General features: G+C 71.5%; 209 protein-coding genes, 13 pseudogenes, 3 CRISPR repeat arrays and 3 riboswitches (1 of these 228 cut by a window edge). Of the genes and pseudogenes, 102 read left to right on the forward strand and 120 right to left on the reverse strand.

Annotation, left to right across the window (positions count from 1 at the left end; translation table 11 throughout):
• Nucleotides 1–587, reverse strand: a 587-nt coding sequence (locus tag ACZ6R9_RS18085) for an acyl-CoA dehydrogenase family protein (protein WP_380483141.1), incomplete at its 3' end; no start/stop codon positions are given.
• A gap of 99 nt (nucleotides 588–686) precedes the next feature.
• On the opposite strand from ACZ6R9_RS18085, the gene ACZ6R9_RS18090 reads away from it, so the two are divergent.
• The 5 genes from ACZ6R9_RS18090 to ACZ6R9_RS18110 all read left to right on the forward strand — a co-directional run bounded on the left by ACZ6R9_RS18090 (nucleotide 687) and on the right by ACZ6R9_RS18110 (nucleotide 4,745).
• The gene (locus ACZ6R9_RS18090) at nucleotides 687–1,403 is read left to right on the forward strand and encodes a TetR family transcriptional regulator (RefSeq protein WP_465538860.1); all 717 of its coding nucleotides are present in this window, start codon (nucleotides 687–689) and stop codon (nucleotides 1,401–1,403) included.
• Between the two features lie 197 nt (nucleotides 1,404–1,600).
• Complete coding sequence (locus ACZ6R9_RS18095; protein ID WP_380483137.1) at nucleotides 1,601–2,050, forward strand: Zn-ribbon domain-containing OB-fold protein; 450 nt, start codon at nucleotides 1,601–1,603, stop codon at nucleotides 2,048–2,050.
• A 202-nt stretch (nucleotides 2,051–2,252) separates the two neighbouring features.
• Nucleotides 2,253–3,680, forward strand: coding sequence for a hypothetical protein (locus ACZ6R9_RS18100; protein WP_465538861.1), 1,428 nt, complete (start codon nucleotides 2,253–2,255; stop codon nucleotides 3,678–3,680).
• Between the two features lie 104 nt (nucleotides 3,681–3,784).
• Nucleotides 3,785–4,171 (forward strand): tetratricopeptide repeat protein, encoded by a 387-nt coding sequence (locus tag ACZ6R9_RS18105; protein ID WP_380483133.1) that lies wholly within the window; start codon nucleotides 3,785–3,787, stop codon nucleotides 4,169–4,171.
• Between the two features lie 148 nt (nucleotides 4,172–4,319).
• Entirely contained in the window at nucleotides 4,320–4,745 is a 426-nt protein-coding gene (locus ACZ6R9_RS18110) for an SRPBCC family protein (RefSeq protein ID WP_380483131.1), read from the forward strand.
• Here ACZ6R9_RS18110 and ACZ6R9_RS18115 read toward each other — a convergent pair.
• The 3 genes from ACZ6R9_RS18115 to ACZ6R9_RS18125 form a co-directional block, all read right to left on the reverse strand.
• Entirely contained in the window at nucleotides 4,723–6,801 is a 2,079-nt protein-coding gene (locus ACZ6R9_RS18115) for a SpoIIE family protein phosphatase (RefSeq protein ID WP_465538862.1), read from the reverse strand. The two genes, ACZ6R9_RS18110 and ACZ6R9_RS18115, sit on opposite strands and share 23 nt — an antisense overlap.
• 243 nt (nucleotides 6,802–7,044) lie before the next feature.
• Nucleotides 7,045–7,437: a (2Fe-2S) ferredoxin domain-containing protein gene (locus ACZ6R9_RS18120; protein WP_465538863.1), complete on the reverse strand. Its 393-nt coding sequence runs from the start codon at nucleotides 7,435–7,437 to the stop codon at nucleotides 7,045–7,047.
• Nucleotides 7,434–9,398 (reverse strand): heavy metal translocating P-type ATPase, encoded by a 1,965-nt coding sequence (locus ACZ6R9_RS18125; RefSeq protein ID WP_465538864.1) that lies wholly within the window; start codon nucleotides 9,396–9,398, stop codon nucleotides 7,434–7,436. The genes ACZ6R9_RS18120 and ACZ6R9_RS18125 overlap by 4 nt, the downstream gene beginning before the upstream one ends.
• A gap of 94 nt (nucleotides 9,399–9,492) precedes the next feature.
• Here ACZ6R9_RS18125 and ACZ6R9_RS18130 point away from each other — a divergent pair, with 94 nt between their 5' ends.
• Both ACZ6R9_RS18130 and ACZ6R9_RS18135 read left to right on the forward strand, forming a co-directional pair.
• Entirely contained in the window at nucleotides 9,493–9,861 is a 369-nt protein-coding gene (locus ACZ6R9_RS18130; RefSeq protein WP_380483123.1) for an ArsR/SmtB family transcription factor, read from the forward strand.
• A 113-nt stretch (nucleotides 9,862–9,974) separates the two neighbouring features.
• Nucleotides 9,975–10,334 (forward strand): 5-carboxymethyl-2-hydroxymuconate Delta-isomerase, encoded by a 360-nt coding sequence (locus ACZ6R9_RS18135; RefSeq protein ID WP_380483121.1) that lies wholly within the window; start codon nucleotides 9,975–9,977, stop codon nucleotides 10,332–10,334.
• 9 nt (nucleotides 10,335–10,343) lie between these two features.
• On the opposite strand, the gene ACZ6R9_RS18140 is transcribed toward ACZ6R9_RS18135, so the two are convergent.
• The 3 genes from ACZ6R9_RS18140 to ACZ6R9_RS18150 form a co-directional block, all read right to left on the reverse strand.
• Nucleotides 10,344–11,192, reverse strand: coding sequence for an alpha/beta fold hydrolase (locus tag ACZ6R9_RS18140; protein ID WP_380483119.1), 849 nt, complete (start codon nucleotides 11,190–11,192; stop codon nucleotides 10,344–10,346).
• 210 nt (nucleotides 11,193–11,402) lie between these two features.
• Nucleotides 11,403–11,828, reverse strand: coding sequence for a hypothetical protein (locus ACZ6R9_RS18145; RefSeq protein WP_465538865.1), 426 nt, complete (start codon nucleotides 11,826–11,828; stop codon nucleotides 11,403–11,405).
• 82 nt (nucleotides 11,829–11,910) lie between these two features.
• Complete coding sequence (locus ACZ6R9_RS18150; protein ID WP_465538866.1) at nucleotides 11,911–13,197, reverse strand: metallophosphoesterase; 1,287 nt, start codon at nucleotides 13,195–13,197, stop codon at nucleotides 11,911–11,913.
• A 567-nt stretch (nucleotides 13,198–13,764) separates the two neighbouring features.
• On the opposite strand from ACZ6R9_RS18150, the gene ACZ6R9_RS18155 reads away from it, so the two are divergent.
• The 3 genes from ACZ6R9_RS18155 to ACZ6R9_RS18165 all read left to right on the forward strand — a co-directional run bounded on the left by ACZ6R9_RS18155 (nucleotide 13,765) and on the right by ACZ6R9_RS18165 (nucleotide 16,914).
• Nucleotides 13,765–14,541, forward strand: a complete 777-nt coding sequence (locus ACZ6R9_RS18155; RefSeq protein WP_465538867.1) for an aggregation-promoting factor C-terminal-like domain-containing protein — start codon at nucleotides 13,765–13,767, stop codon at nucleotides 14,539–14,541.
• Nucleotides 14,542–14,786: 245 nt separating this feature from the next.
• Complete coding sequence (locus ACZ6R9_RS18160; RefSeq protein WP_380483113.1) at nucleotides 14,787–15,785, forward strand: glycosyltransferase family 2 protein; 999 nt, start codon at nucleotides 14,787–14,789, stop codon at nucleotides 15,783–15,785.
• A 319-nt stretch (nucleotides 15,786–16,104) separates the two neighbouring features.
• Nucleotides 16,105–16,914: a hypothetical protein gene (locus ACZ6R9_RS18165; RefSeq protein WP_380483111.1), complete on the forward strand. Its 810-nt coding sequence runs from the start codon at nucleotides 16,105–16,107 to the stop codon at nucleotides 16,912–16,914.
• 289 nt (nucleotides 16,915–17,203) lie between these two features.
• Here the strand turns inward: ACZ6R9_RS18165 and arsB are convergent, their stop codons facing one another.
• Entirely contained in the window at nucleotides 17,204–18,292 is a 1,089-nt protein-coding gene (gene arsB, locus ACZ6R9_RS18170) for an ACR3 family arsenite efflux transporter (RefSeq protein WP_380483109.1), read from the reverse strand.
• Complete coding sequence (locus ACZ6R9_RS18175) at nucleotides 18,289–18,597, reverse strand: ArsR/SmtB family transcription factor (RefSeq protein WP_380483107.1); 309 nt, start codon at nucleotides 18,595–18,597, stop codon at nucleotides 18,289–18,291. The genes arsB and ACZ6R9_RS18175 overlap by 4 nt, the downstream gene beginning before the upstream one ends.
• A 58-nt stretch (nucleotides 18,598–18,655) precedes the next feature.
• Here ACZ6R9_RS18175 and ACZ6R9_RS18180 point away from each other — a divergent pair, with 58 nt between their 5' ends.
• Both ACZ6R9_RS18180 and ACZ6R9_RS18185 read left to right on the forward strand, forming a co-directional pair.
• Entirely contained in the window at nucleotides 18,656–19,060 is a 405-nt protein-coding gene (locus tag ACZ6R9_RS18180) for an arsenate reductase ArsC (RefSeq protein WP_380483105.1), read from the forward strand.
• 82 nt (nucleotides 19,061–19,142) lie between these two features.
• The gene (locus tag ACZ6R9_RS18185) at nucleotides 19,143–22,004 is read left to right on the forward strand and encodes an FAD-binding and (Fe-S)-binding domain-containing protein (RefSeq protein WP_465538868.1); all 2,862 of its coding nucleotides are present in this window, start codon (nucleotides 19,143–19,145) and stop codon (nucleotides 22,002–22,004) included.
• 9 nt (nucleotides 22,005–22,013) lie between these two features.
• Here ACZ6R9_RS18185 and ACZ6R9_RS18190 read toward each other — a convergent pair whose 3' ends face one another.
• On the reverse strand, nucleotides 22,014–23,108 hold the full coding sequence (locus tag ACZ6R9_RS18190; RefSeq protein ID WP_465538869.1) for a PP2C family protein-serine/threonine phosphatase: 1,095 nt from the start codon (nucleotides 23,106–23,108) through the stop codon (nucleotides 22,014–22,016).
• A gap of 115 nt (nucleotides 23,109–23,223) precedes the next feature.
• On the opposite strand from ACZ6R9_RS18190, the gene ACZ6R9_RS18195 reads away from it, so the two are divergent.
• Nucleotides 23,224–23,691, forward strand: a complete 468-nt coding sequence (locus tag ACZ6R9_RS18195; RefSeq protein WP_465538870.1) for a PaaI family thioesterase — start codon at nucleotides 23,224–23,226, stop codon at nucleotides 23,689–23,691.
• A gap of 199 nt (nucleotides 23,692–23,890) precedes the next feature.
• Nucleotides 23,891–24,784: an SGNH/GDSL hydrolase family protein gene (locus tag ACZ6R9_RS18200; protein WP_465538871.1), complete on the forward strand. Its 894-nt coding sequence runs from the start codon at nucleotides 23,891–23,893 to the stop codon at nucleotides 24,782–24,784.
• Between the two features lie 111 nt (nucleotides 24,785–24,895).
• Here the strand turns inward: ACZ6R9_RS18200 and ACZ6R9_RS18205 are convergent, their stop codons facing one another.
• Nucleotides 24,896–25,318 carry a CBS domain-containing protein gene (locus ACZ6R9_RS18205; protein ID WP_380483096.1) on the reverse strand — a complete coding sequence of 141 codons (423 nt, stop codon included), beginning with the start codon at nucleotides 25,316–25,318 and terminating at the stop codon, nucleotides 24,896–24,898.
• Between the two features lie 115 nt (nucleotides 25,319–25,433).
• Nucleotides 25,434–26,366, reverse strand: coding sequence for a slipin family protein (locus tag ACZ6R9_RS18210; RefSeq protein ID WP_380483149.1), 933 nt, complete (start codon nucleotides 26,364–26,366; stop codon nucleotides 25,434–25,436).
• 165 nt (nucleotides 26,367–26,531) lie between these two features.
• On the opposite strand from ACZ6R9_RS18210, the gene ACZ6R9_RS18215 reads away from it, so the two are divergent.
• A complete protein-coding gene (locus tag ACZ6R9_RS18215; RefSeq protein WP_465538872.1) occupies nucleotides 26,532–27,311 on the forward strand; it encodes a uracil-DNA glycosylase in 780 nt (259 codons plus the stop codon).
• A gap of 593 nt (nucleotides 27,312–27,904) precedes the next feature.
• Here ACZ6R9_RS18215 and ACZ6R9_RS18220 read toward each other — a convergent pair.
• The 3 genes from ACZ6R9_RS18220 to ACZ6R9_RS18230 form a co-directional block, all read right to left on the reverse strand.
• Nucleotides 27,905–28,843, reverse strand: coding sequence for a hypothetical protein (locus ACZ6R9_RS18220; RefSeq protein ID WP_465538873.1), 939 nt, complete (start codon nucleotides 28,841–28,843; stop codon nucleotides 27,905–27,907).
• Between the two features lie 180 nt (nucleotides 28,844–29,023).
• Complete coding sequence (locus ACZ6R9_RS18225) at nucleotides 29,024–29,878, reverse strand: CHAD domain-containing protein (RefSeq protein WP_465538874.1); 855 nt, start codon at nucleotides 29,876–29,878, stop codon at nucleotides 29,024–29,026.
• 141 nt (nucleotides 29,879–30,019) lie between these two features.
• Nucleotides 30,020–30,649 (reverse strand): TetR/AcrR family transcriptional regulator, encoded by a 630-nt coding sequence (locus ACZ6R9_RS18230; RefSeq protein ID WP_465538875.1) that lies wholly within the window; start codon nucleotides 30,647–30,649, stop codon nucleotides 30,020–30,022.
• Between the two features lie 76 nt (nucleotides 30,650–30,725).
• Between ACZ6R9_RS18230 and ACZ6R9_RS18235 the strand changes: the two genes are divergently transcribed.
• The 5 genes from ACZ6R9_RS18235 to ACZ6R9_RS18255 all read left to right on the forward strand — a co-directional run bounded on the left by ACZ6R9_RS18235 (nucleotide 30,726) and on the right by ACZ6R9_RS18255 (nucleotide 32,989).
• Nucleotides 30,726–31,073, forward strand: coding sequence for a hypothetical protein (locus tag ACZ6R9_RS18235; RefSeq protein ID WP_465538876.1), 348 nt, complete (start codon nucleotides 30,726–30,728; stop codon nucleotides 31,071–31,073).
• Nucleotides 31,073–31,402, forward strand: coding sequence for a hypothetical protein (locus ACZ6R9_RS18240; protein WP_465538877.1), 330 nt, complete (start codon nucleotides 31,073–31,075; stop codon nucleotides 31,400–31,402). Before ACZ6R9_RS18235 ends, ACZ6R9_RS18240 begins: the two co-directional genes overlap by 1 nt.
• A 443-nt stretch (nucleotides 31,403–31,845) precedes the next feature.
• Entirely contained in the window at nucleotides 31,846–32,004 is a 159-nt protein-coding gene (locus ACZ6R9_RS18245) for a hypothetical protein (RefSeq protein WP_465538878.1), read from the forward strand.
• Nucleotides 32,001–32,336, forward strand: a complete 336-nt coding sequence (locus ACZ6R9_RS18250; RefSeq protein WP_465539394.1) for a hypothetical protein — start codon at nucleotides 32,001–32,003, stop codon at nucleotides 32,334–32,336. The genes ACZ6R9_RS18245 and ACZ6R9_RS18250 overlap by 4 nt, the downstream gene beginning before the upstream one ends.
• A complete protein-coding gene (locus tag ACZ6R9_RS18255) occupies nucleotides 32,333–32,989 on the forward strand; it encodes a cytochrome P450 (RefSeq protein WP_465539371.1) in 657 nt (218 codons plus the stop codon). The genes ACZ6R9_RS18250 and ACZ6R9_RS18255 overlap by 4 nt, the downstream gene beginning before the upstream one ends.
• Before the next feature lie 43 nt (nucleotides 32,990–33,032).
• Here ACZ6R9_RS18255 and ACZ6R9_RS18260 read toward each other — a convergent pair whose 3' ends face one another.
• The 3 genes from ACZ6R9_RS18260 to ACZ6R9_RS18270 form a co-directional block, all read right to left on the reverse strand.
• On the reverse strand, nucleotides 33,033–33,356 hold the full coding sequence (locus ACZ6R9_RS18260; protein WP_465538879.1) for a DUF6191 domain-containing protein: 324 nt from the start codon (nucleotides 33,354–33,356) through the stop codon (nucleotides 33,033–33,035).
• A 103-nt stretch (nucleotides 33,357–33,459) separates the two neighbouring features.
• Nucleotides 33,460–34,578 carry an NHL repeat-containing protein gene (locus tag ACZ6R9_RS18265; protein WP_380483080.1) on the reverse strand — a complete coding sequence of 373 codons (1,119 nt, stop codon included), beginning with the start codon at nucleotides 34,576–34,578 and terminating at the stop codon, nucleotides 33,460–33,462.
• A gap of 154 nt (nucleotides 34,579–34,732) precedes the next feature.
• Complete coding sequence (locus ACZ6R9_RS18270) at nucleotides 34,733–36,214, reverse strand: helix-turn-helix domain-containing protein (RefSeq protein ID WP_465538880.1); 1,482 nt, start codon at nucleotides 36,212–36,214, stop codon at nucleotides 34,733–34,735.
• A 272-nt stretch (nucleotides 36,215–36,486) separates the two neighbouring features.
• On the opposite strand from ACZ6R9_RS18270, the gene ACZ6R9_RS18275 reads away from it, so the two are divergent.
• Nucleotides 36,487–37,011: an RICIN domain-containing protein gene (locus ACZ6R9_RS18275; RefSeq protein WP_380483076.1), complete on the forward strand. Its 525-nt coding sequence runs from the start codon at nucleotides 36,487–36,489 to the stop codon at nucleotides 37,009–37,011.
• Here the strand turns inward: ACZ6R9_RS18275 and ACZ6R9_RS18280 are convergent.
• Nucleotides 36,962–37,297, reverse strand: coding sequence for a hypothetical protein (locus ACZ6R9_RS18280; protein ID WP_380483075.1), 336 nt, complete (start codon nucleotides 37,295–37,297; stop codon nucleotides 36,962–36,964). The two genes, ACZ6R9_RS18275 and ACZ6R9_RS18280, sit on opposite strands and share 50 nt — an antisense overlap.
• Nucleotides 37,298–37,479: 182 nt before the next feature.
• On the opposite strand from ACZ6R9_RS18280, the gene ACZ6R9_RS18285 reads away from it, so the two are divergent.
• On the forward strand, nucleotides 37,480–39,006 hold the full coding sequence (locus ACZ6R9_RS18285) for an MFS transporter (RefSeq protein WP_380483073.1): 1,527 nt from the start codon (nucleotides 37,480–37,482) through the stop codon (nucleotides 39,004–39,006).
• A gap of 94 nt (nucleotides 39,007–39,100) precedes the next feature.
• Nucleotides 39,101–39,871 (forward strand): TetR/AcrR family transcriptional regulator, encoded by a 771-nt coding sequence (locus tag ACZ6R9_RS18290; protein ID WP_465538881.1) that lies wholly within the window; start codon nucleotides 39,101–39,103, stop codon nucleotides 39,869–39,871.
• On the opposite strand, the gene ACZ6R9_RS18295 is transcribed toward ACZ6R9_RS18290, so the two are convergent.
• Entirely contained in the window at nucleotides 39,864–40,367 is a 504-nt protein-coding gene (locus ACZ6R9_RS18295) for a helix-turn-helix transcriptional regulator (RefSeq protein ID WP_380483069.1), read from the reverse strand. The two genes, ACZ6R9_RS18290 and ACZ6R9_RS18295, sit on opposite strands and share 8 nt — an antisense overlap.
• Nucleotides 40,368–40,676: 309 nt before the next feature.
• Here ACZ6R9_RS18295 and ACZ6R9_RS18300 point away from each other — a divergent pair, with 309 nt between their 5' ends.
• Nucleotides 40,677–42,383 carry a glycoside hydrolase family 13 protein gene (locus tag ACZ6R9_RS18300; protein WP_465538882.1) on the forward strand — a complete coding sequence of 569 codons (1,707 nt, stop codon included), beginning with the start codon at nucleotides 40,677–40,679 and terminating at the stop codon, nucleotides 42,381–42,383.
• A 367-nt stretch (nucleotides 42,384–42,750) separates the two neighbouring features.
• Nucleotides 42,751–44,130, forward strand: coding sequence for an NADP-specific glutamate dehydrogenase (gene gdhA, locus ACZ6R9_RS18305; RefSeq protein ID WP_380483066.1), 1,380 nt, complete (start codon nucleotides 42,751–42,753; stop codon nucleotides 44,128–44,130).
• A 48-nt stretch (nucleotides 44,131–44,178) separates the two neighbouring features.
• Here gdhA and ACZ6R9_RS18310 read toward each other — a convergent pair whose 3' ends face one another.
• The 4 genes from ACZ6R9_RS18310 to ACZ6R9_RS18325 form a co-directional block, all read right to left on the reverse strand.
• Entirely contained in the window at nucleotides 44,179–44,595 is a 417-nt protein-coding gene (locus ACZ6R9_RS18310; protein ID WP_465538883.1) for an SRPBCC family protein, read from the reverse strand.
• A gap of 376 nt (nucleotides 44,596–44,971) precedes the next feature.
• Complete coding sequence (locus ACZ6R9_RS18315; protein WP_465538884.1) at nucleotides 44,972–45,841, reverse strand: MFS transporter; 870 nt, start codon at nucleotides 45,839–45,841, stop codon at nucleotides 44,972–44,974.
• Between the two features lie 162 nt (nucleotides 45,842–46,003).
• Nucleotides 46,004–46,540, reverse strand: a complete 537-nt coding sequence (locus ACZ6R9_RS18320) for a carboxymuconolactone decarboxylase family protein (protein ID WP_465538885.1) — start codon at nucleotides 46,538–46,540, stop codon at nucleotides 46,004–46,006.
• Between the two features lie 46 nt (nucleotides 46,541–46,586).
• Nucleotides 46,587–47,489 (reverse strand): hypothetical protein, encoded by a 903-nt coding sequence (locus tag ACZ6R9_RS18325; RefSeq protein WP_465538886.1) that lies wholly within the window; start codon nucleotides 47,487–47,489, stop codon nucleotides 46,587–46,589.
• Between the two features lie 161 nt (nucleotides 47,490–47,650).
• On the opposite strand from ACZ6R9_RS18325, the gene ACZ6R9_RS18330 reads away from it, so the two are divergent.
• From ACZ6R9_RS18330 to ACZ6R9_RS18340, 3 genes are all read left to right on the forward strand, one after another.
• The gene (locus tag ACZ6R9_RS18330; RefSeq protein ID WP_465538887.1) at nucleotides 47,651–48,205 is read left to right on the forward strand and encodes a hypothetical protein; all 555 of its coding nucleotides are present in this window, start codon (nucleotides 47,651–47,653) and stop codon (nucleotides 48,203–48,205) included.
• A gap of 48 nt (nucleotides 48,206–48,253) precedes the next feature.
• The gene (locus ACZ6R9_RS18335; protein WP_380483054.1) at nucleotides 48,254–49,222 is read left to right on the forward strand and encodes a hypothetical protein; all 969 of its coding nucleotides are present in this window, start codon (nucleotides 48,254–48,256) and stop codon (nucleotides 49,220–49,222) included.
• 457 nt (nucleotides 49,223–49,679) lie between these two features.
• A complete protein-coding gene (locus ACZ6R9_RS18340; RefSeq protein WP_465538888.1) occupies nucleotides 49,680–50,129 on the forward strand; it encodes a hypothetical protein in 450 nt (149 codons plus the stop codon).
• Nucleotides 50,130–50,343: 214 nt separating this feature from the next.
• Here ACZ6R9_RS18340 and ACZ6R9_RS18345 read toward each other — a convergent pair whose 3' ends face one another.
• The gene (locus tag ACZ6R9_RS18345) at nucleotides 50,344–51,774 is read right to left on the reverse strand and encodes a lamin tail domain-containing protein (RefSeq protein WP_465538889.1); all 1,431 of its coding nucleotides are present in this window, start codon (nucleotides 51,772–51,774) and stop codon (nucleotides 50,344–50,346) included.
• 186 nt (nucleotides 51,775–51,960) lie between these two features.
• Here ACZ6R9_RS18345 and ACZ6R9_RS18350 point away from each other — a divergent pair, with 186 nt between their 5' ends.
• The 3 genes from ACZ6R9_RS18350 to ACZ6R9_RS18360 all read left to right on the forward strand — a co-directional run bounded on the left by ACZ6R9_RS18350 (nucleotide 51,961) and on the right by ACZ6R9_RS18360 (nucleotide 55,029).
• Complete coding sequence (locus ACZ6R9_RS18350) at nucleotides 51,961–52,479, forward strand: protein-tyrosine phosphatase family protein (protein ID WP_465538890.1); 519 nt, start codon at nucleotides 51,961–51,963, stop codon at nucleotides 52,477–52,479.
• Nucleotides 52,480–53,022: 543 nt separating this feature from the next.
• Complete coding sequence (locus tag ACZ6R9_RS18355; RefSeq protein ID WP_380483046.1) at nucleotides 53,023–53,955, forward strand: lytic polysaccharide monooxygenase auxiliary activity family 9 protein; 933 nt, start codon at nucleotides 53,023–53,025, stop codon at nucleotides 53,953–53,955.
• 531 nt (nucleotides 53,956–54,486) lie between these two features.
• Nucleotides 54,487–55,029: a glycoside hydrolase family 18 protein gene (locus tag ACZ6R9_RS18360; protein ID WP_465538891.1), complete on the forward strand. Its 543-nt coding sequence runs from the start codon at nucleotides 54,487–54,489 to the stop codon at nucleotides 55,027–55,029.
• Nucleotides 55,030–55,180: 151 nt separating this feature from the next.
• Here ACZ6R9_RS18360 and ACZ6R9_RS18365 read toward each other — a convergent pair whose 3' ends face one another.
• A complete protein-coding gene (locus ACZ6R9_RS18365; RefSeq protein WP_465538892.1) occupies nucleotides 55,181–56,707 on the reverse strand; it encodes an MFS transporter in 1,527 nt (508 codons plus the stop codon).
• 361 nt (nucleotides 56,708–57,068) lie between these two features.
• Here ACZ6R9_RS18365 and ACZ6R9_RS18370 point away from each other — a divergent pair, with 361 nt between their 5' ends.
• Nucleotides 57,069–57,890, forward strand: coding sequence for a TetR/AcrR family transcriptional regulator C-terminal domain-containing protein (locus ACZ6R9_RS18370; protein WP_465538893.1), 822 nt, complete (start codon nucleotides 57,069–57,071; stop codon nucleotides 57,888–57,890).
• Between the two features lie 684 nt (nucleotides 57,891–58,574).
• On the opposite strand, the gene ACZ6R9_RS18375 is transcribed toward ACZ6R9_RS18370, so the two are convergent.
• The 5 genes from ACZ6R9_RS18375 to ACZ6R9_RS18395 form a co-directional block, all read right to left on the reverse strand.
• Nucleotides 58,575–59,618 carry an SGNH/GDSL hydrolase family protein gene (locus tag ACZ6R9_RS18375; protein WP_380483038.1) on the reverse strand — a complete coding sequence of 348 codons (1,044 nt, stop codon included), beginning with the start codon at nucleotides 59,616–59,618 and terminating at the stop codon, nucleotides 58,575–58,577.
• Nucleotides 59,619–59,772: 154 nt separating this feature from the next.
• Nucleotides 59,773–59,964, reverse strand: coding sequence for a hypothetical protein (locus ACZ6R9_RS18380; RefSeq protein ID WP_465538894.1), 192 nt, complete (start codon nucleotides 59,962–59,964; stop codon nucleotides 59,773–59,775).
• A 245-nt stretch (nucleotides 59,965–60,209) separates the two neighbouring features.
• Nucleotides 60,210–60,512: a hypothetical protein gene (locus tag ACZ6R9_RS18385; protein ID WP_465538895.1), complete on the reverse strand. Its 303-nt coding sequence runs from the start codon at nucleotides 60,510–60,512 to the stop codon at nucleotides 60,210–60,212.
• A gap of 473 nt (nucleotides 60,513–60,985) precedes the next feature.
• The gene (locus ACZ6R9_RS18390; protein WP_465538896.1) at nucleotides 60,986–61,171 is read right to left on the reverse strand and encodes a hypothetical protein; all 186 of its coding nucleotides are present in this window, start codon (nucleotides 61,169–61,171) and stop codon (nucleotides 60,986–60,988) included.
• Nucleotides 61,172–61,711: 540 nt separating this feature from the next.
• On the reverse strand, nucleotides 61,712–62,347 hold the full coding sequence (locus tag ACZ6R9_RS18395) for a peptidase inhibitor family I36 protein (RefSeq protein ID WP_465538897.1): 636 nt from the start codon (nucleotides 62,345–62,347) through the stop codon (nucleotides 61,712–61,714).
• A 1,621-nt stretch (nucleotides 62,348–63,968) separates the two neighbouring features.
• Between ACZ6R9_RS18395 and ACZ6R9_RS18400 the strand changes: the two genes are divergently transcribed.
• Both ACZ6R9_RS18400 and ACZ6R9_RS18405 read left to right on the forward strand, forming a co-directional pair.
• Nucleotides 63,969–64,226 (forward strand): transposase, encoded by a 258-nt coding sequence (locus tag ACZ6R9_RS18400; protein WP_465538898.1) that lies wholly within the window; start codon nucleotides 63,969–63,971, stop codon nucleotides 64,224–64,226.
• A 191-nt stretch (nucleotides 64,227–64,417) separates the two neighbouring features.
• Nucleotides 64,418–64,870, forward strand: a complete 453-nt coding sequence (locus ACZ6R9_RS18405) for a hypothetical protein (protein ID WP_465538899.1) — start codon at nucleotides 64,418–64,420, stop codon at nucleotides 64,868–64,870.
• Between the two features lie 162 nt (nucleotides 64,871–65,032).
• On the opposite strand, the gene ACZ6R9_RS18410 is transcribed toward ACZ6R9_RS18405, so the two are convergent.
• A complete protein-coding gene (locus tag ACZ6R9_RS18410) occupies nucleotides 65,033–65,509 on the reverse strand; it encodes a PKD domain-containing protein (protein ID WP_465538900.1) in 477 nt (158 codons plus the stop codon).
• Between ACZ6R9_RS18410 and ACZ6R9_RS18415 the strand changes: the two genes are divergently transcribed.
• Nucleotides 65,480–66,127 (forward strand): IS701 family transposase, encoded by a 648-nt coding sequence (locus ACZ6R9_RS18415; RefSeq protein ID WP_465539373.1) that lies wholly within the window; start codon nucleotides 65,480–65,482, stop codon nucleotides 66,125–66,127. The two genes, ACZ6R9_RS18410 and ACZ6R9_RS18415, sit on opposite strands and share 30 nt — an antisense overlap.
• Before the next feature lie 543 nt (nucleotides 66,128–66,670).
• Nucleotides 66,671–67,234 (forward strand): tetratricopeptide repeat protein, encoded by a 564-nt coding sequence (locus ACZ6R9_RS18420; protein ID WP_465538901.1) that lies wholly within the window; start codon nucleotides 66,671–66,673, stop codon nucleotides 67,232–67,234.
• A gap of 557 nt (nucleotides 67,235–67,791) precedes the next feature.
• On the opposite strand, the gene ACZ6R9_RS18425 is transcribed toward ACZ6R9_RS18420, so the two are convergent.
• Nucleotides 67,792–68,283, reverse strand: coding sequence for a F0F1 ATP synthase subunit B family protein (locus ACZ6R9_RS18425; RefSeq protein ID WP_380483025.1), 492 nt, complete (start codon nucleotides 68,281–68,283; stop codon nucleotides 67,792–67,794).
• A gap of 85 nt (nucleotides 68,284–68,368) precedes the next feature.
• Nucleotides 68,369–68,884, reverse strand: a complete 516-nt coding sequence (locus ACZ6R9_RS18430; protein WP_380483023.1) for a DinB family protein — start codon at nucleotides 68,882–68,884, stop codon at nucleotides 68,369–68,371.
• 101 nt (nucleotides 68,885–68,985) lie between these two features.
• Nucleotides 68,986–69,093, forward strand: a riboswitch (ZMP/ZTP riboswitch).
• A 30-nt stretch (nucleotides 69,094–69,123) separates the two neighbouring features.
• Here ACZ6R9_RS18430 and ACZ6R9_RS18435 point away from each other — a divergent pair.
• From ACZ6R9_RS18435 to ACZ6R9_RS18445, 3 genes are all read left to right on the forward strand, one after another.
• Nucleotides 69,124–70,572, forward strand: a complete 1,449-nt coding sequence (locus tag ACZ6R9_RS18435; RefSeq protein ID WP_465538902.1) for a glycine hydroxymethyltransferase — start codon at nucleotides 69,124–69,126, stop codon at nucleotides 70,570–70,572.
• A gap of 188 nt (nucleotides 70,573–70,760) precedes the next feature.
• Nucleotides 70,761–71,057, forward strand: coding sequence for a hypothetical protein (locus tag ACZ6R9_RS18440; protein ID WP_380483019.1), 297 nt, complete (start codon nucleotides 70,761–70,763; stop codon nucleotides 71,055–71,057).
• A 265-nt stretch (nucleotides 71,058–71,322) separates the two neighbouring features.
• Entirely contained in the window at nucleotides 71,323–72,006 is a 684-nt protein-coding gene (locus ACZ6R9_RS18445) for a tyrosine-protein phosphatase (RefSeq protein ID WP_465538903.1), read from the forward strand.
• A gap of 85 nt (nucleotides 72,007–72,091) precedes the next feature.
• Here the strand turns inward: ACZ6R9_RS18445 and ACZ6R9_RS18450 are convergent, their stop codons facing one another.
• Nucleotides 72,092–73,576 (reverse strand): MFS transporter, encoded by a 1,485-nt coding sequence (locus ACZ6R9_RS18450; RefSeq protein WP_465538904.1) that lies wholly within the window; start codon nucleotides 73,574–73,576, stop codon nucleotides 72,092–72,094.
• 118 nt (nucleotides 73,577–73,694) lie between these two features.
• On the reverse strand, nucleotides 73,695–74,948 hold the full coding sequence (locus tag ACZ6R9_RS18455; RefSeq protein WP_465538905.1) for an MFS transporter: 1,254 nt from the start codon (nucleotides 74,946–74,948) through the stop codon (nucleotides 73,695–73,697).
• A 455-nt stretch (nucleotides 74,949–75,403) separates the two neighbouring features.
• Nucleotides 75,404–75,573: riboswitch (cyclic di-AMP (ydaO/yuaA leader) on the forward strand.
• A gap of 3 nt (nucleotides 75,574–75,576) precedes the next feature.
• Here ACZ6R9_RS18455 and ACZ6R9_RS18460 point away from each other — a divergent pair.
• Entirely contained in the window at nucleotides 75,577–76,728 is a 1,152-nt protein-coding gene (locus tag ACZ6R9_RS18460) for a transglycosylase family protein (protein ID WP_465538906.1), read from the forward strand.
• Between the two features lie 22 nt (nucleotides 76,729–76,750).
• On the opposite strand, the gene ACZ6R9_RS18465 is transcribed toward ACZ6R9_RS18460, so the two are convergent.
• From ACZ6R9_RS18465 to ACZ6R9_RS18475, 3 genes are all read right to left on the reverse strand, one after another.
• A complete protein-coding gene (locus ACZ6R9_RS18465; RefSeq protein ID WP_465538907.1) occupies nucleotides 76,751–77,902 on the reverse strand; it encodes a CapA family protein in 1,152 nt (383 codons plus the stop codon).
• 116 nt (nucleotides 77,903–78,018) lie between these two features.
• Nucleotides 78,019–78,945: an AurF N-oxygenase family protein gene (locus ACZ6R9_RS18470; protein WP_465538908.1), complete on the reverse strand. Its 927-nt coding sequence runs from the start codon at nucleotides 78,943–78,945 to the stop codon at nucleotides 78,019–78,021.
• Between the two features lie 127 nt (nucleotides 78,946–79,072).
• A complete protein-coding gene (locus ACZ6R9_RS18475) occupies nucleotides 79,073–80,020 on the reverse strand; it encodes a pseudouridine synthase (protein ID WP_465538909.1) in 948 nt (315 codons plus the stop codon).
• 135 nt (nucleotides 80,021–80,155) lie between these two features.
• On the opposite strand from ACZ6R9_RS18475, the gene ACZ6R9_RS18480 reads away from it, so the two are divergent.
• Together ACZ6R9_RS18480 and ACZ6R9_RS18485 are read left to right on the forward strand one after the other, a co-directional pair.
• Nucleotides 80,156–83,257, forward strand: a complete 3,102-nt coding sequence (locus ACZ6R9_RS18480; protein WP_380483004.1) for a SpoIIE family protein phosphatase — start codon at nucleotides 80,156–80,158, stop codon at nucleotides 83,255–83,257.
• Nucleotides 83,258–83,477: 220 nt separating this feature from the next.
• Nucleotides 83,478–83,846, forward strand: a complete 369-nt coding sequence (locus ACZ6R9_RS18485) for a hypothetical protein (RefSeq protein ID WP_380483002.1) — start codon at nucleotides 83,478–83,480, stop codon at nucleotides 83,844–83,846.
• A gap of 113 nt (nucleotides 83,847–83,959) precedes the next feature.
• Here the strand turns inward: ACZ6R9_RS18485 and ACZ6R9_RS18490 are convergent, their stop codons facing one another.
• From ACZ6R9_RS18490 to ACZ6R9_RS18500, 3 genes are all read right to left on the reverse strand, one after another.
• Nucleotides 83,960–84,736, reverse strand: coding sequence for a 3-oxoacyl-ACP reductase (locus tag ACZ6R9_RS18490; RefSeq protein ID WP_465538910.1), 777 nt, complete (start codon nucleotides 84,734–84,736; stop codon nucleotides 83,960–83,962).
• The gene (locus ACZ6R9_RS18495) at nucleotides 84,733–86,151 is read right to left on the reverse strand and encodes an aldehyde dehydrogenase family protein (RefSeq protein WP_465538911.1); all 1,419 of its coding nucleotides are present in this window, start codon (nucleotides 86,149–86,151) and stop codon (nucleotides 84,733–84,735) included. Before ACZ6R9_RS18495 ends, ACZ6R9_RS18490 begins: the two co-directional genes overlap by 4 nt.
• Before the next feature lie 124 nt (nucleotides 86,152–86,275).
• Nucleotides 86,276–87,664: a glutamine synthetase family protein gene (locus ACZ6R9_RS18500; RefSeq protein WP_465538912.1), complete on the reverse strand. Its 1,389-nt coding sequence runs from the start codon at nucleotides 87,662–87,664 to the stop codon at nucleotides 86,276–86,278.
• Nucleotides 87,665–88,041: 377 nt separating this feature from the next.
• Between ACZ6R9_RS18500 and ACZ6R9_RS18505 the strand changes: the two genes are divergently transcribed.
• The 4 genes from ACZ6R9_RS18505 to ACZ6R9_RS18520 all read left to right on the forward strand — a co-directional run bounded on the left by ACZ6R9_RS18505 (nucleotide 88,042) and on the right by ACZ6R9_RS18520 (nucleotide 93,225).
• Nucleotides 88,042–88,926, forward strand: a complete 885-nt coding sequence (locus ACZ6R9_RS18505; RefSeq protein ID WP_465538913.1) for a GNAT family N-acetyltransferase — start codon at nucleotides 88,042–88,044, stop codon at nucleotides 88,924–88,926.
• Nucleotides 88,927–89,301: 375 nt separating this feature from the next.
• A riboswitch (M-box (ykoK) riboswitch) is annotated at nucleotides 89,302–89,474 on the forward strand.
• A 527-nt stretch (nucleotides 89,475–90,001) separates the two neighbouring features.
• A complete protein-coding gene (locus ACZ6R9_RS18510) occupies nucleotides 90,002–91,369 on the forward strand; it encodes a magnesium transporter MgtE N-terminal domain-containing protein (protein ID WP_465538914.1) in 1,368 nt (455 codons plus the stop codon).
• Nucleotides 91,366–92,745: an NRAMP family divalent metal transporter gene (locus ACZ6R9_RS18515; protein ID WP_465538915.1), complete on the forward strand. Its 1,380-nt coding sequence runs from the start codon at nucleotides 91,366–91,368 to the stop codon at nucleotides 92,743–92,745. The genes ACZ6R9_RS18510 and ACZ6R9_RS18515 overlap by 4 nt, the downstream gene beginning before the upstream one ends.
• A gap of 174 nt (nucleotides 92,746–92,919) precedes the next feature.
• Nucleotides 92,920–93,225, forward strand: a complete 306-nt coding sequence (locus ACZ6R9_RS18520; protein WP_380482988.1) for a DUF2087 domain-containing protein — start codon at nucleotides 92,920–92,922, stop codon at nucleotides 93,223–93,225.
• Here ACZ6R9_RS18520 and ACZ6R9_RS18525 read toward each other — a convergent pair.
• Entirely contained in the window at nucleotides 93,207–94,334 is a 1,128-nt protein-coding gene (locus ACZ6R9_RS18525) for a serine hydrolase domain-containing protein (protein WP_465538916.1), read from the reverse strand. The genes ACZ6R9_RS18520 and ACZ6R9_RS18525 overlap by 19 nt on opposite strands.
• A gap of 267 nt (nucleotides 94,335–94,601) precedes the next feature.
• Here ACZ6R9_RS18525 and ACZ6R9_RS18530 point away from each other — a divergent pair, with 267 nt between their 5' ends.
• Nucleotides 94,602–95,162 carry a dihydrofolate reductase family protein gene (locus ACZ6R9_RS18530; protein WP_380482984.1) on the forward strand — a complete coding sequence of 187 codons (561 nt, stop codon included), beginning with the start codon at nucleotides 94,602–94,604 and terminating at the stop codon, nucleotides 95,160–95,162.
• A 327-nt stretch (nucleotides 95,163–95,489) separates the two neighbouring features.
• Here the strand turns inward: ACZ6R9_RS18530 and ACZ6R9_RS18535 are convergent.
• A pseudogene (locus tag ACZ6R9_RS18535) lies at nucleotides 95,490–95,915 on the reverse strand (DUF6777 domain-containing protein); the annotation flags it as partial.
• Between the two features lie 1,329 nt (nucleotides 95,916–97,244).
• On the opposite strand from ACZ6R9_RS18535, the gene ACZ6R9_RS18540 reads away from it, so the two are divergent.
• A complete protein-coding gene (locus ACZ6R9_RS18540; protein ID WP_465538917.1) occupies nucleotides 97,245–98,564 on the forward strand; it encodes a streptophobe family protein in 1,320 nt (439 codons plus the stop codon).
• 119 nt (nucleotides 98,565–98,683) lie between these two features.
• Here the strand turns inward: ACZ6R9_RS18540 and ACZ6R9_RS18545 are convergent, their stop codons facing one another.
• The 3 genes and pseudogenes from ACZ6R9_RS18545 to ACZ6R9_RS18555 form a co-directional block, all read right to left on the reverse strand.
• Nucleotides 98,684–100,567, reverse strand: a complete 1,884-nt coding sequence (locus ACZ6R9_RS18545) for a M1 family metallopeptidase (protein WP_465538918.1) — start codon at nucleotides 100,565–100,567, stop codon at nucleotides 98,684–98,686.
• 135 nt (nucleotides 100,568–100,702) lie between these two features.
• Nucleotides 100,703–101,227 (reverse strand): annotated as a pseudogene (locus tag ACZ6R9_RS18550) (protein kinase domain-containing protein); the annotation flags it as partial.
• A pseudogene (locus tag ACZ6R9_RS18555) lies at nucleotides 101,199–102,121 on the reverse strand (ATP-binding cassette domain-containing protein); the annotation flags it as partial. The pseudogenes ACZ6R9_RS18555 and ACZ6R9_RS18550, both read right to left, overlap by 29 nt.
• A 213-nt stretch (nucleotides 102,122–102,334) precedes the next feature.
• Here ACZ6R9_RS18555 and ACZ6R9_RS18560 point away from each other — a divergent pair.
• A complete protein-coding gene (locus ACZ6R9_RS18560; protein WP_380482978.1) occupies nucleotides 102,335–102,613 on the forward strand; it encodes a hypothetical protein in 279 nt (92 codons plus the stop codon).
• 225 nt (nucleotides 102,614–102,838) lie between these two features.
• Here ACZ6R9_RS18560 and ACZ6R9_RS18565 read toward each other — a convergent pair whose 3' ends face one another.
• From ACZ6R9_RS18565 to ACZ6R9_RS18575, 3 genes are read right to left on the reverse strand one after another with little or no spacing between them, the layout of a single operon-like run.
• Nucleotides 102,839–103,129, reverse strand: coding sequence for a dsRBD fold-containing protein (locus ACZ6R9_RS18565; RefSeq protein ID WP_380482976.1), 291 nt, complete (start codon nucleotides 103,127–103,129; stop codon nucleotides 102,839–102,841).
• Nucleotides 103,126–103,299, reverse strand: coding sequence for a hypothetical protein (locus ACZ6R9_RS18570; RefSeq protein WP_380482974.1), 174 nt, complete (start codon nucleotides 103,297–103,299; stop codon nucleotides 103,126–103,128). Before ACZ6R9_RS18570 ends, ACZ6R9_RS18565 begins: the two co-directional genes overlap by 4 nt.
• A 59-nt stretch (nucleotides 103,300–103,358) precedes the next feature.
• Complete coding sequence (locus tag ACZ6R9_RS18575) at nucleotides 103,359–103,862, reverse strand: HD domain-containing protein (RefSeq protein ID WP_465538919.1); 504 nt, start codon at nucleotides 103,860–103,862, stop codon at nucleotides 103,359–103,361.
• A 78-nt stretch (nucleotides 103,863–103,940) separates the two neighbouring features.
• Here ACZ6R9_RS18575 and ACZ6R9_RS18580 point away from each other — a divergent pair, with 78 nt between their 5' ends.
• Nucleotides 103,941–104,576 (forward strand): nucleoside/nucleotide kinase family protein, encoded by a 636-nt coding sequence (locus tag ACZ6R9_RS18580; protein WP_380482970.1) that lies wholly within the window; start codon nucleotides 103,941–103,943, stop codon nucleotides 104,574–104,576.
• Between the two features lie 48 nt (nucleotides 104,577–104,624).
• Here the strand turns inward: ACZ6R9_RS18580 and ACZ6R9_RS18585 are convergent, their stop codons facing one another.
• Complete coding sequence (locus tag ACZ6R9_RS18585; protein WP_380482968.1) at nucleotides 104,625–105,416, reverse strand: DNA-formamidopyrimidine glycosylase family protein; 792 nt, start codon at nucleotides 105,414–105,416, stop codon at nucleotides 104,625–104,627.
• A 107-nt stretch (nucleotides 105,417–105,523) separates the two neighbouring features.
• Here ACZ6R9_RS18585 and ACZ6R9_RS18590 point away from each other — a divergent pair, with 107 nt between their 5' ends.
• Nucleotides 105,524–106,285 (forward strand): alpha/beta fold hydrolase, encoded by a 762-nt coding sequence (locus ACZ6R9_RS18590; protein ID WP_465538920.1) that lies wholly within the window; start codon nucleotides 105,524–105,526, stop codon nucleotides 106,283–106,285.
• 300 nt (nucleotides 106,286–106,585) lie between these two features.
• Nucleotides 106,586–107,488: a GNAT family N-acetyltransferase gene (locus tag ACZ6R9_RS18595; protein WP_380482964.1), complete on the forward strand. Its 903-nt coding sequence runs from the start codon at nucleotides 106,586–106,588 to the stop codon at nucleotides 107,486–107,488.
• 59 nt (nucleotides 107,489–107,547) lie between these two features.
• Here ACZ6R9_RS18595 and ligD read toward each other — a convergent pair whose 3' ends face one another.
• Nucleotides 107,548–108,447 carry a non-homologous end-joining DNA ligase gene (gene ligD / locus ACZ6R9_RS18600; RefSeq protein WP_465538921.1) on the reverse strand — a complete coding sequence of 300 codons (900 nt, stop codon included), beginning with the start codon at nucleotides 108,445–108,447 and terminating at the stop codon, nucleotides 107,548–107,550.
• Between the two features lie 32 nt (nucleotides 108,448–108,479).
• On the opposite strand from ligD, the gene ku reads away from it, so the two are divergent.
• Nucleotides 108,480–109,502: a non-homologous end joining protein Ku gene (gene ku / locus ACZ6R9_RS18605; protein WP_465538922.1), complete on the forward strand. Its 1,023-nt coding sequence runs from the start codon at nucleotides 108,480–108,482 to the stop codon at nucleotides 109,500–109,502.
• A 187-nt stretch (nucleotides 109,503–109,689) separates the two neighbouring features.
• Here the strand turns inward: ku and ACZ6R9_RS18610 are convergent, their stop codons facing one another.
• A complete protein-coding gene (locus ACZ6R9_RS18610) occupies nucleotides 109,690–110,034 on the reverse strand; it encodes a hypothetical protein (RefSeq protein ID WP_380482957.1) in 345 nt (114 codons plus the stop codon).
• A gap of 354 nt (nucleotides 110,035–110,388) precedes the next feature.
• Between ACZ6R9_RS18610 and ACZ6R9_RS18615 the strand changes: the two genes are divergently transcribed.
• Nucleotides 110,389–110,712, forward strand: a complete 324-nt coding sequence (locus ACZ6R9_RS18615) for a hypothetical protein (protein WP_380482955.1) — start codon at nucleotides 110,389–110,391, stop codon at nucleotides 110,710–110,712.
• A 141-nt stretch (nucleotides 110,713–110,853) separates the two neighbouring features.
• Here the strand turns inward: ACZ6R9_RS18615 and ACZ6R9_RS18620 are convergent, their stop codons facing one another.
• Nucleotides 110,854–111,714, reverse strand: coding sequence for an S-methyl-5'-thioadenosine phosphorylase (locus tag ACZ6R9_RS18620; RefSeq protein WP_465538923.1), 861 nt, complete (start codon nucleotides 111,712–111,714; stop codon nucleotides 110,854–110,856).
• Nucleotides 111,715–111,979: 265 nt separating this feature from the next.
• Here ACZ6R9_RS18620 and ACZ6R9_RS18625 point away from each other — a divergent pair, with 265 nt between their 5' ends.
• Nucleotides 111,980–112,768 (forward strand): alpha/beta fold hydrolase, encoded by a 789-nt coding sequence (locus ACZ6R9_RS18625; RefSeq protein ID WP_465538924.1) that lies wholly within the window; start codon nucleotides 111,980–111,982, stop codon nucleotides 112,766–112,768.
• Between the two features lie 368 nt (nucleotides 112,769–113,136).
• Complete coding sequence (locus ACZ6R9_RS18630) at nucleotides 113,137–113,667, forward strand: GNAT family N-acetyltransferase (protein WP_380482949.1); 531 nt, start codon at nucleotides 113,137–113,139, stop codon at nucleotides 113,665–113,667.
• 191 nt (nucleotides 113,668–113,858) lie between these two features.
• Here ACZ6R9_RS18630 and ACZ6R9_RS18635 read toward each other — a convergent pair whose 3' ends face one another.
• Together ACZ6R9_RS18635 and ACZ6R9_RS18640 are read right to left on the reverse strand one after the other, a co-directional pair.
• Nucleotides 113,859–114,422, reverse strand: a complete 564-nt coding sequence (locus ACZ6R9_RS18635) for a DUF4291 domain-containing protein (protein ID WP_465539375.1) — start codon at nucleotides 114,420–114,422, stop codon at nucleotides 113,859–113,861.
• Between the two features lie 289 nt (nucleotides 114,423–114,711).
• Complete coding sequence (locus ACZ6R9_RS18640; RefSeq protein ID WP_465538925.1) at nucleotides 114,712–115,248, reverse strand: carboxymuconolactone decarboxylase family protein; 537 nt, start codon at nucleotides 115,246–115,248, stop codon at nucleotides 114,712–114,714.
• Between the two features lie 130 nt (nucleotides 115,249–115,378).
• Here ACZ6R9_RS18640 and ACZ6R9_RS18645 point away from each other — a divergent pair, with 130 nt between their 5' ends.
• On the forward strand, nucleotides 115,379–116,314 hold the full coding sequence (locus tag ACZ6R9_RS18645) for a pirin family protein (RefSeq protein WP_465538926.1): 936 nt from the start codon (nucleotides 115,379–115,381) through the stop codon (nucleotides 116,312–116,314).
• Between the two features lie 16 nt (nucleotides 116,315–116,330).
• Here ACZ6R9_RS18645 and ACZ6R9_RS18650 read toward each other — a convergent pair whose 3' ends face one another.
• The 4 genes from ACZ6R9_RS18650 to ACZ6R9_RS18665 all read right to left on the reverse strand — a co-directional run bounded on the left by ACZ6R9_RS18650 (nucleotide 116,331) and on the right by ACZ6R9_RS18665 (nucleotide 118,719).
• Nucleotides 116,331–117,215, reverse strand: coding sequence for a CBS domain-containing protein (locus ACZ6R9_RS18650; protein ID WP_465538927.1), 885 nt, complete (start codon nucleotides 117,213–117,215; stop codon nucleotides 116,331–116,333).
• An 86-nt stretch (nucleotides 117,216–117,301) separates the two neighbouring features.
• Complete coding sequence (locus ACZ6R9_RS18655; protein ID WP_465538928.1) at nucleotides 117,302–117,748, reverse strand: universal stress protein; 447 nt, start codon at nucleotides 117,746–117,748, stop codon at nucleotides 117,302–117,304.
• A 220-nt stretch (nucleotides 117,749–117,968) separates the two neighbouring features.
• A complete protein-coding gene (locus tag ACZ6R9_RS18660; protein ID WP_465538929.1) occupies nucleotides 117,969–118,298 on the reverse strand; it encodes a universal stress protein in 330 nt (109 codons plus the stop codon).
• Nucleotides 118,213–118,719: a universal stress protein gene (locus ACZ6R9_RS18665; protein WP_465538930.1), complete on the reverse strand. Its 507-nt coding sequence runs from the start codon at nucleotides 118,717–118,719 to the stop codon at nucleotides 118,213–118,215. The genes ACZ6R9_RS18660 and ACZ6R9_RS18665 overlap by 86 nt, the downstream gene beginning before the upstream one ends.
• Nucleotides 118,720–119,254: 535 nt before the next feature.
• On the opposite strand from ACZ6R9_RS18665, the gene ACZ6R9_RS18670 reads away from it, so the two are divergent.
• Together ACZ6R9_RS18670 and ACZ6R9_RS18675 are read left to right on the forward strand one after the other, a co-directional pair.
• Entirely contained in the window at nucleotides 119,255–120,823 is a 1,569-nt protein-coding gene (locus ACZ6R9_RS18670) for an oleate hydratase (RefSeq protein WP_465538932.1), read from the forward strand.
• Nucleotides 120,824–120,975: 152 nt separating this feature from the next.
• On the forward strand, nucleotides 120,976–121,602 hold the full coding sequence (locus ACZ6R9_RS18675) for a hypothetical protein (protein WP_465538934.1): 627 nt from the start codon (nucleotides 120,976–120,978) through the stop codon (nucleotides 121,600–121,602).
• A 120-nt stretch (nucleotides 121,603–121,722) separates the two neighbouring features.
• Here the strand turns inward: ACZ6R9_RS18675 and ACZ6R9_RS18680 are convergent, their stop codons facing one another.
• From ACZ6R9_RS18680 to ACZ6R9_RS18745, 14 genes are all read right to left on the reverse strand, one after another.
• Entirely contained in the window at nucleotides 121,723–122,091 is a 369-nt protein-coding gene (locus tag ACZ6R9_RS18680) for a hypothetical protein (protein ID WP_465538936.1), read from the reverse strand.
• Nucleotides 122,092–122,112: 21 nt separating this feature from the next.
• The gene (locus ACZ6R9_RS18685; protein ID WP_465538938.1) at nucleotides 122,113–122,901 is read right to left on the reverse strand and encodes a universal stress protein; all 789 of its coding nucleotides are present in this window, start codon (nucleotides 122,899–122,901) and stop codon (nucleotides 122,113–122,115) included.
• A gap of 191 nt (nucleotides 122,902–123,092) precedes the next feature.
• Nucleotides 123,093–123,890 (reverse strand): universal stress protein, encoded by a 798-nt coding sequence (locus ACZ6R9_RS18690; protein ID WP_380482931.1) that lies wholly within the window; start codon nucleotides 123,888–123,890, stop codon nucleotides 123,093–123,095.
• 45 nt (nucleotides 123,891–123,935) lie between these two features.
• Nucleotides 123,936–126,314: a phosphoketolase family protein gene (locus tag ACZ6R9_RS18695; RefSeq protein ID WP_380482930.1), complete on the reverse strand. Its 2,379-nt coding sequence runs from the start codon at nucleotides 126,312–126,314 to the stop codon at nucleotides 123,936–123,938.
• A 461-nt stretch (nucleotides 126,315–126,775) separates the two neighbouring features.
• Nucleotides 126,776–127,948 carry a PAS domain-containing sensor histidine kinase gene (locus tag ACZ6R9_RS18700; protein WP_465538941.1) on the reverse strand — a complete coding sequence of 391 codons (1,173 nt, stop codon included), beginning with the start codon at nucleotides 127,946–127,948 and terminating at the stop codon, nucleotides 126,776–126,778.
• A 13-nt stretch (nucleotides 127,949–127,961) separates the two neighbouring features.
• Nucleotides 127,962–128,975, reverse strand: a complete 1,014-nt coding sequence (locus tag ACZ6R9_RS18705; protein ID WP_465538943.1) for a SpoIIE family protein phosphatase — start codon at nucleotides 128,973–128,975, stop codon at nucleotides 127,962–127,964.
• 13 nt (nucleotides 128,976–128,988) lie between these two features.
• Entirely contained in the window at nucleotides 128,989–129,417 is a 429-nt protein-coding gene (locus ACZ6R9_RS18710) for an anti-sigma regulatory factor (RefSeq protein WP_380482924.1), read from the reverse strand.
• The gene (locus tag ACZ6R9_RS18715) at nucleotides 129,414–129,776 is read right to left on the reverse strand and encodes an STAS domain-containing protein (RefSeq protein WP_465539377.1); all 363 of its coding nucleotides are present in this window, start codon (nucleotides 129,774–129,776) and stop codon (nucleotides 129,414–129,416) included. Before ACZ6R9_RS18715 ends, ACZ6R9_RS18710 begins: the two co-directional genes overlap by 4 nt.
• A 20-nt stretch (nucleotides 129,777–129,796) precedes the next feature.
• Nucleotides 129,797–130,975, reverse strand: coding sequence for a PAS domain S-box protein (locus ACZ6R9_RS18720; RefSeq protein ID WP_380482922.1), 1,179 nt, complete (start codon nucleotides 130,973–130,975; stop codon nucleotides 129,797–129,799).
• A gap of 520 nt (nucleotides 130,976–131,495) precedes the next feature.
• Nucleotides 131,496–132,050: a GH25 family lysozyme gene (locus tag ACZ6R9_RS18725; protein ID WP_465538946.1), complete on the reverse strand. Its 555-nt coding sequence runs from the start codon at nucleotides 132,048–132,050 to the stop codon at nucleotides 131,496–131,498.
• 321 nt (nucleotides 132,051–132,371) lie between these two features.
• On the reverse strand, nucleotides 132,372–132,953 hold the full coding sequence (locus tag ACZ6R9_RS18730) for a PASTA domain-containing protein (protein WP_465538948.1): 582 nt from the start codon (nucleotides 132,951–132,953) through the stop codon (nucleotides 132,372–132,374).
• 36 nt (nucleotides 132,954–132,989) lie between these two features.
• Nucleotides 132,990–134,021 (reverse strand): hypothetical protein, encoded by a 1,032-nt coding sequence (locus ACZ6R9_RS18735; RefSeq protein WP_380482917.1) that lies wholly within the window; start codon nucleotides 134,019–134,021, stop codon nucleotides 132,990–132,992.
• A 26-nt stretch (nucleotides 134,022–134,047) separates the two neighbouring features.
• The gene (locus ACZ6R9_RS18740) at nucleotides 134,048–135,370 is read right to left on the reverse strand and encodes a peptidoglycan-binding protein (RefSeq protein ID WP_465538950.1); all 1,323 of its coding nucleotides are present in this window, start codon (nucleotides 135,368–135,370) and stop codon (nucleotides 134,048–134,050) included.
• A gap of 7 nt (nucleotides 135,371–135,377) precedes the next feature.
• Nucleotides 135,378–137,186, reverse strand: coding sequence for a hypothetical protein (locus tag ACZ6R9_RS18745; protein ID WP_465538952.1), 1,809 nt, complete (start codon nucleotides 137,184–137,186; stop codon nucleotides 135,378–135,380).
• A gap of 582 nt (nucleotides 137,187–137,768) precedes the next feature.
• On the opposite strand from ACZ6R9_RS18745, the pseudogene ACZ6R9_RS18750 reads away from it, so the two are divergent.
• The 7 genes and pseudogenes from ACZ6R9_RS18750 to ACZ6R9_RS18780 all read left to right on the forward strand — a co-directional run.
• Nucleotides 137,769–137,933: pseudogene (locus tag ACZ6R9_RS18750) on the forward strand (pirin family protein); the annotation flags it as partial.
• A gap of 307 nt (nucleotides 137,934–138,240) precedes the next feature.
• A pseudogene (locus tag ACZ6R9_RS18755) lies at nucleotides 138,241–139,044 on the forward strand (IS5 family transposase).
• Between the two features lie 454 nt (nucleotides 139,045–139,498).
• Nucleotides 139,499–140,830, forward strand: coding sequence for an NADH-quinone oxidoreductase subunit D (locus tag ACZ6R9_RS18760; protein ID WP_465538954.1), 1,332 nt, complete (start codon nucleotides 139,499–139,501; stop codon nucleotides 140,828–140,830).
• Nucleotides 140,831–141,124: 294 nt separating this feature from the next.
• Nucleotides 141,125–141,409 carry a hypothetical protein gene (locus tag ACZ6R9_RS18765; protein ID WP_465538956.1) on the forward strand — a complete coding sequence of 95 codons (285 nt, stop codon included), beginning with the start codon at nucleotides 141,125–141,127 and terminating at the stop codon, nucleotides 141,407–141,409.
• Entirely contained in the window at nucleotides 141,406–142,428 is a 1,023-nt protein-coding gene (locus tag ACZ6R9_RS18770) for an iron-containing redox enzyme family protein (protein WP_380482905.1), read from the forward strand. Before ACZ6R9_RS18765 ends, ACZ6R9_RS18770 begins: the two co-directional genes overlap by 4 nt.
• 306 nt (nucleotides 142,429–142,734) lie before the next feature.
• Nucleotides 142,735–143,385 carry a HemK2/MTQ2 family protein methyltransferase gene (locus ACZ6R9_RS18775; protein ID WP_465538958.1) on the forward strand — a complete coding sequence of 217 codons (651 nt, stop codon included), beginning with the start codon at nucleotides 142,735–142,737 and terminating at the stop codon, nucleotides 143,383–143,385.
• Nucleotides 143,372–143,584, forward strand: coding sequence for a CDGSH iron-sulfur domain-containing protein (locus ACZ6R9_RS18780; protein WP_380482901.1), 213 nt, complete (start codon nucleotides 143,372–143,374; stop codon nucleotides 143,582–143,584). The genes ACZ6R9_RS18775 and ACZ6R9_RS18780 overlap by 14 nt, the downstream gene beginning before the upstream one ends.
• A 148-nt stretch (nucleotides 143,585–143,732) precedes the next feature.
• On the opposite strand, the gene ACZ6R9_RS18785 is transcribed toward ACZ6R9_RS18780, so the two are convergent.
• Nucleotides 143,733–145,199, reverse strand: coding sequence for an aminotransferase class I/II-fold pyridoxal phosphate-dependent enzyme (locus ACZ6R9_RS18785; protein ID WP_380482899.1), 1,467 nt, complete (start codon nucleotides 145,197–145,199; stop codon nucleotides 143,733–143,735).
• Between the two features lie 318 nt (nucleotides 145,200–145,517).
• Between ACZ6R9_RS18785 and ACZ6R9_RS18790 the strand changes: the two genes are divergently transcribed.
• Together ACZ6R9_RS18790 and ACZ6R9_RS18795 are read left to right on the forward strand one after the other, a co-directional pair.
• Nucleotides 145,518–146,408 (forward strand): transposase, encoded by an 891-nt coding sequence (locus ACZ6R9_RS18790; protein WP_465538961.1) that lies wholly within the window; start codon nucleotides 145,518–145,520, stop codon nucleotides 146,406–146,408.
• 33 nt (nucleotides 146,409–146,441) lie between these two features.
• A pseudogene (locus ACZ6R9_RS18795) lies at nucleotides 146,442–148,646 on the forward strand (molybdopterin oxidoreductase family protein); the annotation flags it as partial.
• Nucleotides 148,647–148,760: 114 nt separating this feature from the next.
• Here the strand turns inward: ACZ6R9_RS18795 and ACZ6R9_RS18800 are convergent.
• From ACZ6R9_RS18800 to dnaK, 3 genes are all read right to left on the reverse strand, one after another.
• The gene (locus tag ACZ6R9_RS18800) at nucleotides 148,761–149,036 is read right to left on the reverse strand and encodes an isoamylase early set domain-containing protein (RefSeq protein WP_380482895.1); all 276 of its coding nucleotides are present in this window, start codon (nucleotides 149,034–149,036) and stop codon (nucleotides 148,761–148,763) included.
• A 98-nt stretch (nucleotides 149,037–149,134) separates the two neighbouring features.
• Nucleotides 149,135–149,695 (reverse strand): hypothetical protein, encoded by a 561-nt coding sequence (locus ACZ6R9_RS18805; protein WP_465538963.1) that lies wholly within the window; start codon nucleotides 149,693–149,695, stop codon nucleotides 149,135–149,137.
• A gap of 46 nt (nucleotides 149,696–149,741) precedes the next feature.
• Nucleotides 149,742–151,595: a molecular chaperone DnaK gene (gene dnaK, locus ACZ6R9_RS18810; protein WP_465538965.1), complete on the reverse strand. Its 1,854-nt coding sequence runs from the start codon at nucleotides 151,593–151,595 to the stop codon at nucleotides 149,742–149,744.
• 51 nt (nucleotides 151,596–151,646) lie between these two features.
• Between dnaK and ACZ6R9_RS18815 the strand changes: the two genes are divergently transcribed.
• Nucleotides 151,647–151,907 (forward strand): MerR family transcriptional regulator, encoded by a 261-nt coding sequence (locus ACZ6R9_RS18815; RefSeq protein ID WP_465538967.1) that lies wholly within the window; start codon nucleotides 151,647–151,649, stop codon nucleotides 151,905–151,907.
• Between the two features lie 428 nt (nucleotides 151,908–152,335).
• On the opposite strand, the gene ACZ6R9_RS18820 is transcribed toward ACZ6R9_RS18815, so the two are convergent.
• The 7 genes from ACZ6R9_RS18820 to ACZ6R9_RS18850 all read right to left on the reverse strand — a co-directional run bounded on the left by ACZ6R9_RS18820 (nucleotide 152,336) and on the right by ACZ6R9_RS18850 (nucleotide 157,232).
• Nucleotides 152,336–153,430: a baeRF2 domain-containing protein gene (locus ACZ6R9_RS18820; RefSeq protein ID WP_465538968.1), complete on the reverse strand. Its 1,095-nt coding sequence runs from the start codon at nucleotides 153,428–153,430 to the stop codon at nucleotides 152,336–152,338.
• Nucleotides 153,431–153,810: 380 nt separating this feature from the next.
• A complete protein-coding gene (locus ACZ6R9_RS18825) occupies nucleotides 153,811–153,987 on the reverse strand; it encodes a CBS domain-containing protein (RefSeq protein ID WP_465538970.1) in 177 nt (58 codons plus the stop codon).
• A gap of 245 nt (nucleotides 153,988–154,232) precedes the next feature.
• A complete protein-coding gene (locus ACZ6R9_RS18830) occupies nucleotides 154,233–154,436 on the reverse strand; it encodes a helix-turn-helix domain-containing protein (RefSeq protein WP_465538972.1) in 204 nt (67 codons plus the stop codon).
• A 162-nt stretch (nucleotides 154,437–154,598) separates the two neighbouring features.
• Nucleotides 154,599–155,099, reverse strand: a complete 501-nt coding sequence (locus tag ACZ6R9_RS18835) for a hemerythrin domain-containing protein (RefSeq protein WP_380482885.1) — start codon at nucleotides 155,097–155,099, stop codon at nucleotides 154,599–154,601.
• Between the two features lie 130 nt (nucleotides 155,100–155,229).
• Nucleotides 155,230–155,403 (reverse strand): CsbD family protein, encoded by a 174-nt coding sequence (locus ACZ6R9_RS18840; protein ID WP_380482884.1) that lies wholly within the window; start codon nucleotides 155,401–155,403, stop codon nucleotides 155,230–155,232.
• 23 nt (nucleotides 155,404–155,426) lie between these two features.
• Nucleotides 155,427–156,464 (reverse strand): SRPBCC family protein, encoded by a 1,038-nt coding sequence (locus ACZ6R9_RS18845; RefSeq protein ID WP_380482882.1) that lies wholly within the window; start codon nucleotides 156,462–156,464, stop codon nucleotides 155,427–155,429.
• A gap of 3 nt (nucleotides 156,465–156,467) precedes the next feature.
• A complete protein-coding gene (locus ACZ6R9_RS18850) occupies nucleotides 156,468–157,232 on the reverse strand; it encodes a histone protein (protein WP_465538975.1) in 765 nt (254 codons plus the stop codon).
• A gap of 500 nt (nucleotides 157,233–157,732) precedes the next feature.
• Between ACZ6R9_RS18850 and ACZ6R9_RS18855 the strand changes: the two genes are divergently transcribed.
• From ACZ6R9_RS18855 to ACZ6R9_RS18890, 8 genes are all read left to right on the forward strand, one after another.
• Nucleotides 157,733–158,110, forward strand: coding sequence for a gas vesicle protein GvpO (locus ACZ6R9_RS18855; protein WP_465538977.1), 378 nt, complete (start codon nucleotides 157,733–157,735; stop codon nucleotides 158,108–158,110).
• Nucleotides 158,111–158,182: 72 nt separating this feature from the next.
• The gene (locus ACZ6R9_RS18860) at nucleotides 158,183–158,641 is read left to right on the forward strand and encodes a gas vesicle structural protein GvpA (protein ID WP_380482877.1); all 459 of its coding nucleotides are present in this window, start codon (nucleotides 158,183–158,185) and stop codon (nucleotides 158,639–158,641) included.
• A 1-nt stretch (nucleotide 158,642) separates the two neighbouring features.
• On the forward strand, nucleotides 158,643–159,356 hold the full coding sequence (locus ACZ6R9_RS18865; RefSeq protein WP_465538980.1) for a GvpL/GvpF family gas vesicle protein: 714 nt from the start codon (nucleotides 158,643–158,645) through the stop codon (nucleotides 159,354–159,356).
• 12 nt (nucleotides 159,357–159,368) lie between these two features.
• Nucleotides 159,369–159,620, forward strand: a complete 252-nt coding sequence (locus ACZ6R9_RS18870) for a gas vesicle protein GvpG (RefSeq protein WP_380482873.1) — start codon at nucleotides 159,369–159,371, stop codon at nucleotides 159,618–159,620.
• Between the two features lie 39 nt (nucleotides 159,621–159,659).
• Entirely contained in the window at nucleotides 159,660–160,091 is a 432-nt protein-coding gene (locus ACZ6R9_RS18875) for a gas vesicle protein (protein ID WP_380482871.1), read from the forward strand.
• Complete coding sequence (locus ACZ6R9_RS18880) at nucleotides 160,088–160,891, forward strand: GvpL/GvpF family gas vesicle protein (RefSeq protein ID WP_465538982.1); 804 nt, start codon at nucleotides 160,088–160,090, stop codon at nucleotides 160,889–160,891. Before ACZ6R9_RS18875 ends, ACZ6R9_RS18880 begins: the two co-directional genes overlap by 4 nt.
• The gene (locus ACZ6R9_RS18885) at nucleotides 160,888–161,130 is read left to right on the forward strand and encodes a gas vesicle protein (RefSeq protein ID WP_380482867.1); all 243 of its coding nucleotides are present in this window, start codon (nucleotides 160,888–160,890) and stop codon (nucleotides 161,128–161,130) included. The genes ACZ6R9_RS18880 and ACZ6R9_RS18885 overlap by 4 nt, the downstream gene beginning before the upstream one ends.
• Entirely contained in the window at nucleotides 161,127–161,534 is a 408-nt protein-coding gene (locus ACZ6R9_RS18890; RefSeq protein ID WP_465538985.1) for a gas vesicle protein K, read from the forward strand. Before ACZ6R9_RS18885 ends, ACZ6R9_RS18890 begins: the two co-directional genes overlap by 4 nt.
• A gap of 1,206 nt (nucleotides 161,535–162,740) precedes the next feature.
• Here ACZ6R9_RS18890 and ACZ6R9_RS18895 read toward each other — a convergent pair.
• Nucleotides 162,741–162,950: a hypothetical protein gene (locus ACZ6R9_RS18895; protein WP_380482861.1), complete on the reverse strand. Its 210-nt coding sequence runs from the start codon at nucleotides 162,948–162,950 to the stop codon at nucleotides 162,741–162,743.
• A gap of 543 nt (nucleotides 162,951–163,493) precedes the next feature.
• Here ACZ6R9_RS18895 and ACZ6R9_RS18900 point away from each other — a divergent pair.
• Nucleotides 163,494–164,222, forward strand: a complete 729-nt coding sequence (locus ACZ6R9_RS18900; RefSeq protein WP_465538987.1) for a hypothetical protein — start codon at nucleotides 163,494–163,496, stop codon at nucleotides 164,220–164,222.
• 20 nt (nucleotides 164,223–164,242) lie between these two features.
• Here the strand turns inward: ACZ6R9_RS18900 and ACZ6R9_RS18905 are convergent, their stop codons facing one another.
• Complete coding sequence (locus ACZ6R9_RS18905; RefSeq protein WP_465538989.1) at nucleotides 164,243–165,568, reverse strand: hypothetical protein; 1,326 nt, start codon at nucleotides 165,566–165,568, stop codon at nucleotides 164,243–164,245.
• 1,040 nt (nucleotides 165,569–166,608) lie between these two features.
• A pseudogene (locus tag ACZ6R9_RS18910) lies at nucleotides 166,609–166,899 on the reverse strand (YjbQ family protein); the annotation flags it as partial.
• A gap of 24 nt (nucleotides 166,900–166,923) precedes the next feature.
• A CRISPR array of direct repeats spans nucleotides 166,924–167,928; the repeat unit is 29 nt; unit sequence GGGACCATCCCCGCGCGGGCGGGGAGCAG.
• Nucleotides 167,929–168,135: 207 nt separating this feature from the next.
• Here ACZ6R9_RS18910 and ACZ6R9_RS18915 point away from each other — a divergent pair.
• The 6 genes and pseudogenes from ACZ6R9_RS18915 to ACZ6R9_RS18940 form a co-directional block, all read left to right on the forward strand.
• Nucleotides 168,136–168,397, forward strand: a pseudogene (locus tag ACZ6R9_RS18915) (site-specific integrase); the annotation flags it as partial.
• Between the two features lie 167 nt (nucleotides 168,398–168,564).
• Nucleotides 168,565–169,587: a hypothetical protein gene (locus tag ACZ6R9_RS18920; RefSeq protein WP_465538991.1), complete on the forward strand. Its 1,023-nt coding sequence runs from the start codon at nucleotides 168,565–168,567 to the stop codon at nucleotides 169,585–169,587.
• 835 nt (nucleotides 169,588–170,422) lie between these two features.
• On the forward strand, nucleotides 170,423–170,776 hold the full coding sequence (locus ACZ6R9_RS18925; protein ID WP_465538993.1) for a hypothetical protein: 354 nt from the start codon (nucleotides 170,423–170,425) through the stop codon (nucleotides 170,774–170,776).
• 67 nt (nucleotides 170,777–170,843) lie between these two features.
• Nucleotides 170,844–171,032, forward strand: coding sequence for a hypothetical protein (locus ACZ6R9_RS18930; protein WP_465538995.1), 189 nt, complete (start codon nucleotides 170,844–170,846; stop codon nucleotides 171,030–171,032).
• Nucleotides 171,033–171,182: 150 nt separating this feature from the next.
• Complete coding sequence (locus ACZ6R9_RS18935; RefSeq protein ID WP_465538997.1) at nucleotides 171,183–171,467, forward strand: hypothetical protein; 285 nt, start codon at nucleotides 171,183–171,185, stop codon at nucleotides 171,465–171,467.
• A 134-nt stretch (nucleotides 171,468–171,601) separates the two neighbouring features.
• Nucleotides 171,602–172,045, forward strand: coding sequence for a hypothetical protein (locus ACZ6R9_RS18940; RefSeq protein ID WP_465538999.1), 444 nt, complete (start codon nucleotides 171,602–171,604; stop codon nucleotides 172,043–172,045).
• A gap of 62 nt (nucleotides 172,046–172,107) precedes the next feature.
• Here the strand turns inward: ACZ6R9_RS18940 and istB are convergent.
• The 13 genes and pseudogenes from istB to ACZ6R9_RS19005 all read right to left on the reverse strand — a co-directional run bounded on the left by istB (nucleotide 172,108) and on the right by ACZ6R9_RS19005 (nucleotide 189,028).
• Nucleotides 172,108–172,880: pseudogene (gene istB, locus ACZ6R9_RS18945) on the reverse strand (IS21-like element helper ATPase IstB).
• Nucleotides 172,881–173,094: 214 nt separating this feature from the next.
• Nucleotides 173,095–174,078 (reverse strand): annotated as a pseudogene (locus ACZ6R9_RS18950) (IS481 family transposase); the annotation flags it as partial.
• Nucleotides 174,079–174,104: 26 nt separating this feature from the next.
• Nucleotides 174,105–174,470, reverse strand: a complete 366-nt coding sequence (locus ACZ6R9_RS18955; protein WP_465539001.1) for a Mu transposase domain-containing protein — start codon at nucleotides 174,468–174,470, stop codon at nucleotides 174,105–174,107.
• A 30-nt stretch (nucleotides 174,471–174,500) separates the two neighbouring features.
• Nucleotides 174,501–174,895: a CRISPR direct-repeat array (repeat unit 28 nt; unit sequence GGACCATCCCCGCGTGCACGGGGAGCAG).
• Between the two features lie 318 nt (nucleotides 174,896–175,213).
• Nucleotides 175,214–176,413, reverse strand: a complete 1,200-nt coding sequence (locus ACZ6R9_RS18960; protein WP_465539003.1) for a methyltransferase domain-containing protein — start codon at nucleotides 176,411–176,413, stop codon at nucleotides 175,214–175,216.
• A 675-nt stretch (nucleotides 176,414–177,088) separates the two neighbouring features.
• Entirely contained in the window at nucleotides 177,089–177,439 is a 351-nt protein-coding gene (cas2e, locus tag ACZ6R9_RS18965) for a type I-E CRISPR-associated endoribonuclease Cas2e (RefSeq protein WP_465539005.1), read from the reverse strand.
• Nucleotides 177,436–178,371: a type I-E CRISPR-associated endonuclease Cas1e gene (gene cas1e, locus ACZ6R9_RS18970; protein WP_465539007.1), complete on the reverse strand. Its 936-nt coding sequence runs from the start codon at nucleotides 178,369–178,371 to the stop codon at nucleotides 177,436–177,438. The genes cas2e and cas1e overlap by 4 nt, the downstream gene beginning before the upstream one ends.
• A 4-nt stretch (nucleotides 178,372–178,375) precedes the next feature.
• Nucleotides 178,376–179,080, reverse strand: a complete 705-nt coding sequence (gene cas6e / locus ACZ6R9_RS18975) for a type I-E CRISPR-associated protein Cas6/Cse3/CasE (RefSeq protein WP_465539009.1) — start codon at nucleotides 179,078–179,080, stop codon at nucleotides 178,376–178,378.
• A complete protein-coding gene (gene cas5e / locus ACZ6R9_RS18980) occupies nucleotides 179,080–179,829 on the reverse strand; it encodes a type I-E CRISPR-associated protein Cas5/CasD (RefSeq protein ID WP_380482834.1) in 750 nt (249 codons plus the stop codon). The genes cas6e and cas5e overlap by 1 nt, the downstream gene beginning before the upstream one ends.
• Entirely contained in the window at nucleotides 179,826–181,022 is a 1,197-nt protein-coding gene (gene cas7e, locus ACZ6R9_RS18985) for a type I-E CRISPR-associated protein Cas7/Cse4/CasC (RefSeq protein ID WP_465539011.1), read from the reverse strand. Before cas7e ends, cas5e begins: the two co-directional genes overlap by 4 nt.
• Nucleotides 181,019–181,678, reverse strand: a complete 660-nt coding sequence (casB, locus tag ACZ6R9_RS18990; RefSeq protein ID WP_465539013.1) for a type I-E CRISPR-associated protein Cse2/CasB — start codon at nucleotides 181,676–181,678, stop codon at nucleotides 181,019–181,021. The genes cas7e and casB overlap by 4 nt, the downstream gene beginning before the upstream one ends.
• Entirely contained in the window at nucleotides 181,675–183,423 is a 1,749-nt protein-coding gene (gene casA, locus ACZ6R9_RS18995) for a type I-E CRISPR-associated protein Cse1/CasA (protein ID WP_465539015.1), read from the reverse strand. Before casA ends, casB begins: the two co-directional genes overlap by 4 nt.
• The gene (gene cas3, locus ACZ6R9_RS19000) at nucleotides 183,416–186,178 is read right to left on the reverse strand and encodes a CRISPR-associated helicase Cas3' (protein ID WP_465539016.1); all 2,763 of its coding nucleotides are present in this window, start codon (nucleotides 186,176–186,178) and stop codon (nucleotides 183,416–183,418) included. The genes casA and cas3 overlap by 8 nt, the downstream gene beginning before the upstream one ends.
• Before the next feature lie 539 nt (nucleotides 186,179–186,717).
• Nucleotides 186,718–187,661: a CRISPR direct-repeat array (repeat unit 29 nt; unit sequence GGGACCATCCCCGCGCGGGCGGGGAGCAG).
• Between the two features lie 992 nt (nucleotides 187,662–188,653).
• The gene (locus tag ACZ6R9_RS19005) at nucleotides 188,654–189,028 is read right to left on the reverse strand and encodes a hypothetical protein (RefSeq protein WP_465539018.1); all 375 of its coding nucleotides are present in this window, start codon (nucleotides 189,026–189,028) and stop codon (nucleotides 188,654–188,656) included.
• Nucleotides 189,029–189,739: 711 nt separating this feature from the next.
• Between ACZ6R9_RS19005 and ACZ6R9_RS19010 the strand changes: the two are divergent.
• Nucleotides 189,740–189,976 (forward strand): annotated as a pseudogene (locus ACZ6R9_RS19010) (DUF4913 domain-containing protein); the annotation flags it as partial.
• Between the two features lie 270 nt (nucleotides 189,977–190,246).
• On the opposite strand, the gene ACZ6R9_RS19015 reads toward ACZ6R9_RS19010, so the two are convergent.
• Both ACZ6R9_RS19015 and ACZ6R9_RS19020 read right to left on the reverse strand, forming a co-directional pair.
• The gene (locus ACZ6R9_RS19015; protein WP_465539396.1) at nucleotides 190,247–190,513 is read right to left on the reverse strand and encodes a hypothetical protein; all 267 of its coding nucleotides are present in this window, start codon (nucleotides 190,511–190,513) and stop codon (nucleotides 190,247–190,249) included.
• A 199-nt stretch (nucleotides 190,514–190,712) separates the two neighbouring features.
• Nucleotides 190,713–190,982 carry a hypothetical protein gene (locus tag ACZ6R9_RS19020; RefSeq protein ID WP_465539398.1) on the reverse strand — a complete coding sequence of 90 codons (270 nt, stop codon included), beginning with the start codon at nucleotides 190,980–190,982 and terminating at the stop codon, nucleotides 190,713–190,715.
• 344 nt (nucleotides 190,983–191,326) lie between these two features.
• Between ACZ6R9_RS19020 and ACZ6R9_RS19025 the strand changes: the two genes are divergently transcribed.
• From ACZ6R9_RS19025 to ACZ6R9_RS19040, 4 genes are all read left to right on the forward strand, one after another.
• Nucleotides 191,327–191,782, forward strand: coding sequence for a hypothetical protein (locus ACZ6R9_RS19025; protein ID WP_465539400.1), 456 nt, complete (start codon nucleotides 191,327–191,329; stop codon nucleotides 191,780–191,782).
• A gap of 200 nt (nucleotides 191,783–191,982) precedes the next feature.
• Nucleotides 191,983–192,606 (forward strand): hypothetical protein, encoded by a 624-nt coding sequence (locus tag ACZ6R9_RS19030; protein ID WP_465539020.1) that lies wholly within the window; start codon nucleotides 191,983–191,985, stop codon nucleotides 192,604–192,606.
• 319 nt (nucleotides 192,607–192,925) lie between these two features.
• The gene (locus ACZ6R9_RS19035; protein WP_380482823.1) at nucleotides 192,926–193,063 is read left to right on the forward strand and encodes a hypothetical protein; all 138 of its coding nucleotides are present in this window, start codon (nucleotides 192,926–192,928) and stop codon (nucleotides 193,061–193,063) included.
• Nucleotides 193,064–193,121: 58 nt separating this feature from the next.
• Nucleotides 193,122–193,502, forward strand: a complete 381-nt coding sequence (locus ACZ6R9_RS19040) for a hypothetical protein (RefSeq protein WP_465539022.1) — start codon at nucleotides 193,122–193,124, stop codon at nucleotides 193,500–193,502.
• 89 nt (nucleotides 193,503–193,591) lie between these two features.
• On the opposite strand, the gene ACZ6R9_RS19045 is transcribed toward ACZ6R9_RS19040, so the two are convergent.
• Both ACZ6R9_RS19045 and ACZ6R9_RS19050 read right to left on the reverse strand, forming a co-directional pair.
• A complete protein-coding gene (locus ACZ6R9_RS19045; protein WP_465539024.1) occupies nucleotides 193,592–195,088 on the reverse strand; it encodes a glycosyltransferase in 1,497 nt (498 codons plus the stop codon).
• 155 nt (nucleotides 195,089–195,243) lie between these two features.
• Nucleotides 195,244–196,449: a cytochrome P450 family protein gene (locus tag ACZ6R9_RS19050; RefSeq protein WP_465539026.1), complete on the reverse strand. Its 1,206-nt coding sequence runs from the start codon at nucleotides 196,447–196,449 to the stop codon at nucleotides 195,244–195,246.
• Nucleotides 196,450–196,820: 371 nt separating this feature from the next.
• Between ACZ6R9_RS19050 and ACZ6R9_RS19055 the strand changes: the two genes are divergently transcribed.
• The 4 genes from ACZ6R9_RS19055 (at nucleotide 196,821) to ACZ6R9_RS19070 (ending at nucleotide 201,738) form a co-directional block, all read left to right on the forward strand.
• Nucleotides 196,821–198,416: a prenyltransferase/squalene oxidase repeat-containing protein gene (locus ACZ6R9_RS19055; RefSeq protein WP_465539028.1), complete on the forward strand. Its 1,596-nt coding sequence runs from the start codon at nucleotides 196,821–196,823 to the stop codon at nucleotides 198,414–198,416.
• A gap of 19 nt (nucleotides 198,417–198,435) precedes the next feature.
• Nucleotides 198,436–199,680 carry a cytochrome P450 gene (locus ACZ6R9_RS19060; protein WP_465539031.1) on the forward strand — a complete coding sequence of 415 codons (1,245 nt, stop codon included), beginning with the start codon at nucleotides 198,436–198,438 and terminating at the stop codon, nucleotides 199,678–199,680.
• Nucleotides 199,677–200,276 carry an HAD family hydrolase gene (locus ACZ6R9_RS19065; protein ID WP_465539032.1) on the forward strand — a complete coding sequence of 200 codons (600 nt, stop codon included), beginning with the start codon at nucleotides 199,677–199,679 and terminating at the stop codon, nucleotides 200,274–200,276. Before ACZ6R9_RS19060 ends, ACZ6R9_RS19065 begins: the two co-directional genes overlap by 4 nt.
• Nucleotides 200,277–200,676: 400 nt before the next feature.
• Nucleotides 200,677–201,738, forward strand: a complete 1,062-nt coding sequence (locus ACZ6R9_RS19070) for a sodium:calcium antiporter (protein ID WP_380482809.1) — start codon at nucleotides 200,677–200,679, stop codon at nucleotides 201,736–201,738.
• An 80-nt stretch (nucleotides 201,739–201,818) separates the two neighbouring features.
• Here ACZ6R9_RS19070 and ACZ6R9_RS19075 read toward each other — a convergent pair whose 3' ends face one another.
• Nucleotides 201,819–202,292, reverse strand: a complete 474-nt coding sequence (locus ACZ6R9_RS19075) for a GNAT family N-acetyltransferase (protein ID WP_465539379.1) — start codon at nucleotides 202,290–202,292, stop codon at nucleotides 201,819–201,821.
• A gap of 54 nt (nucleotides 202,293–202,346) precedes the next feature.
• A complete protein-coding gene (locus tag ACZ6R9_RS19080; RefSeq protein ID WP_380482807.1) occupies nucleotides 202,347–202,709 on the reverse strand; it encodes a metalloregulator ArsR/SmtB family transcription factor in 363 nt (120 codons plus the stop codon).
• 137 nt (nucleotides 202,710–202,846) lie between these two features.
• On the opposite strand from ACZ6R9_RS19080, the gene ACZ6R9_RS19085 reads away from it, so the two are divergent.
• Nucleotides 202,847–204,292 carry an NAD(P)-binding domain-containing protein gene (locus tag ACZ6R9_RS19085; protein ID WP_465539035.1) on the forward strand — a complete coding sequence of 482 codons (1,446 nt, stop codon included), beginning with the start codon at nucleotides 202,847–202,849 and terminating at the stop codon, nucleotides 204,290–204,292.
• A gap of 189 nt (nucleotides 204,293–204,481) precedes the next feature.
• Here ACZ6R9_RS19085 and ACZ6R9_RS19090 read toward each other — a convergent pair whose 3' ends face one another.
• The gene (locus tag ACZ6R9_RS19090) at nucleotides 204,482–204,652 is read right to left on the reverse strand and encodes a hypothetical protein (protein WP_465539037.1); all 171 of its coding nucleotides are present in this window, start codon (nucleotides 204,650–204,652) and stop codon (nucleotides 204,482–204,484) included.
• Nucleotides 204,653–205,165: 513 nt separating this feature from the next.
• On the opposite strand from ACZ6R9_RS19090, the gene ACZ6R9_RS19095 reads away from it, so the two are divergent.
• The 5 genes and pseudogenes from ACZ6R9_RS19095 to ACZ6R9_RS19115 all read left to right on the forward strand — a co-directional run bounded on the left by ACZ6R9_RS19095 (nucleotide 205,166) and on the right by ACZ6R9_RS19115 (nucleotide 209,407).
• The gene (locus ACZ6R9_RS19095) at nucleotides 205,166–205,396 is read left to right on the forward strand and encodes a hypothetical protein (RefSeq protein ID WP_380482801.1); all 231 of its coding nucleotides are present in this window, start codon (nucleotides 205,166–205,168) and stop codon (nucleotides 205,394–205,396) included.
• 82 nt (nucleotides 205,397–205,478) lie between these two features.
• Nucleotides 205,479–205,742, forward strand: a pseudogene (locus ACZ6R9_RS19100) (IS701 family transposase); the annotation flags it as partial.
• A 261-nt stretch (nucleotides 205,743–206,003) separates the two neighbouring features.
• Nucleotides 206,004–206,699 carry a response regulator transcription factor gene (locus tag ACZ6R9_RS19105; protein ID WP_380482799.1) on the forward strand — a complete coding sequence of 232 codons (696 nt, stop codon included), beginning with the start codon at nucleotides 206,004–206,006 and terminating at the stop codon, nucleotides 206,697–206,699.
• Nucleotides 206,692–207,798, forward strand: coding sequence for a sensor histidine kinase (locus ACZ6R9_RS19110; protein ID WP_465539039.1), 1,107 nt, complete (start codon nucleotides 206,692–206,694; stop codon nucleotides 207,796–207,798). Before ACZ6R9_RS19105 ends, ACZ6R9_RS19110 begins: the two co-directional genes overlap by 8 nt.
• Before the next feature lie 322 nt (nucleotides 207,799–208,120).
• The gene (locus tag ACZ6R9_RS19115) at nucleotides 208,121–209,407 is read left to right on the forward strand and encodes a serine hydrolase domain-containing protein (RefSeq protein WP_465539041.1); all 1,287 of its coding nucleotides are present in this window, start codon (nucleotides 208,121–208,123) and stop codon (nucleotides 209,405–209,407) included.
• A gap of 188 nt (nucleotides 209,408–209,595) precedes the next feature.
• On the opposite strand, the gene ACZ6R9_RS19120 is transcribed toward ACZ6R9_RS19115, so the two are convergent.
• Nucleotides 209,596–210,633: a LuxR C-terminal-related transcriptional regulator gene (locus ACZ6R9_RS19120; RefSeq protein ID WP_465539043.1), complete on the reverse strand. Its 1,038-nt coding sequence runs from the start codon at nucleotides 210,631–210,633 to the stop codon at nucleotides 209,596–209,598.
• On the opposite strand from ACZ6R9_RS19120, the gene ACZ6R9_RS19125 reads away from it, so the two are divergent.
• Nucleotides 210,607–210,873 carry a hypothetical protein gene (locus tag ACZ6R9_RS19125; protein ID WP_380482792.1) on the forward strand — a complete coding sequence of 89 codons (267 nt, stop codon included), beginning with the start codon at nucleotides 210,607–210,609 and terminating at the stop codon, nucleotides 210,871–210,873. The genes ACZ6R9_RS19120 and ACZ6R9_RS19125 overlap by 27 nt on opposite strands.
• A gap of 296 nt (nucleotides 210,874–211,169) precedes the next feature.
• Here ACZ6R9_RS19125 and ACZ6R9_RS19130 read toward each other — a convergent pair whose 3' ends face one another.
• Entirely contained in the window at nucleotides 211,170–211,886 is a 717-nt protein-coding gene (locus ACZ6R9_RS19130) for a carbon-nitrogen hydrolase family protein (protein WP_465539045.1), read from the reverse strand.
• A gap of 238 nt (nucleotides 211,887–212,124) precedes the next feature.
• Here ACZ6R9_RS19130 and ACZ6R9_RS19135 point away from each other — a divergent pair.
• Nucleotides 212,125–212,247, forward strand: a pseudogene (locus ACZ6R9_RS19135) (alcohol dehydrogenase); the annotation flags it as partial.
• Between the two features lie 62 nt (nucleotides 212,248–212,309).
• On the forward strand, nucleotides 212,310–212,546 hold the full coding sequence (locus ACZ6R9_RS19140; RefSeq protein ID WP_465539047.1) for a hypothetical protein: 237 nt from the start codon (nucleotides 212,310–212,312) through the stop codon (nucleotides 212,544–212,546).
• A gap of 13 nt (nucleotides 212,547–212,559) precedes the next feature.
• On the opposite strand, the gene ACZ6R9_RS19145 is transcribed toward ACZ6R9_RS19140, so the two are convergent.
• The 10 genes from ACZ6R9_RS19145 to ACZ6R9_RS19190 form a co-directional block, all read right to left on the reverse strand.
• Complete coding sequence (locus ACZ6R9_RS19145; RefSeq protein WP_465539049.1) at nucleotides 212,560–213,741, reverse strand: GyrI-like domain-containing protein; 1,182 nt, start codon at nucleotides 213,739–213,741, stop codon at nucleotides 212,560–212,562.
• Nucleotides 213,742–213,789: 48 nt separating this feature from the next.
• Nucleotides 213,790–214,821, reverse strand: a complete 1,032-nt coding sequence (locus ACZ6R9_RS19150) for an SDR family oxidoreductase (protein ID WP_465539050.1) — start codon at nucleotides 214,819–214,821, stop codon at nucleotides 213,790–213,792.
• Nucleotides 214,822–214,853: 32 nt separating this feature from the next.
• Nucleotides 214,854–216,101, reverse strand: a complete 1,248-nt coding sequence (locus ACZ6R9_RS19155; protein WP_465539052.1) for a beta-ketoacyl-[acyl-carrier-protein] synthase family protein — start codon at nucleotides 216,099–216,101, stop codon at nucleotides 214,854–214,856.
• Complete coding sequence (locus ACZ6R9_RS19160; RefSeq protein WP_380482366.1) at nucleotides 216,098–216,352, reverse strand: acyl carrier protein; 255 nt, start codon at nucleotides 216,350–216,352, stop codon at nucleotides 216,098–216,100. The genes ACZ6R9_RS19155 and ACZ6R9_RS19160 overlap by 4 nt, the downstream gene beginning before the upstream one ends.
• A 49-nt stretch (nucleotides 216,353–216,401) precedes the next feature.
• Nucleotides 216,402–217,661: an aspartate aminotransferase family protein gene (locus ACZ6R9_RS19165; RefSeq protein ID WP_465539054.1), complete on the reverse strand. Its 1,260-nt coding sequence runs from the start codon at nucleotides 217,659–217,661 to the stop codon at nucleotides 216,402–216,404.
• Nucleotides 217,658–218,110 carry a type II toxin-antitoxin system RatA family toxin gene (locus tag ACZ6R9_RS19170; protein ID WP_380482370.1) on the reverse strand — a complete coding sequence of 151 codons (453 nt, stop codon included), beginning with the start codon at nucleotides 218,108–218,110 and terminating at the stop codon, nucleotides 217,658–217,660. The genes ACZ6R9_RS19165 and ACZ6R9_RS19170 overlap by 4 nt, the downstream gene beginning before the upstream one ends.
• Nucleotides 218,097–219,284, reverse strand: a complete 1,188-nt coding sequence (locus tag ACZ6R9_RS19175) for a GNAT family N-acetyltransferase (RefSeq protein WP_465539056.1) — start codon at nucleotides 219,282–219,284, stop codon at nucleotides 218,097–218,099. Before ACZ6R9_RS19175 ends, ACZ6R9_RS19170 begins: the two co-directional genes overlap by 14 nt.
• Before the next feature lie 4 nt (nucleotides 219,285–219,288).
• On the reverse strand, nucleotides 219,289–220,419 hold the full coding sequence (locus tag ACZ6R9_RS19180) for an acyl-CoA dehydrogenase (RefSeq protein WP_380482373.1): 1,131 nt from the start codon (nucleotides 220,417–220,419) through the stop codon (nucleotides 219,289–219,291).
• Nucleotides 220,420–220,468: 49 nt separating this feature from the next.
• Nucleotides 220,469–221,731 carry a cytochrome P450 gene (locus ACZ6R9_RS19185; protein WP_465539059.1) on the reverse strand — a complete coding sequence of 421 codons (1,263 nt, stop codon included), beginning with the start codon at nucleotides 221,729–221,731 and terminating at the stop codon, nucleotides 220,469–220,471.
• Between the two features lie 247 nt (nucleotides 221,732–221,978).
• On the reverse strand, nucleotides 221,979–222,643 hold the 3' portion of the coding sequence (locus ACZ6R9_RS19190; RefSeq protein ID WP_380482377.1) for an MBL fold metallo-hydrolase RNA specificity domain-containing protein. The gene runs 751 nt beyond the window's last position; 665 of the gene's 1,416 nt are visible here — the last part of the coding sequence; the start codon falls outside the window, past its right edge; its stop codon occupies nucleotides 221,979–221,981.

Below are 222,643 nucleotides of genomic sequence, written 5' to 3' on the forward strand. Positions count from 1 at the left end.
CCCTCGTCGCCCTTCTCCACCACGAACGCCGAGATCCCCTTCGACCGCAGCGAAGGATCCGTCACCGCCATCACCGTGTAGAACTCCGACACACCCGCGTTGGTGATCCACCGCTTCACACCGTTGAGCACCCAGAAGTCCCCGTCCCGCACCGCCCGGGTCTTCATACCCGCCGCGTCCGAACCCGCCTCCGGCTCCGACAGGCAGTACGAGAACATGCCCTCACCCCGGGCCAGCGCACCCAGGTACTTCGCCTTCAGCTCCTCCGAACCCGACAACTGCACCGGCAGCGAACCCAGCTTGTTCACCGCCGGAATCAGCGAGGAGGACGCACACACCCGCGCCACCTCCTCGATCACGATCACCGTCGCCAGCGCGTCCGCCCCCGCACCGCCGTACTCCTCCGGCACGTGCACCGCGTGCAGATCGTTCGCCTGCAACGCCTCCAGCGCCTCCGAAGGGAACCGCCCCTCCTCGTCCACCGCCGCCGCGAACGGGGCGATCTTCGCCTCGGCCAGCGAACGCACCGACTCACGGAGCATCTCGTGCTCCTCGCTCAGCCGGTAGAGGTCGAAGTCCTTGGTCATGGCAGTCTCCTCGGTGATGGCACTCAGTACCCCCGATTATGCACACTGAGTATCGCCTCGCCCAGCCTTCCGGTCCGGGTCGGTGCTACCGTCCGGGGTATGAGCGAGGTGCATGAGCAGGGCGGAACCACGGCGACCCGGCCGACGATGCGGGACGCCCTGGTGGAGGCGGCGTTCGAGCTGTTCTCGGAGCGGGGCTTCGAGCAGACCACGGTCGACGACATCGTCTCGCTCGCGGGGGTCGGCCGGCGGTCGTTCTTCCGGTACTTCCCGTCGAAGGAGGCGGTGGTCTTCCCGGACCACGACGGCTGCCTGGCGGACATGACGGCGTTCCTGGAGCAGGCCGACCCCGCGGGCGACCCGGTGGGGCAGGTCTGCGACGCGGCCCGGCTGGTGCTGCGGATGTACGCGGGGAACCCGGCGTTCTCCGTGGGGCGCTATCAACTGACCAAGAAGGTACCGAACTTGCGCACCCACGAGCTCTCCGTGGTGTGGCGCTACGAGCGCACCCTGGCGGGCCATCTGCGCACCCGGTACGCGGCCCGGACGGACGGCGCGCTGCGCGCGGACGTGATCGCGGCGGCGGTGGTCGCGGCGCACAACTACGCGCTGCGGGCCTGGCTGCGCTCGGGCGGCGAGGGCGATGTGGGCGCGGCGGTGGACGAGGCGCTGCAGTTGGTGATCGACACCTGGGGCGACGGCGCGGCCGAGGGGCGGGCGGAGTCGCAGGACGAGGAGGTGGTCGTCATGGTGGCCCGCCGGGGTACCCCGATGTGGCGGGTGGTGCAGGGCGTCGAGGCGGCGCTGGAGCCGTGACCGGGCTCCCGGGGCGCTCCCCCGAGCGTCCTCGCAGGCCTCATTCGTCACGCCGATGATCCGATGACCCGACTGGCACTCGGTACCTTTACACGGGGCACTGAGTGCCATACCGTCCTTCTGGCAGACCGCCCCGACCGCACGCCCGCCCGGGCGGCGGTACGGCGGCGCACACCGGCTCAGCCAAGGAGACGGCCATGACCCTCACGCTCGCCCCGGCCGCACCGACGACGGCCCCGACCACCACCACCCCGACCGCCGACCCGCTCGGCCCGCACTTCGTCCCGTCCGGCTTCCGGCAGCAGCCCGAACGCCCGGACGCCGAGACCGAGTTGCACTACCGCCGCTGCCGCTGGTGCCACTCGGCCAGCGCGGTGACCTGCCTGCTGTGCCCGGTGTGCGGGTCGGCCGACCTGGAGCCGGCGGTGGCCTCCGGGCAGGGGACGGTGCAGCGCCTGCTGCGTCCGACCCGCCGGGGCCCGCACCTGGGGCGCCCGTATCTGATCGTGCTGGACGAGGGCTTCACCGTGCAGGCGTCGGTGCTCGGCGGGCTGCCGGGCGCGGTGCCGATCGGCGCCAGGGTGCAGCTGGTGACCAGCGAGGAGGGCGGCCGGGTGCTCACCTTCCGCCTGGTCCCCCGCACCTGACGAGCCGCCGCCTCCGCAACCTGGCACCGAGTGCCACCGACCCCCGCCGCACGGGGCCTTCCTCCGCCCCAACAGGCCGCAGGACGCACGCACTTCGCCCATCCTTCGATCCGGGGGTGCGGGCGTGGCCCGATCCCGTGCACGGAGCGCCACCACGCGGGTAGGGTCGGTGACGTTTGCCGTTCCGGGGGAGGTACTACACGTGCTCGATCTGAGCGCCCATCAGCCGGCCACCGTCTGGCGACCGTTGTCCGGCCCACCGCCAGGAAGGGAGTGGCGCGCCGGTCTGGCGGCCAACCCGGCGGCCCCGGCCGAGGTGCTGTGCCGGTTGCTGGACGGCATGGCCGAGGGCGACGGCCCGAGCTGGCCGGCGCAGCGGCCGGAGTTGCCGGGCCGCGTGGTGGAGGCGGCGCTGCGGCACCCGCACTGGCGGGTCCGGGCGGCGCTGGCGGAGCGTCCGGGGCTGTCGCCGGTGGTGCTGGGGGCGCTGGCCGCGGACCGCGAGCGCCGGGTGCGCCGGGCCGCGGCGTCGGCGGCGCACTCGGTGCCGCTGCCGGAGCGGACACTGGCGGCGCTGGCGGCCGACCGCGACCCGGACACCCGCCGCCGGGTGCCGGGGTGCGCGGGCCTGCCGGAGGAACTGCTGGTGCACCTCGCGCAGGACGATTCGCCGCTGGTGCGGGCCGCGGCGGTGGCGGCGGACAGCTGGGCCCGGTTGCCGGCCCGGGTGCGCACGGCGCTGCGCGCGGACCGCGATCCGGCGGTGCGGGCGGCGGTGCAGCGCGCGCTGCGGGTGGAGCGTCCGCTGCCGGTGACGCTGGCGGGGTACATCGCGGAGAGCGACCCGGTGCGCCGGGAGCGGACGGCGGCGGGGGCCGCCCTGGAGCGGGCGCTCGGCGAGTGGCTGGTGCTGGACGACGACCCGCGGATCCGCCGGGCGGCGGCGGGCAATCCCCGGTTGCCGACGGACCTGGCGCTGGCCCTGGCGGCCGACCCGGACGCGGCGGTGCGTCTCGCGGTGTCGCTGCGGCCGGATCTGACCGAGCGGCAGCGTTCCGCGGTCGTCTACCAGGTGCCGGACGCGGCGCCGCCCGAGCTGCCCTGGGTGGCCGAAAGGGCCGAGGATCCGGCGGAGTTGCTGCGCCTGGCCCGCTCGGGGCATCCGCTGGTGCGGCGCGCGGTGGCGGCGCTGGAGCGGCTGCCGGGCGAGGTGGTGGCGCTGCTGGCGCGGGACCCGGAGCTGACGGTGCGCCTGGCGCTGGCGGAGCACTGTACGGACGCGCCGGGCGAGTTGCTGCGATCGGTGTACGCGGAGCTGCTGGGCCCGTCCTCGCTGCCGGGCCTGGAACGGTTCGCCGCGCCGGGGCTGGCGCGGTGGGCGGAGCGGCCGGAGCCGGCGCTGCGGCTGGCGGCGCTGCGCGATCCGGAGCTGGCGCCGGAGGTGCTGGCGCGGCTGGCGGAGGATGCGGACGAGACGGTGGCGCGGGCGGCGGCGGGCGATCCGCGGTTGCCGCTGGACGTGCTGCTGGGGCTGCTGGAGCCGGGCGCGCAGCCGGTTGCGGCGGCGGCGAATCCGGCGCTGCCGGTGCCGTTCATGCTGCGGCTGCTGGAGCTGGCGGCGGAGGGCTGAGCCGAGCCGACACCCGTGGAATAGCGGCCGATGGGTGAACGTTCAACCACCTGTCGGGCCACGGAGGTCCGGCAGAGGAACCGGAGAACGGCAAGGAGCACGGCATGACCACCGACTTCCGCCAGCGGACCACCGGCCTGCCCACCGAGCAGGCGAGCCTCCACCAGGGGACGGTCGCCGAACGCTGGGCGCGCGCCCAGCTGTTCTTCGACTCCAAGGCGTACGCGGACGCCGCCCGGATCCTCGCCGAGCTGGTCGAGGAGGCCCCGGAGCAGGTCGGCCCGCGGCTGCTGCTGGCCCGGTCGTACTACCACTCCGCCCAGCTGCGCCGCGCCGAGGAGCAGCTGCGCGCGGTGATCGAGCGCGACCCGGTGGAGCACTACGCGCACCTCGTCCTCGGCCGCGTCCTGGAGCGCCAGGGCCGTCACGCCGAAGCGGTGCCGTACCTGCGCCTGGCCGCCGCGTTCGAGGGCACCTTCCCGCAGGACTGACGACGGACACCGCCCCCGACAGCACGCCGCCCCCGACGGGTTCCCGCCCGCCGGGGGCGGTGTGCTTCGGGGGGCGCCGTGCTGTCGGCGCTCGGCGGGCGTCCCTGTCAGGCTGGAGGGGGGCGTCGAGGATGCGGAGGTGCGCGCGATGCGGACGTTGGAGGAGCAGATCGAGGTGACCGCCCCGATGGGGACGGCGTGGTCGCAGTTGCACCGGGTGGCGGAGTATCCGCAGTTCGTCGGCGGGGTGGTGCACGCCACCGCGCGGGGGCGGCGGCACGCGGATCTGGACGTGGAGATCGCCGGTGAGCGGCACCGGGTGGACGCGGAGCTGACCGATCACGGCCGGGGCCGGGTGATGAGCTGGGAGACCGTGGACGGCCCGCCGCTGCGCGGCACTTTCGCGCTGCGCCCGCTGGACGCCGCGCACACCCAGGTGCAGGTGCGCCTGGAGTACGACCCGGACGAGCTGAAGGAGGCGGTCGGCGGTCCGCGCGGGTTCGCGCAGAGCAAGGCGGTGGAGGAGGCGGTGCGGACCGATCTGGAGCTGTTCAAGCAGCTGTGCGAGGAGTGATCGAGGGCTCGGCGCCACCGGCGGCGCCACCGGGGGGCGCGCCGATCGGCAGTTCGGCCCAGATGACCTTGCCGCTGGTGGGGTAGCGGGTGCCCCAGCGTTCGGCGAGCTGGGCGACCAGGAACAGGCCGCGCCCGCCTTCGTCGGTGTCGGTGGCATGCCGCAGGTGCGGGGAGGTCGCGGAGCCGTCCCAGACCTCGCAGATCAGCGCGCGGTCGCGCAGCAGCCGGACCCGGATCGGCCCGCTGGCGTGCCGGATCGCGTTGGTGATCAGTTCGCTGAGCACGAGTTCGGCGGCGAACGCCTGCTCGGTCAGGCCCCACTCGTCGAGCCGGCGGGTGACGGCGGCCCGTACCCGGGCGACGGCGGCCGGGTCGGCGGGGACGTCCCAGTCGGCGACGTGGTCGGCGGGCACTGCCCGGGTGCGGGCCACCAGCAGGGCGATGTCGTCGGCGGGGCTGGCGGGCAGCAGCGCGTCGAGCAGGTCGTCGCAGGTCTGACGGGGGCTGCGGCCGGGGTGGGCGAGTGCGGCGCGCAGCAGTTTCATGCCGTGGTCGAGGTCGTGGGCCCGGGATTCCACCAGTCCGTCGGTGTACAGCACCAGCCGGGTGCCCTCGGGGAGTTCCAACTCGGCGGTCTCGTACGGCAGTTGTCCGACGCCGAGGGGGAGGCCGCCGGGCAGGTCGGGGATCTCCACGTGGCCGTCGGGGTGCACGATGGCGGGCGGCAGGTGGCCGGCCCGGGCGAAGGTGCAGCGCCGGGTGACGGGGTCGTAGACGGCGTACAGGCAGGTCGCGCCGGTGATCGGGCGTTCGCCGCCGTCGGGGCGGGGGTTCTCCTGGTCGAGGCGGTTGACCAGGGCGTCGAGGTGGCCGAGCAGTTCCGCGGGGGCCAGGTCGAGCGAGGAGAAGGTGTGCACGGCGGTGCGCAGCCGTCCCATGGTGGCGGCGGCGTGCACGCCGTGGCCGACCACGTCGCCGACCACCAGGGCGACCCGGGCGCCGGAGAGCGGGATCACGTCGAACCAGTCGCCGCCGACGCCGGCCTGCGCGGGCAGGTAGCGGGAGGCGACTTCGAGGGCCTGTTGTTCGGGCAGGCCGGCGGGCAGCAGGCTGTGCTGGAGCGCGACGGCCATGGTGTGTTCGCGGGTGTAGCGGCGGGCGTTGTCGACCAGGACGGCGGCGCGGGCGGTGAGTTCCTCGGCAAGCGTGCCGTCCTCGTCGTCGAAGGCGGGCCGGGGCCGGGCGCGCCAGAAGGTGGCGACGCCGAGCAGGGTGTCGCCGACGCTGAGCGGCGCCGCGATCAGGGTGTGCACCTGTTCGTCGCGCATGGCGTCGACGGTGCCGGGGCGGACTTCGTCCCACACGTCGAGCGCCGCGGACAGGTCGGGTTCGACCACGGAGCGGGCGGTGGCGACGGCCCGGGCGCGCGGGGTGCCGGGGACGAGCGGCACGGCCGAGCCCGGAAGGAGCAGCGGGGGCCGGGCGGTGATGCCGGCGAGTGCGGCCCGGTGCAGCGCCCCGTGCCGGCCGGGGCGGGGTTCACCGCCGTCCAGGACGCCCTCGCAGAGGTCGACGCAGGCGAAGTCGGCGAAGGCGGGGACGAGTGCCGCGGCGAGTTCCTCGCAGGTGCGGGTGATGTCGAGGGTGGTGCCGATGGAGCCGCCGGCCCGGTAGAGCAGTTCGAGGCGGCGGCGGGCGGTGTCCGGGTTGGCGGGGGCGGCGGTGTCGCGCAGCGTGGCCAGCAGGCAGGGCGGGCCGCCGGCCCGGTCGGTGTGGCGCAGATCGAGGCCGAGGGTGCGGCCGTGCGCGGTGATGCGCGTGTCGGTGAGGTCCGCGCCGCCGTCCAGCAGGGTGAGCAGTTCGTCGGGGAGGCGGAGGGCGCGTACGGGGCGGCTCTCGCAGTCGGTGGGCAGTTCGAGCAGTCGGCGGGCCTCGTCGTTGGCGTACAGCAGGTGCCGGTCGGCGTCGATCAGCAGCAGGCCTTCGCGGACGACGGCCGGTTCGGGGTCCGCCCGGCGGGGCGCCCGGTGCGCTTCGGACGTGTCGTCGCTCATCCGTGCCGTCCGGTCTGCGCGGAGGTCACCGGGGCCGGCGGGCCGAAGCGGGGGCTCGTGGACGTCCGGCGCGGGGAGGTCCGGCCCGCCGCGCGCTGTCCGCCGGGTGCTGCCCGAAACCGGGTCATACGCCCATTCCTACACTCCCCGCTCCGACCGGGCCAACGGCGGCGCCCGGGTTTCGCCCGCCGATGTGCCGCCCTTAACGTGCCCTTACGCCTCTCGTCAGCGGCCGCGCGCGGCTCATTGGCGTTCCAGTTCGGCGCGGACCCGGCGGGAGGGCTGGAAGGCGTACAGGTCGAGCACGTCGGGTGGTTCGGCCAGGCCGGGGCCTCCGGCGGCGACCCAGGCGGTGATGTCGGCGGCGGCGGCGCGGTCGTTGACCTGGCCGAGCCAGACCGGGCGTCCGCCCGCCCGGCGGCCTTCGGCGGAGGGCTGGACGACGATGACGTTGGCCCGCTCGCAGGCGTCGAGGCAGTCGGTGCGCCGGATCGCGGCAATGCCGGCCAGTGCGGTGCGCAGGTCGACGAGCTGGGCCTCGTGGTCCAGGCGGGGGACTTTGGCGGCGGTGCCGCAGCAGCAGCCGCGGCAGACCGTGACGGTGCAGCGCGCTGTCTCCTGGCGGGGGTGGCTCATGCGGTGCTCCCCGCTCGCCGGGCCCGGGTCCAGGCGGATTCGCGCAGCAGGCGCAGGCCGTTGAGGCCGACCAGGACGGTGGAGCCCTCGTGGCCGAGCACGCCGAGCGGCAGCGGGAGGTCGGCGACCAGGTCCCACACCACCAGGACGGTGATGAACGTCGCGGCGATCGCCAGGTTCTGCACCACCAGCGCGCGGGCCCGGCGGGAGAGCGCGACCACGGCCGGGACGGTGGCGAGTTCGTCGCGGACGATGACGGCGTCGGCGGTCTCCAGGGCCAGGTCGGATCCGGCCCGGCCCATCGCGATGCCGGTGTGCGCGGCGGCCAGCGCGGGCGCGTCGTTCACGCCGTCGCCGATCACCAGTACCTTCCGCCCGGCGGTCTCCCACTCCTTGACGGCGGCGGCCTTGTCCTGCGGCAGCAGCCGGGCCCGGACCTCGCCGAGGCCGGCTTCCTCGGCCAACTGCCTTGCGGCGCGCGGGTTGTCGCCGGTGAGCAGCACGGGGGCGGCGCCGGTGAGTGCCGTCAGTGCGCGGACGGTGGCGGCGGCGTCGGGGCGCAGCCGGTCGGCGATGCCGAGGACGCCGACGGGGGTGCCGTCGATGGCGACCACGACGGCGGTGCGCCCGGCGTCCTCGAGTTCCGCGACGGCTGCGCCGGTGGCCGGGCAGTCGCGTTCGGGGGCGCGGACGGTGACGGTGTGTCCGCCGACGGTGGCGGTGACGCCGACACCGGGTGTGGAGCTGAAGTCCGCGGCGGTGGCGAGGGTGAGCCGGCGGCTGCGGGCGGCCTCGACGACGGCGCGGGCGAGGGGGTGTTCGCTGGGGTGCTCGGCGGCGGCGGCCGCCGCGAGGACGTGGTCCTCCGTCAGGCCGGAGTCGGCCTGTGGGCGGATGTCGGTGACGCGGGGGGTGCCCTCGGTGAGGGTGCCGGTCTTGTCGAGGGCGACGGCGTCGATCTGGCCGAGGCGTTCCATCACCACGGCGGATTTCACCAGGACGCCGTGCCGGCCGGCGTTGGCGATGGCGGACAGCAGCGGCGGCATGGTGGCGAGGACCACCGCGCAGGGCGAGGCGACGATCATGAAGGTCATCGCGCGCAGCAGTGACCCGGTGAAGGCCGCGCCGAGGGCGAGTGGGACCGCGAAGATCGCGAGGGTGGCGGCCACCATGCCGAGCGAGTACCGCTGTTCGACCTTTTCGATGAACAGCTGGGTGGGGGCCTTGGTCTCGGACGCCTCCTCGACCATGGCGACGATCCGGGCGATCACGGAGTCCGCGGCGTCCCGTTCGACCCGCACCCGCAGCGCGCCGGTGCCGTTCAGGGTGCCGGCGAACACCTCGTCGCCGGTGTGCTTGGCGACCGGCAGGGGCTCGCCGGTGATGGTGGCCTGGTCGACCTCGCTGGCGCCGTCCAGGACCCGGCCGTCCGCGCCGATCCGCTCGCCGGGCCGGACCAGCACCGTGTCGCCGACGGCCAGGTGCTCGACGGGGACGGTCTCCTCGCCCGCGTCGGTGAGCCGGGTGGCGGTGGCGGGGGCCAGGTCGAGCAGGCCGCGTACCGAGTCGGCGGTGCGGGCGGTGGCGATCGCCTCCAGTGCGCCGGAGGTGGCGAAGATGACGATCAGCAGGGCGCCGTCCAGCACCTGGCCGACGGCCGCCGCGCCCAGTGCCGCCACGATCATCAGCAGGTCGACGTCGAGGGTCTTCTCCTTCAGTGCCTGGAGTCCGGCCCAGCCGGGCTCCCAGCCGCCGGTGGCGTACGCGAGGGCGTACAGCGGGCCCCATGCCCAGGCGGGGGCGCCGGCCAGGTCCAGCGGGAGGGCGACCAGGAACAGCAGCAGCGCGGCCAGCGCCCACCGGGCCTCGGGCAGCGCCAGGACGCGGGTGCGCCGTTTCGGCGGGGCCGGGCGGGGCCCGGCGGTGGGCGGCGCGGGCCGCCGGTCCAGGACGGAAGACATGGGCGGGGCAACCCTTCGCGGGGCGGGACGACAACCCCTCCACCATACCGGAACATCTGAACAGGTCTTCATGTGTAACCGGTATGATGAGGCCATGGGCCACGGAATCGACACCGCCAGCAGCGCCACCACCCGCGAACGCCTGGACGCCGTCGGAACCGCCGATGTCGCGGCCACCCTCCAGGCCCTGGCCACCCCCTCCCGCCTGCACATCCTGGCCCGGCTCCAGGAGGGCCCCTGCTCGGTGGGCGACCTCGCCGAGGCCGTCGGCCTGGAGGCCTCCGCCTGCTCGCACCAACTGCGGCTGCTGCGCAACCTCGGCCTGGTCACCGGCGAGCGCCACGGCCGCTCGATCGTCTACGCGCTGTACGACAATCACGTCGCCGAGCTGCTCGACCAGGCGCTCTACCACGTGGAGCACCTGCGCCTGGGCATCCGCGACACACCTCCCGCCGCCGACTGACGCCTCCCCCGTGTCCAGCATGTGGGACCCCGGGCGCGGGGGCGGAGGCGGGCGGGGTTTAGATGGCGGATGTAGAAGCCAAGCATCAGCATCTGCGCGAAGAAGGTCCCGCCATGCCCCACATCACCGTCGACTACTCGCCACAGCTGGCCGACTCCTTCGACCGCCCCGGATTCGTCCGCGAGCTGCACCCGCTGGTCCGTGAGTGGGTGGCCTCCCGGGGCGTGTGCAAGACCTTCTTCCGCCAGGCCGCGGAGACCTGGGTGGGCGACGCGGACGGCCAGTTGACCGCCTTCGTGCACATCGCCATCGGCCTGCTGCCGGGTCGGCCGGAGGGGCTGAAGGCGCGCCTGTCCGAGGAGGTGCTGCGCCTGCTCGACAAGCACCTGCGGCCCGTCCTCGGCCGCGAAGTGGTCCGCTCGGCCGAGGTCCGCGACCTCAGCCCGTCCTACCGCCTGCGCACCGGCTGGTGACGGGCGCCCTCACCGCTTCAGGAACCGTGCCAGCTCCGCGTTCACCTGCTCCGCCCGGGTGTACGGCAGGGCGTGGTGGGAGACGCCGTCGAGGGTGCGAATCACGGCCTGCGGGAGCAGGCGTTCGGCCCGCGCGGTGAGGGTGCGCGGGTTGTGGGAGCGGCTGTTCGCGGCGGCCAGCAGCAGGCAGCGGGCGCGGAGGGTCGCGAGCGCCTCGGGGGTGGGGCGAGGACCGGTGACGGGGCGGGCGGCGGGGAAGGTCGCGGCCAGGCCGTGCAGGCGGGTCCAGTCCGGGTCGAGCGGGACGCCGCCGGTCTCCCAGGCGAGGAACGCCCGGGCGCGGGCCTCGCTCGGGCGGGCCAGCATGGGCGCCGCGTGCAGGAGGTAGCGGGGCGCGTAGCCGGTGAAGCAGCCGGTGGGGTCGAGCAGCGCGAGGCGCTCGATCCGGTCGGGGCGGCTCAGGGCGTGGTTCAGCGCGATCCAGCCGCCGTAGGAATGCCCGCACAGGTCGATGCGGTCCAGGCCGAGCCCGTCCAGGACGGCGTCCAGCCAGCCGTGCAGGTCCTCGACGCGGCGCACCGGCTGTCGCCCGCCGCGCGCGGAGCGGCCCGCCTCGCCGATCCGGTCCACCGCGAACACCCGCGCCTCGCGGGCGAGTTCACCGGCGTTGGCCCACCAGCTCGCCGCCGTGGCGCCGCCGCCGTGGAGCAGCACCAGCGGCGGGCCGCCGGCCGGTCCGGCGGCGTTGACCCGGGTGGTGCCGTACGGCGTCTCGACATCGATCGTCTCGACCGGGACGGGCCAGCGGCTCAGCAGGGTGTCGTACGCGGACAGGAAGGCGGAACGGTCGAACGCCATGACGCAGCCTCCACGGACAGGATTTCTCTCGCCGGGCGAGTGTCTCGCTCAGCGGGATACTATGCGGCCGCATCTCCGCAGTGCCTGGTCCCGGCCCCGGCGCACCTGCCCGCGACGTGTGGCGTCGGCCTGCGGTCGATGCGGCGCGCGGTGAGGTACTGGTGCGGGGGGAAGGGCGCGCGCATGCACCAATGACCCGGAAGAGCCGGGTCAGTCGGAGAGGCCGCGGTGGCGGGAGATCCCCGGGATCATGCCGACGGAGGACGCCAGGCTCTTCCCTTCCTCGCCGCTGAGCACCCGGTACGCGGTGTTGAAGGGGAAGGACGTCAGCCCGAGCACCCGGACGGCGTGGCCGGCCGAGTCACCGCCGGCGTCGGTCCACTCTCCGCCGTAGCAGCGGACCATCACCTCGCCGGTGTAGGCGCCGACCAGCGACCACCACATCGCCATCCGCGAGTCGCCCAGCGGCCCGTCGGCGTTCAACTCGGCGCAGACCGCGTCGAGTTCGGCCAGGCTGGCGACGGTCCAGTCCAGCTGTCGGCGGTGGTTGTCGGCGACCAGCGCCACGCACTGCTCGGCGGTGAACGCCAGTGCGGCGACGGGCACTTCCGCTGTCTGCTGCGGCTCTCGTTCCATGCCGGAGATCCTTCCGGGCCAACGACCGTTCGTGCCAACGGTTTTCGTCCGCACACTGGCCAACGCCCCGCCAGGAGGAGTCTCAAGCCTGGAGCGAGGCGAGCGTGACCACCGTGATGTCGGACGGCGCGCCGACGCGGACCGGTGGACCCCAGGCGCCGGCGCCGCGGGTGACGTAGAGCTGGGTGTCGCCGTAGCGCTCAAGGCCGGCGACGGTCGGGTTGGCCAGTTCGGCGAAGTAGTTGCCGGGCCAGAGCTGGCCGCCGTGGGTGTGGCCCGAGAGTTGGAGGTCCACCCCGTGGCGGACGCTGTCGTGGATGGTCACCGGCTGGTGGGCCATCAGGACGGCGGCCCGGTTGCGGTCGCGGTCGCCCAAGGCGCGTACATAGTCGGGGCCTTGGCCCTGCGAGGTGCCGGCGATGTCGTTGACTCCCGCGAGGTCGAACCAGGGCAGTTCGGCGCGGGCGTTCTCCAGCGGGTGGACGCCGAGCTCGCGGACGAAGTCGATCCACGGTGCGGCGCCCGAGAAGTACTCGTGGTTGCCGGTGACGAAGTACGCGCCGTCCTTGGCCCGCAGGTCTGCCAACGGGCGTGCGGCGGGGCCGAGTTCGGGGACGGTGCCGTCGACCAGGTCGCCCACGACGGCGATCAGGTCGGGCTGGGTGGCGTTGATGGTGTCGACGATCCGCCGGGTGTGCGCCCGGCCGAGTATCGGGCCGAGGTGGATGTCGCTGACCACGGCGATCCGGTAGCCGTGTGCGGGGCGCGGCAGTTTCGCCAGCGGCACCGTCACCTGCTTGACCTGCGGCCCGCGCAGCACCCCGTACGTGCCGTTGCCCACCACGCCGACGGCGACTCCGGCGGCCGCGCCGGCCACCACCCGGGACACGAACAGCCGCCGCGAGGGCTCCCCGGGCGTCCCAACCTGCCGAGGCGTCTCAGTCTCGGCGGGCGCCTCACCCTCGGCAGGCGCCTCACCCTCGGCGGGCGCCTCACCCTCGGCGGGCCCCACCTCGGCGGCAGCCTCCGCCTCCCGCACCGCGGTCGGCCGGCCCTCGCGGCGCGGGAGGCGGAGCAGCAGGGGGCGCAGCAGTTCGCCGGCCAGCAGGGCGAGCAGGAGGTAGAGGAGGACGGCCATCCAGAGGTAGCCGGGCCAGGCGAACCAGCGTTCCACGGCGAGCGGGAAGGCCCGGCCGCCGACCAGGGCCAGCAGGGACAGGACGGGCAGCAGGACGGCGAGCACGCTGCCTGCTCGCCGGTACCGGCTGCCGGGGCGGGAGACGTCGCGGACCAGTCGCCGCCACACGTACCAGTGCGCCACCCCGAGCAGGCCGAGCGCCGCCGCCACCCCCATCACCGCGATCACCATGCGGGCAAGTATCGGGGCTCCGTGATCGCGGGCTGTGACCGGGGTGCCGTTCTGTTCGACCGGGCGTGGTCGTCCGGGTGCGGGGCGTGCCGGTGCGGGTGCGGTTCCTGTGAGCCCTCCCACATCGCGGTGGGCTTCTACGATCCTCGATAGTCGGTGTGCGGACCGGTCCGCCGGGCTGCCGCCGGCGCTCCCCCGTCCGCTCGCCGGAGCCTACCGCGACTTCGCAGGTCAGAGGCCCCCGGTGGCCGCCGGCCGACGCTCGGTCCCGGCCCGGCCCGGAGCCGTCGCAGCCGGCGTGACCGTCCGTCCTCCGGCCCGCCCGCTACTACGGGGCGTAGTTTCCGGCCTCTTTGAGCCACTTTCCGCGATCTGCCAAGAATGTCCCCCGTCCGCCGGGCAGTCCGGTCGGCCTCCCCGGCCGCCGTCCGCTGCCACGTTCGTCCGATTGCCGCGCTGCACCGTGTTCCTGCGCCGTGCTCCAGGGTGCGGCGCCGGTGCCGTGCGTGCCGGTCGGCGGGCCGCCGTGTCCCACCGGCCGTCCGGCCCGTACAAGAAGAGATCGCCATGCCGTCGCATCGCCGCCGCCCGTCCAGCCTTTCGAAGGTGCTCGGTCTTTCGAAGACGCTCCGCCGCCACCGCCATGCCGTGGTGACGGGTGTGGCGACCGTCGCGGTCGCGGGTGCCACCGCGCTGGCCGTCGTGGTTCCGCAGCACTCGACCCCGGCGGGCGCCGCGGCCCGGCCGGCGAGCAGCATGCCGCTCGCGGCGGACGCTCTCCCCTCGCAGGACGCCGCGTCCGCGCAGGCCGCCGCCGAAGCGAGCGCCAGTGCCAGTGCCAGCGCGTCCGCCCGGGCCGAGGCGGAGGCGAAGGCCAAGGCGGACGCGGCGGCCAGTGCGAGCGCGAGCGCGAGCGCGAGTGCGAGCGCCGAGGCGAAGGCCAGGGCGGACGCCGAGGCGGCGTCCCGGTCGCAGCAGCGCCAGGCGCTGGCGAGCAGCAAGCCGTCCGCCGCCGCGTCCCCGTCCGTGTCCGCGTCGGCCGTCGCCAAGGCGCTCAGCGGGACGCCGCAGCAGATCGCGGCGCAGCTCGTTCCGGCCGGGCAGTTGCAGTGCTTCAACAACATCGTGGAGCGCGAGAGCGGCTGGAATGTGCACGCGACCAACCCGTCCTCGGGTGCGTACGGGCTGATGCAGGCGCTGCCGGGTTCGAAGATGGCCTCGGTGGGCGCGGACTGGCGGGACAACCCGGCGACCCAGATCAAGTGGGGCCTGCAGTACATGAACCAGACGTACGGCAGCCCGTGTGCGGCGTGGTCGTTCTGGCAGGCGCACAACTGGTACTGAGGGCTGTTGGTCCCGGCCTCCGGGGGACGTTCGGCACGGTGTGTGCGCAGCTCCACCACCATGCGTACATCTGACGATACGTCAGCAAGTCGCGGCGTTCCGCCCTCTATCCGGACATTTCATCGCACGACCGTGTTCATTTGGTGAAGATTCAGCGAACTTCCCATGTCCGCTGTCCGGAATAGCCGCTTTAGAGCGGCTTCCGACCTTTGCCTGAGGCTGTCCCCGCCCCTAGCCTCCCGCCCATGGCCCCACCACTGATCACCGTCGTGCTCCCCGCTTACGACGAGCAGGAACAACTGAAGGAGTGTCTCGACTCCCTGCTCGGACAGTCCTTCCGCGAGTTCGAGATCATCGTGGTCCGGACGCCCTCCCCGCACTGTCCGGAGGAGCGGCTGGTGGAGGCGTACGAGCTGCGCGACGCCCGGGTGCGGGTGCTGCGGCTGGACACGGAGACCGGCATCGGGCGGGTCCGGATGGCGGGCGCGGCGCACGCGCGTGGCGAGTACCTGCTGTTCCTGGACGCCGACCACCTGCTGCCGGCGGACGCGTTCGAGGCGATGGCCGCCCGGCTCGCCGAGACCGGCGAGGTCGATCTGCTGCTGTTCGGCCACAACCGCGAGTACCGGGGCAAGGTGTGGCCGGGCAACGCGGCCGAACTGCTGGACGCCGTCGGCCCGGAGGTGTTCACCCCGGGCGAGCACCCGGAACTGTTCGGCGCCCCGCCGCTGATCTGGGACCGGCTGGTGCGCAGCGGCACCGTTCCGACCTTCCCCGACGGGTTCTACGAGGAGGTCCCGGCAGTGCACCGCTCGCTGTTGGCCGCCTCCCGGATCGCGGTGCTCAACCGCGAGTGCGTCACCATCCGCCGCCGTCACACCCTGCACCCGGCGGGCAGCGAAGGCGCGACCCACTTCGACCTGTTCGACCGCTACGAGGGCACCTTCGAGCTGCTGGACACGCAGCCCGCCGAGGCCCCGCCGGTCAACCCCGAGGTGCGGACCCACCTCTTCACCCGGATGATCCGCCACTACCTGTTCGTCTTCGACCTGCCGGGGACCCTGACCCGCGCCGAGCGCCCGCAGTTCTTCCAACGTGCGGCCGAGCACTACAAGCGTTTCCTCCCGGACGGCTACCGGCGCCCGGACGGCCGCGAGGGCATCAAGTTCTCGCTGCTGGCGTCGAATTCGTACGCCACCTTCGAGGTCGCCAAGTTCTCCCGCCTGGCAGGCGTGCGCCGGTGACGGCGGCGGCGCACGGCGACCGTGCGGGCGCACCTCGGCCTGCGGCAGGGACTCGGAATTCTCCCGCCCCGGCCGAGTGCCTTGACGATCCCTCGGGCAAGCTCCTGACGAACCGTCAGGACGGGCGGGCCACCCGAACCGCCGGACGGACGACCTGAACCGCCGGACGGGCCACCTGAACCGCCGGTCGGTCGTCCCGCCGCTGCTGGGCCGGGCGTCCTGACGAACCGTCGGGCCCGGCCTGGCGGTAGAGTCCCTCCCCGCGCCAACCTCTGCCGCGCCACCTCCGTGCACCACCGGACCGGAAGGCGAACTCTCGATGACCTCCCCTGTCTCCCCGCCGGCCGATCCCGCCGCGGACGCGTTCTCGCCCGCCGACGGCGGCCCCACGCCGGGGCCGGTCGGCCAACTCCCGCCCCAGCAGCAGATGGCCGGCTGGGCGGTCCTGCTGCTCGGCGTGCTGCTGCTGGCCGAGGCGTTCGTCTGCGTGGCCGCGCTGCTCAGCGTCTGGACGCCGCTCACCACGCTGACCGCCGAACGCGCCCCGTCCGGCGCCCCCGCGACCTGGACGATGCTCGGCCTCGGCCCCTGGAACCTGACCTCCAACACCGCGATGCTGATCGCCGTCCTGGCCGCCAGCGGTCTCGGCAGCTTCGTGCACGCCGCGACGTCCTTCGCCACCTACGCGGGCAACCGCCAGCTGCTGCCGAGCTGGCTGCCCTGGTACCTGCTGCGCACGGCGATCGGCGGCGCGCTCGCGCTGCTGGTCTACTTCCTGCTGCGCGGCGGCCTGTTCGCCAACGGCACCGACGGCACCGCCACCAACCCGTACGGCTTCGCCGGGATCGCCGGCCTGTGCGGCCTGTTCTCCAAGCAGGCCACCGACAAGCTCCGCGAGATCTTCGACACCGTCCTCACCACCCGCGACGGGGCCGGCGACGACGAGCGCGACGACAAGATCCAGCCCACAGCCCCGACTTCGCCCACCGCGCCCGCGCCCGCGCCGGCCGCACCGACCTCCCCGGCCGCACCCGTCGCGTCCGAGCCGCAGCCCGCCGAACCGGTCGTGGCCAGCATCCCGAAGCAGGCGAACCCGGCCTCCGAATCCGCTCGGACCACCGGTAGTTGACGGCCCGCCGCCACCGGACGGCCGTCGCCACCGGCCCGCGCCGACGGCGGGAGCGCGCCCGCCCGGCCGGGGGCTACTTCTCGCGGGTGCGTGCGTCCCGCAGGGGTGGGTGGTCGATCAGTTCGACGTACGTGATCCGGTCGTCCACCACGTCCAGGACGACCATGCCTTCCGCGGCGGGCAGATCGAGGCAGCCAGGGGGTGTTCGGTTTCCATGCCCAGCACGGTAGCCACCGTCCGGCCGCCGCCCCCACCGCATTTCGGCAGGTGGCGGCGCCCGGCCGGGCTCTCAGCCGGACACGGCGCGGAACCGCTTGCGCCAGGCCAGCGAGACGTACACCAGGGCGACCAGCACCGGTACTTCGATGAGCGGGCCGACCACGCCGGACAGGGCCTGGCCGGAGGTGACGCCGAAGGTGCCGATGGCGACGGCGATGGCGAGTTCGAAGTTGTTGCCGGCGGCGGTGAACGCCAGCGTCGCGGTGCGGTCGTAGGCGAGGCCGAGCGCCTTGCCGAGGGCGAAGGTGCCGAACCACATGACGGCGAAGTAGGCGAGCAGCGGGAGGGCGATCCGGGCGACGTCGAGCGGCCGGGAGGTGATGGTCCTCCCCTGGAGCGCGAACAGGATCACGATGGTGAACAGCAGCCCGTACAGCGCCCAGGGGCCGATCCTCGGCAGCAGCTTCGCCTCGTAGCGGTCGCGGCCGAGCCGCCGCTCGCCGAGGCGGCGGGTGAGGAACCCGGCGACCAGCGGGATGCCGAGGAAGACGACGACGTTGAGGGCGATCTTCCCCATGGAGATGTCGAGGTGCTGGCCGTCGCCGAGGCCGAGCCAGCCCGGGAGCAGGTCGAGGTAGAACCAGCCGAGCACGCCGAACATCACCACCTGGAAGACGCTGTTCAACGCGACCAGCACGGCGGCGGCCTCCCGGTCGCCGCACGCGAGGTCGTTCCAGATGATCACCATGGCGATGCACCGGGCGAGTCCGACGATGATCAGACCGGTCCGGTACTCGGGCAGGTCCGGCAGGAAGATCCAGGCCAGGGCGAACATCACCGCCGGGCCGACCAGCCAGTTGATCACCAGGGAGGAGACCATCAGCCGTCGGTCGCCGGTGACGGCGTCCAGCCGGTCGTAGCGGACCTTGGCGAGCACGGGGTACATCATGACCAGCAGGCCCAGCGCGATCGGCAGCGAGATCCCGCCGAGTTCGACCTTCGCCAGCGCGTCGCCGAGCCCGGGGATCAGGCGGCCCAGGCCGAGGCCGACGGCCATCGCGGCCAGGATCCACACGGCGAGGTAGCGGTCGAGGGTGGAGAGCTTGGCGACCACCGACGGTTCGGACGGTCTCGGGGCGGGCGCGAGGGGGGCGGTCACCAGCAGGACCTCTTCGTGTCGGCGTTGGCGCGGGCGGTGGCGGCGAGGTCGGCGAACTGCCCGGAAAGCGCTTCCAGTACCTCCGGCCGCAGGCGGTAGTACGTGAAACGGCCGCACGGTTCGGTGTCCACCACGCCGGCCTCCCGCAGCACCCTGAGGTGGTTGGAGAGATTCGTCTGCCGGGCGCCGGTCTCCTCCACCAGGTGCGTGGTGCACAGGGTTTCGCGGGCCAGCAGGGTCACGATCCGCAGCCTGAGCGGGTCGGACAGCACCCGCAACAGTTCAGTGTCGACTGACATCACCATGCGCTGATACTTTCATACCGGCCAAGAGCCCCATCCCCCGCCCCGAAGGACCATCCCCATGACCGCCGCCTCCGTGCTCTTCGTCTGCGTCCACAACGCGGGCCGCTCCCAGATGGCCGCCGGGTTCCTCACCCACCTCGCCGGGGACCGCGTCGAGGTCCGCTCCGCGGGTTCCTCCCCCGGCGACCGGGTCAACCCGGCCGCCGTCGCCGCGATGGCCGAGATCGGCATCGACATCTCCGACCGGCAGCCGAGGATCCTCACCCCCGAGGCCGTCCAGTCCTCCGACTACGTCATCACCATGGGCTGCGGCGATGCCTGCCCGTACTTCCCCGGCAAGCACTACCGCGACTGGCCCCTCGACGACCCGGCCGGCCAGGGCATCGAAGCCGTCCGCCCGATCCGCGACGCGATCCGCACCCGCGTCGAAGCTCTGATCGCCGAGATCGACGCCACCGCCTGACCAGCCTCCGGCCGCACTCCCCGACCCGCCGTTCGTGGGTCTGCGCCGGGTGCCGGCCGCCCAGGGCTGGGATGATCGGCGGATGGCCTCCGATCTCGCCCGTGCTCTCGCCGCCGCCGTCCGTGGCGAGGTCCGCTTCGACACCGCGGAGCGGGCCGTGTACGGGCAGGACGCGTCCAACTACCGGCAGGTGCCGCGCGGGGTGGTGAAGCCCGCCGACACGGACGATGTGCGGGCCGCGCTCGCGGTGTGCCGGGAGTTCGGGGTGCCGGTGGTGGCGCGCGGGTCGGGGACGAGTATCGGTGGGCAGGCGATCGGGCCCGGCACGGTGGTGCTGGACTTTCGGCGGCATCTCGGCAAGGTACTGGCGGTCGATCCGGAGGCCCGCACCGCCCGGGTCGAACCGGGCACGGTCCTGGACGAACTCCAGCGCGCGGCCCGGCCGTTCGGGCTGCGGTTCGGGCCGGACCCGTCCACCCACAGCCGGTGCACGCTGGGCGGAATGATCGGCAACGACGCCTGCGGCTCGCACTCGCTCGCCTGGGGCCGCACCTCCGACAACCTGCACAGCCTCGATCTGCTGCTCGCCGACGGCACCGAGCTGACCGTCACCGGCCCGCTGCCACCGGCCGAACGGGCCGCGCTGGCCGCCGCTCCGGGCCGACTCGGCCGTCTGCACCGGGAGTTGCAGGCCCTGGCCGCCGACAACCTGGCGCTGCTGCGCCGCGCCATGCCGGTGCTGCCGCGCCGCGGTTCGGGCTATCCGCTGGACGCGCTGCTCCCGGAGCGCGGCCACGACCTGGTGCGGGCCGTCACCGGCACCGAGGGGACGTGCGCCCTGCTGCTCGGCGCCACCGTCCGGCTGGTGCCCGAACCGCCGTACCGCGCCCTGGTGGTGGCGGGTTACCCGGACGAGACGGCCGCCGCCGACGCGGTGCCCGCGCTGCTGCCGCTGGAGCCGTTGACCTGCGAGGGCATGGCCGCCGACCTGGTCGCCGCGCTGCTCGCGGCCGGGCCGCGCCCGCCCGTGCTGGACCGGCTGCCCGGTGGTGCGTGCTGGCTGTTCCTGGAGACCGGCGGCGCGACGGCCGCCGAGGCCACCGACCGAGCCCATCAACTCGCCGACGCCGTACGGCGGGAGCGCACCGCGACGGTCGCGCTGGTCACCGATCCGGCCGAGCAGCGTGCACTGTGGTCGATCCGGGAAGCCGGCGCGGGAATCGTCACCCGCCTGCCGCCGGGCCCGGACGGCCGGCCCGGTGGCGCGGCGTGGCCGGGCTGGGAGGATTCGGCCGTCCCGGTCGAGCAACTCGGCTCCTACCTGCGGCAGTTGCGGTCCCTGCTGAAGCGCCGCGGCCTGCGCGGGGTGCCGTACGGGCATTTCGGCGAGGGCTGCGTGCACCTGCGTCTGGACTTCCCGGTGCGGGAACGGCCGCAGGTGATGCGGGAGTTCCTCACCGAGGCGGCGGATCTGGTGGTGGCGCACGGCGGTTCGCTGTCCGGCGAGCACGGCGACGGGCAGGCCCGGGCCGAGCTGCTGCCCCGGATGTTCCCGCCGCAGGTGATCGACCTGTTCGCCCGGTTCAAGCAGATCTGGGACCCGGACGGCCTGCTCAACCCCGGCCTGCTGGTCGCCCCGCGCCCGCTGGACGCCGATCTGCGCTTCCCCGGACGGGAGTTGCCACTCACCCTGGCGTATCCGAGGGACGGCGGCAGCCTGCTGAACGCCGTCCACCGCTGCGTCGGTGTCGGCAAGTGCGTGGACACCAACAGCGGGGTGATGTGCCCGAGTTACATGGTGACGGAGGAGGAACGGCACTCCACCCGGGGCCGGGCCCGGCTGCTCGGCGAGATGCTGCGCGGCGAACTGGTCACCGACGGCTGGCGTTCGCCGGAGGTCCGGGAGGCGCTCGATCTCTGCCTGGGCTGCAAGGGCTGCGCGAGCGACTGCCCGGTGCAGGTGGACATGGCCACCTACCGGTCCGAATTCCTGCACCACCACTACCGGTTCAGGCCGCGCCCGGCCACCCACTACTCGCTCGGGCTGCTGCCGCTGTGGCTCCGCCTCGCCCACCTCGCGCCGCGCGCCGCGAACGCCGCGCTGCGCGGCCGGTTCAGCGGCGCCCTGCTCAAGCGCCTCGGCGGCATCGACTCCCGGCGCGCGCTCCCCGCCCTCCCGGAGCGCCGCTTCTCCGCCTGGTTCCGCACCTACCGCGCCGCCCACCCCGCCGACCCGGCCGCCCCGGCGGTGCTGCTGTGGCCCGACTCGATGTCCGAACTCCTGGACCCCGCACCGGCGGTGGCGGCCGTCCAGGTGCTGGAGCGGCTCGGCTTCCGGGTGCAGCTGCCGACCGGGCCGGTGTGCTGCGGGCTCACGCTGATCGCCAGCGGCCAACTCGGCGCAGCGCGCCGGGTGATCCGGCACACCGCGCGCCAACTGCCGCCCGGCCTGCCGGTGGTGGGCCTGGAGCCGTCCTGCACGGCCACCCTGCGCGGTGATTGGCCCAAACTTCTCGACGAACCCGAACTCCCGTCCCGGGTCCGCAGTTTGGCCGAGTTCCTGGACGAGCGCGAGGTCGCTCTGCCGCAGCTGACGGGGGCGGCGATGACCCAGGTGCACTGCCATCAGCACGCCGTCCTGGGCACTGCCGCCGATCAGCGCCTCACCGCCCGGCTCGGCCTGACGAACCGTCAACTCGACGCCGGTTGCTGCGGGTTGGCTGGCGCATTCGGTTTCGAGCGCGGCCACTACGAGGTGTCGGTGGCGGCCGCCGAACGCGCCCTGCTGCCCGCCGTCCGCGCCGCCGGGCCCGGCACGCTGCTGCTCGCGGACGGCCTCAGCTGCCGCACCCAGCTCACCCAACTGGAGCCCTCCGCCCGGCCGTTGCACCTCGCCCAAGTCCTGCTCCGCGCCCTCGAGCAGTCCGGCCGGTCCTCCGAGTAGCCTCCCTCCTCACCCCTCCCGTCCGACCGCGACGAGCGCCGCGTCGTCCAGCAGCCGCCCCCCGACGTAGGCCAGCAGGTCGCGGCGGAGGCGGTCGAGGAAGTCCGGGGGTGCGGTCGGGGCCGGGGCGAGGTGAGCGGCGCGGGCGGGCAGGGGGTAGAAGACGGACTCGCGGTCGCGGGCCTCGGTGACGCCGTCGGTGTAGAGCAGCAGGGTGCTGCCGGGCGGGAAGGCGAACTCCTCGGTGCGGCGGTCGGCGGGGGCCAGGTCGCCCATGCCGAGCGGCGGGCCGCTGCGGTGCAGGGGGAGCAGCTGGGCGTGGCCGGGGGTGAGCAGCAGGGGCGGCGGGTGCCCGCAGTCCGCGAGCCGGATCACGGGGCGGTCGTCGGGCAGGTCGAGCACGAGCGCGGTGGCGAAGTTCTCCCGGACGTCCTGGCCGGCGTCGGCGACTTCGGCGAGGTGGCGCTGGTAGGAGGTCTCCAGGGCGTCGGCCAGGCGGGCCGGGTCCTCGTGCCGGTGGGCGAGCTCGCGAAACGCGCCGAGCAGCGCGGCGGCGTCGCCGACGGCGTCGAGCCCTTTGCCGCGGACGTCGCCGATCAGCAGGCGGGTGGTGTGTGCGGTGCGGACGGCCGCGTACAGGTCGCCGCCGACGTTCGCTTCGTCGTCGGCGGCGAGGTACCGGGTGGCGATCCGCAGCGGGCCGGCCTGTTCGGGCAGCGGGCGCATCAGGACGCGTTGGACGGCGTCGGAGACGGTGCGGACCCGGGTGAGTTCGCGGCCGTGGCGTTCGCGGACCCGGCAGAATGCGACGACGGCGGCGGTGACCAGGGCGAGCGCGCCGATCTGGGCCTGGTGGTTGGCGGTGAACAGGCCGCCGTGCAGGACGGCGATGAGGGTCTGGGCGATCAGTGCGAGGACGCCGATCAGGGCGGTCAGGCGGGTACCGGCGAAGGAGGCGGTGATGGCGGGGGCGGCCACCAGCAGCGGGCCGAGGTGGATGTTCGGGGAGATCGAGATGTCGATGGCGGTGATCAGCACGATCAGGCTGAGCGGCAGCAGCACCAGCAGGTGTTCGGTACGCCACTCGCTCCGCAGTTCCGCCATGCTCCGCCGCACTCCCACCCCACCACCATGCCTCGCCCCGGGATTGCCCACGACCGGTGGACCCTCCGCGTCCGGGGTATGGCGCCGCGTCACCGGCGGCCCCTACGATCACGCCATGACGACCCCGCCGAAGGCTGCCGCACCGGCCGGCGCCGCGCCCGCGAAGAGCCCCCTGGAGCCCGCCGAGGGCGACCTGATCCTCGCCGAGCGTTTCGCGCCGTGGGTGCGGGCCCTGGGGCTCTCGGTGCTGGAGACCGGTGCGCGGCACGCGGTGCTGCGGCTGCCGTGGTCCGACCAGCTGGCCCGGGACGGCGGCGGGCTGTCGGGGCAGGCGATGATGGCGGCGGCCGACACGGCGACGGTCGTCGCGGTCTCCTCCGCGCTGGGCGGGTTCGCGCCAATGACCACCGTCCAGCAGTCGATCACCTTCCAGCGCGCGGCGCGCGACACCGATCTGCTGGTGACGGCGCGGCTGACCAAGCTGGGCCGCCGGATCGCGTTCGCCGAGATCACCCTCGCCACGCCGGAAGCCCCGGACGACCCGGTCGCGCACGCCACCACGGTCTACGCGTTCCCGGGCTGAGCCGTCGCGTTGCCGGGCTGAGCCGTCTCGTTCCTGGGCCGAGCCGTCTCGTTGCCGGGCTGAGCCCTCGCGTTCCCCTTGCGCCCGGGCGTTCCGCGAGTCGGTCGATCACGTACCTGCACACCCCTGTTCCCGAGGGTGTACCGAGCAGTAGCCTCCTCTGATCCGTCTGATCGCGATCATTCGCCCTGGAGGCTCCATGCGCCCAATCCCCCGCCGCCGCACGCTCGTTGCGGCCGCGCTCGCCGCTCTGACGCTCACCAGCGCGGCGGCCGTTCCCGCTTCGGCGGCGCCGGGCGGGCAGCACGCCAAGGCGTACTACCTGGCGATCGGCGACTCGCTGGCGGCCGGCTACCAGTCCACGCCGACCGGCGGCCACGTCGTGGGCCGCGGCTACGCCCAGGACCTGGCGCGGACGCTGGGCGAGCGGGCGGCGGACGACCGCCGCCCGTTCGAGTTCACCGACCTGGGCTGCCCGGGCGAGACCACCGGCACCATGGCGAACGGCGGCTGCCCGTACCCGCACTCCTTCGGCGGCTCCCAACTGGAGGCCGCGGTCGCCTACTTGAAGGCGCACTGGAAGGACGAGGTGCTGGTGACGATCGACATCGGCGCCAACGACGTGCAGCGCTGCGCGGCCGGCGGCTCGCTCGACCTGCCGTGCGCGATGAACGGCATCGAGCAGGTCCGCACCGGGCTGGACCGGATCCTCGGCGAGCTCCAGCAGGCGGCCGGCCCGCACACCCGGATCGTCGGCATGAACCTGTACGACCCGTTCCTGGCGGCCTGGATGACGGGCGACAAGGGCAAGCAGCTGGCCACCGCCTCGGTGCTGCTCGCGAACGCCCTCAACTCGGTGATCGAGACGGTGGACGAGCGCCACCGCGTCCCGACCGCCGACGTGGCGGGGGCGTTCTCCACCACCTCGTTCGCGCCGCTGGTGCCGCTGGGCGGCCAGCAGGTGCCGCTGAACGTGGCCCGGGTCATGCAGTGGACCAACATGGCGCGCGGCGACATTCACGCCAACGACGCGGGCTACCAGGTGATCGCGGACGCGTTCCTCGCCAAATTGCCCAAGCAGTACCTGCACTGACGCACCATCACCCCGTCGCGCGTGGCGCGGCGGGGTGGCTCCGCGGCGTTGAGGGCCTCAGCGGGCGCGCGGCCTCAGCGGGCGGTAGGGCCTCAGCGGGCGGTGGGGGCCTCAGCGGGCGGTGACGGCGGTCACGAACTCCGCCACGCGCTCCTGCGGCAGGTGCCGGGCGATATCGGCTTCGCTGATCATGCCGACGAGTTGGTGGTCGGGGTGGTTGATCACCGGCAGCCGGCGCACCCGGTGATCCTCCATCACCTCCAGCACCAGGTCCGCGTCCTCGTCCTCCTCGATCACCATCGGACGGCCGAGGGCGAGTTCGAGGCACTTCACGGTGCCGGGGTCGCGTCCGTCGGCGACGCACCTGAGCACGATGTCCCGGTCGGTGACGATGCCCAGCAGCTTCTTGTTCTCGTCGCAGATCGGCAGCGCGCCGACGCCGCGTTCGCGCATGATCCGGGCGGCGTCGCCGAGGGTCTGCTCGCCGGTGACGCACTCCGCTCCCGGGTGCATGATCTCTTTCGCGGTGGTCATGGCCGGACCTCCCGAGCTGGTTGTGTCCACTGGCCGTCTTCCATGCTGGCCCCGCCACCGGACCGCCCGCCACCGCTGGCCGTCCTGCCCGCACCCGTGCCGCCCGTCCGGCCGGTCACGCCGCGTGCCGCGGGGCGACGTCCAACGGGTGCTCCGGGAGCCCGACTTCGACGGCCGCCGCGACCTGCGGCAGCTCCAGCTGCTCGACGTCCGGCTCCGGCTCCGTCCCCTCGATCTCGTTCTCCGCGAGCTGCGCCGCGACCTCGGTGGCCTCGACGGCCTGTGCGGAGTTGCGTTCGGTGGCGCTCTCCAGGAAGCGCAGCAGCTCCACCGGGAACGGCAGCACGAGTGTGGAGTTCTTCTCCGCGGCGACCTCCACCACGGTCTGCAGCAGCCGCAGTTGCAGCGCGGCCGGGGTCGCGGCCATCACCTTCGCGGCCTCCGACAGACGCGCGGACGCCTGGTACTCGCCGTCGGCGGTGATGATCCGGGCCCGCCGCTCCCGGTCCGCCTCGGCCTGCCGGGCCATCGAGCGCTTCATCGACTCGGGCAGCGCCACGTCCTTGATCTCCACCCGGTCGATCTGGATGCCCCAGCCCAGCGCGGGGCTGTCCAGCATCAGCTCCAGGCCCTGATTGATCGGCTCGCGGTTGGCCAGCAGGTCGTCCAATTCGCTCTTGCCGATGATCGACCGCAGCGAGGTCTGCGCGACCTGCGACATCGCGAAGGAGTAGTCCTGCACGTTGACGATCGCCTTCACCGGATCGACCACCTTGAAGTACACCACCGCGTCCACCCGGACGGTCACGTTGTCCCGGGTGATGCCCTCCTGCGCGGGCACCGGCATGGTGATGATCTGCACGTTCACCCGGCGCAGCCGGTCGGCGATCGGCATGATCCGCACCAGCCCCGGGGGCCGCACCTCGTCCAGCACCCGCCCGAACCGGAACACCACCCCGAGCTGGTACTGCTGCACCATGCGCACGCTCAGCCCGGCCAACACGGCCAGCAGCACCAGCAGCGCAATCACCACGTCAACCGCGATCATCGCCGTCACCTCGACCCGTACGGCACGCACACTTGTACCTCCACGCTACTCCGGACCCGCCCCACGGGCCCGGCTGCTGGAGACCCGGCCGGAAAACGCTTTCCCGTTGGGTCTCCGTCCGGCCGTCCCACCGGCCGGCCGGTGCGCGGGCCTACGATCGGGGCCATGGAACCGCCCTCCGAACCGCCCTCCGAACTGCCCTCCGAACTGGTCGAACGTGTCCACGGGCTGGCCGAGATGGACGAGTTGGTGATCGGCTGCCGGGCCTGCCCGCGGCTGGTCGAGTGGCGGGAGGAGGCGGCCCGGGTGAAGCGCCGCGCGTTCCAGGACCAGGACTACTGGGCGCGGCCGATCCCGGGCTTCGGACCGACCGACGCCCGCCTGGTTCTGGTCGGACTCGCCCCCGCCGCGCACGGCGGGAACCGAACGGGCCGGATCTTCACCGGCGACCCGTCCGGCGACCTGCTGTACGCCTCCCTGCACCGGCTCGGCCTGGCCTCCCAGCCGCACTCCACCTGGCGCAACGACGGCCTCGAACTGTTCGGCGTCCGCATCACCGACCCGGTCCGCTGCGCCCCGCCGGAGAACAAGCCCACCAACGAGGAACGCGACACCTGCCGCCCCTGGATCGTCCGCGAGTTCCAGTACCTCCGCCCCACCGTCCGCGCCGTGGTCGCCCTCGGCGGCTTCGCCTGGCAGGCGGTCCTCCCCGCCCTCGCCGCCGCCGGCTGGCAAATCCCCCGCCCCCGCCCGGCCTTCACCCACGGCGCCCACGCCGTCCTCCCCGCCACCGACGGCGGCCCGCCCCTCAACCTCTACGGCTGCTTCCACGTCAGCCCCCGCAACACCTACACCGGCCGACTCACCCCCACCATGGTCGACGCCCTCCTCCACACCGCGGCCACCACCGCCGGCCTGAACCCGACTGCCCCGCCGCCTTCCTGACGACCGTCACCCGCCTGCCCGTTCGAAGGTCGCCCCGGGCGGGGCGATCCCGTGCAGTCCGGTCAGAGGTGCGGAATCCGGTCGGGGACGAGTCCGGCCTGGCGGAGCAGTCCGTAGAGGTCGGCCGCGCATCGACCGGGTGGGCGACGAAACCACCCGTACCCCGCCCAGGTCGGCCCCGACGCGAGCGGTTTGCGGCACTCCTCACGGTCGTCATCCCCTCACCGGGCAGGCCGAGTTGACCCCTGGGGAACTGCGCTTGCCCAACGCCTCCGTCCCGACTCACCGCCGCCCACCGGGCCGAGCCGCGCCGGGCTCCGTCCCCGCCGACAACCCACCGCACCTGACGGCCGATCAGCAGCCGGCAGCCTGCGCGCCACCCCGCTCGCCCGCCCGCTGCCCGCCGCCATCAGGTAGTCCACACCTCTCTGCCCTGGCGCTGCGTGACCTGGCCGATACGTCGCCGCGAGTGGCGGCTGATCACCAGCCGTCCGACCGCGCGACATCCCGCTCACCAACCCCGCCGGCCCACCCGGACCAAGCCACCCTCACCCTGCACAACCCGCCACCGGACACCACCACCCGGTCCCAACTCACCGCCCCTGACGGCTGATCAACGCTCGGCCGAGCCCGCGCGCCGTCCGGTCGATCGCCGCGCGCCCGGCGTCGGGCCGGGTCGCGAATGCCAGGCACAGCCAGGGCGTGGCAGCAGCGAGGACGGCCAGTGGCCAGCCCAGCCACGGTGACGGCAGGGCGAGCCCGACGTATCCGGCGGTGGCGGCGCCGAGCAACAGCAGTGCGAGGGCGGGCAGGTGGACGCCGGGGCGGTAGCGGCGCCAGGCGTGCACCCTTGCCCGCTGGGCGATCAGCACGATCGGGGCAACGACCAGCGCGACCGCCCCGAGCAGCAGGATCCAGATCAGCCCGAGCCCGTCCACCGCCACCTCACGTTCGGCACGGACGCCCAACTCCGGTGCAGTGGGCGCAAATTGGACGGCCACCTGCTCACCCGCGTACGGCGTGCCACGCGTCTCCACCTGGGTGGTGACGGTACGCGGGCCGGCCTCGTACGGCACTTCCAGATCGATGGTGGTGCGGAACACCTGGTGGCGGTTCACCCGCCCCAGCGCCTTCGGCTCGGAGCGCACCGCGACGATCGACACCTTCCGCTCCACCTCGCCCGCCTGCGCGATCCGCCGCAGCTGCCGCCCGTCGGCCCCGTCCGGCCCGTTGGCCTGGGCGAGCGCCGCGACGGAGGTGAGCACCATGCCGACACCGAGCAGTCCGGCCAGCAGCCAGGACGGGCGCCGCGACCCGGTCTCCTTGCGCGGTTCGGCCCGCCGCCGGTCGAGCACGGCGGCCACCAGCCAGGCGAGCGCACACAGCACCGCGACGAGGGTGGGCAGCACCCGCTCCGCCGTCCCGGCCCGCTGCCCGGACGGCAGCAGCGCCACTGCCGCCCCGTGCCCGGCCGCGAACACGCCGCTCAGCACCGCCGCCCACCCGGCCACCCGGGTCCCTCCGCGCGCCATCGTTCCTCCCCCGCCCACGTGTTGCTGCGCACTGAACCACGGCCGGACACCGTGATCAAGTTCCCGCGATCGCTCCCGCTTCACCGCTTGATCGGTGAGGGGCCAGCGCCCGGAAGGCGACGGACGGATCGCCGGAGGAAGCACGGTGCAGCTGCCATCCGCCCCGCCCGACACCCCCCGTCACCGAATCCGCTTCGGCCGACGCCCCGCCCTCTCCCACACCCCCGGCAACAACTCCCGCGCGAACACCGCCTCCCCCACCTGCCGACCGAACAACACCCCGTACCCGAAACCCCCGTCCGACAGCCCCCGCACCGCCGCGCGAGCGACGATCGCGTCCTGGTGGCGGCCCAGGACGTCCTGCAGCGCTTTCATCCGGCGGGTGAAGCTGCGGGCCGGGCGGCCGACGGTCTCACCGGCGTAGCGGGCGCGCTTCGCGGCCTTGCGTGCGTCGTGCAGGGCACGTTCGCGGGCCGGGCCCTCGGGGGTGTCTTCGGCGGTGGCGAGGCGTTCGGCGGTGCGGCGGTGTTCGCGGCGCAGGATGCGGGTGAGTTCCGGTCCGGCGGGCCGCGTCGCGCGGGCGTTGAGCGGGGGGTTGTCGGCGAGTTCGGTGAGGGCGGTGAGCAGGTCGCGGAAGCGTTGACTGTCGAGCGCGGCAAGGGTCGCGGCGCGGCCTTCGCGGGCCTCCCGGCTGCTCCAGGTGGTGAGTTCGGCGATGACGCGGTCGCGGTCGCCACCGTCGGGGAGTTCGCGGGCCTGGGCGAGGAGGCGCTCGCCGAGCACCTCGGCGTCGCGGGCCTGGCCGAGGTCGCGACCGAGTCGGCGCAGTTCGTTCTCCAGACCGGTGTGGTCGCCGGCCAGGTGGCGGCGGTGGGTGCGCAGGGCGCTGCGCAGGCGACGGGCGGCGACGCGCATCTGGTGGACGGCATCGGGCCGGTCGGCACGGACGTCGGGTTCCAGGGCGACGATTTTCGCGGTCTGTTCACGCAGGCGTGCGGTGAGAACGTCCCCCGCGCTGCCGTCGAGGTGTGCCACGTTCGCCACGTCCTTCCGTGCCTGCCAAGGGTAGGCCGGTGGTGGCGGGTTCGCGCGGGGCGCCGCGCCGCGCCGACGCGGCCACTCGGGGCGACGGCTCGGGGCGACGGACGTCAAGTCCCTTGCGGGCGGCCCACCGGCTCAGTCTTGAACGCCTCGGTGCCCGGCCAGTGAGTCGAGGTGGCTGCGCAGGACGGCGCAGAGTTCGTCCGGGCCGACCAGGAGGGGGTGTTGGACGGCCTGGAGGGTGAGGCCGTCGAGGAGGGCGGAGAGGCGGCGGGTTTCCACGCCGAGGTCGAGGCCGGGGGCGAGCGCGCCGGCGCGGCGGGTCTCGACCAGGACGCGGTGGATGAGTTCGTCCAGGCCCGCCTGCATCGTGGCGAGGCGGCCCCGGAGTTCGGGGCGGGTGCGGGCGGCGGTGACGAAGGACAGCCAGACGGCGGACTCGTTGCGACGTTCGGCGTCCAACGGGAGTGTCTCGGCGAGGAGTTGAAGGGTGAGTTCGCGCCGGTCGCCGGTCGCGGCAGGGTCGAGCAGGGCGGCCGCGCGGGTCCAGATCCGGGCTTCTATGCGGCGGGCCAGCTCCCCCATCGCGAAGATCATCAGCTCCGAGCTGCCGGCGAAGTAGTGCCGCACCGAGCCGATCGCCAGTCCGGCCTCGTCGGCGACGTTCCGCAGCGAGGCATGCTCAAGGCCTTCTCTGGCCGCGACGCGCAGTACGGCGTCTGCGACGGCCTGGCGACGCTCCTCGGGGTCCACGATCTTCGGCACGTTGCCGTTATAGCACGGGCGAGCTAAATTGCGTTTTGGCACAGTCGAGCTAAAAAGATTCCGGGGGAACAGAACGATGCACGGATGGCTGAGCGCCGCCCTGATCACGGCAGTGGTCGTCGTGGTGGTGGTCCGGCGACTGCGCGGCGAACCGCTCAACGCACGGGACCTGTTCGGACCGCCGGTGGTCCTCACGGCACTCGGCGCGTGGTCGCTCTGGCAGCGCCACGAACTGCACCACGGCCTGCACCACGGCCTGGGCCCCGCCGACTGGGCCTGGATCGCGGCGGGCATCGTGCTCGGTCTCGCGACGGGCGCGCTGCGCGGTGCGACCGTCCGGGTCGAAGCGCGCCAGGGCGTGCTCTGGCAGCGCTACACCGGCTGGACGTTACGTTCCTGGTCGCCGCCGGCTCGCTGGGGGTGATGGCCGCGTTCTCGCTCCTCGCCGAGCACGCCGGGCTGCCCGCCGACGCCCGCCCGGTCCAACTGTCCATCGGCGTCGGCTTCCTGGGCGAGGCCCTGGCCGTCGGCCTGCGCGGCCTCACCTCCGGCATCCCGTTCGCACCGGAACACCGCAGCCCGTCCGCACTCCTCGGCCTCGACCGCGCCGATCGCACCGACCGCCTCCACCGATCCGACCGCACCGACCGCGCCGACCACGCCGACCACCTCCACCGATCCGACCACGCAGACCGCGCAGACCGCGTCCACCGGCCCGACCGCGCCAACCACTCCCCCTGGGACCGGCGATGACAGCCATGACACCCCGCCAACTCGACGCACGGCCAACCACCCTGCGAGTCCACGTTCGCCCTCGCCTCGCCGCGCCCGCCGCCCGCCCGGCCCGCCGTGGCGGCGAGCCGCAGCTCACGGCCCGCCGTGGCGGCGAGCCGCAGCTCACGGCCCGCCACCCGCCTGGGCTGCCTACCGTGGAGAGATGCCGCAACCGTCGCAGCCCCCGACCTAATCCGCCGCCGTCGCGCCGGGCGCCCTGCCGCTGCTCGGGCACGGGCACCGGCTGCTGCGCGGGTCGGCGGGGTATCTGTCCTCGCTGCATCTGCACGGCGACCTGGTGGCGGTGCGGCTCGGCCCGATGACCGTTCAAGTCCCGTGTCATCCTGACCTGTTGAACCAGATGCTGGCCGACCACCGGCTGTTCGACAAAGGGCGGGGCGTTCTACGACCGGGCGCGGGACGTGGCGGGCAACGGCCTGGTCACCTACCCGTACCGCAACCACCCGCACCAGCGCCGGCTGGTCCAGTCCGCCTTCCGCCGCCCGCAGTTGGCCAGGTATGCGCGCGCCATGCAGGCCGAGATCGAGTTCGCCACGGCGGGCGGCAACCGGGCAAGGTGATCGACGCCTTCCCCACGTTCCACGGGATCGCGCTGCGCACCCTGGGCCGGACGCTCTGCGCGACGGCGATCGACGCGGAGCTGGCGCGCAGCGTGGAGCAGGCGTTCGACACCGTGCTGAACGGGGTGTTCCGGCAGATGTTCCTACCCACGCAGGTAGGCAAGCTGCCGCTGCCGGGCAACCTGCGTTACCGCTGGGCGCTGGCCCATCTGCACGACGCCACCCGGCAGTTGATCGCCACCTACCGCTCGCCCCTCCCCCAGCCCGACCCCACCGCGCCGCCCGACACCACCGCACCGCCCCACACCCTCGGCGAGAACCCGACCTGCTGACCGCACTTCTCGCCGCCCACGACGACGGGGCGCGGCTCACCGACACCGAGGTGCACGACCAGGTGATCACCCTGCTCGCGGCCGGCACCGAGACCGTCGCGGCCACCCTCACCTGGGCGTTGTGGCGGCTGTCCCAGCACCCGGCGGCGGCCGAGCAGGTACGGGCGGAACTGGCGGAGGTGCTGCCGGACCGCCGCGCCCCGGGGTGGGCGGACCTGCCGCACCTGGGCTCCGTGGACAGGGTGGTGTCGGAGACGCTGCGCCTGCACCCGCCAGGCTGGCTGTTCACCCGGGTGACCACCGCACCCACCGAACTGGCGGGCCGCACCCTCCCGGTGGGGACCACGCTGGTGTTCTCCCCGGCGGCGGTGTCCCGGCACCCGGCCGCGTACCTGGCACCGGCCCAGTTCGACCCCGACCGCTGGCGGCCCGAGCGGGTCACCCGGGCGGCCAGGCGGGCGTTCCTGCCGTTCGGGACGGGCGCCCGCAAGTGCGTGGGCGACCTGTTCGCCCGCACCGAGTGCGTCCTCGTCCTGGCCACCCTGCTCTCCCGTCGGCGCCTCGTCCCGGAGCCGGACGCCGACCTGCGGCCCGTCCCGCTGGCCACCGTGCTGCGCCCGCGCCGCCTGCACCTGCGGATCGCCGCGCACTGAGGGCCACCGGCACGACCGTCAACTCACCCCCGCACGACTCCCGTTACCGCCGAATCCGCACTGTCCCCACCGCCAAGTCGATCCCGGTGCGCGGCGGCGCGCCGTCGTGCTCGTCGTCGCGCAGTACCAGCTCGATCCGCCGCTGCTCCAGCTGCACCCGCTTCCCCACGTACAGCAGCGCGTGCAACTCCTCCCCCGCCTGTGCCCCGACCCCGCGCCCGGCCTCCGCCGGGCCGGTCCACCGCACCGCCGCGCGTCGCGCCGCCGAGGCCGCGAACCCCAGCAGTACCAGCGCCGCGGGGAACACCAGGCTGCCCATCACCGCCACCAATGCCACCATGCCGGGCTCAACGCCCCACCGCGCCACGGAAGTTCCTTCGGCGCGCGGCAACGGTGGAGACCGTCGCCGCGCGCCGGAGCGGGCGCCGGAGCGGGCGCCGAAGCTGGCGCCTGAGCGGGCGCCGGCGGCCTCAGTGCAGGAGCTCCAGTGTGTTGTCGGCGTCGTTGACGAAGTAGACGGCGTCGCAGTCGAGGTCCAGGGCGAGGCCGAAGAGCGCGCCCGCGCCGGGCGGGGTGCCCTCGTCGTTGATCTGCTTGGTCGCGACCTGCTCCCCGCCGGGGGTGGTCTCGACGATGTTGCCGTCCTGGCCGTTGACGGTCAGCAGGTCACCCTTGGGTGTGACGGCCATGCCCAGCGGGCCGTTGAGGTTCCCGCCGGAGCTGATGACCCGCCCGATGCCGGCGCTGTTGTCGCGGGTGAGCGCGCGCGGGATGGCGGTGATCCGGCTCAGCACCGTGTCGGCGACGTAGAGCGTGCCGTCGTGTCCGAGGCCGACGCCGGTCGGGCCGACCACCAGCGCGGCGGGGTCCGTCCGTTCGGGGAAGCCGGAGCCGATCACGGTGGTGTTCTCCCGCTGCGGCGGCTGGTCGCCGTTCATGCTCAGGGTGATCCGCAGCACGGTGCCCGCGTCGATCTCCGCGCCGCCCGCGGCGACGGTGCCGTTGAGCACGTTGGTGACGAACAGTTCGCTGTGCCGGCCGTGGCTGACGGCGGTCATGTCCCAGGGGCCGTTGATGCCGCCGCCGACGATCGTCTCGCGGACGGTGCCGTGCCGGTCGAGCACCAGCAGGCAGCCGGCCTGGGCGGTGTCGGCCGTGCCGTCGGCGGTGGGCAGGCTGCCGACCACGACCCAGCCGCCGGGCAGCACGGTGAGCGCGGTGGTGAGGCCGACGCCGCCGGGGCAGGGGCCGGGCAGATGGCTCGGGTCGATGGTGGCGAAGGTGGTGACGGCGCCGTTCGGAGCGACCTGCACCAGGGTGGTGCCGGTGCCCTGCAGGTTGGCCGAGTTGTTGAAGTTGCTGACCAGGACGCTGCCGCGGTGCAGGTCCCCGACGCTCTCCTTGATCGTGAACGTGCCGTACGGGTTCTGGTCGCCGTTCGCCGGCACGGTGGACGCGACGAGGGTGACGGTGTTCAGCCGGTCCAGGAACGGCCGCGGGCCGGTCCCGTGGGTCGAGGGCACAGCGGCGGTCAGGCCGACGGTCAGCGCGGCGGTCGCCAGCGCGCTCAAACATGCCCGAAGTCTCATGTACTGCCTCCTGAGGAGCGGGCCGGACCTGCGCAACCGGCGGTCCCGACCCGTGAACGTGCGATGAACTGCCCCCCGGCAGGCCACGCTAGGCACCCCGCTCGGCGCGCCGCTTGCCGGTTCCGCCAATTGACCCCGGGCCGACACGGGCCGCTCACGACGGGCGGTCGGCCAGTTCCAGGGCGCGGTGGGCGAGCCACAGGTCGTGGACGGCGCTCGGCGGGCGCAGCAGTGTGCAGTTGAGCAGGGTTTCGATCCGGCCGAGGCGTTTGCGGACGGCCGACGGTGAGAGGCCCGTCTCCTGTGCGGTGGGGCCGATCCGGGCGTCGTGCCGGAGCCAGCGTTTGAGGGTGTCCGCCAGCGCGGTCGGGGCGTCGGGGGCGTGCAGCGGGTGGAGTCTGCTCAGGGCCCATTCGATCACCTGGGGCCGGCCCAGGATCGCGTCAAGTCCGGTGCCGCCAAAGTCACTTGACTGGCCGTCAGTGCCTATCCGCAGGGCCAGGGCCAGGGTGGCCCGGTCGGCGAGGCGGTGCGGGTCGAGGCCGAGGCGGTGGTGGAGGTGGGCGAGGCGGGCGGCGAGGGTGTTGCGGTGGATGCCGAGGCGGGCGGCGGCGTCGGTGGGGTGGTGCAGCCAGGCGGCGGCGGTGGCGAGCAGGGCGGGGCCGTCGGGGTCCTGGGGGCGGGCGGGTCGGTGGGTGTGCAGGGGGGCGAGGGTGGCGGCGGCCCAGGCGGCGCCGTCCGGGCCGAGGACGGGTGCGAGGTCGCCGGGTCGGGCGTGGGCGGCGCGGCGTTCGGGGTGTCGGCGGGCGGCGGTGAGGGCCTGGCGGGCCTGGTGGTGGGCGAGGGCGGTGTCGCGCACCGGGACGGGGTCGCTGATGCCGACGTGGCAGGTGTCGGCGACGGCGGGGTGGTGCAGCCAGGCGGCGAGCGGGCGGGTGCCGGCGGCGGGTTCCAGGACGAGGGTGCGGTGGGCGCCTCCGGGTTCGCGGCCGACCCAGGCGGCGCCTTCGGCGGCCCAGTCGGCGGCGTCCCGGCGGGCGGCGGGTCCTTCGACGGCGTACATCCGTACGGTGTCGGGCAGTTCGCGGCGCAGGGTGCGGGCGAGCCGCCGGGCGACGGCGACCTGGCCGTCCATCAGCAGGTGCAGGACGGCTTCGCGGGTGCCGGTGGCGGCGAGTTGCGCCCGGTGGGCCTGTCGGCGGCCGCGTTCGGCGTCCCAGGTGAGGCTGAGGACGGTGGCGGCGTCGGCGAGCAGCACGGGCAGGTCGGGCGGGGCGGGTCGGGGTGCGACGGCGGCGAGGACGGGCGGCCGGGTGCCGGGCGGGCCGGGCAGGGTGACGACCAGGCAGGTCAGGGTGGCCTGTCCGAGGGCGGCGGAGCCGGTGCCGCGGGTGACGGCTTCGCGGACGGCGCTGCGGGCCAGGGCGCGTTCGGCGGTGCCGACGGGTGCGGGCGGCGGGCTGGCGTCGGTGCCGGTGGGGTGCAGCAGCAGGACGCCGACCCGGGCGCGGGCGGCGAGTCGGCGCAGGACGGCGGGGGTGCCGCCGCGGCGGCCGGCGGCCTGGAGGTCGAGGACGTCGTCGGCGCGGCGCAGGCGCTGGGCGGTCCGACTTCCCGGCGGGGGCGTCTCGCGCATGCCGCTTCCCCCGAGTGACATCCGAAGTCGATTCGCCCCCAGGCTATCCGCGCCCCGCGCGGAAGATCAACACGCTCGGTGTGCAGTTCGACACCGTCCGGCCGGGCTCGCTGGGCACCGTCACACCCGGCCGGCCGCGGCGTCGGCCTAGGTTGACGGGGCACCGCACCCGGGGCACGCACCGGGGCACCGCGCCCGGGGCACGCACCGGGGCGCCGCGCCCGGACGTCACACCCGGGGCACCGCACCAGCAGCACCGATCTGGAGGATCCATGACCCGCAGGACCGGCCTCGGCCGTCTGCTCACCGCCGCCGGCGCCGTCACCGCGCTGACCGTGACGCTCTCGCTGACCTCGGCGGGCTCCGCCTCGGCCGCCAGCGACTTCCAGGGGAACCTGAAGAGCAACGCCACCAACAAGTGCCTGGCGCTGGACGGCGGAGGCGACGGCAACGGCCTCCCGGCGTTCGAATGGGACTGCAACGGCAACAACGACCAGCAGTGGACGTTCGAGAACACGGGCGGCGGCGCCTGCGAGATCGTGAACCGCTGGGGCCTGTGCCTGGAGGCGCCGGGCTGGACCACCCAGCCGGGCGCGCAGCTCGGCCAGTGGGAGTGCCACGGCGGGGCGAACCAGACTTTCTACATCGACAACTACATGATCGACAGCTCGAACATGCGCTTCAAGAACAAGAACTCGGGCCTGTGCGTCAGTGTGCAGGGCGGCAACTCCGCGAACCGCACCCCGATCATTCAGTGGTACTGCAACGACGCGGCCGACCAGCGCTGGCACGTCTGACCGCGACGGCGGTGAGCCACCCGAGGGCGGCGGTGAAGATCCACGGCTGGTCCAGCGGCGAGAGGCTGTAGGCGACCAGCACGACGATCGGCGGCAGCGCGCGGCGGGTGGCACGGCGCACCAGTAGCGGGACGACGAGCAGCGCGGCGCCCGCCAGGCCCGTCCACCAGCCGTGCACCGCGGCCTCGAAGACCGCGAAGGCGGCCGAGCACAGCGCCAGGGCCGCCCACCCGAGCCGGCTCACCGGGCCGGGCCCGGCCTGCCGCCGGTCCGTCAACTCCCCCACGGCCACTGCTCCTTCCGCCGCTCCACCCATCCGAAGCTAAGGCTATTAGCGTTAGCCGTCAACCCTCCCGACCCCCCGTCACGCATAGTCGTTGTACACCGTAGAAGGATTCCTCTACGGTGTACAAGGAACGCCCGGCCACCACCGGGTGCCTTCGTCCGCGTCCGCTTGGGGGAGCCCTCTTGTCACAAACGTCCGTCCCTGCGACCACCCCGCACCCGCGCCGCTGGGTGATCCTGGCGGTGGTGTGTCTCGCCACCCTGGTGGTCCTGCTCGACAACACCGTGCTGAACGTCGCGATCCCGTCGCTGACCGAGGAGTTGGGCGCGGGCACGGCCGATATCCAGTGGATGATCAACGCCTACTCGCTGGTGCAGTCCGGCCTGCTGCTGACGGCCGGCAGCCTCGCCGACCGGTACGGGCGCAAGCGCGCCCTGCTGGCCGGGCTGGCGCTGTTCGGTCTCGGCTCCGCCACGGCCGCCTTCGCCCAGTCCACCGGCCAGCTGATCGCCGCCCGGGCCGGCATGGGCATCGGCGGCGCCCTGCTGATGACCACCACGCTCGCCGTGGTGATGCAGGTCTTCCAGGGCGAGGAGGTGCCCAAGGCGATCGGCGTCTGGGGCGCCGTCAGCTCGCTGGGCTTCGCGGGCGGCCCGCTGCTCGGCGGCGTGCTGCTGGCGCACTTCTGGTGGGGCTCGATCTTCCTGATCAACCTTCCGGTGGCGCTGATCGGCCTGTTCGCGGTGGCCCGCCTGCTGCCGGAGAGCCGCGACCCGGCCGGGCGCCGGCCCGACATTCCGGGCGCGGTGCTGTCCACCATCGGCATGGTCGGCGTGGTGTTCGCGATCATCTCCGGCCCGGTGGACGGCTGGGGCTCGGCCAAGGTGCTGCTGTCCGCGGCGGTCGGCGTGGCCGCCCTGTCCGGCTTCGTGGCCTGGGAGTTCCACACTCCGACGCCGATGCTGGACATGGGCTTCTTCCGCAACCGCCAGTTCAACGGCGCGGCCGCGGGCGGCGTGCTGGTCGCCTTCGGCATGGCGGGCTCGCTGTTCCTGCTCACCCAGTACCTGCAACTGGTGCTCGGCTACCGCCCGTTGGAGGCCGGCCTGCGGATGACCCCGCTGGCGCTGGTGATCGTGGTGCTCAACCTGACGGGTGTCGGCGCCCGGCTGCTGCCGAAGCTCGGCTTCGCGGGGGCGGTCGCCCTCGGCATGGCGCTGCTGTCCGGCGGCCTCGCGCTGATCGCCGTGACGGGCTCGGCGCACGGGTACACCGGCCTGCTCGCGGGCCTGCTGCTGATGGGCGCGGGCATCGCGGTCGCCAACCCGGCGATGGCCTCGGCCCTGATGGGCGCGATCCCGCCGGAGCGGGCGGGCGCGGGAGCGGGCGTCCAGGGCACCGCGACCGAGTTCGGCGGCGGCCTCGGCGTGGCCGTGCTGGGCGCGGTGCTCGGCTCGCGCTTCGCGGCGGGCCTGCCCGCCCAGGTGCCCGACTCGGCCGCGAAGTCGCTGCCGGACGCACTGGCCGCCGCGCCCGACGACGGCGTCCGCGCCGCGGTGCGGACGGCGTTCTCCGACGGACTGACCTCCAGCCAGCTGATCGGCGCGGCCGCGATCCTGCTCGGCGGCCTGATCTCGGCGGCGCTGCTGCGCCGCGCGCAGCTGTCGACCGCGCCCGCCCCGGCGCCGGAGCCCTCACCTGCGGCTTAGCAGCACCGAGCACCCGGGTCCGCGCACCGCGCGCGGGCCCGAACGCGTACGGTGGGGGCCGTCAAGCCCGGCCCCCCGAACGCGAAGGAGCAGCGTGGCCGTCAAGCGCGCCTCACAGGTCAAGAAGAGCGTCTGGCTCACCCCGCAGCCTGCCCGGGGCCGCCGGGGCACCCGCGCGGCGGGGGCGGCCGCGGGCGGCGCGGGCGGCCTGGACCGCGAGGTGATCGTGGCGGCGGCGGTGCGGCTGCTGGACGAGCAGGGCGAGGCGAAGTTCTCGATGCGCGCGCTGGCGGCCCGGCTCGACGTCACGCCGATGTCGCTGTACTGGTACGTCGCCGACAAGGACGACCTGCTGGAGCTGGCGCTGGACGTGGTGGCGGGCGAGATGGAGCTGCCCCGGCCCGGCGACGGGCTCGGCTGGCAGGACGGCCTGCGGGCGCTGGCGGCCACCTGGCGGGCGACGATGCTGGCGCACCCGTGGGCGGTGCGGATCTACAACGACTACCTGAACATCGGGCCGAACTCGGTCCGCTACTCCGCCTGCGCCGTGGAGGTGGCGCGAAACTCGCCGCTGCCGGAGTCCGACGCGGTGGCCGCCCTGTCGGCGATCTTCCAGTACACGTACGGCTTCACTGCCATCGAGGTCAACTGGCAGGAGAAGGCGGCCGCGGTCGGCACCACCACCGACGGGCTGATCGAGGAGATCACCGAGGCGGTGCGGGGGGTTCCGGAGATCGCCGAGTCGGGCGCGCTGCTGGAGCGGCCGGAGGAACCCGAAAAGCTGCTGCGCGAACGGGATTTCCACCGCGCCCTGGACTGGATGCTGGCCGGCATGGCGGCCGGGGCCGCGGGGCCCGCTACGTGAACTCCTGCTGGCAGCGCTCCAACCAGTCCAGCTCGGCCTTGAGTTGCAGCACCGCGCCCTCGATCAGCAGCCGGGAGGCGCCGTGTTCGCGGGACCGGTCGGCGCTGGCGTTCAGGCCGCGCAGGGTGGCCAGGCAGTGCGAGCGCTGAAGGTCGATCAGGGTGCGCCGGTCGGCGAGCCGGGTCTGCGGGGCGAGCACGAGTTTCAGGAAGAACTCCTCGCGGACCTTGGCGCCCTCGGACGGCCGGGCGAACCAGTCGGCGAGCTCGCGCCGCCCGGCCTCGGTCAGCGCGAAGACCCGCTTGGCGGGGCGGCCGTCCTGGGCGACGTCCTGCCCCTCGATCAGGCCGGACTTCTCCAGCCGGCCCAGGGTGATGTACACCTGCCCGTCATTGGTGCGCGGCCAGGCCGGGCCGAAGGTGTTCTCCAGGGCGCGGCGGAGCTGGTAGCCGTGCGCGGGGCCCATGGCGAGCAGTGCGAGCAGGGGTAGCCGCACGCGGATGCCTCCTTGAACTTCGGGGGGGGTGCGCCGGGCGGTCGTACCGTGTTCGGCCGCGCGCCGGGCGGCGCTCCTGGGCGTGCCCTACCCCCGAGCGCGCCCGGTTATTCGTCCGGAACCCGACCCGAAACCCGCCAAGTGGTGGCACCCTGTGGCGCAGGAAGTGACAGACGTCCCCCCAGTCTCCTGGACACACTCTTTGGCGTATACCTAACATGCAGGTATCCCCGAGGAACTGACGGCCTGTCAGCCGGTTCCCACGCCTGCCAGCGCGACCTCCCTCGCGCGCTCCCGTGAAGGTGACGCATGATCACGTCCGTCGTCCCCGGCGATCCGCCGCGCCCCGCCCAGGTCCCCGGCCCGTCCGCCGAAGCCCCCGCGGAACGCCGACTCCCGGCCGAACAGACGGCACCGGGCGCGCCCGACGCGCTGTGGTGGCGCGACGCGGTGATCTATCAGGTGTACGTGCGCAGCTTCCAGGACTCCAACGGCGACGGCCTCGGCGACCTGCCGGGCGTGCGGGCCCGCCTGCCGTACCTGAAGCGCCTGGGCGTGGACGGGGTCTGGCTGAACCCGTTCTACCCGTCGCCGCAGCACGACCACGGCTACGACGTGGCGGACTACAAGGGCGTCGACCCGATGTTCGGCACCCTGGAGGACTTCGACCTGCTGGTCGAGGACTGCCGCAAGCTCGGCCTGCGCCTGGTCCTGGACACGGTGCCCAACCACTGCTCCACCGAACACCCGTGGTTCCAGGACGCGTTGCTCGCCGCCCCCGACAGCCCCGAGCGGGCACGCTTCCACTTCGCGGACGGCCGCGGCACGGACGGCGAACTGCCGCCCAACAACTGGCGGGCGATGTTCGGCGGCCCCGCCTGGAGCCGGATCACCGAACCGGACGGCAGCGCCGGCCAGTGGTACCTGCACATGTTCACCCCCGAGCAGCCGGACCTGAACTGGCGCAACCCCGAGGTGCCCGCCGAGTTCGAGAAGGTCCTGCGCTTCTGGCTGGACCGCGGCGTGGACGGCTTCCGCATCGACGTCGCCGCCGGCCTCTTCAAGCACCCCGAACTGCCCGACTCCCCCGACCCGGAGGCCGACGAGCGCACCCGCGACTCGGTCAACCCGCTGGCCTGGAACCAGCCCGAGGTGCACGACATCTGGCGGGCCTGGCGGGCGATCTGCGAGGAGTACACGGCGCTCGACGGACGGCAGCGGCTGCTGGTCGGCGAGGCGTCCGTGCCGACACCCGCCGAACAGGCCAAGTACGTCCGGGCGGACGAACTCCACCAGGCGTTCTTCTTCCACCTCCTGCACGCGCCGTGGGACAGCGAGCACTTCCACCAGGTGATCGACGCGGCGGTGCGCGACATCACCGCCACCGGGTCCACCGTCACCTGGGTGCTCAACAACCACGACCAGGTCCGCACCACCACCCGCTTCGGCAGCCCCGAACGGGCCCGCGCCGCAGCCCTGTTGATGCTGGCGCTGCCCGGCGCGGCCTACCTGTACCAGGGCGAGGAACTCGGACTGCCGGAGGTGGACGACCTGCCGGACGACGTCATCACCGACCCGATCTTCTTCCGCACCGGCAGTCGCAAGGGCATCCGCGACGGCTGCCGCGTCCCGCTCCCCTGGTCCCACGCCGAGGCCCCGTTCGGCTTCAGCCCCGCCGACTCCGCCCCCACCTGGCTGCCGCAGCCCCCCTCCTTCGCCGCCCACACCGCGGAGCGCGCCCTCACCGACCACACCTCCCCCTACCACCTCTACCGCGAGGCCCTCCACCTGCGCCGCCTGCTCCCCCAACTCGGCGAGGGCACCCTCCGCTGGCTGGAAACCCCGCCCAACGTCCTCGCCTTCACCCGCGGCGACGGCATCGTGGTCGCCACCAACTTCGGCACCACCCCCGCCCCGGCGCCCGTCACCGGCACCCCCCTTCTCTCCTCCACCCCCTGCCCCCCTGACACCCTCCCCCCGGCCACCACCGCCTGGTGGCTCCAGCCCCGCATCTGACCCCCCGCCGGCCCGGCCCGCCCGGTACCCTCCCCGAACACACGCAGCGGGGAGGGAACTTGGCGGGTCACGGCATCGGCGGAGAACTGATCGGCGACGAGCACGACGACTCCCGGATCTTTGAGGTCGAGTGGATGTTCCCGCCGGGAGGCCGGAATCACCTGATCAGGTGTTCACATGCTGGACACGCTGTCGATGAATACAGGTCAGCACTGTGACAATGGTGTGGACCATAGGTCCCACCCCGTCGCACGGCGCGTGTCAGGCACGCCGGAGCGGCGATCCTCAACGGCGAGGAGGACCAAGGGCGCTCCCCGTCGCGGGGGCGTCCTCGTGCGCCATCCGATTCACGGAAGGTTGTGCCTTGATGCCGGCCACCCACAGCTCTGCCGCGTCCACCGACGCCGGCGCCCGCCTGATCGAGCCGCTGTACCAGGAAGTCCTGCGGCGCAACCAGGGCGAGAACGAGTTCCACCAGGCGGTCCGTGAGGTCCTCGAAACGCTCGGCCCGGTTCTGCTGCGGCGCCCCGAACTCGTGGACGCGCGGATCATCGAGCGGGTCTGCGAGCCCGAGCGGCAGCTGATCTTCCGCGTGCCGTGGTCCGACGACAAGGGTGACATCCACGTCAACCGGGGCTTCCGGGTGGAGTTCTCCAGCGCTCTTGGCCCGTACAAGGGCGGACTGCGCTTCCACCCCTCCGTCAACCTCGGAATCGTCAAGTTCCTCGGCTTCGAGCAGATCTTCAAGAACGCCCTGACCGGCATGCCGATCGGCGGCGGCAAGGGCGGCTCCGACTTCGACCCCAAAGGTCGCTCGGACGCCGAGATCATGCGGTTCTGCCAGTCGTTCATGACCGAACTGCACCGCCACCTCGGCGAGTACACCGACGTCCCGGCCGGTGACATCGGCGTCGGCGGCCGCGAGATCGGCTACCTGTTCGGCCAGTACAAGCGCATCACCAACCGCTACGAGTCGGGCGTCCTGACCGGAAAGGGCCTGGGCTGGGGCGGCGCGCAGGCGCGTACCGAGGCCACCGGCTACGGCTGTGTGATGTTCACCGAGGAGATGCTGCGGGTGCGCGGCGAGAGCCTGGCCGGGCAGCGCGTGGTGGTGTCCGGCTCCGGCAACGTGGCGATCTACGCGATCGAGAAGGCCCAGCAGCTGGGCGCGACCGTGGTCACCTGCTCCGACTCGACCGGCTACCTGGTGGACGAGAAGGGCATCGACCTGGCGCTGCTCAAGGAGGTCAAGGAGACCCGTCGCGGCCGGGTCTCCGACTACGCCGAGGCGCGCGGCCCGCACGTCAAGTACGTGCCGGGCACCGGCGTCTGGAACGTCCCGTGCGACGTGGCGCTGCCCTGCGCCACCCAGAACGAGCTGCACGAGACGGACGCGCTCGCGCTGGTCCGCGGCGGGGTGAAGGCCGTCGCCGAGGGCGCCAACATGCCCACCACCCCGGAGGCGGTACGGGTGTTCCAGGAGGCCGGCGTGGCCTTCGCGCCCGGCAAGGCCGCCAACGCGGGCGGTGTCGCCACCTCCGCGCTGGAGATGCAGCAGAACGCCTCCCGCGACTCGTGGACCTTCGAGCACACCGAGAACCGCCTCGGCGAGATCATGAAGCACATCCACGACTCCTGCTTCACCACGGCGGAGAAGTACGGCAGCCCCGGCAACTACGTGGTCGGCGCGAACATCGCCGGCTTCGAGCTGGTCGCCGACGCGATGCTCGCCCAGGGCCTGATCTGACGCCTGTCACCGAGCGGGCCCGGACCACGACGGCGGTCCGGGCCCTTCTCATCGGCGCAGCAGCGCGCGCAGCGCCCGCCGGAACACCACCCGGCCGCACCACGCCGTCGGCCGGTCGAACGCGCCGGGCAGCACGGCGATCCGCAGCTCCTCCCGCCACCGGACGGCGCTGCCGCCCCGGTAGGGCCGCACCTCGATCTCGGCCCACCCCGTCACCACCGGCCCCCGCTTGACCAGTCGGCACCGGCCGATCCCGTCACTGCCCCGTGGCGGCTCCCACCGCTCGACGTCCATCACGTCCACGAACCCGAACCGCCCGATCCCGGTGCGCGCCACCACCGTCCGGGCGTCGCCGGTGACGACGGTGCACGGCACCGCCTCGCCGTGCCGGGGCCAGTCGGTGACGCGCCGCCAGGTCTCCCCGGGCGACAGCCCCACTGCTTCCACGATGCGGAACTCGGTCATCCGGTGATCCTATCCACCACCTCGTCCCCGGGCGTAGGTTGTGGCCGCGCACCCGCACTTGGCGCAGCACGCTCGGGGGATGAGCAGCGAAGTAACCGGCGCGCGTTGGCAGTTGCGCTCGGCACCGGGGCGGTACCCGGCCGGCACGGTGGTGAAGGTCTGCTGCACCAGCGAGAGCGTGTGCGACGTCCTCACCGTGGGCCACCACGTCCTCGTCCTCACCCTCGGCGGCCTTCTGATGGCGGGCGCCGGCCTGACCGCCACCACCGTGCACGCCATCGACCGGTTCGCCCCGCACCGGGCCGCCCGCCATGGTGCGGGCCCGGACCGCGGCGGCGGTCCGGGCCCGATCTCCTCGGTGCGGGTGCGGCCGGCCTCACGCGGCCTTGACCAGGGTGGACGGGTCCTTGCCGGCGGCGAGCCCGGTGAGTGCCACCACGTCTGCCTGCCCGTCGCGGCGCGGCCACAGGACGAGCGCGCCGGTGGCTCCCGTCGCGGCGAGGGCCGCCAGGACGCTCCAGGTGAGCGAGAACCCGGCGATCGTGCCGAGCCGGCCCGCGATCGGGTAGGTGATCAGCCAGGCCAGGTGCGACAGGGAGAACTGGGCCGCGAACACCTCGGGGATCGCGCTGCGTTCGACCGAGGCGCGCAGGACCTTGCCGGTCGGGGTGATGATCAGCGCCATGCCGACCCCGGTCGCGGTCCAGATGACCGCCGTCCCGGCCCAGCTGGCGAGACCGGCCGCGATGACGCTCGCCGCGGCGGCCGTCGCGGCCACCAGGACGGCGGCGCCGGTGACCATCACGGTCCGGGCGGCGATCCGGTCGAGGACACGCGGGAGCAGGAGGGCGGCCAGCAGCGTTCCGGTGCCCGAGGCGGCGAGCATCCAGGCGACGTCCGACTGCGAGCCGCCGAGCCGGTCACGCACGTAGGTGACGGTGTTCACCACGACGATCGATCCGGCGGCGGCGACGGTCAGGTTCAACGCCATGATGCCGCGCAACCGGGGTGTGCTGAGGAAGGTCCGGATACCTGCCGCCGCCTTGTCCCAGGCCTTTGTGTGCGCACTCGGACGGACGTTCGGGACGCGGGTGGACAGAACGAGCAGAGCAGACAGCAGGAACCCGGCGGAGGTGCCGAGGAACAGCCGGTCGAAGCTCATGAACGTCAGGGTCGTCAGGGCGGTGCCGAGGACGGCGCCCGCGCGGGGGCCGGCGAGGTCGTAGGCGAGCAGGCCGAGGGCCACGGTGGTCAGCCCGGTGCCGAAGAGCGCGATGACCTGGGCGGCGAACAGATGGCGGTAGTCGGATGGCGAACAGTCGCATAACGGGTTCCTTCCGGGTTCATGCGGCCGGACACGGACCCGGGCGGCGGCCGTGCCCCGCGCATACAGGCAGGGGTGCCTTCGCTACGCACCGGTGTCACGCTCGCTTCCCGGCGTGAGGCCGGCGAGGAGGTTGAAGGCACCGGTGAGGACGTTCAGCGCGACGACGCCGACGACGTCGGCGATCGCGCGGTCGCTGTACCCGTGCGCGCGCAGCGCGGTGACCTGTTCGTCGGTGATCGACGCCGGCTCGCGGTGGACCTGGAGGGCGAGGGCGATGATCGCCGCGATCGCGGGATCGGCCGAGGTGCCCTTGCGGGCCCGCTCGATCTCCTCCTCGTCCACTCCCAGCGCGCGGGCGGCGCCGACATGGGCGTCGAGACAGCGGCCGCACCCTTGTTGCACCTGTACGGCGACGGAGATTCGTTCGCTGATCCTGCGGTCGAGTTTGGCGCGGCCCATGGCCCGGCTGAGCTGGAGATAACCGCCCAGCACGGCCGGCGAGTGGGCCATGGTGGAGACCATGTCGCCGACGCTGCCGCGCCGGGAGACCAGCTCGGCAAGGAGGTCGCGCGAGGCGCCGACCGCCGTGTCGGGCGTCAGGGCGGAGAGGCGGGGCATTCCGTTGCTCCTTCCTTGAGATCGTGCGGGTACGTACTCCGCACCATCAGTGGTGGCCGTGCTGACCTTCGTGACCCTCGTGGCCCTCGTGACCCTCGCGGCCGTGCTGTCCGTGCTGTCCGTGGTGCTCGTGCTCCGCCGCGGTGGCGGTCGCCCTCGCGGCCGTGCGCACCGTGAACTCGGCGGTCCGCACGGTGCCCGCGTGCTGGAAGTCCAGGAACAGGCGGTAGGTTCCGGCCGAGGGCGCGACGGCCATGAAGGAGATCTCCGGGCCGGGCGCAGTGGTGCCGTCGCCGGGGGCGCCCTCCGGGTGCACGTGGAGGTAGCCGAGGTCGCCGACCCGCAGCGCCACGAGGTGTCCGTAGGCGGCCAGGTAGGGCTCCAGGTCGGTGACGGGCTGTCCGTCGCGGCTGACGGTGAGGGTCAGTTCGCTCGCCTCGCCGGCCAGGAGTTCACCGTCGAGCGTGACCGCGTAGTCGCCGGTCCGGGCGACCCCGGTGGCCTCCGGCAACGGGCGCGGGTCGTAGGCGCCGGCCACCGCGACGTCGGCGCCCAGCGTCAGGGTTCCTGTGTGGGCGGCCGGGTGGATGTCGGTGAAGAGCTTCCAGTCGCCCGGGGTCAGGGTCAGTTCGGTGGTCCAGACGCCGTGGTCGTCCCGCACCGGGTGCACGTGCTGGAACCCGGTGGTGTCCCGCCGTACGGCGATGAAGTGCAGTTCCTTCTCGTGCTCGGGCACGAACTCGGTCACCGGCCGCCCGTCGGGGCCGGTCACCCGGAAGGTGATGGTCTGCGGACCGGCGCCGAGGATCGTCGCGTCGAGCTCCAGGGTGTACCCGCTCTCGGACACCGACAGGCCCCCGGCCTGGGCGCCGCCGTGGCTGTGGGCAGCGTGGTTGTGGGCAGCGTGGTCGTGCGTGGCGTGGTGGTCGTGTCCGGCGTGGCTGCTCATGACATCTCCTTGAGTGGTTACTGCGCTGCCGGGGGTTCCCGCCCTCGCAATGACTGAACCATATACCCCCTGGGGGTATCTCCAAAAGCCCTCGCAGCGCCCCTCGTTCGACGCGGTAGGTTGTGCCCGCGCAGCCGCAGAAAGGAAGGTGAGGGACCGTCATGTCCCAGGAACAGCACGCCGAAGCGCGCCGGCGCAGGTCGGTCCGGTCGAATGTGGTCGGCCTCCTGGCGACGCTGGTCCTGGCCGCCGTCGGCGCGGCCCTCCTGGTGACCGGCGCGTCCCTGTTCAAGGAGCTGTCGGACGCCCGCCGCCGGCCCGAGGTGACGATGACTGTCGCCTCCTGCGACACCGCCCGCGGCCTCCGCCTCGTCATCACCACCTGCCACGGCACCGTCGCCGCTTCCCCCGTGCAACTGTCCGACGCGCCCCGGAAGTTCGCCGCCGGCGCCGTGGTGAACGTCCGCTGCGCCGCCGACGGCACCTGCACCGCCGTTTCCTTCCGCAACTACGCGGGGCGCGCCGCGCTGATCGCTCTCGGCCTGCTGGGCCTCGGCGCCGGCCTCGGCGGTTCGCTGCGCCGAGGCATCCGCCTGTTCGCGCCCGCCCGTGGCGCATTCCTCCATGACCCCCGCCTGGCCCGCTTCGCCAGGGCGTACTGCTTCCTCACCGGGACGATCGCCGCCGCCGGGTACCTCGGCCGTCTGCTGAGCTGACGGCGGGTCACCTCCCGCCCGCGCCGGGCCTCCGCCGATAGTGGGCGGATGAGCACACCTGGTATCCCCCGCCGGGCCGCCCTGCTGGCCGGACTCGGCTGCGCCGCGCTGACGGCCTGTTCCGCCTCCCACCCCATCGCCCACTCCTTCGGCTCACCGTCCCCCTCCCCGGCCGGATCCGCGTTCCCGTCCCCTGCCGCCTGGCAGCCAGGGCCGGGCGAGCTCCAACCGGACGTCAAACTCCGGGCGGTGCAGGTGGTGGAGGCGATCGGCAGCTGGCCGCCGGGCGGGCAGGGCGCGGCGGCGGCCGGGCAGCGGGTGGCGGCACTCGGACTGCCGGCCGGGCTGGCCACACAGGGCGGACCGCTGCTGGCAGACGCCTCGCAGGCCGCCGTCGAGGTGATCGACGCCCAGTACGGCGGGTTGCTGAGCGACTCGGCGAGCGTCCTGGTGGTGTGCCGCCAGTGGCTGGCCGGACCGGACGGCACCCCGCAGTCCGCAGGCACCACGGTGGACGTGCGGCTCTCCCGGGCCGACCCCCGATGGGACGTCACCGCCCTGCACCCCGCCGACCCCGGCCCACCGGCCGCCACCCTCTCCGACCCGGCGACCCGCGTCCTCGCCCAGCCCCGGATCCTGCTGCCCCCGGCCGCCGCGGCCGACGTGCGCAGCGGACAGGTCCACGACTCGGTCCTGAACGCGATGCTGACGCTGGCCGGCCCCTACAGCTTCCAGGTCAGCGTGGTGCGCTCCGGCCACCCGCTGCTGGTGTTCGGCACCGACCGCCCGAGCGACCACCCGCTGGGCAAGGCCTTCGACACCTGGCAGATCGACGGCCACCCGGTGGTCGACCCGGCCACCCCCACCGACCTGGTCGACTCCTTCATGCGCGCCGCCGCAGCCGCCGGCTCCTACAACGTGGGCGGCCCACGCCTGCTGTCCGGCGGGCAGACCGCGAACCAGTTCTTCACCGACCCGACCCACCACGACCACGTGCACGCCGGGTTCACCTCCTGAGACCCCCCGTGAAATCCCTTGCGTTCCACCCCTGAGCTGCGACAACGTGGCGGACGTCGATCAACTCAGGGGGTGTGGATCCGTGCTGACGCGCAGGGACGGTGTAGTGCTCGCGGTGGTGCTGGCGGCCGTGCTGACGGGGTGCTCAGGGGTCGTTCCGACACCGATGCCCGTGCCGTCCGGGTCACCGGCGCCGGCCACCGCGTCCGGGTTCGGACTGGCCAATCCTGCCCAGGAGTTGGCCGAGTTCCGGGCGGCGCTCGCGGCGCCGGCGCAGCCGTTCTCCGCGGTGCTCAAGGTGCAGGTCACGGACGGCACGCTCACCGTTCGGCGGCAAGGCGTGGTCAACGTGTCGGACGGCCTCCAGACCGCTTCGCTCAGCGTGGTGTCGGCGTCGGCGTCTGTCTCTGCCTCTGCGCCTGCCGCTGCCTCTGCCTCTGCCTCTGCCTCTGCCCCGATGCACCAACAGGGCGAAACCCAGGCATATCTGACGATCACCCGGCAGGCCACCTACACCCGCGCCGCCGACCACGCATGGGTCCGGTCGCCGCACCCACCGGAGCCCCTGCTCACCGACCACCGCCCGCTGGCGCAGGCACTGTTGCAGAGCGACCCCTCGTCCTTCCACGGCAAGACGAAGCTCCGAACACTCCGCGGCGGCCTCGGCTTCCACCTGGTCGGCCGGCTCCCGCGGTCGACGGTCGCCGAAGCGCTCGACGCCGCCACCCGCGAACACCTGGCACAGCACCAGGTCCCCGACTGCACGACCGACCTACTGATCGACGCCGACGGCCGCCTGTCCGAGCTGACCCTGACCTGCGAAGCCAACGGCTATCAACTCCGCTCCACCACCACCCTCACCGAATACGGCCCTGCCGCCGAGACCGGACCGCCCGCCGACCTCTGACACCGCCCAGCTCCGCAGCGCGGCCGCCAGCTCTCCCACCTGCCTTGCCACGTCGGCCCGTTGACACACTCTGGCCAGGGGCCCCCGGACTTCCATCACCAGCACGGCGCACGAGCGGCTCCCCGGCAGAGCCGACCGACCGACCCCTTCTGCGGATCCGTGGTCGGTCGGGGTTCGGGCCCCCGCCGGGGGCCGCTCATGAACGTCGGCCCGGTCAGCAGGCGATGCTGCCCTTGCGCAACGCGTGATTGCCGGTGTTGCTGTCGTCGGACCAGTAAACGGGCTTGCTGCCGCCCACGCACTCCTCGGCGCCGGCCAGGGTGAAGCCCTCGTTGTTGATGTTCGGCATGCCGGCCGGGCGGTTGTGAACGGCGGTGACGGCGAAGGCGCCGGTGGCGTTCACCTGGAAGGTGCGGTGCTGGCCGGAGCAGGTGTCGTCGCAGACCACCCAGAGGCGGTTGGCCTGCGGCTCCCACTGGAGTTCCATCACGCCGGCCATGCCGCTGCTGACAGTGGCGACCTTGGTGAACCCGCCGGCTTCCAGCAGCACGTAACCATAGACGGTGCCGGAGCCCTCGACGCCGACGAAGAACACGCCGCCGGTGTGCGCGGCGTACCGGCTGGGATCGTAGGCGGCGCCGGTCGAGGCGTCCTTGAAGCCCGCGCCGGTCAGGTAGCTGTCGGGCACCCAGGTGACGCCCTCCAGGCCGAGGTTGGCGCCGGTGGTGGGCAGGTCGGGGGTGAGGTTCCACTCGCGGGTGGCGGTCAGCGTGCTTCCGGTGCCGGAGACCTCGTAGCGCAGTACGGAGAGCCTGCTGGTGGACGAGGAGTCGGCGTTGCGCTCGCTGGAGACGTAAACGCCGCCGGCCGAGCCCGCGCCGGTCAGGGTGACGCCCTCGTCGTCGGGGGTGCCGGAGCCGCCGGGGAAGCGCAGCGCCTTGCCGGAGCCCCAGCCGTTGGCGGTGTCGGGCGTCCAGCCTCCGGACCCGTCCCGGACCAGCCGCCACAGCTTGCCGGAGTTCTGCGCGCCCCACATCACGCCGCCCTCCTGGTAGAGGCCGGACAGGTCGGCGCCGAACACGTTCGAGGCGTCGGCAGTGGCGACCGACGAGCCGCCGGGCCAGGCCACGGGGGTCGTCGAACCGCCGCTGCCGGAGCCGCAGTTGTTTGCGGCGCCGAGCGTCAGGGTGGCGGCCTGGGTCCAGCCGCCGGTGCCGTCGGCGCAGCGCGACCAGGAGGGGTTGGAGTGCGAGGTCCAGCTGAACGAGTCGACCAGGGTGGTGCCGTCGGCCAGGTACAGCCGGGCACTGTCGGCGGATCCGAGACCGAAACTGCCGTGCACGTCAAAGGCCTTGAAGCCGCCGGGGGCCAGACTCGTGCCGGAGGCGATCCGGTACTTGTTGCTGTCGTTGTCGTCCTTGAGGATCCACCCGGACAGGTCGATCGTCGCGGTGCCCTTGTTGTACAGCTCGATCGAGTCGTTCACCGACCCGGTCGTCACCACCTCGTTGATCCGGATGTCGCCGGTCGGCGCGGCGGCGGCGGGCGAGGTGGTCAGCACTCCCGCGCCGACGGCCGGCAGAGCGACGACGGCCAGCAGCAGCGAGAGACGACGACGCCACTTGGGGGCGCGCGGTTCGGTCACGGTTCCCTCCCTCGGTTCAGCGTGAACATGACGCCGACAAAGCTCCCGACCCCGCCCCAACGAAGCCCCACCGCCACCTGTTCCCTTCATGAACGCCAGGCGAACCCGCACCCGCCCACCCCCGGCCACGGCGCTTCGGGAACCCGCCCCCGGACCATCCGCGTTGTCGGGCGGGGAGGCACGGACATGAAGACCCGCCGGAAGGGCAACGACGGCGCACCGGAGCCCGAAACACCGTGGAACGAGGTGGCACCCGGGCTGTGGATGGGCGGCCACCACTGGCGCGACCCTGCCGGAGAGCGCCACCCGGTGCGGGTCGGCGCCGAATTCGAGCTGGTGGTCAGCCTGTTCACCACCCCCCGCCACGGCCCCGCGCCAGGCGTCGAGCACCTGCTCGCCGAGGTGCCGGACGGCCCGCTGGACGCCGAGCAGTTGGCCGCCGTCCAGGACGCGGCCGAGCGCACGGCGGAAGCGGTGGCGTCCGGACGCCGGGTGCTGGTGCGCTGCCGGTCCGGCTACAACCGGTCCGGGCTGGTGGTGGCACAGGCGCTGATCGAGCTGGGCGCGGACACCACCGAGGCGATCCGCCAGGTACGGACGCGGCGTTCGCCGTGGGCGCTGCACAACGAACTGTTCGCCGCATACCTGGAGACCGGTCTCGGCACGGCACGCCTGCTCAGTTCGCTGACCGCACCCCTGAGCTGACGGGCCGTCCGGCAAGCTGAACGGCCCCGGTCCAAGCCCGGGCCCGGGCCCGGGCCCGGGCTTGGGCTTGGGCTTGGACCGGGGCTCGGAACCGGGGGACCGGGCCTCGGTGGGTTGGCTCCGGGTTATCGGTGGCTTATGACCTTCTTATCTGCCGGAGGCCTCGCACACCGTACGCGCGAGGGCGAAGCCACCCGCGCAGACAGGCGAACGTAGCCGGGCGGGTACGGCGACGGTAGGTCCCGGGGCTGGTCGGAGGCCGATTCCGCTGGTGCTTTTCGCCGAGCGCGAGGCCGATGTTTTCTGACGCAACGCCAGGTCGGCGAACTGCCAACGGCGTTGCGGGTGGCCGAATGCCGCCATCGGGCCACGGCCGGACGTGGGAGACACTTGTCAATTGGTATAGGCCAATCGTAGCCTTCGGTCCGTGCGCGGTGTGCCGGGTCCACACCGCGCCGCCCCTGGGTCGCTCCCTGGGCGTCGGGCAGACGCGCGTCCGCCCCTTTCCCCCACCATCGGCCCGGCACCTTTCCGAGGAGAACCATGTCCTGGTCCCGTCGTCTGCTCACCGCGTCCGCGGTGGGCGCGGGCGCCCTGGTCGCCACCACCTTCGCCGCCGGCACCGCCGGCGCCCACGGCGCGATGTTCGGCCCCGCCAGCCGCGTCGCCGCCTGCTACGCGGAGGGCCCCGAGACCCCCAAGTCGCAGGTCTGCAAGGACCTCGTCGCGGACAGCGGCACCCAACCGCTGTACGACTGGAACGAGGTCAACATCGCCAACGCCAACGGGCAGGCCCAGCAGATCATCCCCGACGGCCACCTCTGCTCCGCCAACCGCGACAAGTACCGCACCCTGGACTGGGCCCGCACCGACTGGCCCGCCACCTCGGTGACGGCCGGCGCGAAGACCTTCAACTTCCGCGTCACCGCACCCCACCAGGGCGTCATGACGCTGTACCTCACCAACAACAGCTACAGCCCGACCCAGCCGCTGAAGTGGTCCAACCTGGACCTGGCGAACCCGATCGCCACCTTCGCCAGCCCGCGCACCTCGGACAACGGCTACTACAACGTCAACGTCAACCTGCCGCAGCGCACCGGCCGCCAGATCGTCTACATGGTGTGGCAGCGCACCGACAGCCCGGAGGCGTTCTTCGGCTGCTCGGACGTCGACTTCGGCTCGGCCACCACGGCTGGGGCCGGCGCGTTCGCCGCGCAGACTCCGTCCGCGCCCACCGAGGCGCAGATCGCCGCGGGCGCCGACCACTCCTCCGTCTCCCACACCGGCCACGGCGGCGACGCACTGACCGCCCAGGAGGCTGCCGCCGGTACCGCCGCGACCAGCACCGCCTCGTCGGCGCACAACAGCGACACCACCAACACCCTGCTCGGCCTGGCCGGCGCCGGCCTGCTGTCGGCCACCGCCTCGGGCGTCCACCTGGCCCGCCGGATGCGCAGCACCGCCGTCACCGCCTGACGGCCCATGAACGCCTGACGCGAGTCAGGCGGGTGGCGCGGCCCCATCCCCCACAGCTCCGGGGCCGCGCCCTCCGTCACCCCGGCCGGCCGGAGCCCCCGCACTCCGTCGCCGCAGCCTGCCGCCACGCCCTGCCGTCGCCATCGCCTTCTACCGTCACGACCTGCCGTCGCCATCGCCTTCTGCCGCCGCGGCCTGCCGTCGCGGCCCGAAGCGGCCCAGAACTGGCCTGAGGCTGCCCGCAGTTGGCCCGAACGACCCAGGGCCGACCCCAAACCGGCCCGGTACCGGCCCGCAACCAGCCCACAACCGGCCCTGCGCAGCCTGCCCTACCACCCCGTCCGCGCCCTGAGGAACCGTCAACTCTTCACAAAACCGCAGGCTTCCACCTTGACGACCCAAATTGGTCTGGACCACCTTGAGTGTACCCCCAGCACCACAGCGCACCCCGCGCCTCCCGCGCACCGGCGCACCGGCGCACCACCCACTCCCCGAGACCCTCGAGGAGAACCCGCCCACAACCGTGCCTCCGTGGACCGCCGCTCCGCCGCCCTCGCCCAGGTACAGGCCGCGCAGCGCGCCAAGGGCCGCGACCTGAAGGTCAGCCTGACCCTGCCGGTGCTGCCTGGCGGACTCACCGCCGACGGCGTCTACATCCTGCAGTCCGCCAAGAACGCAGGCCTGGCCGTGGACCTGGTCAACGTCATGGCGATGGACTTCGGCGACTGGGCCGCCCCGAGCCCCGCCGGCAAGATGGGCGCCTACGCGATCCAGTCCGCCCAGTCCACCCAGGCGCAGATCCGCTCCGTGTGGACCAACCTGACGGACGCTCAGGCATACGCCATGGTCGGCGTCACCCCGATGCTCGGCCAGAACGACACCACCTCCGAGGTGTTCGGTATCTCCGACGCCCAGCAGCTGCTCACCTTCGCCCAGCAGAACCACCTCGGGGAGCTGGCCTTCTGGGAGATGACCCGGGACGCCAACGCCTGCACCGGCTCGCTACCCAAGTGCACCAACATTCCGCAGACCCCCTATCAGTTCTCGAAGCTCTTCGCCGCGTACAACGGCTGACGTTGAAGGTTGACGGCCGAGAGTTGCTGGCCGAGGGTTGCTGGCCGTCGGCCGGCAGTCGAACAGATCCGTGTGGCCGGCCAGCCGGTCGCCCTTGGCACCTGGCGCCCGAGGGCGACCGGTCGGCCGCACAGATGTCACCGGCAGATCGTCACACCGGCTGGTGCTCCCCTTCCTTGCGCAGGCCAGGCGCGTCCGCGACCTCGGTGCTCCCCTCGTCCGCGCCGTCGCCGCCATCGGGGCGGGCGTGCTTGGGGAGCAGGAATATCGCGGCGAACACCACGGCCATCATGCCGATCTCGAACCAGAGGGTGAGCTGCTCGGCGCTGGCGAAGCCGGCGGTCTTCAGCCGCTCGAAGAAGACCGTGCCGAGGATGGCGCTGCCGAGCGCGCCGCCCAGCTGCTGAATGGCCGTCAGCGTGCCCGAGGCCGAACCGGTCTCGTGCGTGTCCACGGAGGCCAGCACCATGCCGAAGAACGGTGCCATCACCAGGCCCATGCCCAGGCCCGTCACCAACAGCGCGGGCACCGTCTGCCACGGGGTGACGCCCGCGCCCTGGCTGTGCAGCGTGTACATCAGGCCGAGCACGCCGGCCACCATCACCAGCAGACCCGCGTGCATCACCTTGCGGCCGAAGCGCTGCAGCGCCTGCGAGGTGACGAACGCGATCACCATGCCGACCGAGGCGGGCACCCCGGCCAGACCGGACTTCAGCGGGCTGTAGTGCAGACCCAGCTGGGTGTAGAGGCTGAACGTCAGCCAGAAGCCCGTCATGGCGGTGAAGAAGATCAGGCCGAGCACCATGCCGCCGCTGAAGCCGCGCTTGGCGAACAGGCTGGGCTCGACCAGCGGGTCCGCTCCGGTGGCCTTGCGCCGCGACTCGTACCAGCCGAACACACCGAACACCGCCACGCCGACCGCCAGCAGCACGAAGGCCCACAGCGGCCAGTCGTGCTCACGGCCCTGCACCAGCGGGTAGATGACGGTGGCCGCGCCGAGGGCCGCGAGCAGCGCGCCGACCAGGTCGAGCCGGACCGTCCGCCCCTCCGACTGAGCGGGGAGGAAGACCCGGCCGCCTATGAAGGCGAACAGGCCCAGCGGGATGTTGATCAGGAAGATCATCCGCCAGCCGGTGCCGGCGAAGTCGGCGTCGATCAACCAGCCGGCCAGGATCGGGCCGCCGACCGTGGACAGGCCCATCACCGGACCGAACAGACCGAAGGCCGTGCCCTGCTCGCTCGGCGAGAAGATCTCCTTCATGATGCCGAGGCCCTGTGGGAGCATCACCGCACCGAGCAGGCCCTGGGCGATCCGGGCGACGATCAGCTGCCACGGCTCCTGCGCCACACCGCAGGCGAGCGAGCCGAGCGTGAACCCGGCCGCGCCGAGCATGAACATTCGGCGACGGCCGAAGATGTCGCCGAGCCTGCCGCCGGTGATCAGGCCGATCGCCATCGCCAGCGTGTAGCCCGCGCCGAGCCACTGGACCGTGGACTCGCCGCCACCGATGTCCTCCCGGATCGCGGGCGCGGCGATGTTCGTCACCACCGAGTCGAGCAGGTCCATCACCTCGGCGGCGAGGATGACGAACAGCGCGACCCAGCGCCAACGGTAGGGCTCGGCCGTGCCCGCGCCGGGCGGCTTCGCCGAGGTGGAAAGTCCGACCGCATCGGTCATTGCTAACTCCTGCTGAATGCCAGGGCGCGGTGGACGGGGGCCGCGCCGTGAACGGTGTTTCTTCGAACGAACACTGTTCTACGAGTCGAGCGACGTTCCCGTCAAACGATTTAACCCCGACTTCTCCCCGAGTCCGCCCCGGACCTGCCCCTGACCTGTCCCACACCCGCGCCCGGCCTGTCCCACACCCGCGTGCGACCTGCCACTGACCTGCCCCCGGCCCGCCCGTGACCCATCCTGACCCGCCGCGCGAGGCCCCCTCGACCCGGCGTCGAGCCTGACGCTTCGCCCACCGGTCGAACGGCGTTCGCCCCGAGTACGATGATCGACATTGGTATGTTCAGCGAAAGCAGGTGGCCCGATGCCCGCGCAGATGCCCGCGATTCCGTGGCACAAGCCACGCAAGGCCGATCCGCGTCAGCCGCTAAGCCGCACGGTGATCGTCGAGACAGCCGTCCGGGTGCTGGACGCCGAGGGTCTGGCCGGGGTGACGATGCGCCGGGTCGCCCAGGAGCTCGGCACCGGCCCGGCCTCGCTGTACGCGCACGTCTCCAACAAGGAGGAGCTGTTCGACCTGATGCTGGAGCGGGTGGTGTCGGAGATCCGACTGCCGCTCCGGCCGGAGCCCGAACGCTGGAAGGAGCAGATCACCGAGATCTGCTTCGAGGCGCAGCGGGTGCTGACGTCCCATCGGGATGTGTCGCTGGTGTCGCTGGGCACCATCCCGGTGGGTGAGAGCCAGTTGCGGATCACCGAGTTCATGCTCGACCTGCTGCTCCAGGTCGGCCTGCCGCCGCAGGTGGCGGCCTGGGCCCTGGACGGGCTCGGTCAGATCATCGACACCGACGCGTACGAGTCCTGGGTGTACACCGAGCGGCTGGCCCGGGGCACCGACCTCGGCGCCTACTTCGACCAGTTGCGCGGTTACCTGCACGACCTGCCGACCGACCGTTTCCCGGTCCTGCAGCGCCTGGCGGGCACCATGGTGGCGGGCGACGGCGACCAGCGGTACGCATTCAAGATCGAGGTTTTCCTGCGCGGCCTCGAGTCCTTCCTTCCGGCGAACGCACCCGCCCCCGCCGCAGCACCCGCCCCCGCCGCAGCGCCCGCCACCTCCGGCCCGGCGTCCGACGAACACGCGTGGCACGGCCCGTCGGGCGGGACGGGCGGCACCGGCAGCTGACGGAACACCAGGACTGCCGGGCGTCCGGCTCCTCGGACGCCGGCAAGGGTTGACCGCGATCGGGAACAGGCCCGTACCAGCGTAAAGTCACGTCAACCTCGGCTTGGCACCCGACCATTGACCCGACCGTTGACCCGGCCGCACGCCCCCACTTCGCGCCCCGGTCCGCCGTCCTCGCCGCCTCCTGCCGAGTCAGAGGTCTTCGAGAGTCTTCGAGACGGACACCCAGCTCGTTGTCCACCATCAACGCGTCGAACGCCAAGTTGTGGGCCACCTGGCTGGGCAGCTTCGCCGGCGCCTCGATCGCAGCGGCGCGAAACGGACCGCCGAGTTCGACGGGGATCCCCCCGTACAGTGTGGGTGTCGCCGAGCTGGGCGAGCCGTATTCGGCCGGTCCACCCGAGGCCGGTGGTCTCGGCGTCGAAGCCGATCAGCGTGCCGGCCTCCGCGCGGGCGGTCCGCCAGGTGGCAACTCCCGCAGGTCGTCCGCTCGTTCGGGGGCCTTGATCTCGACCGGCTCTCCGGCCAGCCGGTACGGGTGTACCCGCGTGTGCTCTCTTCCTGTCGTCCATCAAAAGTGGATCTTGAACATGGAGCAGCCATCGCGGTCCACGGCACCAGGGCCCCGGGCCGCGCCTGTATGCCGCGTGCCGGGGCCCGGGTGCGAGGGGGCTGGACTCGTGATCAGCGTTCGAGGAGGGCGATGCGGATGGCCCGCTCGACGTGGGCGGCGGTGTTGGCGTGTCCTGCGGCGTTGGGGTGGACGAAGGTGGCGCGCTTGTCGAGGGCTGTGCAGTCCACCGGCGTGCCGGGGAGCTCGGACGGCCAGTAGTCCGCAGCATCGCCGCAGATTCCCTCGACCCACTTGGTCTCTGCGGGCTGACAGGCGTCGTGCCCCTCACTGGAGGAGTAGACGTCGAGGTAGCGGTCGCCGAAGAACTCCGTGACCCGCTGAATCGTGGTGTTCAGCTGCTTGAGTACATCGTCGCGGAGCCAGTCGATATCCGCCGGGGTGATCGACCCGAGCTGGGTCAGGTCGCCGCTGCCGCAGGCGCTGCCCTGGTTCGGCAGGATGGTCGGGTAACCGACCGTGATCACCTTGGCGTTGGGCGCGGCCTGGTGCACCTTGGCCAGCATCTCGATGTACTCGTCCTGGACCCGGGCGAGCTTGTCCTGGATGCTCTCCTCCCCCTCGGGGGGACTGGTGAAGTGGTCGCGGCAGGACTTCCCGCTGTGGCCCAGCGCGAGGCACTTGAGGAGCATGCCGCCGAACGGGAGGCTGTTGCCGCCGACGCCGACGGTGACGACGTCGGTGTCCTCGTTGAGGCCGGCCCGCTGGGTCTGCGGGTCCACCGCAGGCCAGCCGCCCGCCGGGGGCTGGACCGAGCTGATCGGTGTCTGCTTGGCCGTGGCGATGTCGGCGATGGTGGCGCCACCGCAGCTGGCATTGGACAGGCGCACGGGCTTGCCCGGCGGGAACTCGGCGAGCTCCTGATCGACGAGGCCGGGGTAGGCGTTGGAGGTGCGGTCGCAGCCGTCCCGCGACGCATCACCCAACGCGGGCTGCGGGTCCCCGACGAAGGCGCCGGCGGTGTACGAGTCGCCCAACGCGGCCCACTGGTACTGATCGGCCGCGCCGACGGGGCCCGACGGCACAAGCGTGGCCGCGGCCAATGCGAGCCCGACGAGCAGTGCTCGCGCGCGCAGGCGGGAAACAGGGTGGCGCATGGATCCTCCAGGATCTGCCAAAGACGCCCGGGGCCGGAACATGCCCCCGGACGGAAGCACCTCGACCAAGATCATCCACACCGGCAGCCCGCCTCGTTGACCGAATCGGACCCACCACCCCCAATCGGCCTAAATGGTCAGATCTTTCGCACCCTCATATACCCCGGCGACTCCCGATCCGAGCAGCGGGCACCTCGGCCTCGGTGCCCAGCTCGGCGAAGATGCCGTGGTCCCGCTCCTCCGGCATGAAGTACCGGTCGAACGTGATCAGCTTGACGCGGCGCCAGAGCCCTTCGTCCCGCAAGCGGAAGTCGGGGGTGTGGTCGGAGGCCAGCAACAGCAGCAAGGTCGGCCGGTAGTAAAGAAGTTCTCGCGCCTGAAACGGGTGGTCAGTCCGGACCAACACCCGCGTGCTCGAACGCGACTCCATCCGCGCCACAGCCCAACGCCCCCTCGCTGAAACCCCCACCCGCCCCAGCGGCGCCCTCCCCGTCGTCCAACTGGCAGCTGAATGAATGTGCTCAGCCTGGCGATCGGGCAACAATCCTGGCGCCGCCACGCGCGAGAGGCCGAATCGGCCCGACCGAGGCCCTACATACGGCGCGCCGGCAAATCCTCTCGGGCTCGCCAGAAGTCTGCGTCGCGAGGGTCGGCCAGCCACCTCGTCATGCGCTCGGTACAGGCTTCGAAGGCCTGGGGCAGCGAGATCTCCTCATCGACGGCGAACTTGAGGACGTCGACGTCGTGGGTGCCGTGGTCGATCTCGCACCAGCAGCCCACGTTGACCGAGGCAGTCACCTCATGCTGACCCTGGTCCGTCCAACCCACCTGAAGCTGGAACTCCCACCAGTCGCTTCCACTCGTCGGCTGAACAACGCACAGGAGGAGGCTCACGTGTGCCCGGGACTGCGGACCTGTGAAGACCCCAGCTCCGGTCCCCAATCCCACTTCGTGGCGGCACGCCCGGACTGAGCCGCGCCACCATTGCGAGCCGCGCGCTGTAGTGATCCAACGCCAGCAGCAGACAGCTGGGGGAACAGTGTGGTCAGGGGTACGCCGTCGAAGGTGCTCGGCGCGTGGACATTGACTGCGGGACGTTCACCGCAGCCTCCGTGCCACCGATATCGGCAAGGAAATCGATGAGCTTCTCTTCTGCACCAGCGACGTCAGCGAGGGCATTACGGTGTCGTATACGACTCCGCGCGGGCTTGGTGCTCGAAAAGCGACGCGCACCAGCCCTGCAACACACGCGAACCAGCGAGAGGGGCGTGGGCGTTGACGATGTCGCACTCCCCGTACCGGGACGCCGCCTCACGGTAGGCCGCCACAGCGACGGCCGGTCCGGCTCGTACAGGGTGATCCGACTGTCAATGGCATAAGCCGCCGCCAACGTAGTCCTTGAAGCCTTCGGGCAGCGTCAACTGCCGGGCGGGCAAATCCCGTTGGCGGAGCACGGCCAGGACGGTCCGGGCGAACTCCCGCCCGGCGCGGTCCCGGTCGCCACACGCCCGCACGTCACGACCGACCAGCCCGGCGTCGTCGTTGCTCAACATCCCCGCCCCGCGCACCCCGCTGGCGCTGTGGCCGTCTGCGACGACCGCCAACGGGTCCGGGAGACCCTCCGCCACGACCCACGGCGCGCCGGGGTCCGGGCCGGGGAACGCCCCGAACCGCTGCCACTCGAACCCGTCGGGGTTGGCCCGCGAGATCCACCGGCCGGGGCAGCGCCCGACAGGTCCCGGCCCTGGGGGCCCCTCGCCACCCCCACAAGGTCGTGCATCAGCAAGACCGGGCGGGATAACGGACGAACGAGGTCGGAACACGGCTGCCCGGCCACCAGCGCAGGCCCAGGCGCTCCTGCTCAGCCCCCGCCAGGCCGAAACCTCTGCGCACAGCCGACGGCCCGGGCCGCGTCGCCTCCTCCAGGCGGTCCAGAATCTCGGACAGGCGCATGACTCTCCCCCTCTCCTCCCCGAAGCAGGTCACACTCGCCCACAGGCGGTGCTGCTGGCGTCCAGGGCAGGTCGGTGGTGGAGATCGACAAAGCCCAGTGCGCTTGACCCGCATCGGCCGTCATGGTGGTGGGGTTGGTCCTATCCGTCGAGCATCTTGAAGGCCCCAGCGTCGAACCCAGTCGACCTGAACGACCACTTGGCCACATCGACATACGTGACGATGCAGTGGTCGCCCTTGAAGACCTCGATCGGCCAGCCGCGGAAGTTGTAGACGGAGCGGGCGGGCACTTCATCGGAACTGGCAGCATCCATGCAGCGGCCGAAGTACTCGGGTGCCCGGGTCCACATCTTGCCGGTGTAGTCGCTGTTCTGGTAGAAGCAGGTCTTGTTGAAAGGACAGACCGGCGCCAGCCGGAATCTCAGAAGATCCGAGCTGAGATTTCCCGTTCCGGTATCGGGCGGGTAGACGGCGTTGGCAGGACCGGAGCAGTCGGTGTTCTTGTATGCCTCAAGCTGGAAGCGGGTCTGGTTCCAGAGGGACAAGGTCCTGGAGCGGGTTCCGTCGGGCCAGTTGGACTGGAACTCGAAGCACCTGCCCATGGGCAGCCCCTCCCGCCTGAACTGGCCCTGGAAGTCGGTCTCGGACCAGAAACACATCCCAACGTTTGGGCAGACCTCGTTGGCCGCGCGGGCGGGCGACGAAATAGCCGGCAGGGTAGCGGCCAGCAGGAGCATTGTGGTGACGACCGAACGATGAATCGCTGACGTACGCATGCACATCCTTGCGTTCGCAGGGGCGAAGGTGAGTCGTCTGCATAGTAATGGCTCGGCAAGTCGAAAGCTTAGAGAAATTGATAAGTAGTCAATTCCCACTTTAGGAGAAATGATTTAATGCCGAGGTTTCCTCAGTGGGAATGATCTCTACGAAGCCACGACGGACCGGGCAGGCCGTCGTCCATGCCCTTCAGGGAAGTCTTGCCGTCAGCGGTGCTCTGGCCCCCAGCGGCCTATGATCGTACGGCGGTGAGGCGCAGGGGGAGGGGAAGGGCGAACGTGAGTTCATCCAAGAGCTCTTTCGACGTGGAGGGGAGCTGGTCGAGATGGTGGTGGATCCCGCTCACGCCCGTCGTCATGCTGGCCGTGAGTTGGGGTCTTGGCGGGCTGATCGAAGGTGGCTGCAGACGCGGACCTCGGGGCGGCTGTGTTGCCGCGGACGGCTATGAGTGGCACGGCTGGGTGCTCTTTCTCATGGCGATGCCGTCCTTCGTCGTGGTGATCATGGGATTGGTCGCTGACCGCTGGCCGCCCGCGCTGGGCCTCGTTGTCGGCGGCTCGGCGAGCGGGTTGTACATGCTCGCTCACGGGCGGACGGAACCGTACGTGATCGCCGCGGGTGTCTTCTTCATCCTTGCCGCCGTGGCACCCGCTCTGTCCTGGCATCGGCAACGAGGAAATCCGCTCTCCGGGGCCGTCCGGCGCCTGATGAGTCCGGCGACTCGGCGAGGCAGGAGCAGCCGGGCGGGGTCGGGGAAGACAGGGCTGGGCAAGGGGTGTGAGTGACGGGGTCGGCCTGCGTTCGCACCGGTGCGACAGCCGACGTCGTGGTGCAGGTCCGGTAGCGGCCGGTCGACAGGGTCGTGGGCCCTGGGCGAGGACAGGCGCGAAGCCGTTGGTGGGGCAGGTCCGCCAAGGTCATGCCCGGGGCAACCAAAGGCTTCGCCTGTTGTCACGCTCGACGGCCCGCGCCACGTCGTCGCGTTCCTCGCCCGTCTGCTGGTGGCCCACCAGCGCCGGATCCGCAGTCCGAAGGGCTCGCGGGCGCTCGGCCCGTTTCGGCAGGCGGTGATGGTCCGGCGATGGTTTCGCAAGCGCGGCTGTGTGCACTGCCTGGCGCGTGACGCCGGCGTCTCCCGGCCACCGGTTACCGGTGCCTGCACGAGGGCACCGGCGTCCTCGCGGCCCGGGCCCCGACCGTGGATGATCTGGTGCCCCGATTGGAGGGGTTGCTGTTTCCGTCGGTCGCGGGCGTCAGGGTGCTGTCGGTCGACGTGGACGTCGAGTCGGTGAACGTGCAGGTCGAGTGCTCGGCGGTGGGGCACAGCTGCTCGGGGTGCGGGGACTGGTCGACCCGGGTGCACAGCTCCTACCTGCGGTTTCCTGTCGACGGTCCGGTCGGGGGCAGACGGGTCCGGTGAGCTTGCGGGTGAGGCACTTCGTATGCGGCAACCCGTCGTTCGGGCGGCGGAGTTCGCCGAGCAGATCGAAGGGCTGACACGACGCCACAGCCGGTGGACCGAGCAGTTGCGGGCCACACTCGCCTCGGTCGGCCCGGCGGCTTGCCGGGCGGGCCGGTGCCCGGCCGGCCGCCGTGTTCGGGGTGTCGGTGAGCCGGAGCATGGTGCTGCGTCTGGTCGAGGAGCTTCCCGACCCGGTGCCGCCGGCCCCTCGGGTGGTGGGCGTCGACGAGTACGCGACGCGCAAGGGCCGCGCCTACGGGACGGTGCTGGCCGACGCCGAGACCCGCCGGCCGGTGGACCTGCTGCCCGACCGGGAGACGTCGAGCCTGGCGGCCTGGCCGACGGCGGAGGCCGCGAGTCGGACGGCGGGGAGGTGGTTCACCCGGCGTTCGGCGCGGGTTCGCCCGAGGTGGTAGCCGCATTGGCCCAGCCGGGCGGATTTACGTCACCCAGGATGCACTTTCAGACTGGCTGGCACTTCGAAGGCAAAAGCGGGCCGGAGCCTTGGAATCGCATGGCAAAATTGGGTCATGGCACACGTGAAATGTCACATGGCTGACAGTGCCTGTCTCCGAACGGTTTCTCACATCGTCTGAAGGAGAAGACCATGAACCGCATCACCCGCATCGCGGTGGGCGCCGCCGGTGCCGCCGCCCTGCTCACGGCGCCCGTGCCGGCCTTCGCCGCCGCGACCGGCGCTGACACCGCCACCGCCACGGTCACGACTTGCAAGTCCAGCCTCCAGGCCGGGTTGGCGACCTCCGTCTGCGCGGACGTCACCGGCAACAGCATCGTGATCTACGGGAAGATCGGCCTTGCCGGCCCGCCCGACGGGCCGGTGTCGTGGCAGACCCTGTACACCAATCTGTCGGCCGAGGTGGTCGGCGGCAACTCGCTCGGCTCCGTGAACGGGACCACGGCGTTCCACTCCACCACGGTGCAGGTGAACGGCTTCACCGCCACCGCCCCGTGCGGTTCGACAGTGCGTGCGACCTTCTCGGTGGAGGGAAGCGGCCCATGGGGCACTCGGCCGGTGGTGGAAGTTCCGGTGACTTGCTGACGTTTCATCAATGTGAACGCCGAGCCCGGGAGTTGTCAGCATCCTGGGCTCGGCCGCCGCAGCGGCCCGCATGGACCTCGTCCGCCGCAGAGGCCCACATGGATGCCCTGGCTCACGCGTCCCCGGGATGCGTGAGCCAGGGCATCCGGGCTCACGCGCCGGTCAGTACTGGGTGGTGACGGTTTCGCCGCTGAAGGCGGTCTTGCCGTAGAAAGTGATGTAGCAGTAGCCAGCCGTGGTGTTGGTGACGGTCCGGGTCGTGGTGGCCGTCTTGCCCTTGCTGTCGGTGAGGGTGACGGTGTAGGTAGTGGCAGCGCGGTAGGACTTCGACGGGGAGGCCGCGGAACCGGTGGTGCCGTCGCCGAAGCTCCAGGCCCAGCCGGTGATGCTGCCCTTGCCGGCCGTCTCGGTGGAGCGGTCGGCCAGCTGGACGTTCAGGTCCCGCACCGTGGCGTCGAAGGCCGCCTTCGGGGTGCCCGCGGTGAGGCAGGTGTCGGTGGCGCAGGTGTCGACCCACCTGGTGAAGTCGGCGTCGTAGGCGGTGCCGATGCCGTTGTAGTACGCGTAGGCGCGGGCGTAGTCGCCGGTGCGGAAGTAGCCGAGCTTGGTCTGGACGACGCCCGGGAAGCGCTCCGCCACCGCCCAGGATCCGTCAACAAGAACTGCTGGCAGCTCGCGGAGCACGCAGGCCACGCCCGTCCCCGACCGATGCAGCGGCTGCTGCGGACTGCCCGCTGGGATGTGGCCGAGGTGCGCGCCGAGGTCCGCCGCTACGTCCTGGACCACCTCGGTACCGGTGACGGGGTCCTGGTCGTGGACGAGACCGGCTTCCTGAAGAAGGGCCTCGGTTCGGCGGGCGTCCAGCGGCAGTACACCGGAACCGCCGGACACATCGAGAACAGCCAGGTCGACGTCTTCCTCGCCTACGCCTCCGGCAGGGGACGAGCGTTGATCGACCGTCGGCTCTACCTGCCCGAGCACACCTGGTGCCAGGACGCCGAACGACGCCGCAAGGCCGGAGTGCCCGACGATATCGTCTTCGCGACCAAGCCCCGGCTCGCCCTGCAGATGATCGCGGCGGCGCTGGATGCCGGAGTGAGCACGTCGCGGGTAACCGGCGACGAGGCCTACGGCCAGGACCCCGGCCTGCGGGCCGGACTGGAGGCCCGCGAAGTCTTACGTGCTGGCGGTCTCCTGCGCGACCAAGGTGCGGATCAACCAGGGCCGCAGCGCGATCCGCGCGGACGAGGCCGCTGATCGCCTGCCCGCCTCAGCCTGGCACCGGCAAAGCGCCGGTCCCGGGGCCAAGGGTCCCTGCTACTACGACTGGGCCTGGGCGCACATCGGTACCGGCGACCACCGTCACCTGCTGATCCGCCGCAACCCCACCACCGGCGAACCCGCCTTCTACCTGTGCTGGTCACCCCGGATCGTCCCGAACCCGCCTTCTACCTGTGCTGGTCACCCCGGATCGTCCCGCTGTCCGAACTCGTGCGAGTCGCCGCCACCCGCTGGTGCATCGAAGAATGCTTCCAGGCGGCCAAGGGCCAGGAAGCCACCAAGCTTCGGCACGTCGCAGCCCCTACCGGCGGCGACTCTCCGTCCCCGCAGGCACGTAGATCGCGAAGTCGCAGTGGAGTACGAGAACGCGGGGCTGTCGGCCGTCCGCTACCTGACGCGCGAACTGGAGCTCCTGAGTGGGCACTTCTCCCCCACGGGGTGGAGCTGCTGGCCGACCTGTTCCGCCAGACCGACCAGTTGTCGTGCGACGCTGAGCGCACTCGAACGAGGGAAGGCCCAGTGCTCCAGCACCTCATCACCCAGGACGACCATCTGCGGATGGTCCCCATCGACCGGGGCGAGTTGATCACCGTCGTCAGCCGGTTCCGCCAGGAGGTGGACGTCACCACCGATCCTTCCCGGACTCGGCTCCTGACCAGGGAGATCGGCATCGCCCAGATGACCCTGGGCAACCATGACGAGGCCCGAACGCTCCTGCGAAAGTCGCTCGACATGGCCGCCGCCGACGGCAACACCCGGTCCGTCGTCGCGTCCGGGATCAACCTCGGCGACGCGCACCGCTACGCCGGCGACGTGCGGGCCGCGGACGCGCTCTATCGCAGCGCGCTGGCCACCGCACGAAGCCGGCACCCGGAGCTCCTCGACTTCGCGCTCCAGCACTTCGGCAAGCACCTCATGGAGCTCGGCGACCTCACGAAGGCCCAAACCTGCTTGCAGGAGGCGCTGCGGCTGCGGATCGCCAAGGGCAACCCGGAACTGGTCGAGTCCACGCAGGCCGCACTCGACCGGGTCGCGCTGCTGCTCGGCCGGGCCAACCCCAACTCCTCGGCGCCGCACGGGTGAAGCACCGGGTGGACCACCTGATTCCAGTCCCGCACCACCCCCCCCGGAGGCCGGCCCGATGGGCGGAGGACCTCCCTGGCCTCGGGGACGCTGTGCGAGGACTCACCGCACCCCAGCGCGTGCACCCGCGACTCCTCCGCCACCTGCGCGGCCAGTCGTTCACCGCCGAGTCGATTGCCGCGATGACGCAGGAGGCCAAGAACGCCCTTGCCGCCGACGGGTATCTTTGCGCACGCCCTGACCCTCCACTCGCTGACCGGCTTCCGGGACCACTGGCGTCCCACGGCGAGAAGGCACCCGGAAAGCGCATGCACGCGCGGGTCAACGGTCGGAGAACCGTGGAGATCTGGCGGACGGGCCGGACCGTGCTGAACTTCGCCACAGTGGTGGACCCTGAACGAGAACCCGGGCAGCAGCACCCAGCGGGCGTATGGGCCGGCGAGGCCCATACGGCTGAGCCCCGGCTTCCGCGCAACGCCGAACGGGCCGTCCGTTCCCGGGAACTCCCGGGAGCGGACGGCCCGTTCGCGTCTGGCGACTGCCGGTGCGGCGGTACGTCAGACGGTGGCGCGGTTGCGGTACTCCTCCGCGATGGCGCGGGTCGAGGGCAGGTCGGCGAGCGGTTCGCCGACCACTCGGGAGGCCAGCTCGGTCGCCACCTTGATGACGTCCTCGCGCAGTTCGGCCTCGGCCAGCACCTTGTCGGCAGCCAGCTGCACGTGCGCCTCGGCCACCAGCTGCTCGCGCTGCTGGAGACCCTCGGCGCGCAGGGCGGCGATCAGGGCCGCGCCCTCCTCGGCGGCGGTCTGCCGGATCGCGGCGGCCTCGTGCCGGGCGGCGGACAGCTCCGCCTGGAACTCGTCACGTATGCGTTCGGCCTCGTCCCGGGCGGCCTCGGCGCGGGCCAGGCCACCGTCGGTCTTGTCGTGGCGTTCGGCGAGAGTCCGTTCGATGCGCGGCAGCAGTACCTTGCCGAGCACCGCGAACAGCAGGAAGAAGACAATCAGGCCGAGGATCAGCTCGGGCACATTCGGTTCGAGAGGTCCCATACTCAGTATGTTATCCGGTCACCTGACGGGCCGTTCGATCAGGGTCACTCCATCCCCCTTGCCCCGCACGGCACTTCGGCACCTCTCAGGCGCCGGTGACCCCGTCGATGTGCTCACGCAGCAGGTCCGCGTGGCCGTTGTGACGGGCGTACTCGGTCGTGACGTGCAGGAACGTCATCCGCAGCGACTGCTGCTCGCCGTACGCGGCCAGGGTGGCGTCCAGCGGGGCGCCGGCCACCGCGAGGTCGGCGAGGCGCTGTTCCTCCAGCAGCTGCCGGTACTCCTGCTCGGCGCGGGCCGGGTCCAGCAGGTCGAAGTCGGCGTCCTTGTGGCCCTCGACGGCGTGCAGCGGCGGGACGTCCTCACCGGCGAACCGGATCCGGAACCACGTCCGTTCGACCTTGGCCAGGTGCCGCATCAGGCCGAGCAGCGAGAGCGAGGACGCGGGAAGCGGGCGCAGCGCGAGCTGTTCGCCGGTCAGGCCCTGGCACTTGTACAGGAAGGTGGCGCGGTGCCAGGCCAGGTAGTCCGGGAGCAGCTCGGTCTCGGGCGCGGTGAGCGAGCCGCCGGTGCGGGTGAGGGCGGGGACGGTCCAGGTCATGTGCACGATCATGCCGAACGTTCGGGCGGGCGTACCAGGGAGTTTTCCGCCGCCGGGGCAGGAGTGCGCGTCCGGACGGGGCGCGGGTGGTTGGTAGCATCGCGGTGAGCCGTGACTGGCGCGCTGGGATGGACTTCACCATCGGGGAGCGGCTCCGCACGGAACCCGCGGGTTCCGACGTGCTGTAGCCGAGCGCCTGGGCCGTCCGAATCGTCGCCGTTCCGAACGAGGAGACCGCCTTGGCCGAGTCCCTGACCCCGCACACCTTCGGCAGCCCCGCCGCCGACACCGCCTTCCGCAGCGCACTGGATGTGGTGCGCGCCGTCGAACCGCGGATCGCGGGGGCGATCGGCGCGGAGATCGAGGACCAGCGCGCCTCACTGAAGCTGATCGCCAGCGAGAACTACGCCTCGCCCGCCGTGCTGCTGGCGATGGGCAACTGGCTGAGCGACAAATACGCGGAGGGCACCCCGGGCCGCCGTTTCTACGCGGGCTGCCGAAACGTCGACACGGTGGAGTTGCTGGCCGCCGAGCACGCCCGGGAACTGTTCGGCGCGGAGCACGCGTACGTTCAGCCGCACTCCGGGATCGACGCCAACCTGGTGGCGTTCTGGGCGGTGCTCTCGCAGCGGGTGGAGAGCCCGGCGCTCCGGCGGTCCGGGGTGCGCAACGTCAACGACCTCAGCGAGCAGGACTGGGCGGAGCTCCGCCGTGAGCTGGGCAACCAGCGGATGCTCGGCATGTCGCTGGACGCGGGCGGGCACCTGACGCACGGCTTCCGGCCGAACATCTCCGGCAAGATGTTCGACCAGCGCAGCTACGGAACGGACCCGGCGACCGGGCTGGTCGACTACGACGAAGTCCGGCGGATCGCCCTCGAGTTCAAGCCGCTGATCCTGGTCGCCGGGTACTCGGCCTACCCGCGACTGGTGAACTTCCGGAAGATGCGGGAGATCGCGGACGAGGTCGGCGCGACCCTGATGGTCGACATGGCGCACTTCGCGGGTCTGGTCGCGGGCAAGGTGCTGACCGGCGACTTCGACCCGGTCGCGCACGCGCAGATCGTCACCACCACCACGCACAAGTCGTTGCGCGGCCCGCGCGGTGGCATGGTGCTGTGCACCTCCGAGCTGGCCGAGCACGTCGACCGGGGCTGCCCGTTGGTGCTCGGCGGCCCGCTGTCGCACGTGATGGCCGCGAAGGCCGTGGCGTTCGCGGAGGCCCGGCGTCCCGAGTTCCAGGTGTACGCCCGGCAGGTGGTGGACAACGCGAACGCACTGGCCGAGGGCCTGCTGAAGCGCGGTGCCCGACTGGTGACCGGCGGCACCGACAACCACCTGGTGCTGGCGGACGTCTCCTCCTACGGTCTGACCGGCCGCCAGGCCGAGGCGGCGCTGCTGGACTCGGGCATCGTCACCAACCGCAACTCCGTCCCTCAGGACCCGAACGGCGCCTGGTACACCTCCGGCATCCGGCTCGGCACCCCCGCCCTCACCACCCGCGGCCTCGGCACCGCGGAGCTGGACGAGGTGGCGGACCTGATCCACACCGTCCTGTCCGCGACCTCCGCCGCCGGCTCCTCCAAGGCCCAGTACGTCCTCGACCCCGCCGTCCGCGACGCGGTCGCCAAGCGCGCCGCCGACCTGCTGGCCGGACACCCTCTCTACCCCGGCGTCACCCTCTCCTGACCACCTCCCCCTGCGCCCCCTTCGGACGCTCCCCGCCCGGGCCTGCTGCCTTCTCTGCTGCCATCTCCTGCCGCGGCCCGGGCTCGCGGGCTTCTTGGCCAAGTCCCCTGCCCGTCAAGGCCAACGGTGACGCGGGCGATTCTGCTGACGTCCCGCGCACCGCGCGTGTGCACCGCAGGGGGCCAGCAGTGCGATGGACGATCGGCCTTGCCCTGCTGGCCGCCCTGGCCCTGACGGGTCGGTGGGTGGCGCACTTGGTCACCGACGGCGGGCCGCCGGTCGGCGACCGGTGGGCCCGCAGGGGCGCCGGGCTGCCGTTGGACCAGGCGACGGCCTCCTACGGACTCGACCTGCCGAGCGAGGCCATGGACCTCCGCCACCTCGCCCGTCTCGACCCGGAGAATGGCCGGCTGCACCTTGCGGTGGCGCTGCGCAGTACCCGCGCCGCTATGACCGACTACTTGGAGCGAAACGGCACGGCCTGACGGCCGTCCAGGTGGCCCACCTGGACGGCGGCGCTCACGAGCACGGCAATGTGGTGGACCACCCGGCCTGGGCGGCAGCACCGCAAAGCTTCCTGTGGTCGCGGTCCGCTGAAACCCGCCACCGGCACCGAATCGACCCGGGCGGCGGTCGAGGTAGACGACCAAACCATCCGCGAGCACACCGCGGTGGTCCTGACCGTCGGCCCCACCCGAACCCCCGATCCCCGCAGCAGACCGTACGCCAGTGCCGCCTAGGATGGCCGCCATGATCGCGGACGAACCGACAGCACCGGAAGTGGACGTATCCGCCGTTCCCGGGGTGCGCAACTTCCGGGACGCTGGCGGGATCGGGGCGCTGCCCCGTGGGGTGCTGTACCGCTCCGGTGCGCTGGACCGCTTGACGCCCGAGGGTACCCGGACGCTGCTTGGCCTCGGTGTGCGCACCGTCCTCGACCTGCGCAGCACGCCGGAGGTCACCGCCCGTCCGGACGCGCTCGGCGACAGCGGCATCCGATACCTGCACGTCCCGGTCTTCGCCGAGCAGCACTGGCCGGACGAGCAGGCCGAGTTGTACCCGTTGATGGCCGAACTCGCCGGGCGCCCAGCCGTCGCGGCAGTCCGGACCTTGCTGGCCGCCGAGCGCCGGGCCGTCCTGGTGCACTGCGCGTCCGGCAAGGACCGTACCGGAGTGGTGGTCGCGCTGGTGCAGTCGCTGCTGGGCGCCGGGGAACCGGAGATCCTCGCCGACTTCCTGCACTCCAACACGGCGCTGGGACTCACCGACCCCGACCCCGACGTCCCCGGCCACGCCACCCGCCCGGTCGCGGCCGTCCACCTGCGACGCGCCATACTCTCCCTCCGCTCCCACCACGGCACCCTGGACGAGCACCTCCGCGCCCACGGCGCCCGGACGCCCGAACTCGCCGCCCTGCGTGCCGAGTTCCCCTGAGCCCGACCCCGGGGTCTGACCCCGAGGGCGACCCCGAGGCCGCTGCCCCTCGCCACCGGCGGCAACACCCGCCGCTGGCGGCTGGTCAGCGGCGCGGGTGGGTCTCGTACATCCGCACCGCCACGGTGACACCGGCCGCTGCGGTCAGCGCGGCAACCGCCCAGATCGCGGTGGTCACGCCGTACGCGTCGGCGAGGATGCCCGCCACCAGCGCTCCGACCGCGAAGCCTCCGTCACGCCACAGCCGGTAGACGCCGACGGCACGCGCCCGCCAGGCGGGGTGGGCGACGTCACCGATGACGGCCAGCAGGGTCGGGTAGACCAAGGCGGTGCCCGCACCCAGCAGGGCCTGGGCGGCGGCCCACACCGGGAAGGTCGTCCCGACCGCGACCAGGCCGAGGGCGACGGCCTGCAGCAGCATGCCCGCCGTGATCAGGTGCTTGCGACCGATCCGGTCGGACCACCAGCCGGTGAGCATCTGCCCCGCGCCCCAGACCGCCGGGTAGAGCGCGGCGAGGATGCCGATCCGACCGATCTCCAGCCCGTGCGCGGCGTACAGCAACGGGAAGATGCCCCAGGCGAGAGCGTCGTTGAGGTTGTTGACCATGCCGGCCCAGCTCGCACTGGACAGCGCCCGGTCGCCGAGACTGGTGGTGCGGGCTATTCGGGCAGTGCTGAGCCCCGCCTGGCCGTCGCCCTCGCCCCCGGCATTCGCACGGACGGTGGCCGCGCCCTCCGAGGCGGCGCCGACGGCCACTCCCTCCGACGCGGTACCGGTAGCCGCGCCCTCCGACGTGGCGGTGACGACCACGCCCTCCGACGCGGCGCCGACGGCCACTCCCTCCAATGACGCGTCTGCCGTGGCCCGGTGGGCGGCGGCCTCCGCCCGGGCGTGCTCGCGCGTTTCCCGGACGGCGGCGACCGTCAGGCCGAGGCCGAGCGCGACGTAGGCCGCGCCGAGCAGGAACGGCTGCGGGCGCAGGCCCCAGTGGGCGGCGATGGCGCCGGTGGCGGTCGCGGTGACGGCCACCGCGAGGTAGCCCGCCGCTTCGTTCAGGCCCATCGCAAGGCCGCGCCGGGCCGGGCCGACCAGATCGATCTTCATGATCACGGTGGTGGACCAGGTGAGGCCCTGGTTGACGCCCAGCAGCACGTTCGCCGCGACGATCCAGCCCCAGGTCGGGCCCCAGGCCAGCATCGCCGGTATCGGCAGGGCCACCAGCCAGCCCGCGATCAGCACCGGCCTGCGCCCGTACCGGTCGGAGAGGGTGCCGGCGAAGAAGTTGGTGATCGCCTTGGTCGCGCCGAACGCCAGGATGTACGTCAGCGCACCTGTGTAGGCGGACAGGTGGAAGACCTTGTCGGCAAGCAGCGGCAGGACCGTCCGCTCCTGACCGAGCATGCCGCCGACCAGGGCGTTGACCGCCACCAGCAGGCCGAACTGCGCGAGGTTGGCGCGCAGCCCGAGCCGGATCGGCCGGCCACCGGGCCCGCCGGGCGGGGTGGTGCGCGCAGCGGCGGTCGGCGCGGCTGCCGGGGGTGGCAGTGGGCGCTGGGCCTCGACGGACATGGATGGCTCCCGGGTGGTGCGTGGGACGTCGTGGTGCGTGGGACGTGGTGGTGCGTGGTGCGATGCTCCGCGGGCGTTGACCGGGCGAGGCGTACCATCCCAAGCCTATTCCAATCTTTCATGGATTAGCGGATAGTGCATCGACCGGTGGTCGCGCAGGCAGCTTCCGGACGGCCGGCAGAGCAAGGAGAACAAGGGCGGCAGGCACTGCGAGTGCGGTCATGCCGAACAGCGTCCGGTGCACGCCGATCCCGTCCGAGAGCGGTCCTGCGAGCACCAGGCCGAGCGGCATCAGCGCCACTGCGATCAGGTGGTCGTAGGAGCTGACCCGGGACAGCACCTGCTCGGGTATGTGCACCTGGAGTGAGGTCTCCCACAGCACGAAGAACAGCGAGACGCCGACTCCCGTACAGGCCTCCAGCAGGGCGATCACCGCGACCGGAGCGCCGGATCCGATGATCAGCGCCTGGCAGGAGGCAACCGCCATCGCGACGGCCGCCACCGCCATTGGTCGGGCCGGTTTCAGGCGGTAGGCGCAGACGTCACCAACGATCGAGCCGAGGCCGAAGGCGGTGACCACCACGGCCCAGGCGCCGGCCCCGCCCCACTCGTGATCCGCCAGGACCGGGCCGAGCACGAACACGGAGGGCAGCACCACCACGTGGTAGATCGCAATCGCGAGCATGCCCGACCACACCCAGGTCCGTTCGCACACCTGCCGCCAGCCGACCCGGAGTTCGGCCAGGAATCCGAGCCGCTCGGCGCGCTCCGCGACGGCTTGCCCGCCCACTGCGCCGAGTCTCGCCAGCACGGCGGCGCTGGCCGCGAAGCTCACGGCGTCCATCAGCAGGGCACCGCCAGGCCCGGCGACGGCGACCAACGCGCCGGCCAGCACCGGCCCGATCACCAACCCCACGGAGTGGACGAGCCCGCGCAAGGCATTGGCCTCGCCAAGCCGTTCACCGGACACCAGCAGCGGGATCAGCCCCGTGGAGGCGGGCAGGAAGAATGCGTCCGCCACCCCGAACACCACCATCAGCAGCGCCAGCACCCCGACCCGGGCCGTCCCGGTGAGCAGCAGCACCGCGACGGCCGCCTGGACCGCGCACCGCACCAGATCGGAGGCCAGCATGATCCGCTGTCTTGGCATCCGGTCCGCCCACACGCCGCCGACCAGCACGAACACCAGCATCGGCAGCAGGCCGGCCGCAGCCACCAGGCCGACATCGGCGGCCGACCCGCCGATCGACAGCACGGCGAACGGCAGCGCCACGAACGACACCCTGTCGCCCAGGACGGACAACGACTGACCGACGAACAGACGGGCGAACTGACGCTCCACCCGGAGCACTTCAGGAATCAGCACAGCCATGGGCACCTCCACAGCGGGTCGGGGAACAGCGATCACCGCGATGGTAGGAAGCCGCCGAAGTGGCTGTCGCGCGATTTATCCACAACGCCCCCAATGCGCAGATTTCGCTCAACTGCCTTGCTTTTCAAGCCACTTGAGGAACCCTCGACACCCAACCGCCCAAGCGGGGCTGTCCGCCTTCCCCTCCACCCGCTCCCCCAATCCCACCGATCGGCCAGACTTTCGCAGCCGACCACCCGATCACCCCATCGCCCGACCGACCGACCACCCCATCGCCCGACCGACCGCCCGCCCGGCTGCCCGGCTGCCCGGCTGCCCGACCACCGGGCTGACGCAACTCGGCCGTGACATAGGCGCGATGAGCTTGTGATTACTCCGTTCGAGTGATTAGGCTCGATCCGGCCCGCACCGCCGGGCCCCACGCGCGGCAACGCCGAACCCTGTCCGCCGCGTTGCCGGGTCGACCACCACAACCCTTGGACAGGGACGGGGGAACCAGGTACGTCGCCGTCCCCCACGGCTAGGGGTGAAGCCGCCCGCACCGGCTCCGACCGGTACGCGGCGGCCGGGCCTTCCTCCCGGTCCGAACCCGACAGCTCACCTCGCAGGCGTGCGGAGAGGATCGGGCATGCTCTTCACGGGTTCCGGGCGCCATCGTCGGCAGAGCCAGGCGGAGAAGGCAGCCGAGCGGGCGATCGCCGCAGCCGGCGTAGCCGGCGTCGGCCTCGCGCTGCCGCTGCTCGCCGTGACAAGTGCGCAGGCCGCACCGAGCACGGTCTGGGACCGGGTCGCCGACTGCGAGAGCGGCGGCAACTGGAGTTCCGACCCGGGCAACGGCGTGTACGGCGGCCTCCAGATCACCGCCCAGCGCTGGCTCGACTACGGCGGCACCCAGTACGCCGAGCTGCCCAGCGGGGCCACCCGCAGCCAGCAGATCGCGGTCGCCGAACGCATCCTGGCCACCGAAGGCCCGCAGCCCTGGGCCTCCTGCGCGGACTCGGCGGGCCTGCGCACGGTCAGCGCCCCCGGTGTGGTGGACGACAACGACTCGGCGGACGAGGCGGGTTCGCTGCGCGGCGCCCGCGGCATCGCGGCCGTCAACACCGCCTCGGACGGCACCGTCGCGCCGCGGAACGCCACTCCGGTGTTCTCCGGCCTGCCCGGCTACGACCCGGTGTACCACGTGTACTGGTACGAGAAGAACGGCGGCTGGTTCTGGACCAGCCACCAGAGCCTGTACGAGCGCTACATCCAGCTGACGCGCCCCCAGCCGCCTGCGGCCACACCGGCTCCGACCGCCACCCCGGACGGCCGGACCGTCCCGGCTGCTCCGACCGCTCCGACTGCCCCGGCCCCTTCGACCGACCCGAGCACCAACCCGAGCACCACTCCGAGCACGAACCCCACCACGCCCACCGGCGACCAGAACGGCAACAGCGCCGAGACCGGCAACGGCACCAACCAGGGCCAGGGCCAGGACGGCAAGGGCAACGGCGGCAACCAGCAGCCCACACCGTCCACCCCGGATCAGCCCACCACCCCGCCGTCCCCGAGCACCTCCGCCCCCGGCAACGCGCCCGTACCCCCGTCCACCGAAACCCCGTCCGCCACGACCCCGTCCCCGCAGCCGTACACCGTCGGCCCGGGTGACACGCTGGCGAAGATCGCCCGCACCCACGAGCTGAACGGCGGCTGGACCGGTCTCTACCAGAGCAACCAGCAGGTGGTGGGCGAGAACCCGGACCTGATCCACCCGGGCCAGGTGCTGAACCTGGGCTGACGGCCGCCCGGCCCGGCCGCCGTCACTTCGGGACGGCGGCCAGTCCGGTGCAGCCGCGCAGGCCGTCGCGGCGTTGCTGGGCGGCCTTCGCCGCGCCGCCGGTCTGCGGAACGGGCACGCCCCGCCCGTCGATGTGGGCGGGGGTGAACGTTTCGCCGGTGACCCGTCCGTCGGTGCTGATGGTGAGCGTCGTGACGCCGGTCTCGTCGGAGGCGGTGTAGTTCGAGGTGCCGTACCAGAGGAAGTTGCCGAAGCCGTACGCCACATAGGTGTTTCCGAGCATGCCCGCGCCGAGCATGGTGTGGGCGTGTGTGCCGACCACGGCGGTGGCGCCGACGGCGGCGAGCTTCTTGGCGAGGGCGCTCTGTGCGGCGGTCGGGCAGGCCACGCCTTCCTCGCCCCAGTGCAGGTACACCAGCACCACGGGAGCCTGCGCCTTGGCCTCGGTGACGGCGCGCAGCAGGGATTTCTCGTCGAACGCGGAGGCGATGCCGGGTTTGTGCTCGCCGGCCCGCCACTTCTGGTTGGTGAGTTCGTCGACCTGGCTCGCTGCCAGGACGGCGACCTTCGTGCCGTGCACGGTGGCGATGTGGGGCGCGAAGGCTTCGGCCGTGTCCTTGCCGATGCCGATCAGTGGAATCGGGGAGTTGGCCTTGGCGGCGAGGGTGTCGGCGAGGCCGTCGGCGCCGAAATCGACGGCGTGGTTGTTGGCCTGGGAGAGCACGTCTATTCCGGCGTCCTTGAGCGCGGTCAGCGCCTTGGGGCTGGTCCGGAAGGTGTAGGTCTTGGGTTCGGGCTTGCCGCGGCCGGTGATCGCGGTCTCCAGGTTGAGCACCGCCAGGTCGGCGGCGGACAGGGTCTTGGCGATCGGCCCGAGTGCGGTTTCGGTGGCGGGGGCGGTCAGCCGGGAGCCGGTCCGGCCCTCGAAGTGGACGTCCCCGGCGAAGGCCACGGTGATGCTGCCGGCCGCGCCGCTCGGAGCGGTATCGCTCGGGCCCGCGCTCGGAGCACCGGCCGTCCCCGGGCTGCCGGATGCCGTGCCCCCGGCGGAGTCCCCGGCAGGGGTGGTGGCCGCCGTCCCACCGCCCTCAGGTGGCGTCGATCCGCCGCATCCGGCGACGGCGGTGAGCAGCAGGACGGCAGCAGCGGCAGTGCCGAGTGGCGCGCGACGCATGAGGATCCCCCCGGATCGTTCGATGCTTCGCACTGTATCCGCGCCACTCGATCATCGGAAGACCACTTCGACACCGGATGATCACAACTCTGCGACCCGCTCCGCCGTCGAACCGCTCAGGCGATCACACCGGCGGCGCGCAGCAGCCAGCGGTTGGCGCGGCCGACCAGTCCGGCCCGGTCCAGCACGCCGATCACCTTCTGCGCCATCTCGATCCTGGTGTTGCGCCAGTGCGGGTTGGCCCGGGCGACGGCCTTGCCGATCTTCGGGTCGATGCCGACGGCGGCGTAGAGCCGGGGGTGGATCAGCGCGGTGGTGGCGTAGTAGATGACCACGCCGAGGAGGAACTGCTCCCACCGCCGCTGCAGCGACCCGAGCCGCTTGCGGACGAGTTCCTCGCGGGCGTAGGTGATGTGCCGGGCCTCTTCGATGACGTGGATTCGGGAGACCTGCCGGGTGAGCGGCTGGACGGTGTCGTCGTTCATCATTTCGCGCTGGAAGGCGTCCAGGATCTCCTCGACGTACATGGTGCCGCCGAAGGTCTGGCTGTGGGTGGAGATCGCCTTGAACAGCCGGCCCAGGTTGTGGGCGACGAATCCGGCGCCGTACGCGGGGACGCCCATCTTGGCGATCACGCGGGCGAACATCACCGAGTGCCGGCATTCGTCGGCGATCTCGGTGAGCGCGTACTGGACGTGGTTGCTGGTGGGATCCCGGTCGAAGGCGTGGCGCAGCAGCATCTGCATGAGGATCTCCTCGAACCAGATGCCGACGCTGGCGATCGAGGCGACCTCGTGCTTGGAGAGTTCGATGCGCTCGGCCTCGGTCAGCCGTTCCCACAGGTCGGTGCCGTAGAGGGAGAGGTGGCGGGGCGGGCAGTAGTAGGCGCCGGGGACGGGGTCGGCGTCCCAGTCGATGTCGTTCAGCGGGTTGAATGAGAGCTTCGCGGAGGAGGCGAGCAGGCGTTCGGCGGTGCGTTCCCGGTCGGGGGCGGTGCGCTCGCGGTCGGGGGCGCCGGGGGTGGCGGCAGGGTGGGGCGGCATGCCGGCTCCTTCGCGGTGGGGCGTGATCGAGGGTGGACTGGTGCCACTGCCGCGAAGGTAGAAGTTATTAGACTGTCCGTCAATACACTGCGCACAAGGAGGCACTCGCCGTCGCTCCGAGGGTCCGTCAGCCGCGCCAGTCGGCCGGATCGGCCCACGCCGCCAGCACCCGTCCGCTGACGAAACGTCGCGGCGTGCCGTCCACGGGGTCGGTGAATTCCAGCGAGCGAGCCAGCAGTTGGAGCGGGCGCCGGTAGTCCTCGGGGTCCTGTTCGGGCAGCAGCTCGGGGTAGATCGGGTCGCCGAGGATCGGCAGGCCGAGCCCGTTCATGTGCACCCGCAGCTGGTGGGTGCGGCCGGTGTGCGGGGCGAGCCGGTAGCGGCCCAGGCCGTCGCGGGCCTCCAGCAGCTCGACCCGGCTCTCCGCGTTGGGCTCCCCCGGCACCTGGTAGGCGTCCAGCCGGCCGTGGTCCTTGACGAGCCGGTTGCGCACGGTGGTCGGCAGGGGCACGTCCGGGTTGTGCCGGGCGATCGCCTCGTAGGTCTTGACGGCCTCCCGCCGTTCGAACAGTCCCTGGTAGGCGCCCCGGCGGGTGGGGTCGGCGACGAACAGCACCACGCCCGCGGTGAGGCGGTCCAGACGGTGCGCGGGGCTGAGCCGGGGCAGACCGAGATCGCGGCGCAGCCGGGCTAGCGCGGTCTCGGTGGCGTGGCTGCCGCGCGGGGTGGTGGCCAGGAAGTGCGGCTTGTCGGCGACCACGATCCGCTCGTCGCGGTACAGCACCTCGACGGGGAACGGCACCACGGGTTCGGGCGGCCCGGGTTCGCGGTGGAACCACACGTGGCTGCCGGGCCGGTAGGGGGTGTCGGGGGCGATCGGCCCGTCGGAGCCGGCGAATTCGCCGGCGTCGAGCATCGCCGCGATCCGTCCGGGGCCGGCGGCGGCGCCGTAACGCTCCTCCAGGTAGGCGCGGACGGTCGGCCAGGGGCCTTCGGGGGGCAGCCGCACGTGGACCGGGTCGATGCCGTCGCGCTGCGGCAGCGGGCTCACAGGTGCGGGGGGCCTACGCGCCACCGGGCGCCACCTGGGGGTCGGTCCGACGGGTGTCCATCCGGTCCACAATAGCGGGCGCTCACCCGTCTGGGCGCGGGCGGCCCGGCGTGCGAGGATGGCAGAGCGGTACCCGCCCCCGGAACGGCAGGTGGCCAGATGGACACCGACAAGCAGGGTAGTCACCGGATCCGCCCCACCTCTCCGTTGGCGGAGGGCGGTGCGGAGCTGCCCGACGGCCTGCTGGCCATTCCGGTGGCGACGGCGCTGGTCGCGTCGGACGGCCGGATCCTGCACTGGAGTCCGGACGCGGAGACGCTGCTCGGTTTTCCCGCCGCGCAGGCGGTGGGCGCCCGCGCCGCGGACCTGTTGGTGGGAGGGGAGCGGCGTCCCGAGGTGCTGGAGCTGTTCTCCCGGATCCTCAGTGGCCGCCCGTTCTCGGGGGTCTTCCCGGTGCGGCACCGCGACGGGCACCTGGTGCGACTGGAGTTCCGCGCGTTTCCGGTCCTCGGTCCGGACGGGGCCCCGATGGTGCTGGCGGTGGCCTCGGACGTCAGCGCGGTGCGCCGGCTGGCCTCCGACCTGGCGGTACTGGACGGTTTCTTCACCCAGTCCCCGGTCGGCATGGCGGTGTTCGACACCGAGTTGCGCTTCGTCCGCCTGAACGACGCACTGGCCCGGATCAACGGGGTGCCTCGGCAGGAGAGTATGGGGCGGCGCCTGACCGAGGTGCTGCCGGCCATCGACGGCCAGCAGGTCGAGGCGATGATGATGAAGGTGCTGGCCGACGGCCAATCGGTGCTGGACGCCCGCACACACGGCTGGACGCCGGCCGACCCGGAGCGCGAGCACGCCTGGTCGGTGGCGTGTTTCCGGCTGGACGAGCCGGACGGCACGGTGCTCGGGGTCTGCGTGACGGTCGTGGACATCACCGACCGGTTCGAGGCGGAGACCGCCGTCGAGGCCGCCCAGCAGCGGCTGGCGCTGCTGAACGACGCGTCCGCCCGGATCGGCACCACGCTCGATCTGGCCACCACCGCCCGGGAGCTGGCCGAGACGGCGACACCGCGGCTGGCCGACACCGTGGTGGTCGAGGTACTGGAGTCCATGGTGCGCGGCGAGGCCGCGGTGCTGCCGGACCGCTCCGACCGGTCCGCGGTGCTGCGCCGGCTGGCGTTCCACACCGTTCCGGGCAGCGGGATGTGGTCGATCGGCCCGGTCGGCGCGGTGCAGCGCTACCGCCCGAGCAGCCCGTACGCGTGGGCGCTGGCGCACGGCCGGTCGGTACTGGTGGCGGACGCCAGTGCTCCGACCATGAAGTGGTTCGCCGACGATCCGGTGCGCACTGCCGCGATCCGCGAGCAGGGGGTGCGGTCGTTCATGGTGGTGCCGCTGATCGCCCGCGGTTCGGCGATCGGCACCGCGACGTTCATGCGCTCGTGCACCGAGGCCCGGTACGACGAGACGGACGTGGCGCTGGCGGCCGAGTTGTCGGGGCGGGCCGCGGTGGCGATCGACAACGCGCTGCTGTACACCCGGGAGCGGGACGCCGCCGAGCAGCGCCAGCACGCGTTGGAGGCCGCCGAGACCGCCCAGCAGCGGCTGGCCCTGCTGAACGAGGCGTCCACCCGGATCGGCACCACGCTGGACCTGCATCTGACCGCGCAGGAGCTGGTGGACGTCGTGATCCCCCGGTTCGCGGACTTCGTCACCGTGGACATCCGGGAGGCGGTGATGGCGGACGAGGACCCGGAGCCGGTGCCCGAGTCGGGTTCGGTGCTGCTGCGTGCGGTCGCGGTCGGCGAGCGGGCCGACGACGACGGGAGCTCCCGCGCCAAGCTGGTGAACGCGGCGGACGAGGTCGGCGGGTCGTCGCGCTCGGCCCACCTGTACGCGCAGGCAATGCGCACCGGCCGGTCGGTGCTGGTGCCGCACGTGGACGAGTTCGCGCTGCGCCGGATCGTCACCTACCCGGAGCGGATCCAGCCCAGTCTGGACGCGGGCCTGCACTCGTACCTGATGGTGCCGCTGCTGGCGCGCGGGCAGGTGCTGGGCGGGGTGGAGTTCGCGCGAATGACCAATCCGGAGGCGTTCACGGCGGCCGACCTGGCGCTCGGCGAGGAGTTGGCGGCGCGGGCGGCGGTGTGCATCGACAACGCGCGGCTGTACCGGCGCGAACGGGACACCGCGCTCACCCTGCAGCGCAGCCTGCTGCCGCAGGACGTGCACCACACCCCGGGGTTGGAGATCGCGCACCGCTATCTGCCCTCGACGGTGGGCGACGAGATCGGCGGCGACTGGTTCGACGTGGTGCCGCTGACCGGCGGCCGGGTGGCGCTGATCGTCGGCGATGTCATGGGCCACGGCATCCGGGCGGCCGCCACCATGGGCCAGTTGCGAACGGTGGCGCGCACGCTGGTGACGCTGGACCTGGATCCGGCGCGGGTGCTGCGCCGGCTGGACGATGCGACGGCGCAGCTCGGCGAGGGCCAGTTCGCGACCTGTGTGTGCGCGGTGTTCGACCCGGTGGACGAGGAGTGCATCCTCGCCTCGGCGGGGCATCTGCCGCCGGTGGTGTCCGAGCACGACGGGCAGGCGCGGCTGGTGCAGCCGCCGCCGGGGGCGCCGTTGGGTGTGGGCGGGGTGCCGTTCGAGTCGATCCGGTTCCCGCTGCGCAAGGACGGGCTGCTGGTGCTGTACACGGACGGGCTGGTGGAGCGGCGCGGCCAGGACCTGGACGAGGGCCTGGAGTTGCTGCGCGAGACGGTGACGCACCGCCAGGGCACCTTGGAGCGGGGCTGCGACGTGGTGCTGGACGCACTCGGGGCGACGCTGGGGCAGGACGATGTGGCGGTCATCATGGCGCACGCGGGGCCGGTCGGCGAGGACCGGCTGGCGACGCTGCCGCTGTCCGGCGACCCGGCGCTGCTGCGGCACGCCCGGGAGTTCACCCGGCGGACGCTGACGGGCTGGGGCCTGACCTCGCTGGTGGAGCCGGTGGTGCTGCTGACCGGGGAGTTGTTGACCAACGCCCTGATACACGCGGGTTCGCCGCTGCAACTGCGGGTGTTCCGCGGCGCGTTGCTGACGGTGGAGGTGTCGGACTCGGACAGCCGGGAGCCGCGGCTGCGGCCGTCGGGTCCGCACGACGAGGGCGGCCGGGGCATGCAGCTGATCAACGAGTTGGCGCACCGCTGGGGCAGCCGGGCGACCCGGGACGGCAAGGTGGTCTGGTTCGAGATGGAACTCCCGGCACGCTGATCCGATCGTCATACCACCCGGTGTCTCAACTTCCGTACCTGCCAAGCCAATCGGTGCTCGTGGCACCCGGTACGGCATCCGGCGGTACCTCACTCACCCGTCACGGCAGTGGAGTTGCCCCGGACGGGTGACGACACGGCCGGAGGCCCACGCCACGGGTCGGCCCTCCTCCAGGATCGGTCGCGATCGGTCGCGTTCGGCGCCAACCATGGAGGAATTGATGCTTTTCAGCATTGCCAAGCTCACCACCGCCACCTTCCTCACCGGGCTCGCCCTGTTCGGCGCTGCGGGCACCGCGTCCGCGCACGAGCACGAGCATGAGCACGAGCACCCGCACGGGGCGATCGCCTTCGGCGGCGACTCGGTGGCGATCGACGGCGACGCGGTGGCGATCGAGGGCGACGCCTGGGCCGTGCGCGGCAACGCGCTGGCCGTCGACGGCGACGCGGTCGCGCTGGACGGCAGCGCCGCCGCGCTCGGGGGTGACGCCTGGGCCACGGGCGGCGACGCACTCGCCGTCGAGGGCGACGCGGGTGCCCGCGACGGCAGCGCACTCGCGATCGACGGGGACGCCTTCTCCGCGGAGTGAACAGCGCCGGTGCTGCCCTGCCGGGCGGGCCGGCCCACGACAGATCGACTCAGGGCTGAACGGCCGGACGGTGTCCTCACGACCCGTCCGGCCGTCCCGTTGGCCCCCGGCGGCTAGAGCGGGGTGACGTAAGCGCCGGAGATGCCGCCGTCCACCAGGAAGGTGTTGGCGGTCATGAACGAGGAATCGTCGCTGGCCAGGAAGGCGACGGCCGCGGCAATCTCCTCGGGCTCGGCGAACCGGCCGAGCGGGATGTGCACCAGGCGGCGGGCGGCCCGCTCGGGGTCCTTCGCGAACAGCTCCCGCAGCAACGGGGTGTTGACCGGCCCCGGGCACAGCGCGTTGACCCGGATCCCCTCGCGGGCGAACTCGACGCCCAGCTCCCGGCTCATCGACAACACCCCGCCCTTGGAGGCGCTGTACGAGATCTGCGAGGTGGCCGCGCCCATCACCGCCACAAAGGACGCCGTGTTGATGATCGAGCCCTTGCCCTGGCGTCGCATGTGCCCGATCGCGTACTTGCAGCACAGGTAGACGGACGTCAGGTTGACGTCCTGGACGCGCTTCCACGCCTCCAGCCCGGTGACCAGGATCGAGTCGTCCTCGGGCGGCGAGATGCCGGCGTTGTTGAACGCCACGTCCAGGCTGCCGTAGTGCTCGACGGCGGTGTCAAACAGCACCCGGACCTGTTCCTCGTCGCTCACGTCGGTGCGCACGAACAGGCCGCCGACCTCGTTGGCGGCCTTGGCGCCGGTCTCCTCGTCGACGTCGGCGCACACCACCTTCGCGCCTTCGGCGGCGAACCGGCGTGCGGTGGCCAGGCCGATGCCGCTGCCCGCGCCGGTGACGACGGCCACCCGGCCGTCGAGTCGCTTGGTCATGGGGTTCATTCCTCCGTCGCGATGAAGACGTTCTTGGTCTCGGTGAAGGCGTGCAGGGCATCGGGGCCGAGCTCGCGGCCCAGACCGGATTGTTTGAAACCGCCGAACGGCGTCCAGTACCGCACCGAGGAGTGCGAGTTGACGGACAGGTTGCCCGCCTCGACGGCGCGGGCGACGCGCAGCGCCCGGCCCACGTCGCGGGTCCAGATCGAGCCGGACAGTCCGTACTCGGTGGTGTTGGCGATCCGCACCGCGTCGCTCTCGCCACGGAACGGCACCACCGCGACCACCGGCCCGAACACCTCCTCGGTGAACGCCCGGTGGTCGGGCGCGATCGGTGCGAGCACCGTCGGCGGGTACCAGAACCCGGGCCCTTCCGGGGCGCTGCCGCGGAACGCCACCTCAGTGTCGCCGTCCACGTACGAGGCGACCCGCTGCCGGTGCGCGGCCGAGATCAGCGGCCCCATCTCGGTCTTCTCGTCACCCGGGTCGCCGACCCGCACCGCCAGCACCGCGCTCTCCAGCCGTGCCATGAACGCCTCGTACACGCTCGCCTCGACCAGGATCCGGGAGCGGGCGCAGCAGTCCTGCCCCGCGTTGTCGAACACCGCGTACGGGGCGGTGGCAGCGGCCCTGTCCAGGTCGGCGTCGGCGAACACGATATTGGCGCTCTTGCCGCCGAGCTCCAGCGTCACGGGCTTGACCTGAGCGGCGCAGCCGGCCATCACGGACCTGCCGACGGCGGTGGAGCCGGTGAACACCACCTTGCGGACGTCCGGGTGGCTAACGAACCGCTGCCCGACCACCGGCCCGCGGCCCGGCAGGACCTGCAGCACGCCCTCCGGCAGCCCCGCGCGCAGGGCGAGTTCACCGAGGCGCAGCGCGGTCAGCGGGGTCGCCTCGGCGGGTTTGACGATCACCGTGTTGCCTGCGGCGAGGGCGGGTGCGAGCGCCCAGGCGGCGATCGGCATCGGGAAGTTCCACGGGACGATCACGCCGACCACGCCGAGCGGTTCGTGGAAGGTGACGTCGAGGCCGCCGGCGACCGGGATCTGCCGGCCGAACAGCCGCTCGGGCGCGCCCGCGTAGTACTCGATGACGTCGCGGGCGTTGCCGGCCTCCCACCGGGCGTTTCCGATGGTGTGCCCCGCGTTGGCGACCTCCAGCGCGGCCAGGTGTTCACGGTCGGCGTCCACCTCGGCGGCGAAGCGGCGCAGCAGCCGGGCCCGGTCTCCCGGGCCGACGGCCCGCCAGCTCTCGAACGCGGCCTTGGCGCGGGCGATCGCGGCGTCGGCGGCCTCGATGCCGGCGAGTTCGACGGTGGCGATCACCTCCTCGGTGGCGGGGTTGACCACCTGGTACGGATCGGGCTGGTCGGTCACGGCGCTCTCCTGTGGTGTGGTGTCCGTGTTGCTGGTCCGCATCCGCTGTGTCCGTGTGCGGTGTCCGCGCGGCGGCATCGGCGCCCTGGTGCCTGCGCGGTGGTGTCCCGTGACGGCGCTGGTGTCCGGTGGTGGCGCTGGTGTGGCGGCGCCGGGCGTCCGCGCCCTACAGGCGTTCGAAGCTGCGACGGCGCTCCCAGTCGGTCACTGCGGCGTCGTAGGCGGCGAGTTCGACCCGACCCGCGTGCGCGTAGTGCCGAACCATGTCCTTGCCGAACGCCACGGTGGCGGCCTCGCTACGGTCGAACAGCTCGATCGCCTCTCGCAGTGTGGCGGGCACGCGTGGGGCGTCGGAGGCGTAGGCATTGCCGGTGAACTCCGGCTCCAGCGGCAGTTGGTGCTCCACTCCGTGCAGTCCGGCGGCGATCAGGGCGGCCACCGCCAGGTACGGGTTGACGTCCCCGCCCGGCACCCGGTTCTCGAACCGCAGCGAGCCGCCGTGTCCGACCACCCGCAGCGCGCACGTCCGGTTGTCGCGGCCCCAGGCGATCGCGGTCGGGGCGAAACTGCCTGCCACGTAGCGCTTGTAGGAGTTGACGGTCGGCGCGAGCAGCAGCGCGAACTCGCCGAGGCAGGCGAGCTGCCCGGCCAGGAAGTGCTCCATCGTCCGGGAGAACTCTCCCGGCTGCCCGGGCCCGCCGCCGGTTCCGTCCTCACCGCTCCTGGGGAACACCGGCCGGTCCTGCTGGTCGCGCAGGCTCAGGTGGATGTGGCAGGAATTGCCCTCCCGTTGGTCGTACTTGGCCATGAAGGTGAGGCTGACGCCTTCCTGAGCGGCGATCTCCTTCGCTCCGGTCTTGTACACGGCGTGGTCGTCGCAGCAGGTCAGCGCGTCGGTGTAGCGGAAGGCGATTTCGTGTTGCCCGAGGTTGCACTCGCCCTTCGCCGACTCCACCACCAGCCCGGCGCCCGCCATCCCGGTGCGCAGCCTGCGCAGCAGCGGCTCGATCCGTCCGGTACCGAGGATCGAGTAGTCCACGTTGTACTGGTTGACGGGCGTGAGGTCCTGGTAGTGCTTCTCCCAGGCCCGCTCGTAGCTGTCGCGGAACACCATGAACTCCAACTCGGTGCCCACGTAAGCCTGCCATCCGTACCCGGCGAGGCGCTCCAGCTGGCGGCGCAGCACCTGACGGGGTGACACCGCGACCGGGCTGCCGTCCTGGTCGGCGAGGTCGCACTGCACCATCGCGGTGGCCGGGTGCCACGGCACCATCCGCAGGGTCGTCAGGTCGGGCCGGAACACCAGGTCGCCGTAACCGGTCTCCCAGGAGGACACCGCGTAGCCGTCCACGGTGTTCATCTCCACATCCACTGCCAGCAGGTAGCCGCAGCCCTCGGCGCCGCCGGCCAGCACCTCGTTCAGGAAGTGCTCCGCCGCCAGCCGTTTTCCCTGCAACCGCCCCTGCATGTCGGTGACGGCCAACACCACGGTCTCCACGGCGCCTTCGGCCACCAGACTGCGCAGGCGCTCCACCGTGAGTCGCACGTCGGTCATCCGCCCTCCACCTTCGCCACCCCGCGTGCGTCCCAGCAGCCGTGTGCGGCTGCCGCGACGCCGACCACCACAGCGACGATGATCCCGCCCCGAACCTGCCCGCACCAGTGGCGGCGCGCGTGTCGATCCGAACTGATTCATCGTCAGATCATCACGTTTCCAAGCGATATGACGCTTCATCGGTCCCTTCCTCCTTCCACTCCCCCTCTTTCAACCCGGCGACATCCCCACACCAACCACCACACGCCAACAACCCCCCGCGCCTGGCCGACAACCCGCAGTGCCCCGGAAATCGCTTGCACCGGCCGGATGCACCTGCTTCGGTGCCGCATGCACGATCATCGCTCGCCCATCCCTCCTGCTGGAGTCCATCACCCGTGACATTCCGTCTGACCGCCCTCACCGATGCCGCCCCGTCGCCGTTCACGCGCCGTCTCACCTGGCTGGCGTCCGCCTCTGACGGCACTCCACTCGGAACCGCCGTTCTGGGACTGTTCACCTCTCCCGGCCAGGCTCACCTGTGCTCCCTGACACTGAACGTCCACCCCGCCGAACGCCGGCGCGGCATCGCCTCGGCCCTGCTGTCCGCTGCCGCCTCGGCGGCTGCCGAGGACGGCCGCCAGGCCATGCTCGTCCAGGCGGTCGAAGGCTCCCCCGGCGATGCCTTCCTCACCGCGCGGGGCTTCGACCGGGCGCTGGTCCTCGACTTCGCCCGGCTCGACCTGACCGCACCCGCCGCCGCGCCGGCCGCAGTCGAGGTGCCGATCAGCCCCGGGTACCGACTGATCTCGTGGCTCGGCAGCTGCCCGGACGAGTGGCTGGCCACCTTCACCGTTTCGCGCACCGCCATGGACGACACTCCGATGGGTGACACCGACTTCGGCGTGGTCGCCTGGGACGAGGAGCGAGTCCTCGCGGCCGCGAAGGCCGTCGCCGACCGGGGTGAACTCCTGCACACCGTGGCCGCGGTGGAAGAAGCCACCGGCAGCATCGTCGGTTTCACCGAACTCGTCCTCCCGGCCAGCCGTTCCGGCGACGCCCAGCACTACGGCACCGGCGTGATGCCCACCCATCGCCGACGGGGTCTCGCCCGGGCCATGAAGGCCGAGACCATCCGCTGGGCACGCACCGAGCAGCCGGAGATCACCGGCCTCCTCACCGACACCGCCGACCACAACGTCGGCATGATCGCCGTGAACGAGGCCCTCGGCTACCGCACCACGCACCGCTCCATCGAATTCCGCCTCTCGTCCCACTCCTGACCCCGATCGGTTCCCGGCCCGCGCAACCATCTCTCCGTCGTCTCCGCCGCGGCCCACCGGGTGGCGGCGGCGCCGGCCAGTGTCGCCCCTGCGGCGAACGCCAGGCCCGTCGGCCAGCCCGGCAATCCGTCCCGGGCAAGGCCCTATTCGCCCCTGTCCCGATTCACCCCTGTCCCACTCGGCGCATTGCGGTTCAGCCACAACCCCCGCCCGCACGGCCGCCTCCTCCACCGCCCCCGCACGCGCCCCGAGTTCTCCCTTCGGCCGCGGGGCCCGCGGCGCGTCGTTGACCCAAGTCCGACCAGCTTGGAGTCAAACCCTGGTCAAGCATGAGGTTGTGGGGGTGGCGGTAGGCCTATCCTGGTCGCACAAGGACAGACACCTCGTTCGGTGAGGCGTCTTCACGGACACAGGCCACTGATCCCACCCGTCGAGAGACGCTCCGGATCAGGACAGGTCTCCCCGGCCCAAGGGGTGATCCCAAGTGGCTTCCCCTGACCTGGGGACACGCCGTGGAGTGCCAAAGCTCTGACGAGTTGGGGTGCGCCGGGCCGTCCTGGCCCGGTCGCCTGCCGCGCGGCCGCGAGTGGGACTCGCTGGTCAAAATCGGGAGGAGGCGAGATGGACTGCAGTAGTCCGGGGCATAGTCAGCCCCTTCCCGATTCATCCTCGCCGTTGTTCTGCGGTTCGAGACGGTTCCTCCTTCACTGATTCCGTGACCCCGCTCGGCCGAGCGCCGCCGGAACCCGGCAGCGCCGCCGCTCTCCGGCATGTCCCGGACTGCGGCTGCGTCTGGCTGCGGCCCGGTCGAATCTGGCTCCGCCACGGTGTTCCGCCTCGGCTTCGTGCCGCCTGCCGTAGGGCGATCGGCAGTCTGTTGTCGTCGGCCCGCTGCCGTCGGCCAGCTCGGTGGACCGTCCACGACCGGACCACGCCGGAACCAACCCCCGCACCCTGGCCGGGTCTTCCCGCCAGGCCGAGCTGCGGCCGGGTCACGGAAGTCGACCGGAGCTCATGAGGAGCTGTCCCGAATCGCCCGTCGGCCCCGCCTCGCCGGGGCAGAGGGGTGTTCGCCATGGCCACCAACACACTCTTCAGTTCGACCTCCTCCAGGCTCCGCGATCGCCGGACCAACCTGGACCACCGTGCCACCGCCGGCCGTGCGGTGCGTTCCTCCCTTGTCTCCTTGGCCGGGCTGATCGGGGCGTCCGTCACCAACCAGGCGGGTGCCGAGGTCGGACGGCTCGCCGACGTGGTCGCACGGCTGAACGGCCCAGACCCGTATCCGCCGATGACCGGTCTGATCCTGCGGATCGGACGTCGCCGGGCCTTCCTCCCGGCCGATGCGATCGGACGTCTCACGGCCGGGCAGGTCCGGCTGCGTGCCTCCCGGATCGACCTGCGGGACTTCCAGCGTCGCCCCGGTGAGGTGCTGTTGGCCCGTGATGTGCTGGACCATCAACTCGTCGATGTGGACGGCGTTCAGGTGACCCGGGCCGCCGATCTGTATCTGGCCCCGCTGGTGGGCCGGGTGGTCCTGGTCGGGGTGGACGTCTCGCTGCCGACACTGCTGCGCCGACTTGGTCCGCGCCGTTGGCAGGTCCGGCCGACGCCGGAGCGCGTCCTGGACTGGCAGTCCGTCGCTCCGTTCGGCGAGCAGGCCACCGACGGGCCGGCGGAAGTCCGACTGCGGGCCTCTCGGTCCGCCCTGAACCGGCTCCGCCCCGCTGATCTGGCCGACATCCTGGAGGACCTCGGCCGCAGCGAACGCCAACAGCTCCTGGGCTGGTTGGAGCCCGAGCACGCCGCGGACGCTCTTGAGGAGATGGTGCCGGCCGAGCTCGAGAACCTGCTCCGCGAGACCCAGCCGGAGCATGCCGCACGGCTGGTCGATGCGATGGAGCCCGACGAAGCCGCCGACGCGCTGCGCGATCTGGCACCCCGTGAACGGGAGAGTCTGCTGGAGCGGATGCCCAGCGAGGAGGCCGCCGAGCTCCGCGACCTGCTCTCCCACCGCGAGGGCACCGCTGGTGGCGCCATGACGACCCGTTTGGTCACCGCCCGGTTGGAACAGAGCGTCTCGGAAATCCGGGCCGATCTCGCTGCCCAGGCGGAGCACCGCGCCGAGATCGACGCCGTTGTGGTGCTCGACGCCGCCGGACGGTTGGTCGCCGACGTGCCGCTGTTCGAGCTGGCGGTGGCCGAGGACTCCACCCGAATCTCCGATCTGGCGGACTGGCTGGCCCAGTTCGGCGCGCCGGTGACGCTCACCCCGGACACCCGGCTCGCCCAGGCCGCCGACCGGCTGATGGCCGCCCGCAAGTCCTCCCTCCTGGTGGTTGGCGAGGACGGACGGCCATTGGGCCGCATCCTTGCCGACGACATCCTCGACGCCCTGCTGCCCGAACGTGGCCGCCTGCACTTCCGGAGGTTCCGCCAGTGAACGCCCACCTCGACCCGATCACTGCCGAGTCCACCGCGCCGCAGGTCACTTCGGCCCCGACCGGCGTTGCAGCGGCCGAACTCGGCGTCACCGCAACGCTCTCCGGACCGACCGCCGAACCGGCACCGCCACCGGGCCGTCGGCGCGGGCTGCGCCGGATCGCCGCCCTGGCAATGGTCGCCGGGCCCGGCCTGGTCGCCGCCAACGCGGGCAACGACGCCGCTGGCATTGCCACCTACGCCTCGGCCGGATCCCAATTCGCCTACGGCACGCTGTTCTTCATGGTGCTGGTCACCATCGCCCTGGTGATGGTGCAGGAAATGGCCGTCCGTCTCGGGGCGTACACCGGCAAAGGCCTCGGCGCCCTGATCCGGGAGCAGTTCAGTCTCCGGCTGACCGCCCTGGCGGTCGGCTGCCTGCTGCTGGCGAACACCGGCCTGGTGGTCAGTGAATTTGCCGGAATCGGCGCGGCGTTCGAACTGCTCGGCGTACCGAAGTGGGCGGTTGTCCCGCCGGCCGCCGTACTGTTGTGGGCACTCGTGCTGTTCGGCTCGTACCGGTGGGCCGAGCGGATCTTCCTGGTGATGTCGCTGGCATTCTTCGCCTACCCGGTCGCCATGATCCTCGGCCACCCCCACTGGGGCGAGGTCGGCAAGAACCTGATAGTTCCGCACCTCCAACCGTCGAGCGACTTCATTCTCCTCGCGGTGGCCCTGATCGGAACAACCGTCAGCCCGTACATGCAGTTCTACGCCGCAGCCGGGGTGGTGGACCGCGGAGCGAAGCCGGAGGAGTACAAGCTGATCAGGGCGGACGCCGTACTCGGCGCGGTGTTCGCCTGTGTCATCAGTCTGACCATCATCGTGGCCACCGCGTCGGCGATCGGCGGGACCGGTCCACTGCAGTCCGCAGCCGAGGCTGCCCGGGCTCTGGAGCCGATGGCCGGCCCGGGCGCGGAACTGCTGTTCGCCTTCGGTTTGCTGGGGGCCTCCGCCCTGGCCGGCGCCGTGGTTCCGCTGTCCGCCGGCTACGCGATCGGCGAGGCCGTCGGAGTAGAGCGCTCGGTCTCCCGGCGGTTCCGCGACGCGCCGTTGTTCCTCGGTGTGTTCACTGCGCAGCTCGCCCTGGGTGCGATCGTGGCCTTGACGCCCGTGGACGTCATTCGGTTGCTGATCGGTACTCAGGTGCTCCAAGGACTGATCAGCCCGATCGTGCTGGTGTACCTGCTGGTGCTCACCAACCGCCGCTCGCTGCTCGGCGACGCCGCGAATGGCCGCCGGTACCGGATCGCCGCGACCACGGTGGTGGTCGGGGTGGCTCTGATGTCCACCATCCTGCTGGTGCAGACCGTCCTCGGTTGGTTCGGCCTGGCCTGATCCGCTGCCCCGCCGGCACAGCGGCACCAGTGCTCGCAGTGCAGCCCACCGTCCGCTCGGTACGCTCGCCATTCGCATGCATGTCCTCCTCTGTCGGTGACGCCGGCCCGTGGCCGGCGTCCCGCGTCGAAATCCGGTTGTCCGCCTGGCAGCCGCCCTGCGAGGCTTCGTGTCATGTCCGCCAACGAAACGCCGGCCGCCCTTGCCGCTTTCTTCACCGAGGGCCGTCTGACGTCGATCCCGCGCAAGCCGGCTCGTCGCACCGCCCTCCTCGACCACCTCGCGCGGTCCCTGTTCGAGCCCGACCGCTCCTACAGCGAGCGCGAGGTCAATGACGTGCTACTCATCGTCCACTCCGACACCTCCATGCTTCGTCGCTATCTGATCGAGGCCCAGTTGCTGACCCGCACCCGGGACGGGTCCAGCTACCGCCGCGCTGACCTTGCCGCCGAGCCGAGTGCTCAGCCGCCTGCCGCGTAGCGCCAGAACTCCCGCATCAGCGGCGGCGGGGTGGGGCTGGTCATCTCCTGCTGGGTGAGCAGAATCGTCACCAGCCCGGTCGTCGGAACCAGGTGGGCCGCCGTCCCGGTGCCGCCCACCCAGCCGTACCGACCTGGCACGTTCCACGGATCGCGCCGTGTCACGTCCACCGATCCGCCGAAGCCCCACCCCTGGCCCTCCAGGAACAGTTCGCTGTCCGCACGCTGCTGTTCCGTCAGGTAGTTGGTGGTCATCTGCCAGACCGCACGCTCGGACAGAACGCGCCGCCCGTCTTCGGCCCGGCCGCCGGACAGCAGCATCCGCTGGAACGCGAGCACGTCGTCCAGGCTCGACACCAGACCACCTGCCCCCGAGGGGAACGGAGGCAGAGTGCTCCACTGGCCGCCCGGCGGGTCCACCACCGCCGGCGTCCCGTCCGGGTTCAGCCGGTACAGCGGGCTGAGCCTGTCGGCCTCGCCGGATGGTGCGGAGAAACCCGTGTCGGCCATCCCCAGTGGCTCGAACAACCGCTCTGCCATCACCTCGTCGAGCGACTGCCCGGTCGCTCGGGACACCAACACGCCCTGAATGTCTGAGCAGATGTTGTACAGCCATGCCTCACCGGGTTGGTGGAGCATGGGGATGCGGGCCAATGCTGCCAACCATTCGTCCGGTGGCATCACCTTCTGCGGTTGGGGCGGCCCTTGCAGTAGTTCGCCGACCAACGGCGCCAGCGCAGGCAGGGAGAAGTCCGCCGCAAAGCCGTACCCCGCCCGGGACTCGAGAAGGTCCCTCACCGTGATTGGCCGGTCGGCGGGCACGGTGTCCGTGACCGGCGACTGCGGTGTTCGCACCACCCGCCGATCGGCCAGCTCCGGCAACCAGCGCTCCACCGGATCGTCCAGGCCGAAGACGCCGTCGTCGACCAGTTGAAGTGCCGCGGCGGCCATCATCGGCTTCCCGATCGATGCAATCCGCACCAGGGAATCCCTGGTCAAGTCGCCCGCCGCAGCGGCTTCCACCGCACCTCCTCGGGCCATCAACGCCACCGCACCCGGTACCGTGCCATCCTCGACGCGGCGCTCCAGCATGCTCTGCAGTTCGCGCATGTTTTTCCCCTTTCGGCTCTGATGCCACCTTCGCACCTTCCGTTCGGTGTTGTCTGGAGTGTGCCCGGCAACCTCAGCGCCTTCTCGAGCCGATCGGATACCCCTTTCTTGCCAATCAGTTGATGGCCCATCAACCGATCGGTTGACCCCGGTGTCCACCGAAGAGAGATTTCGCGATCGCGAGCTTCCCTGCCCGGTTATGACGCCCAATCACCCGGGTACCTTGGCGAACACCACATTGATTGCCATATGTCCCAGGAGGCACTGATGTCCCAGCTCGTCCTGATGATGTCGGTGTCCCTCGACGGCTACTTCGAGGGCCCGGACGGCGATCTCGGCTGGCAGTTGGTCGACGACCAGTTGCACGAGCACTTCAATCGGAGACTGGCAGCGATGAGCGGCTTCCTCGACGGGCGTGTGACCTACCAGTTGATGGCGGGATACTGGCCGACCGCCGACCAGGATCCGGCCGCCACCCCGCCCATGGTCGAGTTCTCCCGCATCTGGCGCGACATGCCGAAGACCGTCTTCTCCCGCACACTCACCCACGCCGACTGGAACACCACGATCGCCCGCACCGTCGACCCGCAGGCAATCGCTTCCCTCAAGGCCGCCTCCGCATCCGACCTCGCGGTCGGCGGCGCCGACCTCGCCGCCGAATTCCGCCGGCTCGACCTGATCGACGAGTACAGCCTCTACGTCCACCCCGTGGTACTCGGCCGTGGTCGACCGCTGTTTCCATCGTCCGACACACGAACCGACCTGATCCTCGCCGAGACCCACACCTTCGAAAGCGGTGTCACCATGCTCCGATACCTGCGCCACTGACACCTGACGCTGGGCCGCGGTATACCCGGCACCACCGCCGCTCCACCAACCGGAGCACCACCGACCGATCAACTCCCGGCTGTACTCGATCTCGCCTATCCCGGTGTCCCGGCGCCGTACGACGAGGCAGGTCCAGAACCCGGTCCCGATCCCGAAGTACTCGTCCCGGAGTATCCCGAAGCTCCCGACGACAGTGTCCCCGACTGCGCCACCGGAGGACGAAGGGCCGAACGGCGAGGCACTGCCTGGCCGGCTTGTGTACGGTCCAGAGCTGGACGTGCCGGGCGTGGCCGAACTGTCCGAACCGCCCGTCCCGCCAACCGGCCGGTCGAACTGGCTGCCCGTCGCTTGGTCCACCAACACCATCTGCGTCACCGGTGTGGCCGCCGGTTGCACTGTCACCACATCGTTCGCCTGGAAGGAGGTCCGAGCCGTGCCGGTATAGGTGCCACCCGTGCCGTTCGGCGTGAGCAGCGGGTTGCCACACTCGCACCGTGCCCGGGGCACACCCTGGTTGTCGACCAGAATGGCCGTGCCAGCCTGGAGAACGGCCTGGTGGGAGGTCGCCTGGCCGTTGGAGTAACCGTGGTTGGTCACCCGGGTGTCCTCCCGCAGCACCACCGGGGTGAGGCCATGCAGATAGCCGTTGATCTGCGAACTGTCGATGCCCTCGACACCGGCCCAGGCCCGGGCCTTGTCGGTGTGGTCGGCCAGGTAGCCGGAGAGCTTCGGCACGTCGCAGCTGGCGACCTCCCGCGTGCCTCCCTACAGACCGGGTTCGTCACCTTTCACGGTGCCGCCGGCGTGGGACGGGGTGGCCGCCCCTGCCCCACCGGTCGGGTACCCCCTCGATCCACCGGTGCCAGTCCCGTGGGCGTAGGCCACGGAGTCGGTGAACGGCTCCTGGCCGACCGCCCCGGCGGGCTGGAGGGCCACGCTCTGAGCAGACCCGCCACCGGACGAACGCTGCTGAACACCACACCCAACGCGACACCGAGACCAACGACGACCACCGCGGCTGCCAGCATCGGCCCCTTCCGCCACCATGGCCTCCCTCCACCCCCGTCACCGCCCCCGACCAGCACTCACCCACCGCCACTCGACGGCGGCTCCCCACCACCCGACGCATCAGTCGATCGCTCCCCGTCCGACTGGCGCGCGCCACCCGCCGACAGCGGACCGGACGGCGGCCCGGCAGGTTCCGCTCCGCCCCGAGGACGACGGCCGCCCGGCCTCGGCCCCCGGACCCGCTACCGGTACCAGTACCCGGCCTCGACCCGCCCGGTCCGCTACTCGACGACCGGCCGCTCTCCGCGCTCAGACCGGCTGTCTGCGCATCCATCTGCCCGGGCGTCGCCCCGCCGTCCACCCCTGAAGGAGGGCCAGCTGCCCCGCTCACCACCTCGGTCGGAGGTTCCCCACCTGACGCGTCATGACTCCGCGGCCCCTGCCCGGGCCGCTCGGGCCGCGAGGAGCCCGCTGCACCCGCGGTGCCCTGCGCGTCCTGCGCAGTCACCGGTCGCTCCGCCCCTGAGTCACCAACTCCCCCCTGCAGGAGGCCAGATGTTCCGTCCATCAGCTCCGTCGGCGGGCCGGTGCCCGGGGCACCGTCACCCGCTGCGTCCGGCCCGCCCGTTGTCTCCAGTACGTCCTTCCGAAGGCGCTGCGCATCTGTCCGGCCCGGCTCAGGGCCGCCAACCTCCTCTGTCGGGGCCCCGAATGTGTCTGCCACCACCTCCGTCGGCGAGCCGCCCGACTCGCCCACCACCTCGGTGGGGCGGTGAGGCGGCGGCGGTGCGTTGTTGTTCTCGTTGGCGCTGTTCTCGTTGGCGTTGTTCTCGTTGGCCGGTTCTTCGGGTTGCCGAGGTGTCGGCTGCTCAGCCACGGGACTGCCTCCCGGTCGGACTCCCCCGAGACCACACTGCGCGGCCACTACTGTCTGCCAGCATCGCCGAACTCGCTGTTTCGCGTCGGAGTGGAGCCGCGACTCGCCGGGCCTCGTGGGGTGTCCGAAGCTGGAATGGTCGGCCGGTCCTGGTCGGCCGCCCACGGGGGGCTCCATTCGAAGGGCCGGTGAGACGCGTGCCCCCTGCTCCTGCTCCCCCGCACCCTGGTCTCGGGCCCCGCTCGGCGCTGCCCGGCTGGGTCGCCGTGCTGGTCTCCGCCGTGGTGGCCGCCGTGGGCGCGCTGGTGGCAATGGCGGCCGTGGCCGCACTCGGGCTGTGGCTGGCGCACGCAGACGAACTGCCCGGCGGCGGCTTCGGTGCGGTGCTGGCCGCAACGGTCCTGATGTCGATGGGGGCACCGATTCGCCTCGAGGGCAGCGCGGCCTTCGTGGCGACCGCGCAGGGCGGGATCACTGCCGTCCCGCTGTCGGTCACGCTGGCGGGATCGCTCAGTGCGGCATTCCTGTTCCTGCGCCCACTGCGCCGACACGCCGTGGTGGGCGCACGGGCCCTGTTGGCACGATTTCTCGCACTGGCAGGGTGTTGGACGGTCATGGTGCTGCTGCTCTCCTGGGCGGCGCGGCACAGTTTCACGGTGTCAACAGGCGACCCCCTGATCGACCAGCTCGGCGGCGCACTGGGCGCCGCCCCGGTCGTGGGGTTCCGGGCCGAACCCGGCCCGGCGGTGGGCTTCGGACTGCTGTGGCTGGCGGTGGTCGTCGTGCTGGCGCTGGCCGCCTCTCACCGCGCACCGTTGCCGACCCGCTGGGTGCGCTGGCGCGGCACTCTGCATCCGACGGTGCACGCGGTGGTGTCGTTGCTGCTGCTGTATGTCGGGCTGGGCCTGGTCTGCGGGCTGGTCGCGACGGCAACGGGCAGTGAGCCGCGAGAGACACTCGCGGTGCTGTGTCTGGGCCTGCCGAACCTGGCCTGGCTCGGGCTGGGTATCGGAATGGGCGGGTCCTGGCACGGGCATGTGAACGGCAGCCTGGGCCTGCCGTTCCCACAACCGCTGGCGGCGGTGCTGCACTCCGGAAAGAACGTGACGCTGGACCTCGGGTCGCTGGCGGAGCAGAACGGCTGGGCATGGTTCCTGCTGCCGCTGGCGGCGGTGTTGGTCCTGGCAACCGGCGTGGCGGTGGCGGCCCGCTCGCGTCCACCGCTCCCAGTGTGGCGAGCAGCCCTCCAACTCGCTGTGGTGCTGGCCCTGGCGCTGCTCGCGGTCGGCCTACTGACGCGGGTGTCGGCCGTGTACGGGCTGTCGCTGCTGGGTCTGGGGGGTGCGGGTTCAACAGTGCTCGGCCCGGATCTGCTCACGCTGGTCCCGCTGGCCGCAGGCTGGGGCGCCCTCGCGGGCCTCCTCGGCGGCGTCCTCGCGCCACGCCTCGCCGGGCGGCGGCGCGGCACGCAGGCGCAGAGTCACCCGAAGTCGCACGAAGAGGGGGCACCACACTGACCGAGAACCGACGCAGAAGCGGAAGCAGGGACAGCAACACGGGCTGTTCCAGCGGGGCGCGCCGTCCCGGCCCGCCCGGCGATGGTCCGGGAGGGGCGGGGCGGGCCGGCGGCGGGTGCTCAGCCTTCGATGCGGTGCTGGGTCCAGAAGGAGGTCAGGTCCACGGTCGTCGCGGCCTGCGCAGCGGCCTTGAACTCGGCCGTGGTGGACACCCCGTACCAGTGCGCTGCCGCGTAGTCGTGCAGCAGCTTGGTCATCGCGCTGTCACCGATGGTACGGCGCAAGTCGTGCAGGGCGCACTTGCCGTAGTTGTAGATGACCGTCGAGTAGCGGGAGGAGTGGGCGTCCCAGTAGGCCATCGAGTTGGTGATCTTCTCGGCGGAGGATGCCCAGGAGACATTGCTCCAGCAGTTGGTGCCTGTGCCGCCGAGTGCAAGGTCGGTGGCGTAGTCGGTGAACGCCTCGTCCAGCCAGGGGCTGTTGTACTCGTCGTCGCCGACGATGCCGTACCACCACTGGTGGCCGATCTCGTGGGTGAGGGCGGTGGTGGAGACCAGGTCCAGCACGAAGCCGGGGTATTCCATGCCCCCGAACCAGAAGTTGTTGTCGATCACCGCGTCGAGTTCGCCGTACGGGTAGGCCCCGAAGCGCGCGGCGTGCGAGTCAACGGCGGACTTGGCGGTGGTCAGCATGGACTGCGCGCTGGAGGAGCTGATGCCGCTGACGGAGTACACGTTGACAGCGACTCCGCCCGGCGAGGTGCCGGAGATCTTGCTGAACGGCCCGGCCGCCCAGGCGAATTCGCGGACGCTCTTGGCGGTGGCGGTGGTGACGGTCCGTCCGCTGCTGCCGGGGGTGTCCACCGAGGTGCCGGTCGCGGGGACGAGCAGGCTGCTCGGGTGGTCGAGGGTGACCGTGTAGTCGGACGCCAGCGTGTAGAAGGACTCTCCGTTGTTGGTGTACGGGTCGAGGTGCCAGCCGGCCGCGTCACGGACGGCAAGCACGGGCAGCGCGTTGCCGATGAAGTTGAATGCGCCGTCGCGTCCGAACCGGTCCGCGCCGGAGGGGACGGCGATGGACACGTCGAAGCCGACGCTGCCACTCGCGCCCTGGGCGAGCGGTGCGGGCAGGGTGACCTTGAGCGCGGTGCAGCCGACGGTGAGCGGCGCGGCGGTGCCACCGGTCAGGTTGCTGACGGTGATCGGCGTCGTGGGGCAGCTGCCGTGGTAGTTGTCCCACAGCCGCAGGTACACCTCGGTCAGCGGGGTTGCCGAGGGGTTGGTGAAGCCGATGCTCTGATGGCCGGACCAGTTGGCGCCGCTGGTGTCGCTGGTCAGGTTGACCGTGTATCCGGTGGGTGCGGGGGTACGGGTGGCGTCAGTGGTCGGCGGCGGGGTGGTGCCGCCGGCGGAGACGTCGAGCGCCACGTCGTCCAGCACGAAGCTGGTCTGCAGTCCGGAGTCCTCAACGCCGCTGAACGAGACGCTGACGGTCTGTCCAGCGTAGGCGGAAACGTCGAAGGTCTTCTTCACGTAGCCTGCCGCCGCGTCCAGGTTGGAGTAGGTGGCGAGGGTGGTGGTGCCTATCTTGGCGGTGAGTTTGTCGTACGCCGTGGTCGTGGTGGTCTCGGCCGTGTCCACGTGCAGCCAGAAGCTGAGGCTGGCGCTGGTGCAGCCGGCGGGCAGGGTGACGGTCTGCGCCAGCGAGTCGGTGTGGGCCGACCCGTAGCCGTTCAGCCAGGCGAAGGACGTTCCGCTGTGGGCGCTCTGGCCTGCCGCGCTGCTGACCACGCTGCTGGACGAGGTCCACGGCGAGGTGCCGGACTCGAATCCGCCGTTCGCCACCACCTGGGTCGCCGTGCAACTCGCGGCCGCGGTACCGCTGTTGCCCTGGACGGCCTGGGCGTTGGGGGCGGCCAGGGCCGCGGTGCCGGCGGCCACCAGCACGGTGGTGCTCAGCAGCGCGGCAGCGCGGGTGGCGAGGACGCGGAGTCTGTCGCTCATCGATGCTCCTCTCGGTTGCCAGGGTCTGTGGGGGCCCTGGCCGAGGGGCAGATTGCCAGCAAACTCCCAGGATTGATAGGTCCATGCCATCGATCGTTACGACACCCGCCATCATCGGCACACCGTACGCACCCGTCAGCGCGTCCCGTCCGCGTCGAACACCGGCCGTACCCACACCGGGGGCAACGGCGGTACCTGGCGCAGCCGTCCGGACCGGGCGTCGGAGGCAGCCCGCAGTGCCGCGACGAACTCCAGACAACCGGCGCACCAGCTCTCCAGCCGTTTCGCCATTGCCCGCCGTAGGACGGCACTCACCTCACCGGGGAGGTCCGCACGTTGCCGCAGCACCTCCGGCGGCGAGCCGTTGAGGCGGGCCCACAGCAGCGCGAGGTCGTCGTCGCGGCGGAACGGCGGGCTGCCGGTGAGCACTTCGTGCACCACACAGCCCAGGCTGTACACGCCGCAGCGCCCGTCCACCGGCTTACCGGAGATCTACTCGGGGGCCACGTAGTCCAGCGTGCCGGCGAACTGGCCGACGCTGGTCAGGCCGGTGAGCGACAGCGACTTCTTGGTCAGCCCGAAATCAGTGAGGTAGGCATGTTCCGGATGGTCGGGGTCGGTGCCCTGGGCGATCAGCACATTGCCGGGTTTGACGGGCCTCGAAGTCCTCGGGCCAGTGCGCGTACCCGAAGTGGTCGAGGGTTTCGCCGGGCGGCCCGCACCAGGCGGTCCGGCCGCCGGGGGCGAGCATCAACAGCCGGTCGCACAGGTCGAGGCTGAGCACACTGTGGGTGACCACGATGACGGTCCGCCCGTCGTCGGCGAGGCGCGCAGCATCTGCATGACGAAGCGGTCCATGCCGGGGTCGAGGCCGCTGGTGAGTTCGTCGGGGAACAGCAGGGGCGGTTTGGTGAGCACTTCGAGGGCGACGCTGACGCGTTTGCGCTGGCCGCCGGAGAGGCTGGAGATGAGCTGGTCGCTACGCCCGACGAGACCGAGTTCGTCGATCACCTCGGTGACGCGGGCGGCGCGTTCGCCGGGCGCGGTGTCGTCTGGGAAGCGCAGTTCGGCGGCGTAACAGGGCTTTTCGGACGGCCAGCTGGGCGTGCAGGATGTCGTCCTGCCGAACGAGGCCGATGCGTTGCCGCAGTTCGGCGTAGTCGCGGTACAGGTCGAACGACTCTGGTCGGCAGCGGCCGGACGCTGGACGGCGGTCGGCGCGAGCCGGTGATGGCGGTCAGCGCGGACGGTCGGCCTACGGGCGACGGTCCGCTCCGGGCAGCGGGTGGACGGCGGTCGGCAGCGGCAGGGCACTGAAGGTGCAGCGCGGCCCATCGGCGGGGCTGCCGAGGCAGAGCACGGTGCCGGGTTCGGTCTCCTGGTGGATGATGCGCCGGTAGCCGGCCCAGGTGCCGTTGGTGGAGCCCGTGTCGTCGACGATCCAGTGGCCGTCGCCGACGTGCAGTCGCGCATGGTGCAGGACACCCGGGAGTCGGTGAGGACGATGTCGCCGGCGGGGTCGCGGCCCAGGGAGTAGGTGCGGCTCGGGGTGATGACCGTCTAGTCGCCGCCGGTTTCGAGGACCAGTTTCGGCCCGGTGAGCGCCGCCTCTCGCTCTCCCGTACGTCGATGCTCTTCCGGGGGCGGGCACCCGCCCGGGGGGCGGTTTTCGGCCTTCCGGGTAACAGTGGAAGACGGTCGCCATGGGTTGGGTACCTGTGGGGTCGGGACCGAGCGGCCCATAGGGCGGCGGATGGGAGCGGGTTTGTGAACACCTGGGCAACCTGGACCACGCAGGGCATTCTGTCCGGCCACGGCGGTGTGAAGACCGTGGAGATCGGCGTCATCACCGGGGATCTGACCGTGCACACCATGTGGATCGAGGGCGAGGCGCGGCTGACGGTGCAGTACAGCGGGGCGCTCGACTGGTTCACCGTGGAGGGCAGCCCGGTGGCCGCGGCGGACGAGGCGGCGGCGCGCGAGGTGCACCAGCGCATGGTGGAGGCGGTGAAGGCGGGCGGCGGCGCGACCGCTCCGCAGGCCTGACCCCCCCGAACCCGGGCCGCTGCACGGTCAGGTGCGCGACGGCCCGGGTTTCGGCCTGTCCGGGCGGCCTGTCCGGGCACCGAAGCTCCGCGCAGGCCGCGACGCGCAAACGACGCCACGTGGCAACGCGACGCAGTGGCCACGCAACGCACCGGCGACGCGACGCAGGGAGAGCCCAGCGGCCACACCCCGGCCCGCCTCGACACCCGCCCCGCCGGTCGGAGATTACGGTGTGTCGCGACGGCGGGCGGATTCGGCGGCTTCGGCGGCGGTCGAGCCGCGGTGAATCAGTTGCTGCCCGAGGGCTGCCAGGGCGCGTCCGACGGCGAGTTCGTCGCCGATCGCCGGATCGGCGGGGTCTTGGGCGCTGCGGTGGGCCTCAGCGTCGACTTCGATCAGGTTGACGCCGGTGTCCAGGACGGCGTGTGCCTGGGTGAGGTCACCGACCTCGACCAGCCGCAGACGCACGTTCCAGTCGGAGATGTGCGGTTCGGGCACCGCGGCTCGGGCGTTCACCGCTTCTCCTCCTGCTGGGGCGGTTCGGCGATCCGGTCGCCCTCCGCCTGCGACTCCTCCCAGGCGTGCATGTTCTGGTAGGAGGTGATGCCTTCCTCGGGGTCGGCAGCGCGAACATCGTCCTCGTCGCGCTGCGCCTTGTCGTTGAGCCTGTCGTTCATCTCGGACATTCTCGGCTCCTCGCTGTCAGGCCCCCACTGCTCCTTCCAGCCTGCTCCCGCCGAACGCTTCAGTCGAGTTCGGCCAGCAACGCGGGGTTGACAGTGGCGAGGACGGTCCGCAGGTCGGCTTCGGCCACGGCGGGCCACAGCACGGCGCGGGCGTCCCGGTAGCGCTCGGCAAGCCGGACGCGGTCCGCCTCGGGCAGCTGGGCGGAGCGGTCGGCACGGGAGTTGTGGGCGTTGTCGGCGATCTTGACGAGGGCGGCGGCCTGGTCGGTGACGATGTCGAGCAGCATCGCCCGGTAGTCCGTCGCGGGTTCCCTGGTGACCTTTCGGACGGTGGCGACCACGCCGGTGGGGATCCCGGCGGCGAGCAGGTCGTCGGGGCGGGTCGGGGTGTCCTCCAGCACGTCGTGCAGCAGCGCGGCCATCTGCAGGCCGGTACCGAACGCGGCAACGCCCGCCGCCACCGCGCGGACGTGTTCGATGTAGGGGGCACCGATCCGGTCGTGCTGTCCGGCGTGGGCGCGGGCGGCGAGGGCATCGACTTCGGCGAGGGTCGGTGAAGGCACGGCTAGGTCCCCCTGGGATGAGCGACGATCAGGTGCCGAAAAATATAGTCCGGTTGACGGAAAGGATGTGATCGTCCGGTGCGGGTGACCCCGATCTCCCCGGAGCGCCTGGTCACGCTGCTCGCCGAGCGGATCCACCGGCTGCCCGACGATCCGGACCGCCGCCTGCGGGTCGCGATCGACGGCGCGGCCGCCGCCCGCCCGAACGAGCTGGCGGACGCGTTGGTGGAGCCGCTGCGACTGCTCGGCCGACCGGTACAGCGGGTCTCGGCGGGCGACTTCCTGCGCCCCGCCTCGGTCCGCTTCGAGTACGGCAAGCAGGATCCGGACGCTTTCCACGACCTGTGGCTGGACGAGGGCGCGCTGCTGCGCGAGGTCCTCGACCCGCTGGAGCCGGGCGCGGACGGCCGGATACTGCCCACTTTCTGGGATCCGGTCACCGATCGCTCCACCCGGGCCCGCTACCGGGAACTGCCGCCGCGCGGGGTCCTGCTGCTGGACGGCCCGTTCCTGCTCGGCCGCTGGCTGCCGTTCGAACTCACCGTGCACCTCACCCAGACTCCCGCTGCGCTCGCCCGCCGCACCCCCGCCGACCAGCACTGGACGCTGCCCGCCCACGAGCGCTACCGCACCGAGACCGACCCGGCCGCACTGGCCGACCTCACCGTCCGGGTGGACGACCCCCGCCACCCGGCGCTGGTCGAGCCGGACTGACGCCCTCGATCACCGCGCCCGCGGCCGTCCACCACCGGCCTGCCGCCGTCAGCCGGTCGGCGCCGGGCCGCGCTGGCAACGCGGGCACCAGTACGCGGTGCGGTCCTGCGCGTGGGTGCCGGTACGGATCGGCGTGCCGCAGCGGACGCAGTTGCGACGGGCCCGGCCGTACACCCAGTGCTGGCAGCCGGGCCGGGTGTCGCCGGTGGTGATGTGGCCGTGCCGCAGCTTGTTGGCGTCCAGTAGTTGGTGCGCCCGGTGCAGCAGCCGGTCCAGGTCCGGCAGTTCGGCGACCGGCAGCCAAGGGGTGACTCCGGCCAGGAAGCTCAGTTCGTTCGCGTACACATTGCCGAGGCCGGCCAGGTTCCGCTGGTCCAGCAGGGCCGCGCCGACCGGGCGTTGCGGGGCGGCCAGCAGGCGGCGGCGGACCTCGGCGACGTCCCAGTCGGGGCCCAGCAGGTCGGGGCCGAGGTGGCCGACCACCCGGGCCTCCTCGGCGGTGCGCAGCAGTTGCACCACGGGCAGTCGGTAGCCGACGGCGGTGCCCTGCTCGGTACCGAGGATCGCCCGGATCTGGAACGCCGGCCCGCTGCGCCAGCGCTCACCGGGCCGGAACACCTGCCAGCGGCCGTCCATCCGCAAGTGGGTGTGGAGCGTCACGCCGCCTTCGAACCTGGTCAGCAGGTGTTTGCCGCGCGGCACCGTCTCCAGCACCCGTCGGCCGGTGAGGTCGGCGGTGGCGTGGGCGGGCACGCGCAGGTCCGCCACTGTCAGCACCCCGCCGGCAAGGGCGTGGTTGAGCTGGGTGGCGACCAGGAAGATGCTGTCTCCTTCGGGCACTCCCCCATCATGCCGTCCGCCACGGACACCGCCCGGCCTGCCCCCGCTGCCTCTGCTGACAGGTAATCCCCTGGTCAGGTCGTGAGCCGCTGTTCTAGGTTGGCGCGATGACGATCACTCACGAGGTGGCCGGCTCCGGCCCCGCGGTACTCCTGCTGCACTCCTCCGTCTGCGACCGCCGGATGTGGGACGGCCAGTGGGACGCGCTGCGCGAGGCCGGGTACCGGGTCGTGCGCTGCGACTTCCGCGGTTTCGGGGAGACCCCCTGCGCGGACGCGCCGTACAGCAACCTGTCCGACCTGGAGGAACTGCTCGACGAACTCGGCATCGACCGCGTCTCGCTCGTCGGCGCCTCCTTCGGCGGCAACATGGCGGCCCAGTTCGCGGCCCTGCGTCCGGAGCGGGTGCACTCGCTGACGTTGCTCTGCCCCGGCAGCTCCACGCACGAGCCGAGTGCCGAGCTGGTGAAACTGGGCGAGCGGGAGGTCGAGCTGGTCGAGTCCGGCCGGCTGGACGAGGCGGTCGAGCTGATGGTGGACACCTGGCTCGGGCCCGACGCGGACGAGGCGGCCAAGGCCAAGGTCCGGGTGATGCAGCGCAACGCGTACGAGGTGCAGCTCGCACCCGTGGAGGAGATCCACCCGACCGAGATCGAGGTGGACCTGCGCAACGCCGTCGCTCCCGCGCTGGTGTTCGGCGGCCGGCACGACGTGGACGACTTCCGCCGGATCGCCGTCGAGACGGCAGCCGTGCTGCCCTCCGGCGAGCACCGCGAACTGCCCTGGGCCGGCCACCTGCCCGCCCTGGAGCGCCCGGCCGAGGTGGCCGAGCTGCTGATCGCCCACCTCGCCACGGTGTGGAAGGCCTGACGCGGAACGTCAGCGGCACCCCCTTCACATTCCCTCTTCCGGGTGAATGTCGGCATCCTGTTCGACCCCCTGGGCCCACTCACCACCACCCGCGGGAGGCGAATACACCTCACTTTTTCGGCCCCAACAGGGCTCTTGCCTCCTCGCAGAACCGATTCGGCATTCGACGCCGGCGCAGGTCCGAGCAGGCCACCCTGGTCGAACAGCTGGTGGGCAGGGTTCGAAAAAGCAGGTGCACGCGTCCGATCGCCCTGCTTTGATTCCGCGTGATCAACCTCCACGAGAGGACGCACCACACCCTTGGACGGCACGATGCACGACATCCAGCACGACAGCGACCGCACCCCCACCCCGGGGGCAGGCGGGCCGTCGGCCGTCCTGGCCCGGCTCGAGGAGTTCTTCGACGCCGTTCCCCGGTTCTCCGCCACCGCCGAGGAGCACGGCCCGTTCACCCTGTTCGTCCGCACGGGGTCGGGCTGGCACTACTACGGACGCCCGCAGCTCGGCGGCGACGGGCAGTTCACCGCGGCGGACGTGGAGCGGGTCCGGGCCCGCCAGCGCGAGCTGGGCGCACCGGAGAGCTTCGAGTGGGTGCACGAGACCACGCCGGGTCTGCGCGCCGCGATCGAGGCCTCCGGCCTGGAGGTGCACGAGCACCCGCTGCTGATCCTGGAGCTCGACGGCCCGTCAACTACCGCGCCGGCAACGGAGGGCGACCCGGAGGTCCGGGTGCTGACGATCGACGACCCGCTGCTGGCGAGCGCCGTCGCCGTCCCGCACCTCGCCTTCGCCGACCCGGGTACCCAGGTCGGCACAGCCGGCCCGGAACAGCTCGCCGACGCCACCCGGACGGCGATCGCCGACGGCCAGGTGACGCGGATGGCAGCCCGCATGGAGGCCGGCCGCACGGTCGTCGCCGCGACCGTCGGGCCGGACGGACTGGCCGGCGCCTCCGGCTGCCACCAGCCGATCGGCGACGTCAGCGAGATCGTTGCAGTGGCGACGCTCCCGTCCCTGCGGCGGCAGGGCTTGGCGCGCCGGGTCACCGCGCAGCTGGTCGAGCACGCCCGGGCCACCGGGATACGCACGGTCTTCCTGTCCGCCAGCGACGACGCCGTGGCGCGAATATACGAGAGCGTCGGCTTCCGCCGCATCGCCACCGCCCTGATCGCCGAGCCTGCCGCGGAGGCCACCACATCCTGATAGCCGCACCACCGCCCCACTGCCGAACCTCCCCGGCGCCGACCGGCCGGTCGCTCGGGTCAGCCGTCAGGCTCCGGCAGCGTCTGGTCGTCGCTGAGCAGATCGGCCAGCAGGTCGCCCTGTTCGGCGAACCGGTCGAGCACCTCCTCCGGGCTGAACCTCAGCTCGGCCGGGTCGGTGCACTGCTCCACCTCGCTCCAGCTCACCGGGGCCGACACCCCCGGAATGCTGGTGGCACGCAGGGTGTAGGGCGCGGCGGTGGTCTTCGCCGTCGCGTTCTGCGACCAATCGACGAACACCTTTCCCCGGCGCAGCGCCTTGGTCATCCGGGACACGATCAGGGCGGGGTACTCGCGGGCGAGGCGTTCGGCGAGGGCGCGCGCGTAGTCGCTGACCTGCCGGGCGGGGGCGGGGCGCAGCGCGACGTACAGGTGGAGTCCCTTGCTGCCGGAGGTCTTGGGCCGGCAGACCAGCCCGTCGGCGGCGAGGGCTTCGCGGATCAGCAGGGCGACCAGGCAGCAGTGGGTGAGGTCGGCACCGGGTCCGGGGTCGAGGTCGACGATCAGGCGGTCGTGGGCGTCGGGTCCGCTCTCGGAGGTCCACTGCGGGACGTGCAGTTCGAGGGCGTAGCCGTTGGCGACGGTCATCAGTGTCGGCAGGTCGTCCACGGCGACGCGCTGCTTGGGGCCTTCGTGGCTGGGCGCGGTCACGGTGCGCACCCAGTCGGGCAGGCCGGGTGGCGGGTTCTTGGCGAAGAATCCCTCCTCGCCGATGCCGGAGGGGAAGCGCAGGAAGCTGGCGGCGCGGCCACGCAGGTGTGGGAGCATCGCGGGGGCGATCTGCGCGTAGTAGTAGAGGGCCTCGCCCTTGGTCCACCCGGTGGCGGGCCACAGGACCTTGTCGAGGTGGGAGAGGACCAGGCGGCGGCCCTCGACTTCCGTGACCTGTCGCTCGGGCATACCGTGGGAAATCCCCGCGAAAGGGCCATGCCATGCCACAGGTCACCTGGAAAGGCGTCATCACGTTCGGGCTGGTCAGCGTACCGGTCCAGCTGTATGCCGCCACTGAGGAGCACAGCGGGCCTGCCCTGCACCAGGTGCATGCGAAGGACGGCTCACGCATCCGGTTGAAGCGGTTCTGCGAGGCGGAGGACAAGGAGGTTCCGTACAGCGAGATCGCCAAGGGGCACGAGTCCCCGGACGGTCGCCAGGTGGTGCTCGACGAGGAGGATCTGGCGGAACTGCCGTTGCCGAGCAAGAAGGTGGTGGACGTGCTGGCGTTCGTCCCCGCCGAGTCGATCGACCCGCTGATGTACTCCAAGGCCTACTACGTGGCCACGGCCGATAAGGCCCCGGCGAAGCCGTACGTGCTGCTGCGGGATGCGCTGCGCGCGTCGGGGCAGATCGCGGTGACCAAGGTGACCATGCGGACCAGGGAGTCGCTGGCGGTACTGCGGGTGCACGAGGACACCCTGGTGCTGCAGACCTGCCTGTGGCCGGACGAGGTTCGCTCGGCGCAGGGGATGGCGCCGGACGAGAAGGTGACGGTCCGTCCGCAGGAGCTGAAGATGGCGCGTTCGCTGATGGACACGCTGTCGGAGGACTTCGACCTGTCAGCGTTGCACGACGAATACCAGCTGGCGCTCCAGGAGTTGATCGACGCCAAGCTGACCGGGGTCGAGGCACCGCACCTGGAGGAGCAGGCCGAGGGCGGCGAGGCCGAGGTGATCGACCTGATGGCGGTACTGCGCAGCAGCGTGAAGGCCGCCAAGGGCGGGCACGGACGGAGTGCGAAGGGCAGTCGGGCAACGGGATCGGCGGCGGACGCCGAGGAAACGGAAGCGGGGCAGGACACGGGGTCGGACACGAGGTCGCGCGCGGCGTCCGGCGGCGGTGCCGCGAAGCGGGCCCGGTCCACATCGACAAGAAGGAGCGGGGCGGCGGCGCAGAAGAGCGCGAAGGCTCCGGCCAAGAAGGCCGCCACGAAGAAGAGCACGCCTCGCAAGGCGTCCTGACGTCCCCTCACTCCGGCGAGTCCCGCGGCTCTCGTCCGTCGCGCAACTCCCGCGTCCCCCATGGCGCTTGCGAGTTGCGCGACCTCCGCGACACCCACGCTCCGCCACCATGGCCCCGAGATTGCCGATGACGCGCGGCCCCGGTTGGGGCGGGGCCGCACGGCGGTTTGTGCGGATGGAGGGTGGGTCAGGAGAAGACGGCGGAGCGGAGCTTGAGGCGGTCGCTGGCGCGGCCTCCGGGGCGCAGCGAGTAGTAGTCACCGTCGCAGTCGGGGCCGGTGAAGACGGTGACGGTCGAGTTGGTGATGTTCCGTGGGGCGAAGGCGGGTTCAGTGGCGTCGGGGTCGGCGACCTCGGGGAGGGTGTGGCAGACCCGGCTGTCCGGATCGATCAGCACACCCTCGGCACGGTTGCCGAAGTCGTCGTAGTAGCTGTAGCGGAACTCACCGACGGCCGCAGCGGCGGGACATGGCGTGGCGAACAGCAGGGCGAGCGAGGCGACGGCGGCGGCAGCCGTGTGACGCAGGTGCATGGGGGTAGTACGGCCTTTCCGATCGAACGCCGGGGTCGGCGGGTCCGTCCCGGCGCGAACCACCGTAGGGGCGGGGCCCGGTGGCGAATCGGTTCTGCCCGTGCACGCCGCGCGCCGTCGCAGCGGCCGTGCGGCCGCCGCCCGAAGGAGTGCGCCCGGGGCCGGTGGGGTGGGCGCGGCACGCGGGTCATTTGGGTCGTCGGGGGACGAAACGCCGGTCGCAGCAGGGCAGTTCGGCACGACGTTCGCATGTTAGAACCGGCGTGCAGCGGGCAGATGTGTTGCTACCTGGGACGTAGGGACGCGCCGGCGGGGAAGGCCGAGCGCGCCTGCCTGGCGGCGCGGAGGTGGTTGATGGACGGACCGGCACTCTCCCCGCGTGAGCTCCTGATCCTTCATCAGATCGAGGCCGAGCTGGGGAGCGATCTGGAGCTGGAGCGCGAGCTGCGCACGATGCGACCAGCACGGTTGGCACGGCTTCGGCGGTCACTGGCCGCCCGCCCACGATCCGTGGTCGTGGTGATCGCATGCTGTCTGGTGATGTCGTTCGGACTGTTGGGACTGGCGGTGGCACTGCGGGCGCCGATGCTGCTGGTCGCCGTGGTGGCGGCCTGGGGCACGGCGCTTGCGGCCCTGCTGGCGCTGGCGCACTTCTGCCGGCGCGGGCGGAATCGATAGCGGGCGCACCCGCCCGCGCGGGGAGCGCGTTCGGCCGGCGCACCGTCGGAGGACGGCGGGCGCCGGCCGATCGGCGTCGCCGGGCCGACGCCCCGGGAGCGGTCGGTGCCACGGAACAGCCCGGGCAACCGGGACGCCGGGTCAGACGCCGGGCAGGCCGGTCTCCAGGCCGTCCAGGGCGTGCGAGCAGAGGCAGTCGCGGGTGGCGGGCAGCGATTCGAGGGCCTTGAACAGGACGGCGCGCAGGCGGTCGATGTTGCGGGCGAAGACCTCCAGCACCTCGGCGTGGGTGACGCCCTCACCGGTCTCCACTCCGGCGTCCAGGTCGGTGACCAGCGCCAACGAGGTGTAGCAGAGGCCGAGTTCGCGGGCCAGCACGGCTTCGGGGTGGCCGGTCATGCCGACCACGGACCAGCCGTTGGCGGTGAACCAGCGGGATTCGGCGCGGGTCGAGTAGCGCGGGCCCTCGACCACCACCAGGGTGCCGCCGTCGACCGGTTCCCAGGCGAGTGAGCGGGCGGCGGCCAGCGTGGCGCGCCGGCCGTCGGGGCAGTAGGGGTCGGCCATCGCGGCGTGCACCACCTCGGGCATCGAGCCGTCGGGAAGGCTCCGGCCGTCGTAGTAGGTCTGCACCCGGCAGGAGGTGCGGTCCACGAACTGGTCGGGTACCAGCAACGTGCCCGGGCCGAACTCGGGACGCAGGCCGCCGACGGCGCACGGGCCAAGAACCTGACGCACCCCGAGCGAGTGCAGCGCCCACAGGTTGGCGCGGTAGTTGATGCGGTGCGGCGGCAGCCGGTGGCCGCGACCGTGACGCGGCAGGAAAGCGACCCGCCTGCCCGCCACCTCGCCGATGAGCAGGGCGTCGCTGGGCGGCCCGTAGGGCGTTTCGACGTGCACTTCGGTGGCGTCTTCGAGCAGTGCGTACAGTCCGGATCCGCCGATGACGCCGAGTTCGGCGGTCGGGGTGCCGTCGGTGCGGGGCGGGTGGACGTCGGCCATGGCTCTCCTCGGCTCTACCGGTGGGACGCGGGCCCGCCACGGCCCGAGGGGCGCGGCGGGGCTGCGACTGGGGTGCCAACCGGCGGACGGTGCGGCCCGCCGTGGGCATGCTGCCACCCTACGAGCAGTCAGGTCCGGTGTCCCTCACCGGACCTGTGCGGTTCGGGCTGCCGCACTCGGGCACCGGGCGATCTTTGGGCTCCCGGTCGGCGGTGGCGTCCGCGTACAGTGGCAGCCCAGGTCGGCGCGGTGACGGGACGGTGTGATGAACGACGGGCGGCTGGCGGTGCACTCCGGCGAGGGCGGGACGAGGGTGGCGCACCGGGCACTGTCCTGGCGGGTACGGCCGGCGGCGCCGGACGCGGCGGTGCTGGTACTGCACGGTGGGCGGGAGTTCGGCCCGGAGCCGGTGCCGGCGCTGAACCTGCCGGGCCTGCGGATGCGCCCGTTCGCGCGGGCCGTGGAGCGCGCGGTGCGGCGCTCGGCGCAGCGCGGTGCGGACGGGGCTGCGGGACGGTCGCTGGCGGTGGGCACGGTGCACTACCGCTGCCGGGGGTGGAACGGTGAGCGCGCGGACGCGGCCCGCGACGCAGAGGCGGCGATGGCGGAGTTGGCGGAGACGCTCGGGCCGGTGCCGACGGTGCTGATCGGGCACTCGATGGGCGGCCGGGCGGCGCTGCGGGCAGCCGCGCACCCGTGCGTGCAGGGGGTGGTGGCGCTGGCGCCGTGGTGCCCGCAGGACGAGCCGACCGAACACCTCCGGGGCCGGTCGGTGCTGATGCTGCACGGCGACCGCGACCGGGTGACCCCGCCCGCGGACACCGACCTGTTCGCCCTGCGGGCCCGGGACCACGGAGCGCGGGTGGCCGGCTACCGGGTGTTCGGCAGCGGCCACACCCTGATGCGCCGCGCCGGCGACTGGCACCGCACCACCGCCGGACTGGCGCTGGCTCTGCTGGGCCTGGCGGCGCTGCCCGAGGAGATCGGCACCGCGCTGGCCCTGGAGGGCGGCGGCGCGGACGGCCTGTGCATTCCGCTGACGGGCCGCCGCTGAACCCGCGCTGTTGGGCCGTCTCCGCCGAACGGGTCGGCGCGGGGAGTTCATCCCTGCAGAGACTATCTCCGCAGGGATGAACTCCACGGGCCGATCACCTTCGAAACCTCCCGACGAAAACCATCCCTGCAGAGACTATCCCTGCGTAGATCATCTCGGCCCCCGCACCACCCACCCACCCCACCCCCCAGCGCCCCGCCCACCCCGAGGAACGGACCGCGAACGCCTGGACACCCGGCCAGAGAGCCTGCCGCGTAACCGATCAGCAACGGACAGCGAGGGCCGACTCTTCGGCTCGACTGGGGCGGGCCGGGGGCGCACACTCCGGGGAGGAGACGTCCGCCAATCGAATGAGGGAGGACCCGGCCATGGGGATCAGCCTGACCACTGATCGGCTCGTCGTCCGCGACTGGACGCCCGACGACGCCGAGGACGCGCTGGCCGTGTACGGCTCCACGGACGTCGCCCGCTGGCTGACACCGGCGATGTCCCGGGTCTCCGATGTCGAGGCGATGCGTTCGGTGCTGCAGGCCTGGGCGCAGGAGCAGCCTGGGCTGCTGCCCCCGCGTGGGCGGTGGGCCGTGGAGCGCCGGGAGGACAAGAAGGTGGTCGGCGGGCTGGGCATCCGGCCGCTGCCTCCCTACGACGAGGACCTGGAGATCACCTGGCAGCTCGCCCCGCACGCCTGGGGCCAGGGGTACGCGACGGAGGCGGGCCGGGCGCTGTTGCGCTGGGCGTTCACCCAGGACGTCGAGGAGGTGTTCGCGGTGGCCCGGCCGAAGAACGACCGGGCGCACGCGGTGGCGAAGCGGCTCGGGATGCGCTGGGTCGGCGAGACCACCAAGTACTACGACCTGAACCTTCAGGTCTACCGGATCCGCCCTTCCGACCTGGCTTGACCCCCCTCCCCCTCCTCCACCTCCCCCGGCCGCTGCGCCGACCGCCCCGCCCGTTCACCTCCCCGCCCACGCCCATCCCCGGTGCGCCCACCCTCACCCGCGCCCATCCCCGCCAGCGCTCACCCTCACCCGCGCCCATCCCCGCACCCGCGCCCGTTCCGCCCCCGGGCGGCCGTTGCACCGACGGGGTTTCACACTCGGCAGAGGCGGGCGGCAAGTTCGGCGGGCAGCGGGTAGCGGCGCTCGTCCGGGAGCAGGCGGCGGGCCTGTTCTGTGCGGCCGGTGCGGACCAGTTCGGCGGCGCGCCGGATCTGCGGGGTGAGGTCGGTGAGGGAGACGATCCATTCCTCGGCGTACGCGCGGACGGTCTCCCGCCCCAGGCCGACCTGGATGCTGTAGTGGTTGAGCGCCGCGCCACGCAGCGACCGCTCCGGGTCCCACTGGACGTGCACCTGGGCCGCCGCCAGCCGCTGCTGGTCCCCGGTGGTCAACTCGGCTGCTGCCAGCGCGCGTTCCCAGCCCTGTCGGGTGATCCGGACAGCCAGGATGCGCTCCTGCCCCGGCTTGGTGCCCCAGTTGCTGCGGTGCAGCAGCCAGGGCAGCGAGGGCTTGATCCAGGTCATCCGCCGGAACGAGAACGGCGCGACGAACCGCCCGGCCCGCAGCGCGGGTTCGGCGATCGCGGGCGCGTACGCCTGGTAGACCACGATCGTGCTGTCGTCGAAGTCGGCGCGCACGGCGTGCAGTTCGGACACCCGCCCGGGCGCGACGGGCCCGCGGAGCGGTTGGCGGGACGGACGGCGGGGCGAGCTGTGCTGCTGGGCCATCCTCCGACCCTGCCACCCGCCCGGTCCTGCCGGCCACGCATTTTCCGGCGGCCGACCCGCCGCCCTCGGCCACGACGGCGACAGCGACAGTGACGGCGACAGCGGCAGCGGCAGCGGCAGCGGCAGCGGCAGCGGCAGCGGCAGCGGCAGCGGCAGCGGCAGCGGCAGCGGCAGCGGCAGCAGCAGCGACAGCGACAGCGACAGCGCTGACGCGACGTCAGCCCCCGATGAGCACCTGCCCGTTCGTAGCGGCGGGCGCGCCCGCGCGCGTGGGTCGGACCGGGTGCTTGCTCAGGATCGAGACGCGGTTGAAGGCGTTGATGGTCACGGCCACCCAGATCACGGCCGAGATCTGCTCGTCCCCGAACACCGCCCGGGCCTGCGCGTACGCCACGTCCTGGGCGGTGGCGTCGGCGGGGTGGGTGGTCGCCTCGGCCAGCGCCAGTGCGGCCCGCTCGCGCTCGTCGAACAGCGCGGTGTCGCGCCAGGCGCTCAGCACGCCGAGCCGCTGCACGCTCTCGCCTGCCTGCAGGGCGGCCTTGGTGTGCACGTCCAGGCAGTAGGCGCAGCCGTTGAGCTGCGAGACCCGCAGGTTGACCAGTTCGACGAGGCGGCGGTCGAGTCCGGCCTCGGCGGCGACCTCGCGGACCGTCTCGGCGGTGGACCGCAGGGCCCGGAAGGCCTGCGGGTGCTGCTTGTCGATGTAGACCCGCCGGCCGGTCGTGCTGGTCGTGGTGGTCGCCACCTCGGTCACCTGGAGCTCCTCCGCCTGCGTGCTGGCATTTGTCTGACGATACCCTCCATAATAGTTGAAGCTGAAACGATTTGTGGAACGGGCCGCACGGAGACTCCGGTCTCCGGACGGCACGGGAGGGAGCACCACCATGAGCACCACCGAGAACGGGCCCCGCCCGGCCACCGTCCGGGTCCTCCCGCCGCGGGACGTCCCGCTCGGCGGGCCGCGCGCGATGACCGTCCGCCGCACTCTCCCCCAGCGCGAGCGCACCCTGATCGGCGCCTGGTGCTTCATCGACCACTACGGCCCCGACGACGTCGCCACCACCGGCGGGATGGACGTCGCCCCTCACCCGCACATCGGCCTGCAGACCGTCAGCTGGCTGTTCAGCGGCGAGATCGAGCACCGCGACAGCCTCGGCGTGCACGCCTTCGTCCGCCCCGGCGAGCTCAACCTCATGACGGCCGGTCGGGGCATCGCCCACTCCGAGACCTCCACGGCCGCCACCAGCGTTCTGCACGGCGTCCAGCTGTGGGTCGCGCTCCCCGACGAACACCGCCACACCGCCCGGGACTTCCACCACCACGTCCCCAGCCCCGTCACCCTCGACGGCGCCGAGGCCCGCGTCTTCCTCGGCACGCTGGCCGGCGACACCTCCCCCGTTCCCACCTTCAGCCCGCTCCTGGGCGCCGAACTCGTCCTCGACCCGGGCGCCACCCTCACCCTCGACGTCGACCCCGCCTTCGAGCACGGCCTCCTCGTCGACCAGGGCGACATCACCTTCGCCGGCACCCCCCTGCACCCCGCCGACCTCGGCTACCTCCCGCCCGGCGCCACCACCCTCAGCCTCACCAACCCCTCCCCCACCCCCGCCCGCCTGATCCTCCTCGGCGGCACCCCCTTCGACGAACAGATCGTCATGTGGTGGAACTTCATCGGCCGATCCAGTGAGGAGATCGTGCAAGCACGAACCGACTGGGAGAAGGGGGTTCGGTTCGGCGAGGTCCAGGGTTACCCGGGCGACCGGCTACCCGCTCCGGAGCTTCCGAACGTGGCCCTGAAGGCGCGCGGAAACCGCTTCTGACCTGCTAAAACGCCTCCTACAGACGGTCGCGGACACAGTCCACGAGGGAGTGCTCCGCGACCGCTTTCGGCGCGGCCGTCAGCGCCGACGGGTACCGGGGACGGGGACCTCCGCAGAGCTTGCCAGCACAGGTCGATTCCCATGTATGGGCAGGTTTTGCAGGCTGCGGTCGGATGAATGCTGAGTTTTTGCTGACTTTTCTGACGGCCCGCCAGGCCGACACCGGGCACTGTCGGGCCAGGTTGCGAGCCTGGGGGCGATCCTCCCGCCGGTGGCTTTCTCCAGCAATCGAGGCCCTGCGCTCGGGCAGTTGCGACAGAGGGACCCCGACCGATCGGTGCTGCTTGGAGGGCGGCTCAGGAAATGATCTTCCTCCGGGTGCGAACGCACCGGTCGGCCGCCGTCGAAGTCCTCGACGGCGGCCGGTGCCGGATCCCGGCAGGTGGGTGCGGCGCAGGACCTCGGCCCGGATCTCCTCGCGGATGGCCCCGTCGTGGCGGAGGAACACGCGGAGCAGGTCGCTGCGGCTGAGGATGCCCACCAGGCGGCCGGCCTCGTCGGCAACGGGCAGACGCTTGACGCGCTCGCTCTGTATCAGTCGGGCGGCCTCGACGACCTTCCGCTCCGGGCGCGCGCACACGGCCGGGCCGGTCATCAGGCCCACAGCGGTGGTCGCCCGGCTGCGGGCGCGCTCGCGGGGCGGCGGGTCCGGGGTGAGCGGCAGTCCTGCGGGGTCCTCCTGGGCCGCCTCGTTGAGCAGCAGGTTGCCCTCGGAGACCACGCCGAGCGGCCGGTCCTCGTGGTCCAGGACGGGCACGGCGGTGATGTCGTGCTCGGCGAGCAGCCGGGCGATCTCCTTGAAGCCGGTGTCGGGCTTCACGTGCACGACGGCCGACGTCATCAGTTCTCCCCGATCCGGTGTCGCATGGTCGGTTCGCTCCTTTCAGGTCGGCGGCACGGCCGCGCGGCGGTTACGGGGTGTGCGCGTCAGTCCTTGGGGTGGCGGACCACGACGACCGGGCAGGGCGCGTGGTGGACGCAGTGCTGGCCGACCGAGCCGAGCAGGGCGCCGGTGAAACCGCCGTGGCCCCGGCTGCCGACGACCAGGAGTTCGGCGCCGCGGGCCGCGTCCAGCAGGCGCTCGGCGGCGCCACCCTCCTGCACCCAGGTCCTGATCTCGACCGGGGCGTCGGAACCGGTCGCCTCGCTGACGCTGTCGTCGAGGGTCTTCCGTGCGATGCCCGGAAAGTCCGCGTAGGACTCGATCGGCACCGTCCACCCGGTGGCCACCGGATGCTGCCACGCGATCAGGGCCTCCACCACGGCGCCCCGCAGGCGGGCCTGGCCGACGGCCCACCGGAGCGCGTCGACCGATGCCGGCGATCCGTCGACACCGACCACGATCCGCTGTTCCGGTCCGGTCTGCTCGCTCACGTGTCTTCTCCTTCGTATTCTCGTCGGTCTCAACCATCGGCATTGCAGCGACTGTTGCGAAGGACCGAACGGGTCCGGAGGCCGGGACCTTCAGGCCGGCCCTTGCCCGGCACAGGGCCGTGAGTTCCTTGCCGAAGGGAATGCCGTGCGGTGCGGTCTCGGGGCCGCCGTCCCGCCCGGACCGCGTGTGCGGCCGAGGCCGGAATCCGCGCCATGCCCCTCAGCGCCCCTTGCGCGAGGGGACGACGATCAGTGGGCACTCCGCGTACTCGACCGGAGCGTGGCTCACCGACCCGAGGAGCAGCCCCCGGAGGCCGCCGAGGCCCCGCGAGCCGACGACGAGACACAGGCCCCGAGCGGCCTCGCCCAGCAGTGCTCCCACAGAATGTCCGAACACCACCTCGTGTTCGACCTCGACTCGATCACCCTTGCGCAACTCGCCGGTTGCCCGGTGCAGTTCGGCCTCAGCCCGGCCCGGATCCGCCGTACGCGTGGCGGAGGTCCGCCCCGACCGGGCCCGGCAGACCTGGACCGCGCAGCACGGCACCATGTGCCCCGGCCTGCGCGAAGGCAAGTTCCAGAGCCGCCAGGGAGTCCGGCGATCCGTCCACTCCGACGACGACCAGCGGCCTGGGGGCATTCGCGGCGGTGTCCGCCGTCTCGCGGACGACCGCCACCGGGCAGGGGGCGTGGGAGCTGAGCGGGACGCCGATCGGCGGGAGCGAGAGCACCTGCTCGACAACCGGCCTGCGCTTGGCTCCGACGACCAGGAGCGAGGCGTCCGCGGCCTGCTCCAGCAGCCCGCGCGCCCGCGGCCCGTCGACCGCGCGGGTCTCGGTCTCCAGGCCGGGTGCCACTGCTCGACGAGCTTGCGTGCCTGTGCCAGGACGATGTGGCCCCGACCCGGAGGTGATCGTCCAACGGTCGCGGGGTGTCCTCGTCCGGATCGGTCTGCGGCCGCTCCAGGACATGGACCAGCCGCAGCACCCGGCCGGTGCGGGCGGACTCGTCCGCCGCCCAGGTCAGGGCTCCTCGGCCGGCCGCGGAGCGACCGAGGCCGACGACCACAGGCCCGGACGGGGACTGGGACACGGGCACGGGCGTGGGCGTGGGCACGGGCGTGGGCACGGACACGGGCACGGGCGTGGGCACGGGCGTGGGTACGGCAAGGATCGGTCCGGGACTGTTCATCGGTCTCCTCCTCGGCTCCTGAGGTAGCTGTCCGCCCGATCAGCCCTTCCTTCCCGCACTGAGGTTCGGCAGGGTCCACGTTGCCCAGCGGCAGGGCCCGAAGGTCACGGTCCGCCGGTCCCGTGAATCCGGGACGCCATCGGGACCGTCGTTCCACCACCGGCGCCCAACGGCCCAACGACCCGTCGGCCGGCCCGGGGGCAAGCTGTCGTCCGCACCCTCGATCGACGGACTCGATCGCCCGGCGCCAATCGCCGGGATCGCCACTCATCCAGCCGATGGCGGTTCAGTGCACGACAGTTGAGGAGACATCCGATGCCCAAGGCCCATCTGGTCGGAGGCGGCATCGCCGCCCTGTCCGCAGCAGCCTTCCTCATCCGGGACGCGGGTTTCGCCGGCGGCGACATCCACGTCTACGAGGGGCAGGACGAAGTCGGCGGCAGCCTGGACGCGGGCGGTACGCCGGAGGCGGGGTACACGATGCGCGGCGGCCGGATGTTCGAGGCGCAGTTCCGCTGCACGTTCGACCTGTTGTCCGGCATTCCGTCGCTGGACGACCCGTCGAAGTCGGCCACCCAGGACATCTTCGACTCGCACGACGAATCCCCTTGGGACGACACCGCCCGCCTGGTGCGCGCAGGTGGCGAGATCTGCGACGGACACGCCATGGGATTCTCCGAACACCACCGGCTCGAACTGGTCAAGTGCCTGGCCACGCCCGAGCGGCTGCTGGACGGCAAGCGCATCACCGACTGCTTCGACGAGGGCTTCTTCACCACCGACTTCTGGTACATGTGGTGCACCACCTTCGCGTTCGAGCCGTGGCACAGCGCCATCGAGTTCCGGCGCTACCTCAAGCGCTTCGTCCACCTCTTCCCGGAGTTCGAGACGATGTCCGGGATCTACCGGACCCGCTACAACCAGTACGACTCGATCATCCGGCCGCTCACGGCCTGGCTCCTGGAGCAGGGGGTCCACATCCACATCGGCCGCCGGGTCGCGGACCTGGCCTTCCGGAGCGGGCCGGGCACGAGCGTCGAGCGCATCCACTTCGCAGGCGCGCACGCCGACCTCCCCGTCGCCGAGGACGACCTCGTGTTCGTCACCAACGGCTCGATGACCGCCGACTCCGTCCTCGGCTCCCACACCGCCCCGCCGCACGGCCCGGACACCTCCCTCAGCCCCGACTCCTTCCTGCTGTGGCACCGGATCGCCCGCGGGCGCGAGGACTTCGGCCACCCAGAGGTGTTCGACCGCAGCCCCAAGGACTCCACCTGGGAGTCCTTCACCGTGACTGCCAAGGACCCCGCCTTCCTCGACTGGATGGAGACGTTCACCGGCCGCCCGACCGGCCGCGGCGGCCTGCTCACCCTCACCGACTCCCCGTGGCTGCTCACCGTCGTCGTCAACCGCCAGCCGGTCTACCAGCAGCAGCCCGAGGACGTATCCGTGTGGTGGGGCTACGGCCTCTTCCCCGACAAGCCCGGCACCTTCGTCCAGAAGCCGATGCGGGAGTGCAGCGGCGCGGAGATCCTCCAGGAGGTCCTCCAGCACTTGGCCGTCGATCCCGACACTGCCGAGAAGATCGCGGGAACCTCGACCGCCGTCCCCTGCCTGATGCCGTACATCACCAGCCAGTTCCTGGTACGGAGCAACGGTGACCGGCCCCAGGTGGTCCCGAAGGGCTCCACAAACCTCGCCTTCATCGGCCAGTACGCCGAGGTACCCGACGACGTCGTCTTCACCGTCGAGTACTCCGTACGCACCGCCTGGACCGCCGTCGCACAGCTCCTCGACCTCGACCGGCAGCCCCCGGCCGTCTACAAGGGCGACCACGACCCGCACGTCCTTGGCCAGGCCCTGCACACCATGCACCGCAAGTAGCCCGACCGGCTCACACCGGAGAGGCGGGCACCGACCGCCTCTCCGATCCACCCGCACGACCCGGCTCCGGCACCTCGGGGCCCGGCCGACGGTCCTGTCCCAGCACCACAAAACGACCGATCCACCGTGGAAATCGACAAGGAGAGCTCGCCATGGCCGTCCACCACCCGCACCTCCCCCGGTTCACCCACCGTCTCACCACGGGCCGGCGCCCGGTCGCGACCCGGCGCTCCGGGGAGGCATCAGGCACCGTCGCCCTGACCACCGGGGCGGGGCTCGCGGTCGCGGGCGCCAGGATCACCGTCGGCTCCGTCTTCCTCTGGGCTTTCCTCGACAAGACGTTCGGCCTCGGCTACGCCACCGGAGAGGCCGGCTCCTGGCTCAACGGCGGCTCCCCGACGAAGGGCTTCCTCAGCCACGTCTCGGCCGGTCCGCTCCAGTCCACCTTCCACGCCTGGGCCGGGCAGGCCTGGGCCGACTGGCTGTTCATGCTCGGCTTGCTCGGCATCGGCCTCGCCTTCGTCGGCGGCGTCGGGATGCGCGTCGCCGCCGGTGGCGGCACCCTGCTGCTGGCCCTGATGTGGGCCGCCGAGTGGCCGCCCGCCCGCCACCTCGCCAACGGCGCCGCCAGCGGCTCCAACAACCCCCTCGTCGACTACCACGTCGTCTACGCTCTGCTGCTCCTCGCGCTGGCCGCCCTCGGCGCCGGCGACACCTGGGGGCTGGGGCGCCGCTGGGCCGCTCTCCCGGTCGTCCGCGAGCACGCCTGGCTCCGCTGAGCCCCCACCGCCGTCCCGGAAGCACCGCACGCCGAGGCCCCGCTGCCGGAGCCGGCGGCACCGCCCCCGCCACGGGGCAGGTGTCGTCGGCTCCGGCGGTTTCCGGCTCAGCGCGCCCCGTCAGGCCGGGGACGAGGACGAAGCGCAGGTGGAGGTCCTTGCCGAGGCCACCTGTGCCGCCGAGCGGCCCACCGCGTCCGCGTTCAGCCGACCGCCCGCACAGGCCGTCCCGTCGCCGGCGCCGAACAGGTACCGCTCCAGCAGCGCCTTCTCCTCGGCGCTCGCGTGGTGCGCCTTGAGCCTGCGGAACTCGGTGAGCGCGGCGTCGCGGATCTCCGCATCCAGGACGACGGCCTGTTCGGAGGCGCAGATCATGCCGTTGTCGAAGGACTTGGACAGCACGACGTCGTTCACCGCCCGCTTCAGGTCCGCGCTCCACTCGACGTACGCCGGGACGTTGCCCGCGCCCACGCCCAGCGTCGGTACCACGGCCACCTCGGTGCGGACGGATCAGTCGTGCGGGACGACCGCGACCGGGCAGTGCGCGTGGTGCGGGACGGTATGCGTTACACCGCCCGACCAGGGTGCGGCCGGGTGCAGCCCCGACGTCCGACGGCCCACCACCGTCAACGAGGCTCCCCGCGACGCCTCCACCAGCGCCCGTCCGGCCGGCCAGGCCGTCACCTCGGCCTCGACGCGCACCTGGGGGAACTTCTCGCGCCAGGGCGCGAGCGCGTCCTGGCGACGCACCGGCTCCGCCGCCGCCAGGGAGTCCCTGATCTCAGGCTGCCCCACCGAGGCCTCCGTCAGGTAGGGCCCGGCAGGAAGCGTGCGGTTCTCGAGCGCCCGAAGCGTCGCGGCCCGCGCGGCGGCCTGTTCGAAGGCGAAGGCGAGTACCTCGCCGCTGGGCGGAGCGCTGTCCAGCCCGACCACCACATCACCGGAGTCGCCCGCCGCTCCGTCCGCCCCGGCTCGCACCACAACCACGGGGCAGTGGGCACGCGCCACCGTGCGCAGCGCGATCGAGCCGACCAGCAGGCCGGTGAGCCCGCCCGATCCGCGTGAGCCGACGACCAGCAGGCTGTCCCGCCCGCCGGCGGCGACCAGCGCGTACGCCGGATTGCCGGGGACGTGCCGACAGGTGATCTCCAGGCCCGGCAGCACGCGCGCGATGTGGTCCCGCATGGCGAGCACCGGCTGCGGAAGGGACTCACCGCCGCCGCCGGGCTCCGTGGGTGCGAACGCCTCCGCCGCGCCGGCGTGGATCATCCGCAGCGGCCGGCCTGCTGAGCGGCCCATGCGGCCGCGGCCTTGCTCGGTTCCGATCCGTCGACTCCGACCACTACGGCGTGCGTCATGACGACGTTTCCTCCTCGTTCGACGGCCGCGGCACGGCTGCGAGCGACCCAGGGTCTCCGGAACGGACTCGCGGTCGCCCCGGGGCGGTCACAGAGGCCGAGCAGCCCTCCGGTACGGCCCGAAGGTCCCGCTCACGCGTCCGGGACGACGGCGACCGGGCAGAGCGTGTGGTGCAGGACGGCGTGGCCGACCGGGCCGAGCGCGCCGACCAGGAGCACGGGCCGCCTGCCCAGCACCAGCAGTCGGGCCTTGGCCGACGCCTCCACCAGTGCCGGGCCCGCTCCCGCGCCTGTGCTCTCCGGGACGGCCTCGACCTCGGGGTGGGCGGCCTGCCACGGTGCGAGGACGCGGGCGAGGAGTCCGGCCTCGTCGTCCGGCAGGCCGGTGGCCGAGGCGTGCACGACCCGCAGCGGCAGTCCGTGGCGGTGCGCGGCGGCGAAGGCGAACTCCAGGGCCGCCTCGGCGGGTCGGCGGGCGTCCAGCCCGAGCACGATCTGCTCGCGCGGATCCGGGCCCGGCGGGTCCACCGGCAGCACCACGGTCGGGCAGCCGGCCCGGGCGGCCAGGTGCAGGGCGGTGGACCCGACCCGCAGGTCCGGGAAGCCGCCGGTACCGCGGGCGGCGACGACGAGCAGTTCGGCGTCCTCCCCCGCGGCCAGCAGCGCCGCGGGGGCGAGGTCGTGGACCTCGTCGGAGCGGATCTCCAACCGGGGGTACCGCACCGCCAGAACATGGCAGACCTCGTGCAACAGGGCATCAGGGTCCGGCAGGCGCCCGGCGGGCCGGCCGGGGAGCAGCTGGGGCGTCAGGGGCGGGGCGTGCAGGACGCGCAGCGCGCGGCCGAGCAGCAGCGCCTCGCGGGCGGCCCAGTCGGCGGCGGCCAGGCTGGGGTCGGAGCCGTCCACTCCGACGGCGACGGGTAGGTCCACGGTGCTGGTCTCCTGACGGTCGGCCCCCCTGGTTCCACGTCAGCCCTACCAGGTCCAGTCGGTGATCTCGGGCAGGTCGGTGCCGTGCTCCCGAATCCAGTCGTGGTGGCGGGAGCGCCGGTCGGCCATCTCCTGGCGCAGGGCGGCGGCCCGGACGGCGAGGCCGGGCACCCGGTCGATGACGTCCATGACGAGCCGGTAGCGGTCGAGGTCGTTGCGGACCACCATGTCGAAGGGCGTCGTGGTGGTGCCCGACTCCTTGTACCCGCGCACGTGCAGGTGGGGGTGGACGGCGCGGCGGTAGGCGAGGCGGTGGATCAGCCACGGGTAGCCGTGGTAGGCGAAGATCACCGGTCGGTCGCGGCCGAACAGGGCGTCGAACTCCGCGTCGGGCATGCCGTGCGGGTGCTCCTCGGAGGGCATCAGCCGGGCCAGGTCGACCACGTTGACCACTCGGACGGCCAGGTCGGGCAGATGGCTACGGAGCAGCTGGGCGGCCGCGAGGACCTCCTGGGTGGGAACGTCCCCGGCGCAGGCGAGCACGACGTCGGGTTCGCGGGTGCCGTCCTCGGTACCGGCCCACTCCCAGATCCCGGCGCCCCGGGCGCAGTGGACGCGGGCCTGGTCGAGGGTGAGCCAGTCGAAGCAGGGCTGCTTGCCGGCGACCACGACGTTGACGTAGTCGCGGCTGCGCAGGACGTGGTCGGCGGTGGCGAGCAGGGTGTTGGCGTCCGGCGGGAAGTAGACCCGGACGGCTTCGGGGCTCTTGTTGAGGACGTGGTCGACGAAGCCGGGGTCCTGGTGCGAGAAGCCGTTGTGGTCCTGGCGCCATACGTGCGAGGTGAGCAGGTAGTTGAGCGAGGCGATGGGGGCGCGCCAGGGCAGGGCACGGGTGGTGCGCAGCCACTTGATGTGCTGGTTGACCATGGAGTCGACGATATGGACGAAGGCCTCGTAGCAGGAGAACAGGCCGTGGCGGCCGGTGAGGAGGTAGCCCTCCAGCCAGCCCTGGCAGGTGTGTTCGGAGAGGATCTCCATGACCCGGCCGTCGGGGGCGAGGTGTTCGTCGACGGGCAGGGTCTGCGCCTGCCAGGCCTTGCCGGTGGCCGCGTAGACGGCCTGGAGCCGGTTGGAGGCGGTCTCGTCCGGGCCGACCAGACGGAAGTCGCGGCGCTCGGCGGTGTCTGCCATCACCTGGGCCAGCAGGTCGCCCAGGACCCGGGTCGGCTCGTGCAGAGTGGCGCCGGGCTTGTCCACGGGTACGGCGTAGCGCTCCAGCGGCGGCATCGGCAGGTCGCGCAGCAGCAGGCCGCCGTTGGCGTGCGGGTTGGCGCCGAGGCGACGTTGGCCTTCGGGGACGCAGTCGAGGACCGGCGCCGCCGGGTGGCCGTTCTCGTCAAAGAGTTCCTCCGGCCGGTAGGAGCGCAGCCACTCCTCCAACTGCCGCAGGTGCGCGGGGTTGTCGCGGACCTGGTCGAGCGGGACCTGGTGAGCGCGCCAGGTGCCCTCGACCGGCAGTCCGTCCACCACGGCCGGGCCGGTCCAGCCCTTGGGGGTGCGCAGCACGATGAGCGGCCAGTACGGTCGGCGGGTGCTGCCCTCGGCGCGGGCCTCGTGCTGGAGGGCGGCGATCCGCTCCAGTGCGGTGTCCATGGCCTCGGCCATCGCCCGGTGGACGGTGAGCGGGTCCTCGCCGGTGACGTACAGCGGGTCGTGGCCGTAGCCGCGCAGGAGTGCGTCGAGTTCCGCCTCGGGCAGCCGGGCCAGGACGGTCGGGTTGGCGATCTTGTAGCCGTTGAGGTGCAGGATCGGCAGGACGGCGCCGTCGTTCACCGGGTCGAGGAACTTGTTGCCGTGCCAGGAGGCCGCCAGAGGTCCGGTCTCGGCCTCGCCGTCGCCGATGACGCAGGCGACCAGCAGGCCTGGGTTGTCGAAGGCGGCGCCGTAGGCGTGCGACAGCGCGTAGCCGAGTTCTCCGCCCTCGTGGATGGAACCCGGTGTCTCGGGGGCGACGTGGCTGGGCACGCCGCCGGGGAAGGAGAACTGCCGGAACAGCCGGGCCATGCCGTCCGCGTCCCGGGTGACGCTCGGGTAGGTCTCGGTGTAGCTGCCGTCGAGCCAGGAGTTCGCCAGCACGGCGGGCCCGCCGTGCCCGGGTCCCCAGACGCAGACCGCGTCCAGGCCCCGGGCCTTGATCACGCGGTTGAGGTGGGTGTGGACCAGGTTCAGGCCGGGCGAGGTGCCCCAGTGGCCCAGCAAGCGGGGCTTGATGTGCTCCGGGCGCAGCGGCTCGCGCAGCAGCGGGTTGGCCATCAGGTAGATCTGGCCCGCCGCGAGGTAGTTGGCGGCCCGCCAGTGGGCGTCGAGCGCCCAGACCTCCTCGTCGGACGGTCCACCGGGGGCCGAACTGGGGGTGTCGGACATGGCTGCGCTCTCCTCGGAGTCTGCCGGCTTCACCGACCGCCGGCGGGCGGTCGGCCTTCATCGTCGCCCCGCGGCCGGATCCTCCGCAGGGCCGAACAGGCCACATTCTGCAAGGGGAACGGGCCGGTGGTCCCTGCCCGTCCTGTGCCTCACTCGAACGGCCCCGGCCCACCGCCCGCCGCCGGGATGTAAGGCCTGGGAAAGGGGACTGCCGGCGGTCACCGGCAGCCGATCCGGCCTGCCTTGTCCGGCCCAGCAGTTGCCCGCGGTGGGGCGGATTCCGAGCGGTCCGAACTCACCTTCCAGCGCACCAACAGCGGCTAGGTAGGCGGCGGGTGGACGTGCCCACCCTTGTTGCGGGCCATCAGCTGGAGGCATCCCCGTCGTGCGCGAACATACGCCGTTGCGCGATGGTGGTCGGCACATCGTCAGCGAGTGCCGGTCGCGTCAGGGACGTCCGGTCAGCTGTGACTGCCGCTGAGGGGGACGATCCATTCGAGAACGGTGCCGGCCGGCTGGTTCGCGACGAGGGCGAAGGTGCCGCCCAGTTCCTCGGCACGCGAGCGCAGGTTCGCCAGTCCGCTGCGGCGCGTGACGGCCGGGTCGATGCCCCGGCCGTTGTCGCTCACTCGCAGGCACAGATCCGCGGCGGTGACTTCGACACTGACGTCGACGGCGGTGGCGTGGGCGTGCCGGGCCGCATTGGAAAGGGCCTCGCCCAGCACGGCCAGCAGTTGGTCGGCGAACTCGGTGGACACGTCGGTGTCCAGGAGGCCGGTCATCCGCAGCGCCGGGGCGAAGCCGAGCGTCTCGGTGGCCCGGTCGGTGGTTGCCACCAGTCGCGAGCGCAGACCCTTGCCGTCCCTGTCCTGCTTCTGCTCGCGCAGGGCATAGATCATGGAGCGGATGACCCGGATGGTGTCGTCCAGGTCGTCTCTGACCCGCCGGACCCGCTTACCCACCTGCGGCCGGTCGGCAAGCAGGCCCAGGGTGGACTCCAGTGTCAAGGCGCCGCCGAACAGCCGCTGGATGACGAGGTCGTGCATGTCGCGGGCAATACGGTCGCGATCCCCCTGTACCTCGCGTTCGGCACGGGCGGCGGCCAGCTCGGCCTGGGCGGCGAGCTGCGCGGTGATGTCCCGTGCCACGGTGGAGAAGCCGATCAACGTGCCGTCGGCGCCGGACATCGCCGAGACGGTGACGGCCACATCGACCTCGGTGCCGTCCGATCGGCGCCACCGGGTCTCGTGCGGCTCGGCGCGTCCACCGGCGCGGATCTCCGCCACTGCGGCGTGGAGGGCGTCCATCGCCCCACCGGGCAGGAGTACGTCGGCCGGCTGCCCGACGATCTGCTGCTCGGTATGGCCGAACAGGCGTTGAGCGCCCGGGTTCCAGGTCTGGACGAGGTGGGTGGGCGCAGGATCGACGCAGATCATGGCGTCGTTCGAAGACGTCACGATGGCCGCGAGCCGGGACGCCGCGCGCTGGGCCGCCTCGAGTTCGGTGTGCAGCGCGATCAGGCCCCGGTTGGTGTCGTCGAGCTCCTGGCGCAGGTCGGCGATCAGCTCCGCGCTGTCGGCGGGCTGGGTGTCGCGGAGCTCTCCGATGGCCAACTGTCCTCCGTCGTCCGTCATATGCCGGGCATCATCATGACATGCCGCTGCGGTCGCGGACCACGAGCACGGTGGCGTCGTCAGAGGGCCGTGCGTGGTCGCGGTGCACGACCGCGGCGATGATCGCCGGGTGGTGCTCCAGCAGGCGGGGGTGGTCTTCCAGGTTCCAGCCGGAGCGGATCCCGTCGGACGTCAGCACCAGGGTCGAGCCGGGTTGCCAGCGGCAGTGCTGGAGGTGTGTGCGCGGAACGGGGAGATGGGTACCGAGGGTGCCCGGGCGGTCCAGTAGATGGACCGAGCGGTGACCGTTGGTGATGATCCGTCCGGTGATGTTACCGACCGCCGCATAGCTGAGCTCGCCGTCCTCGGGGTCGATGACGCACGCGCCCAGGACACCGCCCCGGGTGGCGCGCATCGCCTGATGGGCTCGCTGGATGAAGTGGTCGAGGGCGGTGACCGGGCCGTGCTCGAACGTGGTGATCGCGGCGCTCGCCGCCAAGGCAGCACCGGCGCCGTGGCCGAGGCCGTCGACGACCAGGGCGGTCAGCCGCTCGCCAGGCGTGACCGACCACGCGTCTCCGGACTCGCCGTCACCGCCCAGCGGGACATTGACTCCGCCGAAACACCAACGACCTGCTGTGCCTGAGGGGTTGGCGCCCAGCCGGGCGTAGACGACCGTGCCTCCCCGGGTGGAGTACCAGTCGAACTCGACGGAGTTGCGCCGCACGACGCCCAACCCGGCATTCAGACCGCCACGACGATTCGAGGACGGCACCAGGTCCACCGGGGGAGTGAGGGACGCCGCGGTCATTCCCGGGCCGCGGTCGACCGAGATGAGCTCGATCCCGTCTGCGGCCCTGCGGGCCAGCACGTATCCCCCGGGGTGGGCATGCCGCACGAGGTTGGTGCCGAGCTCGGTGGCCACCAACTCGGCCACGCCCGCAGGAAGGCCGTGCTGGCCGACTGCCATCCGGGCGACCGCCCGGCGCAGGGCGCCCACGTCCTCCTCTGCCTCGATTGCATGGAGGCGGTGTTCGTTCTCGCTCATTGCCGCACCCCGGTCACCGCTGCCACTTCACGATCACCACGGTCGTGCCCGAGTCGGCGCCCGATGTGAGGGTCAGGTCGTCCACCAGCCGTCGCGACCCGGGCAGGCCCAGGCCCAGGCTGCCCTTGGTGCTGAAGCCGTCGGTCATCGCCGCCTCGATGTCGGCGATGCCCGGACCGTCGTCGGCGAAGGTGACTCGCACCCCCCGGCGCCCCTGCTCGTACACCTGCTCGGCGCGGATCCGGCCGCGGCCCCCGGTGGCGTAGTTGAGGATGTTACGAGCCAACTCGCTTCCGGCCGTGATCAGTTTGGTCGCGTCGACCAGGCCCAGACCCACTGCCTCGGCCTCGGCACGCAGGACCTTGCGGACCCGGATCAGATCGGCCTCATGGGCGATCGCGAAGACGGCCGGCTCCGCGTCCGTTGTGGTGTTCCAGGTCACAGCCGGACCGCACCGTTCTCGGCGCGGCGCAGCCGCTGCAGCAGTGCCAGGCCCTGCTCGGCGTTGAGCGCCGTGTCCAAATGGCCCATCGGGACACCCAGTTCCACCAGTGTGATGGCCACCGCGGGCTGAATTCCCACGATCGCGGCTTGGGCTCCCAGTAGCCGGATCATCGCCACGATTCGCGCCAGCACCCGTGCGATGAACGAATCGACCATAGCCAGCCGGCTCACATCGATCAACATCCCGGATGCACCGGTGCGCGCGACCTCCCGGGTGAGCTGCTCCTCGATCTGGACCACGGTCGTGTCGTCCAGGTCGCCCTGCAACGCCACCAGCAGCGTGTCACCGATCCGCATCACCGGTACGACGTCGTCGCTCACAGCGAGCCCCCCATGGACAGCGCCCGGGTGGCGGTCTCGGCGGTCCCGGCCCGCTCGGCCAGCAGCGCCAGCGCCAGTTGCAACGCGTCCTGCAAGGTGTTGCGCGACCGCAGGCGCCCCATGTCGATGCCCAGGTGCACCATGGACTGCGCGGTCTCCGGCCGCACCCCGCTCAGAATGCTCACCGCCCCCATCAGCGCAGCCGCCTGGACGGTCTTCAGCAGATGCTGAGCCACCTGGGTGTCGATGGTGGGCACCCCGCTGATGTCCAGGATCGCCACCTCCGCCTGAGTCTGGGCGATCTTCTCCAGCAGGCCCTCGGTCAGCCGGGTGGCTCGCAGGGTGTCCAAGGTCCCGATGATCGGCAACGCAAGTACCTTGTCCCACACCTGGATCACCGGCGTGGACAGCTCCAGGATCTCGTCGCGTTGGCGCTGCAGCCGCTGCTCGGTCTCCCTGCGCTCGGTGACATCGCGGATCGCTGCGGCAACCAGCAGACCCTCGGCCGTCTGGAGCGGGCTCAGGCTGATCTCGAGGGGGAACTCCGTGCCGTCCCTGCGCATTCCGGACAGCTGGAGTCCCTCGCCCATCGGCCGCAGCCGGGGCCCGGTGAGGAAGCCGTTGCGGTGGCCTACGTGGCGGTCGCGGTACCGCGGCGGTACCAGCACCTCTATCTCCCGGCCGACCAGTTCCCCGCGTTCGAAGCCGAACAGCGTCTCGGTCTGTCGGTTGACCAGTACGATGCGCCCGTCCGGGCCCACGATCACCATGGCGTCCGGGGCCGACTCCAGCAGACCGTGGAACAGCGACTCGGCCCGCGCACTTTCAGTGACATCCCGCAGGGCCAGAATGAAGCCGGTCACTGCGCCCTCTTCGCCCAGAACCGGCGTCAGAGCGACCCTGGCCAGGAAACGCTCGCCCCCCTTGCGGATCCGCCAGCCCTCAAAACTCCACCGACGCTCTTTGCGCGCCGCGGCCAGTTCCTGATCCAGCAGTCCGGCGTCGCGGTCCTCCGCGGTGTGCAGCACCGACACCGACCGCCCCACCACCTCGGCGTCGGTGTAACCCGTCATCGACGCGGCAGCGCGGCTCCAGCGAACCACCTGCCCACTTGGGCTGATCTTGATCAAAGCCTGATCGGTGACCGCGTCCAGCATCGACTCAAGCTCACGCACAGTCGCCTGGGGCTCCTGCTCACCTATCGATGGCGTCGTCATAGTCGGCCCCGTCTCCCCTCTCATACGGCCCGGGTTGGGCATCCACGGGCGACGTTGCGGTCCCGTCCGCGCTGATGTTACCGGGCGGACCCAGCATGCCAACGACCGACCACCGCTTCCCATGCACCGGGAGCAGGCCGGACGCGCGGATGCCGTGTCCCCACCAGGTGGACGCGGCATCCGCGCGGTGATGTCCCGTGCCTGATCCCCGGAAGGCACTGCGCCGTTTCAGTCGTGCGGCACGACGGCGACCGGGGCATGTGCGTGGTCGATCACGGCGTGGGTGACCGGGCCGAGACGCAGGCCAAGGTGGCGGCGGCGGAGCGACCGCTGCCGAGCTGCCAGGTACGCCTGACTGCACCCGACGGCTACCGGCGACTGCTGGACTGGCTGCGCTCGCACGGCGACCTGATGGCCGTCGGCGCCGAGGGCCCGGCGCACACGGGGGCCGAACCCGCCCGCCACACCGGCGGGCGGCCTACTGCCCCGCCCACTGCCTCAACTGGCCAGCGGTCTCGAAGTTCGCGACGCTCTGGTCAACGGGGGCCTGGCTGTACTGGTGGAAGAGCCACTGGTGCTGAACAGCGGGCTGCCCCGCCGGATGGCTGTAATCGGCAATCCACAGACCGTCCCCGCAGTTCGACGTGCTGTCACGGTTGTGCCAGAAGTCCACGTCGCAGTACAGGACGATCCGGTGGTTCGGTCGCAACTGCTTGACCGCTGCCAGGAACTGGTCCTTCTCCGCGCAGGTGGGCGCCGTACCGCCCTCGGCCTCCCAGTCACACGCGAGGATGTCGTTCGGCAGGCTCAGGCAGCGTTCGACGAAGCACTGGGCCTGTGCCTGCACGTCACCCGGCCTCAGGAAGTGATAGAAGCCGACGACGAGCCCCGAGCCGCGGGCCGACTGCGACTGGGCGGCCTGCTTGGGGTTGACGTAGTCGGTGCCCTCGGTTGCTTTGACGAACGCGAACGACAGGCCATTGGTGCTGAGGGCAGCCGGTTGGTAGCTGGAAACGTCGATTCCCTTCAGCATGATGGTGCCTCCTTGCTGAACTGGACAGGTGAAGTCGTCGGCGGGTGGAGTGGTTCTCGGACCGAATCGCGCCGGGAGTGCTGACGCGGGCGTTCCCGCCCGAGCCGGTTGATGAGGTGGCTTCCGGCTGCGGCTGGGTCCGGAGCCGCTGCGGGCGCTGTTCGCCCGGGTCTGCCACCCCGTGGCCACGAAGGGGACGGTCGGCGCGTGGTTTCGCCACTGGCGGCTGGTCGCGGTGGACGGTACCGCCTTCGACATCCCTCGGTGTGCTTGCCGAGACGGCCGTCGTACACGCCCCCACAGCCCGACCCAGGAGCCGTGTCAGCCGTAGATCACCAGGACCGTGGTTCCCTTGGGCGCCGCCGTGCCGGCGGGGGGCTGTTGTTTCACGACGTTTTCGCCGACGGCAGGGGCGGGTGAGGTCGGGTCGGTCATCAGTCTCAGCGTGGTCGTGCTCAGCACCCGCATGGCGTCGTCCGCGGTGCGTCCGGTCAGATCCGGTACGGTTTCGGTGCCCACGGAGGTGGTGAGCAGGTCGTGGGCCTGGTCGGTCGACTTTGAGGAGAAGTAGAACGCGGTGGCCGCGCCGACGGCTGCGCCGAGGGCGCCGATGAGGGTGCTGCGGGTGGTGGAGTCGTTGACCGCGAACGCGAGTACGGTGGCGGACAGGAGTCCGGCGATCAGGGCGAGCGCGATCCAGCTGCGCGCGACGCTGCCCATCACGCCCTTCGCGGCGGAGGCTCCCCAGAGGACCAAGCCGATGGCGATGATCACTCCGGCGATGATCAGCAGGGCGGCGAGGGTCTGCCCCCAGGTGAGTACGGCCGAGCCTCCCGGCGTGGGACTGGGGGACGGCGAAGGCGTATCGGCTGGGGATGCGGCCAGGAGCGGAAGTCGGAGCATGGCAGCCTCCAGGGCGTTCTTTTCGACGTCGCGGGGTCAGGACGGTGGTGTCTTCTGGGTGTAGGCCGTGGTGACGAAGCAGAAGATCTGGCCTTGAGCCGGGTCGGACGGCGAGATGTTGGGCGGGTTCAGGATGTCGGCCTCGTCGAACTGGAGGGTGAGGTCGTCACGCCCGGGGAGGTTCGGATCGTAGAGGCAGAGCGTCACCTGGTTGCCGCTCATCTGGTAGCCCCACGCCGCTACCTGGTGGTCGTGTTGCAGGTCCATCGGGTTGGCGGACAGAGCCTTCACCAGGCAGATCGGGGCGGGGAATCCGCTGTCGATCCAGGTGCGGATCTGTGGCCAGGCATCCTTGATGATGATCGGGGAGCGGCCTTCCAAGGGGTTTCCGGCGCTTCCGGTGTCCGGGTACGCGGGGTTGCCGATGGTGAGCAGGGTCACGGGCAGTGAGGGCAGGTCGAAGCTGTCGAAGAGCCGGCTGACCAGGTAGTCGTAGAGCGGTGTCCCGGGGGCGGCCGGATCCGGCCGGTCCTGCGGGACGGGCAGCGACGCCGCCCAGTAGTCGAGTGCCGCGTAGACCATGCCGCCGCACAATCCGTACTCGGCGTTGCCGATGGGGATGGTGGCCACCCCGAGGTCGATCGAGGTGAGCGGGGCGCTGGTCCAGCTGTTGTCGAACGGGAAGCCGTGCTGGGAGGGCCGGAAGGTGGTGTTGTGCGGCGTGGAGGGCTCCAGCACGTAGTCCACGCTCACGTTGTCGCCGGACCATCCGCTCTGGTAGAGCGCGAAGCCCGGACTGACGTCGGTGGCGTACTTGTTGGTTCCGGCGAAGGGGTTGTCCCAGGCGATCTTCAGGGAGGAGCCGTCGCCGCCGATCGCGTACACCGCGCTGCCCTGGGTGCCGGTGGCGATGCCGTCGGACTCCGAGGCCCAGGTGGTGTCGGCCTGCGGGCCGACGTTGTCCGGTGGCTGGGTGGTCCACTCGCCACCCGGAAGGTCGTTGGAAGTGAGGGTGAGGTCTTGGTCGCTGTGGTTGTGCAGGGTGATCTGGACGCTGCGTGCGGCCATCGGGCTTCCTCCTTGTGAGGTGTCGGCTAGGGGGAGACGGTGACGAACGGCACCTGCAGGCTGTCCCAGCTCGCCTGGCCGGGAATGCCGTCGGCGGCGGAGCCCTGGTAGCCGAGAGTGAGTTGCCAGGCGTGGTAGGACGCCTGGTCCCCGCTCCCCCAGATGTCCTCGCCGACAGTGCTCCGGTAACGGCCGCAGCCGACGGCGACGAGGCGGTTGTGCATGGCCGCGATGACCGAACTGCGGCGACCGGGCGAGAAGAAGTCAGTTCCGGGAAACGGCTGGTACTGCCGGGGCGGCGCAGCGGGCAGGGCCGGGTCGCTCACCGGCGGGAGTACGGGCAGCATCTGGCAGACGAAGGCGATCACCTGCATGTCGGGAATGCTCAGCACCGCGCTCTCCGCGGACACCTCACCGGGCCCGAACGGATCGGTCGGCAACTGCCAGGGTCCGAAGTGCGTGCTGGTGGTCGCCGCCGCCAGGTCGTCCCCTGTCCACTGCCCGGACACCTCGACGTTCGCGGTGAGGATCATCGTCACCGGCAGACCGAACGGCGTGCCGACCGGGAGGCTGCCAGGCAGCAGCGATCCGGCCCTCTCGCCAGGGAGGTACCACAGTGGGCTGTTCAGCAGGACGTCGTTCCACCAGCCCGACCGGGACATTGCGACCTGGAAGTAGTTCATGGTCAGGGTGAGGGCAGAGGCGCCGACGGGGGTCGGCGAGGCCGCGGGGGGATTCTCGTCACTGTCCGAGCCGTTGGTGCCGGGCGCGGCAGCCGCCTGGTCGCTCTGGGATCCGTCGTCACTGCGCCACGACCACAGGGACTGGTTGCCCGCATCTGGTCCGGCATCGGACGGGGGCTGGTCGGAGGCGTCCGGCCCGGGGGCGGTGACGGAGCGGGTGGACTGGTACCCGGGCCAGCTCGCCACTCTGTCGGGGGCGTACCAGTCGAGCGGCGCCGTCCTGATCTCCTTGGGCGCTCCGACGGGTCCGATCGCCTGGGCGGACTCCTCCTTGAGTCGGACGAAGGCGTTCGCCGTGTCACTGCCGACGGGTGCCGCCGGGGCCGCGAGCTGGGTCACTGCCGTCATGATGTCGCCGGCGGTGGCGCCGCCCGCGCTGAACTGGCTGTTGAGCACCGGGGCGACCCGGTCGACGACCGTGGTCAACCAGGTATCGACCAGTGCCGGGTTGACCACTCCGTTCTGGTAGAAGGTGTCCGGGCGGACGGCGACGGCACCGGGCAGGAACGCGACCGTGGTCGGCCCGTCGCTCGGCTGGGCGAACTGGCTGTCGATGAAGTCGTACAGTGCCGCGCCGAGTTGGTCGAGCCTGGAGGTGTCCACCATCACCGTCTCAGCCGCCCGCCGTCGGCGTGGTCGTGGTCGACGAGGTCGTGCTGTCGGTTGCGCCGACGACGGCCGGGGGGTTCACCCCGTCGACCCGTGGTGAGGCGGGCAGGATCTCGCCGATCCAGCCGACTATCTGGCAACCGTTGATCGACAGCTTTCCGTGCTGGGAGTTGCCGTCGAACCACCAACTACCGCTTGCCGCAGCGGATTCGGACTCCGAGCCGGACCAGTCGACGTTGCCCTCGTGGGCCTCGCCGCCGAAGCCCAGGTAGCCGACGTTCCCGCTGACGCTGGTGCCGCTGCTCTGGTCGGAACTGGACGCGTTCTGGCACCACGAACTCATCCGGTCACCGGCATCCCCCCAGTTGCTTGCCGTGATGACGACGTTCCGGACCACCATGAACTGAGTCGTGATCATCGGCAGTGCTTCAGCCGCGCTCTGGTCCTGGGTCTGCGCGTCCTGTGCCTTGACCGCTCCTCCGATGGTTCCGTCGCTGATCGACTTCGGGGGCTCACCGGGGAGGTACCAGCCGTCGACGAGGAACAGCTCCGAGAGCAGCCATGGACGGTAGATGGTGCACAGGCCGTACTCGAAGTGGATCTCGACGTCCGACGTGCTGTTGCTGAAGCTGATACTGGTGCCCCCCGAGGCTGAGCTCCCTGCCGAGTCGCTGCTGGAGGTGCTGGTGGCATCCGCACCGAAGGTGACCCCGAACACCATCGCCTCGCCTCCGCCGCCCACCGACTGGCTGTGGCCCTGGTACCAGCTGTTCGCGAGCTGGGAGGACTGCGTGGCACCGGACGAATCCCACTGGCTGGCGGCGATGTCGAGTTCGGTGAAGCCGTTCTCCCGGTCGTTCGGGTCGTACCAGGTGCTCGGCATCACTTCGGAGTAGGGCGAGGGCACGGGCACACCGGTCAGCCCGAGATTCCATGCTTTGTACAGGGTGCGGGCCTGGCTGACGAAGAATGCCCCGACACTTCCGCCCACCGATTCGAGAGTGTCGAGCGCACTCTCGATGGTGTCGGCATCGCCGCCCGCACGCCATTCGTCCCAGGCGGTGTCGACCTTCTGCTGGAGTGACTGCGACGTCACCGGCCAGACCTGGCCCTTGACCGGATCGGTCATCGCCTCGGCCTCCGCCGTCGCGAAGTCGCTGCGAGCATCCGCCCATTTCTGGGCGGCGTCCTTGTACGCCATGTACGCGTCTGACATCTTTCCGGTGTCATTCCCTTTGGCGTCGAACTTGTGGAGTACCTGCCGCGCCTTGTCGATCCGGTCCTGGACGTCCTTGGGAGGCGGCGGTGCCGACAGGCCCTGCGCTTTCATGACCAGGCCCTCGTAGGCGGTGCTGAGGATCTCCGAGCCCTGGAACGGAAGGTAGCTGCCGTCCGTGGTGACCATCAGCCGCTGGTCGACCAGCGTTGCCGTGTTGAACGCCGCTTTCAGCGACTGGACCAGTTGTGGATTCTCCGTCGGCGGCGGTGGCACCGGGGGCTTCTTGGCCGCCACGGCCGGACCCACCGGGCCGGGGGGAGGTACGGCGGCCGCCACATCGGGGGGTATCCCCGCCTGGCTCCCGGCCCCGGCGACCGTGGTCGTGCCTACGGGTGACCACGGATCGGCGAAGTCCTTGGGATTGATCGGCATGCCGTTCGGCATCTGCATGTAACAGACCTGACGCAACGGCTGGCCGTCCTTGGTCAACGCCTGTGAGCCCAGGGCCTTCGCCACGAGGCTGCTGAGCATCGCCTGCAGTGCGCCGGCCAGCTCGCCGGCCGCCTGGGTTGCGCCCACGGTGGGCTGGTTCATGATGTCCTCCTCGACGGAGGTGGGAAATTGATGATGACGGCGTCTCACGCATGGCGCGATGGAGCGCGGCGTCGTCGGCAAGACGCGCGGAGGCGGTGGCGCCATCGGAAAGTCCCGGAGCCATCAGCTGGACCGGACGCACCGCAAAGTTCTTCTGCAAATCATTGTGCCAGGCGGGCAGTTAACGGCCAATCCCGACAGTCCTCTTCGGAATACGGGCCGCTCCTCGATCGACAGTCGCGCAACCCGGCACGGCATTCGCCTACTTGCCCGCTGGTTGTGCGGGTTGTACTTGCGCTCCTTGTAGACCTCGGCGAGCCGGGTCTTCGCCTTCTCCGAGTTGGCGAACCCGGACTCCTCGACCTGGCGGCCGGCTGCGTTGCGGTACCGGATCGTGCACTCGTGCGGGCACCGCGGCCACCGGCTCTCGGAGTCCTCGCACGTTTTGAAGAAGCTGCCCATGCCGCGGATGAGTCTGATCGCTGCCACTGCTGCTGACCCCCAGGCAGGTTTGCTGACCGTTTGCTGACCCTGGATGGTCGAACAGGCCTCTGAGCTGGGATGAAACGCTCACCACGTGATATGTGGTGGAACTTCATCGGCCGGTCCAGTGAGGAGATCGCGCAAGCACGACTCGACCGGGAGAAGGGGGAGCGCTTCGGCGAGGTCCAGGGCTACCCGGGCGACCGCCTGCCCGCGCCGGAGCTGCCGAACGTCGCCCTCAAGGCGCGCGGAAACCGCCTCTGACCTGCGCCGATGCCACCGGGGTGGCGATCGCAACGATCAGCCCTGAACGGCGCTCCGCGACCGCCGCTGGCACCCGGTATGGCCCCGGCGGGCATCGTCGGCCACGGCCTCGGGAGTGATCGCCAACACCTCGCCGATTCTCACATGTCGGCAGGTTTTGCGGGCTGTGGGTGGATGAACGCCGACTTTTTGCTGACTTTTCTGACGGTCCGTCAGGCGCTGAAACCTTGCGCCTTACTGATCATTTCAAAATGAGTTCGGCTCAGGGGCTTGGCAGTTGAGGCGTCCGGGCGGCGGAGTGCTGCACGTGTCGGATGATCTTGTGCCTGATGACCTGTGGGAGCGGGTGGCTCCGCTGCTGCCGCCACGTCCGCCGCGACGCCACCGCTGTCCCGGGCGGCTGCCGGCGGACGACCGGGCTGCACTGCGCGGCATCGTGTACGTGCTGCGCAAGGGTGTGAGCCGGCGGGACGTTCCGGCCGAGCGGGTGGGCTGCAGTGGGGTGACGGCCTGGCGGCGGTTGCGGGACTTGGCCGAAGCGGGCGTGTGGCCGCGCCTGCACGAGGTTCTGCTCGCCGAGCTGCGGGCCGCAGGGCTGCTGGAGATGGACGATGCCGCGATCGACGGTTCGCACGTCAGGGCGCTGAAGGGGGGCTCACACCGGACCTTCGCCGGTCGACCGCGCACGGCCGGGCAGCAAGCACCACGTCCTTGTCGACGCCCAGGGCATCCCGCTCGCGGTGTCTCTGACCGGCGGCAACCGCAACGACGTCACCCAGCTCCTGCCCCTGCTGGCGAAGATCCCACTCGTCGCCGGCCTGGTCGGTCGGCCACGGCACCGTCCGGACGTGCGGCTGGCCGACCGGGGCCACGACCACGACAAGTACCGGCGCCTTGCGTGGAAGCGGGCATCAAGCCCGTGATTGCCCGCCGCGGAGTGCCCCACGGATCACGGCTCGGCGTCCATCGCTGGGTAGTCGAGCACACCATCGCGTGGCTCCACGGCTTCCGACGCCTTCGCATCCGCCGGGAGCGACGCGACGACATCCAGGCACGTCCACAGGCAGACGCTGGAACGGTCGGCGGAGCCGAGGCGCAACCGGGCCGCTGACCGCGGTGGTGCGCAGTCATGAGGCGGCGGCGATCGACAACGCGCCAGACCCGCTTGTGCACCGTCCAGCGCCGAGCGGACGAACCGTCGGGCCGGCGCGACGCTCTCCGGTACCGGCGGAAGCCGCCGTGACGCCGTGGGATGCCCATGTGGGGACCTGCCCACGAAACGGTGAGGCTATCCGGGCAGCCAGGCCCGAATGAGGGCACCCACGTATACCTCCCGACTCTTCCGTGGTACGGCCGCGGCTGGTGTGATGCACCGGTCCGGCCGGGTGCTCGTGGCAGATGTACGCGATCCTGGATTCGAGGAGCCCGAGCTGCCGATTCGCGCCCGTGAAGCAGGCCCGAGGGTCGGCCCGCTCGGACGGCCGCGGTCCCGTCGTGCCCGATCACGCGCCGCGACACGGACGCATCAGGCGCGACCGGCGACCCGAGCGGAGGTCATACGACTGATGAGTGGCAGCGAGCACGAGTCGGCAGGAGCGCGGGACACCACCGAGGGCCGCGTCTACACCGTCACCGGCGGCGACTGGGGCGAGGTCGCCGAGGCCGTCGCGCAGGCCGACGACGAGCGGATCATCGTCAACATGGGCCCGCAGCACCCGTCCACGCACGGCGTGCTGCGCCTGGTCCTGGAGATCGACGGCGAGACGGTGAAACAGGCCCGCTGCGGCATCGGCTACCTGCACACCGGCATCGAGAAGAACATGGAGTTCCGCAACTGGGTGCAGGGCACCACGTTTGTGACGCGGATGGACTACCTGACTCCGCTGTTCAACGAGACCGCCTACTGCCTGGCGGTGGAGAAGCTCCTCGGGATCACCGAGCAGGTCCCGGAGCGGGCGAGCGTGATCCGGGTGCTGATGATGGAGCTGAACCGGATCTCCTCGCACCTGGTGGCCCTCGCCGCCGGCGGGATGGAGATCGGCTCGACCACGCTGATGGTCTACGGTTTCCGGGACCGCGAGGTCGTCCTCGACATCTTCGAGCTGGTGACGGGCCTGCGGATGAACCACGGGTACGTCCGGCCGGGCGGTCTGGTGCAGGACCTGCCTGCCGGCACCGTCGACAAGATCCGCGAGGGCGTGAAGCTGCTGCGCTCGCGGATGCACGAGTACGACAAACTGGCGACCAAGAACCCGGCCTTCAAGGCCCGGCTGGTCGACGTCGGCCACCTGGACCTGGCCGGCTGCCTGGCGCTCGGCGCCACCGGCCCGATCCTGCGTGCCACCGGGCTGCCGCACGACCTGCGCAGGACCGACCCGTACTGCGGGTACGAGAACTACGAGTTCGACGTCCCGACGGCCGACACCGCGGACTCCTACGGCCGGTTCCTGATCCGGCTGGAGGAGATGCGCCAGTCGTTGCGGATCGTCGAGCAGTGCCTGGACCGGCTGGCCCCCGGCCCGGTGATGGTGGGCGACAAGAAGATCGCCTGGCCGGCCCAACTGGCCGTCGGCCCGGACGGGTTGGGCAACTCGCTCGACCACATCCGGAAGATCATGGGTGAGTCCATGGAGGCGCTGATCCATCACTTCAAGCTGGTGACGGAGGGCTTCGTCGTCCCGCCGGGGCAGGCCTACACGGCGGTCGAGTCCGCCAGGGGCGAGCTGGGCGTGCACCTCGTCTCCGACGGCGGCACCCGGCCCTACCGGGTGCACTTCCGCGACCCGAGCTTCACCAACCTCCAGACGATGGCCGCGATGTGCGAGGGCGGCATGCTCGCGGACGTCGTCGTCGCGGTGGCGAGCATCGACCCGGTGATGGGTGGCGTGGACCGGTGAGCGCCGTACCGGGGCAAGGTCAGCCGTAGGGCCGGGGCACTGTTGGTGCGGTGCCGCGGGTTGGTCGGGCGTTCGCGGTGACCGCTCGGTGTTCAGCCCGTGTCGGTTCGGAGCCGTTTCATCGGCGGTGGGGCAGGACAGACGCCGCCCATGGCCCTGCTACGAACTGCTTCCACGCCGTCGTCCCTTGCGTCGTCCGCGGCGTCGGCCCGGACGCACAGCCGTGCCGGCCCACGGCGGTACCTGCTGTGTCCGCCGGAACACTTCGCTGTGGAGTACGCGATCAACCCGCGGATGGATCCTGCCCAGCCGGTGGATCGGACGGCGGCGCTGCGGCAGTGGAAGGCCCTCGCGGTGGACGCGATCCTCGCCCGCGCCGCGGACGCCGCCGCGTTCGGCCTGAACGCCGTCAGTGACGGGAGCCACGTGGTACTGCCCGGAGCCGCCCGGGGACTGGTGCGGCAGCTGCGCACTGCTGGGTACCGGCCGGTGCCGGTCGCCGTGCCGGAGCTGCGGGAAGGCCGGAGGCGGCCCGAAGTGCCGCGCCCTGGAGCTGCGTTCGGAATGAGGTCACCGTGATACACGCCTCCGCCCCCGCAGGCATCCTCGCCCCGCGGCTGCCGGCCTCGCGCGGCCCGCTCTCGGCTGCGGTCCTGGCGGCCCTGCGCGGCTCCGCCCGGTACACGCTGCCCGCGCCGGAGCCCGCCGCCGGTCCGTGGGGCGACGACCTGCAACTCGCCCTGTACATCTGCTACGAGCTGCACTACCGAGGATTCGCGGGCGTGGACGACGACTGGGAGTGGTCGCCGGAGCTGCTTGCCCTGCGGGCCGCCCTGGAGGACGTGTTCCTGGCCGGGCTGCGCCGCGAGGTGGGCCGGCCCGCGCCGCTGGCCGAGGTGCTGGCGGATCTGCTGGTGGAGCCACCGAACGGCGACGGGCCTTCGCACCATCTGCTGGCGTCCGGGACCAGGGCGCAGGCCCGCGAATACCTGGCGCACCGTTCGCTGTACCACCTGAAGGAGGCCGACCCGCAGATGTGGGCGGTGCCGCGGCTGCCGTACCCGGCGAAGGCCGCGCTGGTCGCCGTTCAGTACGACGAGTACGGTGCGGGTCGGCCGGAGCGGGCGCACGCCGAGCTGTTCGCGGCGATGATGGCGGACTTCGGGCTCGACCCGGCGTACGGTGCGTACTTGGACGCGGTGCCGGGGTCGGCACTCGCAGTGGTCAACACGATGTCGTTGTTCGGACTGCACCGGGCGCTGCGGGGCGCACTGGTGGGGCAGTTCGCGGCGCTGGAGATCACCTCGCCGCCCGGTGCGGCTCGGCTCGCCGCCGCGTTCGAACGGCTCGGCGCGTCGCCGCGCGGCACCCTGTTCTACCGCGAGCACGTCGTCGCCGACGCCGTCCACGAGCAGCTCGTACGGCGCACCGTCATCGACCCGTTGATCGCCGAACCCGGATGCCCAGCCGAGGACATCGCGTTCGGCGCGCTCGCCTACGCCCTCACCGAGGATCGGCTCGCTGCCCAGCAACTCAACGCCTGGCGCACCGGCGCCAGTTCGCTTCGCGCCCCGCTGCCTGAGGAGTCGACCGAGTGATCCGCCGCCGTTCGTCCCCGAGCCTGCTCACCTCGCCGAGCAGCGGCCATCGCCGACCTTGGACCAGGCAGGTGGAAGCTGAGGCTGCGGATGGCGTCCGCGCAGGCAGGTCGACGTGCTTCGCGCCGGTTGCCTGCACCGGCACCGCGCCGACCATCACCCGCCGGACACGTTGTCCACCCGGGCCGGCTTACCCGCGAACTCCCCGACCACGTCACCCTCGCCCACTGCACCGCCGACGTCCAAGCCGATCCGCCCAGCGCGGCCTCGAGTGTCGCCACCCACTCGCTGGGCATACGCATGGCCATGGTGCTGCTCAGGCCACCCGGTGTGTACCCCGTGCAAGGAGACACCGCGCTGTTGCTGGAGACGTTCGGATGCGAGCCCGTAAGGCCCGGGGCCCGGTGTCTGGACCTCGGCACCGGCTGCGGGGTCCTCGCGCTGGCGGCGGCCCGTCGTGGGTGTCGGGTCACCGCTGTGGACCTGTCCCGCCGAGCACTGGCCACTGCGTGGCTGAACGCCCACCTGCACCGTCTGCCCGTGCGACTGCGGCGCGGCGACCTGACGGGGCCTGTCCTCGATGAGCAGTTCGACCTGGTGCTGTCCAATCCGCCGTACGTCCCCGCCCGGGACTCGCAGCCGCCCGGCCGCGGGCCGGCTGTGGCGTGGGACGCCGGGCCGGACGGGCGGCAGCTGCTCGACCGGCTGTGCCGCCAGGTCCCACTGCTGCTCGCGCCGGGCGGGGTACTTCTGCTCGTACAGTCCTCACTGGCCCAACCCGACGCCACTGTCCGGCAGTTGCGCGCCGCAGGGCTGCAAGTCGGTGTCATCGCGCGCAAGTCGCAGCGCTTCGGCCCGGTGATGACCGCCAGGGCGCAGTGGTTCGAGGACATCGGGCTGATCGAACCGGGAGTCCGTACCGAAGAGTTGGCGGTGGTGCGCGGTGTCCGCCACTGACCACGATCCGCAGACGCCCCGGGTGCGCCTCACCGAACACGGACCGCTGCTCATCGACGGCCCGGTGGAGCTGCTGCTGCCGGACGGGAGCACACTGCACTGCGACCGCCCGGTGGTCGCTGTCTGCACCTGCCGCCGCAGCCGCCGCTATCCGCTGTGCGACACCAGCCACCGCCGGCACAGCACACCCCGGCCATAGGCCGCCACTGGCTAGGGCGAACAGGCTGGCTTCCGTTCCGGCGAGGTCCCCTGCCGCTCCAGGGACTCCGTTCACCCCGGTCCGTTGGAGGTCAGGTCTCTCGGAGGCGCGTCATCAACTCGGCGGGCATCGCAGGCGCCGGACAACATCAGCCTTCGATGACGACGCGGATGCTGTCCAGGCCCGGGTCGGCGGCGTCGGGGATGAGCATGCCGGCCCTTCGGCCGCTGGAAAGGTAGTCGATGACGGCTTCATTGAGGCGCTCGCCCGGTACTGCGGCCGGGATGCCGGGTGGGTAGGGGGTGAGCATCTCGGCCGCGATCCGGCCTGCGGCGGTGCCGGTGGGGACTTGCTCGGTGGGGCCGAAGAACGCGTCGCGGGGCAGCAGTACCTGTTCCAGCCGCAAGTCAGTGGGGTCGGGTACGTCGACCTGCGCGGCGGGACGCAAGGTGTCGGCGATCGTCGTCAGTTCGGCCAGGGCGGTCAGCAGGCGGCCGACGGTTTCGGGGGTGTCGGCGTGGGTGAGCTGGGCGCTGATGCGGCGGTGGTCGCATATGTGCAGGTCGACTTGGCGATGGGAGCGCAGCCAGTCGCCGGCCAGGTAGCCGGTGATGTCGAGCCCGGCAACGTCGATGATCATCTGAAGGGGGTCGAGGTCGGCGGCACGGTGCGGGGCGCAGAATTCCTCGCGTCCGTGGACGTGCAACCCGTCGAGGTGCTCGATACTTTCACGGGCCTCGGCGGCGAGAGCCAGGGTCCGGTCGTAGAGGGCTCGGCCGTACTGGACCATCTGACGGCGCCAGCCGTCGAGGGCCGCGTAGATCAAAGTGGAGGGGCTCGTGGTGCCGAGCAGGTCCTCGCGCTGCTTCAACACCGCGGGGTCGATCCGGTCGCCCTGGAGGTGGAAGACGGAGCTCTGCTCCAGCCCGGAGCCCATTTTGTGCACAGAAGTGACGCACACGTCCGCGCCGGCGTCCATCGCCCACCTCGGCAGATCGGGATGGAAAGGCAAGTGCGCGCCCCATGCCTCGTCGACGATCAGCGGGCGGTTCGCGCTGTGGCAGGCTGCAGCTGTGGCCGGCAGGTCCGCGCAGGTGCCGTACGGGGTGGGTGACGTGATCAGGGCGCCGCGCGCCTCCGGATGTTCCGCCAGCGCCCGGGCGAAGGCGTCGGCGGAAGGAGGGTGGGCCAGGTGCAGATCGGGATCCCACTGCGGATCTGCCCACAGGGGCCGAATGCCGGCCACGATCAAGCCCGCCACGACGGACTTGTGCGCGTCCCGTCCGACCACCAAGTGCTCGTGCGGACCGGCAGCGGCCAGCATGGCCGCCTTCACGGACAGCGAACTGCCGCAGGTGGAGAAAAAGGTGTGCTCGGCGCCGACCGCTTCGGCCATCAGTTGCTGCGCGTGCTCCAGGACGTGCCTTGTCGCCAGGCGGTCGTCCAGGCCGCCAGCGGCCAGCACGTCGGCGCGGAACACGTCCTCGCCAAGCGTGCGTAGCACCCGCTCGTCGGCACCGCGGCCCTGCTTGTGCCCGGGTGGGGTGAAGGCCGTGTAGCCGTTGACGTGGTAGGTGGCCAGGGCTTCCAGTACCGGTGCCTGAGACTGGTCCATGCCCGGCGCTTGCCCTCGCAGCTCGGAGCGAAACGGGGCGCTCGCCTGCCCGCGTGACCGCGGTCGGTGGATCTGAAATGCCTGACTGTGAGGATGTAGGTGGCACCGCTTGGGGGTCTGACTCGTTGCCTGACTGACGCTTCGGCTGTCCTTGGGTTGAATCGTCGACCGTTCGAGCGGTGTCACTATGCACGCGGCCGGTCGGGCGCCTGTGACTTCATAGGAGCCCGGCCAAAGGTCCCATCACAGTCTTGTCCTGCCGCCCGACCGGCGCGTGCCATCCCTCGCACGTCATACGGAAGGACAACAGGACCAAGCATGGCAGACCACACAGCGGTCGTCGGCGGCGTCGACACCCACACCGACTTCCACCAGGCCGCCGTCATCGACTCCATCGGCCGCCACCTGGCCACCGAGTCGTTCCCCACCACCCCCGACGGCTACCGGCGACCGCTGGACTGGCTGCGCTCGCACCTGTCCGGCCGCGCCGGCGGTCGGCCCAAGACCCGCGACGGCATCGTGGAGGCCATCCGCTCCCTGCGCGTCGTCCGCCGTTCAGCGGTCAAGTCCCGAACCCAGACCATCAACCAGATCCGCACCCTGATCGTCACCGCACCGGGTGAAGTCCGCGAGAAACTGCGGAAACTGCCCACGGCCGAGCTGATCAGGACACTCGCCCGCTCCCGGCCCGCCGGCGACGCCGCCGACCCCGCCCAGGCGGCCAGAACCGCCCTGCGACGTCTCGCCCGCCGCTACCAGTACCTCAGCGAGGAGATCGCGGAAGCCGATGCCGGGCTCAAGCCCCTGGTCGCCCGGGCGGCCCCGGAGCTCATCGCTCTGCCGGGGGTGGGCACCGAGACCGCCGCCCAGTTCCTCATCACCGCTGGTGACAACCCGGAGCGACTCAGGTCCGAGGCGTCCTTCGCGCACCTGTGCGCGGCTGCCCCGATCCCCGCCAGCTCAGGCCGCACCAACCGTCACCGCCTCAACCGCGGTGGCGACCGCCAGGCCAACAACGCGCTCCACACCATCGCACTGGTCCGCATGCGCTACGACGACCGGACCAAGGACTACGTCGCACGCCGCACCGCCGAAGGCATGTCCAAGAAAGACATCCTGCGCTGCCTCAAACGCTTCATCGCCCGCGAGGTCTACAAGCACCTCACCCGCCCATCGACCGCACCGAAACCGCTCCTCCAGACCACTTGACGATCTATAGGAGCTTCAGCACGGACCGGCCCCGCAACCGGCGACCGGCTCACCACCCCTCTGGTCCGCGAGGGCGGGCACCTGGTCGAAACCGACTGGGACACCGCGATGAACCGAATCGTCTCCCGCAGCAAGGACCTGTTGCACCGGCACGGCCCCGAGTCGATCGGCTTCTACACCTCCGGCCAGCTGTTCCTGGAGGAGTACTACACGCTGGCCGTGATCGCCCGTGCCGGTATCGGCACCCCGCACATCGACGGCAACACCCGCCTGTGCACCGCGACCGCCGCCGAGGCCCTCAAGCAGACCTTCGGGTGCGACGGCCAACCCGCCTCCTTCACCGACGTCGACCACGCCGACACGATCGCCTTGTTCGGCCACAACGTGGCCGAGACCCAGCCCGTGCTGTGGATGCGCATCCTCGACCGGCTCGAAGGCATCGATCCTCCCCGCCTTCTGTGCGTGGACCCGCGCCGCACCAAGGTCGCCGAACGTGCCACCGTTCACCTCGCCCCGCGCCTGGGCACCAACCTGGCGCTGATGAACGCCCTGCTCCACGAGACCATCCGCACCGGCCGCATCGACCACGACTTCCTCACCGAGCACACGGTCGGCTTCGAGCAGCTCGCCGCCGCGGTCGCGGACTGCACGCCCGACTGGGCCGCCCGGATCTGCGACATTCCCGTCGCACGGATCGGTGAGGCCGCCGAACTCCTCGGCCGGTCCCACCGGCTGCTGTGCACCGTGCTGCAGGGCTTCTACCAGTCGCACCAGGCCACCGCCGCCGCGGTCCAGGTCAACAACCTCGCCCTGCTGCGCGGGGCGCTCGGCCGCCCCGGCTGCGGGATCCTGCAAATGAACGGCCAGCCCACCGCGCAGAACACCCGCGAGTGCGGCGCCAACGGTGACCTGCCGGGCTTTCGCAACTGGGCCAACGAACAGCACGTCGCCGATCTCGCCCGTGTGTGGAACGTCGAACCCGACCGGATCCCGCACGACGGTCCCTCCACCCACGTCATGGAGATCTTCAGCCTCGCTGAACAAGGCCGACTCCGGATGCTGTGGATCAGCGCCACCAATCCGGCCGTCTCCCTCCCCGAACTTCCCCGCATCCGCGCCATCCTCGAACACGAGCGCCTGTTCACCGTCGTCCAGGACCTCTTCCTCACCGAGACCGCCCAGCTCGCCGATGTCGTCCTGCCCGCCGCCACCTGGGGCGAGAAGACCGGCACCTTCACCAACGCCGACCGCACCGTCCACCTGTCCGACAAGGCCGTCGAACCGCCCGGTCAAGCCCGCACCGACCTCGACATCCTGCTCGACTACGCCCACCGGATGGACTTCCGCGACAAAGACGGCAACCGGCTCGTCCACTGGTACGACGCCCCAAGCGCTTTCGAGGCGTGGAAGCAGTGCAGTGCGGGGCGGCCCTGCGACTACACCGGCCTGAGCCACGGACTGCTGCGCACCGCCGCCAGTGGCATCCAGTGGCCCTGCAACTGGCAGGCACCCAGTGGCACCGAACGCCTCTACACCGATGGCATCACCTGGGCAGACCCTGACACCTGTGAGTCGTACGGAAAGAACATGGCCACCGGCGAACCCGACGGCGAATCCGCCTACCGCGCACTCAACCCCGACGGCAGAGCTGTCCTACGGGCGGCCTCGTTCGAGCCGCTGACCGAAGACACCACCGAGGAGCACCCGCTCCAACTGACCACCGGCCGCACGCTCTACCACTTCCACACCCGCACCAAGACCGCCCGCGCCCCGCAGCTGAACAACGCCGCTCCCGAGGTATGGGTGGAACTGTCCGTCACCGAAGCCGCCACCCGGGGCCTGACAGAGGGCGACCTGGTCGAGGTGTCCACCGCACGCGGCTCCATTCGGGGCCGACTCCGGACCACCGCGATGCGCGATGGGATGATCTTCGTGCCGTTCCACTACGGCTACTTCGACGCGCCGGCCGGATACCGGCCGGCCGACCCGACGGGCGCGCGAGCCGCCAACGAGACCACGCCCACCCGCTGGGACCCGGCCTCCAAACAGCCCCTCTACAAGACGACCGCCGCCAGCATCCGTCTCATTTCACCGACGGACGGCGCCATCGCCCCCGCGCCCACCACCACCGCCTCCGCCCCCACCGGGCCGGCCCCGGAAACCGCCGGCGGCCCCGAGGCGTACACGACCCAGGAGGGCGGGGAGGCGGGCCCCTCAACGAGGAATGCTCCAGCTTGAGCGGGACCAAGCCACGGCGCGGATCCTGGCTGGCGTGCCCTACTCGGGGGCGCGTCGAACTACCACCACGGACCCCGGAGACGAATGGGCACCCCGAGGTGGTCGCCAGGAGTCTCAGGTGTGCAGGAGACTGTTGCGGCCGTCGTGGCCGTCGGCGGTCTCCTCGTCAAACCACCAGCCGTCCGCGGACAGGTAGCGGAAGGCGAACTGCCTGTCCAGCGGAAGGTCGATGGTGACCGCGCGGGAGCCGTCCCGGCGCAGATTGAACCGGTGGATACCGGGTCGCCAGCTGTTGAAATCCCCGACCACACTGGTGTCTCCTGCGGGGTGGTCCGAGGGCAGGACGAATGTGACCGCTTCCTGGTCCTTGTCGCGAGCGCGTTCCAACACAGGCCATCTACTCCGTTTCATGGCCCATCCGGGCGATGGGCCTGCGGTCGATCCTCGCCTCATCGACGCCCGTGTCGCTGCGACGGCACGACGATCCGTCAGCACCGCCACCCAGACGGCGCATTAGGTTCCGTCCGCGCGATCACGAGCGGAGCCAGATGGTCAGTGCGGCAAGCGCGATGGTGCCGAGGAAGACGTAGACGCGTTTGTCGTATCTGGTCTCGGCGGCGCTCGAACTGGGTGCAGTCGGCGCGTTGTCCCGGCGTGACGACCAGGGACAACACCCGGCAGCGGCCTTCAGCGCTCAGGTGGATCTTGGTGGTGTGGCCGCTCCGAGACCGTCCGAGGGCCTCGCCGGCCGCCCCACCACCGCCAAGCAGTTGAACAGTTCCGTCCACACCCGAGCGTTTCTGACCGCCCGCGCGGCGCTCCCTTTGAGGACCGGCGCCGTTCGACAGGCGCCGGCCGCGGTGGTGGTGCGCGCGGATCGAGGTGGCACCGCCCTGCGCGCCCGTCGTGCCGAACAGGTGATCCCCGAGCAGGGCACTGGCGGGGCCGCCGGTGCTCTGCTGGTCAGTGATCTTGGCGGGCCGTTCCTCGCTGTCGGGCCGAAGCTTCAGGGTGTCCGGGTCGATGCGCCGCCTGTCGCGGATGGCCACAGGCGGGCGCTGCTTCAGTTGTCGTGGTTGAGCTTGGACGGGGTGGTCATGCGGCGCCTCCCTTGTGCTCGTCGTCGTCGACGATCTCGGCGTCCACGACTTCCTCTTCCGAGCCTTGCGGGCCGGTCGCACCGCCGTCTGGCGCACCAGCGGCGTTCTGGGCGTAGATGGCCTGGCCCAGTTTCTGGCTGACCTGGGCGGCCTTGTCAGTCGCCGCGCGCATCGCTGCGGTGTCCTCGCCCTTGAGCTTCTCCTTCAGCTCCGCCAGGGCCGTCTCCACCTCGCTCTTCACGTCGGCCGGGACCTTGTCCTGGTTGTCGGTGAGGAATTTCTCGGTGCTGTAGACGAGCTGCTCGCCCTGGTTGCGGGTCTCGGTGGCCTCCTTGCGGAGGCGGTCCTCCTCGGCGTGCTGCTCGGCTTCCCGGATCATGCGGTCGATGTCGTCCTTCGGCAGCGAGGAGCCACCGGTGACGGTCATCTTCTGTTCCCTGCCGGTACCGAGGTCCTTCGCGCCGACGTGCATGATGCCGTTGGCGTCGATGTCGAAGGTGACCTCGATCTGCGGCAGGCCGCGGGGGGCCGGCGCGATGCCGGTCAGCTCGAACATCCCGAGCTTCTTGTTGTACGCCGCGATCTCGCGCTCGCCCTGGTAGACCTGGATCTGCACGGAGGGCTGGTTGTCCTCGGCGGTGGTGAAGATCTCGGAGCGCTTGGTCGGGATCGTGGTGTTGCGCTCGATCAGCTTCGTCATGATGCCGCCCTTGGTCTCGATGCCCAGGGACAGCGGGGTGACGTCGAGCAGCAGGACGTCCTTGACCTCGCCCTTCAGCACACCGGCCTGCAGGGAGGCGCCGACGGCGACGACCTCGTCCGGGTTGACGCCCTTGTGCGGGTCCTTGCCGGTGAGTTTCTTCACCAGGTCGGTGACGGCCGGCATCCGGGTGGAGCCGCCGACCAGGATGAGGTGGTCGATGTCCGAGACCTCGATCTTGGCGTCCTTGACGGCCTGGTGGAACGGGCCCTCGCAGCGCTCCAGCAGGTCGGCGGTCAGCCGCTGGAACTGGGCGCGGGTGAGCTTCTCGTCCAGGTGCAGCGGGCCCTCGGCGGAGGCCGTGATGTAGGGCAGGTTGATCGTCGTCTCGGTCGCCGCGGACAGTTCGATCTTCGCCTTCTCCGCGGCCTCCCGGAGCCGCTGGGCGGCCATCTTGTCCTTGGACAGGTCGATTCCGTAGCCGTTCTTGAACTGCTTGACCAGATGGTCGACGATCCGCTGGTCCCAGTCGTCACCGCCCAGGTGGGTGTCGCCGGAGGTGGCCTTCACCTCGACCACGCCCTCGCCGATGTCCAGCAGGGAGACGTCGAACGTGCCACCGCCAAGGTCGAAGACCAGCACCGTCTGGTCGTTCTCCTTGTCCAGGCCGTACGCCAGCGCGGCGGCGGTGGGCTCGTTGATGATCCGCGCCACCTTCAGGCCGGCGATCTCGCCCGCTTCCTTGGTCGCAGTGCGCTGGGCGTCGTTGAAGTAGGCGGGCACCGTGATCACCGCGTCCGTCACGTCCTCACCCAGATACGCCTCCGCGTCGCGCTTCAGCTTCTGCAACACCCGCGCCGAGATCTCCTGCGCGGTGTAGCGCTTGCCGTTCACGTCCCCCTTCTCGGGGAAACGCCAGTCGCTCTCGCCCATGTGCCGTTTCACCGAGCGGGCGGTGCGGTCCACGTTGGTGACGGACTGCCGCTTGGCGACCTCGCCGACCAGTACCTCGCCGCCCTTGCCGAAGGCCACCACCGACGGGGTCGTGCGCGCACCCTCGGCGTTGGCGGTGACGGCCGGCTCGCCGCCTTCCAGCATGCAGACCACCGAGTTCGTCGTCCCGAGGTCAATTCCGACTGCGCGTGCCATTGCCGGGCCTCCTCTTCTGCTTATCCCTTCCGTCTTGCCTCAGCAGGAGGAATGAAACGTGAGTCTCGGGTCGCCGCGATGTTGCATGTCCAGGTCGCTTTCCTGCGGCGACTGGACGAGCTGGGCGTGGTCGTGCCCATCCGCTCGGCGGGCGGCCGGCGCCGCTGCTCGAGCCGAGAGATCAATCGTGTCGCAGCCCTGGTCAAACTGATCAGCGAGGGACTGACCCTGGAAGGCGCGCGCCGGGTGCTCGAACTCCAGGCCCGGGTGGAGGAGCTGGAGGCCGACCTGGACCGGGCCCGCGGCCAGTGACGTCGGGGGCCCGCCGCCTGGCCAGCGCCCCGGGCCGACCGGGGTTCAAGCAGCGGCGGCAAGGTCGGCGCGGCCGAACAGCAGAGCGTAGCCGCGGGGCAGGTGCGCGAGGAGGCGGTCGGTGAGCCGCTCGCCGCCGAGGGACTCGAAGGCGGCCAGGACGGAGGAGACGTCCCGCTCTCCGATACTGGGCCGTATCTCATTTGATCTTGTGGTGGGTCGGTGAGCGATAACGGATGCTGCGTGGGCTCGGATTGAGCCTTTGCCGCCGCCCGGCCTCGTGCCGGTTCGTGAAGCGCGGAACCATGGTCGGCCTCCTCATGTACCCCGGCCCACTATCGGGTGCTGATCGGCGTAGGCGAGACCAACCGGCAATGGCCTTCGAGACGGGGATGACTGGTCGGTCTTCGGGTGCGTCATGATCCGCTTCATCCCCTCCTGGCGCTCCCGGCGGTCTGCCCGTCCTCGTGATCGTGCCCGGCGTCGCGGTACCGGAGCAGCACGGCGATCCCTTCGGCGAAGGCCGCCTGGTCGGCGGGGACCACGATCAGGTCCGCGTTCGTCCCCACGGCGGCGCGGACGAGAGCGTCTGCCGCATCCGCCTCCCATGAGTAGCCGACGCCGAAGGCTGCGAGGTCCGCGGCGGACAGCGCGACGTCGGTCGGCGCCGCACCCACCCACAGCGGCGGCAGCGATGGCAGTGAGCGGCTGATCAGCAGGGCGGCCGCCTGGCCGCGCTGGAGGATCAGGGTGGTGTCGGCCAGTCCCTCGGCCGTGTCCTGGTCGCGGGCACGCCGGGCGAGGAAGGCGTCGAGCCGGTGCTGGTCACGTCCGGCCAGCCGGTCCGCCATCAGCATGGCCACCTCGTGTTCCAGGGCCGCCCGTCCGGGCTCGGGCCGGTGGCGATCGGTGTCGCGCAGCCTGACGATGCGGCGCCCCAGGTGGCCGGGGGCCAGACGGATCATCGTGTTCGCGGCCCATGGGTCTCCCGCGATCACGACGAGTTCGGGGGCGTCGTCCGGGGCGGCGTTCGCCAGTTCGCCCAGAATCCGCTCGGCCTCCGGGGCCCAGCCGGTGAGCGGGATCCGCCGGTGCACGGCGGTGGAGTTGACGCGGTTGGCCGGCCAGCGCCCCACGTCGTGGTCGATCTCGAGCTCCTCACCGTTCCCCGCGCCGCCCGGCAGGTGGACCCGGTGGAGGGAGAGGGCGGCGTAGGGGATGTCCGGGGCGCGTTGGAGGACCAGCGGGAGGACGTCGGGCAGCGTCCCGTACCGGGCGGTGTCCCGCGTGGGCGGCTCCGCAAGGCGTTCGTCCAGCAGGATCCGTCCGGCCGCGGCGAACACGGCCTGTCCGTGCCGGCCGACGACGCCGCGGTCCATGCCGGCACCCGCGACGACGGTGTCGATCGCCGTGACGGTGTCCGGGTCCGCGTCGTGGGCCAGCAGGTTCTCCCGCAGGTGCCGCCAGCGCAGCTCGATCGCCCGGTCCGGGTCGTCGATGTCGCGAGAGGTGTCGAGGTACACAGATGCGACCGGAGAGTCCGGCTCGTAGAGACGATGCAGGAACTGGGATTTCACGGCTTCACCCCTGCGGTCCTCGAAGTGTGTCCAGATGCTCAGGTGCCCGGTTCCGGAGCAGGTCCCGGACCGGGCAACGGTCCCGGCTCCGGGCGGGGTCCCGGCCCCGGCGCGGGCGGTGGCTGCGGGTCGGGCTCCGGCGGAGGCGGCCCGGGCGGAACCGGATCCGGACCACCGGGCGCGGGCACCGGGCCGGGCGAGGGACCCGGCGCCGGGCCCGGCCCCGGAACCGGTGTGGGACTGGGAGGTACCGGGTCATTCGGTGGTGTTCCCACGATCACCGCTCCCCTGCAATGTCCGAACGTGCATGGACTCCATGGGTGCGGCTACCCGGCCCCGTGGTCGGGGTCCTTGCCGTCTGCGAGAGCCCGGACGACCAGGTCGCGGTCGGTGACCGGGCCGCGCAGGTGGCCGTCGTCGGTGACCAGGACGTCACCGATGTCCGCGTCGCGCATGCGGATCGCCGTGTCGTGGATGGTGGTGTGCTCGCCGACGGTGACCACGCTCCCGTGATGCCGCAGGTCCTCTGAGTCATGGCTTCCTCCCGCTGTGGGATGGCAGGCGACAGCGCAGCACGAGTTGCCGCCCGAACAGGCGTCTGCCCGACCCGTTCCCGGGGAAACGACGACCACCCCGGCCTGCCGAACTCACCTCTCACCCGCGCTCTGCTCTCGGGCGCTCCGGGCCCACCTTGTGCACCGGACCGTGCGTGAAGGACGTGCGGACGGGTAGCCGCTCAGGCGGCCGGTCAGCTCGACGGCGGCCACCAGCAGCTGGCGTGCGAACAGCGGCGTGTACAGGTGGGCGAACTGCGGCGGCAATCCGGGCTGTGCCGATCGATGATCCGATGGGCGGCTGCCGACGAGACGTCGAACAGCGGCGCCGGCCGACGCCTCGTCAGGTTCGTCCGGTAGTAGACCGCGACCAGCAGGACCCTGTCCTCCAGGGACAAGGCCCACAGCCGGCGGGGTCCAGCGCCCGGCCACCGCGATACTTCACCGCCTGGACCAGGCGCCGGAACGGGGCCGGGCGCAGCCCGGTGACGAGCAAGACAGCTCCGAGGACGATCACGGCGAACTCCGGGGGCGCTTTCGCTCGCGATCGGTGCGGGCGCTTATCCCAGGAGGGCGTCGGCGGCCTTCTTCAACGAGCTGGGCTGCTGTGGCCGTTTGGGTGCGGTGGCACGAACTTCGAGCATGCGTGCGCCGATCTCCTGGAGCTCCTTACGACCAAGGGCCTCCCGTACCTTGGGGAACCACTCGCCCTCCTCTTCCTCGATGTGGTGGCCGACCGACGCGATGAGGACTGTGGTCTTTGCGTCGAAACGCTCGTCGTCCGCGTCCATTGCGTCCAGTTCTGCGCACAGGACATCGGCGACGTGATGTTCCTCGAGAGACTCCAGGATGTCGCTTTCAAGGTCGGGGACGAGATCGCGGACGGTGGGGTACATGACCTCGTTCTCGATGTAGGTGTGAACAGTCAAGGCCTCCACGATCCTGCTGGCGAGGTCGGCCTTGACGGCCCCGTCATCGTCGGCGGCAGACTCGAACGCCCGGAAGAGCCGCCGAATTTCCTTATGGTCCTCCTTGAGAAGGACGATGGCGTCGGTGGTCATGTCGGGTCCCCTCAGTTGGGTGGTGGGTCTGGCTGAGTGCGATCGGCCTGCTGGAGGGTGGCGCCGGCGTCTCGCACATTCGGTCGAGCTCCCGCGGCGGCTTGTGCCGCCGCGGTCAGGCGCTGGTGGCCTAGTGCTTCAGCGCATCCTTGGTCTTCTGGCCGGCCTGCGCCATGTCGCCCTTGACCTGCTCGGCTTTCCCCTTCACGACGAGGCTCTCGTTGCCGACCGCCTTGCCGGTAGCCTCCTTGACCTTGCCCTTTGCGGTTTTGGCCGTGTGCTTGGCCTTCTTTCCCGCGCTCATGCGGTCCTCCTGCGCCGTTCTACCTACCCCCGTTCGTCGTCGGGGGCCTCTTCCTCTTCCTCGGGTCCTTCGTCGTCCTCGTGTTCTCCCTCGTCGCCTTCCTCGTACTCGTCCTCGGGTTCCTCGCCTTCGTCTTCCTCGTACTCCGGTTCCTCACCGTCGTCGTACTCCCCCTCGGGTTCGCCGCCCTCGTCGTACTCGTCGTCCTCGGGCCGTTCCTGGGCGGCCTCCTCCTCTTCCATGGCTTCGTCATGGGTGCGGACGACCTCGCCGTCGCGGATTTCTCCGCGCCAGCCCTCTGCCTCCTCGTTGGTGAGGGAGACGTGCCGTTGGAAGTTCTTGAAGTCCAGGCGTAGGCGCCTGCCCTGTGCACGCCAGAGGTTGCCGGTCTTCTCGAAGAAGCCGCTGGGGTAGTACTCCACGACGAGGACGATGCGGGTCAGGTTCGGGGTGATCTCGTGGAAGCTGACGGCCCCGCGGGTGCTGCCCTTGGCTCCTTCGGAGGTCCATACGATGCGATCGTCCGGTATCTGCTCCTGGACGGTGGCCTTGAAGCTGCGTTTCGAGGGTCCGACCTTGACGTTCCAGTCGGTGGTCACCTCGTCGCCCTGGGAGACGCTTTGAACGCCCTTGGCGAAGTCACTGAAGTCCTCGTACTGGGTCCAGTGGTCATAGGCGGTCCGCAGCGGTACACCGACGTCCAGGGTCTCAATGATGTTCATGGTCTTCTTGCCGGCCTTGCGGCCGGGCTTTCCGCCGCTGCCGAAGGTCTCTTTGACTTTCTTGACGACGTTGTCCTTGGCGCTCTTGGCCTTTTCGCCGATGACAGCCTTGGCAGGGGAGTCGCCTTGCAGGACACGGGCACCCACCTTGGGCAGAACGCCACCGTTCTCGGCGACATCGCCAAGGGTGTCGGTGAGGTCGGAGACCTTGGCGCCGGCCTTCTCCACCAGGTGCTCCAGCTGAGCACCGACGTAGTTGACGACTTCTTCGCGCAGTCGGTCGACGCCCGACGTGTCCGTGGACTTGTCACCCTTGGACTTCTCTTTCGTGGCGGCCATGGCTCACCTCCGCCGGGTACGTGTAGACGATTTGGCATCGGCGCTCTTGCTCGCGGATGCCTTCTTCGCCGCGGCCTTCTTTTCCGCCGGAGCCTTCTTGGCAGATGCCTTCTTCGCCACCGGGGCCGTCTTCTTGGCCGGCGACGCGGCATTCTTGGCCGGCCTGCGAGCAGCCTTGGGCGCGGACTTGCCGGCTGCTGCACGGGAGGCCCGCGGCCGCCCGTCGTCGCTGCTTGTGGTCCCGCGTCGACGTGCGGACCTGGCCGGACGCTGCTCCTTCCTGGGAGCTTCTTTCTCCTCCTCCGACTCGTCGTCGACTTCTTCGCCTTCCTCCGGCTCCTCGTCCTCGGACCCGTTGCCCTCCGGTTCCTCCTCGCCCTCCTCCGACTCGTACTCCTCGTACGGCTCTTCTTCTTCCTCGAGTTCCTCGTCGGGCTCCGGTTCCTCATCCTTCGGAGTGCCGATGCTGAGGGTGCGCTTCCGCAGGGTGTCGGCGAACTCGCCGATGCGGCGGTCGGCGGTTGCGGCGAGCGCCTTCTTGCCGGCGTTCACCAGCTCGCCGCGGACTTGTTCGTTCAGCTCGGCGACCTGCGGGATGTCGCTGAGCCTGCGCAGACCCTCGGCGGCCAGCTGGCGCGGGCCCAGTCCGAACCTGCGCCCTGCGAGGTAGGTGGCGGCGGCGAACGCCAGGCGCCCCTTCTTCGCGCGCCCGAGCACATATCCGCCTGCGACAGCGGCTGCCAGGGCAACCTTGGTGGCGTCGTTCATGGGTCATCCCTTTCCAGCACTCGCCCCTTCTGGAGGGATCGGTTACCAACGAAGGGGCCCTTGTGATGTCGTTGCTGGGCGCAGGACCGCAAGGACTTCCGCCCGGCGGCGCTCGCCCCACCGGGCGGCACCCTCCCGCAGTGCGTCAATTGCGGCAGCCCTCGCCAGTATTCGGGCCTTGGGCCAGATCCCGCTCCCTGGACCGCGAGTCCCGCGCCCGCGTCGCAGGCTCCGGTGACGACGGCATCCCGCCTTTCCCAGTCTGGCAGTACACCGGCTTGGCGCACCCTGGGGCGCGAAGTCCCGCACACGGCACGGCTCCAAGCAACGGGAAGCCCACGCTCAGTGGCGGCGAGCTTCCGTGAGGGTGGCAGCGATCGTGGCACCGCCCCCAGGTGCGGTGAGCTTCCTTCAGGAGCGACCAACCGATAGGATTGGGGCAAATCGGGCATATGAGCACCTGATTGGCCCAGCAGTCGTCTCCGATCCGGAGCGAGAACATGGCCGCAGGCAAGCAGGAGGACGCGAGGCCGAGAAAGGCCGGCGCACACTCGACCCGCTCGCGCGGTACCGCCCAGGGCGCACCGAGCCAGCCGTCGAGGCATGCGGTCGGCAGGCCCGTTTCGGCAAGGCGCGCCATGCGTAACGCCTCCGAGCAACTGGCGGAGCTCCTCGGACGCGCCCCCGAGTCGGTGTCGGCACTCAAACCCACCGAAGAAGGCTGGCAGGCCGATGTAGAGGTGGTGGAGTTGGAACGCATTCCCGAGACGACCAGTGTCCTGGCCAGTTACCGGGTGGCGCTCGACAAGGCGGGCGAACTCCAGTCGTACGAGCGGATCCGCCGCTACACCCGTGGACAGATCGACCGCCGCACCTGACAAACCCCGTGCCGCGACGAAGCGGACGCATCCGCAGTCCACCGCGACGGCGGCCCGGCGAAGGGAGGCACCGTGACTGTGGTGCCGCAAGGCGCAGCCAGTGTGTCCCGTAGCGGGAATACTGGAAATCTCTACGACATCCTCGAACTGATCCTTGACCGCGGCCTGGTCATCGACGTCTTCATCCGTGTCTCCCTGGTCGGCATCGAGATCCTCAAGATCGACGTCCGGATCGTCGTCGCCAGCGTCGACACGTACTTGCGCTTCGCTGAGGCCTGCAACCGCCTCGACCTGGAAGCCGGACGGAAGGCCCCCACCCAGCTCACCGACATCGTCGGGGAGGTCACCGAGGGCGGCGCACACGGCAAGAGCAAGGGCGCAATCAGCGGCGCCGCCGAGGCCGTCACCGACACCCTCCACCTCGGGGGCGACAAGAAGGAGAAGGAGGACGAGGACCAGGAGGAGGAGGCGGAGCCCGCCCCGAAGCGCACCAGGCCCACGCGCCGGGCCAGCAAGCGGCGGGAGGAGTGACATGACCGTCTACGTCTACTCCATCGTCGCCGCCGACCACGCCCGCAACCTTGAAGGCCTGGATGCCGTAGGCCCCGATCCCACCGCACTTCGCGCCGTCAGTGCGGGCCCGCTGTGCGCCGTCGTCAGCGACGCGCCCCAGGAACTGCGCCCCAAACGCCGCGACCTGATGGCTCATCAGGCCGTCCAGGAACGTCTGATGGCCGACGGTGCGGTCCTGCCATTGCGCTTCGGCCTCACTGCCTCCGACGACGACGCTGTGCGCGCCGCTCTTGAACAGCGCCGCGACGAGTACATCCAGCGCCTGGCCGAGCTGGAAGACTGCGCCGAGTACCACCTCAAGGTCTCCATCGACGAGGATGTCCTGCTGCGACAGATCCTGCAGGAATCGCCCAAGGCCCGACAGCTCAACGACGCCATCAAGGCCGGCACCGGCAGCCCTGATCTGCCGCTCGCCCTCGGCGAGCTCGTCGCCAACGAAGTCCTCGCCCGCCAGGAAGTCCTGGCCTCCGGCATTGCCGAGGCACTGCGCCCCCACGCCCGACAGGAACGGGCGTCCGATCCCACCGGGGAAGACTTCCTGAACATCTCCTTCCTGGTGGATGAAGCGCATCAGGAGCTGTTCCTCGCCGCGGAGAAGGGCATTGCGAGTGAACTGGGCGCTGACTGCGACTTCCGGCTGAACGGCCCCCTGCCCGCCTACAGCTTCGTCTGAGAGGCCGAAACCATGGGACTGATCACCCAGATCCTCACCCTCCCGCTGGCACCCGTGCGCGGCACAATCTGGATAGTCGAGCGGGTCGTCGAGACCGCCGAGAACGAGTACTACGATCCCGCTCCCGTGGAAAAGGAGCTCGCCGCGCTGGAGAGGGACCTGCTGGCCGGGCAGATCGACGAGGAGACCTTCAACCGCCGCGAGGACGAACTCCTGGACCGTCTCGACGAGATCAGAGCCCACGCCCAGCGCTCAGCGCAGTGACCGCGCGCCCACCCAACGAGCAGAGGAGGGCAGCACACCATGACAGACTCCCTGGCCAATCGCCTCGGTTCCCTCCCCTCCCGAGCCGCCTCGCCCTACGACCAGCCCTCGTCAGCCAACCTCGCCGACATCCTGGAACGAGTCCTGGACAAGGGCATCGTCATCGCCGGCGACATCCAGATCAACCTCCTCGACATCGAGCTGCTCACCATCAAGCTGCGCCTGCTCATCGCCTCCGTGGACAAGGCCAAGGAGATGGGCATCGACTGGTGGGAACACGATCCCTCATTGTCCTCCCGGGCCGGGAACAGCCCCTCCCTCGAAAAGGAGAACCGACGTTTGCGCGAACAGATCGAGACGATGCGTGCCGACGCGGCACTGCCTCCCGCCGACACGCCTCACGAGAAGTCCCAGCCGCGCCGTACGACACGCGCCACCACTCGCCCACGGTCTCCCCGAGGTGACACATGACCGCCGGGTCGCTCACCTACGTCTATGCCGCTGCCCGGAACTGCGCCCAACTGAGAGCGACGAAGCCCATCACCGGTGTCTCCGACGCACCCGTCCGCCTCGTGCCGTCCAACCACGGCGCCGACTTGGTGGCAGTGGTCAGCCCCGTCCCCGAGGGCGACTTCAACGAGACAGCACTGCGCGAGCACCTCGAGGACCTCGGCTGGCTCGAAGCACTCGCCCGGGCACACCACGGCGTCATCGAGGCTTTCGCGGCACGCGCCACCGTCCTCCCACTGCGCCTGGCGACGGTCTATCTCGACGAGGGCCGGGTACGCGCCATGCTCCACGACCGGCAGGCGCTGTTCCTGGAAAGACTGGAGCACTTGGACGGACACGTGGAAATGGGCGTCAAGCTCTACGTCGACCCCGCGCACAACACCCCGACCGCGGAGGTGACTTCTCCTGAACCGGCACTCAGCCCTGGGCGCGCTTACCTGCGCCACCGCCGCGCGGAGCAGGATTCACGCAACGACGCCCGCCAGGCAGCCGAGCAGGCGGCAGCACGGATCACGGCGATCGCCCGCCTTCATGCCGTCGAGCGGGCCCGCCACCGCATCCAGGAAGGCGAGCTGGCAACCGGACCGGGAATCAACGTCAGCAACGACGCCTACCTCGTGCCGGCCGCCCACGTCGACGCTTTCCGGGCGGAGGTCATGCGCGCCACCGACGGCCTCACCGGCGTCCGCGTCGACGTCACCGGCCCCTGGGCCCCCTACTCCTTCGCCACCCTGCCCGATGCAGGCACGAGCACACCGTGAACCCCGACCGCGCCCCGGACAGACCCAGGACTGCCCTACCACAGCAGCAGGTCGCCCTCATCGACCTGCTGGACCGACTGCTCAGCGGCGGGGTGGTCCTTACCGGCGACCTCGTCCTGTCCATCGCCGACATCGACCTCGTCCGAGTCTCACTGCGCGCCCTCATCGTGTCGATCAGTGAACAGAATCCTGCCCCCTGGAGCGTTGCCGACACCGCCAGGCGGACGGAGCCACCATGACCGCCGGCCGCCCCGGTCACCCCGACCGCTACCACGAAGTCTCCCAAGCCGCCACCCGCGCGTTCCGGATCCTGCCGGCCACCCCACATGACAGCCCGCCCCTGGATCGCGGCTCCCCGCAGCAGGTCCCGCACAGGATCTCCACCGACCCTGAGAGTGTGGAACGGGACCTGATGAGACTGGTCCTCACCATCGTCGAACTCCTGCGACAGCTCATGGAACGCCAGGCACTCCACCGTGTCGAGGCCGGCGATCTCACCGAGAGCCAGGAGGAGAACCTGGGCGCCACCCTCATGGCCCTGCACGACCGCATGACCGAGCTCTGCGCCCGGTACGGACTGACAATGCAGGACCTCAACCTCGACCTGGGACCACTGGGGCCCCTGCTCCCGCCGGCCGAGTAGCCCAGCAACGGCCGAGTACTTGAACGTCTCCTTGGCGTGGTTGTACCGAGAGGCGCCGAAGGTTGGGTTGCTTGGGTATCGGTTCGGACGCGGCCGAAACGCCAGGACACGGTTCAAGGTGTCTGAGATCCAGGCCTGAATAATGCTGCGGTGGCCCGTCCGCTCCGCGACATCGGTGATCGGGGTGTTGTGGGTGAGGCAGTTCGAGGCGAAGAAGTGTCGGAAGCCGTACAGCACCATGCCCTCTTGTATCTCGAACGTCCCGTCAGGCGTGAGCCGCTGCCACTGGTTCTGCAGGTGGTAGGCCGGCATCGGCTTCAACAGGTCGCGCGGGTGGCGCAGCAGGTAGCCGTCGACGGTGCCGTAGGTGTCGGCGTACCACTCGATGGTGTGCTTGGTCCGGGCCGGCAGCGGCACGTCGCGGTATTCGCCCTCCTTGCGGTGCTTCAGCGGCGCGTAGGCTCCGGTGGTCTGGTTGACCCGTTGGACTGGGTGGCCAGGCCGACGCCGTTGCGCTCCATGGTGGTGATGAAGGACGGTCACAGTCGAAGGGGACGCCGCCTTCTCGGGCAACCTGACCGCCGTTGACAGCGCCGGCATCGCCCGGATCCGCGACCTGCGCGGCCCCACAAAGTCGCCCAGTCGAAGGTCACTTCCTACGCCGCCCAAGCGGGCAACCCCGGCTGCTTCGCCATGCGATTCGTCGGCTGACCCCCGTAGTTGGCTGCGGCCCGGCCCCAGGGCAAGGGCACTGCCCCGCTCCAGACCGTGGCCGGCATCGGCCTCCGGGACAAGTCCATGTGCGATCCTGGCGGGTACCTGCTGGCACGCAAGTCGCGTCTCCCGTCGGAGAGTTGTCCGGCTCCGCACCCGACCGAGCCCGGTCTCACCCGCTGGCGTGAGCGACGCCCGTCGCCGCCCTGGAGGTCAACCGTCCACTGACCGGCTCGCTCAGCACCCTCACGGGCTGAACTGCCAGGCACGATCGAGGCTTCTGTACTGGAACAGCTCGGCTCGCCCGTCGCGGGATCGACTCCTCCCAGCGCCTCGGGCCCACACCGCTGGGTGATCGAGCGCACCGTCGCCCGGCTCGGCGGCTTCCGTCGGCTCCACCGCCGCTACGGGCGCAAAGCCGGCCCCTTCGCCGCCTTGGCCCGCGCCGCCACAGCCCTCATCTGCACCCGGAACTCTCCAAATGAGATGAATCTAAAGCTCCACGCCCGGCTCGACCTCCGGAATGGCCTCGCGTCCGCCTTCGGCCGCAGGGCCTCCGTTGTCCTCGACGACCTCCTCCGGGCTCTTGCCGCTGCCCTGCCACTGCGCGACAATCGCCGCCTGCTTCGCCGGTGACTGCTGTCGGAACCACTGCAACTGCCCTCCGGAGAGGAGCTCCAGGAAGTTTCCGATCCCGCTCATGTGCACTCCTTGGGTCGAAGGTTCTTCCCTCTCTTCCTAGCGTGTACGGGCACCCGCCGCCCGCTCGGCCCGCAGGCCGGCGCGGCCACCGTTCCGGATCGCGAGGTGGAGATCGGCACAGCTCACAGGGGTTGGTTCCCCATCCCGAGCGACCGAATGGGAGCGGTGCCCCAGCAGCCGACATTCACCCGAGCGGACGGGAGGCCCCGGGCGGCAGGCGGGATGCGCCGTTTCCGTGCGATTGCCGACTGAACGACTCAACCTCGGAAGACCTCCGGCGGCGACCGGCCGGACTGCTTCACAGGTCGAGGCCAGTCCTCCGGCCAGGGGCCGCGCCCGCGTCGAAGCGTCAACCGCGGAGCACCATGCCCGCCTCCGCAGAGCAGAAACGAAGGTGGACCCGCCCAACCGGGGCCGGCCGGGAGAGAATCACCACCTTGCCGCTTGCCGATACCGCCACCAGCCCACACGACCGAACAGATCGCCGTTGAGCCTGACTTCCGCAGCATGCAGGCGTGTCCACCGGGCACGGGGTGCTCCTGGGTGGACCATGTCCGCGAACCAGGTTTGTTCGCATTCGCACTGCGGTTCGCGGTTCGAGTCGCCGGGATCGGCATCCGCCTGACGAACCGCCCGATCGGCGCGGTGACCGACGGGAAGGCGACGATGAACGAGGCTTCGCCCGACAGCGTGGAGATGCCGCAGGGGCGCAGAGAGCTCGGACGGATTCTCGGGTTGGACGGCCCGGTGCCCGAAGGCGTGTGGACCGCGGCCCTGGCGGACGAGGGCTACGCCCACGCCCTGCTGACCTGCCGGGACCCCACCCGGCTGCAGCATCTCCTCAGGCATCCCCCGTCTGTCCCCGGCAGTGACCTGTCGGCGGCGGCGCTGATCGCGCACGGCGCGAAGGCGCTGGCCCGTTGGGGCCGCGCCGGATTCGTGGAAGTGGACGAGGAGACCCGGCTTCGCAGGCTCGCCGTCTGCGGGCACTGCCCCCATCTGCGGCCCGGTCCTCAGGGCAAGGGCACCGCTCTGCTCCAGACCGTGGCCGGCCTCGGCCTCCGGGACAAGTCCGTGTGCGGTCTGTGCGGGTGCCTGCTGGCGCGCAAGTCGCGTCTGCCGTCGGAGAGTTGTCCCGATCCGCACCCGACCGATCCCGGCCTCACCCGCCGGGGTGAGCCAACGCCCGTCGTCACCCCGCCTCCCCCGCGGGCCGCGTCACGGAAGGGGACGAACAAGGGCAAGGGCAAGCGAGCGGCCCCCGATTCCTGACGGGCCGCAGCGCCGGATCCTCAACGCCCCTGCGGGGCTGCGCCAGTGAGGTGGGCGACGGCCTGACGCCACGTACCCGCGTGCACGGGCAGCTCGCCCAACGCCGCCGCCAGCGTGTCCACCGCTCCGGCAGTGGTCGGGCGGGCAATCCAGTTGGTGACCTGGGCCAGGAGCCGGGCCCTGGACAGCGGCCCCGGCCGTTCGAGCGCCTGCGTCAGGACACCGGTCACCGGGGACACCGCCAACGAGCCCTCGGGCGAACAGGAAAGCAACACCAGCCCGCCACGGGAGTCGGGGCGCACGGTGCTGAACGGCTCCAGACACACCCGCCAGCCGCCGCGTTCCAGCCGGGTTCCGTGAGTGACCAGGTCGGTCACCCAGTTACGGGGGAACAGGACAGCCTCGCCGCCCTCATGGACAGCGGCTCCGGCCAACAGCCTCAGCCCGGCCGGCCCGGACGGCGCGTAGCCCGCCAGAACAACTCCCAGGGCCGCGCGCAGGGCGTCCGCGTTGCGGGCCCGCGCGAGGAGTTCACCGCCTCGGAAGAGCAGGAACATCGAGCCGGGCCGCTCCACCGTCAACGTCGCGGGCGTATACCCGAACTCGTCGCCGCCACCCGTCACCCCCCGCACCGCCTCCAGCGCCTCGGCGCCGCGAACCGCGATCCCCACCCTGCGCCCGCCGACCCGCGCCGCCACCAGCGCATCCACGGGCTTCGCCGCGACGTTCACCGAGCAGGTGGTGGGCGCCTCCATCACCGTGACATCCGGGTCGGCACCGCTGAGTTCGCTCAACACGGCACTGACTTCGAGGAAACCCAGCCGGCTCCGCGCCGGACGGCCCGGGGTGCACAGCAGTGCCGACGGCGTGCCGGTCTTCGCCGCCGCACGGCCCAGCTCAGCCAGCCGCACCCGCGTCCGGCGGTCCAGCGGGGCGCCCAGGACCCTCTCGTGCCCGTCCTCTACCAGCAGGACGCTCGCCTCCAGTGCGCGCAACACCGCGGCGTTCGCCGCCAGGTCGGCGGACAGCTGGGCGCAGAACCCGCAGGACTTCGCCATGGCCACCGTCAGAACCGGGCGCTGAACCGCCTCCTCGTCCACACGGACCCGCAGGCCGTCGAGTCCGTCGCCGCCGGCCGGCGCGCCGTCGGCGTCCGCGACGAGACCGGCCGCCCGCCAGCCGTCGAAGCACCGGGCGTACTGCTCCCGGTGCTCAACGGCCGGCGGACGGCCGGCGAGGTACCCCAGGACGGTGGGGCTGACAAACGCCCCGACGGGCCGTGCCGTGTCCAGCAGAACCCCGCCCTCGCCCAGATCAGCCGCCACCACCCCGCGGGGGAGCCTCACTTCACGCACATGTTCTTGTCGAGGTTGCAGTGGAGGCCCGCACAACACTGGGCGTCGCGGTCGCACGGTTCATTGACGCCGTGACAGGCCGATGGCCGCGATGTGCAGCTCGGTCGAGATCGTCTCGATCTCCGCAACGGTTTCGCTGTCCACGGGACGAACGCCCGCAAATACGGTGTACGTGTCCATACGTCCAAGCCAGGAGCGCCGGACAGGGGCTTCAAACGCACCAACCTTCTGCGGAGCCGATCACAGATCGGTCTCCGACCAGCGAAAATCCTGGTCGCGGCCGCCCCGACAGCCCCAGACCCGGTCGGAACCCGCCTTGCTGCGGCCCGCCTGCCGCCTTTTCCAACACGGCACCGGCGAACGGGACCTGAGGTGCCATCACCTCCTCGCAGCTGTACCCGGCGTCGGCCAGAATGGGGCACAGCAGAGCGACGGACACTGTGTCGGTCCTGGAGGTTCGGCTCGTGACCCGCCACAGCGTCGACCCCGTACGACGCGAACTGATCGCCACCTGAGGGTCGGGGTAGGGCGACCTCGCCGCCCGCATTGCCGCCCTTCCCACCGAAGCCGCCACCTCCACGCTTCTGGGCCTGGCCCGCACGCTCAGCCACCTGTCGGAAGCCGCATGGCGCACCTACACCCACCCCGCCAGTGCGGCCGACTCGCTGAAGCCCAACCCCGAGGGCTGGCGCCACGCGGAGGAGCGCAGGCGCTTCACCGAGGTCACCGGCACGATCGCCAAGCCGAACCTGCCCAGCGGCGGTGCGACGGTCCTCTCACAGGTCGGCCGCGCCCTCCACGGCCTCGGCGCCCTGAACTCACCGAGCTCGTCACCGCCGAGGCCGCCACCGAGCTCGCCGCCGTGGAGAACGCCGAGAGCGGCCTGCTTCCGACTCGGGCGAAGAGAAGACAAGGTCGGGACGCGGCGCTCTTTCTTCCGTCCCACGGCATTCCGTGCAACCCAACTGGCGGGCGCAGCGTACGCGGCCTCCGCCGTACGCGCTCCTCGCACACGGCGGAGGGCGGGAGGGTCAGGCGCGATACACGCGCACCACCAGCTCCCGGGTGCCGGGTCCGTCGAACTCGGCCAGCCTGATGGTCTGCCACCGGCCCAGATACAGGGCGCCACCGGTGATCGGGATGTGCAGCTCGGGATGGGCGGAGACCAGGGCACGGACGTGGGAGTGCCCGTTGTCACGCTCGCCGTGCAGCAGCCGTTCGTCGGGGGTGCGCGTCTTGTCGTGGGCGTAGTAGTGGCGGTGGTCGGAGTGCGGGGCGACGCGTTCCAGGACACCCTTCAGGTCGGCGTCCAGTCCACTCTCGTTCTCGTTGGTCGAACGCCCTCTGAAACCGTCCCCGCGCGGGCGGGGAGCAGAGCGACGGTCAGCCTGCTGCGGTCCAACTCCCGGGACCATCCCCGCGCGGGCGGGGAGCAGCCGAGTCGCCACTCGATGAACTGCCGGATCTCGGGACCATCCCCGCGCGGGCGGGGAGCAGGGCTTGTGCCTTCGATCGGCGCGATCCGGCGGGGGACCATCCCCGCGCGGGCGGGGAGCAGGAGGTCAACCAGGCCACAGCAGCCACACAGTGGGGACCATCCCCGCGCGGGCGGGGAGCAGAGACGACCGAGTGTGGCCGCAGCGTTCACAGTGGGACCATCCCCGCGCGGGCGGGGAGCAGTCCGTCCAGGGCCTCCACGAGTTCGTGGGTGGGGGACCATCCCCGCGCGGGCGGGGAGCAGTGCATGTGCCCGGCACGGGGGCCGCATTCCGGGGGACCATCCCCGCGCGGGCGGGGAGCAGTCGCGCATCCGCCGCAGGGCCTCGTCGGCCTGGGGACCATCCCCGCGCGGGCGGGGAGCAGGGGTTCGTGGTCTGGATGCTGAGCCGGTACGTGGGACCATCCCCGCGCGGGCGGGGAGCAGGGGTTCGTGGTCTGGATGCTGAGCCGGTACGTGGGACCATCCCCGCGCGGGCGGGGAGCAGGAGAACGTTCCCCAGGAGATCCCCTCCGGCTGGGGACCATCCCCGCGCGGGCGGGGAGCAGCTCCCGCGCACGTACGGCGGGATGGTGGGCGCGGGACCATCCCCGCGCGGGCGGGGAGCAGTTCATCTATGCCGTCCTCGTCGGCGACGACCCGGGACCATCCCCGCGCGGGCGGGGAGCAGCCGCTGTTCATGTACTCCCAGGCAACGCACTTGGGACCATCCCCGCGCGGGCGGGGAGCAGTGGGAGTGGTCGTTCAAGGACTACGACTGGTCGGGACCATCCCCGCGCGGGCGGGGAGCAGCGGCAGTTCGTCCACCAGGATGTCGAGGCCGCGGGACCATCCCCGCGCGGGCGGGGAGCAGACTCGTTGACCTGCGATGTCACACGCCGTCGATTCGGAAATTACCCACTTGCAGAGATTTACGCATAAGCAACTTTCCTCTCTTCTGGGACTTTTCCGGTGCGGGCCAGCTCGCGGCCGTTCGAGCGTGCCGACGCCGGTGATGCCGACCTTCGAAACCTTAGTGGTGCTGCGAGGGTGTCAAGGAGCAGTGGCGCGTGGGTGGATGCTGGCACGGCTCTCCTACGGCCAGGCCCGCGCGCTGCTCGACCAGCACACCGCACTGGCCGGCCCGGGTACCGGTTGGGACTTCCACGATTACTGGCACTCCTCCCTGACCCACCTCGGCGAGCGGGGCGCGTCCGAGCTGATGCTGAGAGCCAAGTCCCGGCACAGGAAGGTGGAGAACGTCCGTCGGTACTTCAAGCCGTCTACCCGAGGCCCTCGCCGAGGTGACGAGCCTCCTCGCGCCCGACGACGCCCGACGCTGATGTCCTCTGTCACTTTGACCGATCGCGAAGGCATGCACGTCGGCCGCTGGTACTCGGCGCTGACGTCGGCGTCGGCGAAAGCCGCCTGGCCAGACAGTCGATCGGACTGTCACATCCCGCGTATAGAGTCCGCCCCAAACTCGCAGGTTGCTGCTGAAGGAGCACAGGTGTCGAGAACAACCCCGCCCCGGCCTGTGGACATCGTGTCCCTGTTCCCGGAGCTGGCGCCGTTGGCCCGGCAATCCGTCCGCCTGCACCCGCGTGCCGGTGTGCCATCCGTCCACGACAGCTCCGTCGGCGGGCCGCTCCTGTGGCCGTCGGACGAGGAGTGGCCGACCTGCGCGCAGGAGCACCATCACTGGGAGCCGCCCGTCTCGCTCGATGACGTCCGCCGAAGGCGGGCGCTGCTCGAAGCCGCCTGGCTCCGCCACCGTGAGTCGGGCGAGGACCTCCTCACCCCCGACCAGCGCGCGTACCTCGACGAGCTCCAAGCCGGACACCCGCCTCACACCGAGCCGAACGCCCTGCTGCCAGTCGCCCAGCTCTACCTCCGCGACGTCCCCGGACTCACGGGCCCGGCGGGGGCCAACCTCCTGCAAGTGCTGTGGTGCCCCCTTCACCACGACGGCGAAGCGCTTCCTGCGGCCCGCCTCGTCTGGCGGAACGCCGCGAGTGTCGGCGAGCTGCTCACTGATCCCCCGGAGCCCGCCGACGTCGAGCACTACGGCCACTACGTTCCCGAACCCTGCGTCCTGCACCCTGAGGTTGTCACCGAATTCCCCGCACCGCACGAACTCCCGGAAGAACTCGTCAACCGCCTCTACGACTGGGGAGAGGAGCAGGAGGACGACCCGGACGCAGGACCCGGCGGTGCCTATTACCAGTACGAGCTCTCGGTCGCCCCCGGCTGGAAGATCGGCGGCTGGGGCCCGTGGAGCTTCCGCGACCCCTCGCCCATGCACTGCCCGAGCTGCGAAACCGAGTACCGACCCCTGCTCACCGTCAGCAGCGGTGAGTGGGACGGTGGAAGCGGCAGCTGGATCCCCCTCGAAGATCGCGTCCCCCCGGAGCGCACCGGCCTGCGCAGTCCCTCCGATCCGCCAATGGTGGAGATCGGCAGGGGCTACAACATGCAGATCTACCTCTGCCCGACCTCGTTCGACCATCCACATCTCGAAGTCATGCAGTGAGCCCTTCACCCGGTCGTGCGCCGGGCGTGCCAACCTGTAGCGGTCAACTTACGGCGGCTGGCTACGCGTCGATACCCACGACGGCACCCTCGACAACACCCACGAGCGCCCGCTCCCCGCACCTGCGGGGACAATCCCACTACGGGCATGAGGAGCAGGGGGCGCCGACGATGTAGGACTTGGCACAGTCAGGTCCATCCCCGCGCGGGCGGGGAGCAGAGCCATGGCATGCGGTGCGCGAGCAGTACGCGGGGACCATCCCCGCGCGGGCGGGGAGCAGTCCAGGCCGTACGCCTGGGTCACCTGGTTGTGGGGACCATCCCCGCGCGGGCGGGGAGCAGACTCGTTGACATGGGACGTTAGGCGCCGACGACCCGGGAGTGACGCGCTTTCAGAGATTCAGACATAAGCGGCTTTCCTCTCTTTCTGGGATCGTTGCCGGCCCGGGTCGGCTCGTGGCCGACGCCGCTCGAATGCGGTGGCGCCGCCCTTCAGCGGTGCTGTGAAGGTGTCAAGAAGCAGCGACGTGTGGGTGGATGCTCCCATGGCAGTATGACGACCGTGTGCACGGGGAGCAGCCGACCGTGGTGCCCAACGGTCTACTGACGGGGGATCATCCCCGCGGGGGCGGGGAGGAGGCCACCGAGGTCCGCCACCTCAACATCGTCGAGGGACCATCCCCGCTCGCGCGAAGAAGACGCGCCGCTGGCTTCGACGCGTGGGGCGGGTAGCAGTCGCGCTCCTCACTACCACCCGAGCTGGCCAACTCGCCAATCGGCGGGGCTGTTTCGCCGTCCACCCTGCCCGCTCTGCCTCAGGGTGGGACTATCGCTCGATGATCAGTTACAAATGCGAGTCATGCCCATACGGGACCAGTGACCTCGCTGACCTGCACAAGCACTGGCAGCAGACGGGTCACGCCAGCAGCAGCGAGGCGGCTGAGGCCAGGTCCGCTCGGGGCGCGCTCATCAGGGGCGTGGTCATGGGGGCGGTAGGTGCCGGCCTTGCGGTTGCCGGTGCCGCACTCCTCGTTCGGAAGGTGGAACTTGGCAGCCTGATGTTGAAGATCGGCGGCCTCGAGTCCATCAACAGCCGGCAGGCGGCGAAGATCGTCGAGCTGCTGGCGGAGAACGGGTTCCTGAAGTCGGCCAGTGGGGCGGGTAAAGCGCTCCGTAGCTACGGCGCTTGAGACGCCGCGCTGCCCTGCCTGAGCGCGCGCATCGCCCCGCCTCCTCCTCCGGGGGCGGGGCGGTGCGATGGTCCCAAGCGAGTCCGTGCAGGCACTCGTCACCGAGAACACCACCCTCAAGCACCGTGTTCAGCAGCTCACCCGTGAGCACCACACCCGGCAAGAGCGGCTTGAGGGCGCCCGCTCCAACCTCCGTTTCGCCTACAAGCGGGTCGCTGCCTTCGAGGCCGAGCTCCTCGAAGCCCGGCAACGGTGATCCCCATTTGCCTGCCGGGCACGAAACCGTGATGCTCGCCAGGCGGATTCATGGAGCGCGGATCGGGGAGTTGAGTGGGCGACAGGTGGTTCTTCTATCTCTGCGAGGATGAGATCAGTGGGGGGAAGGAACCACGTTCCAACAAAGCTCATGACCATCTTCCGAGAGCACGACAAGTACATGGATGCGCGGTGGGCGAGCGAGGTCGACGCGGCGAACGCGGGGGACCACAACCTGGACGCTGACGCTGCTGACTGGATCAGGGCCCCGCCGGAGGCATACGAGGGCGCGCCGGTATGGAAGGAGTACGCGGAGGACATCGAAGACGGTGACATGAGCACGGCTTTCGGCTACGCGGCTACCGTCGAGACGGTCGTGAAGCGGCTCAGTTTGATGGGGGTTCACTTCGCGGCGCTGCAAGGCGGAGATGGCTGAACTCCTCCGGGAACTTCGCCTCCTTGCCCGCGTACTGATCTGAATGCTCCAGCGCGTACCGAGTTGTGTGCACCACTGACCCGTCTCGGCGAAGTCGCTCTCATGGACCGTTCTGTTCACCGTAGTCTCGTGCCGTGGTCGACGAACATGGGGCAACCGACGCCTTCAAGAACCGATGCACGAATGCTGCGCGGACGTTGGAGTCCTGCATCAGCTACTCCATCGAGCGCATCTCGTTGGACGAGTCCCGCGCGGACCGCAAGGACAACACCCTGGACGTGTGGTTGCGCGAGGGGCCGTGGAAGCCTGACGTGGTGATCTCGCTGTCCGGCCTCTACTCGGTCCGCCCGTGGGAACCCGAACTGGCCCCCGTCTTCATTGACGGGGTCTCGCTGATCCACCTGCCCGAGTTGCCGTCGCCCTGGCCCACCGAGGCCGTCGACCGACTCGAACGCTCCGATGACCTGCCCGAACTGGTCTGGTTGAGGATCACCGGACCACTCGAAGTCGATGCCGTGGCCTCGATCGTGACCGTCTACCAGGCCCAGAGCGACGACGCGGCCTCCGCACTCCAGTGACGGTCTAAAGGCGTTGACAGGCTCAGACGGCTGGCAAACTTCGGTGGGACGGGTCAACCTGCTCAGGCGACGTCAGTGGCTCGGTCGATGGCCTGGAGGCGGTTCTTGAGGCGGTAGCTGTTGCCGTTGATCGAGACGACTTCGCAGTGGTGCAGGAGCCGGTCGAGGATAGCGGTGGCGAGGACCTCGTCGCCGAAGACCTGGCCCCATTCGCTGAATGCCTTGTTCGAGGTCAGGATGATCGAGCCCCTTCTCGTAGCGCTTGGAGGTCACCTGGAAGACCAGGTTCGCCTCCGCACGTTCCAGGGGCTGGTAGCCGACTTCGTCGACCACGAGAACGCTCGGCCGCAGGTTGGTACGGATTTTGCTGGTCAGGCGCCCGGTGGCCTCGGCGGTGCGAAGGTGGCGAACCATGTCGTCGAGGCTGGTGAAGTAGATCGAGTAGCCGGCCCGGCAGGCGGCGACCGCGAGGGCGACGGGCGATGTGGGTCTTGCCGACTCCGGGAGGCCCGAGCAGGGCGGCGTTCGCCTTGGCGTCGACAAACGACAGGGTGGCGAGGTCCTTGACCTTGCGGGAGTCGAGTTCGGGTTGGAAGGAGAAGTCGTAGTCGTCCAGGGTCTTGTAGTGCGACAGCTTCGACAGCCGCAGGCCCTGGCGGAAGCGCCGGTCGTCACGGACGCCGAGTTCTTCGCTCAGGACGAGGTCGAGGAAGTCGAGGTAGCCCATCTTCGCCTCGTCCGCGCGCTTGGCGTACTGGTTCAGGCCGTCGGCGAGGTGGGGCAGGCCGAGCTTGCCGGCCATGGTGCGGATGCGGTTGCTGACGAGCTGGCTCAACGGGCGCCCTTCGTCGGGTAATTGGTGGTGAACGGGCGGGTGCCGGTCAGTTCGTCGTAGACGGACAGCGGGCGGCGGCCGACCTCGACACGGGCGGCGGCGGCCCGGTTGAGCAGGGCCCGCAGCGGGCTGTCCTCGCCGGCCGGGGCCTGTTCGCGGCGGGGCTGGGGAAGCCCGTCGCCCGTGGTGACGCGCCTGGTGTCGCCCTTGGGTAGGTGTATTGACCCGCAGGGTTGTTGACGCGGGTGATCGGTGGTTGTCCTCCGAGTGCGGTGTGGCAGCGATGGTAGTTGTAGGTGTGGAGGAAGTCGGGGAGCGCTTCGGCTCGTTCCTGGTTGCTGGTGTAGGGCCGCTGGTAGGCCCACTCGTCGAGCAGGGTGCGGTTGAAGCGCTCGACCTTGCCGTTGGTCTGCGGGCGGTAGGGGCGGGTGCGCTTGTGCGTGATGCCCGACGCCCGCGGGGTGTCGCGCCACAGACGTGACCGGTAGCAGGAGCCGTTGTCGGTCAGGACGCGTTCGACGGTGATGCCCAGCTCGGCGAAGAACCGCTCGGCCCGCTGCCAGAACCCGGCCGCGGTCTCCTGGCGTTCGTCGGGCAGGATCTCGCTGTAGGCGAGGCGGGTGTGGTCGTCGACGGCGGTGTGGATGTGGCTGTAGCCGATCCTTGGTGTCCCGCTCGGGGTCCGCAGGCCGGTGGTGGCGTACCGGTTGCTCTCGCCGGCCCGGCGGTCCATGACGCGGTGGCCACCGCCGTCGGGGATGTTGCCGAGCTTCTTGATGTCGACGTGGACCAGTTCGCCGGGGCGTTCGCGTTCGTAGCGGCGCACGACCTGACCGGTGGGCCGGTCCATCCATTGCAGCCGGTTGATGCCGTGCCGGGTCAGGACCCGGTGGACCGTGGAGGGCGGTATGCCGAGGACCGGCCCGATCCGGGCGGGACCGAGCTTTCGTTCGCGTCGCAGCCGGCGGATCTCCGCCTCGATCGTGTCCGTCGTGCGGTGCGGGGTGGTGCGGGGCCGGCTGGTGCGGTCGTGCAGGCCCGCATCGCCCTCCTCCCTCCAGCGGCGGACCCACTTGTGGGCGGTGGCGCGGGAGACGCCCATCTCGGCGGCCACATGGGCGACAGGCCGTCCAGCCCGGACGCGTTCGACCAGGAGTCGCCTGCCGTGCACGGTCAGCCGGGCGTTACGGTGGGACACGAAGACCTCCGTGTGTGGTGTGGAGCCTAGACACCTCCACCACACCGGAGGTCTTCACTTTGATCAAGCCCTGCACCGTCAACAACGCTTGTGGTCAATACAGGTAGGCCGTCCCAGTGCCGCTCGTCGACAATGCGGGCACCGCGGCCCACCGCCCTTGAATGAACGGCGAGCAGGGTGGTGCCGGCCGAGTCGGGGACGGTCGAGTGGAGCACGACCTGGGACCTTGTGGCCCGGATCTCGACCAGTTGACGCGGGCGGACCTTTCGGGCGGGCACGGAGTAGAGGTTCGCGTCGAAGGCGACCAGGCAGTCCTTGCCGACGTGCCGCACGTGCCGCTGCGCGACCACGTAGGACGTGCGGGGCAGCGGCCGCAGGGCCGTGTGGTCCACGCCATGACCGTCAACGACACCATCGTCGCCGGCTGACCCCCGCGTGCACGGGGAGCAACCTGGCGCGGCGTAGGGCCGTCCGAGACATACGGGGATCATCCCAGCGTGCACGGGGAGCAGGAATCCTGGAGCGGCGCCGGGTAGTAGGTCGAGGGACCATCCCCGCGTGCACGGGGAGCAGTCTTGATCTTGTAGACCTTCTCCACGTAAGCCAGGACCATCCCCGCGTGCACGGGGAGCAGGACAAGCGGATCGACCTCGCCACACTGAAGGCGGGACCATCCCCGCGTGCACGGGGAGCAGTGCCGGTGATCTCGTAGCGGGTGGACTGGGTAGGGACCATCCCCGCGTGCACGGGGAGCAGGACGATCAGACCGGCAACTTTGGCCGAGTCGAGGGACCATCCCCGCGTGCACGGGGAGCAGACTCGTTGACCTGCGACGTCACACGCCATCGACCCGGAAATGAACCACTTTCACAGATTCAGACATAAGCGACTTTCTTCCCTATCTGGGGCGGGTCGCGCCCTCCGGGGTCAGTGGTGCTGTGGAGGTGTCAAGGAGCAATAGCACATGGGGTGGATGCTCCCACGACAGTACGACGCCCGTGTGCACGGAGAGCAGCCGGCCATGGTGCCCGACGTCTGCCAACAGCGAGACAATCCCGCGGACGGGAGCGGCCTCGGCCGTTGCCGGTGAAATGCGGAGTGTGGGGACCATCCCCGCGGGCGCAGGGAGCAGGTCTCACGCTGTCCTTGCTTCGGTCTCCAGCACTGGCGTCAGTGTGCGGGCAGGTGCCAGGGATGGTCGGGGTCGTCGAGCCACACCGTGCGGGTGCCGGTCATGGTGACGGTGAGTCCGAAGCGTTCGTAGCCGGGCCGGCCGGCTTTGTCCCAGGTGTTCCAGACGCTGTGGAATCTCCTCCCACAGCCGACGGGGTCCGCTCTGGCATACCTCGAACTCGTGCCGGCCGGGCACGGAGTCGACCGTCGCCCAGGACGTCACCGCGGTGTCGAAGAACCACCACGTCACCATGTCCCCGCACGGCGCGCGCCGGTAGTAGATGTCTGGCAGGGCTGTGCCGACGGCGAACTGCGCGAGCCAGGAGTCGCCGATGGTCTCCGGGTCCAGGTCGGTCACCGACGCCCGGGCGTCGCCGGGCAGGTAGGCGTCCACCGGCGGGGCCTGGTAGCACTGCTGACGCATCCGCATGAAGTCCGACGCCCCGGTGAACCGCCCGCCGGCGCTCTGCCCGTGGTCGGCCACCTGGAGGCGAGCGGTGGCACCGCCGCCGAACAAGGTGGCGGTGAGGGCGACGATCACTCTGCTCGGCACGGTCTGGCCGACCCAGGCGACGGGGAGGTCGGTGACCAGGCTCGAGTAGGTGGCGATCAGCCGATCGGCCCGCCCGTCCGTTCCGACCGCGGGGAAGGCGCCGTCCCCGACCAGCACCTCCACGCCGCCGAGTCCCGCAGCGGCCAGGTTCCCGCGCGCGAGGCCGGCGACCGCCTCGTCGATCTCGACACTCACCACCCCGCCGGCGCCGAGACGGTGGGCCAGGAACGCGGCGTTGAAGCCCGGGCCGGTCCCCACCTCCCGCACCCGGTGCCCGTCCTCCACACCGAGAGCACCGAACATCCGCGCCACCATCGTCGGCATGCTCAGACTCGACGTGAAGTCCCGCCGCCCACCGGCCTCGTCGCCGTCGTCCCACTGCGTGATCGCCGCCGTGTCCCGGTAAGCACCGGTCAACCACTCCTCCGGATCGGCGCCCCGATCACGCCGCACCGCACCACCGTCGACGAACTCCCAATACACCGACGGCAGAAACAGATTCCGCGGGACAGCCTCGAACGCCCCCCGCCACCCGGCGTCCAGCACACCCGCACCCGCGAGCCGATCGGCCAGCGCCACCCGGCCACCCGCCGCCACGTCGCCGCTCACTTCTTGTGTTTGGGGTCCGGCTCCGGACCCTGACCGTCCGGACTCGGCTTCGGCCCGATCGCCGGACCACCCGGCTTCGCGTGCGCCCCACCCTCACCGTCCTGCACCCCATCCTTGCCCTCGTCACCCATAGTCAATCCCCTCTCACGCAAAGAAACCGCCACCGTGACGCGCACCCAGGGCCGGACACAAGACCGCACCGCCCCAACCGGCGGCAGCACCGGAAACAGACCAGGGCCACCTGTCGCGGCCCCGGAGGGGCCATCCCCGCGCGGGCGGGGAAGCTGCGCGCCTTGGCGCGGAACTCCTCCAGCTCGGGACCATCCCCGCGCGGGCGGGGAGCAGCCCGTGCCGACGTTGACCGTCCCCATGATCTGGGGACCATCCCGCGCGGGCGGGGAGCAGGTGGTGACGACGGCGGACACGTCCGGCATGTGGGGACCATCCCCGCGCGGGCGGGGAGCAGCCGCCGCGACGTCGTTAGTGATGACGGACAAAGGGACCATCCCCGCGCGGGCGGGGAGCAGACCAACTTTCACTCACTGACAACCTGCCAGGGGGGACCATCCCCGCGCGGGCGGGGAGCAGGCTCGTTGACCTGGGGTGTTACACGCCGTTGGCGCGGGAATTACCCGCTTTCATCGACTCCGGCATAAAGGACATATTTGCCAGCTCTTATCGGTTGCCGAAGCGGCGCCGTTGGGAGGCTTTGCTCCAGCCCGTCTTGGCCGGCCCCGGGGTGGCGGTGGGGGTGTTGTTCGGGCGTTGGAGGAGGGTGAGGCCTTCGTGGTCCACGGGGGTCCAGGAGTGTTCGTGGGTGCGGAAGGTGAAGCCCTGTTCGGTGTTGGAGGTGTGGATCAGGAGGGCTCGTCCTTGTCCCGCGTACTGGCGGACCTCGTCCCAGAGGGCGTCTCTAACGCGTGCCGACGGGGATCCGATGAACACTCCTGCGGAGATCTCGAGGAGCCATCGGGTGAGGAATCCGCGCAGGCCGATGGGGCAGTTGGTGAGGACGATGACGGTCACCAGTTGCCCTCCGAGTAGTTGACGCCCGATGCGACCTGTTGCCCGTGGTCGGACTGGAGGGTAACGGTGTCCTTGTCCCCGGCCGCCGTTCCGGTGCGGAGGAGTCGGTGGATGTCGGCGACGATCCGTTCCTGGAGCCGCAGTTCGTGGATGCGGTCCCGCAGTGCTCGGCGGGTGCGCGCGCCAACGTCCTCGTCCGATTCGGCGGCGACGTCGAAGGCGACGGGGATTCCGACCTCGGTCTTGTAGAGGTCGGCGATGTCCAGCACGAACGACAGTTCGTGGCCGGAGTGCACGAATCCGAGGGCGGGTGAGCATCCGAGGGCGGTGACGACGGCGTGCGAGACGCCGTACATGGCTTGTGCGGCTGCGGTGATGGCCTGGTTGACCGCGTCTCCTGAGGTGAAGTCACCGGGGATGTAGTTGCGGCCCCTCCACCGGATGCCCGTTCGGGTGGCGTGGGCGCGGTAGCACTCCTTCATCCGGGTGCCCTCGCGGCCGAGCAGTTCCTTCCGGGTGAGACCGGCCGGGTCTTCGTCCGGGAAGCGGAGCCGGTACATGGCTCTGGCCACGTCCAGGCGGGTGCGCCGGTTCGCCCATTGTGAGGCCTGGGCTTCGGCGAGGGCCGAGGAGCGGGACAGTGCCCGGCCCGCCGCGTAGTAGCGCACGCCGTGCTCGCCGACCCAGACCACGGCGGCGCCGGTTTCGCCGAGGACGCTCATTGCCTGGTGGGTGATGCGGGTGCCGGGGCCGAGCAGGAGGGTGCCGATGGTCGCCGAGGGGATGTGGGTGGTGCCTTCGGCGCTTTCGACGGTGAGGGCGTTGGAGTCGCGGTGGACGGTGCAGCGTTCGAGATAGAGGAAGGAGACCCGATCGGCGGCGCGGGCCAGTTCCCGCGGGCTGCTGACGGGCCGGCGGCTGACGGTGCTCATCGGATCAGCCGATCGGGGCGAGGGTCATCAGGCCGCAGCCGTAGGCCTTGGCCTTGCCCAGGCCGCCGGTCAGCACCCGGCGGAGGGCGTCGGAGTCGGTGACTTCCAGGCGGCCGTCGAAGGTGACGGCGGTGAGGGTGACCCTGCCGCCGGCGCCGCGTTTGGAGAAGGCCAGGTTGCGTTGGCCGTGCACGGCGAGCTGGTGTTCGTCGCCGTGTTCGGTGTGCCGGCGCTCCTCCGGTTTGGCGGCGATGCGGAAGCCACCCGCTTCCTGACGCTGGAGCAGCCACTGCATCTGGTGGCGGGCGGTGACGTGCGCGGTGCGTTTGGTCGGGGCACCGTCCTTCGTGCGGGCGTGGTGGACGGGGTTGGCGGTCAGGCGGAAGTTCCAGCAGGTGCCCTTGTCGAGGCGTTCCAGGAAGGGAATGTAGGCGTAGGTCTGCCAGCCGGCTGTTCCGGTGGCGGCCGCGGCGGGCCAGCCGGCCTGTTCGACGAGGTGGGTGAGGTCGGGCCGGGACGGGCTGACGACGTACAGCTGCACTTCGGCGGCGGCGTTGTGGTCGGTTCGCCACAGGACGCGTGTGCCCGGCGCGGTGGGCAGGAGTTCGGGGAAGGCGGACATGACCGCGGCGTGCATGTTCTGCGGCGAGGAGAGCAGTCGCCGGGCGCCCTGCCGCGCGGTGTTGAAGCGGAAGCGGGTGAGGTACATCAGGCGATTTCCAGGGCTGCGGTCGGGTCGTGGGCAGGGACGGGGACGGGGGTGCGCGGCCGGCCGTGCGGGTTGGGCACGGTGACGGTGCCGGTTCGGACGGTGCGAAGGCCGTGGCGGCGGTGGCGGGGGTCGAAGCTGAGTGGCTGGTCGCGCAGGGTGTCGCCCCGGACGGGCGCGTCGTCGCTCGGCGGGGTCTCGACGAGGACGGCCAGCTCGACGGTGGGCTGCTGCCGCTGCCGGCGCTGGTACCAGTCGGAGGCCTGCCAGGGCAGGCGGGCCAGGACGGTGTCGAGGTCGCCGTCGTCGTGGACCGACAGGCCGTCACGCAGTTCCAGGGGCCGGGCCGGCGGGCAGGAGCGGCGCCCGAGGTAGGGCAGGAACGCGGGGGCCCGCACAGCCTCGGAAAGGCGGGCGATGAGTGGGGCCGGGCCTTCGACGGCGGCGACGAACACGGCGTCGGCGAGATAGAAGCGCTCGGAGAGCGGCATCGACTCGTCGGTGTCGAAGTGCTGGGCGCTCTGGTAGTCGCGCAGGCGGGTGCCGGGCTGGTCGACGCGCACGCCGAAGCGCAGGGCGGCGAGTTCGGCGAGCCGGGCGTCGTCGCCGCGTTCGATGCCGGCCGCGGCGGCGAGCATGCCGATCACGCCGCTCTTGGTGGGGGCGTTCTCGGTGGTGCGCCTGGCGAAGCGCGAGGAGGCCCCCCACGACTGCAGGGGGCCGGCCAGTTGCAGAGCGAGCACGCTCATCCGCGCCGCTCCAGGCGTTCGGCCACGGCGGCGCCGACGGTGGAGACCAGGCTGGTGAGGCGGGGGGCCTCGGCGCCGAGGGAGGTGAGCTTGGCGGTGGAGGGGCCCACGCGCAGCACCCAGGTCTGGGCGTTGTCGTCGCCGTAGACCCGTTCGATCTCGGGGACCCAGTCGGCGAGGCGGGCGCACGCGGCTTCCAGGTGGCCGCCGTCGGCGTCGGGGGCGACGGGCTTTTCGAAGGCGGAGACGAAGCTGATCGGCCGGGCGGTGCGCAGGGTGACGATGACGGCGTCGGGGAGGGTGTGGTTGCCGAAGGTGTTGATCTTGCCGGTGGGCAGGGAGGAGACGAAGGCTTCCAGGAATGCTTCGACAGCGCGGCGTACCGGGGTGGCGGGGGCTTCGTTCTCGTCGAGGCCCTTGCCGAGGTTGCGCTCCAGCAGATCGACGTCGAGCGCCGCGTATCGGTAGAGGGTGGCGGAGTTGAAGTCGACGGTGCCGATCATGCCGGCGCCGGGTTCGGCGTCGCTGTTGCGGTCGTCAACGGCGGTGAAGTAGTCGGACTCGGTCTCGGCGCGGTGCACGCTGAGGGCGTGGGCGACCTGGGCGGCGGCGTCGACGTTGATGTCGGTGGAGTCGGCGACCATCCGGCCGAACAGGGCGATGTCCACGGAATGCCGGCCGTCGGCGATCTTCTTGGCGCGGGCCTTGTTGTCCTTGTCCTTCAGGAAGGCCTTGAGGTCGCCGGCGCCCTCCACCGCGAGGGCGGCCAGGTTGTCGAGCTGACGGGAGCTCAGGAACATCAGGTACGACGACTCGGGCGCGGGCTCGGCGTCGCCGTTCTTCTTCGCCTGCTCGACCTTGCGCTTGGGCGGCTCGATCTTGGAGCCGGTCGCGGTCTGCAGCACCTCCGCCGCGAGCGCCAGCGCCTGGGCCTCGCCGATGTCCGGGGTCAGGGCGGTGATGCGCTCGGCGAGGAGTTCCGCCACCCGCTTGGTGCGCACCCCGAGCTCGCTCGGGTCGAGGATGGTGTCGAAGTAGCGGCGGGTGGCGCGCTTCCAGGCCTGACTGGAGACCCGGGCCCGGGTGGCGCCGCCGTACACGGCGGTCTTGGGCGCGCCGGTGTCGTCGCGGTTCAGGTTGCTCGGCGGGACGCTCTGCAGGGCGTGCACGTCGAGGATGATGCGGCTGGTCACTGGGCGCTGTCCTTCTGCGTGTCGGTGGGGGCGTCGTCGCCCGCCGGGTTGGACGGTGTGGTGCGGTGGGCGTGGAGGGAGCGGCCCCAGGAGCGCCGGACGCCGTCCGGGCCCCACGGGGGTTGCTGCCACTGGTAGAGCTGGTCGGCGAGCAGGGCATAGTCCAGGGACAGCTCCTCGCGGCGCAGCAGCAGGACGATCTCGCGCAGGCGGGTGGCCAGAACGGCGATCGTGGGTGCGGTTCCGGCGCGCACGAAGCGTTTGCGGGTCGGCTCGTCGATGTCGTTGCCGGGCATGAGCCTGCGTACGGCGGTGCCGAGTTCGTCGCCGCCGGCCTTGTGCATCCGGGCGGGCCGCCGGGACTGCTGGTGCAGGGCGTACAGGGTCGCGGCCGTGTACAGGGCGGTGTGCGCGGCGTCCTGACGCAGCGTTGGGTCGCCGTACAGGGGCTCGGTGTCGAGCAGGCCCCACAGGTCGGGGACGGTGGCGACGTCCTTGCCCGCTGCGCGGCGCAGGCGGGCGAGGGCGGCGACTGCGGCGGGGCGGTCGTCCAGGTAGCCCTTCTGCAGGCGGCCGATCTCGCTTCCGGCGAGGGTGCCGACCGGGCCGAGGGCCCGGCGGCGGAGGTGCGCGGGGGCCGGTGGGGCGGTGGTCATGCGGTCGCCCTTTCAGGGTCGGGTGCGGTGTCGAAGTCTGCGCCTTCCGCTGCTTCCGCGTCGGCTTGGCCGGCGTCGGCTTGCGGCGGGATGAGACCCGGGCCGGTTCCCTCTGCGGCGGCGAGCGGCAGGGCGCGCCGGAGCCGGGCGCGGAACCACAGGTCGGCGGACGAGGTGTTCAGCCAGGTCTCGCCCTTGTTGCCCGTCACGATCCGGCCCTGCCAGGCGACTTCTCCGGCCTGGGCGACGAGCTCGTCGCCCAGGCGTGCGACCGTCTGCCGCGCCTGGCGCTGCCAGTGGGCCCGCAGCTCGGCCGGGTCGTCGCCGTCGCGGATGCCGACCAGCCACAGCCGGTAGGGGCCGTCGAGGGCGCTGAAGCCGGCGTCCCGCGCGCTCGCCCGTGGGGCGTCGGACTCGCTGCCCGCGGCCCGCGCGAGGTCCGACGCCAGGTCTCCCAGGGCACGTACGGCCAGGTCCGCGTCGGTGACCGCGTCCTGCGCGGCCCGGCCCAGGCTCGGGTCCCGCTCGCTGAGCACGACCAGCGCGAATGCCACGGTGTCGGTGGTGATCTCGTCGACGACGGACTGCTGCGTGCCGTAGACGGCGCCGAACGTCCGCAGCCGCATCAGCCGGCCCCGGGGCAGGACCCGCTCCGTCTCCAGCCGGGCCAGCCAGTGGACCAGGCCCGGCCGCAGCTCCGGCGCGGGCTCGCCCGCCGGGCCCCGGTCGGGAGCGGAGGCGGCGATCAGCGACCCGATGCCGCGCCACGCGGCCCGCGCCGGATCCATCTCCCTGGGCAGGTACACCGGCGACCGGCCGAGCTTCTTCTCCTGCGCGAGGCTGCGCCGCCAGCCGGTCATGGGCTCGGCGTCGAACATGTTCCGCGGGGCGAGGGGGTCGCCGTAGGTGAGGACGACGCCGTTCACGCCCTCGTTGTCGGCGTGCAGGCGGATGCGGCGGGACTGCCAGGTGTAGAGGTCGCGGGGGCCGGCGGGGCGCGAGGCCAGGTCGTCGGCCGCGCCGGGGCCGGTGGGCGGGCGCCGCCAGGCGGGCAGGTCCGGCCGTTTCGTCTTCCACTGGTCGGCGGCGATCAGGTTCAGCAGCAGCGTCTCGCGCAGGGTGTCGCCTTCGGCGAGGACGCCGCCGAGGTTGCCCGCCCACGCCGGCCCCTGCGGGTAGGCCTTGCCGGCCTTGGCCCGCGGGTCGCCCTCCACCCCGGTCTTGATGCCCGAGGTGTCGTAGGCGTGGGCGTGCACCACCCAGCGGGCCGCTTCGGCGAACGTGATCCGCTCGGCGCCCGGGAAGCGGGCGGTGAAGAACGCGTTGCCGTTGGGCACGTCCGCCACGATCCGGTTCAGCGGGAAGACCTCGTCCTTGCCCGTCCGCAGCCCGGCGCACTGGAAGAACGGCGTGTGCGGGTGCAGCAGGTCGAAGCGGTCCCGGTGCTCCTCCAGGTAGGGCAGGGCCGGGGCCAGGGCGTCCGGGTCCTCCCACAGTTCGGCCCACTCGTCGCTGTCGCCCGGGCCGTCCAGAGCGTCGTGGAGGATCGCCAGGAGCAGGCGGGTGAGCGCGAAGTCCTGAGTGGGGAGATCACCGGCCAAGCGTCTGATCAGGCCCGCCTGCGCGAACGCCTCCCGCAACGACAGCTCGCTCTCGCGGCCGTCGGTCAGCAGCACGGGAATCCACGGCTGCTCCGTCAGGTCGAACATCCCTTGTCCGACCGGTGGTTGGACGCGCTCATGCATCGGCGTTCGACACCTCGAGTCCGTTCTCACGGGTGTACATGAGTCGGAACCCTGCCAGAGAGATGTGACAACCGGGCCTGATCGGAAGAATCAACTGCCCTGCCAGCCAAGGGCTTTCTTTACTCTGCCAACTTTCGACACAGAACTGCTCAAGTTCAGCGATTACCCGGTCAACGATGTACGGCTTGGCCAGCCGTGCCGGAAGCCGCAGCCCGCAGGCCGCCGCCGCCTTCGCCGCCCTCGGCGACGGCACCGCCCCGGTCGGCAACGGCAGCCCGCCGCGCCCCTCCCCCGCCCAGTGCACTGTCGCCAGCGAACCGTCCTCCAACTCCTCCACCACGAGCACCTCGACGCTCTCCTCGCTGTCGCGCACCTGCGCCCGCCCGGCCCGCGTGTCGTCCGCGTCCCCCACACTGCCGGCCAGCCAGCCGATCAGCGGCCGCCCGTCCTTCCCCACTTCCCCGATGCAGAACTGCTCCGCCCTGGCGGTCTTCTCGGCCTGGAGCTTCTCGTGGACCAGCCGCGCTTCCTCCAGCGCCGGCGCCCAGTCCGCCGGCCCCAACCGGCCGCCCCCGTACACCTGTTGCACCAGGACGCTGATGTCCCCCGGCAGATCCACCGGCCGCCCCCCGTCGAGGAACGGGAGCAGCACCGCGAGCGAGCGCAGCAGCGCGTGTCGGCCGTACACCGCCTCGGACCCGCGCACCGGCTTCGGCACCGCAACCGACCAGTCCACGCCCGTGATCAGGCACTTCGCTTCCCGCAGCGCCGCGGGCCGATCCGGCCGCGCATGCCGGTGCAGGCGGCCCATCCGCTGCAGCAGCAGGTCCACCGGCGCCGCGTCGCTCACCAGCAAATCGAAGTCCACGTCCAGCGACTGCTCCGCCACCTGACTGGCCACCACGATGTGCCGCCCGGGCCGCGCGGCGGCGTCCCGGCCGAACCGCTCCAGCAGGTCACGGTCGTTCTCGGCCCGGTCGACGTCGATGAACCTGGCGTGCGCGACGGTCACCGCCCCGTCCCCGAACCGCTCCCGCAACGCCTTCGCCGTCTCCAGCACCCGGTCCACGGTGTTGCGGACCACCAGCACGCACCCGCCGTCGGCGACCTCCGTCTCCAGCCGGTCTCCCAGCGCGTCCAGGCCGTCGTCGAGCCGTTCCAGCCGCACCTTGTGCCCACGACCGGACACCGCCGGCCGCTCCAGCACCGGCACTGTCCCCCGGCTCACCGCCGTCAGCAGCGGATACTCCCGCGCCTGCTCCACCCGCGCGAACCGCTCGTCGTCCCCGGCCACACCCGCATACGCCTGTGCCAGCTCCCGGCGCCGCGCAGCCGGCAGTGTCGCCGACAGCACCACCACCGGAACCCCGTAGGCTCCCAGCCAGCCCAGTACCCGGTCCAAATACGTGTTCATGTACGTGTCGTACGCGTGGGCTTCGTCGATCACCACGACCTTCCCGGCGACCGCCAGGTGACGCAGCACCAGGTGACGGGCCTTCAGGCCGGCGAACAGCAACTGGTCGATCGTCCCGACCACGAACGACGACAGCATCCCCTTCTTTCGGCCGGCGAGCCAGTGGTGCGCCACCAGTTCCGCCGGTGCCGCCGTCTTCGCGCCGAACCCTGGTGCCCGCTCCGTACCGTCGGCATCCACCGACGCGAGCCGCTGCCGCGATCCGACCCGGAGATCGGCGGCGTCCTTGTTCAACGCGGCCTTCGAATGCGCCAGCAGCACCGACAGGCGATCCCCTCCCTCGGCCGGCAGCCGGTCCAACCATCTGAGCAGCCTCGGGAACATCGCGTTGCTCGTCGCCATCGTCGGCAGCGCGAAGAACACCCCACCCGCACCGGCCCGCGCCGCCAGCACCTCCGCCGCCGCCAGCGCCGCCTCCGTCTTGCCCTCCCCCATCGGCGCCTCGACGATCAACAGCCCCGGCTCCGGCATCGCCCGGGCGCTCTCCACCGCCGCCACCTGCACCGGCCGCACCACCGACCCCGACGGAAGGTCGAACCGCGCCGCGAACAACTCCTCCGTGCTGCTCTGCGGAACCTTCGGTCGCCACGGCCCCGGCAGATCCAGGTCCCACCACGCCGCAGCCACCCGCCGGCCGCCGTCGAACCCCGACGCCACCGGAAAATACGGAAACAGGTCCGGATTGCTGGCAATCCAGTCCGCCATGATCACCAGACCGGACAGCACCACCTGCACCGGCTGCGGCAACCTCACCCGCTGCCATCCCGCCAGCCGCTCCTCCACCCCGAACTCGGCGGCGCACGCATCCAGCAACTCCTCCTGCACACGCCGCCACACGCTCCCGCTCCCGCCCGGCGTGCGCAGCAGATCCCACCGTCCGTCCAAATCCCTGAGCGACGGATGCTCCGGCGGCACGCCGTGATGCCCGCCCACCACCACCGCGAACTGCCCCGTCACCCTCCCCGGCCAGCCCCGCCGCTCCAGCCACTCCTGCAACAGCACCTGACCCGCGAGACCGTGCGGCGCCAGCCGCCGGTCCACCCCGAATCCGGCCCGGTACGGCATCTCCAATCCGGCCGCCCGCATCCGATCCGCCAGCCCGTCCACCTGACAAGCGAACGCCGGCGTCGCCTTCCCGATGTCGTGGACCCCCGCCAACCACACCGCCAACCGCCGCCCGTCCCCCTCCCCACCGGGCAGAGCCCCACCAACCAAGGCCCAGACCCTGGCCGACACCCAGTGGTCCCACAGCAGCCCCGCCACCGCCGCACTGTCCTGCATGTGACACCACAACGGCAGCCACCCCTCGCTGCGCACATCATGCTTCGCCCACACACTCCGAGCCTCAGCCGACAACCGTGCACGCAGACCGCCGCCCACAAGCACTGTCCCCTCTCATCCCAAACCACCTGAAAAGTCCCCGACTTGATGGCAGATCATAGAGAGCGCAACAGCCCAGTACCCCTCCGCCGACCAACACCGAAGAACCGCACAAGAGGGAAGCAGCCGCCAACACAACTGCCGCATACACGGGGAGAGATCACCCCTGCGGACGGGGAGCAGACTTCCCGTGCTCCCGCAGGAACAGCACCACAGACCATCCCCGCGCGGGCGGGGAGCAGCCGTCTCCGTCGAGCAGGCCTCCGCGCTTGAGGCGACCATCCCCGCGCGGGCGGGGAGCAGCCGGTCAGTTCCGCCGGGGTGGCGTACTCGTCAGGACCATCCCCGCGCAGGCGGGGAGCAGGTGCTGGTCTGGGTGGACGAGATGGGCGACGCGGGCGGGGAGCAGTCTGCGGTCGGGGCGCCGTCACGCCCTGCGAGGGACCACCCCCGCGCGGGCGGGGAGCAGGCGTCGGGGAGGTAGGTGTGGAGCGAGAACATGGGACCATCCCCGCGCGGGCGGGGAGCAGACGTTCTTGAGCTGGTTGTTCCGGCGCAGGTAGGGACCATCCCCGCGCGGGCGGGGAGCAGTCCCCTTCCTGAATCCCTCTCCACCCCTCGGAGGGACCATCCCCGCACGGGCGGGGAGCAGCGGTTGCCGACGGCCGCCTCGAACCCGCGATCGGGACCATCCCCGCGCGGGCGGGGAGCAGGCGGCATTCGTGCAGCGGGCAGGGAATGGCGAGGGACCATCCCCGCGCGGGCGGGCAGCAGGCCGCACTCGAACTCCTCCATCGCACCGCCGCGGGACCATCCCCGCGCGGGCGGGGAGCAGGTCGGTCATCGCGCGGTCTCCTCGGTGGTCTCGGGACCATCCCCGCGCGGGCGGGGAGCAGTGCCCGCTGACGCGGTCGTCAGCGAAGATCGTGGGACCATCCCCGCGCGGGCGGGGAGCAGGATCTCGTTCGGTTCGCCGGTGCCGAGCCACCGGGACCATCCCCGCGCGGGCGGGGAGCAGTTCGCCCAGTCCACCTGAGTGATATCGCCCAGGGGACCATCCCCGCGCGGGCGGGGAGCAGCGGCTCCCAGGCGGCAGTGGTGCCGTTCCAGCGGGACCATCCCCGCGCGGGCGGGGAGCAGTCCAGGCCTGCGGGCGAGTCGCCGTCGTGCCAGGGACCATCCCCGCGCGGGCGGGGAGCAGCTCGCCAAGCGGTACCCGGCGATCGAGCGCGTGGGACCATCCCCGCGCGGGCGGGGAGCAGGGTGCGCTGCGGCTCGGCTCGGCCCCCGGCTCGGGACCATCCCCGCGCGGGCGGGGAGCAGTCGTCGCGCTGACTGTCCGGGCCGTTGACCGGGGGACCATCCCCGCGCGGGCGGGGAGCAGGCTCGTTGACCTGCGGTGTCACATGCCGTCGACCCGGAAATGACACACTTCCTGTGATTCAGGCATAAGCAACTTTCTTCTCTTTCCGGGGTTGCGGCTGTGTGGGCCAACTCTCGGCTGACAGTGTTCAAGCGCGGTGGTGCCGATGCCGCCGCGCTCGGAGATCAACGGTGCCGTGAAGGTGTGGCAAGGGCGGTGGCGTGTGGATGAATGCTCCCACGGCGGCGCGACGCCCGTGTGCACGGGGAGCAGCCTCTTTCGGTCCGCCTCCTCCTGGGCTTCGCGGGGGCGCTCTCCGTACGCCCAGGACGTCGTCGCCGCAGCGGCTGACACGCGGCGAGGGCGGCCAGAGTCTTGTTCATTGGAAATCCTGGTGCACATATGGGGAGTCAACTCCGTTGTTTCCCCGTTGAGTTCCGCTCGCCCGTGGCCCCCATGGCGATGACCAGACGTAGCGGCCGAAGCGTCTCCTCTCGACCGTCTACCCCGTCGCGTCCGGTAGGTGCCGGCGCCCGTGGTCCGCCAGGCGGCGTTGGGCACGGAATCCAGGCCATCTTCAGTAGAGGGCGCCCCCCGTCCCTGCCAGCGAACGCGCCTCGCGGACGCCGGAGACAAAGGGCGCGTTCGTCCCGCACCTCGGGCTACCGGGCCAGCCACTGGTTCGAGGCAAGAACGGATTATCCCGCGTGCACAAGGACAGCGTCGGATACGCAGCCCGGCCGGGTCCGCCGGCTCGCGCGGCAGGCCGTGGAACACGAGGTCAAGAGCGCCTCCACTGGAGCAGGAAACGACTGTTTCGCCCTGGTCATGTGATGGATCGATCGCCACTGATCCACAGTGAAGCCGGCTACCGGGACGTTCCGATAACCGGCTTCAGTGCTGTTGCGGGGCCTGCAAGCCGGTGATCGCGGGGTTGGCGGCCAGCGCGGTGCTGCGGCCGGCCACCGGTTCGGGTTCGGTCTCCAGCGCCGGCGTCAGTATGCGGGCGGGCATCAAGGATGGTCGGGGTCGTCGAGCCACACCGCTTGGGAGCCGGTCGTGGTGACGGTGAGCCCAGGTGTGCCGGGCGGTGTAGATCCTCCCACAGCCACCAGGTCCACTCTGGCGTACGTCGAACTCGTGCCGACCCAGCACGGAGTCAACCGTCGCCCAGGACGGCACCGCAGGTGTCGAAGAACCACCACGTCGCCATGTCCCCATAAGGCGCGCCGGTAGCAGGCGTCCAACAGGGCGGTGCCGACGGCGAACTGGGCCAGCCGGGAGGGCCCGATGACCTTCGGGTTGAGCTCGGTGAGCGACGCCTGGGCGTCGCCGGGCGGGTAGCCAGCCACCGGCTGAGCCTGGTAGCGCTGCTGACGTATCCGCATGAAGTCCGACGCCCCGGTGAGCCGGTGGCGGAGGGGGGCGACGACCACCCCGCCCGGGCGCGGTCTGGGCGACCCAGGCGACAGGGACAGCGGTCACCACGTTCGAGCAGGCAGATGGCGGTCAATCGATCGACCCGGTCACCCCGACGGCGTCGGCACCGTCCCCGACCGGCACCCGAACACCGCCCAGCCCTGCGGCGGCCGGATTCCCGCACGCGAGGCCGGCGACCGCCTCGTCAATCTCGAGCCAACACCCAGCCGATGCGCCAGGAGTGCGGCGTTGAAGCCCGGGCCGGTCCCCACCTCCCGCACCCGGTGCCCGTCCTCGACACCGAGGTCACCGAGCATCCGCGCCACCGTCCTCGACGGACCACGAGTTGCGGCCGTACCAAACCGCCGGATCCTCAGATCCTCTTCCCGCCCGCACGACAGGAGGCCACCCGTGAGCCGCAGCAGAAGACCCGCGACGCCAACCGAACCCATCCGCCTGACCCACCTGGATATGTCATGTCCGACCCGACCACGGGCACCCCCGAGCCCGAACGATCCGCATCCCCGACGAGGACCTCGCCAGTACTCTCGCGCGCCCCATCGCCGAAGTCCGCCAGCACGGCGTCCTCTCGACCGCCTCGCCGCCGAACCCGACGGCGAGGAGCCGGAGACGGACCCGACGACGAACCCGCCGGTCCGACCTCGGTGTTCATCCTCGCCATGGGCGGCGCGGAGTACGCCGCCGAACTGGCCGCCCTCGGCGACTGGGTGGCCCACGTGCTCCTGCCGGTCTACTGGCGCGAGCTCAGCTCCACCCGCCCCTGGTGCTCGCGCTGGTACGAGCATCAGGAGGCCGTGGCCCGGCTCCACGGGCTCTGGCTCGCGTGGCAGCAGCTCACCGACACGGAAGCCGACCTCACCGGGCCTTCGACATGGCACCGCGATCACCTCGACCACGCCATCGCCCAACTGCGTTCCCCGGACGGCCCGTTCGCCGCGTGCACCACCAACTCCGCCCGCCCGCCCATCGGCTGCTGTCCAGCCCGGACCAGATGGGGCTCGCGGCAAAGACGTTCGGATTCGACCTGGAACTCGACGGTCTCCGCCCGTCCGACAACGCGTCGGAGATCGCGGAGGCGTTGCACGACGAGTTCGCGCTGCTCGTGTGGCAGGACGCCGGCGCAGGCCGCTCGTACGTCCAGGCGCACGACACCACGGCGACCTGGATCACGCCCGGGGCGGGACAACCTCGCTGCCTTCGCTGTCGTCCGGCACCGAGAGCAGAGGACGTTCCGCCTGCGTCAGTCCCGGCACGCGACCATGGCCTTCACCCAGAAGCGGCTGATCGACCGCGGCTGCCCGCCCGACGCCCTGCGCCTGGAACAGGCCTTCACTGCAAACGAGTTGACGCGCCAAAAGGAGGACCGGATCTCCGGCAGCCGCGACCGCTACGAGATCCGCAAGGGCTTCGCCATGGACGGCGACGACACCCACGCGTGGACCATGGTCGTCGACCGGGAGGCCGCCGAACTCCCGGTCCGCCTGTTCGTCGAAGAGATCCAGCCCGACCGCGCGACCTACACGCTGCGCGAAGGCGCGTTCCCCACGAGGATGCCGCCTGCAAGTCTCACCGGCTGGAACCGGGGCCGTTGCCGCCCGCGCCGGAAGACCGCCGGCCCGAGGCCGAACGAACTCACGCCGCCCTCGCCCACAGCACCGCCCAGGCAACGCCGAGGGTCGCACCCATCGCCTCCGCACCCGCGACGACCGTCGTCGCGCAGCCGGATCGGGGGCGGTCGCGGTGAGCCGCGCCCAGTTCGCCTTCGCCGCGCACCCCGACGCCATCGCCGACCTGCGTCAACTCCCCGCGCCCATCCGGGACCAAGCCCTGCTGAACCTGCAGCAACTGGTCCATGGCGAGCGCGTCGCCTCCCGGCTCGGCGACCGGCTGGAGGGCTGCCACAAGATCGTCCTCGGCACCGGCGACGAACGGGCCACCTACCCCGCGACGCGCCGCCCACCTCCAAGCACTCCCGCGAGGTCTACCTCGTCTCCGCCAGCCCCCGGCACGAGTACGAGGTCTACCGCTCCGCCCAGAACCGACTGGGCCGCACCGGGCTCAACACGCCGCCGCCCGGCTCCGATCCGGCGCTGGAGGCCCGCGTCCGGGCCGCCCAGGGGGCCCGGGTCCAGGCGGCCCGCTCTCGCTCCACCCGAACGGTGCGAGCCCGAGGCCAGAGCGGCGCCGCGTACAGCACCGCCTCGTCCGGCTTCGCCCCCCACCGCCACTCCCCTATAGGCCCGCTGATGACCACGACCGCCCTGCCCAGCCGCTCCGACCTCGCCGGGCGGCTCACCGATGCCGCCCAGGCCGTCGCCGGGATCCTCACTGCCGCGCACGCCACCCTGGCCACCCGCTGCTACCTCGCGCCGGTCCTCGGTCCGTTGTCCGCCGGGCCCGGCGTGGTCGGCGTGGTCGGCGTGGTCGGCGAGCTGAACGAGCGGCTGGAGGACCTGCTCGACGAACCGCTGCCGACGACCCCCGTCGGTCTGTTCGCCCTGGCTTCCTACGCCTCCGCCCTGGGCTGGCTGACCGAGTCGCTGGCCGAGCTGACCGCGGCAGTGGACGCGATCTGCACCCGCGCCGGCATCCCTTCGCTGGAGCCCGACACGGAGGCCGTGCTCGTCCCGACCGAGAACGACGAGGGCTTCGACTACTCCTTCAGCAACAGGGATTTGGCGGCAACGCCTTCGTTCACGTGAAGTAGCAGCGATTGGTCAGCGATTTGGGCAGCAGTTGGCGATCTTGAACGCTGCGGATGTTCACCAGAAATGACGTCACCCAACGGCTGAACTCGGCTGCGTGGGGACGGGATGCCGGCCATCCGAGTCCTCATCCAGCAGCGATCTTGATCGCGTTAACCAGGTGTCTGTCGGCCCGAGGAGCACTAGCCTGAGCGGCCGTGAGCACGAATATCCACGGCGGCATCGAATTCCGCCATCCCGGCGTCGACGCCGGCTACTACGACGGCGAGCCGTGGGTCATGGCGATGGACCTGTGGCCGCTGTACGACCAGAGCGACTACGCAGCCTTCGGCTGCCTCTTCGGAGTGCGCAACTACGCAGGCTTCCGTCCTCTCGCCGCCGACCGCGGCCTTCCTCCTGACCTGTCGGGTGGTCTGCGGGCCGAACTGGAGCCGTGGGTGGAGGCCGGGGACCTCCACGGCGCTACCTGGGTCAGCTGGGCGGAGATCGCCCGGCTCGACCCTGCTTCCACTCCCGACCACTACACCAGCCGGTTGACCTGGTCGACGGTATCCCTGTCTTCACTCCTGCATCAGCAACTCGTACCCGACCAGTGGCCTCCGGAAGTACTCGACGCTGTAGGCCCGCCACCTCTCGGCCTCGACCGTTCCACTCACCCCACTGAATGGAGCACCGGAGACCTGCGCTGCCACTACGAGCCCCTGACCGCTGGCTGCCTCCTGGGCAGTGCCTCCCAATGGCCGCACGTCTTCGCCGTGATGAAGGCGCTGGCGGGCCGCTTCGGCGAGGAGGAAGTTCGGCTCGTCGTCGCCTTCGATTGATGCGCGGACACCTGCTCGTCGATACCGATCACGCAGCTCCGGGCAAGCGCTTTCGGATCCGCATCAACGGTGCCCTCCGCCCCGGAGAGTACCGAGTGCGAGTCTGCGGCGTACAGCTCGACCTTCGACATCTTCGGCATGACCAGCGCCTTTCACCAGGAGCACCCCGCTGCTGCCCTGGCAAGTAACCCCGGTGACGTCGAAACTCATGAACATCACTCGTCCGTGGTTCGGGGTGCCTCCCAAGCTCGTGAACAACTGACGTCACAACTCGTGATTAAAGCCAGCGGCAATCCGCGCCGCCGCCGACGCAGCCGGGATGGAGCCGGACGCCTACGTCGACGTCCTCGCCGACGCCCTGCGGGCCGCCGCCGCGATCACCGGCGCCTGCATGGAGATCAGCAGCGGCCTGATCGAGGACGCGCAGGGTGGGCCCCGGCGCCCACCCTGTCCATGAGCAGCCCAGCACCAACGACCTCCGCCTCCTGCACGCCGGTCGTCCCGACGATAGCCCCATGACTCTTCTCGGTCAGGAGGTCAGTGCCGCCTCACGCGATGTGGACCGCCTCCACCTCGAACTCTCCGCCCGCGCACAGCTCATGATCGAGCGGCTCGCGCCGATCGCCCGGGGCGAGCACACCGCGATGCGCGACCGCAAGGCCGTCATCCCACCCGCCGGCCACACCGTCGAGGTGCTCGCCGCCCGAACGGCGTGGCCTGTCAGCAGCTCGCCCGCGCTCTCGCCGCCTATAGCTGGTGCGTTGAGGCCGACTTCAACCCTCTCGAAGCCGCGCACACCGCCGAGCGGCACCGCGCTCTGGCGCAGTGCTGTCGCCGGTCCGAGCCACCGCAGCGACTTGGCTGCCCCAACCACCGCCGAACCGCCCACCAACTGACCCTCCAAGCCCCACGTCCTGCTGATGGCCCGCCAGTACCGGGGCATCCCCCAGTGGGACGCCAGTGACCGGCGACCGGCTGCGTGCGCTCAGCGGGAGCAGACGGCTTGCTCCGGTGTGCCGGCGGCGTGGTGGGTGCCGTGCGGGGTCTTCTCCCAGGTGAAGGGGGCGACTGCCAGCTGGTGTACCGCGCGCCAGGCGGCGATGGACCACAGCAGTGAGTACAGCGGTACGAACACCGCGTGCCAGGGGGCTGTCAGTCGGGCGCGCCTGGCGGCGGCGAAGGTGATGGCGATCCACAGGGCGGCCGAACCGGCTTGCGCGGCCACCGCTGGAAGCACCAGGCCGGATCCGGTCGAGGACCAGCTCCAGCCGAGCACGGCGATCAGGGTGAGGGCGGTGATGACGGGCTGGACCAGGGCCGTGACCGGGGCGGCGGCGACGACGCCGAGCAGGGTCAGGATGCCGGAGGCGTGGAACCGGCGCAGGGTGTGGCGGGGGTTGCGGGTGTGCACGGTCGTCGTCAGCAGGAAGCCCTTGAACCAGCGGGTGCGCTGCCGGACGAACGGGCCGATGGTGTCGAGGGCCTCTTCCCAGGTGACCGTTTCGACCGTCTCGGTGCGGTGGCCGTGTGCGGCGCAGCGCATGCCGAGGTCGGCGTCCTCGGTGACGTTCCAGGCGTCCCAGCCGCCGAGCTTGCGCAGGGTGTCGGTGCGGAAGTGGTTGCTGGTCCCGCCGAGGGGGATCGGCATCCGCAGCCGTGCCAGTCCGGGGAGGGAGAGTCCGAACCGCAGCGCGTACTCCATGGCGAACTGCTTGGTCAGCCAGTTGTCGGTGGGGTTGCGGAAGAGCAGTTGGGCCTGGACGCAGGCCAGTTGCCGGTCGCGCGCGGCGAACCGGGCCGCGACGTGCCGCAGTTGGGCGGGGTCGGGGCGGTCTTCGGCGTCGAAGATCACCAGGAGTTCGCCGCGGGCCAGCATCAGGCCCAGGTTCACCGAGCGGGGTTTGGTCTGGGGTGGGCCGGGTGGGAGCTGGACGACGCGGACGAACGGGGGCGGGTCGGCGGCGAGCACCGCCCGGGTGGTGTCCGGGTCGTGCTGTTCCACCAGGATCAGTACCTCGAGCCGGTCGGGTGGGTAGTCCAGCCCGGCCAGGTGCCGCACCAGTCCGCCGATCACCCCGGCCTCCCGGTAGGCGGGCACCAGCACGGTGTAGGACGGGAGTTCCGCCTCCGGCAGGGGTGGATCCGCGGGCCTGCTACCGGGGCGACCCGCCGCCAGCAGGCCGGTCAGCGCGATCACGGCGTGCAGCAGGCTGTAGCCCGTCACCATCAAGGTGAGCAGCGCGAGCGCGAGCAGCGGTACGAGCGCCACGCCGATCACTGCGCCGGCCGCGCCGATGGCCAGTGCCACGAGCTGCCAGCGGGCGAAGCCGGACTTGGCCGCCAGGTCCGGGTGCCGGCGGGTGAAGCCGTCGGCCATCTCGTCGGCTATCCGGTCCGGCCACTGTTCCAGGATTCGGACTTGCGTCTCGGTGCTGCCGCGCGCCAGTGCCGCGACCACGTCCGGGTCGGAGAGTCCCGTCATGCCCATACCCCCATTGCCTTCGTAGGCATGACAAGGAGTATCAGCTCATTGATCATCCCGGCCAATCGGCGCCCATGGGTCGGCGCCGTCGTGATCGCGTCGACTCCCGCGCTCAGCCTCGGCCGTTCTTCCCGGATCCCCGACGGAGTCGGGCTTCAAGTGGCCGGGCGCGGAATGATGTTCAGGTTTTCGGGGCCGTTGACGATCATCGAGGTGACCCGGGGCGGTTGTTGTCCGGGGTGTGTGAGGGCGAGGTCGGGCAGCTCCGCGAACAGGGTGGTCAGGGCGATTCTGGCTTCCAGCCTGGCGAGGTACGCGCCGAGGCAGTAGTGGGGTCCGTGGCCGAAGGCGAGGTGCTTCTTGCCGACCCGTGCGGGGTCGAACCGGTCCGGGTTCTCCGGGTGCAGTTCCGGGTCGCGTCCGGCGGCGGCGAAGGCAATGATGATCGGATCGCCCTTTTTGATGACGACGCCCTCGCCCAGGTCGATGTCCTCGACGGCGTAGCGCAGCGGGACGTGCATGACGGGGCCGTCGATGCGCAGGGTTTCTTCGATGACGTCGTCCCAGTCGAGGGTTCCCTGGCGGATGCCGGCCAGGGTGTCGGGGTGGGTGAGCAGGAAATGAACCGCGCTGGCGATGAGGTCGATGGGGGCCTCGTACCCTGCGGCGATCAGGCTGAAGAGGGTGCTGATCAGCTCGGGCTCGGACATGGGTTCCTGGTCGGACTCGGACGGCAGGATCAGGTCGCTGGTCAGATCGGGGGCCGGATGCTCCCTCTTGTACTGCAGCAACTCGGTGAGCCGGTGGAGCAGTTCGGCCTGGATGACTCGCCCGCGCTCCGGGCTGACCGAGTAGTCCCGAATGGCCTCCAGTGCGTCGATGAGCGGGGTGCGCAGGTGGTCGGGGACGCCGAACAGGTCGCAGATGACGGTCATGGTCAGCGGTTTCGCGACGGCTTCCCGCAGATCGGCGCTCGTCCCGGGCGGCAGCGCGGCGAGGGCGGCGACGAGGCGGTCCGCAGCCGCCTGGACGTTCGGGCGCATCCGCTCGACGCGCTGGGGCGAGAACGCCGGGGCGTTCCGGCGCCGCAGCCTGCGGTGCTCCTCACCGTAGGCGTTGAGGAAGCTCTCCTGGAATGCGATCGCGGCCAGTGGCCAGCCTTCGGGCACCTCGGTCCGGCCCGGCCAGTGCCTGCGGAAGTCGCGGGAGACGCGCGGGTCGGTGGTCAGCGCCTCGATCACGCTGTGGCGGGTGACCGACCACGCGTGGACGGGCCCGGGCAGCTCGACCAGTACGGCCGGCCCCTGCGCCCGCAGCACCGCGGCCTCCGCGAGCAACGCACGCCCCGAAGGGTCGAGCACAGGACACCTGGAAACAGGTGAGGACGACATACGGCGCTCCTTTCGTCGGGAAAGCCACGCGGCGCGGGCCGCTTCGCGCAGCTGCGCGTCCTTGGCCCGGGGTGGCGCGGTGTCCCTACCCGGTGCCGCCTTCCGGGTATGCGGGCCGGCCGGGCGCCTGGGTGTGTTCCGGCCATTGCGCGCCGCAGGTGCGGCCTGCCCGGGTGATCGGAGGGCCTGGGGATGCAGGGTTTCGGCCGTACTTCTGGCTCGAACGTCCGGTTCTGCGTATCCGGGATGGCGGCTGGGTAACTTCGGCGCGCGGTCAGCCGGTTGGCCGAAACGATTCTTCCAACGCCACGGCGGGTGGCCCTGAAGCAGGGAGCGGCGCAATGACGACGTACAGGACCGATGCGCCCGGACCGCGCCCGGGAGCCGCGTCCGAGGGGATGCCGGCCGGGCTCGCGGCCGCTCGGGCCCGGGTCACCGCGCACCTGAGCGCCTTCGTCGAAGCCGACGGCGGGGTTCGGCAGCCGTGCGCGAGCCGGGCGCTGGAGTCGGCGCTGCTGGTCGTCCTGCTGCGCGAACGCGGTGGCCACGCCCGGGATGTGGACCGCCTGCTGGCCTATCTGGCTACGCCGCGGGCCCAGTCCACCGGCTTCGACGCGGCCTTGGCGCAGGCGGTCCTGCACGGCACGACGGTCGGCACCGACGTGGTCGCGGCCGAGCTGCTCGCCGGCTTCGACCACTTCTCCGTGGCGCGCAAGCGCCTGCTCTTCGACACCTATCTGGCGGCCGTGGGCGCGGTGGCGTTCGAACCGTCGATGCTCCGACCGGTCCGCAGGGCGGCTGCCGGCGAGGACAACACGGTCACCTGGATCGAGATGATCATGCTCAGTGCCCGGGTCCTCGTCGCGTACGGCCTGGGCCGGGGCGCGGAGATCACCGAGGCGGAGCGGGAGCGGCTGCTGGAACTCCTCGGCTCCAGCCGGGCACCGGTGTGGGAGAACTACACGGCCGCGCACCTGCTCGCGCTGCTGGCCGTGCAGCGTTTCGCTCCCCGGCATCCGCTGCTCGACGAAGGCGTCGCCGGGCTGCTGGGCGCGGTGAACCCGGACGGCGGTGCGCCGAGCATGTCGAACCTGGACGTGTTCAGCACCGGGCCCGCCGGGCTGGCCCTGGCCCGCGCGAACGCCGACCCGCAGCTGCTGGACCGCATGTGCGACTACCTCGTCGCCCAGCAGATGCCGGACGGCGGTTGGGCGTTCGGCGCGGACATGGGACAGAGCGACGTGGACGCAAGCTCGTACGCGGCGGCCTGCCTCGCCACCGTGGACCCCGTCCGCCACCGGGCCGCACTGACCCGCGCCGCCGGGTACTTCCGGGGCATCGCGGGCCAGGACGGCGGCTTCCCCACCTACATGAAGGGCGACCCCTCCGAGGTCGGCATGACCGGCGGCGCGGTCGGCGCCCTGGCCTGGAACGGCCCCGGCCACGCCGACCTCCTCGGGGCTGCGGCCCGCTGGCTGCTCGATGCGCAGCGCGCGGACGGCACCTTCGAACGGAGCTGGAGCGTGAGCGAGGCCAACACGATCTGGCGCGGGATGTGGGCCCTGCACTCGATGCCCGAGCCCGTACGCACCACCGAAGGAGACCGGATCGCGCGGGCCCGCGCCGCATCCGAGCGATTCCTCACCGAGGCGCAGAACAGCGACGGCGGCTGGGGTTTCCGCCCCAAAGACCCCAGCGACATCGCCAGCACCTGCTACTCGCTGCTCGCCCTGTCCGCCATGGGCCGCCGGGTGGACCAGGACCCGGTCGTACGCGCCGGAGTGGAACACCTGCTGTCCTGCCAGGACTCCGACGGCGGGTTCACCGCCCCGCCCGACCAGGTCGCTCCCCGCCCCCTGCTGTTCGACGCTCCGGTCTTCGGCGACGTCTGGGCCCTGCTGGCCCTGGCCGGCTGCGACAGCGACTGGAACTGGTAGCGGCAGACGGGGAACGACGGTGAACGAGACAGACGCGGCCGCCGCCGGCGGCCCGGCCGGTGCGCCGCTGGCGCTGCCCGTCGAGCGGTCCGGTCCGCTGGACCTGCCGGCCGATTTCCGCCGGCTGCGCGAGGAGCTTCCCGTGGCGCCGCTGGCCTTCCCCGACGGGCCGCCCGGCTGGCTCGTCACCCGCTACCAGGACGTGCGCGCCGGCCTGGCCGACCCCCGGCTCAGCTCCCGGCGCCCCCACCTCAACTCCCACGTGCGGGCCGGCCTCATCTCCGCCGCGGAGATGGCCGCCCTGCGTCCCTCCGACCTGCTCACCAGCGACCCGCCCGAGCACACCCGGCTGCGCCGGCTGGTGGCACGCCAGTTCACGGCGCGCCGGATGAACCGGCTGACCCCCCGCATCCAGGCCGTCGTCGACGACCACCTCGACGCCCTGGCCGCGGGCCCCCGCCCCGCCGACCTGATCCGGGCCGTCGCCCTGCCCGTCCCGTCCCTGGTGATCAGCGAACTCCTCGGCGTCCCCTTCAGCGACCGCGACCTGTACTACCGGCTCACCCGGGAACTCCTCTCCCTCGACCGCACACGCGACCAACTGCTGGCCGGCAAGGCGGAGTTGAAGGCCTACCTGCTGAACCTGGTGGACGCCGAACGAGCCGCCCCCACCGACGACGTGCTGGGCGGCCTGGTCCAGGCGCAGGCGGCCGGCACTCCGCTGACCGACGACGAGATCGCCGCCCTGGGGCAGCTCATCCTCATCGCCGGCCACGAGACCACGGCCAACGTGATCGGCCTGGCCGCCCTCCTGCTGCTGCGGCCGCCTCGCCTGTGGGACACCCTGGTCCAGCGGCCCGACCTGGTGGACGGCGTCATCGAGGAGACGCTGCGCTACGCGACCGTGCTGCAGTTCGGGCTGCTGCGCGTCGCCCGCGAGCCGCTGACCATCGCCGGCCAGAACATCCGGCCCGGCGACCGCGTCGTCCTCCACCTGCCCTCCGCCAACCGCGACCCCGACCGCTTCACCGACGCCGACCGGTTCGACCCGCACCGCCCGGACGCCGACCGGCACCTCAGCTTCGGCCACGGCCCCCACCACTGCCTCGGCGAACAACTCGCCCGCATCGAACTGCGCATCCTCCTCACCACCATGCTGCGCCGCTTCCCCGACCTGCGGCTGGCCGCCGACCCCGGGACGATCCCCACCCACGACCAGCGCGTCGTCCACGGCGTAGCCGAACTGCCCGTGGACTTCTCGTGAGCGACCACACGGGGACACCCGCCGCCGGGCGCAGCTACGCCGCCTACGCCTTCGACTTCGACGGCACCCTGGCCGACACCGCCGACGTCAACCTGCGAGCCGTACAGGCCTCCCTGGCCGCGCACGGCATCACCGTCCCCCTCCCCCGGCTGGCGGCGGATCCTGCCTTCACCGCCCCCCAGCTGCGCCGACGGCTCCACCTCGACCCGGACGCCCTGCCCGAGGACACGTTCGTCGAGGCCGCCCGGGCCTACTGGTTCGCCCACACCGACCGGATCCGGCCGATCCCCGCCGCCGCGGCCGCCGCCCGCGCGGCCGCGGACCACGCCGCCATCGCCGTCGTCTCCGCCAACTACGCCGACGTCGTCCGCCACGGACTGTCCGTCATCCATCTCGACGACCTGCCCTGGACCGTCGTCGGCCGCGAGGACGTGCCACGCACCAAACCCGCCCCCGACCCCTACCTGCACGCCGCCGGCCTGCTCGGCGTACACCCCGGCGCGTGCCTCGCCCACGAGGACACCGACGAAGGCGTCCTCGCGGCGAGCGCCGCCGGCATGGACGTCATCGACATCCGGCACCGCCGTTGGCGGTGAACGACCCGCCCCCGACCGCAGATGGGGTGCACCACCCGCTGCCCATGATCGCCACCACCACGATCGCCAGGCGGGTCAGCTTGTTGTTCGCGGCCTCGACCGCCCGGTTGGCGGTGCGGCGACGACCAGCGCCGGGCCGGTGGCCGTGAAGTCCCCTACGGTTGGCGTCGGGTAGCATGTGCGGCTGCGAAGGGGAGTAGCCCCGCGAACCGGTCGTCGACACACTGGAACCCGCTGCCGGGTTCCCGGTGGCCGGGCCCGCCGTCGGTGACGGTGGTGGGCGGGCGAGACCTTCGGCCCATTTGTCGACGACTGTACGCGTCGGCGGGCCGAGGTCGTGCTGCCCGTGTGCCGCTCGCCTCTCGGGTTCCCGCCGGTGCGGGAAGGCCTGACGAGTTTCGTGATTCATTTCGTTCTGCTCATCGTGTGCGCGGTGGCGATCTACCTCTCGTGCGAGTGGTTCGTCAACGCGGTGGAGTGGCTGGGTGAGCGCCTCAACGTGGGGAAGATGGCGGTCGGCACGATCCTGGCCGCGTTCGGCACCGCACTGCCCGAGTCGGTGGTCACCCTGGTCGCCGCGACCACCGGTGGCACCGCCGGGGAGAAGGACCTCGCGGTCGGCGCCGCGATGGGCGGCCCCCTCGCGCTGGCGACCGTCGCCTACGGCGTCACCGGAGCGGCGCTGCTGATCAAGCGCCGACGTGACCGCGCTGTCTCCGCGGTCACCGCTGCCGCGGTGCCTACGCCCCTGGAGGCGCTGGGCACCGAGAAGGAGATGAAGCACCTGGCCAAGGACCAGAGCTGGTTCCTGCCGATCTTTTTCGTCAAGGTCTCGCTCGGCCTGGTCGCCTTCGCCTTCAAGCCCGCGCTCGGCGTGCTGTTCTTCGCCGCGTACGCCGCCTACTTCTGGCGCGAGATCCGCTCCAGCCGGGCCGGTGAGGCCGCCGACGGCGAGGGCGATGAGGACGAGGAGGAGTTGGAGGCGCTGAAGCTCCAGCCGAAGAAGGCCTCGCCCGACACCTGGGCGGTCGTCGTCCAGACCCTGGCCACCCTCGTGGTGATCTTCTTCGCCGCACACTGGTTCGTCGCCCAGCTCGACGTCATCGGCCCGATGCTCGGCCTGTCCGCGACCGTCACCGCGCTGCTGCTGTCGCCGATCGCCACCGAGCTGCCCGAGATCATGAACGCGATCATCTGGGTCCGCCAGGGCAAGGTGAAGCTCGCGCTGGCCAACATCTCCGGCGCGATGATGATCCAGGCGACCGTCCCGAGCGGCATCGGCCTGCTGTTCACCACCTGGCACTTCGACGGCCCGCTGATCTGGTCGGGCCTGATAACCATGGCCGCGATCGTCTACCTCCTGCTGACCATGCGCGCCCACCGGCTCACCCCCGCCCGCCTGGCCGTCGCCGCCGGTTTCTACGCCGTCTTCGCCATCGGCCTGGTCCCCCTCCTCACCTGACCGGCCTTCACCGAACCTGCCCCGTCCGGACCTTCACACCCGGACGGGGCGGGGCCGCCGCAACCCGCGGCGGAGCGGCGTCAGCCGATCGCCGGGCTGCGGCGTTCGATCAGCACGGTGTCGCGCCAGACGCCGTGGTGGCGGGCGATGCGCTCGCGGGTGCCGATGACCCGGAAACCCGCCCTGGTGTGGACGGCGAGGCTGGCCGCGTTCTCCGGGAACACGCCGGACTGGATCGTCCAGATCCCCGCCGCCTCGGTCGAGGCGATCAGCGCGTCCAGCAGCAGGCGGGCGACGCCGCGCCCCCGGGCCTCGGGGTGGACGTAGACGGAGTGCTCGACCACCCCGGCATACACGCACCGGTCCGAGACCGCGACGGCCGCCACCCAGCCCAGCACCTGCCCGTCCCCGTCGAGGGCGACGAAGCGGTGGTCCGTCAGCTTGGCCCGGTCGAACTGCTCCCAACTGGGCACGCCGGTCTCGAAGGTGGCGTTTCCGCCGTCGATGCCGGCCTGATAGATCGTCAGGACCTGCTCGGCGTGGTCGGCGGCCATCGGCTCGACGGTGATGGTGGGCGTGGACACGTGAACGGGCTCCAGAAGGGCGGGTCAGCGGGCGGCGGCGCTCAACAGGCCGGCCATCGCGGCCAGCACGGACGGCTCGACACGGTAGTAGACCCACGTCCCGCGCCGCTCCGAGGTCAGCAGGCCGGCCTCGCGCAGCTTCTTCAGGTGGTGGGAGACGGTGGGCTGGGAGACGCCGACGTCCTGGATGTCGCACACGCACGCCTCCCCGCCCTCGTGCGAGGCGACCCGGGAGAACAACCGCAGCCGCACCGGGTCGGCGAGCGCCTTGAACATGGCCGCCATCCGCACCGAGTCGTCCTCCGACAGCGGCGCGGCGGTCAACGGCGGGCAGCACGGCACGACGGCCTCGGGCTCCAGCAGCGGCAGCGCCTTCACGTTCGACATGCATCTATGTTGACATACATCGAATCACTCGGGCGAGGCACTGCTTCGACAAGTGTCTATGTTGATATCCATCGAAGCAAATGCCATGCTGGAGCCGCACGACCTCATCGACAAGCGTCGAAACAAAGGAGAACCTCGTGAACGCCTCCGCCGCCGAGCAGTTGCCCGTCGTCGTCATCGGTGCCGGACCGGTCGGCATGGCCGCTGCCGCCCACCTGATCGAGTACGGCATCGAGCCGGTGGTGCTGGAGGCCGGGCCGAGCGCGGCCACGGCGGTGCGCGGGTGGTCGCACGTGCGGCTGTTTTCGCAGTGGGCGGAGGTCATCGACCCGACCGCCGAGAAGCTGCTCGCACCGACCGGCTGGGTCCGCCCCGGCGCCGACGTCTACCCGATGGGCGGCGATTGGGTCGCCACGTACTTGCAGCCGCTCGCCGATGTTCTCGGCGGCCGGGTCCGCTACGACGCACGGGTGACCGGCGTGGCCCGGGCCGGACGGGACCGGATCGTCGATGCCGACCGCGAGGCGCAGCCCTTCACCGTCCACCTCGAGCACGCCGACGGCTCCGAGGAGCGCATCCTCGCCCGCGCGGTCATCGACGCCTCCGGCACCTGGTCCACCCCCGGCCCGGCCGGCGGCAACGGCCTGCCCGCTCTCGGCGAGCGCGCCGCGCGCGCGAAGATCTCGTACTACGTCCCCGACCTGAGCGCCCCAGAGACGCGCAAGCGGTACGCCGGCAGGCGCACCGCCGTCATCGGCGCCGGCGCGTCCGCGTTCACCGCGCTGGCCCTGCTCGCCGACCTCGCCCAGGACGCCCCCGGCACCCACGCCGAATGGATCCTGCGCCGAGGTATCTCCGGCTCCACCTACGGCGGCGGCACCGCCGACCAGCTGCCCGAGCGCGGCGCACTCGGCCTGCGCGCCAAGAAGGCCGTCGAGGACGGCCACGCCACCGCCCTCACCGGCTTCCGCACCGTCGCCGTCGAGCCGCACGGCGAGCAGCTCGTCCTGATCGCCGAGGACGGCCGACGCAGCGGAGTCGTCGACGAGATCATCGTGCTGACCGGATTCCGCCCCGACCTCTCCTTCCTCGACGAGCTGCGCCTCGGACTCGACGAGCGTCTCCAGGCCCCGCTCGCCCTCGCCCCGCTGATCGACCCCAACCAGCACTCCTGCGGCACCGTCCACCCGCACGGCGCGCGCGAGTTGGCCCACCCCGAGAAGGACGTCTACCTGGTCGGCATGAAGTCCTACGGCCGCGCCCCCACCTTCCTCGCCCTGACCGGCTACGAGCAGGTCCGCTCCATCGCCGCCGCCCTCGCGGGCGACCACGAGGCCGCCGCCCGCGTCGAGTTGGCCCTCCCCGAGACCGGAGTCTGCGGCGGAGCCGGCCTCTTCGACGACCCCGGCGCCACCCAGGGCGGCGGCTGCTGCTCCGTCCCCGCGGCCGAGCCCGGGGTCGTTACCCTCGGCACCGCCTCGCGGCTCCTCACTCTCGGAACCGAGGAGTCCGCCGGGACCGTCGGCTGCTGTTCCGCGCCCGCCGAGACCGAGGCATCCGCCGAGACCGGTGGCTGCTGCTGACCGCGATGACGACAGCGCCTCAGCCGAGCGGGGCCGCGCCCGGGACACCCACCTGGGCGCGGCCCCGTGCCGTACTGCCCGCCCTGTGCGCCACCCACCGGTGAATGGGGAGGGTCACCGTGCTCAGCCGCCCGCCGGCGACACTGCGCGACAACGGTCAGGGTCCGTCGACCGGTTCTGAACGTCCCATCAGAAGTCGAGCTCCAGCAGGGCGTCGACGTACTCCCGCTCGTTCTTGTCCAGGGTGTTCGGGTCGAGATGCTTGATGGGCTCGAAGAACTCGGTGCCGAAGAATCCGGTATCGGCGAGTTCGCCCAATGCGTGCAGGATGTTCTCCCGGCAGTCGGGTTCGGTCTCCACGGCTGCCTCTTCATGTTGTCGCCGGCCTTGCGGTAGAAGGACTTCAGCGCCTTCCCCGCGTCCTCCGACTCCACGTTCTGCGCGAACTCCCGCACGTGCGAGCCGAACTCACGCACCTTGTCCTCGTTCACCGTCGGCCAGTTGATACCGATGAACGACAAGAACTCCACTACCTCGCCGGGCAGTTCGATCGCCATGCCACGCCCTCCCCCGACGGCACCACATGTCCGTGCGACCCTAACCGCCCACTCGCGCCGGCGGAGCAGACTTTCCGGACTCATGACCGTGGACGCACAGGCTCCACTTCCCAGGTGCTCGACTCTCGCGTGAACGGGGATCCGTGGCCACGTCGGTGATCACGTTGGGGCCCTCGCCGGAGCAGGTCTCGGTCACTACCACGAGGACGTTGTTCGCGCAGCGCTTCACCCGACCTGCCCACGCGGACAGGCGGCTCGATCACGGGCGCCCGAGACTGACAGGACGCGCATGCTCGCCTGCGGTCTGGAGGTCTACATGTCCAGTTATTCCCAACTGCCGGACTGGAACTACGCCATGGGGCAGGCAGCTGCCCATCTCCGGGTTCTCGACCACGCTTCCAAGGTGGAAAAAGGCAAGACCCCGACATTCATGTCTCCCGAGCTGGGGAACCTGCTGCAGGCGTATGCGGCGGCAGCCGACGCATGGATCAAATTTGCGCGCGAGGTCGCCGGGGCTCAGAGTTCCGGGCGCCAAGAGGCTCTGTGAGGACACCCAGGGGCCCTGGCCTCATGGGTTCGCCGGGTTGGGCTGGATCACGCGGCGGGGAGGGGTCTGCCGCTTGTAGTGACTGTGGGGGCCGGACGGGCCGGCGGAGCTGCACGAGCGGTTCGCGCGGAGTGAGTCGCGGGAGTCGGCGCTGGCGTACATGCGGGGTCTGCCGGCGCCGTTGGAGCGCAAGAACGGCTGGACGGTGGCCGAGGAAGCCGGCCATACGGGTCCGGCCCGGATCCAGCGGCTGCTGAACCGGATCGGCTGCGAAGCGGCGGGAGGGTGCGCGTACGTGGTCGAGCACCTGGCCGACCCGGGAGGGGTGCTGATCGTGGGCGGCACACGGCAGCCGGTCCCGACGCCCTTTCCGCTGTTGGGTGTCATGCGAACGGGCACCGGTGGTGGTCGTGGCGGGGCCCTGCTTCAGAGTGTGCGGAGCCGGTTTCGCAGAGTGAGCCGGGTTCGACGGGGTACAGCCCGAGGCTCTGGTTGTCGCGGCGCGCGACGGCGGGGCTGGGTCCGGTTCGGGCCCGCGTCCGGTTCGGGTTCGGGTTCGGTGAGGAAGCATATGTCGGCGATATGCCGTGCCGCTTAGGCTCCAGGCATGCGCGTGCTGATCGTGGAGGACGAGTCGTGGCTGGCCGAAGCCGTCCGGGACGGGCTGCGGCTGGAGGCGATCGCGGCCGACATCGCCGGCGACGGCAACTGCGCTCTGGAGTTGCTCGGCGTCAACTCCTACGACCTTGCGGTTCTCGACCGCGACATTCCCGGCCCCTCGGGTGACGAGGTCGCCCGACGGATCGTCGCGTCCGGCAGTGGCATCCCGATCCTCATGCTCACCGCTGCCGATCGGATCGACGACAAGGTGTCCGGGTTCGAGCTCGGCGCCGATGACTACCTCACCAAACCGTTCGAGCTCCGGGAGCTGGTCATGCGGCTGCGGGCGCTGGACCGCAGGCGCGCGCACGCCCGCCCCCCGGTCAGCGAGATCGCGGGCCTGCGGCTGGACCCCTTTCGGCGGCAGGTCTTCCGCGACGGACGCTACGTCGCGCTGACCCGGAAGCAGTTCGCCGTGCTGGAAGTCCTCGTCGCGGCCGAAGGCGGTGTCGTCAGCGCCGAAGAACTCCTGGAGCGGGCCTGGGACGCCAACGCCGACCCCTTCACCAACGCCGTCCGCATCACCGTCTCTGCCCTGCGCAAACGGCTCGGCGAACCGTGGCTCATCGCCACGGTGCTCGGTATCGGCTACCGAATCGACACCGGCGTGGACACCACCCGCCCCGGCAGCACACGTGAATAGGCGCCCAGGGCTCAGCGCCCGCCTGAAACTCACCATCAGCTACGCCGGATTCCTTCTCCTCGCCGGCGCTCTCCTGCTGGCCGTGGTGTGGGTGTTCCTGCTGCGCTACGTGCCCGACAGCCCGCAGGGCCTTCTCGGGGTCGCGCCGAACCGCTACCTCCTCGTGCGCATGTTCGCCCCCGCCGCGGCCATGGCACTGGTTTTCCTGCTGGCGTTCGGTCTCCTGGGGGGCTGGATACTCGCCGGCCGGATGCTCGCCCCACTCGCCAGGATCGCGGACGCGGCACGGATGGCCGCGAGCGGATCGCTGTCCCACCGAGTCCGGGTGCAAGGCCCCCGGGACGAATTCCGCGAACTCGCCGATGTGTTCGACCTCATGCTTGAACAACTCGAATCCCGCGTCGCCGAACAGCAACGATTCGCTGCGAACGCCTCCCACGAACTGCGCACCCCGCTGGCGATCTCGAAGACCCTCCTCGACCTCGCCCGCAACGACCCCACGCGGGACCAGGGCGAACTCATCGAACGCCTGCACAGCGTCAACACGCGGGCGATCGGCCTCACCGAGGCCCTGCTGCTGCTCAGCCGCGCCGACCGCAGGAGCTTCGACCGCGAGCCGGTCGACCTGTCCCTCGTCGCCGAGGAAGCCGCCGAAACGCTGCTTCCCCTCGGCGAAAAGCGCCGGATCACGCTCGACGTCACCGGCGAGAGGGCGGAGATCCTCGGCTCTGCGGCGCTCATTCTGCGGATGGTGACCAACCTCGTCCAGAACGCCATCGTCCACAACCTCCCCTCCGGCGGCACCGTGACGGTCCACACCGAGTCGCAGCAGGACGCGAGCGTGCTGCGGGTGGAGAACACCGGCCATTGGGTCCCGGCGGAACTCCTGCCGACCCTCACCGAACCCTTCCAGCGGGGAACAGAACGCACTCGCACCGACGAACATGCCGGGGTCGGCCTCGGTCTGGCCATCGTGCACAGCATCGTGCGAGCACACGACGGGAGCATCGACCTCGCACCCCGACCCGCCGGCGGACTCCTCGTCACGATTCGGCTCCCCCGCACGCCGCAGGCACCGGCTCCGCGCGGGGCCCAGTGAACCGTTGACCGGCTCCGCGTGGGAGGACCTCGCCGGTGGCGCAGCGGCGACGACGGATCGTCCGCTGCGCGGATTCGGGGAGTTCGGGCTGCTTGCCGACGCGATCGCCGGCGGCAGGGCCGTCGTGCTGCCGGTCTGCTCCGGTCTCTTGATGCCGGGGATTCGGTGTATCGCGGGCTTGTCGAAAATCGCCTACGCCACGGCAACAGCCTTCCGGCTTCAGTGGAGGCACTGGGACCGCAGGGGTGGGTGATCGGTTGCCGACGGCAAGGGCCGGTGAACCTGCCACGGTCGATTTGTCGATCAGGAAAGGACCGTGATCATGGACCCGGACTCGGATTCCGTACGTGGCATCAATCGGCGGCGGCTGCTGGGGTGGGGCGGGTTGGCGGCCGCCGGCCTGGTGGCGGTCGGCGCGCCGCCGGCGGGCGCCCGACCCGGCCAGGCCGACCCGGCCCCGAGCGACCCGGCGCCGACCGACCCGGCGCCGACCGGCCCGGCCCCGGCCGACTCCGGCATCCCTCCGGCCACCCGGCCCGGCGGAGCCTATGACCAGTACGTGGCGGAGCTGGCCGCGGAGGGGAGGTTCTCCGGCGTGGTGCTGCTGTCGCACTGCGGCAGGACGGTGCTGTCCCGCAGCTACGGCATGGCTGACCGGGAGAAGGGGATTCGCCAGCACGAAGGCATCGCGTTCAGCCTCGGCTCGGCGGGCAAGCCGTTCGGCGCGGTGGCCGTCCTGCAGCTGGCGCAGCAGGGCAGGTTGAGCCTGTCGGACACGGTGGGCACCCACCTGAAGGGCTTCGCCACCGACATCGCCGAGCAGGTGACCGTCCATCACCTGCTTTCCGGCACCTCCGGGCTGAACACTCCGGAGGAGGACGTGCAACGCGTCTTCCGGAGCCGGGAGGAGGTGCACGAGTACTACGGGCAGTGGGTCCGGCAGTCCACGTTGGTGGCTGCCCCCGGCACTCGCACCAGCCACTCCGGCGCCGATGTCGGCATCCCCGCGTTGATCGTGGAGGCCGTGAGTGGCGAGACGTACTGGGACTACGTGCAGGAGAACATCTTCGGGCGCTGCGGCATGACCGGCTCGGCGTTCCGCACCAGGCCGCAGTGGCTCACCGACGAGCACCTCGCGCACCCGTACATGACGCTGGCCGACGGCAGCCAGGTGGACGCGGTCCGCAACCTGGACAAGGGCAGCCCGTACCCGGGCATGCTCGGCAAGAACCCGGGGCGCAGCTTCATCGACGCCCCCGGGGACGGCGGCTTCGCCACCGCGCCGGATCTGGTCCGGTTCGCGCACGCGCTGGGCGACGGGACGGTGCTGGACCGGCCCTGGGCCGAGTTGCTCACCGGGGCCAAGATCCCCCACAGCGGTTCGTCGTTCGGGGCCTACGACATGCCGGTGCGCATCGCCAATGGCCAGTGGGTGTTCGGGCGCGGCGGTGCCAACCCCGGTGTCAACGCCAACTGGAACGTCTACCCGTACACCGGCTGGGTCGGCGTCGTCCTCGGCAACTGCGACGGCGTGCCGCTGCAGGAGATCATCGAGCGGGAGACGCAGGCCGTCACCGGGGCTACGCCCGGCGGCGGGGGTGGTGGCTGAAACGGTCCGGCCGCTGGCGCGGAGCCACCCGCGTGATCGTCAATGGGTGGCGCGGCTGGTTCGGTGCGTTCACTGGCGTGGCCCTCGTCGCAGCGGCTGCGCCGGGGCTGTCGGGTTCCGCCGAGTGCGCTCCCGGAGGTCGCGGGCGGCTGTGCCGTGGACGGCGGAGGGGTTGGCTGCTGTGGGCTTCAGAGCCAGCCGCGATGGGCGGCGCGGACGCCGGCCTGGAAGCGGCTGTCGGCGTCGAGGCGGGCCATCAGGTCGGCCATTTGGCGTTTGACGGTGCGGGCGGAGATGCCGAGTTTGCGGGCTGCGGCCTCGTCGGTGTGGCCGGCGGCGGCGAGTTCGAGGAGGGTCCGTTCGGCGGAGGTGAGGCCTTGGCCGTCCACGGGGACGGCCGCGCCGAACGGGGTTGCGGTGGACCAGAGTTGGTCGAACAGGACGCACGCGACGGAGAGCATGCCGGGGCTGTTGATCTCCAGGGCGCCCTGCCGCGGGTCGGTCGGGTCGAGGGGGACGATGACGACTGCGCGGTCGACGATCACCAGCGGGGTGGGCACGATCGGGACGGTGCGCATCTGTCCGCCGAGGTCGGTCAGCCAGCGTGCGTGGGCCAGGGTGTCGGGGTCGTTGCGGAAGCTGTCCCGGCAGATCGCCTTGATGCCGACGCCCCGGCGCAGTGCCTGTTCGTTGAGCTGTGCGGAGGCCGGCCGTGCGTCGGGCCGGTGTGCGCCGCCCGGGTTGAGGGACAGGCATTCGGTCGCGGCGTTGGCGGCGAGTTCTTCCAGCCGGCCGCGGACGGAGTCGATTCCGTCGAGGCGGACGGCGGTGTCGGCGCGGTGCTGGCGGTGTTCTTCGTGCTCGGCCGCGAGTGCGGCGATCGCCGCCCGGGCCGCCTCGATCTGGCGCTGTCTGGCGGCGGCCTCGTCCTCGGCGGCGGCCAGCAGCGCCGACAGGCCGACTGCCGGGCTGACCGGCCAGAGTGTCCCGTCGGCCTGGGCCGAGGGTTTGAGCAGGGCCAGGTCCACCAACTCGCCCAGGGCGGAACGTATCTGCTGGTCCGTCATCCCCGCGTCCCGGGCCAGGTCGGCGACGCCGCACGCCGCGTCGGCTTCGTCGCGGGCTCCGGTGACGGTTCCGGCGACGGCTGGGGCGGACGGCGGACGGCGGACGGCGGACGGCGGACGGCGGACGAGCCGATGCTGCTGCGCCTGACGCTGACTCAACTCGTCGGGCCTTCCGCCACCGTGGTCGCTCCGCAGTGGCTGACCGGCCACCTGTGGTGCCACGCCCGGGCGGGTGACCGCCTGGAGCACGTGCGGGTGCGCGTCGCACCCGGCCGGATCGGGGTGGCACTGTTCCTCCTCGCCGCCGAGCAGAGCGGTGCCCGCCAAAGCGCACGATCCATCTGTGCCAGGGCACTTGACGCCTCGGACGAGCTGCGCGACTGGCGCCTCGCCGAGTAGCGGCGCACCTGGCGCCGCCGTCCCGGACGCTTCCCGGTTCCGCGTGCCACGCCGTCCCGCGTGCCACGCCGTTGCGCGTGCCACGCCGTTGCGCGCCCTGCTGATTTTCGTCCAGCCTCCGGTTGCTAGGCCGCCGGTTCGCGCATGCCCCCGCTGGTCCCGGCCGCACGTGGCCCGGTCCGTCGGCGTGGCCGCGCTGCCCTCACCCGTCCTTCGACGAAACGGAAGAGTTCCGGGACCTGTAGCGGGATCCGGGCACGAACGGAACAACCCACCGCGTCCGGTGGCAGGGATGTTCAGGCCGGGGTGGGCAGCGTGAACGCCACGGTTTGGTCCGGGTCGGGGCCGGCCTGTGCGGCGATCTCTCCGGTCGGGGTCCAGACGCCCGAGCCGCCGGACGTTCGACCGAATGAACCGCTGGGGCCTGCCGCCGTGGCGAGGACGACCCAGACGCCGTGGGCGGTGGCACGTTCACGCATGTGGGAGTCGCGGCGGGCCTGGGAGTCCGGGCCGGGGCCGTAGAGGGTGCTGGCGACGTACGCGTCGATTCCGAGCGCTGCCGTGTCCGCCGCGTGCTGGGGCACCGCCGCGTCGTAGCAGATGGCCAGTCCCAGCCTCCAGCCGTCGATCGTGAGCACCGTCGGCTTCTCGCCGGGGGTGAAGCGGTCGAACTCGGCTCCGTGGAGCCACATCTTCCGGTAGGCCAAGGTCACGCTGTCGCCGGTCACTGCCAGCGTGGCGATGTACTCGCGGCCGTCCACGTCACGCACCGGGGCACCGACCAGGGCCATGGCGTCGGCCTCGCGACAGGCTTCCGCGATCGGCCGGAGGCGGCTGTCGTCCGGGGAGAGCGACGGTGCGTCGAGGTCGTATCCCGTGAGGGAGAGTTCGGGGAAGACAACCAGCCGGGCGTCGGCCCGCACGATCGCCTGCGCGTGCAGTTCCGCGTTGGCCAGGACGTCTGCTCCCACCCAACCGGGCTGCACCGCGGCCACTGCCAGTGAGGTTTCCACTCCCGGACTCCTGTCGTTCGACCATCCCCATGATCACCTACTGGCCGCAGCAGCCGTCAAGCCCTGACCCGATGACATGCGTCACTGCCCTGCCAGGCCTCGCGGCGAACACCGGGAGCAGGAACGGCCGGAGTTCACGCACCGGGGATCACCTCGCGCGGGCCGGCCGTGCCCCGCCGCCCGTGCCCCGCTGGCGCGCACCACCGTCGAGCGCCGGCCGGTCGGCGAACGCGACATCGCCGAACACGGCGTGGCCGCCGAGATCGAGACGATCCGCGCCGACCAGGTCAACGAGGCGTACGACCGGGTGCTGGCCAGTGACGTCCGCTACCGGTTCGTCATTGACGCCTCGACGATCTGACGCCTCGACGGTCTGACGGCGCGCCGGGCCGGCGAAGGGGGTCGAGTGTGCGACCGAGTCTGGTGACCGGTTCCGTCGGCCGGGTGGGCGCCGTCGGGCGGTCCGTGGTGGCGGAGCTGCACGGGCGCGGCCTTGCGGTCGGTGCGCTGCTGCGGCGCGAGGACGAGCGGGCCGAGGTGCTGCGGGCGACGGGCGCCGAGGTGATGGTGGCGGACGGCGTCCGGCAGGTCACCGGGCGCCCCGCCATCGGGGTCGGCGAGTGGGTCTGCCGGCCCGCCGACCGGATCGCGGGGCGCTGAACACGCGTACCGGTCAGGCGGGTTCGACCGGCTGGCGCACCACGGTCCGGAGCTTCTCGGGGGCGCTTCGGCGGGGGTCGCCGAGGTAGATCTCGTGGTGCTTGGCGCCGGGCCGCAGGCCGTTGGCGGGGAGGTACTCGTGGTGCAGCTGGTGCAGGGCGGGTGCTTCGTCGTCGTAGGAGCCGATGTGGAGCAGTTGGGCGCTGGGGCCCTCGTGCAGGGTGAGCCGGCGGACCTGGGCGATGGCGGGACGTTTCTTCTTGGCGAGTGCGGTCTGCCGGGCCTCGTCGATCATCTGCTCGGTGATCCACCCGGGCAGGCTGATCATCATGGTCCAGTTCCAGCTGTCCTTGTCCCGGCTGGTGAAGGCCTCGAACTCCTCGGCCCACCACAGTCCTTCCAGCGGGCCGACCACGAAGTCCCGTCCCCCGGGGGCCTGCTTGGCGGCGAACTTCAGGGTGTAGGCGACGGCGTAGAGCGCCTCGACCGCGGCGGCGTGGGCGGGCGCGGTGTTGGGGTTGCCGCTGCCGTCAACCGCGAGGAACTGCTGTTCGGGGACGTCCACGACGGCCCAGGTGGTGTTCCTGGGGGCGTAGAACTCCTTCAGGTCCTTCTTGATGTCGTACGGTGCCATGCTCGGTTCCCCTCCTTGCGGGTGCGCACCGCCCAGCGATGCCCGGTAGCGGTCCAACCAGGCCTGTTCGGCGCGTAGTTGACCGAGGCTGTAGTCGAAGATCGCGTGCACGAACCCGGGCGCGGGCGGCCCGGCGGCCTCGGCGCGGGCCACCTGTTCGATCCGTTCGGCGAGCGCCCGGGAGCGTCGCTCCAGGGCGTCGAGGAGCTGTTCGTGGCCGACGGCGGGCTGGTTGGCCAGGCCGATCAGGACGCGCGGGTAGAGCGGGTGGAGTTCGGCGATCGCCGCCTCGGCCGCCGCCGCGCAGGACCGCCGCCCCTCGGCGGTCGCGCCGAACACCTTGCGCCGCTTGTCGTCGGCGGCGGCCGATCCCTCGACCTGTTCGATCAGTCCGCGTTCCCGGAGCTTCGTCAGCAGGTAGTAGATCGAGCTGAATCCGACCTCGGTCCACTCCCGCATCCCGCGTTCGGCGATCACTCCTTCCAGCTCGTATCCGTGACGGGGTTTCTCCACCAGCAGCCCGAGCAGCGTCAGCTCGGCGGCGGTCAGGCCTGAGTCCATGGAAAGTATCCTAGCGCTAGAATAGTTGCCCGGACTGCCGGGGCGGCGTCAGGGGGCCAGCAGCGTCCAGGGTTCGGGGCGGGCCAGGGCGAGGCGGGGGCGGCGTTCGGCCCAGTGGTGGACGGAGGCGGCCATGGCGGCGGCGGGGTCGGTGATCTTCCAGGTGGGGTCGAAGGGGCGGCGCATGCTGGTGTAGCTCTGGAACATCGCGAGCAGTTTCACGGCCTGGCTCTGGATCGGCGAGAGCCACTGGTCGGCGAGCGGCAGGAAGAAGCGGTTCCAGCTGTCGACGGACACCAGCGGGGGGCGTGCGATCGGGGCGACGCCGTGCGCGGCGCGGAAGCGGTTGAGGGTGACGCAGATGACGTCGAGGAGTTCGTCGAGGTCGAGGCTGTCGGGGCCGGCGGCGATCACCTCGGTGCGGGGCTGCTCGGGCGGTGCGGCGAGGACGGCGGCGACCATCGCCGCCGCGACCTCGTCGACGGGGCTGATCTCGGCGTGGCCGGCCGGGTCGCCGACCACCACCGCGGCGGTGCCGGAGACCAGCGCCTGGAGGAGGGAGTAGGGGCCGCAGAAGCGGGCGATCTCGCCGGTGCCCCGGCGGCCCACCACCAGGGGCGGGCGGATCAGGGTGAGCGGGCCGGGGTGGGCCTGGCGGGCGATCGCCTCGCAGGTGGCCTTGGACCACTCGTAGCCGTTGCGGTAGCCCTCGAACTCGGTGCCGCGCAGGTCCTCGGGGTTGCGGACGCCGCCGACGTACGCGGTGGACACCTGGACGAGGTGGGTGTCGCGGTCGGCGAGGGCGAGGACGGCGCGCAGCGGCTCCAGGTTGGCGGCGACGGCCTCGTCGCGGGTCAGTGTCCAGCGGGTGCTGGCCGCGGCGTGCACGATGACGTCCCAGTGCCCGGCCAGTTCGGCGGGCGGCGGCTCGGCGCCGATGCGCCAGCGCACCACCGTCTCGTCCCGCCGGGCCACGGGGACGAGGGTGAGGGGCCGGCCGTGCGCCGCGGCGGCGGCCCGTAGCTGGTGCGCGAATTCGGTGCCGACCACTCCGGTGGCCCCGGTGAGAAGGACTCGCATGTTTGGCTCCGCTGGTAGAGCTGGTGGAGGGGTCAGCGCGGGGGCGCGAGCACCAGGCAGGCGTTCTGGCCGCCGAACCCGAAGGAGTTGGACAGCACGGGGGCGGGCGCGACGGCGCGTGGCGCGCCGCTCACCAGGTCCACCCAGTGGGCTTCGGGGCTGCTGCGCAGGTTGGCGACCGGCGGGACGGTGCCGCGGGCCGCGCAGAGCAGGGCGAGTGCGGCCTCCAGCGCGCCGGCGGCGCCGATCAGGTGGCCGGTGACGCCCTTGACGGCGGTGACCGGCGGTGACTGGCCGTCGAAGCAGCGGTCGACGGCCCGGGCCTCGGCGCGGTCGCCGGGCACCGTGGACGTCCCGTGGGCGCTGATGTGGCCGATGTCGGCGACGGACAGCCCGGCGTCGGCGACGGCCTGCCGCATGCACCGGCCGGCCACTTCGCCGGATTCGTGCGGGGCGGCGATGTGGAAGGCGTCGCAGGTCTCGGCCCAGCCGGCGATCTCGCCGTGGATGCGGGCGCCGCGGGCGCGGGCCGCCGCCCAGCGTTCGAGCACCAGGACGGCCGCGCCCTCCCCCATCACGAAGCCGTCCCGGTCGGCGTCGAACGGGCGGCTGGCCGCCGCCGGGTCCTCGTTGCGGGTGGACAGGGCCCGCATCCGGGCGAACGAGCCCATCACCACGGTGCTCACCGCCGCGTCCACGCCGCCGGCCACGGCCACGTCCAGTTCGCCGTGCCGGATCCGGCGTGCGGCCTCGGCGAGCGCGGTGCTGCCGCTGGCGCAGGCGCTGGAGTAGGTGGTGCAGACGCCCTGGAAGCCGTGGCGCAGCGCGATCCGGCAGGCGGGCGAGTTGTTCATGGTCCTGGGGACGGTGTGCACGGGCAGGTCGCGGGGCCGGTGGGCGAAGCCGGTGGTGGCGTTCTCCATGCTGGTCAGTCCGCCGATGCCGGTGCCGATCTGGACGCCGACGCGCTCGGGTGGCTGGCCGGCGGGCAGGTGGGCGTCGGCCAGCGCGTCGGCGGCCGCGCAGAGCAGCAGTTGGGCGGGGCGGTCGATCTGGCGTGCCTCGCGGGGGCTGAGGTAGGCGGTGACGTCGAACGGCGGTGTCAGGCAGGCGATGTGGACGGGCAGGCCGGATTCGATCAGGTGATCGACCCGGGTGGCGGCGGACCGGCCGGCCAGCACCGCGGCGTACACCTCCTCGATGCCGTTGCCCGCCGGGGATTTGACGCCGATTCCGGTGACGGCGACCCGGTGTCCGCCGGAGGGGTGGCGGCCGTTCATACGGCGGTGTCCAGCCGGGTGCGCAGCAGGTCGATGGCGTGGCCGACGTCCCGGGCGGAGATCAGGTCGCCGGGGTCGATGCGCAGCTGGAGGGCGCGTTCCAGCCGGGCGCCGATCTCCATGAGTTCCAGGCTGTCGATGCCGTAGTCCTCCAGCAGGCTGGTGCGGTCCTCCAGTTCGGCCGGGTCGGTGCCGAGGACGTCGGAGATGACCGTTCTGACGGTGACGGCCAGTTCTTCGCGGGTGGGCAAGTGCCTTCGCTCCTTCCGCCGCGGCGTGCGGCCTCGGTGCCGGCCGTGGTCAGCCGGCGGGTGTGCTGCGCAGGGTTCGTCCGGTCGCGGTGAGCGCGGCGTCGAGGAGGGTGGCCGCTTCGGCGATCTCGGCGGCGGTGCTGATCAGTGGGGGGAGCAGCCGGACGGTGGTGGGGCGGCTCAGGCAGGGGGACACCAGCAGTCCGGTGCCGGCGAGTTCGACCAGGGTGGTGCCGGCGGCGTGCGGGGAGGCGCAGTCGATGCCGCGCAGCAGGCCGCGGCCGCGCACGGCCCGCACCACCTCGGGGTGCCGGTGGTGGAGTTCGCCGAGCACGTCGTCCAGTTGGGCGGCCAGCCGGTGTCCGTGGTCGGCGAGTTCCTCGATGGCGGTGAGGGCGGCGGGGACGGCGGCGCAGCTCAGTGGGTGGCCGCCGAAGGTGGCGGAGTGCAGGAAGGGGTCGGTGGCGAGGGGCGCGTACATCCGTTCGGTGCACAGCAGGGCGGAGAGCGGGACGACGCCGCCGCCGAGGGGTTTGCCCAGCAGGACGGCGTCGACGGGCAGGCCGTCGGCGAGGGCGACGGAGCGTTCGCCGCAGCGGCGTAGGCCGCACTGGATCTCGTCGGCGATGACGAGGGTGCCGTGCCGGGCGGCGTCCTCGCACCACTGGCGCAGGGCGTCGGTGGGCAGGGGCAGTGCGCCGTTCTCGCCCTGGACGGGTTCGAGGACGAGGGCGGCCACGTCGCCGCCGGCCACTTCGCGGGCGAGGGCGTGCGGGTCGGCGGCGTCGAGGTGGGCGACGTCGACGGCGCAGCCGAGCAGACCGGTGCGGTAGAGCGGGCTGTGGGTGAGGGCGAGGGCGCCGAGTGATTTGCCGTGGAAGCCGCCGTGCACGGCGAGGATCCGGGTGCGGCCGGTGGCGAGGCGGGCGAGTTTGACGGCGACTTCGACGACGTCGGCGCCGTTCAGGCCGAAGTAGACCTTGGGGAGCGTGTCGCCGAGGTAGCCGCTGAGGTGGGCGGCGGCTTCGGCGGCGACGGGGTTGGCGAGGCTGCGGGTGGCGGTGGGCATGGCGTCGAGCTGGGCGCGGACGGCGGCGGTGACGGCGGGGTGGCGGTGGCCGAGCAGGGTGACGGCGTAGGAGCCGAAGTCGAGTGCGGTGCGGCCGTCGGAGAGGGTCACCCGGCAGCCTTCGGCGGCCACTTCGACGGCGCCGCGGCCGGCGAAGCCGCCGGACAGGGCGAGCTTCGGGGAGAAGTGGCGGCGCAGCCGGTCGAAGACGTCGGTGGGGGTGGCGGTCTGGGTGCTCATTGGCCTGCTCCTTGGAGCAGCCGCTGTTCGAGGGCGGCGAGCATCTGTGTGGCGCTCTCGCGCAGTGCGTCCGCCGCGACGGGGTTGAGCATGTCGGCGAGCAGGGGGATGCCGATGTCGAAGTCGACGTGCAGGGCGACGGTGCTGCCGCCGCCGGGTGCGGCTGTCACGGCCCAGTGTCCGGTGAACGCGCCGAGGTCGCCGCTGAGTTGTTCGAAGTCGAAGCGGCGCGCGGTGTGGTCGATCCGTTCGGTCTCGGTCCAGCGCAGGACGGAGCCTTTGAGGCGGACGGACCAGGCGGTGGTGCGGTGGCTCTCGTCGGGTTGTTCGAGGATCTCGACGGAGTCGACGCTGTCCATGCAGGCGGGGTAGCCGAGGACGTCGACCACGGTCGGCCAGGCGTCCTCGGGGGCCACGGCGATGGGCAGTTGCACGTCAACGCGCGGCATGGGACGGCCTCTTTTCGGTGCGGGTCGGTTCGGTGCGGTGCGGCCCGAGTGCCTGGGCGCGGGCGGTGGCCAGGGCGGGTGGGAGGAGGCGGCGGAGTACGGCGCGGGGCAGGGCGCGGAGGTGGGTCATGGCGTGCCACTGCTCGATGAGCGCGCAGCCCATCTCGATCTTGGGTTCGTAGGCGGTCTGGGCGAAGCGGATGTGCCGGCAGCCGTTGCCGATGGCCAGGCGGACGGCGGCGTAGTGCAGGTTGTGGTAGATCGCGGCGTCGTGGGCGAGGCGGTAGTCGAGGCCGATCCGGGCGCCGGTGGCGCCGTCTCCGGTGAACAGGCAGAGCAGGAAGCCGACGGCCTGTTCGCCCTCGAAGCAGACCACCAGGCGGCTGCGCGGGTCGTCCTGGCCGGTGAGGGCGGCCAGGAAGGCGTGGTCGAGGACGTCGAGGGTCTGGTCGGCGCGGTCCATCACCTGCCGGTAGAGGGCGAGCAGTTGGGGCAGCAGGTGCCGGTATTCGGCGAGGATCTCGATCCTGAGGCCGGGGTGGGCCTGGAAGCGGCGGATCTTGGCCCGGGCGTTGCGCCGCGGCTTGGCGGGGAGCCCGGTCAGGTACTCCTCGAAGGTGGCGGCGGTCAGGGCGAGTTCGGTGTCGGGCAGGCCGGGGGCGAGGAAGAAGCCGGCGGCGGTGAGCGGTGCGCGCAGCGGGGCGAGGTCGGGGGCGGCGAAGTCCTTGAAGACGACGGTGCCCAGGCGCTCGCGGCGCGCGAGGCCGAGCACGGCTTGCACCAGCAGCCGCCCGGCGTGGGCGTCGAGCGGGCGGGCCGTCAGCAGGTGGCCCTGGCCGAGCAGGTGGCCGCAGAACAGCATCGGCACGCGCAGCAGGCGGGGCGCGAGGCGGCGCAGCGGGGTGAGCAGGCGGCGTTCGTGGGGGCCGAGGATGCGGTCGAGCATCAGCTCGCGGAACAGGCACAGCGGCAGGACGGCGACCGGTTCTCCGGCCTGGTGGAGTGTCAGGTAGCGGTAGCCGGTGGGTCCGACGCGGCTGCGTTCGAGTGCGGTGAACACGCCCCGGGACCACATGGGGTCATCGGGCGGGGCGAGCCGTTCCCAGGTGCCGGGTGGCAGTTCTTCGACGCTGCGCAGCACTTCGATCTGCCAGTCGCCGTCGGTCGGCCGCACCGGCTCAGCCGATCCGCAGGGCGCGGCCGTCGAGGAACTCCCGCAGTGGGCGGGCCATCCGTTGGCGGGCCGGTGGGTGGAAGGTCAGGCCGACGGCGGCGGAGGCGAGGTAGGAGCCGTCTGGCGAGCCGATGAACGCCATGCCGCCGAGGGCGGCGAGGCAGGCCCTGCTGGTGCGGGCGATGGCGTCCTGCGCGGCGTAGCGGGCGGTCAGCGCCTGGACGAGCAGGGTCTCGTTCCAGTCCTCCTCGGCCATGGCGCGGGCGACGGCCTCCACGGCGAGCATGGCGGCCTCGACGGGGACGAGGTAGGGCGTGGGGTCGTCCTCGCCGCCGCCCTGGCGGTGCAGGACGCGTTCGACCAGGGCGCTGGCCATGCCGAGGTAGCCGGCGGTCAGCAGGACTTCGAACCAGAGGAAGCCGGCGATGTTGAGCGTGTCGGGCACGGCGTCGGCGGTGACGTCGGTGGCCACCACCATGCCCGGGTCCAGCTCGACGTCGGTGAGCCGGACTTCGTCGCTCTCGGCGCCGGCCAGGATGGGGGTGCCCCAGAACGGGCGGACGGTGACGCCGGGGGTGGCGGCGGGGATCAGGGCGACGGCCAGCCGCTGGACGCCGTCCTCGCCGGTGAGGGCGACGGAGGCGGTCAGCAGGTCCATCGAGCGGGAGAGGCTGCAGGGCATCTTGCTGCCGTTGAGCACGATCCGGTCGCCGCGGCGTTCGGCGGTGATGTGCGGGGTGAGGATGTTCTGTCCGGGCCGGCCCTCGGCGAATCCGGACGCCACCAGCATCCGTTCCTTGGCGATCGTCTCCAGCAGCAGCCCTTCCAGGCCGTTGCCGTACTTGGCGGCCTCGACCAGGCCGGCGATGGAGAAGTGGTGCATGGTGGTGGCGACCGCGAGCGAGGGGCAGCGGGCGCCGACGGCGCGCTGCACCCGGACGGCCTGCAGGGCGCTGGCGCCGGCTCCGCAGTGGGCGCCGGGCACCAGCAGGCCGGGGCCGCCGGCGTTCTTGAACTCCTCGATGGCCGGGCTCGGTGCCTGCTCCAGTGCGGCGAGCGGGTGGCGGGCGAGTGCCTGGTCCAGCCCGGGCATGAGCGCTTCGAGTTCGGCGCGTTCGCGGTGCAGGAAGTTCACTGGCACGTCCTTCGGGAGGTGGGTACGACGACGCGTGCGGCGGTGGCGGTCAGCCGGTGGCGGCCAGTGGCAGCGCGTCGAAGGAGCGCAGGCAGGCGGACGCGCGCCGCACCGGTGGCCCGGCGAGGGCGAGCCGGGGGAAGCGGGCGAGCAGCCGGCCCAGCAGCGCCGCCCCTTCGAGGCGGGCCAGCGCCGCGCCGAAGCAGTAGTGCGGCCCGGCGCCGAAGCTCAGCACGTGCCGCTCGGGGCGGCGGACCAGGAACGCGTCGGGCTCGGGGTAGCGCCGGGGATCCCGGTTGGCGGCGCCGAGCACGGCGGTGACGCTGCCTCCGGCGGGGACGGGCAGGCCGCCGACCTCGATGGGCCGGGTGGCGAGCCGTTCGGTCATCAGGACCGGCCCGTCCCAGCGCAGGGACTCCTCGACCGCGCCGGGCAGCAGGGCCGCGTCGGCGCGCAGCAGGGCCGCCTGCTCGGGGTGGGTGAGCAGGGCGTGCACCGAGAGTCCGAGCAGCCCGGCGGTGGTCTCGAACCCGGCGACGAAGACCAGCACCAGGACGTCCACCAGCTCCCGTTCGGCGAGCCGGCCGTGGGCTTCGCAGGCCTGGGCGAGCAGCCCCGAGGTGAGGTCCTCCGCGGGCCGGGCCCGCCGCTCGCGCAGCAGCTCGGTGAAGTACTCGCGCAGCGCCGTCACCGCTTCGTCCGCGAGCCGCCAGTCCTCGGGCGAGCGCACCGGCTCCAGCAGGCGCGCGGCGTCGCGTCCGAGCCGGTGGAAGCGCTCCTGGTCGGCCGGGGGCACCCCGATCAGTTCGCCGACCACCGCGACCGGCAGGGGGTAGCCGACCAGTTCCTGGAAGTCGGCCGCGCCGCCGTCGGAGGTGGCGTCGGCGAAGTGGTCGAGCAGTTCGTCGACGGTCTTCTCGATCGCCGCCGACAGTGCGGCCGTCCGCCGTGGCCCGAAGGCCCGCACCAGGGGGCCGCGCAGGCGCTCGTGGGCGGCGCCGTTGGTGCCGAGCAGCGAGGCGTAGAACATGTCGGCGGCGGAGTGGGCGCGCCACTCGGGCCGTTCCTGCTCCATCCAGGCCCGGTCCGGCACCGCGAAGGCCGGGCCGGCCAGGGCGGCCTGGCATTCGGCGAACCCGGTGAGAAATCGGGTGTCCAATTCCTCGTGGTGCAGCACCGGGGCGATTTTGCGCAGCTCCGCGAGCGGGGCGTACGGATTCTCCCGGGCCTCCGGGGCGAAGACCGACCACAGGATCGCGCCAGCGTTCGCCGGGCCGCCCGTGTTCATCAGGTCAGCTGCCGAACTGTTCATGCGCTCACCCACTTTCGCCCGCCGCCACGCGCGCGGGCTCGTCGAATCGACCCGGAATTCCATTCCGGTTCGGACAGAGAGTACCCGAAGTCGAATCGCGCACAAACCAAGATTTTATCGAAATTCCTATCCTGCGATAGGAATTAATGGCCGTCGGAAGTAATGTCCTTCGGACAATGCCCGGCCGCGCCGAAGGTGCTCCTCACCAGCAGGAGGTGGGCGAGCCGGCACGGGCCGGTGACTCTCCTCAGCGGACCAGCACCCGCTCCCCCGACCGCGGCACCACGGCCGTCCAGCCGAGCTCACGGTCGATCCGGTCGCGCAGCACCTGCGAGCTCTCCGGCTCGCCGTGCACCAGGTACGTCGCGGACGGCGCGGGAGCCGGGCGCAGCCACTCGACGATCTCGGCGGCGTCCGCGTGCGCCGAGAACGCCGGAACGTTGACGACCTCCGCCCGGACCGGCACGTAGCCGCCGTACATCTTCAGCACCCGCGCACCGTCGACCAGATCCCGCGCGCGGGTACCGGCGGCGGCGTACCCGACCACGATCACGGTGTTGCGGGGGTCGGGCAGCAGCCGGTGCAGGTGGTGCACGACGCGTCCGCCGGTGGCCATGCCGGAGGCGGACACCAGGATCGCGGGCAGCGCGGAGTGCTCCAGCTCCAGCGACTCGGGCAGCGAGCGGACCGGCCGGAACGGCTCCGGACTGATCGCCGCCTCGCCCCGGGCCAGCACCTCCGCACGCAGTTCCGGGGCCCGCTCGGCGAACGCGTCCCGGTAGATCCGCAGCGCGGCGAGCGCCATCGGGCTGTCCACGTACACCGGGACGCCGCTCGGCAGCCGCCCGGCGCGGCGGAGTTCGGCGAGCTCGTGCAGCACCACCTCGGTGCGGTCCACGGCGAAGGACGGGA

The organism is Kitasatospora sp. NPDC048662 (assembly GCF_055587065.1).

Coding starts and splice junctions, on each gene's coding strand:
- ACZ6R9_RS18765 (WP_465538956.1), top strand. CDS start 141,125: ATGGATCCTGCCCAGCCGGTGGATCGGACGGCGGCGCTGCGGCAGTGG.
- gdhA (WP_380483066.1), top strand. CDS start 42,751: ATGCCGGCCACCCACAGCTCTGCCGCGTCCACCGACGCCGGCGCCCGC.
- ACZ6R9_RS18155 (WP_465538867.1), top strand. CDS start 13,765: ATGCCGTCGCATCGCCGCCGCCCGTCCAGCCTTTCGAAGGTGCTCGGT.
- ACZ6R9_RS18790 (WP_465538961.1), top strand. CDS start 145,518: ATGGCAGACCACACAGCGGTCGTCGGCGGCGTCGACACCCACACCGAC.
- ACZ6R9_RS18120 (WP_465538863.1), bottom strand. CDS start 7,437: ATGAGCCACCCCCGCCAGGAGACAGCGCGCTGCACCGTCACGGTCTGC.
- ACZ6R9_RS18660 (WP_465538929.1), bottom strand. CDS start 118,298: ATGGTGCCGTGCTGCGCGGTCCAGGTCTGCCGGGCCCGGTCGGGGCGG.
- ACZ6R9_RS18265 (WP_380483080.1), bottom strand. CDS start 34,578: ATGAGACTTCGGGCATGTTTGAGCGCGCTGGCGACCGCCGCGCTGACC.
- ACZ6R9_RS18685 (WP_465538938.1), bottom strand. CDS start 122,901: ATGGGCCGCTCAGCAGGCCGGCCGCTGCGGATGATCCACGCCGGCGCG.
- ACZ6R9_RS19075 (WP_465539379.1), bottom strand. CDS start 202,292: ATGGCCGCCGACCACGCCGAGCAGGTCCTGACGATCTATCAGGCCGGC.
- ACZ6R9_RS18925 (WP_465538993.1), top strand. CDS start 170,423: ATGATCAGTTACAAATGCGAGTCATGCCCATACGGGACCAGTGACCTC.
- ACZ6R9_RS18935 (WP_465538997.1), top strand. CDS start 171,183: ATGACCATCTTCCGAGAGCACGACAAGTACATGGATGCGCGGTGGGCG.
- ACZ6R9_RS18470 (WP_465538908.1), bottom strand. CDS start 78,945: ATGCCGCCCCACCCTGCCGCCACCCCCGGCGCCCCCGACCGCGAGCGC.
- ACZ6R9_RS18500 (WP_465538912.1), bottom strand. CDS start 87,664: ATGACCGACGTGCGACTCACGGTGGAGCGCCTGCGCAGTCTGGTGGCC.
- ACZ6R9_RS19155 (WP_465539052.1), bottom strand. CDS start 216,101: ATGAACGGCCGCCACCCCTCCGGCGGACACCGGGTCGCCGTCACCGGA.
- ACZ6R9_RS18740 (WP_465538950.1), bottom strand. CDS start 135,370: ATGGTGGACACCTCCAGGCTCGACCAACTCGGCGCGGCACTGTACGAC.
- ACZ6R9_RS18135 (WP_380483121.1), top strand. CDS start 9,975: ATGCCCCACATCACCGTCGACTACTCGCCACAGCTGGCCGACTCCTTC.
- ACZ6R9_RS18205 (WP_380483096.1), bottom strand. CDS start 25,318: ATGACCACCGCGAAAGAGATCATGCACCCGGGAGCGGAGTGCGTCACC.
- ACZ6R9_RS18485 (WP_380483002.1), top strand. CDS start 83,478: ATGCTTTTCAGCATTGCCAAGCTCACCACCGCCACCTTCCTCACCGGG.
- ACZ6R9_RS18725 (WP_465538946.1), bottom strand. CDS start 132,050: ATGCTGAAGGGAATCGACGTTTCCAGCTACCAACCGGCTGCCCTCAGC.
- ACZ6R9_RS18150 (WP_465538866.1), bottom strand. CDS start 13,197: ATGGTGATCGCGGTGATGGGGGTGGCGGCGGCGCTCGGCCTGCTCGGG.
- ACZ6R9_RS18320 (WP_465538885.1), bottom strand. CDS start 46,540: ATGCCCCGCCTCTCCGCCCTGACGCCCGACACGGCGGTCGGCGCCTCG.
- ACZ6R9_RS18330 (WP_465538887.1), top strand. CDS start 47,651: ATGTCCCAGGAACAGCACGCCGAAGCGCGCCGGCGCAGGTCGGTCCGG.
- ACZ6R9_RS19025 (WP_465539400.1), top strand. CDS start 191,327: ATGACCACGACCGCCCTGCCCAGCCGCTCCGACCTCGCCGGGCGGCTC.
- ACZ6R9_RS18510 (WP_465538914.1), top strand. CDS start 90,002: ATGGCCACCAACACACTCTTCAGTTCGACCTCCTCCAGGCTCCGCGAT.
- ACZ6R9_RS18190 (WP_465538869.1), bottom strand. CDS start 23,108: ATGGCGGAACTGCGGAGCGAGTGGCGTACCGAACACCTGCTGGTGCTG.
- ACZ6R9_RS18200 (WP_465538871.1), top strand. CDS start 23,891: ATGCGCCCAATCCCCCGCCGCCGCACGCTCGTTGCGGCCGCGCTCGCC.
- ACZ6R9_RS18670 (WP_465538932.1), top strand. CDS start 119,255: ATGCCCAAGGCCCATCTGGTCGGAGGCGGCATCGCCGCCCTGTCCGCA.
- ACZ6R9_RS18095 (WP_380483137.1), top strand. CDS start 1,601: ATGACCCTCACGCTCGCCCCGGCCGCACCGACGACGGCCCCGACCACC.
- ACZ6R9_RS18300 (WP_465538882.1), top strand. CDS start 40,677: ATGATCACGTCCGTCGTCCCCGGCGATCCGCCGCGCCCCGCCCAGGTC.
- ACZ6R9_RS19165 (WP_465539054.1), bottom strand. CDS start 217,661: ATGAGCACCCAGACCGCCACCCCCACCGACGTCTTCGACCGGCTGCGC.
- ACZ6R9_RS18815 (WP_465538967.1), top strand. CDS start 151,647: ATGAAACGTGAGTCTCGGGTCGCCGCGATGTTGCATGTCCAGGTCGCT.
- ACZ6R9_RS18590 (WP_465538920.1), top strand. CDS start 105,524: ATGACGATCACTCACGAGGTGGCCGGCTCCGGCCCCGCGGTACTCCTG.
- ACZ6R9_RS19105 (WP_380482799.1), top strand. CDS start 206,004: ATGCGCGTGCTGATCGTGGAGGACGAGTCGTGGCTGGCCGAAGCCGTC.
- ACZ6R9_RS18650 (WP_465538927.1), bottom strand. CDS start 117,215: ATGACGTCGGCCGTCGTGCACGTGAAGCCCGACACCGGCTTCAAGGAG.
- ACZ6R9_RS18405 (WP_465538899.1), top strand. CDS start 64,418: ATGAACCGCATCACCCGCATCGCGGTGGGCGCCGCCGGTGCCGCCGCC.
- ACZ6R9_RS19145 (WP_465539049.1), bottom strand. CDS start 213,741: ATGGACTCAGGCCTGACCGCCGCCGAGCTGACGCTGCTCGGGCTGCTG.
- ACZ6R9_RS18445 (WP_465538903.1), top strand. CDS start 71,323: ATGATCGCGGACGAACCGACAGCACCGGAAGTGGACGTATCCGCCGTT.
- ACZ6R9_RS18840 (WP_380482884.1), bottom strand. CDS start 155,403: ATGAGCGCGGGAAAGAAGGCCAAGCACACGGCCAAAACCGCAAAGGGC.
- ACZ6R9_RS18700 (WP_465538941.1), bottom strand. CDS start 127,948: ATGACGGACGACGGAGGACAGTTGGCCATCGGAGAGCTCCGCGACACC.
- ACZ6R9_RS18235 (WP_465538876.1), top strand. CDS start 30,726: ATGCACGGATGGCTGAGCGCCGCCCTGATCACGGCAGTGGTCGTCGTG.
- ACZ6R9_RS18880 (WP_465538982.1), top strand. CDS start 160,088: ATGACCGCCGGGTCGCTCACCTACGTCTATGCCGCTGCCCGGAACTGC.
- ACZ6R9_RS19005 (WP_465539018.1), bottom strand. CDS start 189,028: ATGCGGATACGTCAGCAGCGCTACCAGGCTCAGCCGGTGGCTGGCTAC.
- ACZ6R9_RS18545 (WP_465538918.1), bottom strand. CDS start 100,567: ATGAGCGACAGACTCCGCGTCCTCGCCACCCGCGCTGCCGCGCTGCTG.
- ACZ6R9_RS18215 (WP_465538872.1), top strand. CDS start 26,532: ATGGAACCGCCCTCCGAACCGCCCTCCGAACTGCCCTCCGAACTGGTC.
- ACZ6R9_RS19185 (WP_465539059.1), bottom strand. CDS start 221,731: ATGAACAGTTCGGCAGCTGACCTGATGAACACGGGCGGCCCGGCGAAC.
- ACZ6R9_RS18340 (WP_465538888.1), top strand. CDS start 49,680: ATGCACCAACAGGGCGAAACCCAGGCATATCTGACGATCACCCGGCAG.
- ACZ6R9_RS18610 (WP_380482957.1), bottom strand. CDS start 110,034: ATGCACCTGCGTCACACGGCTGCCGCCGCCGTCGCCTCGCTCGCCCTG.
- ACZ6R9_RS19125 (WP_380482792.1), top strand. CDS start 210,607: ATGCTGCTGCGCCTGACGCTGACTCAACTCGTCGGGCCTTCCGCCACC.
- ACZ6R9_RS18185 (WP_465538868.1), top strand. CDS start 19,143: ATGGCCTCCGATCTCGCCCGTGCTCTCGCCGCCGCCGTCCGTGGCGAG.
- ACZ6R9_RS18705 (WP_465538943.1), bottom strand. CDS start 128,975: ATGAGCGAGAACGAACACCGCCTCCATGCAATCGAGGCAGAGGAGGAC.
- ACZ6R9_RS18570 (WP_380482974.1), bottom strand. CDS start 103,299: ATGTCCGAGATGAACGACAGGCTCAACGACAAGGCGCAGCGCGACGAG.
- ACZ6R9_RS18195 (WP_465538870.1), top strand. CDS start 23,224: ATGACGACCCCGCCGAAGGCTGCCGCACCGGCCGGCGCCGCGCCCGCG.
- ACZ6R9_RS18665 (WP_465538930.1), bottom strand. CDS start 118,719: ATGTCCTGGAGCGGCCGCAGACCGATCCGGACGAGGACACCCCGCGAC.
- ACZ6R9_RS18395 (WP_465538897.1), bottom strand. CDS start 62,347: ATGCGTACGTCAGCGATTCATCGTTCGGTCGTCACCACAATGCTCCTG.
- ACZ6R9_RS18105 (WP_380483133.1), top strand. CDS start 3,785: ATGACCACCGACTTCCGCCAGCGGACCACCGGCCTGCCCACCGAGCAG.
- ACZ6R9_RS18355 (WP_380483046.1), top strand. CDS start 53,023: ATGTCCTGGTCCCGTCGTCTGCTCACCGCGTCCGCGGTGGGCGCGGGC.
- cas5e (WP_380482834.1), bottom strand. CDS start 179,829: ATGAGCGTGCTCGCTCTGCAACTGGCCGGCCCCCTGCAGTCGTGGGGG.
- ACZ6R9_RS18855 (WP_465538977.1), top strand. CDS start 157,733: ATGGCCGCAGGCAAGCAGGAGGACGCGAGGCCGAGAAAGGCCGGCGCA.
- ACZ6R9_RS18675 (WP_465538934.1), top strand. CDS start 120,976: ATGGCCGTCCACCACCCGCACCTCCCCCGGTTCACCCACCGTCTCACC.
- ACZ6R9_RS18425 (WP_380483025.1), bottom strand. CDS start 68,283: ATGGGACCTCTCGAACCGAATGTGCCCGAGCTGATCCTCGGCCTGATT.
- ACZ6R9_RS18845 (WP_380482882.1), bottom strand. CDS start 156,464: ATGGCCGCCACGAAAGAGAAGTCCAAGGGTGACAAGTCCACGGACACG.
- dnaK (WP_465538965.1), bottom strand. CDS start 151,595: ATGGCACGCGCAGTCGGAATTGACCTCGGGACGACGAACTCGGTGGTC.
- ACZ6R9_RS18895 (WP_380482861.1), bottom strand. CDS start 162,950: ATGAGCGGGATCGGAAACTTCCTGGAGCTCCTCTCCGGAGGGCAGTTG.
- ACZ6R9_RS18695 (WP_380482930.1), bottom strand. CDS start 126,314: ATGTCCGACACCCCCAGTTCGGCCCCCGGTGGACCGTCCGACGAGGAG.
- ACZ6R9_RS18745 (WP_465538952.1), bottom strand. CDS start 137,186: ATGAACCAGCCCACCGTGGGCGCAACCCAGGCGGCCGGCGAGCTGGCC.
- ACZ6R9_RS19040 (WP_465539022.1), top strand. CDS start 193,122: ATGACTCTTCTCGGTCAGGAGGTCAGTGCCGCCTCACGCGATGTGGAC.
- ACZ6R9_RS18520 (WP_380482988.1), top strand. CDS start 92,920: ATGTCCGCCAACGAAACGCCGGCCGCCCTTGCCGCTTTCTTCACCGAG.
- ACZ6R9_RS18430 (WP_380483023.1), bottom strand. CDS start 68,884: ATGACCTGGACCGTCCCCGCCCTCACCCGCACCGGCGGCTCGCTCACC.
- ACZ6R9_RS19095 (WP_380482801.1), top strand. CDS start 205,166: ATGTCCAGTTATTCCCAACTGCCGGACTGGAACTACGCCATGGGGCAG.
- ACZ6R9_RS18370 (WP_465538893.1), top strand. CDS start 57,069: ATGCCCGCGCAGATGCCCGCGATTCCGTGGCACAAGCCACGCAAGGCC.
- ACZ6R9_RS18270 (WP_465538880.1), bottom strand. CDS start 36,214: ATGCGCGAGACGCCCCCGCCGGGAAGTCGGACCGCCCAGCGCCTGCGC.
- ACZ6R9_RS18625 (WP_465538924.1), top strand. CDS start 111,980: ATGAACGACGGGCGGCTGGCGGTGCACTCCGGCGAGGGCGGGACGAGG.
- ACZ6R9_RS18450 (WP_465538904.1), bottom strand. CDS start 73,576: ATGTCCGTCGAGGCCCAGCGCCCACTGCCACCCCCGGCAGCCGCGCCG.
- ACZ6R9_RS18495 (WP_465538911.1), bottom strand. CDS start 86,151: ATGCGGACCAGCAACACGGACACCACACCACAGGAGAGCGCCGTGACC.
- ACZ6R9_RS18480 (WP_380483004.1), top strand. CDS start 80,156: ATGGACACCGACAAGCAGGGTAGTCACCGGATCCGCCCCACCTCTCCG.
- ACZ6R9_RS18930 (WP_465538995.1), top strand. CDS start 170,844: ATGGTCCCAAGCGAGTCCGTGCAGGCACTCGTCACCGAGAACACCACC.
- ACZ6R9_RS19055 (WP_465539028.1), top strand. CDS start 196,821: ATGACGACGTACAGGACCGATGCGCCCGGACCGCGCCCGGGAGCCGCG.
- ACZ6R9_RS19150 (WP_465539050.1), bottom strand. CDS start 214,821: ATGCGAGTCCTTCTCACCGGGGCCACCGGAGTGGTCGGCACCGAATTC.
- ACZ6R9_RS18390 (WP_465538896.1), bottom strand. CDS start 61,171: ATGTTGAGCAACGACGACGCCGGGCTGGTCGGTCGTGACGTGCGGGCG.
- ACZ6R9_RS18645 (WP_465538926.1), top strand. CDS start 115,379: ATGAGCACCACCGAGAACGGGCCCCGCCCGGCCACCGTCCGGGTCCTC.
- ACZ6R9_RS18125 (WP_465538864.1), bottom strand. CDS start 9,398: ATGTCTTCCGTCCTGGACCGGCGGCCCGCGCCGCCCACCGCCGGGCCC.
- ACZ6R9_RS18460 (WP_465538906.1), top strand. CDS start 75,577: ATGCTCTTCACGGGTTCCGGGCGCCATCGTCGGCAGAGCCAGGCGGAG.
- ACZ6R9_RS18455 (WP_465538905.1), bottom strand. CDS start 74,948: ATGGCTGTGCTGATTCCTGAAGTGCTCCGGGTGGAGCGTCAGTTCGCC.
- casA (WP_465539015.1), bottom strand. CDS start 183,423: ATGCATGAGCGCGTCCAACCACCGGTCGGACAAGGGATGTTCGACCTG.
- ACZ6R9_RS18110 (WP_380483131.1), top strand. CDS start 4,320: ATGCGGACGTTGGAGGAGCAGATCGAGGTGACCGCCCCGATGGGGACG.
- ACZ6R9_RS18835 (WP_380482885.1), bottom strand. CDS start 155,099: ATGACCACCGACGCCATCGTCCTTCTCAAGGAGGACCATAAGGAAATT.
- ACZ6R9_RS18275 (WP_380483076.1), top strand. CDS start 36,487: ATGACCCGCAGGACCGGCCTCGGCCGTCTGCTCACCGCCGCCGGCGCC.
- ACZ6R9_RS18715 (WP_465539377.1), bottom strand. CDS start 129,776: ATGCGGATCGGTGACACGCTGCTGGTGGCGTTGCAGGGCGACCTGGAC.
- ACZ6R9_RS18310 (WP_465538883.1), bottom strand. CDS start 44,595: ATGACCGAGTTCCGCATCGTGGAAGCAGTGGGGCTGTCGCCCGGGGAG.
- ACZ6R9_RS18160 (WP_380483113.1), top strand. CDS start 14,787: ATGGCCCCACCACTGATCACCGTCGTGCTCCCCGCTTACGACGAGCAG.
- ACZ6R9_RS18175 (WP_380483107.1), bottom strand. CDS start 18,597: ATGGTGATGTCAGTCGACACTGAACTGTTGCGGGTGCTGTCCGACCCG.
- ACZ6R9_RS18850 (WP_465538975.1), bottom strand. CDS start 157,232: ATGAACGACGCCACCAAGGTTGCCCTGGCAGCCGCTGTCGCAGGCGGA.
- ACZ6R9_RS18890 (WP_465538985.1), top strand. CDS start 161,127: ATGACCGCCGGCCGCCCCGGTCACCCCGACCGCTACCACGAAGTCTCC.
- ACZ6R9_RS18525 (WP_465538916.1), bottom strand. CDS start 94,334: ATGCGCGAACTGCAGAGCATGCTGGAGCGCCGCGTCGAGGATGGCACG.
- ACZ6R9_RS18530 (WP_380482984.1), top strand. CDS start 94,602: ATGTCCCAGCTCGTCCTGATGATGTCGGTGTCCCTCGACGGCTACTTC.
- ACZ6R9_RS18115 (WP_465538862.1), bottom strand. CDS start 6,801: ATGAGCGACGACACGTCCGAAGCGCACCGGGCGCCCCGCCGGGCGGAC.
- cas6e (WP_465539009.1), bottom strand. CDS start 179,080: ATGTACCTCACCCGCTTCCGCTTCAACACCGCGCGGCAGGGCGCCCGG.
- ACZ6R9_RS18335 (WP_380483054.1), top strand. CDS start 48,254: ATGAGCACACCTGGTATCCCCCGCCGGGCCGCCCTGCTGGCCGGACTC.
- ACZ6R9_RS18165 (WP_380483111.1), top strand. CDS start 16,105: ATGACCTCCCCTGTCTCCCCGCCGGCCGATCCCGCCGCGGACGCGTTC.
- ku (WP_465538922.1), top strand. CDS start 108,480: ATGCCACAGGTCACCTGGAAAGGCGTCATCACGTTCGGGCTGGTCAGC.
- ACZ6R9_RS18140 (WP_380483119.1), bottom strand. CDS start 11,192: ATGGCGTTCGACCGTTCCGCCTTCCTGTCCGCGTACGACACCCTGCTG.
- ACZ6R9_RS18375 (WP_380483038.1), bottom strand. CDS start 59,618: ATGCGCCACCCTGTTTCCCGCCTGCGCGCGCGAGCACTGCTCGTCGGG.
- ligD (WP_465538921.1), bottom strand. CDS start 108,447: ATGCCCGAGCGACAGGTCACGGAAGTCGAGGGCCGCCGCCTGGTCCTC.
- ACZ6R9_RS18775 (WP_465538958.1), top strand. CDS start 142,735: ATGGTGCTGCTCAGGCCACCCGGTGTGTACCCCGTGCAAGGAGACACC.
- ACZ6R9_RS18615 (WP_380482955.1), top strand. CDS start 110,389: ATGGACGGACCGGCACTCTCCCCGCGTGAGCTCCTGATCCTTCATCAG.
- ACZ6R9_RS18365 (WP_465538892.1), bottom strand. CDS start 56,707: ATGACCGATGCGGTCGGACTTTCCACCTCGGCGAAGCCGCCCGGCGCG.
- ACZ6R9_RS19170 (WP_380482370.1), bottom strand. CDS start 218,110: ATGCCGCGCGTTGACGTGCAACTGCCCATCGCCGTGGCCCCCGAGGAC.
- ACZ6R9_RS18180 (WP_380483105.1), top strand. CDS start 18,656: ATGACCGCCGCCTCCGTGCTCTTCGTCTGCGTCCACAACGCGGGCCGC.
- ACZ6R9_RS18130 (WP_380483123.1), top strand. CDS start 9,493: ATGGGCCACGGAATCGACACCGCCAGCAGCGCCACCACCCGCGAACGC.
- ACZ6R9_RS19080 (WP_380482807.1), bottom strand. CDS start 202,709: ATGTCGAACGTGAAGGCGCTGCCGCTGCTGGAGCCCGAGGCCGTCGTG.
- ACZ6R9_RS18730 (WP_465538948.1), bottom strand. CDS start 132,953: ATGCTCCGACTTCCGCTCCTGGCCGCATCCCCAGCCGATACGCCTTCG.
- ACZ6R9_RS18870 (WP_380482873.1), top strand. CDS start 159,369: ATGGGACTGATCACCCAGATCCTCACCCTCCCGCTGGCACCCGTGCGC.
- ACZ6R9_RS18630 (WP_380482949.1), top strand. CDS start 113,137: ATGGGGATCAGCCTGACCACTGATCGGCTCGTCGTCCGCGACTGGACG.
- cas1e (WP_465539007.1), bottom strand. CDS start 178,371: ATGAGCACCGTCAGCCGCCGGCCCGTCAGCAGCCCGCGGGAACTGGCC.
- ACZ6R9_RS18090 (WP_465538860.1), top strand. CDS start 687: ATGAGCGAGGTGCATGAGCAGGGCGGAACCACGGCGACCCGGCCGACG.
- ACZ6R9_RS18220 (WP_465538873.1), bottom strand. CDS start 28,843: ATGGCGCGCGGAGGGACCCGGGTGGCCGGGTGGGCGGCGGTGCTGAGC.
- ACZ6R9_RS18145 (WP_465538865.1), bottom strand. CDS start 11,828: ATGGAACGAGAGCCGCAGCAGACAGCGGAAGTGCCCGTCGCCGCACTG.
- ACZ6R9_RS18735 (WP_380482917.1), bottom strand. CDS start 134,021: ATGGCCGCACGCAGCGTCCAGATCACCCTGCACAACCACAGCGACCAA.
- ACZ6R9_RS18325 (WP_465538886.1), bottom strand. CDS start 47,489: ATGAGCAGCCACGCCGGACACGACCACCACGCCACGCACGACCACGCT.
- ACZ6R9_RS18785 (WP_380482899.1), bottom strand. CDS start 145,199: ATGGACCAGTCTCAGGCACCGGTACTGGAAGCCCTGGCCACCTACCAC.
- ACZ6R9_RS18620 (WP_465538923.1), bottom strand. CDS start 111,714: ATGGCCGACGTCCACCCGCCCCGCACCGACGGCACCCCGACCGCCGAA.
- ACZ6R9_RS19045 (WP_465539024.1), bottom strand. CDS start 195,088: ATGACGGGACTCTCCGACCCGGACGTGGTCGCGGCACTGGCGCGCGGC.
- ACZ6R9_RS19115 (WP_465539041.1), top strand. CDS start 208,121: ATGGACCCGGACTCGGATTCCGTACGTGGCATCAATCGGCGGCGGCTG.
- ACZ6R9_RS18760 (WP_465538954.1), top strand. CDS start 139,499: ATGAGTGGCAGCGAGCACGAGTCGGCAGGAGCGCGGGACACCACCGAG.
- ACZ6R9_RS18400 (WP_465538898.1), top strand. CDS start 63,969: ATGGTGCTGCGTCTGGTCGAGGAGCTTCCCGACCCGGTGCCGCCGGCC.
- ACZ6R9_RS18240 (WP_465538877.1), top strand. CDS start 31,073: ATGGCCGCGTTCTCGCTCCTCGCCGAGCACGCCGGGCTGCCCGCCGAC.
- ACZ6R9_RS18875 (WP_380482871.1), top strand. CDS start 159,660: ATGACAGACTCCCTGGCCAATCGCCTCGGTTCCCTCCCCTCCCGAGCC.
- ACZ6R9_RS18350 (WP_465538890.1), top strand. CDS start 51,961: ATGAAGACCCGCCGGAAGGGCAACGACGGCGCACCGGAGCCCGAAACA.
- ACZ6R9_RS18865 (WP_465538980.1), top strand. CDS start 158,643: ATGACCGTCTACGTCTACTCCATCGTCGCCGCCGACCACGCCCGCAAC.
- casB (WP_465539013.1), bottom strand. CDS start 181,678: ATGACCACCGCCCCACCGGCCCCCGCGCACCTCCGCCGCCGGGCCCTC.
- cas3 (WP_465539016.1), bottom strand. CDS start 186,178: ATGCAGGACAGTGCGGCGGTGGCGGGGCTGCTGTGGGACCACTGGGTG.
- ACZ6R9_RS18490 (WP_465538910.1), bottom strand. CDS start 84,736: ATGAACCCCATGACCAAGCGACTCGACGGCCGGGTGGCCGTCGTCACC.
- ACZ6R9_RS19035 (WP_380482823.1), top strand. CDS start 192,926: ATGGAGCCGGACGCCTACGTCGACGTCCTCGCCGACGCCCTGCGGGCC.
- ACZ6R9_RS18465 (WP_465538907.1), bottom strand. CDS start 77,902: ATGCGTCGCGCGCCACTCGGCACTGCCGCTGCTGCCGTCCTGCTGCTC.
- ACZ6R9_RS18210 (WP_380483149.1), bottom strand. CDS start 26,366: ATGATCGCGGTTGACGTGGTGATTGCGCTGCTGGTGCTGCTGGCCGTG.